We start from the raw sequence: 180,334 nt of genomic DNA, 5'->3' as shown, positions 1-180,334 counted from the left end.
GCTTCAGCGGCCAGCACGGCGGCAACGGCGGAGCCGGCGGGGCCGGCGGGGCCGGCGGCTCGATGTCCGGCAACGGTGGCAACGGCGGGTCCGGCGGCGCCGGTGCGTCCGGCACCAATGCCGCCAATGGCGGCACCGGCGGCAACGGTGGCAATGGCGGCGGCAGCATCGCCTTCAGCGGCGGCAGCGGCGGTGGCGGCGGCGCCGGTGGCACCGGCGGCAACGGCGGCAATGGGGGCACCGGCGGGGCGGGTGGCAGCGGCGGGTCAGCCGCCCACGGCATCGGCGGCGATGGGGGCATCGGCGGCTCCGGCAGCTCCGGCGGTTCCGGCGGGACTGGCGGCAACGGCGGCAATGGAGGTAACGGCGGCGAACCCGGCAACGGCCTGAACAGCGCCGCGGGCAGCGCGGGCGCGGCGGGCCAGGGCGGCAACGGCGGGGCCGCCGGTGGCGGCGGGGCCGGCGGAGCCGGCGGCGTCGGCACAAACGGTAACGGTCTGGCCGGCCTTTCGGGTGGGATGGGCGAGGCTGGCCTCGACGGGGCATTAGGCAAGGCGGGCAATGCTGGCAAGCCCGGCATCCCCCCAGGCTAGTGGCGAGCTAGATGGTCAATAGCCAACCGCCGCAACGTAACCCACGACACCCGAAACTTCGGCGGCAACCGGCGCGCCGACCTGGAAACGTCAGCCGTCAGTGAGCGGCCTTCTTGCGTTCGATGTCGGCCAGTGCGGCGGCCAGCTCGGCGCGCTGCGCGGCCGAGGTCTCCCAGGACAGCTGCCGGTTCTTGACCACCTTGGCCGGTGCGCCAACCGCGATGGAGTAGTCCGGGATGTTGCCGCGCACCACGGCATGCGAGCCCAGCACGCAGCCCCGCCCAACGTGGGTGCCGCGCAGCACCGTCGCCTTCACTCCGATCCAGGTGTCGGGTCCGATCCGGACCGGGCTCTTGATGATGCCCTGATCCTTGATCGGCAGCGTGATGTCATCCATCCGGTGGTCGAAATCGCAGATGTAACACCAGTCGGCCATCAGCGCGGACTCACCGAGCTCGATGTCGAGATAGCAGTTGATGACATTGTCGCGGCCCAGCACGACCTTGTCGCCGAACCGCAGTGAACCCTCGTGGGCGCGGATGGTGTTCTTGTCCCCTATGTGCACCCAGCGCCCGATCTCGAGCTGCGCCAGTTCGGGTGTGCAGTGGATCTCCACGCCCTTACCCAGAAACACCATGCCGCGAGTGATGATGTGCGGGTTCTGCAGTTTGAACTTGAGCAAGCGGTAGTAGCGCACCAGGTACCACGGGGTGTAGGCCCGATTGCGCAGCACCCACTTCAGCGAGGCCAGCGTGAGGAACTTGGCCTGGCGTGGGTCCCGCAACTGCGATCCACGCCACCGCCGATGCAGCGGCGCGCCCCACATGCTCGTCATGGCCCGAAAGCTTAGCCGGGCGACGCAGCGCCGGGACGGCGGGCCGTGGAGCGGGCGGACGGCTTGGGCGAGGCGCCACGGGTTACCCTCACCTGTACTCGATCGCTGAGGATCGTTGAAAGGATCCGAACCCTGCGACCACATCAAGTGCTTGCCCGACGTCTACTGGCGGCCGTTTTCGCAGCTGCGCTCACGATCGGGCTGGGCGGATGCGGCAACACCGATTCCTGGGTCGACGCCTCCCCCGCGTTAGGCTGGCCCGCCCCCTACGGCGATGCCGCCAACAGCAGCTATACCAATACGGCCGGTGCCACCAAGCTCACGTTGCGATGGACGCGTTCGGTTAAAGGAAGCCTCGCGGCCGGGCCGGCGCTGACGCCGCGCGGCTATCTCGCCCTCAACGCCCAGACGCCCGCCGGATGCTCGCTGATGGAATGGGAGAACAACGACAACGGCCGGCAGCGTTGGTGTGTCCGGCTGGTGCAGGGCGGCGGTTTCGCCGGTCCGCTGTTCGACAACTTCGACAACCTCTATGTTGGTCAGCCCGGCGCTATCGTCGCTTTCCCGATCACCCAGTGGACGCGCTGGCGCCAGCCCGTCATCGGGATGCCCACCACGCCGCGGTTTTTGGGGCATGGCCAGCTGCTCGTCACCACCCACCTGGGACAGGTGCTGGTCTTCGACGCCCACCGCGGGATGACCGTCGGAACCGCGCTGGATCTGGTGGAAGGCGTCGACCCCAAGGACGCCACCCGAGGTCTGGCCGACTGTGCGCCGGCCCGACCCGGCTGCCCGGTCGCGGCCGCCCCCGCCTACTCGGCGGCCAGCGAGACGGTGGTGCTCGGCGTCTGGCAGCCGGGGGCGCCGGCCGCCGGGCTGGTCGCGCTGAAATACCACCCCGGCCAGACCCCGCTGCTTGTCCGCGAGTGGACCAGTGACGCCGTCGGCGCCGGAGTGATCAGCAGCCCGGTCTTCTCGGCCGACGGCATGACGGTCTACGCCAATGGCCGCGATCAACGGCTGTGGGCACTCAACGCCGCCGACGGCAAAGTGAAATGGTCGGTTCCGCTCGAATTTCTGGCGCAGACGCCACCCGCGGTCACTCCCCAGGGGCTGATCGTGTCCGGGGGTGGCCCCGACACCCGGCTGGCGGCGTTCCGCGACGCCGGCGACCACGCCGATCCGGCTTGGCGGCGCGACGACGTCACCCCGCTGTCGACGGCCAGCCTGGCCGGCGCCGACGTCGGCTACACCGTGGTCAGTGGGCCAGTCCACGAAGGCGGGCCCGGATTGTCACTGCTGGTCTTCGACCCCGCCAACGGCCATACGCTCAACAGCTACCCGCTGCCCGCGGCCACCGGATATCCGGTCGGGGTGTCGGTGGGCACCGATCGCCGCGTGGTGGCGACTACCAGCGACGGTCAGGTGTACAGCTTCGCCGCGGCCTGACTCCTAGATCGCCAGCGGCGGGATCGCGGTGCGTGGGACTTGGACCTGGGTGGCTCCGGCAAAGGACGGCAACAGCTCGCCCTGGGCGAAGTAGAAGATCAGCTGGTCGTCGGTGATGGCGAAGTTCTGGTAGTTGGTCGGGTCGCGGCCCGCGCCGGGCGAGATCGCGACTCCCAGCCCGGTCTGGTGTTCCAGCTCGCGCTGCACGATCGGGAAGATGGTGTCCAACGGGGTGGTGTTCGGCGCGAAAAGCGTGTCGAAGGTGATGGGCGCCTTGGTGCCGAGGTTGTAGTTGAAGGTCTTGTACCAGGTCGTCGGATGAGCTCCGCCGAGGTCCTGGAAGAACTTGAGCACCACGCTGCGGGTGTTGTGCGGCGGCTGACCCGCGCTGTGCTGTTCGGTGGTGGCGTCCATCTGATAGGGCTGGTCACGGTGGCCGGAGCCCTTCGCGACGTTGACGAAACCGTCGCGGTTCTGCGTGATGTAGTCGGTCAGCGCCTGCTGGTCGGGGTAGTCGACCGGGAAGACCAGGTCCAGCGTGTACGTCGAGCCCGAGGTGTGGACGTGGCACATCTGAGCCGCCTCGACACTGCCGCCCAGGCTGGCACAGGTTGGGGGCGCGGCGGCCGCCGGCCAGGCCAGCAGAACGGCGGGGGCCACCGCGGCCGCTATCAGATAACGCATCGTCGGAATTGTCCTCGCAGACCAAGAAGGCATGTGTCTATAAGATAATCGCCGTCAGCGTACCCAAGCGTTACCGCGAGGGACAGCAAACGTAGGCCGTCGCGCGGCCGGTGGTTCGCGAGCCGATGCGGGTGACGACCACCGACAGCGCTCGGCTACCCCGCAACCGCAGTCGCCGGCGCAGCTCGTCGGGGTCCACCCGGACACCGCGGACCAGGACTTCCAGCGCACCGCAGTCCAGCCGATTCAGGGCTTGCCGCAACCGGCGCTCGTCGAATGCCAATTGTTCGAGTACCTCGAACCCGCGTACCGCCGGCGGCAGCCGGTCACCGGACAGGTAGGCGATGTCGGGGTCGAGTTGCCACAGGCCGTGCCGGGCGCCGTAGTGGCGGACCAGACCGGCCCGGACGACCGCGCCGTCGGGATCGACGATCCAGCGTCCGGCGGGCCGCACCGGGCAGTCGTCGGGATCGGCGTCGGTGACCTGTTCCCCACGATCGAGCAAGGTCGCGCGCCGCCGCGCACCGGCCAGTCCAGCTGACCACAAGCACGCCTCCCGGACCGACCCGCGCAACGACGTCACCTCGACCTCGCCATCAAAGCCGAGCCGACTCAACTCATCGAAATCTATTCCAGGAGAACACTTTACGACCAGATCCCGGCCCCGGTAAGCGGCCAGCAGCGGGCCGAGGCCGGGCTGGTAGTCGGCCGGACGCATGCGTCGGCGGCCATTGCTGCGCCGCGCCGGGTCAACGACGACGACCGTGTCGCGGGTGACCGGGCGCAGCGCGTCGGCGCGGCACAGAGCTACCCGCCCATCGGCGACGCCCAGGTTGTGGCGCGCCATCGCCAGGCGCACCGGGTCGATGTCGCTGCCAACCACCCGCGCAGCCGTCGCGCGCAAGGCAGCCAGTTCAGTACCGATCGAGCAAGTCACATCGTGTACGACGAGCCCGGCCAGCCGTGTGGCCCGGTGCGCGGCCACCTGGGCCGCAGTGGCCTGCTGCAGCGCCTCGTCGGTGAGCAGCCAATCGCAGGCGTGAGCGCCCAATTTATCGGCGGCCCGGCGGCGCAGCAGCGTCGTCTCCACCAGGATCGGCGCGCGGTCACCGAAACGGGCGCGCGCCGTGGCGGTGTCGGCTATCCGGGTGGCGTCGGTCAGCGCGAGTGCGGCGACCTCCCGAAGTGCAGCTGTGCCCGCCTCCGACCGCAGATAGCCGACGTCGTCGGTGGTGAAGGCGAGCCCGACACTCAGGAGGGTTTAACCCCGGTGACCATCACGTTGTAAAACCAGCCTTTGGGCGCCACCCGTCGCCAGATGTTGGCGTCCACCCAGCTCAGCGTCTTCCAGCCGCCGAACGCGAACCGCGCCCAGCCCCAGCCCAGTTTGCCGGGCGGAACGGTCGACTCGAAGGTGCGCACCGGCCACCCGAACATTGCCGCGGTGAACTCCTCACTGGCCGTCTCGACCTGCACCGCGCCGGCATTAATGGCCATCTGCTCGAGGTCTTTCGGCTCGAAAGTGTGCAGGTCGACGATCCACTCCAGGGCCGCGGCCCGCGAGTTCTCGTCGATCTCTGCTTGTGGGCGCCGCCAGGCGCCCAGACCCGGCAGCTTCACCACCCGGATGGTGGTATTCCAGGTCAGGTCCGCCAACGTCCGGGCATACCGGTTGCCGACGGTGGTCGGTTCCCCGGCGAACACGAACCGGCCGCCCGGCTTGAGCACCCGGATCACTTCCCGCAGCGACAGCTCGACGTCGGGGATGTGATGCAGCACGGCGTGCCCCACGACCAGGTCGAAGGTGTTGTCGTCGTAGGGAATGCCTTCGGCGTCGGCGACGCGGCCGTCGATGTCCAGGCCCAGCGCCTGCCCGTTGCGGGTCGCGACCTTGACCATGCCGGGTGAGAGGTCGGTGACCGACCCGCGCCGCGCGACGCCGGCCTGAATGAGGTTGAGCAGGAAGAACCCGGTACCGCAGCCAAGTTCCAGGGCGCGGTCATAGGGCAGTTCGCGGATGACGTCATCGGGCACGATGGCGTCGAACCGGCCCCTGGCGTAGTCGACGCAGCGCTGGTCGTAGGAGATCGACCACTTGTCGTCGTAGCTTTCGGCTTCCCAGTCGTGGTAGAGCACCTGGGCCAGCTTGCTGTCGTGCCGGGCGGCTTCCACCTGCTCGGCAGTGGCATGCGGGTTGGGCGCCGCGTCAGCGGGGATTTGCGTCCTCGTCATGCAGGGCAGCCTAATCGCCGCTGCCGTCGGCCCTGTCGGTAGCTCTGAACACAGCCCCGCTAACTGCGTTGATCGCCGCCTTGGCTGCGGCCAGCGCATGCGGCGGGCCGTCCAGGAAGCGCCGAGCCCACGTCGCGGCGGCGTCGTAGACGTCGTCGGGGGCCACCATCTCATCGATCAGGCCCAGCGCCAACGCCTCCTCGGCGTCGAAGAAGCGTCCGCTGAACACCAGTTCCTTGGCCCTACTAGGCCCGGCCGCGCGGGTCAGCCGGGCCATGGCGCCGCCGCCGGGCACCATGCCGGCCAGGATTTCGGTGGCCCCGAACTTGACGTTGTCGCCGCTGACCCGCCAGTCGGCGGCCAGCGCCAGCGTGAGTCCGGCGCCCAGCGCATACCCGGTGATGGCGGCCACGGTGGGCTTGGGGATGGCCGCGACGGCGTCGACGGCCGCTTGGCGCACCCGCGTCGCGGTTTCGGCCTCCGCGGCGTTCAGCGTCTGCAGCTCGGGCATGTCGTCACCGGCGGAGAAGATCTGGTGGCCACCGAACAGGATCACCGCGGCCACGTCGTCGCGGCGGCCCAGCTCGGCCGCGGCGGCCACGATCTCGCGGTACATCTGGCGGGTCATCGCGTTGGTGGGCGGTCGCGACAGCAGCAACATGGCCAGGCCGGCGTCCTGTGAGCCGTCGCTGACTACGACGCTGACGAACTCACTCGCCCCGCCGGTCAAAAAGGCCATCCCGTCGCCCCGCCCGCTATCCGGGCCTCGTTGTAGCGGTCGGAGTCGAAGAACTCGATCTCCCAGTTGTCGCCCCGCTGGGTGAGATTGGGCTGCACCGGGACGATCTGACGCTCGACGGCCAGCACGTCGGCGACGGTGCGGCCGGCCAGCGAGTCCAGCTGCGTCCAGGTCGGCGGCAGCAGGATGTTGCGCCCGGCGGCGAAGTCGTCGAGTGCGTCGCGCGGCAACGCCCAGTCGGCGCGGTCGGATTCGGTGTTCTCGCCGTCGGCGCGCTGGCCCTCCGGTAGCGCACCCACAAAGAAAAAGGTGTCGTAGCGCCGGGTCAGTTCGGCTTCGGGGGTGACCCAGTTCGCCCATGGGCGCAGCAGATCGGACCGCAGCACCAGGTTTTCCCGGCGCAGGAAGTCGGCGAAGGACAGCGACCGGTCGGCCAGCTGGGCGCGCGCGTCGCCGTAAACCGCGGCGTCACCGACAATGCTGTTCGGTGCCGAAAGCGATTGGCCGGCCGGCCCGGCGAACAGCACACCGGATTCCTCGAACGTCTCGCGGGCCGCGGCGCACACCAGCGCCTCGGCCAGGTCCGGTTCGATGCCGAACCGCTGCGCCCACCACTGCGGCGGCGGCCCGGCCCAGGCCCCCCGGCCCATCAAGTCGCTGTTGCGGTCGCGGTCGTCGACTCCCCCGCCCGGGAACACCATTACCCCGCCGGCGAAGTCCATGCCCCGGTGCCGGCGCATCAGAAACACCGAGAGTTCGGTAGCGCCGTCGCGCACCAGCATCACGGTGGCCGCCGGCCGTGGGGTCAACGGTGTGTTCATTGCTGCCTCCGATGGGCTGCGCGGGTGCGAACCCGCCGGGCGAAGTACCGCCCGTCGACCACATCGAGCGCGATCTCCTGGCCGAACGCGGTGGACAGGTTTTCAGCGGTCAGCACGTCGGGCAACAGGCCCGAGGCAACCACCTCGGCCTCCGACAGCAGCAGGCAGTGACTGAAGCCGGGCGGAACCTCTTCGACGTGATGGGTCACCAGCACCAGCGCCGGCGCATCGGGATCAGCGGCCAGATCGGCCAGCCGCGCCACCAATTCCTCCCGGCCGCCCAGATCCAGGCCCGCGGCGGGTTCGTCGAGCAGCAGCAGCTCCGGGTCGGTCATCAAGGCCCGCGCGATCAGCACTCGCTTGCGCTCACCCTCCGACAGTGTCCCGTAGGTTCGGTCGCCCAGATGCTCGGCTCCCAGGCTTTCCAGCATGTCGGCGGCGCGCCGGTAGTCGACCTCCTCGTAGCGCTCGCGCCAGCGGCCCAGCACCGAGTAGCCGGCCGAAACGACCAGGTCGCGCACCACTTCGTCGGACGGTATGCGCTGCGCCAGAGCTGAGGAGCTCAGTCCGATGCGCGCCCGCAGCTCGCTGACGTCGACGCGGCCCAGCCGTTCGCCGAGCACGAAAGCCACCCCGGAGGACGGGTGCTCGGAGGCCGCTGCGATCCTCAGCAACGACGTCTTACCGGCGCCGTTGGGGCCGATAATCACCCAGCGTTCATCGAGTTCGACGGCCCAATCCAGCGGTCCCACCAGCGTGCGCCCATTGCGCCGTAGGGAGACGTTTCTGAAGTCGATCAGCAGGTCGGGATCGGCCGCGGCTTCGGGCACCCGATTATCGTGCCGTACCGCAACGCCGCGGCGGCTTCCGGGTGGGGTGAGTGCCGCTGCTCACCGTCACAGATCGTTGCCCGCATAGGACAGATTGAAGCTTTTGTTGGCCAGCGGGAAGTCCGGGACGATGGTGTCGGCCATGGCCACCGGTAGCGCCGGCCAGTTGAACCACGAGGGGTCGACGATCTTGCATCGGGTGATCGCCCCGGCGGTATCGACCTCGACCCGGTGCACGATGGTGCCGCGCCACCCCTCGACGATGCCGATCCCCGAGCTCGCCTCACCGGGAATCGGTGCCGACGAGTTGAAGTCAACCGGGCCGCTGTGACTTTCGATGAGCGCACAGGCAAGCGCGACCGACGCGGCGAATTCGTCGCGGCGGATTGTGTAGCGGGCCAGTACATCACCTCGGGTGCTGACGGTCGGGACCACCGGCAGTTCGACCGTCGGGTGGTCAAGGCGTGCGTCGGTGCTGATGCCGCTGGCGCGTGCGACATAGCCCAGACACCCCAGGGCGTGGGCGTCGTCGCGGCCGAGTACCGCGGTATCGGCGAACCGGTCGTAGACCACCGAGTTGCGCAGCGTCAGGTCGCTTATCTCGGCGACGTCGGCCGCCACCTCCCGCAGTTCGGCGGGGTCCGGAAGTTGTTGTAGCACAACGCCACCGGGCCGGATTGCGCCGCGCAGCAGGCGGTGTCCGGTGACGCAGTTGTTGATTCGTAGCAAGCGCTCGCGAACGCGCTGGGCGTGCGCGTTGGGTAGAGCAAAGGCGACATCGTTGGCCAGCGCGCCCAGATCGGCCGCGTGGTTGTAGAGGCGCTCCAGTTCGACGAGTAAAGCCCGCAGCCGGTGCACCGGTTCGGGCACCTGGATGTCCAGCGCATCCTCGATGGCCAGGCTGTGCGCCAGCCCGTGGGCGGCCGAACTATCGCCGCTGATCCGCTCGGCGAGTTCGGTCGCGGCGGTGGCAGCGCGCCCCTCGAAGAGCTTTTCGATGCCCCGGTGTACGAACCACAGTCTTGCTTTGAGCCTCAATACCGATTCACCGATTACCGAGAAGCGAAAATGCCCCGGCTCGATCAAGCCGGCATGCACCGGCCCAACCGGGATCTCGTAGACTCCGGGACCCTCGACGGTCAAGAACGGGAAACGCCCCACGGTGGCGAACTGGGGGGGCCGCCCGGCGTCGCGGCGCATCGGATGCCAGTCTTGCGGCCAGTGTCCGTGCTTTACCAGTCGCCGTGGCTGCGGATGCCCCACTGGCACAACCCCGTAGAGATCCATCATCTCCCGCTCGAAGCGTCCCGCGGGAATCGACAAGTGCCCCAACGACGGAACCGACGGGTTGCTCGAACACGTGGTCAAGGTCAGCTCAACGCGCCGCTCCGGCTGCCCCGCCAGCAGCACGTATACGATCCGCACGGCATCGCCTTCGTCGTGTGCTGCCACCAGCGCCAGCCGATGGCCGGTGTCCAGCAACGCCGCTACGGCCCCCGCAAATTCGTCGTGAGAGATATTGTGGCTCAGCGTGTTACACCGCATTATCCGGCTCCGAACTGACCGGCGGCGGCGGTGAACAGCCCAGCGAGCGGGCCTGCCGTCACACCCAGAACCAGTGACGCAACCACGCCAGTCACCAGCGCACCCGCCACGGTTGCCGGAACGACGATCGACGGCGCGTCGGCGCTTGCCACCCCGAGCAGGATTCGCCGCGAATTGCTCACCAGCGCAGCAAAAGCCACCACCATCATCAACAACGCGGCACCCAGCACCCAGGGCAGCCCGGCATTGGCGAGCGAGCGAGCGATCGACAGCTCGCTGGCGAACATGGCGAACGGGGGCAGCCCAAGCAGAGCCACCACGCCGACCGCGAACGAGACACCGATCAGCCGCGACCGGGACAGCACGGCCGTGATGTCGCCGATGGCCGTCGAGTCGTGTGCGGCCTGCAACTGCCCGCCGGCCAGGAACAACACCGTCTTGCCCACACCGTGGGCAAACACGTGCAGCAGCAGGGCCGCAATCGCCAGCTTGGTGCCGGCGGCTGCCGCCACCGCGATCAATCCCATGTTCTCCATCGACGAATAAGCCAGCATCCGCTTGAGATCCGTTGTCACAGTGAGCAACAACGCGGCAACCAGCACTGTCGCCAGACCAACCGTCAACAGGCCGGCGCGCAGGAAACTCGCTCCCGTGGCCGCATCAACAATCGGCCGCAGCCGGATCAGCACCGAGAAGGCAACCGACAGCAACACCCCGCTCATCAACGCCGAAACGGGCGCCGGCGCCTGGCTGTGCGCGTCGGCGAGCCAGCCGTGGAATGGGACCAGGCCGACTTTGGCCCCGTATCCGATCAGCAAGAGTCCGCCGGCCAGCCGGGCAACGGCCGGATCGAGATGGGCCGCGCGAGCCGTCAGGACATCGAGGTTGAGCGCGTTGGCACCGTCGGCTCCGGCGTGCCGGGCGGCGAAGTACAACAACACCGTGCCCAGGAACGCGACGGCAATACCGACCGAGCAGATCACCACGTACTTCCAGGTGGCCTCCAGCGCGGTACGGGTGCGCCGGTGCCCCACCAGGAACGCGGTGATCACCGTGGTGGCTTCGACGGCCACCCAGATGACCCCGATGTTGTTGGCCGACACCGCAACAGCCATAGCGGCCAGGAAAGCGGGCGTCAGCGTGCCGTACAGGCGCGCGTCGCGGCGATCGGTGTGGCCGTGCTCGAGTTCGGTATCGATATAGCCGATGCTCGCCCAGGTCGCCAAGGTGCCGACGACGCCGATGACAATGAGCATGGTCACCGAGAGCGCATCCACCCGCAGCACGCCACCTAGCACGACGTGTGGCCCCGTCCCCAGAACACCAAGCATGACGGCGGATCCGAGCACGGCTAACGCCGACAGCACGGTCAGCACCGAAGTCCAGCGGCGCCAGCCGGCGACCAGCGCGACGGCAGCGGCGCCGAGCGGCGCCAAGACCGCCACCAGAATCAGGCCAGACGTTGACATCTCAATCTCGCAATCGCTGCAGCCGGTCGAGGTCAGTGCCACCGAACATCCGCCGCAGCCGACCGGTCAGCACGCCGAGAACAATTACTGCGAACAGCGCGTCCAGCGAGGCGCCCAGTTCGACGATCAGCGGCACCCCGGCGGTCAGCAGGAACGCGGTGGCGGCAATCCCGTTGTCCAGCATCAGGAATCCCGCGGCCTGTGAGATGGCATGCCGCCGGGTCACCATGACGAACAGCGCGATCAGCACGACCGCCAGACCCGCGGGCGCAGCACTGGTCGCAGGGCCGCGGGCCAGGTTCACGACCGGCCGGGTGACGGCGAGCGCGACCATCGTCAGGGCGGCCGCGATCAGCAGCGAAGCGGTGGTGTTGACCAGCGGCGTCGCCTCGCGCTGCTCTGTTTGCTCGGCACCCAGGGCTCGGGCCAGCAGCCACGGCAACATCACCGCCCGCAACGCGAACAGCGCGAGTCCGATGCCGATCAGCTCCCAATCATGGTTGTGCACACCGAGAATCATCGGAATCGCGGCCAGCGCGACGCCCTGCGCCGCGAGCAGCCGAACGATCGAACGCAGGTCGCGCCGCCAGACGATCAGCACCGCGGCCAGCACCAGCCCGCCCGGGGCCAGGTCCAGCACACCCACGTAATCGAGGTCAGTCATCAGTAGTTACCCCTGCGCCGCAAAGAAGTTCGCCGACGTAACCGCCAGCAGGGCCAACAGGAAGGAACCCGCCAGTAGTTCGGGCACCCGGAACAATCGGAGCTTGGCGAGGAAGACTTCCGCGCCGGCCAGCACGACGGCCAGCAGGGCGACCTTTGCGCTGACGGCCACGACTCCGATCCCGACGCCGATCAGGCTCGGCCGGCTGTCGGCAATCCCCCAGGGGACGAACAGGTTCGCCAGCAGTGCCAGCAGCACGGTAAGTCGCATCGCGCTGGCCCACTCGACGAGTGCGAGCTTGGGTCCGGCGTATTCGAGCACCATCGCCTCGTGCACCATGGTCAATTCAAGGTGCGTCGCCGGGTTGTCCACCGGCAGCCGGCCGGTCTCGGCGACCACGACGATCACCAGGGCGACCAGGGCGAGGATGCCGGACAACGAAATCACCACACTCGGGTTGCCGAGCGTAAACGCAACGATGGCACCGAGATTGGCGGAGTCAGCCGGGATAGAGAGCGCAAAGACGGCCAGCAGGATGGTCGGCTCGACCAGGGCGGCGATGGTGATCTCACGGCTGGCGCCCATGCCGCCGAACGAGGTGCCGGTGTCGATACCGGCCAGCGTCAGCGCGACGGTGCCCAGAAACAGCAGGCCCACCACGGTGAACAGATCGGCGACGGGGTCCAGCGGCGAACCCGTCGCGGCCAGTGGGGCGATCGCGGCGATCAGTAACGTCGTCGCCGCCACCACCACCGGGGCAGCCGCGAACACCAAAGTGGTGCCTTCGGGCCTGATCTGCTGCTTACGCAACTGCTTGCGCAGGTCGCGCCACGGCTGCAAAATACCGGCACCGCAACGTCCTTCGGACCTCGCGCGGATCTGTCGCATCAGGCCGACGATCAGCGGGGCTCCCACCACTACCGCGCCGATCTGTGCCGCACCGGCCACCATGGACATCACGTTCATCGCGCCACCACCAGGACGATGAGCACGCCGAGTGCGCCGTAGCCGAGGTACAGATGCACACTTCCGTTGTGCGCCCGCCGAACCACTTGTGCGCAGCGTGCGACGGCCTGCAGGACTGGAGCGTAGACACGGTCCTCGACGGCGTCGGCCACGTTGGCGCGGTAAGCGATCTTTTCCACGTGATAGCGCGTCTCCTCCAGGTGCGTCACCTCGATGCCGGTGTCAGGGCGCAGCACGTCGTCAAAGACCCGCTGCAGCGGCTGGCCGAAAGACGTCGCCGTGTATTGCATGCGTGACGTGAGTTCATCTGCGCCGCAAGCCCATAGCGGCGAAGTCGCCGGCTCCGGGCGGTGACGCGAGCCCCACCTGGTCAGGCCCGCCACGATCAGCACGGCCACGACGATGGCGGCAGCCAGCAGGACCGGCGCGATCGAACCGTTGACACCCGGCAACCGCAGCACCGTGCCAAGACCGGTGAGATCAGCGTTGCTGGACGGCGGGAGGGTTCTGAGCACCGCCTGAAGCACCCCGACGGCGGCACACGGGGCCACCGCGACCACGACGCATCCGAACGCCGCAACCGCCATCCCGACCCGCATGCTGACCGGCGTTTCCGTTGCCCGCAGCGCCCCTTCCGAGCGCGCCCGGGCCAGGAAACCGGTGCCGAACGCCTTGACCATCGCGGCCACACCCAAACCCGTTGTCAGCGCGACGGCCCCGACCCCCAACGGCGTCATCAGACCCACCAAGGTGTCGTGGTGCGGTCGGGCGTGAATCAGCGATTGCACCAGCAACCATTCGCTGACAAATCCCGCCCCCAGCGGCAATCCCGAGGCGCCCAATGCTGCGATGCCGAAAAATGTCGTGGTGAAAGGCATTCGGCGGGCAAGTCCGCCCAGCCGGTCGAGGTCACGGTGCCCGGTCGTCACCAGAACCGAACCCGCGGCCAGGAATCCCAGACTCTTGAATGCGGCGTGTGCCACCAGATGCAACAACGCCGCGGTCATAGCGATGACGGCCGCCGCACCGGCACCGGCGGCCGATGACAATGTGGCCGCGCCGAGCGCCAGCGTGACCAGGCCCATGTTCTCGATCGTCGAGTATCCGAGTAGCCGCTTGAGATCGGCGGCCACCGACGCCTGCAACACGCCGTATACCGCCGAGACGGCGCCGACGGCGAGCAGGACCCCGCCCCACCACCGCGGCCCCGGGCCGAGCAACTGCAGATCGACTCGGACGATCCCGTAGATGCCGAGATTGACCATCGCCGCGCTCATCAGCGCTGAGACCGGGCTGGGTGCCTCCGGGTGAGCCCGCGGCAGCCACGCGTGCAACGGCAACAGGCCTGCCTTGGAGCCGAATCCGGCCAGCGTCAGCGTGAATACCGCGGTGCGCACCCCACCCGAAACTCCGGTCATATCGGCCATCTCGGCGAACCGGTCCGTGCCGGCCGCCGCGGCCAGCATCATCAACCCCAGCAGAATCCCGGCAAATCCCAGTTGCGTCATTACCGCGTAATAGACCGCGGCGGAACGGACTTCGGCGCGGCGATGATCCGTTGCCAGCAAAATCAGCGAGGTGAGCGCCATCAGCTCCCAGAACAACAGGAAGCTGGGCACCGATCCCGCGGCCGGCACCAACAGCATCGCTGCCACGAACAGCGGCAGGGTTACCTGCGCGACCGCGCCCAGTCGCTCGCGGCGCGCGTACCCGATGCTGTATACGCCGACAGCGACAGCGACCGCTCCTGTCAGCGCCATGAAGAACCCGCCTAATCGGCTGACTTCCAGGTCCACGCCACTGAGCGGCAGCAGCCACCCGGCCTGCGCCCGCGGCAGCGCGCCGAACACTCCGGCGAGTCCCAAGCCGGCTCCGGCAGCACCGATCGCCGTCGTTGCTCCACCGCTTAGCAGATGCCCGATTTCGTTGCGGCGCACTGTATCCGAATGATGGGCGGGTGCGGCCGCGATGGTCGCCGTCACCTGCCGGTCACCGCGCGCAGGGCCGCCACCACCTGGTCGGGTGAGGGTGGACATCCCGGAATCTCGACATCGACTCCGATAACCTCGCCAACGGAGCCGACCACGCCATAGGCGTCACCGAACACACCGCGGTTGAGCGCACAGTCACCGCAGGCGATCACCACCCGGGGCTGCGGTGTGGCGGCCAAGGTGTTGCGCAGCGGCTGAGCCATATTCCGGGTGACAACCCCGGTGACGAGCAGCGCGTCCGCGTGCCGCGGGGACGCTACCAGCCGGGCCCCGAATCGTTCGGCGTCATACACCGGCCCGAACGCGCCGGAGATCTCGACCTCGCAGCCGTTACAGGACCCGGCGTCGACATGGCGGATCTGCAGCGAACCGCGCACCCCGGCCGGTGCGGCGACCGTTTGTGCGGGGGCCGCGCCGGCCTGTTCAGCGACGCGGCCAAGCCGCAGGATTCTGTTGATCCACCCCATGTCGCCGCACCCACTACCTGTCCACCGGGACGCCGGCGCGCAGGTCCTCGAGCATCGCGACCTGGCCGGTGAGCATTCCGGTCAACACCCGCCGGGCCACGGCCATCAGTTCGGTGATCAGCGGTGAGGTGATCGAGTAGATCACCGTGTTGCCGTCTTTGCTTGCGGTGACCACGCCGGCGCGCCGAAGTACGCCAAGCTGTTGGGAGAGATTGGATGACTCCAGACCCACCTCGGGCAACAGCTCAGCAACCGTGTGATCGCGCTCGCAGAGCAGTTCGAGAATCCTGATCCGGGCCGGATGCCCGAGCGTCTTGAAGAACTCGGCCTTCAGCTTGTACAGCGGCTCCGACACCCGACCCTCACTTAACACTTTGCAAACTTAACGATTGAAGAATTTATCATATTTTGGACAGCAGTGGCTTCCGGCAAGGACTCGCAGTAGTTGATTACTCGGCGGGTATTTCGACGCGGCGCAATATGCCGTCGGCGGCGTCGGCGGCCTCGATCTCCCCGCGGGTCATACCCAGCAGGAAGAGCACCGTGTCCAGATACGGATGGCTCAACGACGCGTCGGCCACCTCACGCAGCGCCGGCTTGGCGTTGAAGGCGATCCCCAGACCGGCGGCTATCAGCATGTCGATGTCATTAGCGCCGTCGCCGACCGCGACGGTCTGCTCCATCGGCACTCCGTACTGTTCCGCGAAGGCCCGCAGCGCAGTGGCCTTGCCAGGACGGTCGACAATTGTTCCGACGACCCGCCCGGTGAGTATGCCGTCGACGATTTCGAGCTGGTTAGCGGCAACGAAGTCCAGCTTCAGCTCCTCGGCGAGGGGTTCGATGATCCGCCGGAAGCCGCCGGAGACCACGCCGCACCGGAAACCCAACCGCTGCAGCGTGCGCAGCGTGGTGCGTGCGCCAGGCATCAATTCGAGTTGCTCGGCGACGTCGTCGATCACGCTGGCAGGCAGGCCGGCCAACGTGGCCACGCGTTGTTCCAGCGACTCCGCGAAGTCCAATTCGCCACGCATTGCGGCCTCGGTGATGGCCGCGACCTTTCCCTCGGCGCCGGCCCGGGCCGCGAGCATCTCGATGACCTCGCCCTGAACCAGGGTCGAGTCGACATCGAACACGATGAGCCGTTTGGTGCGCCAGGCCAGCCCGTAGTCCTCGACGGCGATGTCGACGTGCTCGTTGGCCGCGACCTGGGTCAGGGCGGCTTGCAACAGGCCGTCGACGCCGGGCGGCACCGAAACCCGTAATTCCAGACCGGTGACGGGATAGTCGGAGATGCCCCGGATGAAGTCGATGTTGACGCCTAGGCTGGCCACTTCCCTGGCCACCGCTCCGAAGGCCCCCGCGGTGATCGGACGGCCCAGCACGAAAATGGTGTGGGTCGAGGGCTCTTGGATGACCGGCAGGTCGTCGCTGCGCTCGATCGTGACGTCGAGACCCTTTTCGTGGATTGCGACGGCGACGTCATTGCGCAGCTCAGTACTGTCAGCGACTTCCAGCGCACACAACACCAAAACACCCAGCGTGAGCCGACCCCGGATGACTACCTGTTCGACGTTGAGCAGCTCGACCCCGTGGCGGGAGAGCACTTCGAAGAGGGCAGACGTTACACCCGGCTGATCGATGCCGGTGACCGTGATCAGTACCGACACGTTGGGTGACGCGGTCACCCGCGACTGCCGCCGATCCAAACGATCAAGAGCGAACGCTCACGTCGTCGGCCCGAGTCACGTCGTGGCCCTCGTGTCCATGTGCCCTGCCCACATGGGACTCGGCGCGCATTCGCTCCACCATGTGGGGATAGTGCAGCTCGAAGGCGGGACGCTCCGAGCGGATGCGGGGCAGCTCGGTGAAGTTGTGCCGCGGCGGCGGGCAGCTGGTCGCCCACTCCAGGGAGTTGCCGTACCCCCACGGGTCGTCGACGGTCACCACCTCGCCGTAGCGCCAGCTCTTGAACACGTTCCACACGAACGGGAACATCGACGCGCCAAGAATGAAGGCCCCGATCGTCGAAACGATGTTCAGACCCTGGAAACCGTCGGTGGGCAGGTAGTCGGCGTAACGGCGCGGCATCCCCTCGTCGCCCAACCAGTGCTGCACCAGGAACGTGGTGTGGAAGCCGATGAACGTCAACCAGAAGTGCAGCTTGCCCAGCCGTTCGTCGAGCAGGCGACCGGTCATCTTCGGGAACCAGAAGTAGATGCCGGCGAACGTGGAGAACACGATGGTGCCGAACAACACGTAGTGGAAGTGTGCGACCACGAAATAAGTGTCGGTGACGTGGAAGTCCAGTGGCGGACTGGCCAGCAGCACGCCGGTCAGACCGCCCAGGAGGAAGGTGACCGCAAAGCCGATCGAAAACAGCATCGGTGTCTCAAAGGTCAACTGGCCTTTCCACATGGTGCCGATCCAGTTGAAGAACTTGATCCCGGTCGGCACCGCGATCAAGTACGTCATGAAGGAGAAGAACGGCAGCAGGATGGCGCCCGTGGCGAACATGTGGTGCGCCCACACCGCTACCGACAGCGCGGCGATCGACAGCGTCGCGTAGACCAGCGTGGTGTAGCCGAAGATCGGCTTGCGGGAAAAGACCGGGAAGATCTCCGAGACGATTCCGAAGAACGGCAGCGCGATGATGTACACCTCGGGGTGGCCGAAGAACCAGAACAGGTGCTGCCACAGCAGGACTCCGCCGTTGGCCGGGTCGTAGACGTGGGCCCCCAGGTGACGATCGGCCGCGAGCCCGAACAACGCCGCGGTCAGCAGCGGGAACACGATCAGCACCAGGATGGACGTCACCAGGATGTTCCAGGTGAAGATCGGCATCCGGAACATCGTCATCCCGGGAGCCCGCATGCAGACCACGGTGGTGATCATGTTGACCGCACCGAGGATGGTGCCCAGACCGGCGACCGCGAGACCCAGGATCCACAGGTCGCCACCGGCGCCCGGCGAATGGATGGCGTCGCTGAGCGGGGTGTACGCGGTCCAGCCGAAGTCGGCGGCACCGCCCGGGGTGATGAAGCCGGCCATCGCGATCGTGGCACCGAACACGAACAACCAGAACGAGAAGGCGTTCAGCCGCGGGAAGGCCACATCAGGTGCGCCGATCTGCAGGGGTAGCACCAGATTGGCGAAGCCGAAGACGACCGGGGTGGCATAGAACAGCAGCATGATCGTGCCGTGCATGGTGAACAGCTGGTTGAACTGCTCATTCGACAGGAACTGCAGCCCGGGCGCGGCCAGCTCGGTACGCATCAACAACGCCAGCAGCCCGCCGATGAAGAAGAAGATGAAGCAGGCGACGCAGTACATGATGCCGATCAGCTTGTGATCGGTCGTGGTGATCAGTTTGTAGACGAGGTTCCCTTTGGGACCGGTCCGCGCCGGGAACGGGCGGACTGCTTCGAGTTCTCCCAACGGGGGCGCTTCGGCTGTCAACAGCTCCTCCAAACATCCATCCCGGACAGGGCGGCTTTACCCATTAATGACTGGAATCTTAGCCCTCGATTGCGACAGCGGCAGGCCAGGTCCTACAAACTGTCGTAAATGCCTGGAGCAGGGTGGCCGGTGTTACCGTCGGACGCGTGTCTTTCGGCGGCAGGCGGTCCACTTTGTTCAGCGCCGCAGCAGCAACTGTGCTCCTGACCTGCAGCGGTTGCGGCTCGGATCAGCCGCCTGGCAGCGCGGCGCGCTCGGTCGTCACCCCCACCACCCAGATCGCCGGCGCCGGGGTGCTGGGCAACGACCGCAAGCCGGACGAGGCCTGCGCGCGTGACGCGGCCGCCGCCGATCCCGGGCCGTCCACCCGGCCCGCGCACAACGCGGTGGGCGTCAGCCCCGACGTCGCCCAGGTGCCGGCCGACCCGCAGCGCATCGTGGTGCTCTCCGGCGATCAGCTCGACGCGCTGTGCGCGCTCGGCCTGCAGTCCCGGGTGGTCGCCGCCGCGATGCCGGATGGATCTTCGACTCAGCCGTCATACCTGGGTAAGGCGGTGCACGACGTACCCGGAGTGGGCTCCCGCAGCAATCCCGATCTGAACGCGATCGCCGCCGCACACCCGGACCTGATCCTGGGCTCGGTGGCATTGACGGCGAAGCTGTACCCGCAGCTGGCGGCCATCGCGCCGACGGTGTTCACCGGAGCGCCGGGGGCGGCGTGGGAAGACAACCTGCGTGGTGTCGGGGCCGCGACGGCCCGCGGGACCGCGGCAGACGAGTTGATCAAAGGGTTCGCGCAGCGGGCTAAAGACGTTGGTGTAAAGCATGACGCCACCCACTTCCAGGCATCGGTGGTCCAGCTGACGACCAACACCTTGCGGGTATACGGGGCCAACAACTTTGCGGCCAGTGTGCTGACGGCGGTGGGAGTGGACCGGCCCGCCGCACAACGATTCACCGATAAGGCCTATATCGAGTACGGCACCAGCGACGCCGACCTGGCCAAGGGGCCGGACTTCGCCGCGGCCGACGCCGACATCATCTACGTGTCGTGCGCATCGCCGGCTGCAGCCGAGCGCGCAGCCGCGGTCCTGGACAGCGATCCCTGGCGACGGTTGTCCGCCAACCGCGACAATCGAGTCTTCGTCGTCAACGACGAGATCTGGCAGACCGGCGAGGGCCTGGTCGCGGCCCGCGGCGTCGTCGACGACCTGCGCTGGATCAACGCGCCGATCAACTAGGTCGCTGTCGTTGACCAGAGCCGACAGTCGTGCCGGGTCATAAGCTGATGCTCGGGGAGCCACCAGCCCAATGCGCCTAAGAAATTTAACTTGGCTAAGCTTTTTACGACGCAACTGAAACCGCAGAGAGATTGTCATGACCACTGTTTCCGCATACGCGGCCACCTCGGCCACCGAGCCGCTGGCCAAGACCACCATCACCCGTCGCGACCCCGGACCGCACGATGTGGTGATCGATATCAAGTTCGCCGGCATCTGCCACTCCGACATCCACACGGTGAAAGCCGAATGGGGCCAACCGAATTACCCCGTCGTCCCCGGCCACGAGATTGCCGGGGTGGTGAGCGCCGTGGGCTCCGAGGTGACCAAGCATAAGGTCGGCGACCACGTCGGCGTGGGATGTTTCGTGGACTCCTGCCGGGAATGCAGCAGCTGCCAGCGCGGGATCGAGCAGTACTGCAAGCCGGGCGCCAGCTTCACCTACAACTCGATCGGCAGGGACGGCCAGCCGACTCAAGGCGGCTACAGCCAAGCGATCGTCGTCGACGAGAACTACGTGCTGCGGATACCCGCCGCGTTGCCGCTGGACGCCGCGGCACCGCTGCTATGCGCGGGCATCACGCCGTTTTCACCGCTGCGGCACTGGAACGCCGGGCAGGACACGCGGCTGGCGATCATCGGCTTGGGCGGGCTGGGCCACATGGGCGTGAAGCTCGGCGCGGCGCTGGGCGCCGAGGTTACGGTGTTGTCGCAGTCGCTCAAGAAGATGGAAGACGGCCTGCGCCTGGGCGCCAGCAACTACTACGCGACCTCCGACCCGGACACGTTCAAGAAGCTGCGCGGCAGCTTCGACCTGATCCTCAACACGGTCTCGGCGAACCTTGATCTGAACCAGTACCTGAACCTGCTCGACGTCGACGGCACGCTCGTCGAACTCGGCATTCCCGAGCACCCGATGGAAGTGCCGGCGTTTGCACTGGCACTGATGCGGCGCAGCCTGTCCGGGTCCAACATCGGCGGGATAGCCGAGACCCAGGAGATGCTGGACTTTTGCGCCCAACACGGCGTCACGCCCGAAATCGAGGTCATCGAACCGGATTACATCAACGAGGCCTACGAGCGCGTATTGGCCAGCGACGTGCGCTACCGCTTCGTCATCGACATTTCGAAGCTGTAGAAGCTATGGGAGCCCCTAAGCACCGGGTTCGCCGACGGTGATCCCGGCCAGCGGCCAACCTGCGGCGGCCAGCACCCCTGCCACCCGCTGAATGTTTTCCGGGCCGGCGTCGTAATGCGTTACCTCAGAGATGAATTCGGCGATCTCGTCTCGGTTGATCACACCGTCGGCGGTGGCCGTTGAACCCGGCGCGGTGATATCGCGCACCACCTGCCTGATCTGCTCCTCGGTAAGCGGTGTGGCGCGCAGCAACGCCAACAACGGCACCCGGTCGGGGCCTGGGACGCCCTCGGGGTAGCCGGCCCGCAGCCATCGCAGCACGGAACTGAAGAAAGCCGTTTTGCCCGTGGCGGCGGTGGAGGTCATGCGGTTACCGCCGGCTCTGCGGCGTCTCCGTTGACGAAATCGGTGATACCGGCCAGCGGCCAGCCGGCGGCCGCCAACTTGGCCGCCACCCGGGCAACGCTTTCCGGACTTGCGTCGTAGTGCGTCATGTCCTCGATGAAGTCCGCGATCACGTCGCGTTCGGGCTCGTCGTCCTCGGCTTCCTCGTCGATGGCGTCGACGGCGTCCTCGATCTCATCCTCGGTCAAAGGCGTACTGCGCAGCAGTGCCAGCAGCGGTAGGCGGTCGGGTCCAGGAACGCCGTCGGGATAGCCGACTTGCAGCCAGCAGACCACGGACCGAAATAGGGCAGCCGTAGAAGAAGGGGTTATCGCCACGCCATTAGTTTCACGGCGCCCGGATAGCGGCGCCACCATCGCGGCGCGGCATTGGTGACAATTCACGTGTCGTTCACGGCGCGCACACGTGGCCGTTGGATGCGACAATGTCGCGCGTAAGGCAATGACGATGCAGGAAGCCGGTGCGAAGCCGGCGCGGTCCCGCCACTGTAATCGGGGAGCGACCCTCACAAGCCACGGCCACCGGCTGGAAGGCGAGGCGAGCGGCGATCCGAGAGCCAGGAGACTCGCGTCATCGCGTACTGCTACCCGGGGCGGTGCACCCCGAGAGAGCTGACCCGCCATGACGCTTTGGATCGCGTTACCTCCAGAAGTGCATTCGTCGCTGCTGAGCAGTGGGCCGGGACCGGGGCCGCTGCTGGTATCGGCCGAGGCCTGGCACTCGTTGAGTGTCGTCTACGCCGAGACGGCCGACGAGTTAGCCGAGCTGCTGGCCGGGGTGAAAGCAGGATCCTGGGACGGTCTCACCGCCACCGCATATGTGGCCGCCCACGCGCTCTATCTGACGTGGCTCATCCAGGCCAGCGCTGACGGCGCAGCGATGGCCGCCCGCCAGGAAGCCGCGGCCACCGGCTACACCGCCGCCCTGGCCACGATGCCGACCCTGGCCGAGCTGGCCGCCAACCACGCCACTCGAGCGGCGCTGGTGGCGACGAATTTCTTTGGCATCAATACGATTCCGATCGCGCTGAACGAAGCCGACTACGCGCGCATGTGGATTCAGGCGGCCACCGTGATGAGCGTCTATCAGGGTGTCGCCGCTGCCGCTGTGGCCGCCGCGCCGCAGACCACACCGGCGCCGCAGATCGTGAAATCCAATGCGGCCGCAGCCGCGGATTTGTTCGCCACACCCCCCGACTGGCAACAGCTGATCCTGCAATTCCTGCAAGACATCGGGTATACGGCCTTCTACGACAATGTCATTCAGCCGTTCATCAATTGGCTGGCGAACATCCCCTTCCTGCAAGCGCTGTTCGCGTTCGATCCGTATCTGCTCATCCTCGGCAATCCACTTACTTACCTCAGTCCGCTCAACATCGCGTTCGCCCTTGGCTATCCGATGGACATCGCGACGTATGTCGCCCTGCTCTCAGAGACATTCGCGTTCATCGCAGCCGATCTTGCCGCGGCCTTCGCGTCGGGCAATCCCGCCACTATCGGTTTTGCCCTGCTGTTCGCCACCGTCGAAGCTGTCGGAACGATCATCACCGACACCATTGCGTTGCTGAAGACACTGCTCGAGCAGACGCTGGTGCTGCTTCCGGCGATTGTGTCGCTGGTAGCCGCCCCAATGGCGTCGGTGGCTACCGCCTCGGTATTGGTGCCCATCGGTGCCAAGGGCTTGGCAGCCCTGGTTGCAGTGCCGCCTGCACTGCCGGTTGCGCCAGCCGCACCGCCCGTCGCCGCGCTGGCGCCGAGCATTCCGACCTCTCCCCCTACCCCGTCGCCGGCTCCCCTCGACGCGAGCGCGGCGGCGTCCACGTCGGCCCCGCCACCGCCCTCGGCAACCGCGCCACCGCCGGTGACCGGTGCGGGTCTGAGTCTGGGGATGGGTGATTTCGGCTACCTGCTGGGGGGCTTGAGCGCCGATGCCAAGCGAACGGTGAATTCCGGCGCCCGGAAGAAGGCGCCGGAACCCGACAGCGCAGAGGTCCCCGCGCTCGCGCCGGCCGTCGGCGAGCAGGCGCAGGCTCAGCGGCGCCGCCGGGCCAAGACCAAACAACTCGGCCGAGGCTACGAATACATGGATTTGGAGCCTGACGGCGTGGCAGCCTCAGATCAGGATGCGGGGCCTCTGGGGTTCTTCGGCACCGGCCACAAGGTCGGGGGCGTGGCGGCCGGGTTGATCACACGCCCGGGCGATGCGTTCGACGAAGGCCAGCGCATGCCGGTGATGCCGAGCACCTGGGAAACCGATTGATCTAGCCCGAAGCTATTGGCCGTTCTCCTCGCGCAGGGCTTGCATCGCCAAGTCGTTGAGCAACTGCCGGCCCCAGGCGGTGCGTAACTGTGGCAGCAGCGCGGAGACGACACCCGCGGCGGTGAGCGCAAGGCGCAACAGACCGTCGGGTGCCCTGTCTGCGTCACGGAGCACCTCGTACTCGGCGCTGGGATCTCCCGAATGTTGTGCCATTGCCATGCGGGCCACTAGCCGGTTGTCACGGTCGAGGTCGATCTCGTCGTCGGTAGACGCCAAGGTCAGGGTTTCGCCGATCTCCGCAACTTCGTCCGGTTCGCACAGCTGAGCCACCAGTTGCCACAGGATCGACACGGTGGCGCGGATCAGCTGTGGCAGCCGGTCAGTCGGGATGACTTCATCGTCGACGATGACGCGCATGCCCGCTACGTCGCCGCGCTCACCATGCTGGATGAGCGCCAATGCGCGACGGAAGTCTGCCGCACCCACGCTCTCGTCACTGCTCAAACTTTAGAAGTCCCAGTCCTCGTCCTCGGTGACGACGGCCTTGCCGATCACGTAGCTCGAGCCGGAGCCGGAGAAGAAGTCGTGATTTTCGTCGGCGTTGGGTGACAGTGCGGAGAGGATCGCGGGATTCACGTCGGTCTCGTCCCGGGGGAACAGCGCCTCGTAGCCAAGGTTCATCAGCGCCTTGTTCGCGTTGTAGCGCAGGAACTTCTTCACGTCTTCGGTCAGCCCGACCTCGTCGTAGAGGTCCTGGGTGTACTCAACTTCGTTGTCGTACAACTCGAAAAGCAGCTCGTAGGTGTAGTCCTTGAGCTCAGCGCGCTTCACCTCGTCGACCAACGCCAGACCGCGCTGGAACTTGTAGCCGATGTAGTAGCCGTGCACGGCTTCATCGCGGATGATCAGCCGGATCATGTCGGCGGTGTTGGTCAGCTTGGCCCGGCTCGACCAGTACATCGGCAAATAGAACCCGGAGTAGAAGAGGAAGCTTTCCAGCAGCGTGGAAGCAACTTTGCGCTTGAGCGGTTCGTCGCCGCGGTAGTACTGCAGCACGATCTCGGCCTTGCGCTGCAGGTTGGGGTTCTCCTCCGACCAGCGGAACGCATCGTCGATCTCGGCGGTCGAGCACAACGTGGAGAAGATTTGGCTGTAGCTCTTGGCGTGCACCGACTCCATGAACGCGATGTTGGTGTAGACGGCCTCTTCGTGCGGGGTCAGCGCGTCGGGGATCAGGCTGACCGCCCCCACCGTGCCCTGGATGGTGTCCAGCATCGTCAAACCGGTGAAGACCCGCATCGTCAGCTGCTTCTCATTGGCCGTCAGCGTGCCCCAGGACGGGATGTCGTTGGACACCGGCACCTTCTCGGGTAGCCAGAAGTTGCCGGTCAGCCGGTCCCACACTTCGGCGTCTTTTTCGTCTTGCAGCCGGTTCCAGTTGATCGCTGAGACCCGGTCGATCAGCTTTGCATTTCCAGTCACCAGAACCCCACTTCACCAGGACGATTGGCTGCCGTACTTAGACCTCAGACACTACCCCTGGTGTCTGACAAGCCGGCGGAACACAAGAAGTTGTGTTTGCGTGTCGCAATCACATCTGTCACACCGACCGGTGCGCCCGCGTCGGTACCCAACTTTGAAAGCTGATACATCGCGTGTGGAATTCGGTGGTGACAACTCTCATCGTACCGATGTGACCGCTGTGACGAGAAGCGCTCCTATGCAGAACGCCTCTTTTTATGTACCATTTGGTACATGATTACCGAGGACAGTATCGAGATCGATGCGCCGCCGCATCTGGTATGGGAGGTGTTCAGCGACGTCGAGCGTTGGCCCGAGTGGACCGCCTCGGTGACAGCCCTGGCCGCCGTGGACGGACCCGGCCTCGCGGTGGGCAAACGGTTCGCGATCAAGCAGCCCCGCATGTCGAAGCTGGTTTGGCAGGTCACCGAAATCGACCCCGGCTCGTCCTGGACATGGGTGCAGCGCGCCCCCGGGGCGTTTGCCAGCGCCCGCCACGAGGTGATCGCCCAACCGGGCGGCCGCACCCTGGTCCGCCAACGGATCGATCAGCGCGGCCCACTCGGTGCCCTTGTTGGCCGGCTCATGATCACAATGACCAAGCGCTACCTCAAACTCGAAGCCCAAGGCCTCAAGGCCCGGTCTGAGCAGCTCAGCCGCGCCGATGGCGCGCACTCCTGACCTAGAGCGGCGCCGATCGCTCCTCGATGCGCTCGTCGAGGAGTTCGCCGCGGGCGGCGTCGGCGAGCGGTCACTACGCGATGTGGCCGCTGCGGTGGGCACCAGCCATCGGATGTTGTTGCACCACTTCGGGTCTCGCGAGGATCTGCTCGTGGCGATCGTCGAGGAGGTAGAGCGCCGCCAGATGAGCCTGCTTACCGAATTGCCGACGACCCCAGCCGAAGGATTCGCCGCGATGTGGGCCGACGTCCGGCGGCGCGAGCTGCGCCAGCTCGAGCGTCTCTTCTTCGAGTGCTACTCCCGCGCAGCCCAGGGCGAAAGGCCTTTTGACCGGATGGTTCCCGGTGCCGTCACCGGCTGGCTATCCGAGGTCGAGGCAGTCGCCGGCGACGCGTTCGATCCCGCGATGGCCCGGCTGGGGCTGGCCGTCACCCGCGGCCTGCTACTCGATCTCGTGGCCACCGACGACGATGCCGGCGTGGATGCGGCCGCGAAAGCCTTTGCCGAACTCTTAGGCGGAAACCGTCCGGCGGTTGGCGCGTGAGCCCTTGCCCAAGCCGAGCAACTGATACTCGTCAAGATTGACTTTTCGAGTCTCCCGCCAGTATTGCCAGGTGTAGCCGCCCCACAGCACGGTGTTCTTGCCATGCTCGTCGAGATACCAACTGCTGCACCCGCCGCTGTTCCATACCGAATGAGACAGCTTGCGCTGCAACTCCTCGTTGAAGCGATCCTGCGCCTCGCGGGTGGGGGCCAGCGCCTGCGCGCCGAGCTTGTCACACTTGGCGATCGCATCGGCGACATAGCGGATCTGCGATTCGATCATGAACACCACGGAGTTGTGACCCAGCCCGGTGTTGGGCCCCAGCAGGAAGAACAGGTTGGGCATGTTGGCGACGGTGATACCCCGGTGGGCGCCGATGCCCTCGCGGTTCCACCGGTCCACCAGGTCCTCGCCGTGCTCGCCCTTGATCTGGACGTAGGTGTAGGAGTCGGTGACGTGGAAGCCGGTGGCGTACACGATCACGTCCGCCTGGTGTTCGACGCCGTCGGCGGTGACGATCCCGTCACGGGTGATTCGGCTGATGCCCTCGGTGATCAGCTTGGTTTTCGGGTCGGCGACGGCGCCGTAATAGGTGGAGGAGTTCAGGATTCGCTTGCAGCCGATGCGGTACTTCGGGGTCAGCTTGCGGCGCAGCTCGCGATCCTTGACCGAGCGCCGAATGTTCAGCTTGCAGTAGCCCTCAATGAATTTCAGCGCGTTGGGCCGCTTGGTCATGCCGAACGCCAATGCCTCCTGCGCCCAGTAAATGCCTAGCCGCACCAGCGCCCGCAGCCCGGGCACGTTCTCCATGGCCCGACGCAACGCGACCGGGATTTCGGGGTTGGAACGCGGCACCACCCACGGCGGCGTGCGCTGGTAGAGCTGCAGTTCGGCTACCTGCCCAACGATTTCGGGCACGATCTGGATCGCGCTCGCGCCGGTACCGATGATCGCCACCCGCTTGCCGGTCAGGTCGACACTGTGGTCCCACTCCGCGGAATGGAAAGCGGGACCGGCAAATTCGTCGCGGCCCTCGATCTCGGGGAAGGACGGAACGTGCAGCGCACCGGCCCCCGACACCAGGAACTGGGCGACATATTCACGACCGTCGACGGTGAACACGTGCCAGCGGTATTCGTCATCGTCCCAGTAGGCGCGATCGACTAGGGAGTTGAACTCGATGTAGCGGCGCAGCCCGTATTTCTCGGTAACTCCCTTGAGGTAGTCCCAGATTTCGGGCTGAAGGGAGAACGGATTCTTCCAGTCCGGCTTGGGTTCGAACGAGAACGAGTACAGGTGCGACGGGATGTCACAGGCGCACCCGGGATAGCTGTTGTCTCGCCAGGTACCGCCAATGTCGTCGGCCTTCTCCAGGATCACGAAATCGGAGCTGGAGAAGCCCTGCTTTTGCAGCGCGATGGCCATACCCAAACCGGAGAATCCGGTCCCGATGATGACGGCACGCGTGTGTACAGGGGATTTGTCGCCTTGATTCGCTCCGGCTTCGGTAGCCGGGCTCACGACGTCGGTCATGGTAGCTGGTCTTTCCTGTTGTGGGTTGGCGCGGCGATGGGCGCCTCATTGAACGCAAATACCCAGTACCCAGGGTATCGGATATAACTGAGTGTCATCGATCACCGCGATGATGTCAACGGTGCCGGGAACTAGCTCACCGCAGGATTGCTCGGCACCGCGTCGTGAATGGGCCGTTGGGGATCCATGGCAATGCCGAGCGTCTCGGCGGTGCCGACAACGACGCCCATCATGATCGTCGTCAGGTGAGCAACGAACTGCTCGCGCGACATCCGGCGCGGGCTGGCCGGCTCTGGGCCCAACCACCACTCGGTGGCCGACGCCGCTGCCCCGAAGGCACTGTGCGCGGCGAGTTCGAGCGCTGCGCGATCGAGGTCCATCTCACGCATTTCGTTGTTGAACAACTCGGCAAAGGTCAGGGTGATCTCGCGGCCTTCGTTCAGCGTGCGCACCGTCGCCTCCGACTGCTTTGCCGAGCGACCCTGAATGAAGACCCGCAGCACGTTGGGATGTTGGTCGACAAGGATGACGTACTCCTCGACGCTGCGCCGGATCACCTCGCGGGCCGAGTCGGTGGCCAAGTTGATCGACGGGAAGATCGCGGCCCACAGCATGTCGCGCAGGCGCTCCCCGATCGCCACGAACAAATCTGATTTATCGGCGAAATGACGGTAGATCTTGGGCTTGGCCGTGCCGGCTTCTTCGGCGATCTCCCGCACGCTGAGCTCTGGGCCGAGGCGGTCGATGGCGCGGAAGGCCGCATCGACGATTTCGCTGCGCACCTTCTTACGGTGTTCGCGCCAGCGTTCGCTGCGCGCGTCGACCTTCACGCCCGGATTCGGGCTCGGATGGAGCCGGCTCGTTCTGCGCACGTCAAGCACCTTACTCCGTCGCACGGGCTGACCTGCGCAGACTTGTCGCCGGACCGCTCATCGACTGAGAATCTCACGACGCAACACGTCGCGAAGCGGTCGCCGGATTCACGCTCGGGCCGCCGCAGCGCCTACAGCATGCAGGACACGCAGCCCTCGACCTCGGTTCCTTCCAAAGCCATCTGACGCAGCCGGATGTAGTACAGCGTTTTGATTCCCTTGCGCCAGGCATAGATCTGCGCCTTGTTCACGTCGCGGGTGGTGGCGGTGTCCTTGAAGAACAATGTCAGCGAAAGCCCTTGGTCCACATGCTGAGTGGCCGCGGCGTAGGTGTCGATGATCTTCTCGTAACCGATCTCGTAGGCGTCCTGGTAGTACTCCAGGTTGTCGTTGGTCATGTAGGGCGCCGGGTAGTAAACCCGCCCGATCTTGCCTTCCTTGCGGATCTCGACCCTCGACACGATCGGGTGAATCGACGACGTCGAGTGGTTGATGTAGGAGATCGATCCGGTCGGCGGCACCGCCTGCAGGTTCTGGTTGTAGATGCCGTGGGCCTGCACCGATTCCTTCAGCCGCTTCCAGTCGTCCTGCGTCGGAATGCGGATATCGGCGTCGGCGAACAGCTGGCGTACCTTGTCGGTCTTGGGCTCCCAGATCTGCTCAATGTATTTGTCGAAGAACTCTCCCGACGCGTACTTCGACCGCTCGAACCCCTTGAAATGTGTGCCGCGCTCGATAGCAATGCGGTTCGAGGCGCGCAGCGCGTGATACAGCACCGCATAGAAGTAGATGTTGGTGAAGTCGATGCCTTCTTCGGAACCGTAGAAGATGCCTTCGCGCGCCAGGTAGCCATGCAAGTTCATCTGGCCCAGCCCGATCGCGTGGGAGTCGTTGTTGCCCTGCTCAATTGAGGGCACCGAGGTGATGTGCGTTTGGTCGCTCACCGCGGTGAGCGCGCGGATGGCCACCTCGATCGTCTGGGCGAAGTCCGGCGAGTCCATCGTCTTCGCGATGTTCAGTGAACCCAGGTTGCACGAGATGTCTTTGCCCACTTTGGCATACGACAAGTCCTCGTTGAACAGCGACGGCGTGGACACCTGCAGGATCTCCGAGCACAGGTTGCTGTGCGTGATCTTGCCCTCGATCGGGTTGGCGCGGTTCACCGTGTCCTCATACATGATGTACGGGTAGCCGGACTCGAACTGCAGCTCGGCCAGCGTCTGGAAGAACTCGCGCGCCTTGATCTTGGTCTTGCGGATCCGCGCGTCGTCCACCATCTCGTAGTACTTCTCGGTCACCGAGATGTCGGCGAACGCCACGCCATAGACACGTTCGACGTCATAGGGCGAGAACAGGTACATGTCATCGTTCTTCTTGGCCAGCTCAAAGGTGATATCGGGGATCACCACGCCCAGGCTCAGCGTCTTGATCCGGATCTTCTCGTCGGCGTTCTCCCGCTTGGTGTCCAGGAAGCGGTAGATGTCGGGGTGGTGCGCGTTGAGGTACACCGCGCCGGCACCCTGCCGCGCACCGAGCTGGTTGGCGTAGGAGAACGAGTCCTCTAGCAGCTTCATGATCGGAATGACGCCCGAGGATTGATTCTCGATGTTCTTGATCGGCGCGCCGTGCTCACGAATATTGCTCAGCAGCAACGCAACTCCGCCGCCGCGCTTGGACAGCTGCAGCGCGGAGTTGATCGACCGCCCGATCGACTCCATGTTGTCCTCGATGCGCAGCAGAAAGCAGCTCACCGGCTCGCCGCGCTGCTTCTTACCCGAGTTCAGAAACGTCGGGGTGGCCGGCTGAAAACGGCCGTCGATGATCTCGTCGACGAGCTTCTCGGCCAGGCTGGTGTCGCCGGCCGCCAAGGTAAGCGCCACCATCACGACACGGTCCTCGAAGCGCTCCAGGTACCGCTTTCCGTCGAAGGTCTTCAGCGTGTAGGACGTGTAGTACTTGAACGCCCCCAGAAACGTCGGAAACCGGAACTTCTTGGCGTACGCCCGGTCCAGCAGCGTCTTGACGAAGTTGCGCGAGTACTGGTCGAGAACCTCACGCTCGTAATAGTTTTCCCGGATCAGGTAGTCGAGCTTCTCGTCCTGATTGTGGAAGAAGACCGTGTTCTGGTTGACGTGCTCTAGGAAATACTGCCGCGCGGCCAGCACATCCTTGTCGAACTGAATCTTGCCGTCCTTGTCGTACAGGTTCAGCATCGCATTCAGCGCGTGGTAGTCCGTCTCCTCGGCCACCGCGTGCGTGGCGACGGCTACAGGCTCTGCAGTGACGGTTGGTGGCACGTCTGTTCCTTCCAGAATTCAGCGAGACCTGCGCGAACGGCGTCCACGTCGTCCGGAGTGCCCATAAGTTCGAAACGGTAAAGATAGGGAACGCCACATTTGCGGGAAATCACGTTGCCCGCGTAGGCGAACTCGGCACCGAAGTTGTTGTTGCCCGCGGCGATCACGCCGCGGATCAACGACCGGTTGTGCTCGTTGTTCAGGAAGGCGATGACCTGCTTGGGGACATAGCCGCCATTGTTGATGTCAGGAGTGGCCTTGCCGCCGCCGTATGTGGGTAGCACCAGCACGTACGGTTCGTCGACCTCTATCCGCCCGTGCAGCGGTATCCGCGTGGCGGGAACCCCCAGCTTCTGCACGAAGCGGTGGGTGTTCTCCGAAACCGAGGAGAAATAAACCAGGTTGCGCTCTGCGCTCTCCATGGCACCGCAACCTCCCTGTCTATCTCTCTGCCAATCCTGAGCCGGGCTACGCGGTGAGCGCGGCCCCGGCGAGCGCCTTGATCCGGTCAGGACGGAAGCCCGACCAGTGGTCGTTGTCGGCCACCACGACCGGAGCCTGCAGATAACCCAATGCCATCACGTAGTCCCGCGCCTCAGTGTCGAGGCTGATGTCAACCTTCTGGTAATTGATGCCCTGCTTGTCCAGGGCCTTGTAGGTGGCGGTGCACTGCACGCATGCGGGCTTGGAGTACACAGTGATGCTCATTGCCGCTCCTTTGCGGAAGTGGGGGACTTGACAGACTGGCAACTACTCAATCGGAAGATCTGCACTAACTTCAGCGCTCCGTCAAGCCCCAAGATTCCCGTTCCGCGGCGGCCATGTCGATCGACCTGGCGATGCCGATTCCGGGAAGTTCATCGACCCCCGCGAACCTGATGGGAGCTGGTGAACCTGGGACCTGCCGGCTCCCGAAACACTACACCTGGGGGGTGACAACACGAAGAGATACAAGATGTTCGAAAGAACATTCTTGAAATTCCCAGGTCGTAAGCCTGTCTCGGGCGTGTCGTCGGCGTGTCGCAGATCACAACCGCCACTCGTGGTATCCATGCCGTCCGGTATATCAGCAGCCTCCGACAAGATCGGCGCAACCAGCGCATTGTCCAAAAGCCAGCAAAGCCGCCAGCGAACCGCTGGCGGCTTATGTAGCCGCTGTCAGCTGACCTCGGCCGCGAGCTTGCCGACCACGTCGCGCACATTCGCCGACAACTCGGCATGCTCCGCCGGCGCCTTGCCTTCCAGGGTCGAGAACGGAACCGACAGTTCGATCGCCTCAACCACCCGCGCGCCGGCGATGCCGAACGACTTGCGCGTCTCGTCGTGCGCCCATACCCCGCCGTACCGACCCAGGGATCCACCGATCACAGCCAGTGGCTTGTCTTTCAGCGCGCCGTTGCCGAAGGGCCGCGACAACCAGTCGATGGCATTCTTGACGACCGCCGGGATGCTCCCGTTGTACTCCGGGGTTACCACGAGGGCGGCGTCGGCCTCGGCTGCCGCGGCACGCAACGCGGCCACCGGGCCGGGCGCGCGGTCGAGGGTACTGTTCATCGCGTCGTCGAGGTCCTCGTTGTAAAACGGCAGCTCGGCCAGCCCGTCAAAGACGGCGACGGTTACGCCGTCGGGCGCCAGGGCCGCCGCCAGCTCGGCGATCTGACGGTTGATCGACGCGGCGCGCAGGCTACCCACTAACGCCAACACCTTGATGCTTCCAGCCACTGTCCGGTTCCCTTCGATTAATGGTCTACATCTTCGCACGACCCAACCGGACTGTAGTCCGCTTTATTCCAGTCGCGTTAAAGTGCAGGAATGAGCGGTGTCGAATTGCCCGTATCCGCGCCGCAACAGGCCCCGCCGGAACGGGGCGACGCCGCGCGCAATCGGGCCCTGCTGTTAGACGCCGCCCGCAGCCTGGTGGCCAAGCGCGGCGCGGACGCGGTCACCATGGACGACATCGCCACCGCCGCCGGCGTCGGCAAGGGCACCCTGTTCCGGCGCTTCGGCAGCCGCGCCGGCCTGATGATGGTGCTGCTCGACGAGGACGAGCTGGCCAGCCAGCAGGCGTTTCTCTTCGGTCCGCCGCCACTGGGCCCCGACGCACCGCCACTGGATCGGCTGGTCGCCTTCGGCCGGGAACGGATCTGCTTCGTCCACGCCCATCACGAGCTGCTGTCCGAAGCCAGCCGCGATCCGCTGACCCGGCACGGCCCACCGGCCGCGGTGCAGCGCACCCATGTGCGCGTCCTGCTGCAATCGGCTGAGACCACCGGCGATCTCGATGTTCAGACCGATGCGCTGCTGGCGCTGCTCGACGCCGACTACGTGGAGCATCAGCTCGCCAGCGGCCATACGCTCGAATCGCTGGGCGACGCGTGGGAGAGCCTGGCGCGCAAGCTCTGTGGACGGTGACAGACCTCGATGCCCGCCTGGATTCTGCACATCGACCTCGACCAGTTCCTGGCATCAGTCGAACTGCGCCGCCGCCCCGAGCTGGCCGGAGGGCCGGTCATCGTCGGCGGCAATGGAGATCCGACCGAACCCCGCAAGGTCGTCACGTGCGCCTCCTACGAGGCCCGTGAGTTCGGGGTGCACGCCGGCATGCCGCTGCGCACCGCTGCGCGCCGCTGCCCCAACGCGACGTTTCTGCCGTCGGATCCAGCGGCCTACGACGCGGCGTCCGAACAGGTGATGGGGCTATTGCGCGACCTGGGATACCCGCTCGAGGTGTGGGGCTGGGACGAGGCCTATGTCGGGTTGGCAGATGGGGATCCACGCGAGCTCGCCGAACAGATCCGCACCGTGGTGTCGTCGGAAACGGGCCTATCCTGCTCGGTCGGCATCAGCGACAACAAGCAGCGCGCCAAAGTGGCCACCGGCTTTGCCAAGCCCGCCGGAATATTCACCCTCACCGACGACAATTGGATGACGCTGATGGCCGATCGGCCGGTGGACGCACTGTGGAGCGTCGGCCCAAAGACCGCGAAAAAGCTTGCCGCACTTGAGATAACCACCGTCGGTCAGCTTGCGCACGCCGATGGGGAGCTGTTGACATCCACCTTCGGCGTGCGCACCGGGCTGTGGCTGCTGCTGCTCGCCAAGGGCGGCGGCGACAGCCAGGTCAGCGCCGACCCATGGGTTCCGCGCTCTCGCAGCCACGTCGTCACCTTTGCGCACGATCTCATCGACCGAGCCGAAATGGATTCGGCGGTAACCGAATTGGCGCAGCGCGCGTTGGCCGATGTACTGGCCTCGGAGCGAATCGTCACCCGCGTCGCGGTGACCGTACGCACCGCGACGTTCTACACCCGCACCAAGATCCGCAAGCTGGATACGCCAACCACCGATGCCCAGATGATCACCAGCGCCGCGCTGCGCATCCTGGATCTGTTCGACCTGGACCGCCCGATCCGGCTGCTCGGGGTGCGCCTGGAACTGGAAATGCCCAGCCTCAGCGCGGCACCGGATGGGGCCGAAGTGCGCGGGTGAAGAACACGTTGGCTTGGCGCATCGCGACGCTGTAGGGCCACCACGCGAGCCGCTTGAAGGCATACAGCGCCCGGATGTCGGCCGAGGTGTAGATGAGGTATCTGTTCTTGGCGACCCCGGCCAGGATTTTCTCGGCGGCCTTCTCCGGCGACACGGCATGACCAGCGAAACGGTCGACCCACCGCCGAACCCGGGGATCCTCGCGGTCGACGCCGGCGATCTCGACGGTATTGACCAGTGGGGTCTTGACCGCACCCGGCACCACAACCGACACCCCGATTCGGTGACGGGCCAAATCGAAGCGCAGCACCTCCGAGAGTCCCCGCAATCCGTACTTGCTGGCGCTGTAGGCGGCATGCCACGGCAGCGCAACCAACCCGGCCGCCGATGACACGTTGACCACGTGCCCGCCCCGGCCCGCTGCCACCATCGGCGGGACGAACGTCTCGATGACGTGGATCGGTCCCATTAGGTTGATCGCGACCATCCTGCTCCACTGATCGTGAGTGAGCCGGTCGACGGTCCCCCAGGCCGAGACACCGGCGATGTTGAGCACCACATCCATGCTCGGATGGGCGGCGTGGATGTCGGCGGCGAATCTGGCCACCTCGTCGTAGTCGGAGATATCCAGCACCCGATGCGCCGGTACCTGCGCACCTAGAGCGCGGGCGTCGGAAACGGTTTGCCCCAATCCATCGAAGTCACGATCGGTCAAGTAGAGTTCGGCACCTTGTGCGGCGAGCCGCAACGCGGTGGCCCGCCCGATGCCACTGGCCGCACCGGTGATGAAGCAACGTTTGCCCGCGAAGTACCGTCCGGATGTGGTCTGCGCCATGCTCGTGACGATACCGGCGGCCTCAACGTGCCGATTTGGGCGTCACGCGTACCACCGCCCTGCGTTAGTGCGCCTTGCCGCCCCATAACGCGGTGAGCCACATCTGTTCGAGCACCCGCACCCGGCGCTGCACGTCATCGTCGCGGCCGGCGAAAAGCGGGTCACCGGTAAGCATCAGCGCGGTGGTCGCCGCCAGGGTGCGGATCAGCGTCGGCAGATCCGTGCTGATCGGGTGCGCCGTTCCGGCCTTCATCTCGGCCTCGACGACGCCGACGATTTCGCGCAGCACAATCTCGAACTGCTGATCGAGTAAATCGCGTATCTCCACGTCGCTGTGGCGGGCGACATTGCAGGCCGTCATCACCGGGTCATTGTTCGCATACACCGCGGCCGCACTGCCCACCATGCGCTTGGCGAACTCCTCGGGCGACTCACCCGGCTGGCGAGGCGCGAAGTACTGGGTGAGCTCTTCGAGTTCCTCAGCGGCCTCGGCCAGGATCTGGGCGAGTACTGAGTACTTGGAATCGAAATAGAAGTAGAAGCCCGATCGCGCAACTCCGGCCCGAAGGCTGATCGTGCTGACCGACAGCTCCGAGAACGGCTTCTCCTGCAGCAGTTCACGCACTGCGCGCAGGATCGCCTGGCGCTGCTTGTCACCGCGCCGTGTAGTTGCCGGCGCTAACTGGTCGGGCGCGGTGGCTTCACGCATATCATGCGGGGTACTCACCCTAAAGACCTTGCACCACAGCAGGACAAAAGCAAACTTGACAGGCGTCAAAAACATCTCAAAACTGGGTGTGACGGCTGCCATAATTGCCAAAGGAGCGTCAATGGCGACGATCAGCACCCCGGCGTACCTACTTGACCAAGCCAAGCGCCGGCTCACGCCATCGTTCAACAACTTCCCAGGCATGGGCTTTGTCGAACACACGCTGCGCCACACCCAGTTCCCGGAGACGACGCTGGCCGACCCGCCGGAGGGCAGCGACTTGAAGCCGGTTCTCGGCGACGCCGGGCTGCCGATCCTGGGTCACCTCATCGAAATGCTGCGCGGCGGCCCGGACTATCTGCAGTTTCTGTACGAAACCAAGGGACCGATCCTGTTCGCGGACTCACCGATTCTGCCGTCCGTCGTGGCACTGGGCCCAGACGCCGCGCAAGCCCTCTACTCCAACCGCAACAAGGACTACTCACAACAGGGCTGGGTGCCGGTGATCGGCCCCTTCTTCCACCGCGGACTGATGCTGCTGGATTTCGAAGAACACATGTTTCACCGGCGCATCATGCAGGAGGCCTTCGTCCGGACGCGGCTGGCCGGCTACGTCGAGCACATCGACCAGGTCGCCTCGCAGGTGACCGCCAACGACTGGGTAACCAACGACGCCCGCTTCCTGCTCTACCCGGCGATGAAAGAGCTCACCCTCGACATCGCCTCAATGGTGTTCATGGGCCACCAACCCGGCACCGACCATGAATTGGTCACCAAAGTCAACAAGGCCTTCACCACCACGACGCGCGCCGGCAACGCCATCATCCGCACCAGCGTGCCCCCGTTCACCTGGTGGCGCGGGCTCAAAGCTCGCCACCTGCTGGAGAATTACTTCCAGGAACGCGTCAAAGAACGCCGCGGCAAAGAGGGCAACGACCTGCTGACGGTGCTGTGCCACACCGAGGACGAGGACGGCAACAGCTTTTCCGACGAGGACATCGTCAACCACATGATCTTCGTGATGATGGCCGCCCACGACACCTCCACCTCGACGGCCACGACCATGGCCTACCAGCTGGCCGCCCACCCCGAGTGGCAAGAGCGCTGCCGCGACGAATCGGCCCGCCTAGGCGACGGACCTTTGGACATCGAATCGCTGGAAAAGCTCGAGTCCCTCGACCTGGTGCTCAACGAATCGATCCGTCTGGTCACCCCGGTGCAGTGGGCCATGCGCCAAACCGTGCGCGACACCGACCTATTGGGCTACTACATACCCAAGGGCACCAACGTGATCGCCTACCCCGGGCTCAACCATCGCTTGCCCGAATTCTGGACCGACCCAATGGCATTCGACCCAGAGCGATTCACCGAGCCCCGCAACGAACACAAACGCCACCGCTATGCGTTCACCCCGTTCGGCGGCGGGGCGCACAAATGCATCGGCATGGTATTCGGACAGCTGGAAGTCAAGACGATCATGCACCGGCTGCTGCGCCGCTACCGCCTGGAACTGCCCGCGCCCGATTACCGCCCGCGCTGGGACTACGGCGGCATGCCGGTGCCGATGGACGGCATGCCGATCGTTCTGCGGCCGCTTTAATTTCGTCGCGAGAACTCAAGCGATCAGCCGGTTGGCGCACGTGATCACCGCACGCAGGGCGGATTGAGTAGGGTCATCGGCCCAGCCCATTGCCCATTCCGAGCGGACGCCGTTGGTGCCGCAGACGAAGGTGGCGGTGTATTCGGCCGATCGCATCTGGTGAAACCGCAGTGTTTCCACCGCGATCCCGCGCTCATGCAGCATCGCGGTGAGCGCTGCGACCGGTCCGCTGGCGGCGGCGGTCGAGGTGCTGATCCGATCGCCGTCGGCGATCATCGCCCGGAAGTTGCGAAGCTGCGGGCCCAGCCGCCCGGCTGGCCGCGCGGTATCGGTGCAGGCCCAGTGCCCCAGCCGAAGCGGACCGCTGTTTGGGGCATAGGTCGCGGCGAAGTTCTCCCACGACATCCCGCCGGCTTGTTCGCGTAGCCCACGCGGCAGGGGGCAGCCGAAGTGGCCGCCGAACCACGCGGCGGCGACTCCAGTCGGGCAGGGATCTTCAGACGGAGTCTGAAACGGGCCCCGAAATGGACCCTGAAATGGAGATGTCATTTGCGTCGGTCTTCTCTGGTCAGCAGGGCGACCGACGGTAGTAGCTTCCGACCCACAGCGGGGGGTCGGTCTGGATCAGACCCCGCTGCGGGTGCTGGCTACTACGGCACGCTTGACAAGACGCACGAGCGGTGACACTAGACCCCCCGCTTCTGTCACGCAAGTGCCTTTTCGGCATTTCGCCGGCGGGACCGCGCTCGCCACTGCGATGGCTGATGAAGTGCCCTTTTCGTGCGAAAACGGCTCGCCGCAAGGTGTGACGGCGATAACATCCGAAGACGGCGGTAATCGCCGGTTATTGGTGTGGTCAAGCGAGAAAGGCGCGATCAATGGGGGCGAGGAAAACCAGCAAAAAAATGCAGGTGCTTCGGACGGTCGTAGCGGTGCTGGCTGCGGCCTTCGCATTGCTCTCGGCAGGCTGCGCGGCCGAGGGCGGCGCGTCGTCCACCGTCAACGGCGGGGTCGGTACCAGCAGCAGTTGAGCGCACGCCGGCGCTCAGCCCACAAATGTCGGGGGTGAGTCCGCCGGGGACCACTGCGCGCCAAGCGCATCGGGTGGCCGAATTTTCGGCCGGTCCCCGGCGGCTCGATAAAGTTCGGCAACGCGAGAAAGGCACCAAATATGAGGGCGAGGAGCAAGTTCTTCACTCTGATCGCGGCTTTGCTGTTCGCCGTGTACGGGCTGGCGGCCGCCGGCTGCAAGGGCACACTCGACTCCCCACCTGTGAACGAACGGGTGCCAGCCGTCCCGGCACAACCGGAAGTGCCGAGCTAACCACCAACCGACGCGGCTCCTACCGCGCCTAGCGCGACGGGCTAAGCCGAAGGTAGGCCTGGATCGTCGTGCCGTTTGTCGTGGTGTGGGTGCGCACCAGGTCGGCCATGGCGTTGACCAGGAACAGGCCGCGACTGGCAGAGCCACCGGGGCCCGGGTCTTGCCGTCCCACCAGTAGGTTGTCGAGCCGTCCCTGGTCGCGGGCCTCGCAGACCAGGTGATCGTCGTGCCGCCAAAAGGCCAATTGGCACGCCCCGCCGGTGTACTGCAGGCTGTTGGTGGCCAACTCGGTGGCAATCATCTGTAAATCGTCGATGCCGTCCGGGGACAGCCCGACCCAGCCGGCGTAGTCGACGGCGAAGGAGCGGGCGGGCCGCAGGTCTGTGCTCGTGCGCACGGTGTATGTGACGGCTCCCGGATTCGGTGGCAGCGGCTGGTTGCAGCGCGCCAGCGCATCCTGCGGCGCGTACTCGGCGCTGTGATACGCCGCCCCGCACTTCCACAGCAAAGGGTGTGTCCTGCGAGCCTCGGCCAGTACCTCTTCCTCTAACCGCTCGGCGTCATAGAGGCACAAACCCATCACGTTCTGATTTTCGAACGCTCCGTTGATCAACGCCTCGTGCTGCGCGCAGGCCAGGCACTCGTCGGCGTTACGCCCGGGCCAGACCAGCTGGCTGACGATCCGTACTCGCTGTTCACCGTATTCGGTGGCAAAAGCGCTCTCCATTGCCAAAAACCGGCTCGGATTGCGGGCTGCTTCGCAGATGTCGACAACCCGCAGCTCGGCCGTGGATCCGGCGCGCGCGGCGTTCAGCTCCGGACGAAGCAGCGCCAGCCGCTCGCCGGGCACGGCAACCAGGACCGGCTCGTCCACGGCAAAGCCGTCGGCAACGAACCGCACGACGAAATCCAGATACTCCCGTTGGGAGTGATAGAACAGCGCCGAGTGGACGAAGCTCCGTTGCTTCGTCTCGGTGATCGTGGTCATCCAACGCCCCCGCTACGTCAATGTGGCGACCCTCTGCTGGATCGACCAAGCACTTGTGCTTCTACATACCCCGGACGCGCGTTAGCTATGCGCGCCGGCGCAATTCGGGCGGATCACAATTTCACAACCACCAGGATGCGGCGGCGTCAAGATGACGGCGGATGCGGTAGCGGGCCAAGCTGTCGTCGCCGCGGCCGATCGCCTCGAGAATCCGCAGGTGAGCGTGCTCCACGGCGACGACGTCCGACCAGGCCGGCAATGCTTGCCCGGTACTGGACCAGTGCCGCCGAAACAGCTCGACAATTATCCGCAAGAAAAGGTCGAGCAGTGCATTGCCGGCCAATTCCGCCAGCCCGACATGAAAGCGAAATTCCTCGGCCGCGGCGGTGCGGACGTCGTCTGTAGCGGTGTCGAATGCGGGCCCCTTGGAATGCAGAAAGGCCGTGACCTCAGGGGCGGTGCGGCGTTTGACGACTTTCGCGACGTTGTCGATCTCGATGGCATCGCGGACACAACGCAGGTCTTCTCGGCTCGGCTTGCGGTACTGCAGATACAGGGCAATGGTGTCGATGCTGGCCTGAGCCTTCGGCGTCGCGACGATCAACCCCCCGCCGGGCCCTCGACGCATATCGGCCACCGCGTGATATTCGAGTAGCCGCACCGCTTCCCGCAGCACCGAGCGGCTCACACCATAGCGCTGCAGCAGTGCGGTTTCAGTTCCGAAGACCGAGCCCACCTGCCAGCCGTCGGCGGCGATATCGTCGCCGATGGTGGCCGCCAGCGCCTCGGCGAGTTTGCCGCGCGGGGCCTCGACGTCGGGCCGCCGCATCCAGCGCGGTGCCCGCCCCGCTTGGTTGCCGTGCTGGTGGCGCTGCAGCCACACGGTAACTGCTTCCACATGTCGCTCGGTGAGGGTCTTGGCGCGCGCCATGTCGCCGGCGGTGACGGCGGCGACGATCTCGGCGTGGTCGTCGCGCATATGGTCGACGGCCTCGATGGCCTCGTCTGCCGAGGCGGTTCGCGACTTGCGGACGTATCGCCTGGTGAGCCTCATCAAGACTTCGATGAACAGCGCCAGCACCGGGTTATTTGATTGCTCGGCGAGCGTGAGGTGAAACTCGTCGCGCAGGGCCGGTAGACCCGGTTTCCACTGCCGTTCGGCGTGCAACACCGCGCGCAGCCGGTCGATGCCGGATTCGTCGATGTGTTCTGCGGCAAGCGAAGCCGCCAACGGCTCGAGCACCAAGCGCGCGTTGAGCAGGTCGTCGAGGGAGGTGCCCAGGTATTCCAGATAGATGACGACCGCGCGGGTCGCCGGACCGGCATCGGGCTCGCAGACGAACAATCCGCCGTTGGGTCCCCGGCGCATCCGCGCGACCTGATGGTGCTCGACGAGACGAATGGCCTCGCGCAGCACCGATCGGCTGACCGAATAGCGTTGTTGCAGAGCGGATTCAGAGCCCAACGAGGTTCCGATAGGCCAGCCGCGGCGCACGATGTCCGCCTCGATGAGGCGGGCGATTGTTGCCGCGCGTTTGTCGGTGCTCATCGACGTGTCAGCACGTGAGCAGCAGGCAGCCTGCGACCGGGCCACCGCCGACGGACACCACACCGACCTCCGGACGCTGGATCACCTGCCGCTCCCCCGCCTCGCCGCGCAACTGCAGGCAGCCTTCGTGCAACGCCCAATACCCGTGCATCCGCCCGGCCGAGAGCTGGCCGCCATAGGTGTTCAGGGGTAGCTCACCGTCGCGGGCTATTCGCGCACCGCCCTCGACGAAGGGGCCGGCCCCGCCATCGCCACATATGCCGAGGGCTTCCAGCCAGGCGATGGTGAGAAATGTGAAGCCGTCGTACAACTGCGCGATGTCGAGGTCGGCGGGGGTGTATTCGGTGCGCGACCACATCTGCGCCGCGGCATCCGACATCGCCATCTTGGGATAGTCCTTGCGGTGGAACCAGCCGCCGGCACCGTCGGACCCGCCGATCGCTTCGACTCGTACCGCGCGGTGTGGGCAGTCGGTCGCGTACTGCGCGTGCGACACCACCACCGCGACGGAACCGTCAATGGGCACATCGCAATCCAGCAATCCGAACGGCGTCGACACCGGACGGGCACCCAGATAGTCGGCCATCGTCATCGGGTCGCGGTACACCGCAAGGGGATTCAGCGCCGCGTTACGCCGTCCGTTCAGAGCGATCCAGCCCAGCTGCTCCTTAGTGGTGCCGTACAGCTCCATGTGCCGACGGCAGTTCAGCGCCAGCCAATTAGCGGCGGAATAGGCCTGTGCGGCAACAAGGTCGGTGATGTCATCCATTGCCCCGACAGCGGGACGCGGTTCACCCTCCGGCGTTTCGAACATGCGCGCAAGCGACGAGGCCGGCGCGTTCTCGTCCTGTTTGACCGGCACCGTGCCACCAAGCATCTGTATGGTCCGGTAGACCACCACGTGCCGGGCGCGCCGTTCGGCCACGGCACGGCACGCCGACATCACCGGGCTCAGCAGGCCACCGGTGCCGAATCCGGATCCGCAATCGGCGGCGTCGATCTGTAGTACTGCGGTTACCTCGGCGGGCGGGGTGTCACCCAGGGTCGCTATGCCGTCGATGTCAGCAGGCCGCAGGCCGGCGTCGATGATCGCGGCCCGCACCGCCTGCATGGTCAGCTCCAGCCCCGCGATGCCGGTGCGACGGCCGATTCGTGAAATACCGATGCCGGACACGATCGCGTTTTTCTCGAAGTAGCTCATCTGCACCGTCCATAGGCGTACACCGAACTAATAGAGTGTACTGTATTGCTGGTGTCCGCCGAGCTGCTGATCGAGCACTGCGCCGCGTGCGCGCGGTGGGTGCATCCCGCTACCGGCGAATGCCGTGATTGTGGGGCGACGCTGGTGGCACGCCCCGTTTCCGGACATGGCACGGTATTCACCTACACGGTCAACTATCACCCGTACAACCCCGACGTGCCCACGCCATATGTCATCGCGCTGGTCGAGCTCAGCGAGCAGAGCGGGCTGCGGGTGGCCGCCAATATCGTTGGCTGCGAACCAGAGTCGGTGGTCTGCGGAATGCCGGTCGCTATCCGGACCGAGAAGGGTGCCGGCGGCGCTCCGTTGTTCGCCCCGGCCTAGCTGGCGTCCCACTGCACGAGCGTGCGCAGAACGCCACTGCGCGCGGCGTGTCGCTGGGCAGACACGCACGCTCGCGGGACAACGGGAGTCAGTTGATCAGTGGGTCGCGGGGCATGCCGAGAATCCGCTCGGCGATCTGGTTGCGGGTCACCTCCGAGGTGCCGCCGGCGATCGCCATGCCCCGGGCACCCATCACCATGCGGCCGGCCAGCGCACCCGGTCCGTCCATCAGGGCGATGTCGGGGCCCAACAGCGCCGCCGAGATCGCCGCGCCCTCGATCATGTGCTCGGCGAGCTTAAGTTTGGTGACATTGCCTTCCGGGCCCGGTCCTGCGCCTTCGACGCTGCGGGCGGCGCGGCGCAGGTTCAGCAGCCGCAGTGCGTGGTCGTCGGCGAGGAACGATCCCACCCGGATTCGCCCGCCCGCCAACCCATCTGGCCGCTGTTGCACCCCCTTCACCAATTTGGCGCCCAGCCCTTCGTAATATCCCCCACTGCCCCCGATGCTGACCCGCTCATTGCCAAGCGTTGCGCGCGCCACCGTCCATCCGGAGTTGGGCGCGCCGACGACGTCCTCGTCGGGAACGAACAGGTCGTTGAAGAACACCTCGTTGAATTCCGAGCCGCCGGTGATCTGGCGCAACGGCCGCACCTCGACCTCGGGTGCCTTCATGTCGATGATCACCGTGGTGATGCCGGCGTGTTTGGGGGCATCGGGGTCGGTGCGCACGGTGGCCAGGCCACGCGCGCAATACTGCGCTCCGCTGGTCCACACCTTCTGCCCGTTGATCTTCCAGCCACCCTCTACCCGGGTGGCTTTCGTCTTGACCGAGGCCGCGTCTGAACCGGCTTCGGGTTCGGAGAACAGCTGGCACCAGATCTCGTCCTGGCGCAGCGCTTTTTCGACGAATCTTTCGATCTGCCAATCGGTTCCGTGCTGGATCAGGGTGAGGATCACCCATCCGGTGATCGAGTAATCGGGACGCTTGATACCCGCTGCGCGAAATTCTTCCTCGATCACCAGCTGCTTGACCGCGTCGGCCGCCAGGCCCCACGGCTTGGGCCAGTGCGGCATGACGTAACCCGTCTCGATCAGCTTGTCGAGTTGCGACTCCTTGTCCAAGGCGGCGATTTCGGCCGCGTCAGCACGGATCTGGGTACGCAGTTCCTCGGCCTCGGGCGGCAGGTCCAGACTGTTGGCCCGGATGGCACCGGCCGCGGTGCGGTCGAAGACGTCGCCGGCCGGGGCGTCGCCACCGAACAGTCCGGCGATCACCAGCGCCCGCCGCAGATGCAGATGCGCGTCGTGCTCCCAGGTGAAGCCGATGCCCCCGTGCACCTGAATGTTGAGTTCGGCATTGCGCGCGTAGGCGGGCAATGCCAGCGCCGCGGCCACCGCCGAGATCAGGCGGAACTGGTCTTCGTCTTCGGATTCGGCACGCGCGGCGTCCCACACCGCGGCGATCCCCGACTCGCTGGCCACCAGCATGTTCGCGCAATGATGTTTCACCGCTTGGAAAGTGGCGATGGTGCGGCCGAATTGCTGACGCACCTTGGCGTAGCCGACGGCCGCATCGACGCAGTCCGCCGCGCCGCCGACCGCCTCGGCGGCAAGCAGGGTGCGCGCGCGGGCCAGCGCCGACTCGCGGGCGCCCGGCAGGACATCGCCGGCGGCCACGCTCACGTTATGCAGCCGAACGCGTCCGCAACGCCGGGTCGGGTCGAAGTTGTCCGGCACGTCGACCGATACGCCGTCGCGGCCGGGTTCCAGCACCAGCACGTCGTCGCCGGCGGCTACCAGCAACAGCTCGGCCAGACCGGCACCGAGCACGACCCCGGCCTCGCCGTTGGCGATCCCGTTCGGGCCGTCGGACACCTGGATATCGCCGCCCAGGCCGATACCGGCGGTGACGGTACCGTCGATCAGGCCGGGAAGCAGCCGCGCTTTCTGTTCGGCCGTACCGTCTTTGGCGATCACCGCCGAGGCGATCACGGTCGGCACGAACGGACCCGGGGCCACCGCGCGGCCGAGCTCTTCGATGACCACCACGAGTTCGGGCAGCCCGTAGCCAGAGCCGCCGTGCTCCTCCTCGATGTGCAGACCGAGCCAGCCGAGCTCGACCAAGTCGTGCCAGAAGGGCGGACGGGCCTCATCCGCCGCGTCGAGCAGCGAGCGCGCCGCCCAGCGCGCCTTCTGTGCGGTCAAAAACGCGCGGGCCACCTCGGCGAGTTCGCGATGGTCGTCGGTCAGTGCGATACCCAATGCGGGCCCTCCTCGCAGCGCTGCTGATTACCTAAAGAGTGTACTCAATGCGCGCGGAGGCTCGAAGGCGGCTACTTGGGTGCGAACCGCTGCCCGGCGTCCAGTCGCAGACACTGGCCGTTGAGCATCGGGTTGTCCACGATGGCCGCCACCAACTTGGCATACTCCTCGGGCCGACCCATTCGCTTGGGGAAGGCCGCGTCGCGCACCAGCATGGCCGCCATATCGTCGGGCACCATCGCGGTCAGGCCCGTCAGAAACAGACTCGGCGCGATTGCGAGCACCCGGATGCCCAACGAGCCCAGGTCGCGAGCCATGGTCAGGCACATACCGGCGATGCCGGCTTTGGCGGCGGTGTAGGCGACCTGACCGATCTGGCCTTCGAAGGCCGCGATCGACGCGGTGTTGATGATGACACCGCGCTCTTCGTCTTCGGGCTCGTTCTTGCTCATGTGCGCGGCCGCCAGCCGGCTGATGTTGAAGGTCGCGATGAGATTGAGATCCACCACGGCGCGAAAGGATTCGAGATCGTGCGGCCCGGACTTGGTCATGGTGCGCTTGGCGATGCCGCCGCCCGCGGTGGTCACCGTCACGTGGAGTCCACCGAGGTCGTCGACGGCGGCCTGGAGGGTCTCCTCGGTGCCGGTGAAGTCGGTGACGTCGACCGGGTAGAACTTGCCGCCGAACCCGTCGGCAACGGCCTTGCCGTCGGAACCCTCGCGGTCCAGCACGGCCACCTGTGCGCCACGCTGGGCCAGGAGTTCGGCACTGGCCCGACCCATCCCCGACGCGCCGCCGATCACGACGACCTTCTTCCCGCTGATCTCCATCCGGACCTCCCTTGTGTGGCGTGTCAGAATCACGATAATTTGTAACGCTAGCGTGTCCGCGCCACCGGGTTGTCGGCGAGCCATGCCAAGCTGAATTCGTGCTTCTTGTCGATGTGGCCGCCACCTCGGCCGAAGTGGGTCTTACCTCGTCGCGGCTGACGAAAGTAGCGCGCATTGCCGACCTGCTGCGCCGTGCCGCGCCCGACCCACAATTGGTCGCGACCATAGTGTCGTGGCTGTCCGGTGAGCTGCGGCAACGTCAGATCGGCGTCGGCTGGGCGTCGTTGCGTTCACTGCCGGCGCCGGCCGCCGAGCCGATGCTCACCGTCGCCGGTGTCGATGACATGTTCTCCGCGATCGGTGCTGTGTCGGGCCAGGGATCGCAGGCCCGGCGGGGGGCACTATTGGCCGAATTGTTCTCTGGGGCAACCGAATCCGAGCAGAACTTCCTGGTGCGACTACTCGGTGGTGAGCTGCGCCAAGGCGCGCTGGCCGGCATCATGGCCGACGCGGTCGCCAAGGCCGCCGATATCCCCACCGCCGCGGTGCAGCGCGCGGCGATGCTGGGCGGGGATCTGCCCGCGGTCGCGGCGGCCGGTCTTTCCGGTGGCGCGCCGGCGCTGGACGCTTTCACCCTGCGGGTGGGCCGGCCGGTTGGCCCCATGCTCGCGCAGACCTCGACCGGTGTCGCCGATGCGCTCGAACGCCACGGCGGCACAGCGGTTTTCGAGGCGAAGCTGGATGGAGCACGAGTGCAGATTCATCGCTCCGGCGACCAGGTGACCGTCTACACCCGAAGCCTCGACGACGTCACCGCGAGGCTGCCCGAGGTGGTGGAGGCCACGCTGGCGCTTCCGGTACGGGACCTGATCGCCGATGGCGAGGCGATCGCGCTGCGTCCCGACAACCGTCCGGAGCGCTTCCAGGTCACCGCGTCGCGGTTCGGCCGATCGGTCGACGTCACTCAGTCCCTTTCGGCCCAAGGGGCCGAACCGCTTTCGGTGTTCTTCTTCGATGTCCTGCACCGCGACGGTGTGGACCTGCTGGATGCGTCCACCGCGGATCGGCTGGCCCAATTGGACGAATTCGTGCCCGCTCGCCACCGCGTGGACAGATTGGTCACCTCCGACGAAACGGCAGCCGCCGCGTTTCTGAACGCGACGCTGGCCGCCGGGCATGAGGGGGTGATGGCCAAGTCCCCGGCCGCGCCTTACCTTGCGGGCCGGCGCGGAGCCGGGTGGCTGAAGGTCAAGCCGGTGCACACGCTCGACCTGGTGGTGCTGGCTGTGGAGTGGGGTTCGGGACGCCGCCGTGGAAAGCTGTCCAATATCCATCTGGGCGCAAGGGATCCGGCCTCGGGCCGATTCGTCATGGTGGGCAAGACTTTCAAGGGCATGACCGACGCCATGCTGGAATGGCAGACCGCGCGATTCACCGAACTCGCCGTCGGTGGCACCGACGGATATGTCGTCGAGCTCAGACCCGAACAGGTGGTTGAGATCGCTCTGGACGGCGTCCAGGGATCCACTCGCTACCCCGGTGGCGTCGCGCTGCGCTTTGCCCGCGTGGTGCGTTACCGCGATGACAAGCCACCGGCCGAGGCCGACACCATCGAGACTGTGCGCGCGCTGTACTGATCTGGCCTCACAACAGTCACACCCGTCCCGGCAAGGAGGAGCATGACCCACTTCCAAACGCGATAGCGCATCCGATATCACGCTCAGGACAGCGGTGATCCTTCCATCCGCGTAGGGTTTTCGCCGTGACAGAGCGTTTCACCGAGCGAGACACCCACGTCACCTACATCAGCACCGACACCGGCCTGCCGCCGGTAGCCATCATCGACCGCTCCCCCATCACCGTGCGGCACCGGATCTTCTTCGCCGTCATCGCGGTGATCGGCGCCATCGCCTGGGCGGTCGTCGCGTTCGTCCGCGGCGAGACGGTGAACGCGGTGTGGCTGGTGGTGGCCGCGAGCTGCACCTACATCATCGGGTTCCGGTTCTACGCCCGGCTGATTGAAATGAAGATCGTGCGCCCGCGCGACGATCACGCCACGCCGGCCGAGGCCTTCGAGGACGGCACCGACTACGTGCCGACCGACCGTCGGGTGCTGTTCGGCCATCATTTCGCCGCCATCGCCGGAGCGGGCCCACTCGTCGGACCGGTGCTGGCCACCCAGATGGGTTACCTACCCGGCAGCATCTGGATCATCGTCGGCGCGGTGCTGGGTGGTTGCGTGCAGGACTACCTGGTGCTGTGGATCTCCGCCCGCCGCCGGGGGCGCTCCCTGGGCCAGATGGCCCGCGACGAGTTCGGCGCCATCGGCGGAGCCGCAGCCCTCATCGGAACGCTCGTTATCATGGTGATCCTGATCGCGGTGCTGGCAATGATCGTGGTGAAGGCATTGGCCCAGAGCCCTTGGGGCGTGTTCTCCATCGCCATGACCATCCCCATTGCCCTCTTCATGGGCTGCTATCTGCGATTCCTGCGTCCGGGGCGGGTGGGCGAAGTATCGGTGATCGGCTTCGCACTGCTGCTGGCAGCCGTGGCATCAGGCCACTGGATAGCCGAAACATCTTGGGGCGCATCCTGGTTCAGCCTGTCTCCGGTCACCTTGTGCTGGTGCCTCATCGGCTATGGTTTCGCTGCTTCGGTGCTGCCGGTGTGGTTGTTACTGGCGCCACGCGACTATCTCTCGACGTTCATGAAGGTCGGTGCCATCGCCGTGCTCGCGATCGGCATCTGCATCGCGCACCCGGTCCTGCACGCGCCCGCGGTCTCGCAGTTCGCCAACCGAGGCAACGGGCCGGTGTTCGCCGGTTCGCTGTTCCCGTTTCTGTTCATCACCATCGCCTGTGGCGCGCTGTCCGGATTTCACTCGCTGATCTCGTCCGGGACGACGCCCAAGCTGCTGGAGAAGGAAGGTCAGATGCGGCTGATCGGCTACGGCGGCATGATCACCGAGTCGTTCGTCGCGATCATGGCGCTGATTACCGCGTCGATCATCAACCAGCACCTCTACTTCACGCTGAACGCGCCGCCGGCGCAGACCGGCGGGACCGCCGCCACCGCGGCGGAATACGTCAATAAGCTCGGCCTGACGGGCGCCCCGACGACCGCCGAGCAAATCAGTCAAGCCGCGCGCAGCGTCGGCGAGCAGTCGATCGTGTCGCGTACCGGCGGAGCACCGACGCTGGCCTTGGGTATGTCCGAGGTGCTTGAGCGGGTGTTCGGCGGCGCGGGGTTCAAGGCGTTCTGGTACCACTTTGCGATCATGTTCGAGGCCCTGTTCATCCTGACCACGCTCGACGCAGGCACCCGGGTTAACCGCTTCATGCTCTCCGACACGCTGAGTAACTTGGGCGGCCCGCTGCACAAACTGCGAAACCCGAGCTGGCGCCCCGGCGTATGGATCTGCACCCTCGCCGTGGTCGCCGCGTGGGGCAGCATCCTGCTGATGGGCGTGACCGATCCGCTGGGCGGCATCAATACGCTCTATCCGCTGTACGGGATCGCCAATCAGTTACTGGCCGCCATCGCGCTCAGTGTCATCACCGTCGTGGTGATCAAGAAGGGCCTGCTGAAGTGGGCGTGGATACCGGGGGCTCCGCTGCTGTGGGACCTGGTGGTCACGCTGACGGCGTCGTGGCAGAAGATCTTCTCCGGCGATCCGGCCGTTGGCTACTGGACGCAACATTTCCAGTACCTGGCAGCCAAAGAAGCCGGCAAGGCGGCATTCGGTTCGGCGAAGAACGCGTACGAGCTGGACCAGGTCATCAGGAACACCTTCGTCCAGGGCACCCTGTCGGTCATTTTCGCGCTCGTCGTCGTGATCGTATTCATTACCGGAATTCTCGTGGCGCACAAAGCGATTCGCGGCGGCGGCAGGCCGCTGAGCGAGGACGAACCGGTACCGTCCAAGAGGTTCGCACCCGCGGGACTGATTCCCACGGCTGCGGAGCGGGACCTGCAAAGACAATGGGCTCGGCACGCCGACTGAGGAAGCATGCCGCAGGGCGTGCACCGGCCTAGACTTGGTCGGAATGAGAGTCGGTATCGACTTCGGCACCACCCACACCGTCGTTGCGCTCGTCGACCGGGGCAACTATCCCGTCGTCTCCTTCGACGGCGCCGATACCTGGCCATCGCTCGTCGCCGCCAACGCCGCCGGTGAATTGCGCTACGGCTTGGACGCCGCCGCCGTGCGCCACCAACCAGGATGGTCGACGCTGCGATCGGTCAAGCGGCTGCTCAACGAGGCCGGGCCGCACACCGAGGTGACTCTGGCCGGCCGCAACCACCGGCTGGCCGATCTGCTCACCGGCTTCTTCGCTCAGCTGAAAAGCGACCTGCACGATCGATCGAACGCCGGTCTGACGCCCGCAGAGACCGTCGAGGCCGCGATCAGCGTGCCCGCCAATGCCTCGAGCGCCCAGCGCCTGCTGACGCTGGATGCCTTTGTGGCGGCGGGCTTTGACGTCGTCGCACTGCTGAACGAGCCATCGGCCGCGGGCCTGGAATACGCCCATCGGTACCGCTCCACGATCACCGCCAAACGCGAGTACGTCCTCATCTACGACCTTGGTGGCGGCACCTTCGACGCGTCATTGCTGAAGATGACCGGGCACGTGAACGAGGTAGTGGTCAGCGAGGGCATCCAGCGTCTGGGCGGCGACGACTTCGACGAGGCAATCCTGCAGCTGGTGCGCGACGCTGCAGGCCTTCGAGACCTTCCCGCCGACACAATCGACGTGCTAAGGGACGAATGCGCGGCCCGCAAGGAAGCCGTCGGCCCGCAGACCCGGCGCTTCCTGGTCGACCTCGGCGCCGCGGACCGGCCACCGTTCGCGTGCAGCATCGATGACGTGTACTCGGCGTGTGCGCCGTTGGTCGACAAGACGATGAAGTTGCTCGACCGCGTCCTGCACGACCCGGCCCGTGGTGACGTGGCGTGGTCCGAAGTGGCCGGAATCTACGTCGTGGGCGGCGCCGGAGGCTTCCCCCTGGTGGCGCGGATGCTGCGCTCGGCGTTCGGCGACAAGCGCATCAAACGCTCCCCGCATCCCTTCGCGGCCACCGCCATCGGCTTGGCGGTCTTCCTGGACCACGAATCGGATTTCGCTCTGTCCGAACGCTTTTCGCGCCACTTCGGGGTCTTCCGGGAGGCGCGGGCCGGCGACGATGTCGTGTTCGATCCGATCGTCCCCAAGGACGCCGCACTTCCCGACGACGGGCACACCCCGCTCGTCGTCAAACGGACCTATCGGGCTGCGCACAACATCGGGCATTTCCGGTTCGTCGAGTGCAGCCGGCTGGTCGACGGCCGCCCCGACGGCGACGTCACGCCATATGATTCGGTGCTCTTCCCCTTCGACCCGGCCCTGCGCGATCAGGAGGATCTGCGACGCCAGCCGGTCGGCCGCTGGAACGACGGACCTGATGTCGAGGAGCGCTACGTCGTTGCGCCCAGCGGCGCGGTCGAGGTAACCCTCACGACGCAGCCGTCGGGCTTCAAACGCACCTTCCGGCTGGAGCGGCGTGCCCCGGCACGGGTGTGAGAGGGCCACGCCGGCAACGTTTGCAGCCACGTTGCATTGCATGAGGGTTGCAGCCCACCCAGTAGTTTCTGTGCTGGTGGACAGCGTGTTTGCCCGCCTCCTGGCGACATCACCTCGCCGCCACACGTGGGCGCCCACTACGGTTGTCGCTAGGAGGCGGGCAAACAGACCAGCGCTTCGCCGGCAAGGCATGTGACCGCTGATATAGAGGAGACAGTCCCGTGTCCACTTGGCTCATCACCGGCTGTTCGAGCGGACTCGGCCGCGCCCTGGCCGAGGCCGTAGTCGGCGCCGGCCACAACGTCGTCGCCACCGCACGAGACGCCGGCCGGGTCGCCGACCTTGCCGACGCCGCACCCGAACGGGTTCTGGCCGTCGCCCTTGACGTCACCAACCCCGACCAGGTCGTCTCGGCGGTGCAGCGGGCTCACGAGCGGTTCGGCAGCATTGACGTTCTGGTGAACAACGCGGGCTACGGATATCGCGCCGCCGTCGAGGAGGGCCAGGATGCCGACGTCCGCAGCTTGTTCGAAACGCATTTCTTCGGCGCCGTCGCGATGATCAAGGCCGTGCTACCGAACATGCGGGCCCGGCGCTGCGGCGCAATCGTCAACATCTCCTCGATCGGCGTGCAGTTGACCCCGGTGGGCTCCGGCTATTACTCGGCGGCCAAAGCAGCCCTGGAAGGCATGAGCGGGGCCCTGCATGGCGAACTCGCGCCGCTGGGCATCTCGGTCACCGTCGTGGAGCCGGGCGCCTTCCGCACCGACTTCGCCGGGCGCTCACTCGTCCAATCCCCCACTGTCATCGACGATTACGCCGAAACCGCCGGGCAGCGCCGCAAGGAGAACGACACCATGCACGGCACCCAACCCGGCGATCCGGCCAAGGCCGGCGCCGCGATCATCGCCGCCGTCGAGTCGTCCGAACCGCCCGCCTTCCTGCTGCTCGGCGCCGACGCGCTGATGGCCTATCGCTACATCGCAGAGCGGCGGTCGAACGAGATCGCGGCGTGGGAGCAGCTCACCACCGGCACCAACCTCGACAGCTGACGGCAGCCGAATCCATGAACGTCAGCTATCTAGCGACCGCCGTCGACTCCGCGGCGCTGGTGGGCCGCATCGCCGGTCTGCTGGTGTTCCCAGCAGCGGGCTTGACCCTGTTGATTCTCGGCTTGCGCAAGCGGTCGTCGTCACGCAAGCAAGCCTGGACCGGGTATCCACCTGCGCCACCGGGTTATCCCCCAGTGCCGCAAGGCTATCCGCCCCCGTATCCGGCCGCTTACCCGCCGCCGATGCCCATGCCGCCCATGCCGCCCATGGCGCCGCCGCCGCGCAAGCCGGGAGGCACCGGCATGATCGTCAGCGGCGCAGTCTTGCTGGTGCTGGGTGTGCTGACGTTCGCCTCCATTGTCGTCACAGTGGCCGCTCGGCATGATCGCCCGGCGATCGGCGACTGCTACACCAATGACATCCTGAACGGCAACGGTCCATGGAAATCGAGCAGCTGCAGCAATGCCGAAGCCGTACTTCAATACGCTGCCAACGCCGACACAGCGGGGAACTGCCCGGACGGCAAGCGCAACGACAGCTCCTACTTATCCGCTGAACACCGTGGTGTCCGAATGTGCTTTGCCCCCAACCTCCTTCAGGGCCAGTGCTATGTGTCCGAGCACGACGGCAAAACCGTCCGCCATGCGACCTGCTCGACGGCCGGCACGATCAGAATCGCCAAACGAGTCGACGGCACCACCGACACGTCCAAGTGCCCTCAGCACACCCGGGCCGTCACCTACCCCGAACCCAAGCGGCTCTTCTGCGCCGAACGTACTGGAACATCAACGTGATGAGGATTTGATTCGCGCGCAGCGCAGGGCGTCAATGGAATGACTGCCGGGTCCGGCGAATACCAGCAGGAAAAACCCGAAGCAGAACAGGATTGCCAAAATTCCGCCGTTGCCCGCTGGCGGATCGCCGATCGGCCATAGCGAGCGGGGCTGATGCATCCAGAAATACGCAACCGCCATTGCCCCCGAGGCGAGAAAGGCCGCGACGCGGGTGAACAATCCGGTTGCGATCAAGAGCCCGGTGACCAGTTCGATCACCCCGGCGTACCACCCGGGCCAGGAGCCGAACTCGAACGCGTGCGGTGACGCTACCGGCCAGCCGAAGAGGATCATCGAGCCGTATCCGGCGAACATCAAACCGTAGACCAGCCGGAATAGGCTCAGCACAGCGGGCGTATATCCCGCGAGTCGGCAATGGAGATTCTTCGTCATGGCACCACGTTAGTCGTGGCGGCATGATGCCGATGCTCAACTTCGTTCTGCCGTAACGCTTTACCTCGAGTGACGAAGAGGGCGATGACGGTGATCAACCAGACGGGGTAGAGCGCCAGCCAGGCCAGCCGGAACGAGGTGAACGAGTAATCGTCGGCGTCCTCGAGGATTTGGCCCATGATCTGCATGACCAGCAGCGCCGCGGTGAAGCCGCCCATGTTGACGAGGCCCTTTGCGATACCCAGCGTCGTGCTCGGGTTGAAGGTGCGCGCGAAATCCAGCGCCACCATCGAGGCGGGACCGCCGGTTGCCATCACGACAACCAGCACAGCCAGTAGCCACAGCGGCGCGCGGTGCGGCAGCGCCAATACCACCGTCCAGGCCAACGCATTGCCGGCGATCATGGTCAGCACCATGAGCAAACGCCGCTGCGGATGCCGCCCGGTCCAGACGCCGAACGCGATGCCGGAAGCCGTCGTCGCCACCACCGAGAGGGTGAGCAGCGAGCCGGCGACGTTGGTTGACACGCCTTGGGCCTCGGTGAGATACGGGACGCCCCACATGTAGTTGAACACCATGATTGGGAAGGTGCTACCCATGTGCGCGAAGAAGCCCAACCGCGTACCCGGGTTCGCCCACACGCTCCTGACGCTGGCCAGCAGTTCGCGAAGGCTTGGGCTGTCGATACCGGCCGAGTGCCCGTGCGGAGTATCCCGGATGAGCGCTAGGCAGATAGCCGCGGACATCACGCCCAGGGCGCCGGCCGAGGTGTAGGCGGCGGTCCATCCCGCCCCGGTGAGAATCGCGAGAAACGGCACGGCCGACAGCACCTGACCCAGTTGACCGCCGATGAAAGTCAGCTGGGTGACCAGCGGGACACGACCGGGGGGAAACCAATATGAGGCGAGTTTGACCACGGAGATGAAGGTCAGTGCATCGCCCAGACCCACCACCGCGCGAGCGGCAATAGCCACCGGCATCGATACCGCGAACGCGAGGACGAACTGACCGACGGCCATCACCAGCGCGCCCGCGCTGATCAGCAACTTGGAGCCGAATCGGTCGAGCAGCAATCCCGCGGGGACCTGCGCCACGGTGTACACGATGACCTGAACCACTACGAATACCGAGAGCACGCCGGGCGTGACGGCAAAGCGCTGCACGGCGTCCAGACCCGAGACGCCCATCGTGGTGCGGTCGAGCACAGCGACGACGTACGCCAGCAGCCCGCCACCCCAAATGATCCAAGGCCGCATGGTCGCCTCCTCGCGTAGCCACGGGTGTGGCCATTGTCGCCTACCGGGCGGTTCACGGGACGATATTTTTAGTGTACGTTTGTACATGTACATTCGTACACAAGGAGGCGGTGTTGGCTTATCTATTTCTTCTCTGCGCGATATTCGCCGAGGTGGTGGCGACCAGCTTGCTCAAGAGCACCGAAGGCTTCAGCCGGCTTTGGCCGACCGTGGTCTGCCTGGGCGGCTACGGAATCGCTTTCGCACTGCTGGCGGCCTCGATATCGCGCGGGATGCAGACCGATGTCGCCTATGCGCTGTGGTCGGCGATCGGTACCGCCGCCATCGTGCTCATCGCCGTGCTGTTTCTCGGGTCAACGCTCTCGCTATCAAAAATCGTCGGGGTAGGGCTGATCATCGGCGGCGTGGTGACTCTGAACCTGACCGGGGCGCATTGACCGCGATGTCCGACCGTCGCCCGCGTGATCCCGCCGGTCGCCGCCAGGCGATTGTCGAGGCGGCGGGGCGGGTGATCGCGCGCCAGGGCCTTGGCGCGCTGACCCACCGCCGGGTAGCGGCCGAGGCCGAGGTGCCAGTCGGGTCCACGACCTACTACTTCAGCGACCTCGGCGCGCTGCGCGAAGCCGCGCTCGCGCACGCCGCGACCTCGTCAGCCGAGGACCTCGAGGAATGGCGCCGCCGGCTCGACGAGAACGAGGACCTGCCCGCCACCCTGGCCCGCCTCGTCACCGAGTATCTGGCCGACCCCGACCGGCACCGCACGCTCAATGAGCTCTATCTCGCGGCGACCCATCGACCGGAATTGCAGGGGCTGGCCCGGTTGTGGCCGGACGGTCTGGTCACCCTGCTGGAGCCGCGCATCGGCCGGCGAGCCGCCGAGGCCGTCACCGCGCTGCTCGACGGCGCCACGCTGCGCGCGCTCATCACCGGAACCCCGCTGGGCATCGATGCGCTGACCGACGCCATCCGCAGGCTTACCGCCGAGGTGCCACTCCACCCCTGATACTTAGGGCTACTCATCACAGTCATTGACATATGATTTGAAACATCACGGTCTCATTGCGTGGCTCGCGCTGCGGCGGCGTATCGAATCGACTGTCACCGAACGAATCTTCCTCGTGGCCATAGCGATTGCCTTCTTCGGCGGCGGCATGGTGACCCTGACCGGTTGCTCGAGGATGATCTTTGCGATGTCGCGCTAGACCGTCAGGAAGGCGCCTTTGACATCGGACGGTTCGAGCCGCCCATCTCGATCGCCGCACTGGTGTGGTCGATCTGCGCGATCGTCATCTTGGTCTCGCCCGCAACAGCATTCGTGCCAATAACGATCGTGGCCGGCCTGCTCGGGGTGGGCGCCGTGTACTTCGCGTACACGATGATCGTCAACCGCCAGGTGCTTGACCACGAACCCGGCGGATTAGCGGTGTTCTCCCATTGACACCACCAAGTTGACGAAACGGGGCTGACAGCCTCACAGTGACCCGCTTTGCGATTCCAGTTCGGAGATGCGCTGCGCCAAGCCAAGAATGCGCTGCGCCTCACGTACATGCAGGCTCTCGATCATGCGGCCGTCGATCGTTATGACACTTTCCCCGGCGGCCTGGGCCCGCTCGTAGGCCGACACGATTTTGCCGGCATCGGCCACCTCTTTCTCCGACGGACCGAACACCTCATTGGCCGGAACAATCTGAGACGGATGGATCAAAGTCTTGCCGTCAAAACCCATCTCGCGGCCTTGGCGCGCCTCGGCGGTGAACCCCGCATCGTCATTGATGGCGTTGAATACACCGTCCAGCACCACCTTGCCGGCAGCCCGGGCGCCCAGGACAGCCAGCGCCAACGCGGGCACGACCGGCGCGCGTGCGGGGACATGAAGTCCGTGCAGCTCGTTGACCAGGTCGTTGGTGCCGACAACCAGCACGGCCAGGCGATCGCTGGCCGAGGCGATCTCCTCGGTCCGCAAGAATGCCCCGGGTGTTTCGACCATCACCCACAGCTGCAACGAATCCGATGCACCCAGCCGCTGCAGGCCGGCGACCAGATCCCGGACCTGTTGCCCGGTACCGACTTTCGGCACCAGGACTCCGTCAGCGGGCGATTCAGCCACGGCGGCCAGGTCGTCGTCGTGCCAGTCGGTGCCAAAGCCGTTGATGCGTACCACGATTTCGCGCGGCCGGTAGCTGCCGGACGAGACCGCCTCGCATACCGCGCGCCGTGCGTCGACCTTCGCATCGGGGCCGACGGCATCCTCGAGATCGAAGATCAACACGTCAGCCGGCAGTGTTTGGCCCTTCCGCATTGCCCGGGCGTTGTTGCCGGGCAGGTAGAGGGCCGATCGGCGCGGACGCACACCAGCTAGCGTAAAGCACGCATCGGCGCACATTGGAGGACACAGTGACGGTCGTTTTGGTCCATGGCAATCCCGAAACCGACGCGATCTGGGGCCCGCTGCTCAGCGCCCTGGGCCGCGAAGACGTGGTGTGTCTTTCGCCGCCGGGTTTCGGTGCGCCGCTGCCCGACGACTTCCCGGCGACTTTCCTTGCCTACCGCGACTGGCTGGAGCGCGAGCTGGAATCCACTGGGGAACCGGTCGACCTCGTCGGTCATGACTGGGGCGGCGGTCACGTAGTGAATCTGGTGATGCATCGGCCCGAACTGGTGCGCAGCTGGGCCAGCGACATCCTGGGCGTCTTCGACCCCGACTACGTCTGGCACGACCTGGCCCAGGTCTGGCAGACGCCCGGGGACGGCGAACAGCTCATCGAGACCATGCTGGGCGGGACGCTCGAGGACCGGACCGCCCAGATGGCCGGGTTCGGCATACCCAACGACATCGCAGCGTCACTGGCCGCCGCGCAAGGCCCGGATATGGGCCGGGCCATCCTGGCGCTCTACCGTTCGGCGCGGCAACCGGCGATCGCCGAAGCCGGCCGGACGCTGGAGAGCGCGGCGGTGCGGCCCGGCCTATCGCTGTTGGCCACCGAGGACATCTTCGTCGGTTCCGAGACGATCCGTCGCCGCGCGGCCGAACGAGCCGGCGCACACACGGAAGTGCTTGACGGACTGGGGCACTGGTGGATGGTGCAGGACCCGGCTCGCGGTGCGGCGGCGCTGACCCGGTTCTGGGAATCGCTCGCTTGATCACGTGCCTTTCACATTGAGCACCTGGCGCAGTTCGTGTTCGACTTCGACGAGATCGGCGGCATCGGCCATGACGACGTCGATGTCCTTGTAGGCGTCGGGGATTTCGTCTACCCACTGATCGCCGTGCCGGTACTCGATGCCGTGCATTCGGGCCGCCAGGTCATCGGCGGTGAACCGGCGCCGTGCTTCGGTGCGGGAGAAGCGCCGGCCGGCGCCGTGCGGCGCCGAGCACAAGCCGGCCGAATTGCCTTTACCGCGCACGATGTAGGAGCGGGTTCCCATTGAGCCGGGGATGATCGCTTTAACACCATCGTGCGCGTCGACGGCCCCCTTGCGGGTCAGCCAGACATCGCGTCCGCCGTGGCGCTCCAGCTGGGTGTAATTGTGGTGGCAATTCGTTCTCTCGACTTCGACGCGCTGCGACTCGACCCCCATCCAGTGCGCAAAGGCTTGCCGGAAACGATCCATCATCTCGTTGCGGTTCTCGTAGGCGAACTTTTGCGCCCAGTTCAATTCCCTTAGATAAGAATCGAATTCGGGTGTGCCTTGCGATAGATAGGCCAGGTCCTGGTTCGGCAGCGAGATATGAGATCGCTTGCAGAGTTGCTGCGCGGTCTTGATGTGGCGTTGGGCGATCTTGTTGCCGACGCCACGGGAACCGGAGTGCAGGAACATCCAGACCCGGTCTTGTTCGTCGAGACATAGCTCGATGAAATGGTTTCCGCCACCGAGGGATCCGAGTTGCTCGGGCCACTTCGGCGAGTGCGACAGGTCGATGTGCTGCGAGCGCGCCAGATCGTAGAGCGTGTCGATCCGGTGCTTGGTGAAGGCGAACCTGGTGGTGGACTTGTTGTAATTGCCTGGTGACAACGGTATCGCCGACTCGAGTGATTCACGGAGATCGGCAAGACTCTTGTCGACAAGGTCCTCGGCGGTGAACCGGGTGCGTGCGGCCACCATCCCGCAACCTATGTCCACGCCGACGGCTGCGGGGATCACCGCGCCATCCGTAGGTATCACGGTGCCGACGGCAGATCCTCTGCCGCTGTGCGCATCTGGCATGAGTGCTACATGTGGGTACACGAAAGGCATTGCGGCCGTTTGCTTTGCCTGTTCGATGGTGTTGGGGTCGACGTGGCTGGCGAAGTTCAGCAGCTTGTAGCCGTCGACTTGGTGGGCGGTCACGGCAACGGGTTTACGCCATCGCGCGATACGGCGCAAGTCAATATCGGCGGGGAGGTGATATTCGTGGGCCGCACCTCCCCGCTCAGGAATTTTGCGGGAACAGCCTGCTTCGACGCTTCCTCTGTGATGATTGTTCGATGGGCGCCATGGATGCGCCCCGGCAGCCGGCAGGAGGCTGACACATGAAAATTCTCCGCGTACTTCTCGTCGCCTTGGTCCTGGCCGCGGTGGACTCAGCAATCGCCTTTGTCGCACCCGGAACCGCGGCAGCAGCCGCGTTGGCTGACGGCATGTATCGGTTCGACTTCGACGGCAGTAAACAGACGTTGGACGGCAAGCCTCACCCGGTTACGCCCTCGTCGACCGTGATTGCGATTCGCTCCGCGTGCCCGCCCTCGGGGTGTGTGGCGACGGCGGCGGACACGTCGATCGGGGCGAAGTGGCTGCAACCACCTTACGAACGCACCATCGTCTTCCGCGAAGACAAAGGCCAATGGGCAGGCACCAGATGGCGAATGTATACCTGCAACAACGCCATCAACCAGGGCAGCGAAACACTGTCCTTTCAAGCCCGGGCGGATGGAACATTCGTAGGCGCCAGCACTGGTTTGGAGGCGCCGTGTGGCCCGGTCGTTACGCCGTTCACCGCGGTGCGGGTCAGCGATCTGGCACCAGACGTGGATCTGGCCGACCCGAACACCGCCTAGGCAAAGCGGCGACCCAGATCCGACTCCCTTAACCACCGACTCGCTCCGGAGAACGACACGGACGCGAATTGATATCAGCTCAAACACACCGTCTTTTCACAGCAGTCACATTGTTAACATCACGCGATGGACATGTCGGTGTGTCGACACCTCCGGCGCCCGCGCCCAATTTCCCGGCGTGACGTATTGCGTTGCACCATCGCGATGTCCGCAATGCCAGCGTTGGCTACGGCATCGGCCATGGCATCTGTCGCCGCCCCAGCGGCGGCTGCTGCGACTCCCAAACTGATCGACTTTGCCCAGAGCCAGATTCCAGCAGAACACATTCGAGCCGCTGGCTATACCGGCGTCATCAACTACGTCTCACTGTCGCGGCCCGGTTCGTCCTTTGGCGCCAAACCGATCACCCGGCCCTACGCCGAGCAACTCAAAGCAGCAGGGCTGATGATCGTCAGCAACTACCAATACGGCAAGCCAGGCGGGACGGCATCATCGGACTTCAAGCGCGGGTTCGACGGCGGCGTCGCCGACGCTCGCACCGCCTGGAAGCTGCATACCGCGGCGGGCGGCGGTCAAAGTGCCCCAATCTTCTTTACGATCGACGAGGACATAAGCCACGACACCTGGAACACTCTGGCGCTGAAGTGGTTTCGCGGAATCAACTCGGTGTTAGGGGTGCAGCGCACCGGCGTGTACGGCGGTATCGATGTGTGCCAGTGGGCGGCCGCCGACGGCGTTATCGGAAGTTCGCGCACCCCCGGCCACCGCTGGGCCTGGCAGACCAAGGCCTGGTCGCACGGTCGGGTCGACCCCGCCGCAGTCCTCTACCAACGCGTGGTGAGCACCGCGTCGAATCCAGGGCCAAAAGTCGGTGGACACGAAGTCGACGTCAACGACGTCCTTGCCCAGGATTACGGTCAGTGGAGCCTGCACCCATGAGCCGTGCATTCATGACCGTTTTCTTTCGCAGCAATGCCACTGGAATGAATGTCGAGGTCACCAGGACGGCCGCGACCACGAACACCACGGTGTAGCTGTGCGAAAGATCGTGCAACAGGTTGCGCTGGAAATCGGCGGTCGAAGCCTGTTGCGGCAGCGCAGCCGGATCTGGCGATACCCCGCGCCGAGCCGAGTGTTCGTGCAGTACAGCGATCTTGTGTGCGGCGGTGATGGTGGCGCTGCGATTGAACTGACTGGTCAAAATCACCGATAGCAGCGCGGTCCCAACCGAGGTGGCCACGTGCTGATTGACGTTGATCAACGTCGAACCGCGGGCGATTTGGCGGGGGGCCAGGGTCTGCACCGCCACTGCGGACAGCGGCATCATTGTGCAGCCCATGCCCAGTCCCATGATCGTCAACCCGGCTACCAGGGTCGGGAAGTAATCCGCCTGTCGGGCAACGCCGCAAGCGAACACGCCCATGCCCGCGGCGATCAATGCAACGCCAACCAGCAGGATCTTGCCCGGTCCTCGTTTGTCCATCAGCAAGCCCGCGAACGGCATCGTGACCATGGCGCCGAGTCCGCGCGGGACCATGCTCATCCCTGCCTGCAGTGGCGTCTGGTGCAGCAACTCCTGAAAGTAGCTGGGGAAGAGTAGCCCAGCGCCGAAAAAGGACGTCGCGAGCAGAAACATCGCCGCGTTGGCCAGCGCGACCACGTGGTTGGTGAACAACCGCAGATCGATCAGCGGATGATCCGTTCGAAAGAGGGCGTGCAAGACGAACCCGATGATCAAGACCGATCCGATGGTCACCGGTATCCACACCCGACCATCGGTTACCGTGCAACTCGGAATCACCGATACGCCGTACAAGAACGTCGCCAAGCCGGGTGACAGCAGCAGCATGCCGATGAAGTCGAAGGTTTCTGATGGCGCCGGGCTGTCTTGCGGGAAAACGATCGCGGCCAGGACTAGCGCAATCACACCCACCGGTAGGTTGATCCAGAAGATCCACTGCCAGCCGTAAGCGTCGATAAGCCAGCCGCCCAGGACCGGACCGAAGACCGGACTCAGCAGCACCGGGATGCCCAGCACCGCCATCACGCGGCCCATCCTCTTTGGACCTGCCTCGCGGGTCATGATGGTGAGGATCAGCGGCACTAGCATGCCGCCACCAAGGCCCTGCGCTACTCGAAAGGCTATGAGCAGACTGATGTTTGGCGCCGTCGTGCACAGCAGCGAGCCAAGTGTGAACACCAGAACTGATGCGATGAACAGCCGTTTGGTGCCGAACCGGTCGGCCGCCCATCCGGCCAGTGGGATCACCGCGGCCAGCGCAAGCCGGTAGCCGGTTATCGTCCATGCCACGACGGCCTGAGTCGAGTCGAAGGTGGTTATGAAGGTGCGTTGCGCGACGGTGACGACCGTCATGTCCAGAGTGGCCATCATCGAGCCCAAGACACACACGGCGGCTATTCGGAGCAGCCGGGCATCGAGCTTGCCGGGATCTCGCTTATCTGTGCCGGTGTATTCCATGGCCATCAATCTCTAGGCTCTGGCGTGCGACGCATTCAACGACACCGAGAGCATCGCACACCGCATCCATTTCGATGTTGATGCTCGTGCCCAGGCATGATTGCGCGCGCTTTGAGCCGTCGGTCGTCGCTGGCTGTGCTAGGTTTTTCAACGGTTGCCTAATCTCTGCTAGCGAACCAGGAAATCTGTTGAGCACCAACACATTCGATGACGATGCCTAGCCTTCTCGGCAGGAGCGGTGAATGGACCTTCACGAGGAATTTCTACCCCTCACGAGGGGGCAGCTCGACATCTGGTTGTCGCAGAACCTACATTCCCTGGATTCGGAATGGCAGGATCAAATACTCGTTGTCATCGCAGGCGCGATAGAGCCCGATTTACTTGAGCAGGCGATCCAACATGTAATTTGCGAGGCCGAACCACTTAGGGCCACCATTCTCGATAGAGATGGCGTAATTTGCCAAAAAGTCGTGGATCAGTTCGATATTGAGATCCCCCGTTATGATTTCTCGTCAGAACGAAACGCCGCGCCAGAGGTCTATCGTTTAGCATTATCCTTCCAGCGCACGCCAATGCCCTTCACTGGCCCGCTATTCAAGTTCGCAGTGTTTCGGACGCAGCCGGACGAATTCTACTTGGCTATTTGCGTTCACCATATCGTGAGCGATGGGTACGGTGTGCTGCTTATCGCCAATCGGGTGGCGTCAGTCTATTCCGCCCTCGTTGCACATGCGCCGGTTCCAGCCGCACATTTCGGCTCGTTGCAAGAACTGATTAGTTGGGAATTGGAATACGAGGCCTCCGACAACTATCTCGAAGACCGAGCTTACTGGAGTGCGATTCTTCCGCAGGAAAACACTCAAGATTACGGGTCGCCGCGAACCGAGAGTAAGCGTGATCCTGGGCGAGCTGCTGGGTGGGTGCAGTTAGACCCTTCCGTCGTCGGTCGAATCCAGCCCTTGTCCAAGCTGTTGGGCGTTCGTCAATCATCGGTGCTCAGCGCGGCGTGCGCGCTCTTGGTAAACCAGTGGAATAGCTGCGGTTCCCCGCTGGTGGTCGACTTTGCGGTTAGCCGGCGAACGACTCCCGAATCCAGAACATTTCCGGGAATGGTGGCTGGAACCGTTCCCTTGGTGTTGGAACCCTCGCCAGGATCTGATTTTGCGGAGTTCTGTCAGCACGTTGACACGCGGCTACAAGAGGCCCTACTGCATCAGAGGTTTCCGGTATACGTCCTGGAGAACAAACCCGACCCCGCCGGCGGCGGACCGGCGCCGCGTCGGATCAGTGTGAATTTGTTCCCATCTACACCCCTTGCACCCTTCGGTGACGCTGCGGCATCGGTCGTGGTGGTGCCCTTGTCCGGCGACCGTCCGGCCCTGTTCCTCACCAGGGACCGTGACCGGCTCTTTCTGGACACCACCGGCCAACCCTTTCCCGATGTCAGCGTCTCAGGTTTGGCGAGACGGCTGGAGCGCCTGCTGGCGCAGCTAGTCGCCGATCCGGGGCGGCGGTTGTCGTCGATGGATGCACTACACGACGCCGATCATTCCCGCCTGGACGAGGTGGGCAACCGGGCCGTGCTGAGCGTCAGCAAGCCAGTGCCCGTGTCGATTCCGGTGCTGTGGGCCGCACAGGTGGCGCGCACACCTGACGCGGTCGCCGTCGTGTTCAACGGCGATCACGTGAATTACGGTGAGCTTGACGCGAGGGCCAACCGGCTCGCACATCTGCTCGCCGACGACCACCGGGTGGGTCCCGGAAGCGTTGTGGCGCTGCTGTTGGAGCGCTCCACGAACACCATCGCCGCGATTCTCGCCGTATACAAGATCGGGGCCGCCTATCTGCCCATCGATCCCAACTACCCCGATTCCCGGATTGCATTCGTAGTACAGGACGCGGCGCCGGCGGCCGCGGTGACTACGGCGGGCCTGGCCGGACGACTCCCCGGGCATGACCTGAGTGTCATTGACATCGACGACCCTGCGATCAACGGTTACCCCAGTACTGGATTCCCGGCCCCCGACGCCCACAACCTCGCCTACATCCGCTACACGTCGGGCACTACCGGTGTGCCGAAAGGCGTGGCAATCACCCAGCACAACCTCACCCAACTGTTCGACGCGATGGATCGGCGTTTTTCTCCTATGCCCGGTCGGGTCTGGGCTCAATGTCATTCGTACGCATTCGATTTCGCGTCGTGGGAGTTCTGGGCCGCGCTGCTGCACGACGGTCGACTGGTGGTGGTGCCCGACGCGGTAACTCGGTCACCGGAGGACCTGCGCGCACTGTTGATCGGCGAACAGGTAGATGTGCTCAGCGTGACTCCGTCGGCGCTGGCGGCATTGTCGCCGCTGGGTTTGGAGTCGATCGCGTTGGTGGTTGCCGGTGAGCCGTGTCCCGCCGAGCTGGTGGATCGTTGGGCGGGCGGGCGCGTCATGGTCAATGCCTACGGCCCAACCGAGACCACGATCTATGCGACGATCAGCGCGCCGTTGAGCGTCGATTCGGGGGCCCCTCCGATCGGGTCACCGGTTTCGGGCGCGGCCTTGTTTGTACTGGATGCCTGGTTGCGGCCGGTGCCCGTCGGGGTGGCCGGAGAGCTGTATGTCGCGGGCCGTGGCGTCGGATGCGGCTACTGGCATCGACCGGGAATGACTGCGTCGCGGTTTGTGGCGTGCCCGTTCGGCAGCGGCGCCAACGGAACCGGCCAACGCATGTATCGCAGCGGCGACGTAGTGCGCTGGCGACCGGACGGCCAACTGGAGTTTCTCGGCCGCTCCGACACACAGGTGAAGATCCGCGGGCATCGCGTCGAGTTGGGCGAGATAACCGCAGCATTGAGCAACCTCGACGGAGTCCACCAAGCCGTGGTCATCGCCCGCGAGGACCGGCCCGGCGACAAACGCCTCGTCGGTTACATCACCGGCACAACCGATCCGGTCGTCGCCCGCACGGCATTGACCGCCCAGCTACCCGGCTTCATGGTGCCGGCCGCGGTGGTCAGCCTGGCCGCGCTTCCGTTGACGGTCAACGGCAAATTGGACACCCGCGCGCTACCGGCACCCGACTACACGAGCATCGACTGGTATCGAGCCCCGACCACTCCCGCCGAAGAGATTGTGGCCAGCATCTACGCCCAAATGCTCGGAGTAGGCCGAGTCGGCGTAGACGACTCCTTTTTCGACCTGGGTGGGGACTCACTGTCGGCGATGCGAGTTATCGCGGCAATCAACAACTCCCTGGACACTGACCTCAACGTGCGCACCTTGTTCGATGCCCCCACCGTGAGTCAGCTAGTCGCCCAAGTCACCAGCGGCGGAGCTGCGCGCACCCCGTTGGCGCCGATTCCGTTGCGGCCCGCGGTGATTCCGTTGTCGTTCGCCCAGACCCGGTTGTGGTTCATCGACCAATTGGAAGGGCCCACACCGGTTTACAACATCGCGGTGGCACTGCGGTTGACCGGTGCGCTGAATGTCGAGGCGTTGAGTCAGGCATTGGCCGACGTGGTGGGCCGTCATGAAGCCCTGCGCACAGTATTTGCGGCGGTCGACGGAGTGCCTCGTCAGGTGGTGATTGCCGCTGAACAAGCGGACTTTGCTTGCGACGTCATCGACACAACCGGATGGCCACCCACCCGGTTCGCCGAAGCCGTCAGCGACGCCGCACGCTACACGTTCGACCTGGCAAACGAAATTGCTTTTCGCGCAACACTTTTCACTGCCCGGGAAGACCAATACACGCTGGTGCTCACCATGCACCACATAGTCGCCGATGGCTGGTCGCTGGCCCCGTTGGCAACCGATCTGAGCACTGCCTACGCCAGCCGCTGCAGCGGACATGTCCCCGAGTGGACCGAATTGCCGGTGCAGTACGTCGATTACACATTGTGGAAACGTGAGCAGCTCGGTGATCTCGCAGATCCCCACAGCGGCATCGCCACTCAGCTGGCCTACTGGGAACACGCCCTGGCCGGAATGCCCGAACGTTTGGAGCTGCCCACCGATCGGCCATATCCGCCGATCGATGATCACCGTGGTGCGACCATTTCTTTTCACTGGGCAGCTGAACTACAGCAACGGTTGGCTCGCATTGCGCGTGACCATCACGCGACCAGCTTCATGGTGACCCAGGCCGCTCTGAGCGTGTTGCTGTCGAAGCTGTCCGACAGCACCGACGTGGCCGTCGGGATCCCGATCGCCGGTCGCAACGACCCCGCGCTCGACGAGTTGGTCGGCTTTTTCGTCAACACCTTGGTGCTACGGATCCAGATCGACGGCGATCCGACATTCGCCGATCTGCTCGCCCAGGTACGCACGCGCAGCCTGGCCGCCTACGAGCACCAAGACCTGCCGTTTGAAGTGCTGGTGGAGCGGCTCAATCCGACCCGGAGCCTGACCCATCACCCGCTGATACAGGTGATGCTCGCTTGGCAGAACACGATTCCCGGCAAGCTGACCTTGGGCGAGCTCGACATCAGCGAGATGCCGTTAGCAGTCCAGACAGCGCGCATGGACATGGTGTTTTCCCTGGCCGAAAAGTTCACCGACACCGGTGAATCCGCCGGAATCGCCGGCATTGTGGAGTTTCGCACCGACGTCTTCGATGCCGCCAGCATCCACACGCTGGTCGCGCGGTGGGAGCGGCTCATGCTGGCCGTGCTCGCCGATCCGCAACGGTCGCTGTCGTCGATCGATCTGCTCGATGCCGGCGAACACGCCCACCTCGATGACCGCGGTAACCGTCGCGTGCTGGCTGGCAGCCCTGGCGCACATCCAGTTTCGATTCCGGAGGTGTTTGGCCGCCAGGTGGCGATACGCCCCGAGGCGGTAGCGCTGGTGGGTGAGCAGCGGTCGTGGAGCTATGGCGAACTGGACGCCGCGGCTAATCGGCTCGCCCACGTCCTGAACGGCCACCGTGTCGGTCCCGGCCAGGTAGTGGGGCTGCTCGTCGAACGGTCGGCCCAAGCCGTCACCACGATCCTGGCCGTGCTCAAGACCGGGGCCGCCTACCTACCTATCGATCCGGCGTATCCCGATGCCCGCGTTGCGTTCCTGGTCGAAGACGCCGCCCCGGCGGCGATAGTGACGACGGCCGATCTGGCCGGCAGGTTGACGGGATACGCCGGTGCGGTGATCGATATGGACGACCCGGTAATCGATGCGTATCCGAGCACTGGGTTGCCGCACCCCGCGGCCACCAATCTGGCTTACATCCTCTATACCTCCGGCACTACCGGGGTGCCGAAGGGTGTGGCGATCACCCATCACAACCTCACCCAGCTGTTCGCTTCGCTAGGCGACAGGTTCGTGCTGGCGCCCGGGCAAGTGTGGAGCCAATGCCATTCGTACGCGTTCGACTTGTCCTCGTGGGAGGTTTGGGGCGCACTGTTGCACGGTGGGCGGCTGGTGGTGGCGCCCGACACGGCAGTTCGCTCACCGGCAGACCTGCATGCCTTGCTCATTGCCGAACGAGTCGACGTGTTGACCCAGACCCCGTCGGCACTGGGCGGTTTGTCGCCCGAGGGGCTGGAGTCGACGGCGTTGGTGGTCGGCGGTGAGACCTGTCCGGCCGAGCTGGTGAATCGCTGGGCCGTCGGCCGGGTGATGGTCAATCAATACGGGCCGACCGAGACCACGATGTTCACATCGATGAGTGCGCAGTTGACAGCGAATTCGGGTGCGCCGCCTATCGGTTCGCCGGTCTCCGGGGCGGCATCGTTTGTGCTGGATCGGTGGTTGCGGCGGGTCCCGGTCGGGGTAGCCGGAGAACTGTATGTGGCCGGCCGCGGCGTCGGCTGTGGGTATTGGCACCGGTCAGGCTTGACCGCATCGCGGTTTGTGGCGTGCCCGTTCGGCAACGGCGCGGACGCGCCCGGAGAACGCATGTATCGCACCGGCGACGTGGTGCGCTGGCGCGCCGATGGTCAATTGGAATACCTCGGACGCGCTGACGAGCAGGTCAAGATCCGCGGGTACCGCATCGAGCTCGGCGAGATAACCACGGCACTAGCCAACGTCGAAGGCGTCGATCGAGCGGTCGTTATCGCCCGCGAGGACCAGCCCGGCGACAAACGCCTGGTTGGTTACGTGACCGGGGCCGCCGATCCGACCGAGGCACGCGAGGCGCTCGCCGAGCAGCTTCCCCCACACATGGTGCCCGCGGCAGTGGTCCCGCTCAGCGCGCTGCCGTTGACGGTCAACGGCAAACTCGACATCCGTGCCCTGCCGGCACCCGACTACTCCGCCACGGACCCGTACCGCGCCCCGGCGACGCCCGCCGAAGAGATCCTGGTCGACATCTACGCCCAGGTGCTCGGCGTTGACCGAGTCGGAGTCGACGATTCATTCTTCGACCTAGGCGGCGACTCGCTGTTAGCGATGCGGGTCATCACCGCAATCAACAGCTCACTGGGGACCAACCTCAACGTCCGCATGTTGTTTGATGCCCCGACGGTGGGTCAGCTTGTCACCCATGTCGCCGCGCGAGAGACCGCGCTAGCGCCGTTGGCGCCGGTCGATCCGCGGCCCGCGACGATCCCGTTGTCGTTCGCGCAGAGCCGGTTATGGTTCATCGACCAGCTTGAAGGGCCGTCCGCGGTGTACAACGTCCCGCTGGCATTTCGGTTGCGTGGCGAGCTGAATGTCGAGGCGCTGCGCCGCGCCCTCGGCGATGTCGTGGGCCGTCACGAGAGCCTGCGCACGGTATTTGCAGCGGTCGAGGGCATACCGCATCAGGTGATCATCGCCGCTGAAGAAGCGGACTGTGCTTTCGACGTCGTCGACGCAACCCGATGGCCGACGATCCAGTTGGATGAAGCCCTCGGCGCGGCCGCGCGGGACACGTTCGACCTGGCAAGCGAAATCCCGCTCCGTGCAAAACTTTTCATCCTCGGCGAGCATCAACACGTCCTGGTGGTGACGATGCACCACATCGCCGCAGATGGCTGGTCGCTGGCGCCGTTTGTAGGCGATCTGGGCACGGCCTATGCCAGCCGGCGTGCAGGACATGAGCCTGATTGGGCAGAGTTGCCGGTCCAATATGTCGACTACACACTGTGGCAGCGCGAGCGCTTCGGTGACTTAGCCGATCCGGCCAGCGCCATAGCCGCCCAGCTGGCGTATTGGCAGGAAGCGCTGGCCGGGGCGCCGGAACGTTTGGAACTGCCCACAGATCGGCCATATCCGCAGATCGCCGATCACCGCGGCACCACGGTTGCTTTTCAGTGGTCGGAAGGGTTGCACGAGCAAGTACGCAACGTCGCGCGCGAGCACAATGCCACCAGCTTCATGGTGATCCAGGCGGCCCTCGGTGTGTTGCTGGCACGGATCAGTGCCAGTACTGACGTGGTAGTCGGAATCCCGACCGCCGGGCGCAGCGATCCCGCACTCGATCAGTTGATCGGCTTCTTCGTCAATACCCTGGTGCTGCGGATCCAGGTCGACGGCGATCCCACATTTGCCCAACTGCTCAGCGCTGTGCGGGCGCGAAGCCTGGCCGCCTACGACCATCAAGACGTACCGTTCCACGTCCTCGTGGATCGACTCAACCCAACCCGAAGCCTTGCCCACCATCCCGTGGTCCAAGTGACGTTGGCGTGGCAAAACACCACCCCCGACCAGTTGGTACTGGGAGATTTCGACGTCACTGCGGTGCCGGTGCAAACTCAGACTGCGCGTTGGGACCTGGTGTTTTCCATGGCCGAACGCTTCACCGACACCGGTGCAGCGGCCGGGGTCGCGGGCGTTGTGGAGTTCCGCACCGACGTTTTCGACGCGACCACCATCCAGAAGCTGATCTCCCGGTGGGAGCGGTTGCTGCACACCGTGCTCGCGGACCCAGAGCTTCGGTTGTCGTCGACCGACCTGCTCGACGAGGGTGAACGCGTCAGTCTGGCTGCCTGGAGCAATCGAGCAGCGCTGACCCGACCGCTGCCTTCGGTGTCGATACCGGAATTGTTCGCCGCGCAGGTAGCTCGTACGCCTGAGGCGGTCGCCGTGGTTTTCAACGACGAGCGCATGACGTATCGCGATCTGGACTCAGCCACCAACCGGTTGTCGCGCCTGCTGGCCAGCCATGGTGTGGGCCCATGCAAATGCGTTGCGCTGCTGTTGGAGCGCTCCACGCAGGCGATCGTGGCGATGACGGCGGTGCTCAAGACCGGTGCGGCCTACCTGCCGATTGACCCGGCGTACCCCGATGCCCGAGTCGCATTCATGCTCGATGACGCCGCCCCGGCAGCCGCACTCACCACAGCTGGCCTGCGCCCCCGACTTGATGGGCGCGACCTGTTGGTGATCGACGTCGAAGACCTCCGAATCGACAGCTGTCCCGACGCACCGTTGCCACCGCCTGCCCCGGACGACGTCGCCTACCTCATCTACACCTCCGGCACCACGGGCGCGCCCAAAGGCGTTGCCATCACTCACCGCAACGTCGCGCAACTGTTCACCTCGCCTACCCCGTTCGCACCCGCGGCGGGGCAGGCGGTAACCCAGTGTCATTCATATGCTTTCGACGGTTCGGTCAAGGAAATCTGGGGTGCGCTGTTGCGCGGCGGTCGGTTGGTGGTGGTTCCCGAAGCCGTGACCCGATCGCCGGCAGACCTGCATGCGCTGCTGATCTCCGAGCAGGTTGACGTGTTGAGCCAAACCCCCTCCGCGCTGGCAGTGCTGCCTGCGCAGGGATTGGAGTCAACGGCGCTGGTGGTGGCCGCCGAGCCGTGTCCGGCCGAGCTGGTGGACCGTTGGGCCGACGGACGGCTGATGATCAATGTCTACGGGCCAACCGAGACGACAGCGTATGTGTCGATGAGCGCGCCGTTGAGTTCAGGTTCGGGCCCGCCATCCATCGGTTCGCCAGTGCCGGGGGCGGCATTGTTTGTGCTGGACCAGTGGCTGCGGCCGGTACCGGTAGGAGTCACCGGAGAGCTCTATGTCGCTGGCCACGGCGTCGGCTGCGGGTATTGGCGTCGCTCGGGTCTGACCGCGTCACGGTTTATCGCGTGCCCGTTCGGCAGTGGCAGGGACGCGCCGGGACAGCGCATGTATCGCACCGGCGACCGGGTGCGCTGGCGTACCGACGGACAACTGGATTTCCTTGGCCGCGCCGACGAGCAGGTCAAAGTGCGTGGGTACCGCATCGAGGTTGGCGAAATCAGCGCGGCGCTAACGAGCTTGGCAGGAATCGACCAGGCGGTCGTGATCGTCCGCGAAGACCGTCCCGGCGACAAACGCCTCGTCGGCTATATCACCGGGACCGCCGACCCGGTCGACGCGCGCACGGCACTAACCGACCAGCTGCCCGAGTTCATGGTGCCCGCCGCAGTGGTGACGTTGCCCGCGCTGCCTTTGACAGTCAACGGCAAACTGGACACCCGCGCCTTGCCCGCCCCCGAATACGGTGAGGTTGACCGCTACCGCGCCCCCACCAACCCGACCGAGGAAATCCTCGCGGCCGTCTACGCCCAGGTGCTCGGTATCGACCGCGTCAGCGTCGACGACTCGTTCTTCGACTTGGGCGGGGACAGTATCTCGTCGATCCTGGTGACCGCCCGAGCGCGTGCTGCCGGCGTGGTGTGTAAACCGCAAGACATTTTCGTCGAGCGGACAGTGGCCGCGGTCGCTCGGGTTGCCACGCCAATTCGTCGTGAGGACGCCGTGTCCGACGATGGTGTCGGTGCGGTGATGGCGACGCCAATCATCTGTTGGCTGGCCGGTGTTGCGGGCTCGGTTGAAGAGTTCAATCAGACGATGCTGTTGCGGGCTCCCACCGGGGTCAGCGATGACGACGTGGTGCAGTTGGTGCAGGCGCTGCTGGATCGCCATGCGATGTTGCGGGCGCAGGTTGTCGACGGTGCCACCGGTGGCGAAGGTTGGTCGTTGCGGGTGCCCGAACCCGGCTCCGTTCGTGCGAATCCCGGCGTGCAGTGCGTGCCAACGTTGTCCGATAACGCGCTGCTAGCGGCCCGGCGCAGGTTGGATCCGGCAGCCGGAGTGATGGTCAGCGCCGTGTGGGCGTCTGCCAGGGCTGAACTGGTGCTGGTGATTCACCATCTGGCTGTTGATGGAGTGTCCTGGCGGATCTTGATCCAAGATCTGAATACCGCTTGGGGGCAGCTTCGTGCCGGTCAGCCGGTGGCGTTGCCAGTGCGAGGTACGTCATTTCAGCGCTGGGCGGCGCTGTTGTCGACGCACGCGCGCTCGGCAGCAGTGCTCGATCAGCTGCCGGCGTGGCGGCGCATCGAGACGGCCATCAATGCGGCCGGGCCGGTGCTGCCGGTGGTGGACCCGGTTGCCGATACGTATCTCACCGCGGGGCACCTGGCCATGTCGTTGGATGCCGAGACCACTCGCATGCTGATTGGTGAGGTGCCGGCGGCGTTTCGCGCCGGAGTACAAGACATTCTGCTGATTGCATTTGCGTTGGCGTGCACGGAATTTCGCGACTACCCGAGTGCGCCGATCGGAATCACCGTTGAAGGGCACGGCCGTAAGGACACGTTGGCCCCCGATATCGATCTATCGCAGACAGTGGGCTGGTTTACCACCAAATACCCGGTTTCGATCTCCGTCGAGCGGCTCGATTGGCATCGGGTGCGCGGCGGCGGGCCGGAGTTGGGGACGGTGATCAAAGATGCCAAAGAACAGCTTCGAAGCATTCCCGACGACCTGAGCTACGGTTTGCTTCGCTATCTAAACCCCGATGTGGAACTGAACGGCCCTGATCCTTCGATCGGTTTCAACTATCTCGGTCGGCTGGGCACTACGGCGGATTCGCCAGCGCCCAACGACGAATGGCAGATCTCCAGTTCCCGCCCGGTGTTTAGTGATCCCGCCGCTGCCGCAGTGCCCGTGCAGCTAACCCAGGCTGTCTTGCTTAACGCGGCCACCGTCGACACCGCCAGCGGTCCACAACTCATGGTCGAGTGGACCTGGGCACCGTCGACCGGGCTTGATCACACCCAAATCGCTCGGATCAATACGCTCTGGTTTGACGCTCTGGCCGGCATATGCGCTCATGTGCAAAGCGGTGGTGGCGGGCTGACTCCCAGCGATGTTGCCCTTACCGCGCTTAACCAGCAGCAGATCGACCATCTCGAAACGCGGTACGCGATCGCCGACATCTTGCCGCTGACTCCACTGCAGCAAGGCTTGCTGTTCCACACCAGCCACGGGCATCGGTATGGGCAGGGTGCCGCTGATCCGTACGTCGTGCAGCTCAGCATCGACCTGGCCGGTCACGTAGAACCCGACCGCATGCGCGAGGCCATGCAGACAATCGCCGATCGCCACCCCAACCTGGCGGCTCGATTCGTTATCGACCAGTTCCACCAACCGGTGCAGATCATTTTGGCCGATCCGGTGCTGCCATGGCGCTACAGCGACCTAGCCGACGATCGTGCACCGCAGGCACAGATCGAGCGAATATGCGCCGACGAACGTAGTGCCGTCGCGGATTTGACCCAAGCATGTCCGTTGCGCGCGAACCTGATTCGCACGGCCGCTCACCGCTATCGGCTAGTGCTGACTCACCATCACATCGTGTTGGATGGTTGGTCCCTGCCGATCCTGTTCCGCGAAATATTCGCCAGTTACGACTTGCAGCCCTTGCCCACTGCCGCCCCATACCGCAATTACTTGTCCTGGCTGAGCGGGCAAGACCACGGTGACGCTGCCACTGTGTGGCGCACCGTGCTCGCCGGCTTGCCGGCGCCCACGTTGGTCGGCCCTCCCGACCGGTTTGGCCTTGCCAGCAAGGAAGTGAAATCCTTCTCACTCCCTGCGGCCACCACCGACGAGCTCACCCGAATGGCACATTGGCACAACACCACCGTCAGCACCGTGCTGCAGGCCGCGTGGGCGTGCTTGTTGAGCTGGCTTACCGGCCAAGAAGACGTGGTGTTCGGGGTGATTGTCTCAGGCCGGCCGGCCGAACTGGCGGGCGTGCAATCAATGGTGGGCTTGTTCATCAACACCCTGCCGGTACGCGCCACCATCGCCGCGACCACCACCACCGAACAACTACTGGACCAACTACGGCACGCCCAGAACGAGACCCTGGCATACCAGCACCTGCCACTCACCGAGGTTCATCGCATAACCGGCCACGACTGGCTGTTCGACACCTTGTTCCGCTACCAGAACTATCCCTATGATTCGGGCCCCCAACCGTGCGGCCACGGCATGAGCATCCGCGAAATCACCGGCTATGAGTTCACCCATTACCCACTGAACTTGATCGCGATTCCGGGCCCCGAGCTTGAGTTCCGCGTTGAATTCGCCACCGAGGTTTTCGACGGCCCCACAATCGACGCACTGCTGGCGCGGCTGGAGCGGGTGTTGGTGGCGATGGCGGCCCATCCGGATCAGACGTTGGCTTCGGTCGCTCGTGCCGATGACGGGCAACCGGGCCGGGTGAATGGGATCGTCGGCCGCCGCCCGGTGGTGACTGCCGCGCCGATTCGGGACTACCGGGCCCCCACGACCGCCACCGAGGCGCTCCTGGCGAGCATCTACTCCCAGGTTCTGGGTGTACGCGAGGTCGGAGTCGATGACTCGTTCTTCGACCTTGGCGGCGACTCTATTTCAGCGCTGCGGGTGATTGCCGCGGTCAATAAGTCTCTTGACGTCGACCTGAATGTGCGCGCCCTGTTCGACGCATCTTCGGTGGGCAGCTTGAGCTCGCTCGTCGACGGCAGCGCTGCTTAGCTCGGGCTTGAGGGGTCTTGGGGCGGCACGGGGTCAGCCATGCCGACCAACACCCGGCGGTCGCCGGTGAATGGCCGGCGCCCGTGCGCGACCAACATGTTGTCGACGAACAGTAGGTCGCCCGGCTGCCAGGGAAAGCTTCGCGTGTGCTCGCGGTATGCCCGGTCGATCTCTTGCAACACGGCATGTGGAACGGCCTGGCCATCGCCGTATGTCGTGTTGTAGGGCAGACCCTCGATACCGACGGACTCGAGTAGCACTTCGCGCACCTCTGGGGTCAGCGAATACGGGTTGAAGAACAACCCGTGGTTGAACCACACCGGCTGGCCGGTGACCGGATGGACGTGGATCGCGGGGCGCACGTAGGTGACCGTGAGTGAGTCGTCGCGGCCCCACTCGACGTCCATCGCGTTCTCCCGGCAGTAGGCCTCTACCTGGTCGCGGTCGGCAGAAGCGAATACGTCCTGCCAAGAGATCCAAAGAAGCCGAAATGCCGTCGGTACCGCCACCCACGCTCGGCGAACTCGTCGCGAATCGCCGCCGGGATCGCCGCCAGCACGTTTCGGCAATCCGCGAGCGGTGTCTCACCGCCGGTGGCGGATGCTGTTACGCAGCAGAAGTACAACTTCAGGGGCCACGACGTGCAATGCGAGTTCTCGTTGTGCAGCGAAATGACCTCCCCCGCTGGATATTCCGTGGAGGTGAAGATGTTGTCTCCGACGGCCGTCCTTGGGGTGGCACGCTCGCGGTAGCTCGCCCACTCCCGCGAAGTCGCCACGATGCAGCGGTTAAGTGCGGTGGGGCTGTCAATCCCGAAACCTCGGAACAGCAGCGCGCCGCTGTCCCGCAAGGCAGCTTCCCAGATCTCGGAGTGCTCGTGCAGCCATGGAACGAGGTCCTGCCCGATGTCATCCGGGCGCATGACCCGCGGCAAAGGCGGTGTCTGCGACTCGCTCACGCGCTACCCTCCTCGGTCTTTCTCACGGGAGGCTGACGCGACTCATCACATTGGTGGAGCTAAGGGGACTCGAACCCCTGACCCCCACACTGCCAGTGTGGTGCGCTACCAGCTGCGCCATAGCCCCAATAAGTTGTGCCCATCGAAGCTACACCACTGTCAAGACGGGTTCAAAGCCGCTGGTCAGCGCCCACCGATATCGCATGCGCTATCGCATTTTGAAATCGGATATGCCCGGCCAGCCAGTGACTGATGTGGCCGATGTGACACAACCGGCCGCTAGCCGATGACCTTGCTGACCACTTCCCGGGCCGCCTGTTGCACCTCGGCCAAGTGGTCGGCTCCATGAAACGACTCCGCGTAGATCTTGTACACGTCCTCGGTGCCCGACGGCCGAGCGGCAAACCAGGCGTTTGCCGTGGTCACTTTCAGACCGCCCAGCGGCGCACCGTTGCCCGGCGCTGCCGTCAGCTTCGCCACAATCGGCTCCCCTGCCAGTTCCGTGGCGGTCACCTCCTCGGCCGAAAGCTTGCTCAGCCGGGCCTTCTGCTCCCGGTTCGCCGGCGCGTCCACCCGGGCGTACGTCGGCGCCCCATAAGCAGCAGCCAGCTCGGCATACCGCTGCGACGGCGTCTTACCGGTGACCGCCAGAATCTCGGATGCCAGCAACGCCAGGATGATGCCGTCCTTGTCGGTGGTCCACACCGAACCGTCCCGCCGCAGAAACGACGCCCCCGCGGACTCCTCGCCGCCGAACCCGATTGTGCCGCCGAGTAACCCGTCGACGAACCATTTGAATCCGACCGGCACCTCGACCAGTTTGCGGCCGAGGCCGGCCACCACCCGGTCGATGATCGACGAGCTGACCGCGGTCTTGCCCACGGCGATCCCGGCCGGCCAGGACGTCCGATGTGTGTACAGGTAATCGATCGCGACGGCCAGGTAGTGGTTGGGATTCAGCAACCCCTCGTCCGGGGTGACGATGCCGTGCCGGTCCGAGTCGGCGTCATTGCCGGTGGCGATCTGGTAGCGGTCCCGGTTGGCGATGAGCCCAGCCATCGCATCCGGTGAGCTGCAGTCCATCCGGATCTTGCCGTCGTGGTCGAGCGTCATGAACCGCCACGTCGCATCGACCAGCGGATTGACCACCGTCAGATCCAAGCGGTGCCGAGTAGCGATCTCAGCCCAGTAATCCACGCTCGCCCCGCCCAGCGGGTCGGCGCCAATGCGAATCTGAGCCGAACGTATCGCCGCAATGTCGACGACGTTGGGCAGGTCGTCGACATAGTTAGCCAGATAGTCGTGCCGTTGCACGGCCTGTAACGCCGGCGCCAGCGGCACCCGCCGCACTCCCGACCCGCCGTCGCGCAGAATCTCGTTGGCGCGCTTGGCGATAGCACTGGTCGCGTCGGTGTCCGCCGGACCACCGGTGGGCGGGTTGTACTTGAACCCGCCGTCGGGCGGCGGGTTATGCGACGGCGTCACCACGATTCCATCAGCCAGCGCCGACGTGCGGCCCCGGTTGTAGGTCAGGATGGCGTGGCTGATCGCTGGCGTCGGGGTGTAGCGGTCGCGACTGTCCACCACCGTCAGCACTTCGTTACCCGCCAGCACCTCCAGCGCAGACACCCAAGCCGGTTCCGAAAGCCCATGTGTGTCACGGCCGATGAACAACGGTCCGGTGGTGCCCTGGGCCGCGCGGTACTCGACGATGGCCTGGGTGATGGCCAGAATATGGGCCTCGTTGAACGCCCCGGCCAGGGCCGAGCCGCGGTGCCCCGAGGTGCCGAACGCCACCTGCTGTGCGACGTCGTCGGGATCTGGCGCCACGGTGTAGTAAGCCGTCACCAGGTGTGGCAGATCGACAAGATCTTCGGGCTGGGCCGGCTGTCCGGCTCGGGGGTTGGCCATGGTTACCAATTCTGCCCGTAGGCCGCCGTCCCGGTTAGGCTGCGAAGCGCACAGTTGGCTGACCGAAGGGAAACAACCAGTGGCAGGCCGCGATTACCGGGAGTTGGCCGCGATTTTCGCCGGCGGAGCGCTGGGCGCCTTGGCTCGAGCGGCGCTGGGCACGCTCGCGGTCCCCGACCCGGCACGCTGGCCCTGGCCGACCTTCACCGTCAACATCGTCGGCGCATTTCTGGTGGGCTACTTCACCACGCGGTTACTGGAGCGATTACCGCTGTCCAGTTATCGGCGCCCGCTACTGGGCACCGGGTTGTGCGGCGGGCTCACCACCTTTTCCACCATGCAGGTCGAGACCGTCAAGATGCTCGAACACGGCCATTGGGCCCTGGCCACCACCTATATCGTCGTCAGCATCGTGCTCGGGTTGCTCGCTGTACACCTGGCGACGGTGCTGGTCCGGCGGGTGCGAGTGCGCTCATGACGACGGTTCTGGTGTGGGCCGGCGTCATGGTCATCGGTGGCATCGGGTCGGTGTCGCGGTTTCTGGTGGACCGCACGATCGCGCGCCGGATGGCACGTTCCTTCCCGTACGGCACCTTGACCGTGAACATCAGCGGCGCCGTGCTGCTGGGTTTCCTCGCCGGCCTGGCGCTGCCCAAAGACGTGGCGCTGCTGGCCGGCACAGCGTTCGTCGGCGCCTACACCACCTTTTCCACCTGGATGCTGGAAACCCAGCGGCTCAGCGAAGAGCGCCAGATGGTTACCGCGTTCGCAAATATCGCCGTCAGCGTCGTGCTCGGTTTAGCCGCCGCCGTGCTGGGGCAATGGATCGCGGAGCAGATATGAGCGAGCAATCCCTGAAGTTGACCGCGTACTTCGGCGAGCGCCAGCGCGCGGTCGATGAGCCCAGACGGTTCCTCGCCGACGCCATGTTGGATTTGTTCGACACCCGCGAAGTCGCAACCAGCGTGATGATGCGCGGTACCACCGGCTTTGGCCCCAAGCACGAACTGCGCGGCGACCAAACGCTGAGCCTGTCCGAGGACCCGCCGGTGACCATCGTCGCCGTCGACGTCGAGTCGAAGATTCGTCCGCTCGTCCAAGAGGCGACGGCCATGACCGGTACCGGTTTTGTGACGCTGGAACGCGCGCGACTGGTCACCCGGCATAGCGGTGCCGACGCACTCAACGACATCGACAGCCGAACCGGGGACGCCACCAAACTCACCGTCTACGTCGGCCGGCAAGTGCGATGCGCCGGCGCGCCGGCCTACCACGCCGTGTGCGAACTCTTGTATCGGCATGGATTCGCAGGTGCCACAGTACTTTTGGGCGTCGACGGCACGGCATACGGTGAGCGCTACCGGGCCCGGTTCTTCGGGCGCAATACCAACGTTCCGCAGATGATCATTGCCATCGGGTCGGCTCCACAGGTGACGGCCGCTGCTGCCGAACTGGCCAAGCTGCTGCCCAATCCCCTGCTGACCATCGAGCGGGTGCGGTTGTGCAAACGCGACGGCGAGCTATTTGCCCGTCCTCAAGAGCTGCCGCCAACCGATGCCCAAGGTCGCACCCTGTGGCAAAAGCTGATGGTGCACACCGCCGAAGCGACCCACCACGACGGGCAGCCGATCCACCGCGCACTTGTCTACCGGCTGATGCAGTCGGAGACGGCGCGCGGCGCAACTGCGCTGCGCGGCATCTGGGGCTTTCACGGCAACCATAAACCCCACGGGGACAAGCTATTTCAGATCGTCCGTCGCGTCCCGGTGACCACCATCATCGTCGACACGCCCGACGCCATCGCACGCAGTTTCGACCTCGTCGACGAGCTGACCACCCACCACGGGCTGGTAACCAGCGAAATGGTTCCCGCGGCCGTATCCCTCACCGGATCCGCACACTCCGCCGAAACCCAACTGGCACAGTACGACTACTGACCGGGCGTCCACTGCTCGGCCAACGCCGAAATCCAGTCGGGCACGGCGCCTGGATCAGCCGGTGGCGCCGCAACGATGACCAACTCGTCCACCCCGAGTTCGGCAAGCGCACCGACGTCATCCACATGCAGGCTCCGCAGAGCCACCGCGAGCCGCAGTTCACTGCGCTCACGGCCGGCGTCGGCACACAGCCGTTCGAGCTTGCCGATGCTTTCGCGCACCGCGCCCACCCCGTCGAGATTGAAGCCGTACCAGCCATCGGCCCAGGCCGCCACTCGCCGCAGCGCGGGATCGCTGTTCCCGCCGACGACGACCGGAATCCGACGATCGCGAACCGGTTTGGGGTTGACCCGGATCGAGTCGAAGCCCACGAATCTTCCATCGAAGGAGGCGACGTCATCGCGCCACACGGCGCGCATGGCGGCGACGTACTCGGCGGTGCGGGCGGCGCGATGCTCGAACGGCACCCCGAGTGCGTCGAACTCCTCACGCGACCACCCGACGCCCACACCGAGAGTCAGCCGCCCGCCACTGAGCCGATCCAGGCTGGCGGCCTGTTTGGCCACGATCACCGGGTTGTGTTCGGGCAGCAACAGCACGCCGGTGGCGACGGTGATCCGCGACGACGCCGCCGCGGCAAAACCCAGCGCGATCATCGGGTCAAGCCAATCCGCTTGCGCCGGAACGGCGATGACGCCGTCATCGGAGTAGGGGTAGCGTGACTCCGATCGGTCCACCATCACGACGTGCTCGCCCGCCCACAGGGTGGCGAACCCGCATTCTTCGGCCGCGGAGGCGACGGCGTCGATCACGGCCCGGTCAGCGCCGGCGCCGATTCCCAGTGCGTGCAATCCCAGCTGCATCAGACCCCGATCACTCAACTGACATCAGCGAACTCACGCGCAACGAGATGGTAGGAGAAGTCGATCGTGTGCTCGACCATCTCGAAAGCCATTGCGCTGCCGAGAAAATAGGTATTCAGTTTGCCCTGCAACTCCTCGGCACGGTCGTAAAGGCCAGCGGCGACATCGGCGCAGCAGAAGCGGGGAAAGTATCGCCACTGTTGGGTGTGAGCCACCGACCCGAGCGAGATCCCGACGTGCGCGAGATCGCGACGCAGCCGATCGACCGCGGCATCGGCGTTCCACGGATTGTCGGGATCGCCGTAGTGGTAGAAGACGCGTAGCTTGCTGTCGGGCCAAGGCGCAATCGAGGAATGGCCGCCGGCAAGCCCCAATTGTTCGGCGCCATAGGCAAAATGCATCTCGGCGTCTTCGGACAGTGCAGAGGATTCCGCCAGCGTGGCGTAGTACTCCGTGTACTCGAGGCGCCCAAAGATGGACGCGGTTTCCTCGGCTATTCCGGCGGGCGTCTCGTCCTCGAGAAGATCGGCAGCGGCATCCAGAGGCATCGCCAGCAGTACCTTGTCGAATCGCTGGGGTTCGGCCTGCCCGGCGCAGTGAATGGTGACACCGTCTTGATTGCGGCTGATCCGGGTGATCGTGATGCCCGTCGTCACGTCGAAATCCCTTGCCACGGCTTCGAATAGGGCCTGGTAGCCGTGAGTGAACGAAAGCATCGGAGCGGCGCGTCTTTTGACCATGGTCCATAGCGCTTGGCGAACCGACATCCGCGGGTGGCAAAGCATGTACTTCAATAAGTACTGGGCGGCAACAGATGAATACGGGCCATATCCCATGTTTGCAACCGCGGGTTCCCAGGCGGGCAGCAGCAGTTCCAATTTGTTCGCTCGCGCCCAATCAGACATGGGTTGGGCGATCTCCTGCCGGAGATTTTCCAGCTCAGGCAAGCCAGTGAAGGCGAAGCCGGGTCGGTCGAAGAATTTACGGTACTTCGAAACGTAGTGCTGGACCCGCATCAACATGATCAGGCGTTCGCGATTTGAGTATTTTTCGGCATGCGCATCAACGATGTTCGCCCAGCGCTGGTTCGCCAGTTCGACGACAGCCCTGGGGCCGCTGCGCGACGAGAGCTGCAAACCATATCGCTTGGCAAGCTCCATCGCATGTCGACAGCGGTCGCTGATCAGCACCGCACCCAGGTCGTAATGCCGGCCGTCGACCTCGACACTCATTGCCTTGCCGCCGACGCGATCAGCCTTCTCGAAGATCTTGATGTCGTGGTACCCGAGGTCGCGCAACTTGACGGCCGCAGCAAGCCCCGCCGGCCCTGCGCCGACAACCGCGATGCGCAACGTCAATCCTCCCCGCGGGTGAGCAGGTCCACCAGGACGGCAACGTGAGTGCCGTCCAGTTGACGGGTGGCGGTGACCAGGGTGACAACGCCACGTTCGGCTCGCTTGCGCAGTTCGTCTAGCGCGGGATTGCCGGCCAGCTCCGCCTCGTAGCGCGCGGCGAATTCGCCGAAGCGCTCGGCCCGGTGGTGATACCACTCGCGCAGTTCCTTCGATGGTGCGACTTCCTTGCACCAGATGCCCACTCGGGGATCGTCTTTACGTATCCCGCGCGGCCAGATGCCGTCGACGAGGACCCGCTGGCCGCCGTCGGGATCGATCTCGTCATAGATACGTGCCGCTCGGACGTTGGTACTCACATCTGCGCCTCCGAGTCGCCTCCGACTACCTCGCCTCCCTCAAAGTTAGGCGACGGCGGTCAGTAGTGGTAAGTGTCCGACGGCGCCGGTGAGTGCACCGGTTCGTCCTCGAACTCGGAGGCCTCGATGCCGTAGGACCGCGCCAAATCGAGAATCTTGGTGGCACGAGCGATGCGCGGCAGGTCCGACCCGTTGCGGATCTCTCCCCCGTCGCGCTCGAACTCCGCGAAAAATTCTTTCGCCCAGCCGATTTCGTCTTGCGACGGCGACAGGCCCTCATTCACCACGGCACACTGCTCCGGCGAAAGGCAAATCTTGCCGGTCATACCGAACTCGACCGAGACGGCAGTGGCCTCGATCAGCTTGAGCGGATTGGAACCGATGGTCGGCCCGTCGATCGCACTGGGCAGCCCGGCCGCCTTCGCGGCGATGGTGAAGCGTGACCGGGCATAGGCGAGCGTGGTCGGGTCCTCGCCGAAACCGGTGTCCCGGCGGAAGTCTCCGATACCGAAGGCGAGCCGGAACGTGCCCTTGGCGGCGGCGATCTCGGTGATGCGCTCCAGCCCCCGGGCCGTTTCCACCAGAGCGACGATGGGGACGCCCGGCAGTCGGCGCGCGGTCTCGGTGATGTGGTCCACCGATTCGACCATCGCCAGCATCACCCCACCCACCGGGGTGTTGGCCAACTCGGCGATGTCCTTGGCCCACCATGGCGTGCCGAAGCCGTTGATGCGGACCCAGTCCTTGTTGTCGGCGGCCAGCCAGCGCACCACATTGTCGCGCGCGGCGTCCTTGTCTTTGGGCGCGACCGCATCCTCGATATCGAAAACAACGATGTCCGCACGGGAATGAGACGCGGCTTGGAACCGGTCGGCGTGCGCGCCGTTGACCAATAACCAGCTTCGAGCCAGAACCGGATCGATGCGCGAACCTATGTCAGCGGGATCCGCCGCGTCGTAGTTGACTTGGTCATACATTGCGTGCTGCGCCGCCTCTTCATTCCCGTCCGGTGAGTTCGTGCCCCTAAACCGTAGCGGCGAGCCGGCGACGGGTTGACCCTGGTCTCTTTTCGCGAAACGTTGCTGCACTAACTAACCCTCCGGTAAATTTCCCGCTTACCCGCTGCGCGCAACGTTCCCGGGTGAAGATTCCCCCAGGGTGGACGGCGCTGGCAGGCGAACGGTCGGAGAGGTGGTGATCATGACCGAGACGGCGCAACCGGTCTGCGCTGCCGGTGCCACGACGCGCGTCGAAACCCTGCTTGCCGAGACCCGCCTTCTCATCGAACCGACGCAACGCGCCGTGATCGAAACCCTTCCGCCCGCCATCCGCCATATCGTCGGCTTTCATCTGGGCTGGTGGGACGCAGAGGGCCGGGAAGGCTTTGGAAGCGGCGGCAAGGCAGTCCGGCCGACGTTGACCATCGCGTGTGCGCGAGGCGCAGGCGGCTCCGCGCAAGCCGCGATCAAACCCGCGGTTGCGGTGGAGTTGCTGCACGACTTTTCGTTGCTCCACGACGACATCATGGATGGCGATCTGACCCGGCGGCATCGCCCCACGGCGTGGGCTGCATTCGGGCTACCGATGGCATTGCTGACCGGTGACGCGCTTTTTCTATTGGCCTCTGAATTGGTCCACGATGGCCCGTCGGGAACCGCGATCAGAAGCGCCGCGCTGGAATTGTGCGCCGGGCAGTCCGACGACATTGCGTTCGAAAGCCGTGCGGCGGTGGGCCTGGCGGAGTGTCTGCGCATGTCGGAGGCCAAGACGGGGGCGTTGCTCGGCGTGGCATGCCAGTTGGGCGCTCTCTCGGTAGCTGACGACATCGAGTTGGCCAATTTGTACGGGCAATTCGGACGGCACTTAGGAATCGCTTTTCAGCTGGTCGATGACATTCTCGGCATTTGGGGCGGGGAAGCGGTCACCGGTAAGCCGGTTTATTCCGATCTCAAGTCGAGGAAGAAGTCTTTGCCGGTGGTGGCGGCTTTGACCTCCGGCACGGCCGCCGGCCACGAATTGGCCAGGCTGTATGCCAGGACCGACGACCTCGATGATCGCGAGCTGAGCCGGGTCGCCGACCTCGTTGAGGCCGCGGGTGGCCGTGCGTGGGCGGAAACCGAGGCTCAGCGGTATCGCGCCAGCGCGCTGGACGCGCTCAGGGCCGCCAACCCGAAGCCGGGCGCGGTGGCGGATTTGCACGCGCTGGCCGAGTTGGTCGCCAACCGGGTGTGTTGAACTTCGTTCGCGGCGCCGCGGCCGCAGCCGTCACCCCGCGCGCTCGTCCCGGCATCGCGATAGCGGTCATATGCCTCAGCAATTTCGTCGCCAGCATCGATATGACCATCGTCAATGTCGCCCTGCCCACATTGTCGCGTGTCATGAGAGCCGATAACGCCGAACTGCAGTGGGTCGTCGATGCCTACACCCTGACTTCCGCCGGATTGTTGTTGCCGGCGGGGAATCTGGGCGATCGATACGGCAGACGCGGCTGGCTCAACATCGGTCTTGCCCTGTTCGCCGCGACGTCGGCGATTGCCGCCAGCGCCAACTCGCCCGGGACGCTCATCGCGGCGCGCGCGGCCATGGGGATCGGCGCGGCGATCATTTTTCCTACGACGCTGGCACTGGTCACCAACATCTTCACCGACGCAACCCAGCGGGCCAGGGCAATCGGTGTGTGGTCGGCGATGAACGGCATCGGGATAGCCGTCGGGCCGATTACCGGAGGCTGGCTGCTCGAACACTTCACCCTGGGTTCCATCTTCTGGATCAACGTCCCGATCGCCGTAACGGCACTCGTCGGGACAAGTCTGTTCGTGCCGACGTCGCGCGACCCTGACCGTCCCCCAACGCATTCCGGCGGACTGCTGGTGTCCGCGACAGGCGTGACTGTGTTGATCTACACGCTGATCGAAGGGCCCAACATCGGCTGGCTCAGCGTGCGAACCGGCGCCGGTTTCGTGATAGCGGCGATCATGGTGTTGTTGCTCTGGTGGCTGGAGCGGCATACATCGCACCCGGCGCTTGATTGGTCGATTTTTGCCAATCGGCGCTTCTCGGGGGGAAGCGTTGCTGTCACGACGGCCTATCTGGCGCTGTGCGGGTTCATTTTCATCGGCACCCAATACCTGCAATTCATGACCGCTTACCTGCCGCTGGAAACCGGTGTCCGATTGCTGCCGTTGGCGTTCTCGTTCGCCGGCGCCAGCGTGCTGGCACCTAGAATCGTCGAACGGTTCGGCACTACCTCCGTCGTCACCGCCGGACTGCTGACCTTCGCCGCCGCACTGGCAGGGTCTGGGGCCTTCACCACCCACACGCCGTACTGGGTGATCGGCGCGGCGATGGCCCTGCTGGGTGGCGGCCTTGGTCTCACCATGGCCCCGGCCACCGAGGCGATCATGGGTTCGCTCAGCCCGTCGGAGGCGGGCACCGGATCGGCGGTGACCGGTGTGACGCGCCAACTCGGCGGCTGCCTCGGTGTGGCGATCGTGGGCAGCGTTTTCGCCTCGGTCTATGCCAGATCACTGGATGGCCGCGCCGCACTGTCCGATCTGGACCCTGCCGCGCGCGCCGCGCTGCGCCAGTCGATGGCCGCCGCCGAGCACGAGCTCGGCCGCCTACCCACGACGCAGGCGCAAGGCCTGCGCCCGCTCGTCGAGTCCGCGTTCCTCGACGGCGTGTGGGCGGGTTGTCTGACGTGTGCGGGTGTCGCGGTGGCCGGCGCGATCGTCGTCGCCGTCCTGCTGCCCGCGCGCCCCGGCACATCGCAACACCGCGACGCCGGACGCTTGATGTGACCGCCGTTGCGCAGCCCACACGGCAATCTCGGACAAATCTCAGAGTCATGGTGTTGGATGGCGGAGTGTCAGACATCAGCCGCAGCCGGACGATAACGGCGCCGCCACAGGCGATCTGGGATGTATTGGCAGACTTCGGCTCCCTGAGTTCCTGGGCCGACAACGTCGATCACTCATGCGTATTGAACGGCGGCCCCGACGGCTCCCCCGTCGGCACCACCCGCCGCGTGCAGGTGGGCCGCAATGCACTATTGGAGCGCATCACCGAGTTCGATCCGCCGGCCACACTGGCCTACGACATCGAGGGCCTGCCGGCCCGGTTGCGCAAGGTCGCCAACCGCTGGACGCTGCGCCCGGCGGGGAATACGACTGAGGTCACTTTGACCAGCACGGTAGAGATCGGAACCGCACCGCCGGCTCGGCTGGCCGAGCAGGTCGCACTCCGTGTCCTGGCCAAGCAGTCCGACACGCTGCTGACCGGGCTGGCACACCGATTGGAGAACACCCATGTCTGAGCGTCCCGACATCGTCATCTTGATGACAGACGAGGAACGCGCCATACCGCCCTATGAGTCACCCGAGATCCTGCAGTGGCGCCGCCAGACCCTGGCCGGCCGCCGCTGGTTCGACGAGCACGGCGTGAATTTCACCCGGCATTACACCGGTTCGCTGGCGTGCGTGCCGAGCCGCCCGACCATCTTCACCGGACAGTATCCCGACCTGCACGGCGTCACGCAGACCGACGGCATCGGCAAGCGGTTCGACGATTCGCGACTGCGCTGGCTGCGGGCCGGCGAGGTGCCGACGCTGGGCAACTGGTTTCGCGCGGCCGGATACGACACCCACTACGACGGCAAGTGGCACATCTCGCACGCCGACGTCGAGGACCCGGCGACGGGCGCCTCGCTGGCCACCAACGACGACGACGGCGTCGTCGACGCGGCAGCCGTGCAGCGCTACCTGGACGCCGACCCGCTGGCTCCGTACGGCTTCTCCGGTTGGGTGGGCCCCGAGCCGCACGGTGCCGGCAACGCCAACAGCGGATACCGGCGCGACCCGCTGATCGCCGACCGGGTGGTCGCCTGGCTGAAAGACCGCTACGCCCGGCGTCGTGCCGGGGAGGAAGCCGCGCTGCGCCCGTTCTTACTGGTGGCCAGCTTCGTCAACCCGCACGACATCGTGCTGTTTCCGGCGTGGGTGCGGCGCAGCCCGCTGCAGCCCTCGCCGCTGGACCCGCCGCCGGTGCCAGCACCGCCGACCGCCGATGAGGACCTGTCCACCAAGCCGGCCGCGCAGATCGCCTTCCGGGAGGCGTACTACTCCGGATACGGTCCGGCGCCGGCGATCAGCCGCAGCTACGAACGCAATAAGCAGCGCTATCGCGACCTCTACTACCGCTTACACGCCGAAGTCGATACCCCGATCGACCGGGTCCGCCGCGCGGTGACCGAAGACGGTTCCGACAATGCCGTGCTGGTACGCACCTCCGATCACGGCGATCTGCTGGGTGCGCACGGCGGGCTGCACCAGAAGTGGTTCAACCTGTACGACGAGGCCACCCGGGTGCCGTTCGTCATCGCCCGGATCGGCGACAACGTCACCGGGCCACGCACCATCGAGGCGCCGACGTCACACGTCGACCTGGTGCCGACGCTGCTGGGGGCGGCCGGCATCGACGTCGACGCCACCGCCGATGTGCTCGCCGAATCGTTCTCCGAGGTGCATCCGCTGCCCGGTCGCGACCTGATGCCCGTAGTCGACGGGGCACCGGCCGACGAAAGCCGGCCTGTCTACCTGATGACGCGCGACAACGTGCTCGAAGGCGACACCGGCGCTTCGGCATTCGCCCGGCAACTGGGCCGCGACGTGAATCCCCCTGCGCCACTGCGCATTAGGGTGCCCGCGCACGTGGCCGCCAACTTCGAGGGACTGGTCGTGCGCGTTGACGAGTCCGAAGCTGGCGGCGGGAGGGGACACTTGTGGAAGCTGGTGCGCACCTTCGACGACCCGGCCACCTGGACCGAGCCTGGTGTTCGGCATTTGGCCACCAATGGCCTTGGCGGCGAGGCGTATCGCACCGACCCGCTCGATGACCAATGGGAGCTCTACGACCTGACAGCCGACCCGGTCGAGGCGGACAACCGGTGGGGCGATCCCGACTTGCACGAGTTGCGTCAGCACCTCAGGATGCAACTCAAAGGGCAGCGGGCGTCGTCGGTGCCCGAGCGAAATGCACCGTGGCCGTACGCCATTCGGCAGCCTCCGACGGGCGAATCGCAGGGCGTGCTGCGTCGGGTGCTGGGGCGATTCGGCCGCTGACTATCGCGACGACTGGAGTTCGCCGAGTAATTCATGACAGCGCTGGGCGCGCTGAGAATCTTCGGCCATCACGCCCTCGAAAAACTCTGCCACGCTGTCCAGTCCGGCATTTTTCGCGTCACGGACATACTGCCCGTAGTCGTGACCAGCCTTCAGTGAGTGGTATTGCAGTGAGATCAGATCGAAGCTGACGTCGTCGAATCCGGTGTCTCCGGTAGCCATGCTTGCTCCCTCCCGAGGTGATGTGCTGATACGTGGGTGCTACCCGCACGTCGGCGACATAAACGCGACCGGCCGCGGCATGCATGACGCGCCGGCAACCGGGTAGCCCACACTCATGACGAAGATCGGATACTTCTTGTCCTGCGAGCAATTCGGTCCAGCCGAGCTGGTCGACCAAGCCAAACGCGCCGAAGCGGCCGGCTTCGACGCGCTGTGGATCTCCGATCATTTCCACCCGTGGAATGACGAACAGGGCCAAAGCCCATTCGTGTGGGGAGTCATCGGCGCATTGTCACAAGTTACGACACTGCCAGTGACCACTGCTGTCACCTGCCCGACGATCCGCATCCACCCCGCGATCATCGCCCATGCAGCCGCGACGGCGGCGGTCCAATTGGACGGGCGCTTCATTCTCGGTGTGGGTAGCGGCGAGGCGCTCAACGAGCATGTGTTGGGTGATCGCTGGCCCTCGGTCGGCGTGCGGCAACAGATGCTCGAGGAGGCGATCGAGGTGATCCGGCTGCTGCACAAGGGTGACGAGATCAGCCATCATGGCAAGTACTACGAGGTTCAGGAAGCACGCATCTACACCTGCCCGGAAAAGCCGGTGCCGATTTATGTTTCAGGCTTCGGCCCACAGGGCGCGCAACTGGCCGGGCGCATTGGCGACGGGTACTGCCTGGCAATGCCCGAAATCGAACTGGTGCAGGCCTTCCGGGACGCCGGCGGAGGTAACAAGCCGGTTCAGGCCGGCACCAAGGTGTGTTGGGACCGCGACCCGGACACCGCGCTCAAGGCCGCTCACCGGCTATGGGCCAACGAGGCCCTGCCCGGTCAAACCGCCCAAATACTGCCCAGACCAAAGGATTTCGCGGAATTAATGACACTGGTGCCACCGGACACCGTCGCGGAGTCGGTTACCTGCGGGCCAGCCGCGGACAAGCATGCCGGGCAGGTCCGCGAATATCTCGATGCCGGCATCGACGAGGTGTACGTTCAGCAGATCGGGCCGGACATGGACGGCTTTTTCAGCGCCTGGGAACGCGAAGTGCTGCCGCAACTACGGTAATGACACGGCCCCGTTACTCACTCCGCCACCGATGCCGCGGCAGCGGCTTATCGCAGCTGGATCGTGACCTCGTTGATGGTGCTGTTGAACGGGAAGGTGCTGTCATAGGTGTCGGCCGCCGGCGTGCCGCCGTCCATACCGATGTCGATTCCTTCGTCGGCACTGAACCCGAATGGCACGGTGCGCTCGATCCGCGATTCCCCGACTGGGCGATCGTTAAGCAGCAACCTCACTACCCCGCCCTTGCCCAGACCCCCACCGTCATAGTCGAATTCAATCGCGACCGTAGCCTCGCCGGCGGGGAGAAGTTCGGTTGCGGTGACCGTGGTGTATTCCGAGCCGAAATAGTTGTAGGTGAAGTGCGGCAAGCCGTTCTGCACGTACAGTGACAGCCCGGCGAAATAGCCCCCGGCGGCCAGCAGAACTCCTTCGACGACCGTGCCGCCCGGGGTGTCGATAGCCGCGGTGATCGAATAAGACCGATTGAATGCGCTGCGAATGATGTCCTCGGGCATGCGGATGGCCCCCTGACCGAACGAGATCGCAGAACGCTCGCCAAGAATCGTGGGGCGGGCACCCATTGCGCGGATTGGTCCACGGTCATCAAGCGGAAAGACGTTGTTCCGCTCGGCTTCAGAATCGAACAACGCCTTCAGTTCGGCAAGCTTGTCCGGGCGCTCGGCAGCTAGGTCGACGGCCTGGCTGTAGTCGCTGCGCAGATCGTAAAGCTCCCAGCGGTCGTCGGAGAATGCCGGTAATGCGCTCCTCTTCCACTGAATTTTTCCGTGGTAAGTGCACGCAATCCAATTCTCGTGATAGATCCCGCGGATACCGGTGATTTCGAAGTACTGGGTGCCGCGGCGATCCTTCGCGTCCGCATCGCCGAAGGTGTACGCCAAACTGATGCCGTCGTAGGGCTTCTGGGTGACTCCGTTGACAACAGCCGGCGCCGGAATGCCCGCGGCTTCCAGGATGGTCGGGGCAATGTCGATGACGTGATGAAACTGGCAGCGCAGCCCGCCCCGGTCGGTAATGCGCTTGGGCCAGGTCACAATCATCGGGTTGCGAGTGCCGCCGAAGTGGCTGGCGAACCGTTTGGTGAACTGGAATGGCGTGGACATCGCCCACGCGAAGCCGACCGGGTACTCATTGCTGGCCTTCGGCCCGCCGAATTCGTCCATTTTCGACAGCACGACAGAGACGTCCTCTTGGAGGCCGTTCAGTACCACCATTTCGTTGAAAACACCGTCAATTCCGCCCGCCGCCGCAGCTCCGTTGTCGCCGATGATGTAGAAGAACAGGGTGTTGTCCCACTCGGACATGCCCTTGAGGGCAGCGACGATCCGCCCGATCTCGTAATCGGTGTGGGCCAAAAACCCCGCGTAGACCTCCGTGAGCCGGGCCGCGATGCGTTGCCTGTCCGGGGAGACGGAGTCCCACGAGGGGATGGACTCGTGGCGCACCGTCAGCTGAGCATCGGCAGGGATCACCCCAAGCTGCTTCTGGCGAGTGAAGATCTCCTCGCGCAGCCTGTCCCAGCCTAAGTCGAACTGGCCGCGGAACGGCTCGCTCCACTCGGGCGCCACCTGGTGCGGCGCATGGGTGGCACCCGGCGCCCAATAGACGAAAAAGGGCCGATCCGGTGCGATGGACCGCTGGGCACGTACCCATTCGATCATCCGATCGGCGAGGTCGGTGGTCAGATGGTAATTCGCGACACCTTCGGGACGTTCGATGGGCGTCGTACCGTGGTACAGGCCCGGATTGTATTGGTGCGCTTCGCCACCCATGAACCCGTAGAACTCTTCGAAACCCATGCCCGTCGGCCAGCGATCGAACGGTCCCGCCGGGCTGACCTCCCACACCGGGGTGTTATGCCATTTGCCGAACGCCGCGGTGCTGTAGCCGTTGAGCCGCAACGTCTCAGCGACAGTGGCGGCAGATTTCGGGATGATGCTGTTGTAGCCGTCGTACCCGGTGGCCCACTCGGTGATATTGCCGGTATTCACCACATGGTGGTTCCGGCCGGTGAGCAATGCTGCCCGTGTGGGAGAGCACAGTGCGGTGGTGTGAAACCGGTTGTAGCGCAACCCTTCCCCCGCCAACGCATCGCCGGTAGGCGACGGAACCGGACCGCCGAACGTAGCAGTAGCCCCGAACCCCACGTCATCAAGCAGCACGATCACCACATTGGGCGCGCCGGTCGGGGGGCGGATGGGCGAGATCGTCGGCATCACCGACTCCGAGATCGTCGGTCCGGCCTTACCGCCGGCCGGTGTGTCGGGCAGTGGCAGCCTGGTGCGATCGAACTCTGCTGGCGCGCCTCGCATCATTGCCTCACCTAGTTTCAGGTCGAATCCATGTTCTCCGCAGATCACAAAGCTAGTGGGCATGACTCCGTTCGGTGGACTCAGGGTCAGCAGGCAAGGCGCGATCCAGAGGGTCAGCCTGGCCCGGCGTTGACGTCAACCGGAACAGCGCCCGATCCAGCGTCGGCAGGATCTCGGTGATCGCAATCTCGCCCGCCGAGAAGCGCGCGACCAGTCCGTAGGCGAGGTTGGACACAATCGCGGGAAGGTCTTCGACGAGATCGGGTTCGGCGTCACCCAGCACGGCCATGGTAGCGGGTATAACGGCGTCCAAACCGCGGCTCACCAGCCGGGCGCCGCCTGGGGCAGAACGGGCGCGAAAGTAGGCTCGCAGCATGTCCGGATGCCGTTCCCATGGCTGGAAAATCGTTCGGAACACCCGCATCAGGCCGTCGTAAACGGATTCACCCGGATCGTGGGTCTGCATTGCCAAAGCGGCATAACGGTTTTCGTCCATCCAGCGCTCGAGCGCCGCGAGGATGAGGGCATCGCGAGTCGGGTAACGCTTGTAGATGGTGGTCAGAGACATCCGCGCGCGCTTGGCGACCTCCCGCAGCTGCACCGCGTCATACCCGTCGGTCTCCAAGATGTCCACGACGACGCTAAGGATCGGGTCGCCTGTCATCACTTCAGCGCTTGCCACCTGCACCCTTGCCCTCGTCGAGTAACAAGGTTACCGTACCTGGTGTAACGAGGTTACTCAACGAGGAGGGCCGGATGCCCGGTCGGGTTGCAGACAAGGTCGCGTTCGTCACCGGCGCGGCGCGCGGGCAGGGCCGCAGTCACGCGGTGCGGCTGGCGCAAGAGGGGGCCGACATCATCGCGATCGATATCTGCCAGCCCTTCGAAAACTCACCGGCGCCGCCATCGACGCCCGAAGACCTCGCGCAGACCGCCGATCTCGTCAAGGGCTGCAATCGCCGCGTCGTCACCGCCGAAGTCGACGTCCGGGATTACGACGCCCTGCAGGCCGCCGTCGACAGCGGCGTCGAGCAGCTGGGCCGGCTCGACATAGTCGTCGCCAATGCCGGTATCGGCACGATCGGAGCCCGGCTGGACCGGATGGGCGAAGACCTGTGGCAGGAGATGATCGACGTCAACCTCAGCGGAGTCTGGAAGACAGTGAAAGCCGCTGTGCCGCACTTGAGTTCGGGTGCCTCGATTGTCTTGACCAGTTCGGTGGCCGGCCTCAAGCCATACACCCACACCGGCCATTACGTGGCGGCCAAGCACGGTGTGGTCGGGCTGATGCGGTCGTTCGCCGTGGAACTCGGCCCTAAGAACATCCGCGTCAATTCAGTCCATCCCACGCACGTGAACACGCCATTGTTGATCAACGAGAGCACCTTTCGGCTGTTCCGGCCGGATTTGGCGAACCCCGGGCCCGATGATCTGGCGCCCATCTGCCAAACCTTCCACACCCTGCCGATCCCGTGGGTGACGGCCGAGGACATCAGCAACGCAGTGTTGTTCCTGGCCTCCGACGAAGCGCGTTACATCACCGGCGTGACGCTTCCCGTCGATGCCGGCAGCTGCCTGAAATAACCGAAGACGAGGCCAGCACATGACAGTTAGCACCGATGTCTACTACGACCCGTACGACGTCGATATCACCGCCAACCCCTATCCCACTTTCGCTCGGCTGCGCGACGAGGCCCCGTTGTACTACAACGAGCGCTACAACTTCTGGGCGATCTCCCGCCACGCCGACGTCGAGAAGGCACTCTCGGATTGGGAAACGTTCTCCAACAGCCGAAGTGACATCCTCGAACTGATCCAGTCCAAGTTCGACATGCCGCCGGGTGTGATGATGTTCGAGGACCCGCCCACGCACACGATGTTGCGCGGGGTGATGTCGCGGGTCTTCACCCCGCGCCGGATGGCCGCGATAGAGGACCAGATCCGCCGCTACTGCATTCGGTGCCTGGATCCGCTGGTCGGTTCCGGCGGTTTCGACATCATCGCGGAATTGGCGTCGATGATGCCGATGCGTGTCATCGGGATGCTGCTGGGCATCCCCGAAGACGAGCAGATCGGCGTGCGCGACGCCAATGACGCCAACCTGCGCACCCGGCCCGGCACACCCATGAAGGTGGCCGACCCGGATGCGATCGCCGACGGCCGCATCTACGCCGATTACGTCGACTGGCGCGCCAAGAATCCTTCCGACGACCTGATGACCGCACTGCTCAACGTCGAGTTCGAGGACGCCACCGGCGTGACGAGAAAGCTGACCCGTAAAGAGGTGCTGCACTACACCCAGGTGGTGGCCGGGGCGGGCAATGAAACGACGGGCCGGCTGATCGGCTGGCTGGCCAAAGTGCTCGCCGAGCATCCCGACCAGCGTGCCGAAGTCGCACAAGACCGCTCGCTGCTGACCCGCGCGGTTGACGAGACGTTGCGCTTCGAGCCGACGGGACCGCACGTCGCCCGCTACACGATCCGCGATTTCGAGGCCTACGGCACCACCGTGCCGGCCGGCAGCGCAATACTGCTGCTCTTCGGCTCGGCCAACCGAGACCCGTTGCGCTACAAGGATCCTGACACGTTCAACCTTCACCGCGACAACATCTCGCACCTGACGTTCGGCAAGGGTGTGCACTATTGCCTGGGTGCGAATCTGGCCCGCCTGGAAGGCCGGGTCGCCCTGGACGAGTTGCTCAACCGGTGGCCGCACTGGGATGTCGACTACGACAGCCTCAAGCTCGCGCCCACCTCAACGGTCCGCGGCTGGGAGCGCCTTCGCATCGTCGTGTCGTGACGGCCGCCGGCGCGCGGCACCCCACAAGCCCACCCCGATGCCGATCACGGCACCACCCAGGCCGATTACGCGTTGCGCGGGCTTGAGTTCGTCGTGCACGCTCAGCCCGCCGAGCAGGTCGGCGGCGTCGGCGCCGCCGGACGCCAAAAACCAGCCGCGGGTGTTCTTGCCCCGCAGCGCCGCCGTCGCAAGCAGGCCGCCGATCAACGCGTCGCGGTAGCCCATCGACCGCAACAACAATTGCGCCGTCGCCGTTTGATCATCGGGATCGCCCCAGAGCCGATTGGCCGCAATCGGGTCGTAGAGGAAAGAGAGGCCCGAGGCGAGTCGGATGCTGCCCGTGATCAGTGCGGCACGATCGATCGACATGGCAGCAGCCTAGGCTGCCTCTACCGCCTGCAGAAGGAGAGCAATCGATGACGTGGCAAATCGTGCTGTTTGTCATTTGCTTGATCATCGCCGGAGTCGCCGGCATCTTCTGGCTCGTCAACCGCACCAGCGCGAACTCACGCACCAAGGCGGTGACGGTGGGTGCGCTGGCAGCCGCACTGCTGTTCTTCCTGTGGGGTTGCTTCACCATCGTCGGCACGCGTCAGATCGCGATCGTCACCACCTTCGGGCGCCCCAACGGGGTGAGCCTGAACAACGGGTTCCACGCCAAGTGGCCGTGGCAGATGACCCACCAGATGGACGGCGCGGTGCAGATCGACAAGTACGTCAAAGTGGGCAGCCACGACGAGCGCATCATGGTGCGGCTTGGCAACCAATCCACCGCGCTGGCCGACGTCAGCATCCGCTGGCAGCTCAAGCAGCATGCCGCGCCGGAACTGTTCCAGCAGTACAAGACCTTTGACAACGTGCGGGTCAACCTGATCGAGCGCAATCTGTCGGTTGCCCTCAACGAGGTGTTCGCCGCCTTCAATCCGCTGGATCCGCAGAACCTCGATGTCTCGCCGCTGCCCAGCCTGGCCAAGCGCGCCGCCGACATCATGCGCCAGGACGTCGGCGGCCAGGTCGACATCTTCGACGTCAACGTGCCCACTATCCAGTACGACCAGGGCACCGAGGACAAGATCAATCAGCTCAACCAGCAGCGCGCCCAGACCTCGATCGCGGTGGAGGCCCAGCGCACCGCCGAGGCTCAGGCCAAAGCCAACGAGATCCTTTCCCGCTCGATCAGCAACGACCCGAACGTCGTCGTGCAGAACTGCATCACCGCCGCGATCAACAAGGGAATCAGTCCGCTGGGCTGCTGGCCGGGCAGCTCAGCGCTGCCAACCATCCCCGTACCGGGACACTGATGCTCATGCAGATCCCCTTCGCGGACGCGATGCGTGCCCGGTTGGGCCGGCGCGGCGACGCGCTCGACGTGGACACCGAAATCGACGGAACCGACCAGATCGACCGGATCGACGCCGAGAACCGGGACACCGATGCCGCGCTCGACACGGTTGAACTGCCCTCGACCGAGCCCAATCTGCTGCTGCAGAAAATGGAGAACCGGCTGGTCCGGCAACATCTGGCCAACCCCGACGTGCTGAGCGACGACGAGCTGCGCCAACTGCGCTACATCCTCAACTTCGCCCGGCTCGCCGACTTCGAACCGGGCGCAGCCGGCCCGGGTGGAACGCGGGGACGCGGCGACATAGCGGTGGGCGCCGAAGTGGCGCCCTGGCGCTCGCGGGTCACCGACACGCTGTTCGGGCCGCTGCGCGAGGAGCCGGATCCGGTCACCGCACTGAAGGCAGCACGAGACGCGCTGGGGGGCCTGGCGGCCGACCAGGACGACCAGCGGCGCGTGCTCATAGAACGCCACGGCAACGATTTCTCCGCCGCGGAGCTGGACTCCGAGGTCGGATACAAGAAGCTGGTCACCGTCCTTGGCGGCGGCGGTGGCGCTGGTTATGTCTACATCGGCGGCATGGCGCGCCTGCTGGAAGCCGGCCAGGTGCCCGACTACCTGATCGGCTCGTCGTTCGGGTCCATCATCGGCAGCCTGGTGTCGCGTGCCCTGCCGGTGCCGATTGAGGATTACGTCGCCTGGGCCAAGTCGGTGTCCTACCGCGCCATCCTCGGACCCGAACGGCTTCGCCGCCGGCACGGCATGGCCGGCCTGTTCGCGCTGCGCTTCGACCAGTTCGCCCTGGCGTTGCTCAGCCGCGAAGATGGCCAGCGGATGCGCATGTCGGACCTGGCGATCCCGTTCGACGTCGTGGTCGCCGGTGTGCGCCGGCAGCCGTATGCGGCATTGCCTTCGCGGTTTCGCCGGCCTGAACTCGCCGCGCTGCAGTTGCGATCGGTCCCGTTCCGCCCGATCGGCATCGGCCCCCAGGTGGCCGCGCGCATGTGGCAGGTGGCCGCCTTCATCGACTTGCGGGTGGTCAAGCCGGTCGTCCTCAGCGGCGACGACCCGGCGCTGGATTTCGACGTCGTCGACGCGGCGTCGTTCTCGTCGGCCATTCCCGGTGTGCTGCACCATGAGACGCGCGACCCGCGCATGGTCCCGCTTTTGGACGACCTGTGCGCCGAACGGGACATCGCCGCGATCGTCGACGGCGGCGCAGCCAGCAACGTCCCCGTCGAACTGGCGTGGAAGCGAGTCCGGGACGGCAAGTTGGGTACTCGCAACGCCTGCTATCTGGCGTTCGACTGCTTCCATCCGCAGTGGGATTCCCGGCACATGTGGCTGGCCCCGATCACCCAGGCGATTCAGGTGCAGATGGTGCGCAACCTGCCCTACGCCGATCACCTCATCCGGTTCGAGCCGACGTTGTCGGCGATCAACCTGGCCCCATCGGTCACCGCGATCGATCGCGCCTGCGAGTGGGGACACAACAGCGTTGACCCGGCCATTCCGCTGACGACGGCCCTGTTGGCGCCGACGTGGTGGGAAGGCGAGAAGCCACCGGCCGCCGAACCATCGGCCCACGCCAAGTCGGTGGCCTCGTCGATGAGCTCGGTGATGGCCGCGATCCAGATGCCGACGGGCCGAATCAGACAGTGGCGTAACCGCCACCTGACGTAAGGCGGGACGGCCAAGGCTGCTGGCTAGGATGGCCCTCATGGTCGAGTCGCATCCGGCTGCCGACAACACCGGTGCGGTCAATCGTGACCAGACCGTTGCCGTACCCAATGCGGCACCCACCGACGCCGTTGAAGTCGCGTGGTCGCGGGGCGAAGAGGCCATCCCCGATGTAGGAGCCGAGGTGCCAGGCGACGGCGAGTACGACGTCGCCAGCGAACCGGTGGCAGCCGTGGAGACCTGGCGCTCAACGTGGGGCAGAGCCGCCGCCCTGCTGCTGGTCGGTTTGGGACTGGCGGGCGCAATCGTGTTGGGGCACTGGGCTTTAACCAGGTCGCCGTCTTCGGGTAAGCCCGCACCGGTGGCGCCCGCTAGCAGCTCGGCGGCAACGACTACCGCACCGAATCCTGCCTCCATCAACTCGACCCCCGACCAGGACAACAAGTACATCCAAGATCTCAGCGACCGCGGCATCTCGTTCGCGAACCCCGAGGCGGCCGTCTACAACGGCAAGATGGTGTGCCTGAACATCGGCCAGGGCATGACCGTGCAACAGATCGTCGCGGAGTTCCGTAACAACAGCCCCGCGTTCAGCAGCGTCGCCAATGACTACGTGGCGATCTCGGTGCGAACGTACTGCCCGCAGCACAACAATCTGGTCGCCGGGTTCTGATCAGCCGCCACACATAACTGAGGCACACAACATGCCCCTTGTGCATGACGGTGGCTGCTGTGTGGACGTGCGCGCCGCGGGCGTTTTAGTACACCTGCACCGGGGTATGCGGCGGCTATTGATTCCACAGGAGGTACATCCGCGTGGCCGAGATGATTGTTCAAACACCTGACGAAGTTGTCACGTTTCTCAAAGCCCAGCATGCCCTCATCGAGGACATGTTCGAAGAAGTCCTGCACGCGTCGGAGCCGCAGGCACGCGAAAAGCCGTTCATAGAGCTGCGCCAATTGCTTGCCGTGCACGAGACGGCCGAGGAGATGGTGGTGCACCCGCGGCTGCGCCGCGAGGCCGACGACGGCGACGCGATCGTTGACCTGCTCTTGAAGCAAGAGCACGAAGCCAAAGAGCAGCTGTCGAAGATCGAAGGCCTCGACATCACCTCGCAGGAGTTCATCGATGAGCTGACCAAGCTGCGCGATGCGGTGCTGGCGCACGCCGAGCATGAGGAGATCGAGGAGTTTCCCAAGTTGCAGCAGCAAGTCGACGCCGACGACCTCAAGCGAATGGGGACCGCGGTGAAGATGGCCGAAGCGATCGCCCCGACTCGTCCGCATGCCGGTGTTGAGTCGGCGAAGCTGAATTTCGCGGTCGGGCCGTTCGCCTCGATGCTCGACCGGGCTCGCGACCTGATTCAGCATGCGATCGGCTAAGGGATACCGATGAGCACTGGAACAGGGCCTGACGACAAAGAACACACCGCCCAGCCGGCCGAATCCGAAGACGACAGCGTGGTCTCCCCGCCGGCCTATCCGGCGTATTCCACGCCTCCCCCGGAAGGGCTGGCCACGCCCGAGGACGGATGACGCCAGCCCTCCGTACTGTGGACTAAGTGAGCGTCACACCGGACACGACCGTCGTTCTGCAGGACCGCTTCGCCCGCGAGCTGCCGGAGCTGGCTGTGCAGTGGCAGGCCGAGGCGACACCGGACGCTGAGTTGCTGGTCCTCAACGAGCCGCTGGCCGCCGAGCTCGGCCTGGACGCCGACTGGTTGCGCAGCCGCGACGGGGTGGGGTTCTTGGTCGGCAACCGGGTGCCCACTGGAGCGGTACCGGTGGCCCAAGCGTATGCGGGACACCAATTCGGCGGCTACGTCCCGCGGTTGGGCGATGGGCGCGCGCTGCTCCTCGGGGAGCTTGCCGAAGGCGACGGGCGACTCCGCGACATCCACCTCAAAGGTTCGGGGCGCACGCCGTTTGCCCGCGGGGGTGACGGCCTGGCCGTAGTCGGGCCGATGTTGCGCGAATACGTCATCAGCGAGGCAATGCACGCGATGGGCGTCCCGACCACGCGCTCGCTGGCCGTGGTCAAGACAGGCCGCCCGGTAGAGCGGGACGGCAAACAGCTGCCCGGCGCTCTGCTGGTCCGGGTCGCGAGCAGTCACCTGCGGGTAGGCAGCTTCCAATATGCTGCTGCCACAGGCGATGTCGAGCTACTGCGCCGGCTTGCCGACCATGCCATAGCCCGCCACCATCCCAGCGCAGCAGCGGCCGAACGCCCCTACCTCGCGTTGTTCGAGGCGGTGGCCGGCGTCCAGGGATCCCTGATCGCCCGATGGATGCAGATCGGCTTCATCCACGGGGTGATGAACACCGACAACATGACGATCTCCGGGGAAACCATCGACTACGGTCCGTGTGCATTCATGGAGGCCTACCACCCCGAAACCGTGTTCAGCTCAATCGATTACTGGGGCCGCTATGCCTACGCCAACCAGCCGGTCATCGCCGGATGGAACCTGGCCCGGTTCGCTGAGACGCTGCTGCCCTTGATATCTACCGACATCGAGGAAGCAATCGCATTGGTGCAGAACGCGTTTGGCGAATTTCATCAGTACCACGACGCGTGGTCATCGGGCATGGGCGCCAAACTCGGACTGAGCTCGGGTGACACGTCGCTGGTCGACGAACTGCTCACGCAGCTGCAGGAAAGTCACGTCGACTTCACCTCGTTCTTCCGGCACCTCGGCCAAGCCGCCCGCGGCAACAACGAACCCGCACGCGGACTGTTCGTCGACCTCGCGCGGTTCGACGACTGGTTGTCGCGCTGGCAGAACCTCGGCCCCGACGCGGAATTGATGGACCGGGTCAACCCGGTCTACATCCCGCGCAACCACCTTGTCGAGGAGGCGCTGACGGCGGCGACGGGCGACGATCTCGAACCGCTGAGTCAGCTCCTCGAAGCCGTCACCGACCCGTACACGCAACGAGCCGGGCTGGACCGGTACGCCAGCCCCGCCCCCGACGATTTCGGTACCTACCGGACTTTTTGCGGCACCTGAGTCAGATGACAGCCGTCTACCGCGCGCCAATGCGCTCGCGCAGTGACGGCGTTGACCTGCGTGCCGGCATCGAACGGGCCCGGCGGCTCGGCCGGTGCGGGTTCGGCCAATTGGTGCATGGACCCGACGAGCGGGATCGGCTGGCGCAGCGGGTGGCCCGCTTCGCCGATGTGCAGGACGGCTCATTCGTGTGGACGCGCGACGCGGATGGCCTGTTCTGGCTGGGGCGGATCTGCGGGGCCTACTTCTTTGACGCCGATGACGCCGCTGCAGCGGTGGACCTGGTGCATGTGCGCCCGTGCGACTGGTTGCCGCAGCCGCTGCTGGAGCCGGATGTGCCGGCCGGCGTCATCGAGACGTTCCGCCGGGGCGGGCGCAATTTTCAGCAGAGCCACCACCCGTCGATCAGCCGTGAGACACAACAGATCTGGGACGCACGCACCGCACGCTGACCCGTGGGGATCAGCGGCGCCTGTGCAACAGCTTTCCGGCGGCGACGACGGCGACCGCCAGCGCTCCGACAACCAGGCCCACCACCGCCGAAATGCCGGTATTGACCAACCAGCCGAAAACCCCGTGGTGCACGTAATCCTCGGCGTGGTGGACCAAGCCGTACGGCGTGTGCCAGCCCAGCTTGTCGCTGCCCATCAGCAGGATGTGGCCGCCCACCCACAGCATCGCCACGGTGCCGACGACCGACAACGCCGAGAGCAACTTGGGCATCCCGGCGACCAGTGCCCGGCCGACGGGCCGCCCGACTCGGGATTCGGTCTTTGCCAGGTGCAGGCCGACGTCGTCCATCTTTACGATGACGCCCACGACGCCGTACACCGCCGCGGTGATGAGTAGCGCAACGATGATGAGAATGATCAACCGCGGCACGAACGCCTGATGAGCGACCTCGTTGAGGGCGATCACCATGATCTCGGCGGACAGGATGAAGTCGGTCCGGATCGCCGCGCTCACCATGTGGCTCTCGGTCTGTGGCAGCTCGGCGTGGCCGTCATGACCGCGCAGGACGCTCCACACTTTCTCGGCGCCTTCGTAGCACAGATAGGTGGCGCCCAGCATCAGGATCGGGAACAGCAGCCACGGTACGAACTGACTGAGCAGCAATGCGCCGGGCAGGATGAACAGCAGCTTGTTGCGCAGCGATCCGATCGCGATGCGCTTAATGATGGGCAATTCGCGCTCGGCGCTGATCCCGTCGACATATTGGGGTGTGACCGCGGTGTCGTCGATGACCACTCCGGCGGCCTTAGCGGTGGCACGGCCGGTGGCAGGCGCGATGCCCCCGATGTCCTTGACGGAGGCCGCGGTTAGCCGTGCCAGCGCGGCCACGTCGTCCAGGAGTCCGAAGAGCCCAGCACTCATCGCGACTTCCCCATGGCGTTGCAGGGTACTCGGGTCATCAGGCCGTCCACATGACACTTGTTACCCATTTAACTGCGCTGCCCATCCACCGAATCGGCACATTCTGTGGCTGTCACCGTGCCCCGCAGCTACCCAAACCATTAGCCTTATGCTGGCCCGCCACCGCGGGGTGAGGAGAGTCGGGGATGGGTGACGCCGCGGACACGCGGGAAGGTACGCAGTTCGGGCCGTACCGGTTGCGACGGCTGGTAGGCCGCGGCGCCATGGGCGACGTATACGAAGCCGAGGACACGGTCCGGGAACGAGTCGTTGCGCTCAAGCTGATGTCCCAGACGCTGTCCACCGATCCGGTCTTTCGCACCCGCATGCAGCGCGAAGCTCGCACCGCGGGTCGGCTGCAGGAACCCCACGTCGTACCGATTCACGATTACGGCGAGATCGACGGTCAGCTGTATGTGGACATGCGCCTGATCGACGGCAAGGACCTGGCCGGCATCTTGAAGCGGTACGGCCCACTAACCCCGCCGCGGGCGGTGGCGGTGATCCGCCAGATCGGGTCGGCGCTGGACGCGGCACACGCCGCCGGTGTGTCACACCGCGACGTCAAGCCGGAGAACATTCTGGTCACCTCGGATGATTTCGCCTACCTCGTCGACTTCGGCATCGCCAGCGCCACCTCCGACGAGAAGCTGACGCAGCTGGGCAGCACCGTGGGCACCCTCTACTACATGGCACCGGAGCGCTTCCGCGAGGGCGAAGTGACATATCGGGCCGACATCTACGCCCTGGCCTGCGTGCTTTTCGAGTGCCTCACCGGATCTCCGCCGTACCGGGGCGACCAGCTCGCCGTGATGGGTGGGCACCTGAACCAGGCGATTCCGCAGCCAAGCGTCGTCCGCCCGGGCGTTCCGGTCGCCTTCGACGCCGTGATCGCGCGCGGCATGGCCAAGGACCCCGCGGACCGCTATGCCACCTGCGGCGACCTATCCGCCGCGGCATACGCGGCGCTGGCCACACCAGATCAGGATCGGGCTACCGACATCCTGGAACGCAGCCAGGTGGCACAGCTGCCGCCACCCGGGTACGCCACCGCCCAACCGAGCGGCTTTGCGTCCAACCCACCGCCGAGTTCGGCGTGGGGCGCGCCGTCGGCCCCGCAGCCGTATCCGTCGGGACCGATTCCACAGGCTCCGTGGGCCGGCGCTCCGGGCTGGGGTGTCGGACAAACCGCAACCACCGGGGCACCGCCGTGGGCTCAACCGCCGGCACCCGTCAGCCGCAAGCCGTGGATCTGGGTTGGTGCCGCCGTCGCCCTGGTCATGATCGTCACCGGCGGCCTGCTCGTCGCGCTCGCCCAGCCGTGGCGCTCCGCCCCACCGCACCCGACGAAGTCGTCGTCGCCGGCACCGGCGGCCGACGCGGTCGAACTGCGCGTCCTCGATGACGGCGTATTCGTCGGCAGCTCGGCGGCAACGGCGACCATCGACATCTTCAACGAGCCGATCTGCCCGCCGTGCGGCGCCTTCATCAGGTCGTATGCCACCGATATCGACACCGCGATAAACAACAAGAAACTGGCCGTGCGCTATCACTTGCTCAGCTTCCTCGACGACCAGTCGCACACGAAGAACTACTCGACCCGCGCGGTAGCGGCCACCTACTGTGTCGCCGGCCAGAACGACCCGAAGGTCTACACCGACTTCTACTCGCGCCTGTTCGCCAGCGACTTTCAGCCTCAGGAGGGCGCCGCGTCGGACCGCACCGACATCGAGCTGGCCCATCTGGCACAAACCGTCGGAGCCGACACGAATGCGATCAACTGCATCAAGTCCGGCGATGATCTCGGCGTCGCCCAAGCCAAGACCGCCAATGCCGACAGCACGCTGGCCGGTCTCAATGCGCAGGGCACGCCGTTCGTGTGGGACGGGAAGAAGGGTGTGAATCTGCAGGATTCGGGTTGGCTCACCCAACTGACCGGCTGAGCTCGGAGCTCGATTTCTACTGTGCACCTGTGGTTTTGAGTGTGAACCTGCGCAGGCCGCACCGGCGAATCGCCGCCCGGGACGCCCACTCGAAGCCGCAGGTGCACACTCAATGCTGTTCGAGCGCGAGCACAAGCTTGCCCGTATTCCCGCCCCCAAACAGCGACAGCAGCACCTCTGGAAAGTCGCCGACATCGCCATGGATCACCTGCTCGCGCGACCGCAACTCCCCGCTACGCAGCCAATCGGCAAGCTGCGCAACGCCTTGCGCGTACCGGTCGGCATAGTCGAAGATCACGAAGCCCGTCATCGAGGCCCGCGCGACCAGCAGCTGCATGTAGTTGGCCGGCCCGCGGAGTTCGCCGTCGGCGTTGTACTGCGAGATGGCCCCGCAGATCACGACGCGCGCGCCCCGGGCCAGCCGCGACAGCGCCGCCTCCAATACCGCTCCCCCGACGTTGTCGAAGAAGACGTCAATACCGTTGGGGGCGTGTGTCTTCAGCTGCCGACGCAGGTCGCCCTCCCGATAGTCGATGGCCGCATCGAAGCCGAGTTCGTCGACCAGCCAGCGGCATTTGTCCGCGCCGCCGGCAATACCGATCACCCGGCAGCCATTGATCCGGGCGATCTGCCCGGCGATGCTGCCTACCGAGCCGGCGGCTCCGGAGATGACGACTGTCTGGCCCGGCCGCGGGCGGCCGACATCGAGCAGCCCGAAGTAAGCGGTCAGGCCACTGATCCCCAGTGCGCCGAGGTGCACCGGAGCCGGCGCGAGGGTGGTGTCCACCGCGCTCACGTCCCGGCCGTCGGACAGCGCATAGCGCTGCACTCCGAAGGTGCCGAACACCTCGTCGCCGACCGCGAAATCCCGATGGCGGGAATCGATTACGCGTCCGATGCCACCAGCGCGCATCACCTCGCCGATCTCGACCGGCGGCACGTACGAGCGGCCGGCGTTCATCCAGGTCCGCATCGCCGGATCGACGGAGAGGTATTCGACCTGCACCAGGAATTCGCCGTCGTCCGGGGTGCCGGTGGGCTCGTCGCCGATCTGCCAATCCTCGATCTTGGGCATGCCGACCGGGCGAGCGGCCAGCCGGCATACGGTGTTGACGAGCGTCATTGATAACTCCCGGATATTGCGTGGAGGGTCGCCCGCCCTCCCGGATCTTCGGCGGTCGACGGCACGATCGCGACGCAGTCCGCGCCGGCGTCCCGGTAGGCGGTAAGCCGCGCCGCGACTTGGCCGGCATCACCCAAAGCGCACACCGCCTGCAGTAGCTCGACGGGGATCGCGGCGGCCAGTTCACGGCGTGCCGCCCCGGCCCGCGCCTTACCGACGAGATCGCCAAAGCCCAACGCGCCGAACATTTCCCCGTAACCAGGTGGGGCAAGATACACCGCAAGCTGGGCAGCCAGTTGGGTGTGGGTGGCGTCGCCGGGGTTGACGGCGGCCGGCACCCACACCGTCAGGCGCGGCGCGGACCGGCCGGCCTGCGCTGCCGCGGCGTCCACCATCGCACGCACCTGCGTGACGCGGTCCGGCGAAGAGAGGTTGAGCGCGATCTCGTCGGCTTGCTCTGCACCCACCCGGAGCATGCCAGGGCCGAACGCCCCCAACGCAATTCGTGTCTGTGGCGTTGGACTGCGCAGCCGAAAGCCGCGACTGCTGACGTAGCGGCCGGTGTAATCGACACGCGCGCCGTCCAGCATCGCGCGCAGGCATTCGATCGTTTCGCGCATGACCGCCACGTGGTGATCCCAGCGGCGCTGGTGCCAGCCGGCCACGATCATCGGGCTGGAGGCGCCCAGTGCGATGTCGACCCGGTTGCCGGTGAGGGAGGCGACCGAACTTGCCCCCAGCGCCAATGTCACCGGACCGCGAACGCCCACGGCGAGCGGTCCGATCTTCAAAGGCATTCCGGGCGCGCGCAGCCCGACCGCGGTAGCGAGTGCGAACGCGTCATAGGTGGCCATCTCGCCGATCCACACCGCATCCAAGCCCGCGTCCGCGGCCGCCAGCGCGACGTCCACTGCCTCGAGGTCGGGCCGGTCCAGCCAAAAGGGCAGGACCACTTCGTAACCCGTCACAGCATCGATGTGTCGGCCGGCTGGTCGAGCAGTACGCGGCCGGGCAACTCGCGCGACGCCTCGTTGACCTGGAAGTGGGCGGTGGCCGTGAACGCGTCACGGAATCGGCGCTGCAAAGGCGCGCCGTCGTAGATGGCGCTGCCTCCCGCGAGGTCGTACATGTTGCGCACCACATCGGCCGACGTGCGCGCCGCATGGGTGGCCGCCAGTCGCAGCCGATTGCGCAATGCCACTGGTACCGCGTCCGATTCGTGACTGGCCTGCCAGGCGGTATCGATTGCCTCGTAGTAGAGCGCGCGGGCGGCGCCCAATGCCGCTTCGGCCGTTGCGACGGCGGCTTGGGTCACCGGGCGTTCGGCCAGGGTGCGGGTGGCGCCCAGGCCTTTCTTGCCGCCGGCCAGCTCGACGAGGTCGTCGATCGCGGCACGCGCATTGCCCAACGCGGCCGCGCCGATCGACAGCGCGAAGAAGCCGAACACCGGGAAGCGATACAGCGGCCGGTCGATGGCCGGCCCGTCGAATACCGAGAACACACGGTCGGCGGGTACGAAGACCTCGTCGGCAACGCTGTCGTGGCTGCCGGTGCCGCGCAGGCCCAGCGTGTACCAGGTGTCGAGCACCTGCAGGTCGTATTTGGGTAGCGCGACCACCGAGGGCACCCGCCCCTCGTCGATGAAACAGCCGGCGAACATCATGTCGGCGTGGTTGATCCCGCTGCAGAACGGCCAGCGCCCCGACACCACGACTCCGCCGTCGACCGACTTTGCCTTGCCGCGGGGCGCCCAAACGCCCGCCGCGACTCCCGTTCCGCCGCCGAACATCTCGTCACGGGCCGAAGACGGCAGGTAGGCGACCAGCAGGGCGCTGGTGATCGCGATCGAGACGCACCAGCCGGCCGAGGCGTCGCCGCGCGCCACCGCTTCGGCACACCGCAGGGCCGGGCCGGGGGCCAACTCCAGCGCTTCGACCTCGCGGGGCATGGTGGCTCGCAGTAGCCCGGCCTCGCGCAGCCGGGCCACCAGCTCATCGGGAAGCCGCCGGTCGCGATCGATGTCCGCCGACATCTCGCGGGCCGAAAGTGCGATCTTCTCGGCGAGGGTCTCGATTTCGGTGTCGCTGTGACTCATGGTTCAGTCAAGTTACCACCTATGGTTCAGTAATTGAACCGGGTACAGTGATTGAACTATGGCCGCTGCCGATCTGTCCCACCGCTTCGAAGGCGAGTCGGTCGGCCGCGCGCTCGAGCTGGTGGGCGAGCGCTGGACGCTGCTCATCCTGCGCGAGGCGTTCTTCGGCGTGCAGCGGTTCGGTCAGCTCGCACGCAACCTCAGCATTCCGCGTCCCACGTTGTCCTCGCGGCTGCGGATGCTCGTCGAGATGGGACTACTCGACCGGGTGCCCTATTCGCGAGACCCCGAGCGCCACGAGTACCGGCTCACCGAGGCGGGCCACGAACTCTTCGGCGCGATCGTCGTCCTGATGCGCTGGGGTGACGAGCACCTGCCCCACCCCGGTGGACCACCGATTCTGTTGCGCCACCACACTTGCGGCGAGTTCGTCGATGCGCGCTTGATCTGCGCCCACTGCGGCGACGAGATCACCGCGCGAAATGTGACACCCGAAGCGGGACCGGGTTTTCGGGCCGAGATCAGTTAATCGCCGCGACGCTTACCCGATGATTCAGCACGCGCTGCAACCGGTCCATCGCGGCTTCGATCCGGCCCGGCGAATCGCTCACTTCACACACCTCCGGTCGCCCACAAATAACGATTCTCAACCTCAACAATTGCGAATCGGTAAGCAAGGCTAAACACGTCGCCGGATAAGCCGGGGCATAGCGTCGGCAAAATTATCGTCAGTTCGTGCACCGTCGAACGGCCCTCAAGATACCGCTGGCTCTGGCGGTTGGCGCTGCGCTTGTCCAAACACCGCGCGCTGCAGCCGAACCCGGCCGGTGGAGCGCTGACCGGGCCAACAGCTGGTATCAAGCGCACGGTTGGCTCGTCGGCGCCAACTACATCACCTCGACGGCCATCAACCAGCTCGAGATGTTTCAGCCAGGGACCTACGACCCCCGTCGCATCGACGCCGAACTCGCCGTGGCCCGCTCGCACGGGTTCAACACGGTGCGGGTGTTTCTGCACGATCAGCTGTGGGCCCAGGATCGCCAGGGCTTTTCCAGCCGCCTGGGCCAGTTCGTCACGATCGCGGCAAGCCACGGCATCAAGCCGCTGTTCGTCTTGTTCGACTCCTGCTGGGACCCGTTCCCCAGGGCCGGCCGCCAGCGCGCGCCCAGACCGGGGGTGCACAATTCCGGCTGGGTGCAGAGCCCGGGTGCTGAACACATCGACGACCGCCGCTACGCCGGCGTGCTGTACGACTACGTCACCGGCTTACTCACCCAATTCCGCTCTGACGAAAGAATTTTGGGGTGGGACCTGTGGAATGAACCTGACAATCCAGCCCGCGTCTACCGCACGGTGGAACGCAAGGACAAAGTGGAGCGGGTCGCCGAGCTGCTCCCCCAGGTGTTTCGGTGGGCACGTGCGGTCGATCCCGTCCAGCCACTGACCAGCGGTGTCTGGCAGGGCAACTGGGGAGATCCGGGGAGCCGCAGTGCGATCAGCGGCATTCAACTCGACAACGCCGACGTGATCACGTTTCACTCCTACGCCAAACCGGCCGAATTCGAGGGGCGCATCGCCGAACTCGCTCCGCTGGGCAGGCCGATCATCTGCACGGAGTACCTGGCCCGTTCCATGGGCAGCACCGTCGAAGGCATTCTGCCAATTGCCAAGCGGCACAACGTCGGTGCCTTAAATTGGGGTTTGGTGGCCGGCAAGACCCAGACGTATCAGCCATGGAGTTCCTGGGACCACCCATCCCCCACGCCGCCGAAAGTGTGGTTCAGCGACCTCTTACTGCCGGACGGACGACCCTTTCAAGGCAGTGAGATTCAGACGATCCGGACACTCAGCGGCGCCCAGAGCCGAGACTGAAGCGACTGCCCACTCACCACGTCGGTGCCGGGTCCAGCATCGCGACATGGTCGTTTTGCCACTGGTACCGCACGGTGGTGGTCGGTCCGGTGCACGCGGTGCAGACGTTGCGGCCGTCCTTGTAGTTGAGCGCGACGATGTCATCCGTTGTCTGCGCTCCGTTGACCGACGTGAATGGATAGGCCTTCGACGTACCCACCCCGACGAAGCTGCCCTTGTGGAACAGCAACGCCAGATCGGGCGAGCCGCCGGTCGCTCCTTCCACCGTGATGATGACCGCAGACAGGGTCAGACACGGGTTGTAGTTGCTGCTCGGGTCGAAGCTCTTCGGATTGGTGCTCCACGGGTAGTTTTGCGGCAGCGCGGGCAACGAGGTGATTGCAGCCTGCACCTCGGGGGCACTCAGATTGACCCCACACGTCGGCGGTGCGGCGTGCGCGGGTGTCGCCAGTGGATTCAATACGCAGACAAGGGCGACGAGCGCGACCCAAGCAGCCATTCGCATCGTCGCAGTGTCTCATCTCAGCCACCAAAAGTGCTGCGCCGCTTCGAAGAATTGAGGAAATCGATAGCGCGGCTTTATCGAGTCTTGACCGACCCTAGCGGGGCTGATTGGGTACGCCGGGGAAGAGCTGCTCCGTCGACCCCGAGGTCACCCAGCCCCCAAGCTTGGTAACCAGGTGCGGCGCGAAAACCGCACCGTATAACACGTTTCCAACAATGACGACGGCGACCACGGACAGCACCGAAGATTGCAGCCGGGTCTTCGAGGTCCGGTCGGCCCACATCTCGATGACATTTCGCCCCTCGGCATCCGTACGCCCGAGCAAGTAGGTGAACACCATCATCTGCACGCCCAGCGCGAGCGAGTCATAGATCGGGTACTGATGCTTGGTGCCCTCGAAGACTCCGAGACCGGGGATCACGTAACCGTAGTAGAAGACGCCGAGGCGGGCGCCGACGAACGCGTTGAAAACGAAGGCCCAGCAGAAGCCGACGACAAGACCGACGCTCAGCAGCGTGAGCGGTCTATTTCTCGAGCCGAGAAAATCGAACCGCGCGCTCAGCCGTTGTCCGAGCGTCGCGCCGATCACGGCGGGCAGCACGAAATAGCCGATGTAGCCGACGGGCACGGACGACGGCAGCCCACCCCACGTCATGTTCAACGGCCACCACGACGGCATGCGAGGTAGGGCCGGCGGGAATTGCGCGTACATCGCCCAGTCGTAGGGCGCCTCGATCCAGGAGAAGGAGATCGCCGAGATACAGAGCAGCAGGAGCGGGTGGAGGCGACGGCGCCGAACGCTGAGATACACACCCACCGCGGTGAATGCGATGCCGCTTCCCCAGCCGAAGATGACGGCCCCGGTGAGCAACGGCGTGAGTTCGGCGCTCACCGGCCGCGCGCTTCGGGATCGAAAAAGTAGACCGCGGCGAAGATGAGGACGATCAGTCCGAACAGCGTGCCCAGCATGATGACCGCACCCACGTTAATAGTGGACACTATTCTAAACGAAGGGTCAAGGACGCTATCGTGAAGCGGTGGCAGACAGCTCGGGCCCGGCGGTCCGCCGCCCCCGGGGCGAACCGCGCAGGCTACTGCTCGATGCCGCGCGAGAACTGTTCGCCCGCAAGGACTACCGCAGCACGACGACGCGCGAGATCGCCGAGGCCGCCGGGGTCAGCGAGTATCTGCTCTTCCGCCATTTCGGCTCGAAAGCCGGCCTCTTCCGGGAAGCCCTGGTGGTGCCTTTCACGAGCTTCGTCGACGAATTCGGCCGGACGTGGCAGTCGGTCGTACCCGAGGAGACCGACGAGGAAGAACTGGCCCGGCACTTCGTCGGGCAGCTCTACGACGTGATCGTCGAACACCGCGGCCTGCTACTGACTCTCGCGGCATCGGAGGCGTTCAGCGAGAACGAAATCGCCGATGCGGGTATCGCCGACATCAGGCGGGCGATCGCGGTGCTCGGTCAGATCAGCGCGGAGGGCATGCGCTTGCGCGGACTGCGGTCCAGCCAGCCGGACCTGCCCGCGCATTCGACCGTGGCGATGATCGTCGGCATGGTGGCGCTGCGCTCGACGTTCTTCGGTACCGATCCGCCGTCGCGAGAGGCGATCATTGATGAACTCGTCCAGGCGAGCCTGCACGGCTTCCTGCACCGCCACGACTGAGCGGCTCGACATCAAGCGAAGGAGAACTTGTGGCCAAGTACCTGGTGCTCTATTCCTCGACGCATCGAACCGGGCAGGAACTTCGCTGGCGCATTGCCGCCGACGTCGATTTAGATCAAGTGCGCCGACGGCTTGATCGGGCCCTGCCGGGAGAGTTCGTGAAAGTTCCGGTCGTGCTGGAAGACGAACTCGACACGCTTGAATTGCGCGTGCAACCGCATCAGTTCGGGGCCTGGCTGGTCCTCGATCTACCGGAAGTGGAGGGTGCGCCGGCGCCGTTGGTCGCGGCTCGTGGCCGAATGCCGGACTGGGGCAGGCTGTTCCGGCAGGTACACCACGCCGCCGACGCGGCCCGTGAAACCAAGCGCCAACAGACCGAATGACCTGGACTATCTGCGGATCGCAATGATGGGAATCGCTGGGAACGGATTGACCATCGGGATCAGCGGCTGAAGGTCTTTGATGGCCTGGCGGGCGTTTCCCCGAAGCAGGTCTGTTTCCGCCTTCTGCACTATCGCCCCGGTCTTTCGAGCCGCCTGCCTGGCCTGCTCGGCCGCGATTCGTGCCTTATCGGCTTCTTTGGCCCCCTCTTTGACCGCATCTTTGACGATGCGGACGAACAGTTTGCCCAGGGCACCCAAAGGATCCCGTCTGCCCGCCACGACACCCTCCAGCGGCGTCAGGGCGGCCGCCGCCTGCGATGCGCCGGCGTGGTATCCGATCATCGCGTCGACGTCTTTAGCCCACATCTGCTCGTACATCGATTCCGCTGCCGCGATCGCAGGGGCGTTCTGGCCGAAGAAGTTGGACATGACCAAGCGCACGAAGCCGTTGCGGTTGGCTTCGACCGCCAGCGGATGCACCACCGCCGCCCGTGCCGTCTCGAAGACACTCGCCACCGCGCGGGCCTGCTGGGCCGCCCCGCCCGCGTGAGCCGCCGCCGCGCTGAGATACCCCGCGTACGGAACCGCCGCTGCCGCCATAGCCTGCGCAGCGGCACCCTGCCACGCCTGAGTAGATAACCCCGAGGTCACCGAGGAAAACGACGACGCCGCGGTGCCCAGTTCGGCGGCCAAGCCGTCCCAGGCCGAGGCGGCCTGCAGCATCGGGGCCGACCCGGCGCCGGTATACATCGAGATCGAGTTCAGCTCAGGCGGCATCATCAAAAAGCTCATCGCGCAGTCACTCCCCACACGGTGCGTAACAGACTGACGCGAACACCCGAAAGTTCGCCGAACCCCGACGGGTAGAGATTAGGGCCACAGCGGAAGATCTGACTGCAATTCGGCAAAGATGTCTTTGAGTTGATTCACTCACATACCGAAATGAGTGCGCTGGACCGCTTCAACCGCCTCCGGCGGCCCGCTCAGCGCAACCCGCGCAGCTGCTTGGCGCCCGAAAACGAAGAGCAGGAGTTCGCCCGGCATAGCGCACAGGCGAGCTGCTGGTTGACCCCGGCGAACCAGTATTCGTTTATCGGTGGTAGCCCAGTCGATTTCGAGTCCGTAACCACGCAGCCGCCGACTCAGATAACGGCCGCTGCGGCAAACGTTTCGCCACAAGGCGGCGTCCATTTCCGGGGTGAGGCTACGGGGCCCATAGCCATTGGCGCGGCGAACGTCCTCGTGATGAACAAAGAACTCGTTGAGATTGGCCAGAGCGCGGACCCAGCCAATGCGAAAGAAGCCAACCGGCGGGCCGGATCGGATCCGCGCGACGAGTGATCGGAAATCCTCACTCTGAGCCAAGTGCGCCCGGCGCCGTTCGGCGAATCGCTGGAAGCGGCCCGGCAAGACGAGGCAGGGGCCGGCAACGAAATCATGTTCTCTCAGCACGAGGTGGGCCGCCAGGTCACGGGCATTCCAGCCCTCTAGCAGAGTGGGAACAGCTGGGCCGAGCTCGTCCAGCAGGTCGCAGAGCTCGCGGCGCTCGTTAGCGTCGAGCAGGAAATCAGCCATTGGACCCCCAGCGCAGCGGCAATGACTTGAGCGCGAATGTTTTTGATGGAAAAGGGATTTCCGGAATGTATCCGGGATGATGAAGCGCGAAGTCGGGGATCTGTTTGAGCCATTGCGTGACGATCACGGTGAGTTCCAGCCGCGCCAGATGAGAACCCAGGCAACGGTGTGGTCCGCCACCGAACCCCCAGTGCCGGTGCACTTTTCCGTCCATCACCAACTCGTCGGTGGAGGTCACGTCACTGCCGTCGCGGTTGACCGCGGCCATGCACAACCGCACCTGCGACCCCGGCGGTAGCGTCATGCCGCCGACGTTGACGAATTCGGTGGTGACTCGGGGCGCCACCGGTGCCGACGGCTCCAGCCGGACGATCTCTTCGACGAAGACCGTCACTTGCCTGGGGTCTTTCTCGAGATTGTCGCGGAGTTCCGCGCGCAGCCGCGGTCTGCGCGCCAATTCGAACAGGGAGAATCCGATCGCGGCCGTCACCGTGTCGAGACCCGCCAGGATCAAGAGGTGGGTCATGCCCAGCAGCTCGAGATCGGTCAAGTCGCCGGGGCCGGTCATCACCTGAGACAACATGTCCGAGCCCGGGTTTCGTCGCCGCTCTTGGATCGCATTCGTGAGGTATTCCAACAGCGCGATCTGCCCCGCCTCCACCTCGGCCACAGTGAGGAAGGGCTTATCGCCGACGATGGCGTCTTTCCAGGCGATCACGCGGTCGCGATCCTGCAGCGGCAGCCCGAAGAGCTCGAGGAACACCTGAAAGGGATACCGGCGCGCGAAATCGCCCATCACTTCACATTCGCCCCGGCCGGCAAGCTCGGCAATCATTTCGGCCGCATGGCACTCCAGTATCGGCCGGGACTTAACCAGCGCCTGCGGACTGAAGTACGGTTGCAGAATTTTTCGGTAACGGGTGTGCTCCGGTGGGTCGAATGCCAGTGGAACCACCGGCAGCGGATTGGTCGGCGGCTGCAGCATTCGCGACGAGAAGCCCTTGGGATTTCGCAACGCGGCCAGCACGTCCTCGCGACGGGTGAGGTAATAGGCGCCATTCATAAAAACCACGGGTCCCGCTTCGCGCAGCGTCCGCCATCCAATCCCACGATCTTCGGCCAGCGGAAGCGATGCGTATTCGAGCCGGGGTAGATAAAAGGCACTTGCCTGGCCGCTACCCGGAGTGCTCATCCGTTGAAGCTACTCGATCCGCGAAGAGCACCATGTGCGTCGCAGAACTTAATTGTGGATTAACAAATGTCGGCGCGAAATGAATAATTGGCGTCGCCGGGTCCGAACCTCGAACTCCGCCTTTAAGTTTCATATGTCAGCGGTTCGGCCCACAAAGGTCGCTCGCAGACCTTCTCGCAGACGTTAAGGACTGATGGGACATCGAGGCAGAGAGCACGGGCCGCGGATGATCCCTAGCGCAAGTTCAACGACGGATTCCCTGAACTTTGCCCCAACGTTGGGGAGGTGAGTTGTTTGATTTCGCGGCCCTGCCGCCGGAGCTGAATTCCGGCCGCATCTATTCCGGCCCGGGCTCGGGACCGATGTTGGCGGCGGCCTCGGCCTGGGACGCAGTGGCAGCTGAATTAGGCTCTGCTGCAACGAGTTACAACGCAGTCATTACCGACCTATCCAGCGCCCCATGGGTCGGGCCGGCGTCGCGTGCAATGGTTGCCGCGGTCATGCCGTATGTGGACTGGCTCAGCGCAGCGTCCGGACAGGCCGAGGAGGCCGCCACTGCGGCCCGGGCAGCCGTCGCCGCTTACGAGACCGCATTCACGTTGACGGTCCCCCCGCCGGTGATCGCCGCCAACCGGGTCTTGTCGATGTCGCTGATAGCTACCAACTTCTTCGGGCAGAACACCCCGGCGATCGCCGCGGCCGAAGCCGACTACCTGGAGATGTGGGCCCAGGACGCCACCGCAATGTACGGGTATGCGGCGTCGTCGGCGCTCGCCACGGAGTTGAGCCGGTTCTCGTCACCGCCGAATACGACCAACCCCGACGCCGCGGGCGGTCAGGCCGCCGCGGTTGCCCAAGCTGCGGCCACCCCGGCCGGCGACTCCGCGCAGAGCGCATCCACCATCCCGCAGCTGCTCGCGTCGGCCGCGGTACCCCAGGCGGCGGCCCAACAGTTTGCGGCGGCACCGGCGGCCGCGGTTGAACCGAACTTCATTTGGAATACCATCGTCGATTTCTTCAAGTACGGGTTGCCCACACCGGCCAACAACTGGGCCGGGCTCTACCCCGGTATGTACACCGCGATCAGACAGACGTTGCAGGCCTATTTCGGGATTGGCGTAGCCAACTTCGGTTGGTCGATCGGCCAGCAGTTGTTCAACGGCCTGGGTACGACGGCTGGCTCGGGCGGCGCCTGGTATCCGACACCCCAATTCGCGGCGCTGGGCGCCGGTGGTTGGCATTTCCACAGCGGAGCCGGCCTGACGGCAAGCATTTCCTCGTCCAGCAAAATCGGCGGGCTTTCGGTGCCGGCGAGTTGGGCCGGCGCACCCGGCGCTGCCGCGAAGGTGATGAGCGCCGAGTTCGTCCACTCGACCAGCGGGACGAACCCGACGACTGGGATGAACGCCGCGCTGCCCGGATTGCCGGCCGGATCACGCGGCGCTACGCGCGCGGGCAACGGGGGAATCCGGTACGGACTCCGCTACGCCGTCCTCACCCGACCACCTTCCGGAGGATAAATCCATGTCTGAAGCAATGATTCGGCCCAACCACCGCGCGATGCGGTTCCCCGCGCATACCCAGCTGTACCCGGCCGTCAGCGCTCAGGCTGCGGCAATTCACCAGGCGGCCCCCGTGGCCGCGGCCGGCTAAGGAGCAGGACATGGCGATCGATTTCGGTCTACTACCGCCCGAGGTCACCTCGGCGATGATGTACTCCGGCCCGGGGGCGGCATCGTTCGTGGCCGCGGCTTCGGCGTGGAATGCCCTGGCCGCAGAGCTGACGTCGACGGCCCAGAGCTACGAGACAGTGCTTACCCGGCTGGCCGGCAAAGAGTGGATGGGCCCGGCGTCAGCGGCGATGGCCGATTCCGCCCAGCCCTATGTGGCGTGGATGATGAGTGCGGCCGGCCTGGCCGAGCACGCCGCCACCCAATCCCGTTCGGCCGCAGCGGCATTCGAGGCCGCCTTCGCCTCGGTGGTGCCACCACCACTGATCGAGGCCAACCGCGCCGAGTTGACCCAAGCCGTGCAGACCAACATCTTTGGACTGAACAACGGCGTGATTGCGGCGCTGGAAGCCCAGTACGCGGAAATGTGGGCTCAGGACGCCTCGGCCATGTACAACTATGCCGCGGCGTCTGCGGCAGCCAGTAGATTCAGCACATTCACCCAAGCGCCGACCATTGTCAATCCGGCGGGTACCACCACTCAGGCGGCGGCCGTGGCCGCCGCGCAAGCCAGCCCGGCCTCCTCGATCCAGGAATCGCTGCAGAGCTTCTTCAACCAAATCACCGGCCAGTTGGGACTGCTCGCCACGCCCAGCGGCACCCAGCAGTTGGTGTCGCAGCTCGAGACCAGCTTCCCCGTCTTGACCGAAATCTGGTTCCTGTTAACCGGACAAACCACGCTGCCCAACAACCTGGGCACCTTCATGCAGGGCTACTCCAACTACGCGAGCTTCTTCTACAACACCGAAGGCCTGCCGTACTTCAGCGTTGGTATGGGCAACTTCGGTGTGCAGATCGCGAAATCGGCGGGCTGGATCGGCGGCGCGGCGCCGGCGCTGCCTGCCGTCCCGGCGCCCCCGGTAGCCGCGGCCCTCGGGCCCGGGGGCCAGGTGGCCGCCGGTCTGGGCGCCGGAGCCCACGTGGGACACCTGGCCGTTCCGGCGTCATGGCCCGGGGCGTCGACCGCTCCGCCGGCCGTGCGCCCTGCGGTGCAGATGATCAGTGAGCCGATAACCACCGGCGAGGCCGGGACCGGAAACGTCCTCAGTGGCATGCCGGTAGCCGGCGGCGGTAACGCGCGCGGGGCGGGCGCAGGGCCCCGATATGGGTTCAAACCCACCGTTATGGCCCGCCCACTGCCGGCCGGCTGATCTCGTCGGCTCCGGGTTACGAAATGGCGTTGACCGCGGTGGCCAACCGCGACTTGAACGCGTCCGGAATGGGAACATATCCGTTGTCGGACAAGCCATTCTGGCCGGCGCCGATGGTGCTCTGCAGGAAGGCCTTGACGGCAATACCGATTTGAGCGTCAGGATACTTCGAGCAGACGATCTCGTAGGTCGCCAGCACGATCGGGTAACTGCCGGGCTGAGTCGGACGGTAGAAGGAGATCGTGTCGAGAACAAGGTCATTGTTCTGGTTGACGATGCCGGCCGAGGCAATCGTCTTCGCCACCGAATCCGCGCTGAGCGCTACCGGATCCGGGCCCGCCGACGTGATGATCTTGGCCATGCCCAGTTGCTGCGCCTGGGCGAACGACCATTCGTTGTAGCTGATGGCGCCCTCGGTGCGCTTGACGGTTGCCGACGTGCCGTCGTTGCCCATGGCTCCCACCCCGACACCGCCCAGGAACTCCCTCCCGGCACCCTTGCCCCAGACGCCATCGGAGGCGGTATCGAGGTATCTCTGGAAGTTCTCCGACGTGCCGGACTCGTCGCTGCGGAATACGACGTGAATCGGCTGAGCGGGCAGCGACACACCCGCGTTCAACGCCGCGATGGCGGGGTCGTTCCAGGTGGCGATGGCGCCGTTGAAGATCTTGGCGGCGGTGGCAGCGTCAAGAGTCAGTGAAGTGACTCCGTTGAGGTGGTAGGTGATGGCGATCGGCCCGAAGACCACCGGCAGGTTCCATGCCGGTGAGCCGCAGCGTTGCTGGGCAGCGGCGTATTCGGCTGGTTTCAGCGGCGAGTCCGATCCGCCGAAATCGGTTTGGCCGGAGGTGAATTCGCGGATTCCCGCCCCAGAACCGTTGGCGGTGTAGTTCAGCGTCTGGCCCGAACAGGCCCGCTCGAACGCCTTCACGAATCCGGTCATCGCGTTGGCCTGCGCCGTCGACCCGCTGGCCTTGAGCACCCGCTTTCCGCCGCAACTCACGTTGGCTGTCGACGCACTTGGCGCACTTGCCTTTTGGTCATTACCGCACGCCGACGAGAGCAGCGCGATAGCGGAGACGAGGCATAGCAAGGCACTAAATCGGTTGCGGGGCAATTTAGTTCCTTTGATTCTTCGACCTTCGACGGCAGGGTTGACACCCTACTGCAGCTCTAGTGCACCGAACATTAACGGCCGATGGCATCGGGGCGACCTCATCATGAACGTGCATTCGGGGTGGTTTTCGCCGGAAGTAACCGGCAGGAAAACAACGCATGTACAACTTCCCGCGAAGCTAGAACTAGGGTGCCCCAGCCGGGAAAATCGGACTATTAGGAAGCCAACGCTCCAACGCTCGCAGCTCGGCTTCGGCGACATCAAGTCATCTCACCCGCGGGAGCAGCTTCAATGTATTCGCGCCTCTTGGCAGTTGCGGCGCTGCTTGCGTCGCTCGGCCCGCTGGCGGTCGCGACCGCTCATGCCGACACGACCGACGACAAATTCTTGGCTCAGCTGCGGGCCGAGGGCATCACCGACCACGTATCCGCAGCTCACGCGATCGAAGCCGGACATTTCGTATGCGTGAAACTCGACAATGGCATGTCACCGAATGATGTGGCCAATGACGTGCTGAATAGCAGCAACATGCCGGCCTATCATTCCGGGTACTTCGTCGGCGCCAGCATCGACGCCTACTGCCCGCGACACAAGGCCTTATTGCCTGCGACATAAGTCGTCCGACGGTGCCATGCTGGTATCGATGAACATCGAGCACGAGTCCGTCACAACTCTCGAGGACCTCAAGGGCGATCTGGCGCAGCGCTACAAGCGGGAGCCAACAGGTGGAGGCTCCGTCGACCTCGCCACTGTCGAGGCCGACTTGGCGGCCCTCGACCGTGACGGCTACGTCATTTGGGAAAACCTGCTCGGCGCCGAGCAGTGCCGGGAAATCCGTCAGGTCGTGGGCCCCTGGCTGGCGCACACCGGACGCAACTCCTTTGAGGGCCGGCGCACCCAGCGGATCTACAGCGTGTTGAGCAGGACGCGCGTCTGCGACCGGTTGGTTGATCATCCGCGGGTGCTGGCGCTGCTGGACCGGTTGCTGATGCCGAACTATTTACTTTCGGCATTGCAGGCCATCAACATTCAGCCCGGTGAGGCCGCGCAGCTGGCCCATCATGACGACGGGTTCTACCCGATTCCACGTCCGCGGGCACCGTTGGCCGCGGCGACGATCTGGGCCATTGACGACTTCACCGCCGACAACGGCGCAACGGTGGTGATACCCGGCAGCCACCGCTGGGGCAAGCGTCGGCCGAGCCCGGAGGATCGGTCGCTGCCTGTCGTCATGCCCGCCGGGTCGTGCGTCTTCTTCGTCGGCACGCTGTGGCATGGCGGAGGCGCGAACACCAGTGCGACCGACCGTTTGGCCGTCACCGCCCAGTACTGCCAACCGTGGCTGCGGCCCATGGAGGCCTTTACCTTGTCGGTGTCGCGCGAGGTCGCTCGAACGGTCTCCGCCGACATTCGCCGCATGCTGGGCTACAGCATCCATCCGCCGTTCGTCGGCGCCGTCGATGGCCTGCATCCGCTACGGCTGCTGGAGAGTGGGCGGGACGACTAGCAGCCGCGCCACCGCGACCCGTCGCATAGCTAGGAATCAGGCCGCGATGCCGAGTTCGTAATTGATCTGCGGGAGGTACTGCGGACCGTCCAGGGTCAGCAAAACCCAATCGTGAATTTGACCATTGGCCAGGACAAAGCTGATGGGTGCCAGCTGCTCTACAGCCTTTTGCTGAAGGACTAATGCGTCAGCCGAAAGCATATCCAGGTTGCCTGAGTAGACATATGTTGGCGGCAGTATGCTCAAGTCTCCGTAGAGCGGACTCACCATAGGATCGGTCAACGAAAGATTGCCCGCCCAAACCTTGCCGATCTGTTGCGCGGGCCCAAATGGCAGCAATGGGTCTTGGACCAACGCGATATTCGGATTGGTCATCCCGAGATCGAGCCATGGCGATAGCAGAACCATCGATGCCGGTAGTGGGGCACTCGAGTCCAGCGCCTTTATGTATTCGACGGATGCTAATGCGAGGTTGCCACCGGCGGAGTCACCGATCACGCTGACGTGTGTCGGTCCGTGTTGAGTCAGCTGGGAGGAAATGAAGCCGGCCATCTGCGGTACCACCGTCGCCGCGGTACCCCCTTGCTGCAGCAACGGGTAAATCGGCACTTCAATGGTCGCGCCGGTCTGGTGGGCCGTCACCGAGTAGTTGATCCAGTGCAGGAACGAGGGCGGGAAGATGAACGCGCCGCCGTGGATGGCGACCACATAGTCGCCGGTTGGATGAGCCGGCGAGATCTGCACAACGCTCATCCCGTTATAGGTGGTGTACTGCACGGTTTCTCCCAGCAGCAAGTTCAAGAACGGCGGCGGGGAGTTACCGATGAACCACGACAGCGGCGGGATGTCACTGGCGAACAGCCCCAATAGCGGGCTGTTGGGCATGGAGAGTTGGGTTTCCATCCCGGATAAGTTCAGGAGTGGCTTTACCGGCCACAGCGCAGCTTCTTCGAATCTGGTTAGCAGTGACGGCGTACCGGTGAAGGTCCCTGGTTGGTTTGCTGCGAAAGGCGGAGCGGCCTGCGCCCCGAAGATGCTCGCGAACAGTGTCTCGCCGACTCGGGTGAATTCGTTGGCGAATCCACCTGGGAGTGCGGGCAAATTCTCCAGCGCCTGCGCCCACGGGCCCAATTGCGCGACCGTTGCTGACGCGCTGGTGTAATACCCGACCATCGTGGCGACGTCGTGCGCCCACATCTGCTCATAGACGGCTTCGGCGGCCGCGATCGCCGGAGCGTTCTGGCCGAACAGATTCGACAGCACCAGCGACACCAGCTCGCCCCGATTGGCCGCAATGAGTCCGGGATGCACGATTGTTGCCAGCGCTTCCTCAAACGCGATGGCCGCCGCCCGAGCTTGCGCTGCTGACTGTTCGGCTTGAGCGGCTGCGCCTGCCAGCCAGTCCACATACCGTGCGGCCGCGGTGGTCATAGACGCCGACGACGGGCCTCGCCAGGCCTGGCCTGCCAGATCAGAGGTTATCGAGCTGAATTCGGTTGCCGCTGAGCTCAACTCACCGCCGATCCCTTCCCAAGCCGCCGCCGCCGCCAGCATCGGCCCCGATCCGGGCCCATCGAGCAGCAGCACCGAATTGACCTCAGGCGGCCACACCGAAAAGCTCATTACTGGTCCCCCTCGATCAGTTCTTGAGCAGCCCAATTTCCGAACGTACCGCCCCAACGTCTTGGAGCAAGCGTTTCGTCGGCACGCAATCTGTCGGTCGTCAAGCCGTTGCGCGGCGACGTCCTCTGGCTGGCGTCCAGCTGCGGTAGCGTTGGCACCGGATTCGGCTAGCGAAGCCGCTCGTCGCAGCGGTCCGGCAGGGAGCAAGCGGTGAGGACTCATCGGAGTTGACGTCCTTCAAGCGGCGGGGCGCCTTGCTGGCGGGACTGCTCGCATCAGGCGTCTTACTTGTGCAGTGCACCGCCGCGCCCACACCTCCTGCGGCCACACCATCCTCGTTACCGCCGGCCGCCACGACGCCGTCATCCGGCGCGCCGCCGCCACCCACGGCCGCGACCGTGCAACCGGTGACCGCCGCCGAACTCGGCCCGAGCTGGCGGCCCGGTTGTCCCGTGCCGCCCGAGCAGCTGCGCCGGGTCGATGTTGATTACCTCGGTTTCGACGGACAGACTCACCGCGGCGAGCTGATCGTGCACGAAGACTTGGCGCCGCAGATCATCGCGATCTTTGCGCAGCTGCGCCGAGTGGGTTATCCCGTCGACAAGATCCGCACGGTCGACCACTACCCGGACGCTGATGATGAGCTGTCCATGGAGGACAACAACACTTCAGCTTTCAACTGCCGGCTCATCCCCGGAAGCAACGAATGGTCTCAACACGCCTACGGTCGGGCCATCGATATCAACACCCTGCTCAACCCATGCCTCTATGTGACAGGGTATTTCGAGCCGCACAACGCGGCGGTCTATCTGGACCGCAGCCGCACCGACCCGGGACTCATCCACGCCGGCGACCCCGCCGAACACGCCTTCACCGACAGCGGCTGGCAATGGGGTGGCTACTGGACGACTCCTGACTACCAACACTTCGAGCGCCCCTGAGCCGCGCTAAAGACCCAGGGCTCGGGCCGTCGCCGTCGCAACCTCGCCGCGCAAATTCGACATCGGTGGACTGCCCCGCGTGTGGATCGAGTTCGAGAGCAGAACCAGGTAGGTATCCGAGCCCGGATCCATCCAAATCGAGGTTCCAGTGAAGCCGGTGTGTCCGAAACTACCGATCGGAAAGACCATGCCTCGCGTGGCGGACTGGCCGGTGTCGATGTCCCAACCGAAGCCGCGCAGGTTTTGGCCCGTGATCGCGGGATACCGCGCAGCAAGCAACGGATCCCAGGTATTCAGTCTCTTCGCGATCGCATCTCGGCTGGCATTGTTCGCTGCTTCCAGTTGTCGATCCGTGTGTCCCGGCTGCTGCGGCGTCGTCATCAACTCCAAAGTCGCTTGCGTCAGCGGGAACTGGCTCGGACGGCCCGCGAGCCGGTCAAGGAGGGCCTGCGCAAAGATGCCGACATCGTGCGCTGTCGAGAACACGCCGGCATGCCCGGCCACGCCACCCATGCGTCGCGCCGTCATGTCGTGCACGGTCCCCCGCAGCAGGCGATCGAAGTCGGGATTCTTGCTCGGATCGGCTCTGCCCTCTTCGTCACGCGCTGTCGGAGCGATGCGCGACAGAAGATCCGTGCTCCACATACCTTCAGCACAAGGGGCCGGCACGGCGCCTCGCGGTCCCGGGGCCCAACCGATCGCAGAACCTCTAATCGTATGCGGCCCACAGGCTTTCGCCAGCGGAAGGAAGCGGGTATCGGCCATGCCAAGCGGTGCGAACACATGCTCGGCAACGTAGACATCCTCGGCTTGGCCGGTCACTCTCTCGACGAGCACGCCGAGCAGGATGAAGTTGATGTCGGAGTAGCGGAAGACCCCACCAGGACCCGACTCCAGCGGCGTTGTGAGCGCGCGACGAATGCCTTGCGCTCTATCGGCTTGGGCGAGCCCCCACGGGTCTCTGAGCTCGACGTCGCCCGTCTCACCCGAAGTATGCGTAAGCAACATACGAACGGTCACCTTTGCCCGCCGCGGATCATTCGCAATATTGAAGTCGGGCAGGTACTGCTGCACGGGATCGTCGAACCGCACCTTGCCTTGTTCGTAGAGCTGCATGACGGCCGTCGCCGTGGCCAGGCACTTCGTCAACGAGGCCAAGTCAAAGATCGTGTCCTCGGTCATCGGCTCCGCGGGCGCGGGCAAACCGTCTAGCCCGGGTTCACTCGCCAGCCTGCGCGAGCCATACGCATGCTGGAAGGCGATATCGCCGTCATGCCCGACCAACACCACAGCACCTGGCAGCTTCTCTGCCGCGATCGCGTCGCTGATCAGCTTGGAGACGGGTGCGAAGGCAGGGGGCGTGGGCGCCTCTGGAGGCCTGGAAACTGTTGCAGTGCTCGGGTTTTCGGCTGGTATCTGCACCGTCTTGCTGACGGTCGTGTGCGCTGACTCGCCATGCGAGCAAGCCGCACAGCATGCCAGCAGGACGGCTCCCATGGCAACGACCGTCCGCATCATCGCGCCCGCCCAACCAGCGCGTCCCGTACGCGTCCCCGGGCTCGATCGAGCCGGTCGGAAGCCTCGGCGGCATCAACGCCCGCCAGCAACGCAACGATCGCCGTCTTGGCGTGACCGCCCGCGTCCGCAAGGGCGGCCGTCGCGGTCTGTTCGTCGACGCCGGCCGCGTCGCGAACGATCCGCACCGCCCGGCGGCGCAGCTTGACGTTGGTCGCCCGTACGTCGACCATCCGCGGTCCGTAGGCTTTGCCGAGCGCGATCATCACACTCGTCGAGAGCGCGTTGAGCACCACCTTCTGCGACGTCCCCGCGGTCAGCCGCGTGGAGCCGGCGAGCACCTCTGGTCCGGTGAGCAACTCGATCACAACGTCGGCGGCCGCGTCGCTGCCGGAGTTGTTGACGATCGCGACGGTTAACGCACCGGCCGCGCGCGCATGCCGCAGCGCCCCGAGTACGTACGGCGTGCGACCCGACGCGGTGATCCCGACCAGCGCGTCGGCTGCGGTAAGGCCGGCGAAATCCGTTGGGGTGAAAGAGTCCTCGGCGCCATCGATTGCCCCGGTCAGCGCGGCCGGGCCGCCGGCGATCACACCGCGCACAATGTCGGTCCTGAACGTCGGCCCGCACTCGGCCGCATCGAGCACGCCGAGCCGGCCGGGTGTTCCGGCTCCGGCGTAGATCAGCCGGCCGCCGCACTCGAGTCGCGCAGCGATCGCCTCGGCCGCCGCCGTGATTTGCGGCAGTGCGGCTACCACCGCGTTGTGCGCCTGTCCCTCGGCGGCTACAAGCAGCGCGACGACGTCAGCGATAGGCCGCGTATCGAGGTCATCCAAGTCGGGCCGAACGGCCTCGGTGGCGAGGACGTCGAGGCCGTTGGGCGGCGCAAGGGAATCGGAGCAAGCAGGCAAGCGGATCACGTGCGGCTCGTGGATGGCCCCCAGCCGCAATGTGCCGTCGAGCGCGTCGCCGGTGGGCGTAACCGCGTCGATCCGCTCGCTCAGCGCCTTCACCCCAGCCAGACCCCCGACTATCGCCACCGGGCCATTGCCCACCGCACGGGCAGTCGCGGCGAGCGACTCGGCCGCAGTGTTGATAACCGCCATGGCCACTGGGTCGTCCGCCGCAGCAAGGACGTCGGGCGCGAACGACGCGACCGCGGCGGCGTCGGTGAGCTGTGCCGGCCAAGTTCTCGGCGGGCCAAATCGCGCACGGCCGGCATCCAGCAACGCAGTGGGCGCTCCCCGCCCGTCGACAGCCCGCAATGCCGCGCGCAGCCCGGCCGCGCCGATCCACGCACCGCCGCCCTCGTCACCCAGCAATGGACCCCAGCCGTCGGCGGTACGCAGCGCGCCGTCGGCGTCGATCGCGAGCGCTACGACGCCGGTGCCGACGACCAGCACAACACCAGGCTTGCCGTCCAGCGCGCCGGCATGCGCGATCACGCCGTCACCGGTGATCGTGACCCGCTCCACCCCCAGCGAAGTCAGCAGCGCCTCGCCCAGCGCACGCGCGGCATCCGGCGCGTTCAACGCGCCCGCCGCGCCCACGATCACCTCCTCGACCGGCCCGAACTGCTTGGCAACAAACAAGATTGCCGCCTGCGCGGCACGCACTCCGCCCGGTGCCGCGAGCCCCGGCGCGCCTGGCCCCGCCACCCTCCGGCCGCATCCCGCGGCCCGACACGAGGTCTTGCCGAGATCTATCGAGAGGATCACCGAATCCATGTTTTCACGAGGCCACAGTTGTTGAACACGTCGTTGGGGTGTCAGGTAGCTCGCGCGGACGATCGGGCATGCTGAGTCCGTGTTCGACGCCCTCGACCATGTGATTCTTGCCGTGCGTGACCTGGGCGACGCCACGCACCGCTACGCCACCCTGTTCTCGCGCAGCCCCTCATGGCGTGGGATTCATCCGGGCTGGGGCACGGCGAATACCTTGTTCCGGCTCGACAACACCTATCTCGAGCTGATCACGCCCCTCGGCGATGGCCCGTTCGGGCGCACGGTCGCAGCGCATTTAGATCAACAAGGCGACGGCCCGATCGGGCTCGCGTTCGCCACCTCCGACCTTGACGCCGCGTACGCACAACTCGCCCGCATCGGCCTCGACCCACCGCCCGTATCACCAGGCCTGGGCCGCGACACCGACACCGGGTTGACCCGGCGCTGGCGCAGCGTGCTGCTGCCGCAGACGCGTACCCGCGGCGTGCTGATCATCGCGATCGAGCACGAGTCGCCACATCGCCTTCCCGAGGCGTCTGCCGCGGGGTCACAGGATGCGGTCGTCACGGGGATCGACCACGCGGTGGTCAGGACATCCGACGCCGATGCCGCCACCGAGCTCTACCGAGATGGGCTCGGGCTGCGCCTGGCGCTCGATCGCAGCTTCCCCGACTGGGGCATGCGGCTGGTATTCCTGCGGGTGGGCGGGGTCACCGTCGAGATCGCTCAGCCGCTGTCCGCCGTGCAGCTCCCGGCCGAAACCGATCAGGTCTGGGGGCTTTCCTGGCGCGTTGGCAACGCCGATGCGGCGCGTACGCGGCTCGCAGACGCCGGCGTCGAAGTCTCCGAGGTTCGCCCGGGACGCAAACCTGGCACGCGCGTGATCACCGTCAAGGACGGCACGTGCGGTGTACCGACGCTATTGATCGAGCCACCTCAGCGCGCCCACCCGTAGTTAAAGTGGCAAAACCAACAATCATTCGAGGTGACGGCCGCCACGGCGCAGCAGCGTCCGCCCACGTCTCGGCACCCGCCAACCAAGACATCAGCGCAGTTCAGAGAGAATGTTGAGGTCCTTCTCGAGGCAACGCGGCGGTTGCCCGGCTCGCCGGCAGAATTGGCTCCCCGGCCGCGCCGGTTTGTAGGCTTTCGGACATGCCGTTGAACAACGGTGAGGTTTTCGCTGGCTACGTCATTGAGCGCTTGCTCGGCACCGGTGGCATGGGCGAGGTATACCTCGCCCAGCATCCCCGCTTGCCCCGCCACGACGCGCTGAAAATCTTGTCGGTCGCCTCAACCGCCGACGAGGAGTTTTGCGCGAGGTTCAATCGCGAAGCCGAGTTGGCCGCAACGCTGTGGCATCCGCATATCGTCGGCGTGCTCGATCGCGGTGAATTCAACGGCCGGCTCTGGATCTCGATGGACTATGTGGAGGGCACCGACGCGGGCCGATTGGTTCGGGAGCGCTATCCACAAGGCATGCCAGAGCAAGACGTCGCAGAAATCGTGACAGCCGTGGCCGATGCGCTGGACTTCGGTCATGAGCGTCGCCTGCTGCACCGCGACGTCAAGCCCGAGAACATCCTGGTGACCTCGGCCGATGGCCACCGCCGCAGAGTGTTGTTGACCGACTTCGGCATCGCTCGCAGGATCGACGACGTCAGCAACCTCACTGAGGCCAACGTCGCGATCGGAACTATCAGCTATGTGGCCCCCGAGCAACTTCTGGGCAAACCGCTTGACGGCCGAGCCGATCAATACGCACTGGCTGCCACGACCTTTCACCTCCTAACCGGCGCGCCACCTTTTCAAGACTCCAACCGCGCGGTCGTACTCAGCCACCATCTCAATACCCCACCACCGCGAATATCCCAGCGCCGGCCCGAACTCGCGCACCTGGACGCCGTGCTGGCCAGGGCGCTGGCCAAAGACCCGAGGCAGCGCTACCCGACTTGTGCCGACTTCGCCCGAGCTCTCACGCGGCGGGCCACCGACGAGCTCACTTCAGGCGAACGTCCGACCACGCAGCGCCTCGAACGTCTGGTCGTCAATGGAATAGCGCGCGGCGTACAGCGCAGCGCGGTCGGCGCCCAAGATCCCGTCGGGATCGTGTCGTTCCAGGTGGTCCCGTATGAGCCACTAGAAAGTGGGCGCGCCCTTGTTCCGGTCGAAATGCCAATCGATCTGGTAGCAGATCAGCTCGCAGACGGGGATGAGGTCGAGGTCAGCGGCGCCTGGGACGGTGACACACTCGACGCCGACAAGATCATCAACTATTCCGTCGAACCCGCGCCGAAGCGCCGCCGAGCCCGCGCCGAATCGCCGCAAGACACCGCGCCCAAACGCAGCAAGGGCTGGATCCTCGCGGTCCTGGCCGCCGTCGGCGTGATCGTATTGACCGCTGCTGCGGTGCTCTGGTTTACCGACGGCTTCGGTCACCAAACGCGCCGTCCCGGTCCTATGGTGAAACCTGTGAGCGCAACGGTGTTTTCACCCGATGGCGCTCCCGACAACCCCCAGGACGCCAAGTTGGCCATCGACGGCAAACCGAACACGGGGTGGTCCACCGTTACCTATAAGGACGCCGTCCCCTTCCCGAAATTCATCCAGGGAATGGGTCTGTTGCTGCACCTGTCCGAACCGACCGAGCTGAGCGTCGTGACGCTGGACGTGCCCAGCACCGGAACCCAGGTACAGATCCGTTCGTCGCCTACCGAAACCCCAGCCAAGCTGTCCGACACCACCGAACTGACCCCGACCACGACACTGCAGCCGGGGCACAACCAAATAGCCGTGCATAACCGGACCAAGACCTCAAATGTCCTGGTGTGGATCTCGACCTTGGGCACCACAAATGGCGAGAGCCGCACGGAAATCTCCGACATCACGCTGCAGGCGGCTGGCTGAGCTGTTCGCCGGCCTTGCGCCCGCCAAACTGATTAGGCGGGCGCCGCAACCTTCGACACGCCGATGTGCATCAGCAGCGATGCCGCGAATCTTGACGACCTGACCCGCGCGAAGTACCTCATGGTAGACAGCCCACGGCCAAAGCCCGAGCGAAAGGGTCACGCATGCATCAAGGTCGTCACCCATCGGTCGCGCACCGACGCACAAACGAAGAAGAGCGCATGGGCGCGCGCGGTACTGCACATCGCCGCAATGCTTTCGGCGGTGATCGCCATCCTGGCCGCCCTGATCGCGACGTTCAACCAGTCGACATCGGACACCCTGACCATTTCGGCGACATCGGGTCTGGCCGCTGCGGGCGCAATTCCGCTTCTTGAGATCGTCGTCGTTGAGGTTTCGAATCCCGCTGATTTTCAATCTGTTTCGGCTGTATCAACCGGGATTCGCCCCAAGGTGCGGCGATGCAAGCCGTAGCGTGTGACGCGCGCGGCCAGTCACTCGCTCACCCGGCGCGCAGTGAATCGATCAGCCGGTTGATCACCGCGCCGGCGTCGTCGCGGGCTTGCTGAAAATCGTCGGAGCGAGCGATGTATAGCGTCGCCTCGCGCAGCGCGCCCAGCATCGTCACCGCCGTCGCCTCCACCGGCTGCGGTGGAATATCGCCGGACTGGATCGCGGCGGTGAGCAGACTCGTGATGAGTCCGAGGTTGTAGCGCTGGCCGACCTCGTTCCAGCGTTCCCACCCCAATACGGCGGGCGCGTCCATCAACGCAATGCGCTGCACTTCAGGGTCGGCGCACGCGTCAAGCCAAAAAGTCGAGCCCAGCCGCATGATCTCGACTGGATTGGTCTGTCCGGCGGCCGCGATCCTCTCGCCCATCCGCGCCGCCATCTCCCCCTCGACCTTTTCCAGTACTGCAGCGAACAATTCCGTCTTATCGGCGAAATGGTGATACAGGGCGCCACGGGTCACCCCGGCGTCGCGCACGATTGTTTCCAACGCAACGTCGGCAAACCCGGGCGATGCGAAAAGGGGTCGGGCCGCGGCGATCAAGGCGTCGCGAGTTTCGGCTGCACGTTCGGCCTGCGTACGGCGCTTGTCCGGCATTGCCCAATCATCACCTCCCGGCGGTCCAATACGGTATCGACCCACCGGCACTGGCGAAGGCGCCCAACGATGTGCCCTGTCAGAACACCCTGAACTTGCGAACGGCTTCCAGCGTCGACGGATCCCCTTCGGCCGTTACCCCGAGTTCGTCCCAGGTGCCGCGGTGCGTCACCCACGATACGAAAGCCAGAGAATCAGAAGTGATTTGAGCGGCGACATCGGTGCCCTCGCCGATCCGCAGCTTCCGCGCGCACAAACCGTCGAGGTTGATCTCGACCGTCTTCTCGATCCCCTCGATGAGGCTCGCATTCTGCTGTGGCAGTGCCGCCTCGATCCAGTCGAGCGTCGGGTCAAGCCGCAGCTCGTCACAAGGCGGGGGTTCCCCGTTCAGCGGGCCGTTCGGCTTGAACAGATCGCACCGAACATGGACGAAAATCTCGAAGGCAAAGGCCGCCGGTACCACCGAGGCGGGGTAGGTGCCGACATCGCCGAGGGGGATTTCGACGTCCTGCGCCTGGACCGCGGCGAGCAATTCAAGACCGCGCAAACTCACCGATTCATAGTCGGCCACAACCTGTTCGGGAGTCATCGAGCGACGGGATTCCACGTAAAGGTCAGCTGCGCGTTCGGCGGGTATTCCCGCCGGGTCGGGCAGGGTGGTCGGGTCGACGGCCAACCAAAAGCTGCACGCCATGTGCGACACAAGGTCCTGCACCGACCAGCCCGGGCATCCGCATTCCTGTGCCCACAACGCGTCTGGGATCTGCCCGCACAGCGCGAGGACATCCATGCGACCTACTTCAACCGCCTTTATCGCGGAACTCGTCATCTCCAATCCCTCCAACATACATACCGTATGCATTAACATACACACAGTATGTATGTTGCACAAGCGTAATCTCCGGGAGAGTGCCGCTGTTGGGCGCCGTCGAGGTTGAGCCGCTCGGAGTCGCAGACGTGGATAGCGTCCCGCTACGACACCTCAGGGAATCAAGATGTAGCTCACACCCGGGATGTCTTTGACAATGCGTGTGTCGAATTCACGGAAGCCTGTGGTGCGGTAGCCGTTGGCCGCGGTAGCGCCGGGGCCGAAGTTCATTTCAGTGATCGTCACGTCCCCTCCGTCGACGGCCTCGACCCATGCGACGTGACCGACTCCCCCGACGAGCGAGCTGCTGTAGACGGCGATCGAGCGGGTCTGCGCTTCGCCGACCACGGTCCAGCCAGCCGCCTTTGCCTGACTGGCCCAGTCTTCGGCGTTCCCGGTAAGGGCTCTGACGTAGTAGCCGGCGTGGACGTGTATCTGTTCTTGAGCGCCCCAGGTGCAGTAGCCCTCGTAACCGCCCAGGGGGTTGTAGTCAGTTGTCGGGCCTTTGTTCCGGCCGGTTGCGGTATCCGCGTTAGCCGGTGCCGTAGCCAGTGCGGCTACCAGCCAGAGTGCACTGCTCATGGCGACGGCCGCCGCGATTGCCTTGGCCTTCATCGGCTTCTCCTGCCTGACGTTCGCATGTCAAGGCGCTATCAACCCGTTACCTACCTGTTATCGCTGAGCGGCCGGCATTCGTTTCACTACGCCTGCGTTGCGTGACTCGCAGCGTTAGGAAGCGATACCGAGTTCCCGGTCGATCTGCGGCCAATAGAGGGGGCCTACCGGAGTGAGCAGAACCCAGTCGTGAATTCCGCCGTTGCCCAGCACGAAGCTCATCTGGACCCCCTGGGCTAAAGCTGCCTGCTGCAGGGCGGCCGCCTCTGTTGCGAGTGGGTCCAGTGAGCCCGAGTAGACGTATGTCGGCGGAAGTCCGGTCAGTGACCCATAAAGCGGGCTCACCAGATAGTCGTTCACCGCAAGATTGCCCGCCCACACCTTGCCGAGCTGCCCACCGGAATGCGTTAGGTCCAGCCACGGGGAAAGCAGCACCATCGACGACGGGACGGGGCCGAGTGCAGGGTTCTGCACCATGTATTGGACGGCCGCTAGTGCGAGGTTGCCGCCTGCCGAGTCGCCGATCACGCTGACGTTCTGCACCCCGTGCTGAGCGATTTGCGAGGAGATGAAGCCGGCCATTTGGGGTACAACCACGCCGGCAGTACCGCCTTGCTGCAGCAGGGGGTAAATCGGCACTTGGTAGGTCGCGCCGGTCTGATAGGCCGTTACCGAGTAGTTGAGCCAGTGGAAGATCGACGGCGGAAATATGAAGGCGCCACCGTGCAGGGCGACCACATACTCCCCAGTGGGATGCGCCGGCGTGATCTGCACGACGCGCATCCCGTCATAGGTGCTGTATTGAACCGTTTCTCCCAGCAGCGATGTCAGCAACGGTGGCGGCGAGTTGCTGATCCCGATCGACAGCAGCGGGTTGTCGCCCGTCAATTGCGCTAAGAGTGGAGAACCTGGTTCTGAGAGCAGAAAATTGAATCCGGACGCCAATGTGGCGGGGACCTGCTGAATCTGCTGCTGAGCACCGAATAGCGCTTGCTCCAAGGCCGCCAATGGCGAAGCGTTGGCCGCCTCGGCGGCGGCATACGAACCGGCCGCGCCGTTCAATGTCTGGACGAAACGCTCGTGAAAAGCCGCCGCCTGCGTGCTGAGAGCGTGATAGGCCTGGCCGTGGGCCGAGAACAAATCAGCGATCGCTACGGACACCTCGTCCTCGGCCGCAGCCAATACCGCGCTGGTGGCGCCCACCGCGTCGTGGCTTGCCGTTGTGACTGCCGAACCAATCGAAGCCACGTTCGTGGCCGCGGCAGACATCAACTCTGGCAACGCAACAACATACGACACCGCGCCGCTCCCACTACCTCAGGGCATACTCCCGAGTTGCCCAGCCCCAACCGATCGTCGAATAGCCCGGAGCTTATGCCCGCGCGGGTGCGTCACGGAGCAGTTTTGCAAGAAGTAGCAGCGCGGAGATGCGACTTCAGGACGCCGCGGACGGGCGCCGCCTAGGTTTGGGCGCGGGGAGTCGCAGAGCGTCCATGGCCTGCGCGAGTCTCGGATAAATGATCGCCGGCCCCAGCCAGCGCGCCAGGAACCTCCGCAACGCGACGCCATCGCGTGGCGGCTGTCCCGGATCGACCAGCATCGAGTGAAAAGTGCGCAGACCTAGCTCGGCCAACTCGTCGAGAGCCTCTTCGTCGTAACCCTGGCTTTCCCAGTCGACATCGAGCCGGTGCAGCATCGAGCGACTGAATGCCTTCGCGGTGTCGGAGGTCAACGAGACCGTCGATCCGCTCTTGGATCCGTTGCGCAGCAAGTTGGCGAATTGAGCGTCATCGCCAAGCGTTTCCACCGCGAACGCGACGCCCTCGACCAGAGCGGCTGTAGGTTCGGTTAATCCACTGATGTGCTCGGCAAGCTGATCCAGAAATCCATTCGCAGAGCGCATGGCACTGGCCAGCAACAACTCTTCGCTGCCGGGGAAGTACCGGTAAACGGTCTGCCGCGTCACGCCCAACGTACGTGCCACGTCTGCGATACGAACAGAGGAACCACGCTCGGCCACGATCTCGTCGGCGGCGTCGAGGATACGGTCGATGGCCTCCTCGTCGGTCGCGGGGGCGTTACCCGACCAACCGTGACTACGCACTCGAAAACTCTATGGGCAATGTCGTCGGACCGCTCAAACCCATCATCGGTTTCCAGGGCGCGGGCCCCGTCCGCGACGGATCCGGCATTCGCTGAGTGAGGATCTTGAGCGCCTCGGCAAGCTCGAGCCTGGCCAGGTTTGCACCGAGGCAGTAGTGGATACCGCCACCGAAGGTCAGCACGGCGGGCGCTCCTATGCGGGTGATGTCGAAGCGGTCGGGGTCGTCATAGACGGTCGCATCGCGGTTGGCCGCGAAAGTATTCACCAGCACCATGGTTGCGGGCGGAAAGACAAAGCCGCCCAGCTCTGTGTCCTCGTCCACCACGCGAAGCGTGCCGCATGCTATCGGCGAATGCCGCATCGTCTCCTCGACGGCGTTCGCGGCAAGTTGGGGCCGCTGCGAGAGCAGTGTCCATTGATCCACATGGTCGCAGAGCACGTCGACGGACGCGGCCAGCTGATTGCGCGTGGTGTCAGTTCCGGCCAGCAGCAGACCGGCTGCAAGCATCCGCAGCTCGTCGCCGTTGAGCCGGTCGCCTGAAAAAGTCGGGTCCTCGGCCCTGATGAGGTCCGACAGCAGGTCATCGGTCAGCGTATGTCTCCGCCGGGCCACCATCTCGTCGACGTAGGCGTCGAGTTCGCCCCATGCCCGCATGACGAGGCCTTCGTCGATGCCTTCGGGGTTGAGCGTGAAGGCGGTGAAGATATCGTCGGCCCATAGCGAGAACTGATGCCAGTCTTCGCGGGGCGCCCCGAGCAGCGCGCAAATGATAGGGACGGGATACGGCCGCGCGATGTCAGCGACGATGTCGCAACGCCGCTGGGCGGCAACGCGATCGACGAGTTCGTTGATCACTTCGACGATTGTGTCGTGCAGACGCGCACTCGCTCGCGGTGTGAACGCTTTGGACACCAGGCTGCGTAGCCGTCGATGTGCCGCGCCTTCGAGGCACAAGAGACTGTTGACGAGTTTGTCCCACAGCGGACCCGATGTGATTCCCTGAGCAAGCAGGTTGATGCCCGGTGGAATCCGAAACCTTTGATCCCGCAGCACCGTTCGCACCAGCTCATGCGAGAGCACCTCTGGCCCGAAGGGGCCGATCGCAATCGCGGCCTGCCGTTGCGCGGCTTGAATCCGGGGGTAGACATCGGCGGGGGTTTCATCGAACTCATAGGACAGCGTCGGCAACCCGGCGTCGAAAACGTTGGCTCGCAGCGCGTTTACGGTCATGCTCCGCTCCCCAGGTTTGCCGTAACGGCCGGTCTCTGCATTGGTGCGGCAATCTGGCTTCCACGAGCGGCGCGCGGTGGGTAGGTCGCCAATGCGATCATCACGGCCAAGCCGACGGCTTGAACGACGACGTACTGGGTGAGAGCACCTTCGTAAACGATATTCGCGACCGCCATCACGGCTAGGCACGCGACGTACAGAAGAACTAGGCCGACAGTGAACCGCTCGACGGGAAGTGGTCGTGCGGTGCGTCGCGCGACAAGGGTGACCGCGACGTAGCCGGCGACGAGCAGCACCACGAGCGGCCACTGCGGACCGCCCAGGGCGGTGGCGATCATGATCGGCGACAACAGGATAGGGCCCACGATCAACACCGTGAGCGCAGCCAGAGGCGGGAAGCCGGCAAGAGCCTTGACATTCGACCACCGCTTGTCGACACTTTCGACGCTGGCGTCGATGCGCGGCTGCGCCCTGAGCATGATGTAAATGAACACCGCGTCCCAAATACCCTGCCAACATAGGTCGACCAGAGGCCAGCCGACCCAATACTGGAAGAACCTGACGTTCGGGTCCCACGTCCACCACACGACGTGTCGCAGGTTGCCTTCGACTATGTACAGCGCGTCCATCGCGATCATGAATAAACCGCCTATCATCGATGCGTGCCAACGCTTTTCAACGCCTAGGCGCTCCACGACCTTGAAGCCGGTGAACAAAAAGACCGGATAGAAGATCAGGACGTAGGAGGGCATCATCGTGGTGCCCTGCCATAGCCCGAACGCCGGCCAGTTGATCATCACGGCGAAATCGCCCTGCTGGTAAAGGTTCAGCGTCGCCATGCCAGCGAGTTCGAGGACGAGTCCATAGATGAATGCGGCGATGAGCACGACGATGTACCCGCGCCGGCCGTGGCGGAACTGCACGACGGCATACGTCAGCGCGGCCAGAAACATAACCAGCAGCATCAGATCGCAGAGATTCGTCTGCCAAGGCCATGCGGTGGGGTTGTTGAACACGATCAGGTTCATGGTCACCTGCTCAAACGATATCGACAGTCAATACAAAACGTATGGCGGTCAATCAAGAAAGTCAACGAAACATCTCCGACAACGCATAGATGGCCATACATAAATGACAATCCGTCTTGTCTCAAGCGCGCTGCGTCGCTAACCTCGAGTGGATGACGGACGGTGGCCGCATTTAGCCGACCACACCCGAATAGGGCACCGGCGAAGCCGGCAACGCAAGCCGCGGCGGCGCTGCCGGCGTGGGCGGCGGCTCTCCAGACACATGCCCAACACCGGCCGCTGCCGCGGGTGATACGGCGCGCACTCGCCCTACCAGCTTGAGAACAACACTGCAGGTCAAACATCTGTTGCTAAATGGTGGGCACATCGGGTCGCCCAGCCCAGTGACACGTGTTGTGATCCCGCCGTGTGCCCGACCTCGTCTTGCTGACCGCGTGATGGTAGAAGGTGTTCTACCGCGGAGGGAGCTCGATGAACTGGTACACCGGCAATACCACCTATGACAGTGTCCTGACGTTCGCCCTGGCCTTCGCAGCATTCGTGATCATCGGCGGCCTGTTTCGGCAGACTCCCTACGGTCGATTCGGCTCCACCGCGCGGGGGGTGAATCTCAACCCAAAGCTGGGCTGGTGGCTGATGGAAATCCCCGCAACCGTTGTGTTTGCGATCTGCTACTTCACCGGGCCGCGTCGATTCGACGCCACGCCGCTGGTGCTTGCGGCCATCTGGCTGCTGCATTACGGCAACCGGGGCTGGTTCTTCCCGCTGTCGATCAGACAGGTTCCGGGCAAACGCAATAGCTTCAACGTCTTGGTCCTCGCCCTTGGAATGCTGGTCACCACGATGCACGGCTACCTCAATGGCTCGTTCTTCAGCCACGACTACAAACATCAGTACGGCATGAGTTGGCTGACCGATCCGCGGTTTCTCGCCGGAGCGATCGTGTATCTCGGCGGATTCCTCCTGCTGATCTCGTCGGAGTCGATCGTGCGCAATTTGCGCGACAAGCAAAACCCGGGCGCCACCGATTACAAGATCCCGTACGGCGGCGGATTCCGGTTCGTCAGCAGCCCGGCGTACCTGGGCGAGCTGATCGCATGGGCCGGGTTTGCCCTACTGACCTGGTCGCTCGCTGGGGTTGCGATCCTGCTGATCACTGCCGGAAATCTAGTCCCGCGTGCTTTCGCCACGCACAAGTGGTATCGCGAGAAGTTCCCCGATTATCCCGCCGAGCGAAAAGCCTTGATCCCAGGGCTGATCTGAATGAACCGCTGACGAAAAGCCTTCCATTCGACGTCGCCGCGTGCGGTCCCGGGACTTCGCAGCTTGAAGCGCTACAAGGTGACTCGTACTTCGGAGCTCAACATCTCGCCGTCAATCATGTAACCGAATCCCGGACAGCCGGGAAGGCTATGTGGCGGGTAACCAGGGGCACCCGGTGGATGGTTGATGAGAACGGTCATCACACGGGCATCGTCAGGAATCAACTGCGACCGTCCTGCCTGCGCCAGCTCCATTGTTGATTTCGACTCGAAGTCAGTCGTAGCTCGTGACATTCGTTGTCTTTCTTATAGTTTCGAGCAGAACACACAGCCGCAGCCGCGTCGGCGTTGAACGACTAGTAGGGCGACATCTGCCAGTTGTGTACGCAGTCAGGGCTGTTTCGATTGGGCGTCGATCCAGTCGGAGTACCGAGTAGCGAAGATGGTGGCGTTCTCGTGGGGTGCAAGGGTGTGATCGTCAATCACCGCACCGAAGTAGGGCGCCGCGGCGTCGGTCACGACCCGGCGTTGATCACCCTTGGCGGCCAGGGCCGTGCGGACAAAGTCGTCCATTCCCATTGCTTCGGGTCCCGAGATCTCCATCACTGCGTTGATAGGACGTCCGACGGCCGCGCGGGCCACGGCAGTGGCGACATCGGCTGCGGCGATCGGACGAAACAACGCGTGCGGCAGCCTGACAACGTCTCCGTCTGTCGCGGAATCGGCCAAGCCGAGCACGAATTCATAGAACGGAGTTGCTCGCACGATCGAATAAGGCCGGCCCGAATCCTTGATGAGGTTTTCCTGCGCTGCTTTCGCGGTGTTGTAGCCACTATCTGGCATGGTTTGCGCGCCCACTACGGACAACGCGACGTGGTGTTTGACTCCCGCTTCCTGTTCAGCAGATAGGAGATTCGTCGTCGTGGTCGTAAAGAAGTGCATCACGGGTTCATCATCGAACAAGGGTGAATCGGCGACGTCGACTAGGACATCCGCCCCGGCGACGGCGTTGGCGAGTCCTTCACCGGTGAGTGAATCGACACCTGATCGACGTGAGGCGACGATTACGTCGTGTCCTTGCGCACAGAGCTTGGTCGCTACTTTCGAGCCGATCAGTCCGTGACCGCCAATAACTACGATCTTCATAATGAACCTTTCACAGTTGCGTTTGACTGGCTACGCTTCCCGACCTGGCACCGACGTCTACTTGCTGGCGGATCCGACTATGGCGACGACCTCGATTTCGACACGCTGGCCGGGCAGTGCGAGCGCCTCGACGCCCACCGCGGTCCACAGCGGCAGACTTTCGCCGAAACGCTGGCGGAACTGGTCCACCATCACAGACATGTGTTGATTACCAATGCAATCGGCGGCCGTAGGGACGTGGTAGGAGTGGATGTTCACGATGTCGCCCCAGCAGGCGTTCGCCTCAGCGAGGGTCTTTTCGACGTTGTCACACGCCTTCACGATCTCGTCCTCCAGCGATGTGGCCGACAACGAGAAATCCGCGTCCCAGCCGCCTTGCCCGGAGATCTCGATGCGATCACCGATGCGTAAAGCTTGGCTGTAGTGGTTACGGGTACGGGCGATTTCGCCGTATCCGGGGGTGACGAAGAATTCGGGCCTGGACATGCGGGGGTTCCCTCTCACTGTTGTTTCGGAGACATGGTTGCTGCAATCGATGTGCTGCCGGGAGCAGCGCGTTCGGCGAAGGCGCCCACGAGACCGGCCTCGGCCTTGTTCATCAAATAGGTTTACCGGGATATTTCAGGTCGAAGCGTTTGCATAGTCCGGGGACACTGTCGACATCCATCTCCAACTCGTACCGTGCACAGAGTTCATCGAGGGCCTGTGTCGATATCTTGTCCACACCGCCGAGGTCAGCAAGCTCGTCGAAGAACTGCTCAAATCCTGCGGGGGAAATGATCTCAAGTATGCGCGCGGGCTCATCGCCCGCATTCCAGGCGGCGGCTCGGGAGCAGGGACGCCGCCTCGGCCTCGGGATCGCGACCTACATCGAAGGGGCTCCCGGGCCACTCGGATTCATGGACGCGGTCATGCCCGGCTTGTCCGCGTTCGCCGGCTCCGAGCCGATCCACGCGGTCCTCGAAGGCGACGGCAGCGTCACGCTCCACACCCGGCAGGTGCCCCATGGCCAAGGCCACGAGACGACGCTCGCGCAGGTGGCCGCCGATGAGCTGGGCGTTCCGGTCGAGGCCGTCCGGGTCAGATACGGCGATACGAAATTCGCGCCATTCGGCATCTCGGGCACCGGCGGAAGCCTGTCGGCGGCGATGGCGGGCGGTGCGGTCGCGCTGGCTGCGCACACGCTGCGCGAGCACATTGTCGACATCGCCGCCGACCTGCTGGAGGCATCGCCGGCGGACATCGTCATCGAAGGCGGTGACATTCATGTCGCGGGCGTGCCTGCGATGTCGCGGACCTTCCGCGAGGTCGCGCAGGAGGCGATGCGGCGGGGTGTGGTCGACGGCGCGGCCGGCAACGACCGACAGGGCCGCGGTGAGGCCATCCGGATTCACCGCGACTGGAACGGCGGCCAAGGAGGGTGGGCGCAGGCCACCCACGTGTGCTGGGTGGAGGTCGATCTCGAAACCGGGCAGGTGAAGATTCTTCGCTACGCGGTCGTGGAGGACTGCGGCGAGATGATCAACCCGGCCATCGTCGAGGGCCAGATCCGGGGTGGCGTCGCGCAGGGCGTGGGTGCGGTGTTCTACGAGAAGACCACGTACGGGCAGGACGGGCAGCCCCGGTCGGGGACGTTCATGGACTACTTGATCCCGACGGCGATGGAGATCCCCGCGATCGAGATTCACCACGTCGAGACGCCGACGGACATCCGTTCAACTATCGAGGCGTCGGCGAGGGGGGAATGATCGGCGCACCGGCGGCGATCACCAATGCGGTAGAGGATGCCCTCGCCGATCTCGGCGTCCGGATCACCGAACAGCATCTCCCACCGACCAGGATTCTCGAGCTCGCCGGCGTCATCCCCGAACGCACCGACCGGTAACCGGGCGAGTTGCGTTCGGTCGCAATATTTTTGATGTCCGTGTAACGGTCGGCCTGTCACGCCGCGGCCCACAATGGGTAGCCGAGAATTGTCGTACCCCCCTGCGATGATGAAGTCATGCCCTCGACCGCAGTGAATCCCGCCGCGCGTCTTGAGGTGCTGTTCGAGGAGTTGGCGGAGTTAGCCGGTCAGCGCAATGCGATCGATGGGCGCATCGTGCAGATTGTCGCCGAGATGGATCGCGACGAGTTGTGCGGCGCCACGGGCGCACGGTCGGTCGCGGCGTTGGTCGCCTGGAAGATCGGCTCGTCATCGGCAAACGCTCACACGATCGCCACCGTCGCACACCGGCTCGAGGAGTTCCCTCGCTGCGCGCAGGGCATGCGCGAGGGTCGACTGTCGCTCGATCAGGTAGGCGTCATCGCTGCACGGGCGGGTGAGGGATCCGATGAGCATTATGCGGAACTCGCCCGGGTCGCCACGGTCAGCCAGCTGCGCACCGCGGTCAAGCTGGAACCACGACCCGAACCTGATCCTGGGCCCCAGCCTCCTCCGCGGCCCTCGATCACCAAGACCTCCGATGAGGAGTTCACTTGTTGGCGGATAAGACTCCCGCACCTCGATGCGGCGAAGTTCGACGCGGCGCTGGCGTCGCATCGTGATGCGCTGATCTCCGAGTGGAAGCGCGATCACGGTAATGCCGAGCGCAGCTCAGATCAGCGGCCCCCGTTGCCTGCCACAGGCGAGGCATTTATGCGCTTGGTCGAAGCCGGATGGGACGCCGAGGCGGCCCGCCGGCCCCACGGGCACCACACCACGGTGGTGTTGCACGTCGACGTTGAGCAGCGTTCCGCCGCAGTGCATCTGGGTCCGCTGCTCACCGAAGCCGAACGTCAATACCTGACCTGTGATGCCACCTGTGAGGTCTGGTTCGAGCGCAACGGCGAGGTCATCGGCTCCGGCCGAGCGACCCGTGAGATCAACCGGCGCCTGCGCCGCGCGCTCGAGCACCGTCACCCCACGTGTGCGGTTCCCGGCTGTGAAGCCACCCGCGGCCTGCACGCGCACCATATCCGCCACTGGGAGGACGGCGGCCCCACCGAGTTGGGCAACCTGGTGCTGGTCTGCCCTTATCACCACCGGTTGCATCATCGTGGCCGCATTACCATCACCGGTCCCGCAGACGATCTCACCGTCACCGATAGCTCCGGCCGACCGCTGCGCGCAGGTTCGCTCGCGCGTCCGCCAACTCAACCCCCGCCCGCGGTGGCGCCGTACCCGGGACCAATCGGCGAGCGGGCCAACTGGTGGTGGTACGAACCCTTCCAACCCCAACCACCACCGACAAACAACTAGTTTCATTACCGGAGCGGGTTATTGGCGGCCCGCGTCGCGGACATTGTGCGCAGACACCACCGATAGCCGGCCAGCGCCGAAGCTGGCCGGCTTGCTAGCGAATGTCCTTGTGAAACTTTACTTTTAACGTGCCGCCGACTGCCTCGAGATGACCTCGAGCAAATCGTCCAATGCGTTGAGGTTGTGGCCCTCGACGAAGTCGTCGATGTAGGGCAGTGCTGCGGCCATACCGCGAGCCAGGGGGGCGTAACCGGGCGACGCCTTGAGTGGGTTGACCCATACCACCTTGTGAGCCACGCGTGACAACCGCGCCATTTGATCGGCGACTACGGTCGGGTCGCCTCGCTCCCAGCCATCCGAGAGGATGACCACCACGGCGCCGCGAGACATGCCCCGCATCCCCCACTCGTCGTTGTAGTCGCGCACAGTGTCCCCAATTCGAGTTCCCCCACACCAGTCGGGCACCACCGCGCCCGCGCGACGCAGCGCTTCATCGGGATTGCGGGACAACAATTCCCGCGTCACCCGGGTCAGGCGCGTTCCCATGGTGAAGGCTTCCACGCGGCGGCGGCCAACCACCGCTGCGTGCATGAACCGCAGTAGCGCCCGGGACTAGGGGTCCATCGAGCCGCTGACGTCACATAACAAAACAACCTGCGGGGCTGCAGGGTCGGCGCGAACCAGGCCCGGCGGATGGGCTCGCCGCCGATGCGCAACGCACGGCGCACAGTCGCGCGGATGTCAGGCCGCGAATGCCGCCGCCACTTGGCGGGCCGTCGGCGCCTGCTGCGTCGCATCGCCGCTGTCGCACGAAGACGAGCCATCAACCGCTGCGCGTCGGCATAGTCTGTTGCGGTGTATTGGCTAAAGTCCTTGCTGCGCAGCACTTCTACCGGGCTATAGCGCACCGCCGTCGTGGGCGCTCGGCTCGGATGCTCGGCGTCGTCTTCGGTATCCGGATCCGGGTCGTCCGCAGCCGCGATGATGGCTGCCACGATCAATAGAGCCTTCATAATCGCACCCATTCGGCTGATCACTTAGCTGGCGACGACGCTACTCGCGCGGGCGCCAATCTTTTCGACTGCCGTTAACGCGTACGACGTCAGTCGGGCACTTCCTCAATGTTGAGCACGCCCGATACCTGGAAACCGTTGTTGAGTAAACCCGAGACCGAGCCGGAGTTGGCGGCGGTACCTTGGACGCCGGTGTTAAAGAAGCCCGACATCAAGCCGACTGTGGGCGAGGTGCCCACCGCGTGGTTTCCAATACCTGAGATGGTCCCACTCGAAGGCCCCGTGCCGGTAGCTGAATTGAAGAAGCCGGATATGTAGCTACCTGTATTGCCTACGCCCGAGTTGAGCAGACCGCTGTCGGTGGTGATCCCGATCCCGTTATTGACGTCACCCGAATTCCAGATACCTGTGTTCACGTTGCCCGAATTCCCATTGCCGGTGTTCGTGTCGCCGGAATTATAGAAGCCCGTGTTGAACGCGCCCGCATTCCCGAAGCCGGTGTCAAGTGACCCGCTGTTCCCGAAGCCGGTGTTGAGCCATCCGCTATTCCCGATACCAAAGGTGCCTAGACCCGAGTTCCCAAAGCCAGCGTTGCCCCCCGCGCCCGAGTTCGCGATACCGACATTGCCAAAGGTGTTCAGCCCGTTGAGGTTTGAGTTGAAGATGCCGACGTTGTCGTGCCCGGAGTTGAAAAAGCCGATGTTGTTGTGGCCCGAATTGCCGAAGCCGATGTTGCCGGTACCGGAGTTCAGTCCGGCGAACGTGAACTGACCGGTTGCCGAGTTGTAATAGGCATTTCCGAACCCGACTAATCTATTTCCAGTAAGCCCAAAGCCGACGTTTCCGGTGCCACTATTTCCAGCTCCGACGTTCTCGATACCGTTGTTTCCGATGCCGAAGTTTCCGTTGCCAAAATTCCCGATGCCGAAATTTGCGCCGGGATTTGAGCTGGTATGCGGGTCGCCGGTGTTTCCGAAACCGATATTGTCGTTGCCGAAGTTGCCGCTGCCGAAGTTTCTGTTGCCGAGATTTCCGCTGCCGATGTTCCCACTGCTCGGGTGTCCGGCAGTACCGTTCCCGCCGCCGAGGTTCCCACTGCCGGTGTTTCCGCTACCGATGTTGGCGTTGCCGTTGTTGCCGTTGCCGATGTTGCCCGTAGTGCCGGGCTTGTTGCCGATGCCGATGTTGAACGGCAAGGCTTGCAGCAATTGCTCGAATGGGTTCAAACCGGCGGCCGCTGCCACCGCTTCGGCCTGGTAGCTAGTCATCGCGGAGACGTCGGCGGCCCACATCTGTTCATACAGGGCCTCGAGGTCCATGATCCACGGCGCGTTCAACCCGAAGAAATTCGACCGCACCAATTGGACAAACGCATTGCGGTTGGCTGCTATCGCCAACGGGTGGATCGTGGCCGCCTGTGCGACCTCGAATGCGCTGGCCACCGCCTGCGCTTGGCCGGCTGCCCCGGCAGCTTGTGCTGATGCCGCGCTCAACCAGCCCGTGTACGGGGCGGCAGCAGTGGCCATGGCCGCCGAGGCCGGTCCCTGCCAAGCTTCGTTCACCAGCCCCGAGGTCACGGAGGCAAATGAATTCGCAGCGGCCCCAAGTTCATCGGCCAATCCATTCCATGCCGCAGCCGCGTCCAGCATCGGCGCAGAACCGGCACCGCTGAACATCAACAATGAGTTGATCTCCGGTGGCAGCATCGGAAAATTCACCATGATTGACCCTCCTAACCCGGTGCCCAGCAAACGTCGCAGGAAACAATCGAGCAATCCGTGCGGCAGATGCTACGAGCGAGGTCGCGGGGATATAAGGGACCAAATGCCCCAACGCGGCTTACGGAAGTCATGCAGGCTCGACTTCGGTAGGCCGGCGAACGGCGTCGAACACCGTTCACCAGTCGGCCGGTGAGCACCCCGAAGTAGGTGCTGTAATTCGGTGGAACTGCCCGGAATTGAATCCGTTTCGTGATGCCGGCCTGTCAGCCGAACCTGCCCCGAGCATTGGCCTCCGGAGGCAAAGGATGTGCCCAAAACACGTCCGGCGAGGCCCTCGATTGACTGCGCAATTACAGGTCCCGCCGGATCAGCGAAATAAGCTGTAAATCAACACCTTTGACGCATTTCGCCGATACAATCGACTCGCGGGGCAGGCATCAACGCGAGTGCCGGGAATGAGTAGGACTTGCGCCGAGGAACAGAGTCCGGTTGAAGCGGACCGCGCGCCCGCCCTTTTGCCAGGGGCAACAATCCGGGAACCCCGGGCCTAACTCGGAGCCGGACGTACTACCCAGGTGTCAGTTGGGTGCGCGCATATCAACGCGTCACCATCTGGCGACTGCGCGAAAGCCCCACTAGCGGTACGGGTATGAGTCTCCTCCACACTCCCCGTGCCACCAATTTGTCGAACGCCAACCACCGGGTACGCGGCCGCCACCCCGACGTCCGGTTCCCGCGTAAACCAACAGCAGCACCGCCAGGGTCACGCCCGACGATGAACTTTCCGGTGCGGCTACCGCTGGGCCGTCCTTCATTCACACCGTCAGTCATATTGGGAACTACATCTGCGCTGGCAAGTGGGGCCGCGCCCAACGCAGCCGCTGTGATGGCTCGTCGGGAACGCCTAGCGGGCGCGAAATGCCCAATGCTAGCGGCACTAAGCGGGGTCGGCGAAAACCGGTTGCTCCCCGGACATTCCAGCGACCACGGCGGCGATCTGGTTGGGTGTGCCGATGAGGCCGGTCTGCAGAACTGATTCGAGCGCAAGAGCGGCCGCAGGGTCGTTGCTGATCCAGGTTTCGTCGTAAAGGCGCTTCGCCGCACGAATGGCATCCGGTGACTTCAGTGCGATCTCGCCCGCGAGTGCCAACGCCGCTGATAGTGGATCCGCGGCCGTCCGAGTGATCAAGCCGAGCTCGCAACCCTCGCTGCCGGAGACGATTCGGCCCGTGAACGTCAACTCTTTCGCGACGTCGATCGGTAATAGTCTCGGCAGTGTCTGCGTGATGCCCATGTCGGGAACGAGTCCCCACTTGATCTCCATGATGCTCAGCTTCGCGTCCGGCGCGGCGATCCGGATGTCTGCGCCGAGCGCAATCTGCAGACCGCCGCCGAAGCAGTTGCCGTGGATCGCGGCAATGACTGGCGCCGGTACCAACGACCAGTCGTAGCTCACGCGCTGAGCGAGGTTCGCCGTCCGGTCCTCATCTCGGGACAACAGAACGCCCGTGCCACGCTCGCCGCCCATGAAACTTGCCACGTCCAAACCAGAGCAGAAGCTCTTGCCCGCACCGTGGAGAACGACCGCGCGGACCGATGTATCACCTGCCAACTGCTCTGCGGCAGCCACCAAGCCTTCGAACATCGCTTGGTCGAGCGCATTGTGCTTGTCGGCGCGCACCATGGTCGCCGTTGCCACGCCGTTGTCGTCGATCCGCACCCGGACTCTGTCTTCGCTCACGAGTGGCAATCTATCGCGCCGGGACCGGCTGCCCGGCCGACGCAAGAGTTCTCCAAGCAATCAGGAGCACGCTGTGGTTACCAACCGACGGAGGCATCAGAACATGAACCGACGAATCGCAGCACTGGTATCCGCTGTGTTGGCTAGCTGTGGGTTGGGCCTGGCAGCTCCTGCACAGGCCCGACCCCTACCACCGCACACGTGGTGTCCGGGCGATTCCATGGTGTATTCCCGCTACGACATGTCGTCCGGACCGGGGGTCGCCTACCAATGGGACATGAATGTCTGTCACACGTGGTACTGGGTACAGCACTCGGCCGGCAACGTTCCGTACCAGGGCAAGCTACCGAGCGATGTGTGGGACGGAGACAATCCACCTCCGGTTAAAGAGGATTCATGCGACTTCTGCTCGTAGGCGGTGCCCCTGGCCCGCACTGCTCGACAGCAATCAGGCCGCGATACCTAATTCCTGGTTGATCTGCGGCCAGTAGAGCAAGCCCCACGGGCTGAACAGAACCCAGTCGTGGGTTTGGTAGTTGGCCAGCACGAAGCGGAATGGGGCTCCTTGGGCTACGGCTGCTTGCTGAAGGACAGCCGCCTGGGCCGCAAGTTGATCCCATGACCCCGAGTAGACATACGTCGGCGGAAGTCCGGCAAGGGACCCGTACAGCGGACTCACCAGATAGTTGTTCAGCGGCAGATTGCCTGCCCACATGTGTGCGATCTGCAAATCGAAAGCGTCGTGCCACGGATTTCCGACGTCTAGCCACGGGGACAGCAACACCATGCGCGACGGTACGGGGTCACCCTGGCTCACCATGTGTTGAACGGCCGCTAGTGCGATGTTGCCGCCCGCTGAGTCGCCGATCACGCTGACGTTGGAGGCCCCGTGTTCGGCGACTAACGAGGACATGAGGCCCGCCATTTTGGGCGCGACGACGCCGGCGGTACCCCCTTGCCACACCAACGGGTAAATCGGGACTTCCATGGTCGCGCCTGTCGCGTTCGCCGTGACTGAGTAATTGATCCAGTGAAAGATCGAGGGCGGAAGGATAAACCCGCCACCATGAATCGCAACCACGTATTCGCCGCTTGGATGAGCCGGCGTGATCTGTACGACGCGCATCCCGTCGTACGTGCCGAGCTGGACCGTTTGTCCCATTAGCCAAGTCAAATACAGTGACGGGGCGTTGCCGATGTACCACGCTAGCGGTGGGTCTTCGAGCAGCTGCCAAAGGGGATTATTTGCCGCGGCAAGTGGAGTTTCGAGTCCGGACAAACTCAGGAGGGGCTTTACCGGCCACAGTGCGGCGGATTGAACTCTGTTGGCCAGCGACGGTGTGTCGGCGACGACCGCGTTGGCCAACCGGCCGAACCCGGTGGCCAGGCTCGTTGGGGCCTGCTCAAACGCATCCAAAACCGACGCGTTGGCTGCCTCGGCGGCGACATAAGCACCGGCCGCGCGTGTCAGTGTCTGCACAAACCGCTCATGAAATGACGCCGCCTGTGCGCTAAGAGCTTGGTAACCCTGGCCGTGGGCGGAAAACAACGCCGCGATCGCCGCCGACACCTCGTCTTCGGCGGCGGCTAACACCTCCGTGGTGGCACCGGCCACGCCTCGGTTTGCCGTCGCGACCAACGAACCAATCGAAGCCACGTCCGTTGTCGCGGCGGACACCGTCTCGGGCAGCGCAACAACATATGACACCGCACCGCTCCCACCATCTCAGGGCAATTCCGAAGTCGCCCAACCGATACTGATCGCCGAGTAGCCGGAGCTTATGCTCACGCCGAGAGGTCGCGTGGCGGTTTGCAGCAAAGTGACCGACGAACTCGCTCTTCGTCAGTGAGATGGCTCCATGGCCAGAAAATCCAGACATGATCTCGCTGGACAGCGTTGAAGTATCGGATTTAGCATCTGTTGGCTACCGCAGGGCATAAATGCTTTGCCTTATACCGGCATGGGTTCAAATCCAGGACGGAACAGGAAGGAGGTGAGCAAGTGTCCTACGACGTGTTATTCCGCGATGAGGAGACATCGTATTCGGCCAATGTACTCGTGGCCGAATGAAAGACAGCTCGTCTACCTCGGTAGATAGGCTAGGCAGTTGGGGCCTGCACACAGCATATGGCCCCAACTGCACGTGATAGCCAATTCCACGATGGACGACACAGGCGTTACTAGGCAATCATTTTGGCGGCGACGGATTCCTGTCATACCCAGATCGGGATAATCATCAGGTACGCAGCAACGCAGGCGATGGTGAAAGGCACCAGTCTGCGGGGAAGCAACGTGGTGAAGCCCACGTGCATGATGACACCGACAGTGAAAGCGGCCCAGAAGATCGAGGGAACCGGGGTCGCCAGTCCGAACGGCAGTAATGCCTCACCGACAATGGTTCCCCACGTCGCCGGCGCCCATCGGCGTCGACACACGTCGGCCGGCGCCTCGATGAGGTATTTCACCATAATCTTCGGATAGTAAAATTCCCAATGCCGCAAATGCGGGCGGTTCATATAGAGGAACCGACTCGTTGCGACCAATACATCGCTCGATCGGAACTGCAGCGAACGCACCTTTGCATAGGCACTGGCCCAGTAAACCTGCGTCACGAGCAGCAAGGTTATCCATTTCGGCCACACCCAGGTGGTGGCGGTGTTAACCAGATTATGACGACAGTCGGTGTTGACCAGGCAAGATATCTGGTCAGGTCGCAAAATGTTGCCGCAACCCCAATCGACACCGAGGATAATGCAAGTCAGCATTAAAAAGATGATGTGGAATCTCCGGTCGTAGCCAGCCTCCAAGGCGAACCAGCCCGCCAGCACCAGTGCGCAGATCTGTGGCCCGACGTCGAGGATAAGGCCTGCGGCGGCTACCCATTTAGCCAGGTAGGCCACCCGATATACCGCGACACTGCGGAAGGGCCCATGTGGATGGGCGCTCAGGTAGCGAAACCGCGCAAAGCTACCCTCGTCGAGGAAGTGCCATGCGCCGGAAAATTGATCCGAAGTAAATTTCCACAGGACCGCGATCGCGATACCGACACGGAAAAGGTTGCTCGGCAAAGCCGGCACCCGCATATCGAATGCCGCGCTGACGGCATCAATCCACCAAATGCCCATCGACCACTCTCATCTCATGCAATCCCTGAGCGTCGAGGATGACCAGCCGCCCATGGACATGCATAGATTTCACTTCGCGCAGAAAATCCAGGAACTGCTGTCCCCTATCCCGGGTCAGATCAATTTCGGCCACCGTGACCGTGTAATCCCAAAAGTTGACTTTTTCTGGACCAGTCGGCGTTTCAGCCACCAACTCCCAAAAGCAGTAAGAAGGATCCGTAAACATCGGCCATGAAAAGATCCCATTGCGAGTGATAAACCCGGCAATGACCATTCGAACCAACAGTCCTGCGGTTACCAAGCAGGCGGTGATGGTCAGGACGGACGGCATGGTGGCCTTATGTTTTCTTTCCTTTATGGCTTCTAGCTGGTCTGGCAGCATACTCGGGACACCTTCCACTGCGAGCAATTTCGGACAGTTGCCCTGCCTTGATGGTCGCGGCGGGAACCATTCGAGAGACTAGAGGTCATGGTTGTTGATCGAGACGGGATAGCAGCATTCGAATCGATCGCTGACATTTATGCCGCGTACCGACCGGGCTACCCACCGGCCGTGTTCGACTCGATCGAGGAAATGACTGCTCGCCCGTTCCGTACCGCCGAAGTGATCGACGTGGGCGCCGGAACAGGGATTGCGACTGGACTCCTCAAAGAGCGGGGCGCCCGGGTGGTCGCGGTAGAGCCAGGCGCGGCAATGGCCACCCAACTTCGGCAGTCATTGCCCGAAGTGCCCTTGATACGAGCAATCGGCGAAGCGTTACCCCTAAAAGCCGCTAGCGCCGACGTCGTCACCTACGCCCAGTCCTGGCACTGGACGGACCCAACGCGCTCTGCAGACGAGGCAATGCGCGTATTGCGGCCGGGCGGTGCATTGGTGTTGTTCTGGAACCTCCCCGACCGTGAGATCGAGTGGGTTGCCGAGCAGGAACGGCGCTTATTGCGTTATGCCCCGATTCCGACGTTTCCCGGAGTGCATCCCGGTTATCTTCGCCCGGGCGTCACCGTCGTTGATGTCGTGCGGCGCTGCCTTCCCAATACGGATCCGGCCGTACGTCGCATGCGCTGGAGCCGGTCGATGCCAGTCGAGGCTCATATAGCCTGTCTGACCAGTGGTTCCAATCTAGCGGCGCTCCCATCGGACATCTTGAGCCGGCTCATTGCCAACGAGCGAACAGCGTTGCTGGACATATTTCCCGGCGGAGTGGTCGATGAGGCCTACCTAGTAGAGCTGGTAGTCGTCCCCGCTAGTCGAGCGGTCTGACGTGAACTCACATCCGCGGGGATTGCAATCCAGAAGTTCCTCAGCAAGTCGCCCAACGCAAAAATCTTGACGTGACTCGCCGATTCAGCGGCCTTCATGGCTCTGAACAGCTGGTATTCAGTGAGCTGCCGGGAATCGAACCCATCCCTAAAATGGCTGTGAGCTGCGGAGACGTCAAATTCGGCTACGCGAAAGTACCCGAAGAGGCGCGAAACGACCTGCGGCTACGCCAAAGGTCGCGTTGCCACCAAGCCTTCGAACATTGCTTGGTCGAGCGCATTGCGCTCGTCGGCGCGCACCATCGTCGCCGTTGCCACGCCGTTATCGGCGATCCGCACACGGACTCTGTCTTCGCCCACGAGTAACGATCTATCGCTGCAATGCCCTGTCCCGCAGGGCTGCAAGTCCGGGGCGTCCTGTATCCGTGCAGCTCGGGAGATCGCGCAGGCAATACGCTATGGCGGCAAGGACCACCAGAGAGGAGCGCCCAGGTGAACACATCATCGACGGCGATCGATCCGGAAGCGCCGGTGCTTGTCACGGGCGCCAGCGGCTACATCGGCAGCTGGATCGTCCGATTACTCCTCGAAGCAGGACGCACGGTGCACGGCACGGTACGCAACCCGCAAAAGACTTCCGGTCTGGAACATCTGCACAAGCTTTCAGACGATCACCCAGGTCGGCTCCGACTGTTCAAGGCCGACCTGCTCGAACCCGCCAGCTTCGACGAGGCCATGGACGGATGCGAACTCGTCATGCACACCGCATCGCCATTTCTGCTCTCCGGGTTCAAGGACGCGCAGGAAGCGCTGGTGCGCCCGGCGCTGGAGGGCACCCGCAACGTTCTGGACTCGGTCAACCGCACGCAATCGGTCAAGCGCGTGGTGCTGACCAGCAGCGTGGTCGCGATCTACGGCGACGCCTGTGAGTCTCGCGATGTCCCCGGCGGCATCTTCACCGACGAGCACTGGAACACCACCAGCAGCGTTGACCACCAACCGTATCCGTACTCCAAGACGGTGGCCGAGCGGGAGGCCTGGAGCTACCAGAAGGCGCAGCAGCGCTGGGACATGGTCACCATCCACCCCGGCCTGGTCCTCGGCCCTGCCCTGACCAGCGCCAGCGACTCGGCCAGCCTGAGCACCATGAAGCAGTTCACTGACGGAACCCTGCTCACCGGAGCTCCGGCGTTGACCATGGGTGTGGTGGACGTGCGTGATGTCGCCGATGCTCACCTGCGTGCCGGCTTGACCCCCGAGGCCCACGGCCGCTACATCGTCAACGCGGATTCGCTCACTCTGCTAGAGATCGGCAAGATGCTGCGCCGCCGGTACGGCCCGCTCTATCCGTTCCCGAGGACGACGATACCCAAGGTGATAGTGAAGGCCATCGCACCCGTTGTGGGGCTGACGCGAAAGTTCGTCGACCGCAACGTGGGTTACCCGCTGGCATTCGACAACAGCCGCAGCCGAGACGAACTCGGACTGACCTATCGGCCCGTCGAGCAGACCGCCACCGAGCACTTCCAACAGATGCTCGATGACGGTCTAGTCCGACGCAGGCCCGGTAGCCACTGACCGAGCGGATCGCGTGCCTCGCGTCGTTTCCGGCGCGACCTAGCTAGCCCTGGTCGTGGCTACCTGACCTCGAGCAGGTCCACCACGAAGATCAGCGACTCGCCGGGCTTGATGACGCCACCGGCGCCACGCTCGCCGTAGGCGAGGTGGGCGGGTATGAGCAGCTGCCGGCGACCGCCGACCTTCATGCCCTGCACACCCTGGTCCCAGCCCTGGATGACCTGGCCGACGCCGAGTTGGAACGTCAACGGGTCACCGCGGTTATAGGAAGCGTCGAACTCCTCGCCGGTGGAGTGGGCCACGCCGACGTAGTGCACGACCACCGTGTTACCGGAGGTAGCCTCCGCGCCGTCGCCCTCGATGACGTCGGTGATGACCAGGTCGGTGGGCGGCTCTCCGCCGGGGAAATCGATCTCGGGCTTTGCAGTCATGCTCACCACATTGGCAGATGGTCACCGGTCGCCTCACGGACGGGTGGTTTCAAGACGCTAAACAGGGTCGACGAGGATTCGCGTCGCAGAGGAATGTCGACCTGACACCTCGACAACCGATTGACTGCCTGTACCCGCAACTTTTTGGTGGAGCTGCCGGGAATCGAACCCGGGTCCTACGGCATTCCCTCAAGGCTTCTCCGTGCGCAGTTCGCTATGTCTCTACTCGGATCTCCTGGTCACGCGAACTAGCCAGGATGACGATCCCAGTCGCTGTTGGTGTCCCGATGAGTCCCGCGACCGAACTCACCGGTGGATCCCTCTAGATGACGCCAGGGTCCGGGTCGAGGGCTTTCCCGGTCTGACGGACTTGCTGTCGCTTAGGCAGCGAGAGCGAAGTCGCGCTGAGTGTTCTCGGCGCTTAATTGGTTGCAACGACGCTTACGGTGGTCTCTTGCCTGCACCGGCACGCTTCCCTTGATTCGATGCGCGAAGTCGAAACCGTTCAGCCCCTTGTCTTGCAAATTTTGCGCATCCCCGCCGAATCTCGGCAGGACAACCCATGGTACGCCGGTATCAATAACCGGCAACGCGATTAACTTCCCTACCCGCGACGACCAAAATGCCGGGTACCCCCCGATCACGTCAGGGGGTACCCGGTTGTCACAGTGTGGTTCGGCTTGTCACTAGCCGATGCCGACCACCTCTTGGGCGATCGCGGCGACGCGCGTTTGTGCCGCCGAGACGATGCGCTGCCGGTTCTTGTGCGCCTCTTCGTAAGCGATGATCGTCCGCAACTCGTCTGGCGCACTGAGATCCTTGACTGCAGCCACCGCATCGGCCACATTGAGCTCGTCGTATTCCGCGATTGGCAGTTCCGAGGCGTCCAGCACGCCAGCCGCGGCTCGACCCGAGTGCAGCACATTGGCAGTCCGGTCGGCGCCCTCGCTCCGGGTGACTTTCTCTGCTGCCTCGAGGGCTGCATCGCGTGAAGCAGCAAGCGCCTTCGCGGCGATCTCGGTGGCATTGCCGCCGCGTTGCACCAAGTCGTTGAACGCCGGGCCGGTGGACCGCAGCGTTTCCACGGCGCGGTCAAGCCCACGAACCGACCATGCGACCGGCAGGTTGACCAATTTCACGGCAGTGCCGGCCGCCATCTGCAGTGGGGTGCGACGCAGAGCAGCCGGGCCACCGAGCGCATCCTCGGCGAGCACGGTCGTCAACCAGTCCACGGTTGCCGCATGCGCCGTGATCAGGCGATCCGCCAAGTTCACGATGTCCGCCTGCTTCGCCGCCACGGCCAGCGCCTTGGCGTAGCGCGCTCGGTCCAGCAACTGGTCTTCGAGAGCCAGGTCACCGAGCAGCGCCTCATCGAACGGCTCGGCCTGTTCGGTCAGCGCCTTGACCGCCGCGGCAGCGCGGCCCAGGAACGGGCCGATTACGTCGGGGTAGCCGCCCAGATCGCGGATCGCGCCCTCGATGGCTTCCGCACGCTCGCGGCCGTTCTGCGCATTTTGTGAAAGTTCGCGGCGCACCGCCTCAGTGCGGGCTTGAACGATGCGGGTTTCCGCAATCTGGATTTCCGTGTTCGTCAGGTCGAGCAGAGTCCGCAGTTGCGCGAGCAACCTGGTCACGTCGGGTGCGGTCATAGGTAGTTGACCTCCTTGCAGTCGATGGTGATTCGGCGCGACGTGCGCCCCATGACAACACGGCTACCCATCACTGCCGCAAAATCAACATCGCCCGGTTGAGTGTGACCCATCTCCCCTGGTCACCGGCCGTAACCGAAATAGATACTCAGATAACGAAGTTGAGCCGTTCGACGATCTGACCAGCGACGGCCTTGTCACCATCCAGCTCGACAGACTGGTTGCGTGCGGGGCACAAAGGCCGTCCCCCAGCAAGCCGGGTGAACTGCAATGCGTCCACCCGGATCGTCGCCGTCGGCGCCAGCGCACCGAAGTCGTCAACCAGCTGGGCGCGACCGTCGACCGAAACGCGGATATCCCGAGCCAATGGGCCGGTCAGCGAGAACAGCACGCGCGAGCCCTCGGGCGCTCCGGCCCGCTTACCGACGACGAAGCCGATCGTGGCCGCGACCTCATCAAGTGCCAGCCTCGATGCGGCGCCGCCGAGTTCCGCGTCAGACGACGGCCGCCCCAGCCCCGCCCGGATGTCCTGCTCGTGCATCCAGCAATCGAAGACTCGCACCCGCATGAACCGGCCGTAACTGTCTGGGCCCGCGGGCGTCGGCGTCACCGCGTTCCACTCGTCGTCGGACAGGGCCTGCAGTGCTTCTCTGCGACCGCGCGTCACCTCGCGGAACCGCTGCAACACGTCGGCGCCCGATTCCCGACTGAGATGACGGACCCAGCACTCGTTCATCGCCCCGATGTCGTTGCGCACGTGCTCGAGCGCCTTGACGTCAATGTCGGGTTGCGGGGGCGCGATCCCGGCCAGGAACGACTCCGTCCCGATCATGTGCGACACCACTGCCTTGACGTCCCAGCCGGGCAGTGCGCTCGCCGCCTGCCAGTCCGTCTCTGACAGCCCGTCCAACAGCGCATCCAGTGAATCCCACACGGCGAAGAGCCCATCGAGCACGTCGGATTTGTCGAGTTTGGTGACGGGACGCTCGGCCATGGTCGAAATAGTAGGCCCGCGTCACATGCCCTTCGCGCGACGGCCCAACTCGCGCAGCACTTCGCGCTGCGCGTCGCGGCGGGCCATGTCCTGACGCTTGTCGTGTGCTTGCTTACCGCGCGCCAACGCGAGCTCGACCTTGACCTTGCCCTCGGTGAAATACAGCGACAACGGCACCAGGGCGAAGTTGCCCTCCCGGATCTTGCCGATCAGGGTGTCGATCTGACGGCGGTGCAGCAGCAACTTGCGGTTGCGACGCGGTTCGTGGTTGGTCCAGCTGCCGTGCTGGTATTCCGGGATGTGCAGGTTGCGCAGCCATATTTCGCCGTCGTCGACCGTGGCGAAAGCGTCGACGAGGGAGGCGTGCCCCTCCCGCAGGCTTTTCACCTCGGTGCCCTGCAGCGCGACACCGGCCTCGTACACCTCGATGATCGAGTAGTTGTGCCTGGCTTTGCGATTGCTGGCGACGACCTGCCGCCCACCAGGAGCCTTCTTGGCCACCGCTATCGCCGCACGTAGAGACGCAACGTCACGTATGCGGTCACCCCGGCCATCGCCACACCCACCAACAGCAGGAACGGTGAGATGTACAGGATGTCGGCATAGTCGACGCGGGCGATCAGATTGGCTTGATAAAACTGGTTCAGCGCGTTGTCCAGGAACAGCGCGCGCACCAATGCCAAGCCGCCGATTGCGATGGCCACGCCGATCGTCGCCGCCAGCGTCGCCTCCACCAGGAATGGCAATTGGGTATACCAGCGGCTTGCGCCGACGAGGCGCATGATCCCGATCTCGGTGCGCCGCGTATAGGCGGCCACCTGGACCATGTTCGCGATCAACAGAATGGCTCCGATCGCCTGGACCAGCGCGACGGCGAATGCGGCTTTGCTCAACCCGTCCAGCACCGCAAACAGCCGGTCGATCAAATCCTTTTGATTGAGCACCGAAAGGACACCCGGCTGGCCCTGCATGGCCGAGTCGAAGTCCTTGTGCTGTTCGGGGTTGTCCAGCTTGACGATGAACGACGCGGGAAAGGAGTCTTTGCCGGCGACATCCTTATATTGCGGGAATTTGCGGATGGCGTCGTCATAGGCCTGTTGACGGTTGAGGAACCGCACCGATTTGACGTCGGTTCGCTTCTCGATCTTCTCCCGCAGTGCCTTGCACGGGTTGGCGTCACAGGACGGGTCATTGGCCGAGACGTCATCGGTGAGGAACACCTGCGTCTCGACGCGGTCGAGGTAGATGGCGCGGGAGTGGTCGGCCAGCAGCACTACCAGCAGGCCGCCGCCGAACAGGCCGATCGAGATCGCAGTGGTCAGGATCATCGCGATCGTCATGGTGACGTTGCGACGAAAGCCGGTGAGGACCTCGTTGAGCAGGAATCCGAAGCGCACTTAGCGATCCATCCCGTAGACGCCGCGCTGTTCGTCGCGAACCAGCCTGCCCAGGGAGAGCTCGACCACTCGCTGCCGCATCGAGTCGACGATGTGGTGGTCGTGTGTCGCCATCAACACCGTCGTTCCGGTGCGGTTGATCCGCTCCAACAAATCCATGATGTCCTTACTGGTATCTGGGTCGAGGTTGCCGGTGGGCTCGTCGGCCAGTAGTACCAGCGGCCGGTTGACAAAGGCGCGGGCGATCGCGACGCGTTGCTGCTCGCCGCCGGACAGCTCGTTGGGCAACCGGTTGGCCTTGCCGGACAGACCGACCGTCTCGAGGACTTCGGGCACCACGCGATTGATCGCGTCAGTGCGTTTGCCGATGACCTCGAGCGCGAAGGCCACGTTGTCATACACCGTCTTTTGCTGCAGCAACCGAAAGTCCTGGAAAACGCAGCCGATCACCTGGCGCAGCTTCGGCACGTTACGGCTACGCAGCTTGTTGACGTGAAACTTCGAGACCCGGATGTCGCCGGTGGTCGGGGTCTCCGCGGCCAGTAGCAACCGCATGAACGTCGACTTGCCCGAACCCGACGGGCCGATCAGGAAGACGAACTCACCCTTGTCGATCTTGACGTTGACGTCATCCAGTGCCGGACGAGCCGACGATTTGTACTGCTTGGTGACATGGTCCAGGGTGATCATCACGGAGCGCCAGTTTAGCGGTGAGTGTCAGTGTCCAGCGAAATTCAGCTGGCCGGGGGCGTCGGAGTGGGCGATGGACCCGGCCCGGGCAGCGGTGGCTGGGTGGGCGACGGGGTCGGCGGCGGGGTAGATGGAGGGCAGAAGGGCGGCGGCAGCAGGCACGGCGGTCCGGGGGGCGTCGTGGTGGTGGTGGTCGTCGTCGGGATGGGCGTCGTCACCGTGGTGGTGGGCGTGGGGGTCGGAATTCTGGTGACCGGAGGCGCCGGCTGATCCACTCGGGTGCGCGGCACCCAGGTGTAGTTCGGGTCGGGGACGAATCCGGGTGGCACCACCTGGGGCGGCGTAGCGGGACGCGCCGGCTCGTGCGGCTTGTACGTTTCGTATGTCCACCACACCGCCAGGAACGCCACGATCAACACCAGCGTCGAGGTGCGGATGCGGCCGCCGAACACGTGATTCGGCCAGCGGCGTTCCTTGTCTTCGGGACGCCCTCTGATGAGGCTCATCAGATTCACTGCTGCTTCACCGCATCCGGGGTCTTCTCCTCGACCGACTCGTCGGCGGGAACGGCGGCAGCATCGACAACACCCACGGTCGCGTCGGCCGCGGTCACGATTCCTGCGCGGGCGAGCGCCCGGATGACGAGCACCCGCAACTGCCGGCCGGCCTCGAACTGTTTGCCGGGCAGCGTGCGAGCCACCAGCCGCAGGGTGACCGTATCGATTTCGATGCTCTCCACGCCCATCACGGTGGGCGAATCCAGCAGCAACTCCCCCAGGACCGCGTCGTCGAGCGCACGCTCACACTCCTGGTGCAAGACGTCATTGACGCGGTTGAGGTCGGCGTTGGTCGACACCGGGATGTCAACGACCGCGCGCGCCCAGTCTTTGGACAGATTGATCGATTTGACGATTTGGCCGTTGGGAACGGTGAACACCTCGCCGTCGGCCGAGCGCAGCCTGGTCACTCGCAACGTCACATTCTCGACGGTGCCGCTGGCGTCCGTCGGCGACCCCAGGATGGTGAGCCGGACCAGGTCACCAAAGCCGTACTGGCGCTCGACGATGATGAAGAAGCCGGCGAGCAGGTCTTTGACCAGCTGCTGGGCACCGAAGCCCAGCGCCGCGCCCACCACCGTAGCCGGCGCGATCAGGCCGCCCACGGAAAGCCGCAGAACGCTGGCGATCTGCATCATCACCACGATGGCTATCAGCACGATCGAGACCCAGGAGATCACCGACGCGACGGCCTGGCGGTGCTTGGTTGCCTCCGAGCGCACCAAGGCATCGCTCTCGGCGAAGCCCAGGTCAAGCTGTTTGGTAATCCGTTGTGCCACCCAGTTGACGAAGCGGGCCGCCAGCACCGCGGCGATCACCAGCATGGCGATTCGCAGACCCCTGGTGATGATCCATTCACCGATTTCGCCGCGCCAGAAGTTGTGCCAGCGCTGCATCGCAGATACCGCTAGAACCGTGGTGTTAGTCGTCATCTTTTCGGTTGCGCCACCGGATTCCCGCTTCTAGGAACCCGTCGATGTCTCCGTCCAAAACGGCCGCCGGATTGCCCACCTCGTATTCCGTGCGCAGATCCTTGACCATCTGATAGGGGTGCAATACGTAGGACCGCATCTGGTTACCCCAAGAACTGCCGCCGTCACCTTTCAAGGCATCAAGCTCGGCGCGTTCTTCTAAACGCTTGCGCTCCAACAACTTTGCTTGAAGCACTCGCATCGCCGCCACTTTGTTCTGCAGCTGCGACTTCTCGTTCTGACAAGTCACGACAATACCCGTCGGAATGTGGGTTAAACGAACCGCGGAGTCGGTGGTGTTTACGGATTGACCGCCCGGCCCGCTGGAACGGTAGACGTCAACCCGGATATCGCCCTCGGGGATGTCGATATGATCTGTGGTCTCCACCACAGGAAGCACCTCGACTTCGGCAAAAGACGTTTGGCGCCGGCTCTGGTTGTCGAACGGGCTGATTCGCACCAGCCGGTGCGTGCCCTGCTCCACCGACAACGTGCCGTAGGCGAACGGCGCGTGCACGGCAAAGGTGGCGCTCTTAATGCCCGCTTCTTCGGCATAGGAGGTGTCGAACACCTCGACCCCGTACTTGTGCTGCTCGGCCCACCGGATGTACATCCGCATCAGCATCTCGGCCCAGTCGGCGGCGTCTACGCCACCCGCGCCGGATCGGATTGTGACCAATGCCTCACGCTCGTCGTATTCGCCGGACAGCAACGTGCGCACCTCGGTGGCTTCGATGTCGGCGCGCAGCGCCTTTAGCTCCGCGTCGGCCTCGGCGAGGGCCTCGGCGGCCGCGGCGCCTTCTTCCTCGGCGGCGAGTTCGTAGAGCACCGGCAGATCGTCGAGGCGCCGGCGCAGCTCCTCGATGCGCCGCAACTCCCCCTGCGTATGGGACAACTCACTGGTCACCCGCTGTGCGTGGGTCTGGTCGTCCCAAAGTTTGGGGTCGGACGCCTCGTGCTCGAGCTTTTCGATGCGGCCCTTGAGACCCTCGACGTCGAGCACCCGCTCCACCGTGGTCAGGGTGGAGTCAAGGGCGGCGATATCGGCTTGACGGTCAGGTTCCACAGCCGCCCACGTTACCGTGATCAGCGATTAGCATCAGATCACCATCAGTGCACCGCGCGACTGCGACGCTCAGCCCACCAGCCCACCAGCGGGCCCACTAGCGGCGCAGCAGGACACGAACAGAAGGCTCGCCCATGCGCCCGTATCACGTTGCGATCGTCGGCTCCGGACCGTCCGGATTCTTCGCCGCTGCGTCTTTGCTGAAGGCCGCCGACACTTCCGACGAGATCGACGTGGCTGTCGACATGCTGGAGATGCTGCCGACGCCGTGGGGACTGGTGCGCTCCGGCGTCGCGCCCGACCACCCCAAGATTAAATCGATCAGCAAACAATTCGAGAAGACCGCCGAAGATCCCCGCTTCCGGTTCTACGGCAACGTGGTGGTGGGCGAGCACGTCCAGGCTGCCGAACTCGCCGAGCACTACGACGCGGTGATCTATGCCGTCGGAGCGCAATCGGACAAAGCGCTCAACATTGCCGGGGAAGATCTGCCCGGCAGTATCTCCGCGGTCGATTTCGTGGGCTGGTACAACGCGCACCCACACTTCGAAGACAAGACACCGAATCTGTCGGGCGCCCGTGCAGTCGTGGTCGGCAACGGCAATGTCGCCATCGACGTCGCACGCATTCTGGTCACCGACCCCGACGTGCTGGCCCAAACCGACATCGCCGATCACGCACTAAAGAGCCTGCGTCCCTGCGGTGTGGAAGAGGTGGTGATCATCGGCCGGCGCGGACCGCTGCAGACGGCGTTCACGACCCTGGAGTTACGTGAGCTCGGCGAACTCGAAGGAGTCGACGTGATCGTCGACCCCGCGCAGTTCGAAGGCATCACCGACGAAGACGTCGAGGCGGCAGGCAAGACGACCAAGACCAACATCAAAGTCTTGCGCGGTTACGCGCAGCGCGCTCCACGGCCCGGACATCGTCGAATCGTCTTCCGGTTCTTGACGTCTCCGATCGAGATCAAAGGCGACAATAAGGTCGAACAGATCGTGCTGGGCCGCAACGAACTGGTCACCGACGACGCCGGGTGGGTTTCGGCCAAAGACACCGGTGATCGGGAAGAGCTGCCCGTTGCGCTGGTCGTGCGCTCGGTCGGCTACCGCGGTGTGCCCACCCCCGGCCTGCCGTTCGACGAGAAGCGCGGCACCATCCCCAACCGCGACGGCCGGATCGAAGGTAGCCGCAACGAATACGTCGTCGGTTGGATCAAGCGCGGGCCGACGGGAGTGATCGGCACCAACAAGAAGGACTCGCAAGACACCGTCGACACTCTGATAAACGACCTGGCCGGCGCCGATTTATCGGACTTCCCCGCCGACCACGCCGACAAGCTGGCCGACTGGCTGACCTCACGTCAGCCCAAGGTGGTCACGTCGGCGCACTGGAAGGCGATCGACCAGTTCGAGCGCGCGGCCGGCGAGCCACACGGGCGTCCGCGCGTGAAGCTGCCGAACCTGACCGAACTGTTGCGCGTCGGGCACAGCTGAATCAGCGGTCGCGACGGATCTGGCCAGTCGATCAGGGGTCGATCAGCACCCCGGGGTTGAGGATCCCGGCAGGGTCCAGTGCGGACTTCGTCGCACGCAGCGCGGCCGCGAACGGGTCCGGGCGCTGGCGGTCGTACCAGGGGCGGTGGTCGCGACCGACCGCGTGGTGGTGAGTGATGGTGCCCCCCGTTGTGCTGATGGCTTCGGAGACGGCGGCCTTGATCTCGTCCCACTGCGCATCGAGGGAACCCCAGCGACCGCTGGCGTAGATGCCGTAGTAGGGGGCGGGACCATCCGGATAGACGTGGGTGAAGCGGCAGGTGACCACACCGGTTCCACACACCCGCTCTATCGCCTGCCGGGCGGCGTCGGTGACCGCGGCGTGCAGCGTGTCGAATCCATCCCAGGTGCAAGCGGTTTCGAAGGTCTCGGCGATGATCGAGCGGCGCGCCAGCGCATCTCGTTGATACGGCATCCGCAGGAAGGCCGAGCGCCAGGTCTTGGACGCATCCGGGGAGTCGTCTTCTGTTGTGTCGCTTCCGGTTTCGCGGCTGCGACGCGCGATTACGGCGCCGCCGTGCTCGCCGGCTATCTGCACCGCCCGGTCCAGCCACGGATCGATGGCGTGGTCAGCCGATTCGAAAGCCAGCACCAACAGGCCACCGCTGACCGCCGTGCCCGCGTTGAGGAACGCCTCGGCCGGGTCCAGCAGCCGGCAGTTCGCCGGGTAGAGACCGGCCTGTGCGACAGTGCGGGTCGCGGCGACGGCGTGAGCCCAGTCGTCGAACGCCACCGACGCGGTCACCTGCCAGCGCGGCCGGTCCTGCAACCGCATCCACGCCTCGGTGATGATGCCGAGCGCGCCCTCTGAGCCCAAAAACAACCGGTCCGACGACGGCCCGGCGCCGGATCCGGGCAGCCGGCGGGATTCGCTGACCCCGGCCGGGGTGACCACCCGCAGCGATTCGGTCAGGTCGTCGATGTGGGTGTAGAGGGTGGCGAAGTGTCCACCGGCGCGGGTGGCCAGCCACCCGCCGAGGCTGGAGAACCCGAAGGACTGCGGGAAGTGCCGCAGGGTCAGGCCATGGGGGCGCAACTGCTGTTCGATCCACGGCCCGAGCGCGCCGGCTTGGATACGCGCGGCCCGGCTGATCTCGTCGATTTCGAGTACGGCGCTCATCACCGAAACATCAACCGTGACCGCCGGCCCGTCGAAGCGCGGCTCGACGCCGCCGACCACCGAGCTGCCGCCGCCGTACGGAATCGCCGGAATTTCCCTGCGGGTGCACCAATCGAGCACGTCCACCACGTCCTGTTCGCGGCGCGGCCGCAGGATCAGGTCGGGCACGTGCTCGAGGTGGCCCTGCAGGTTGCGTGCGACGTCACGAAACGCCTTGCCGCGCGCGTGCCCGGCCCGGTCCACCGGGTCGGCCGAGCAGATTGCCGCCAACGACGGCGGCGCGGTGATCCGTGGGGACGAGAGTCCGAGGTCTTTTGGGTTGGGCGGCCGGTGGTCGGTCAGGTCATGGCCGGGCAACATCGCGGCCAGCCGTGACTCCAGGTCTCGCGTCTCCTGCTCGGAAAGCGCGTCTTCGACTGTGCCCCAACCCCACCACGAACGCATGTCAGGTCGTCAGCGTTTGAGAACGACGAGGGCTCCACCGGCGACCAGCAACACCAATGCCGCCGCGATAGCCCAGCCGGCGCCGGCCAGCCACCAGATGACACCAAATGCCGCGATCGCCGGCGAAAGCGCGAAAAGCACCAGCAGTGGGTGCTGCTTGATCACCTCGAGCGCACTCGCCGCCCGGACCCGATCGATTTCCTTGCCTGCCATTCGTTCAGAATGCCAGACGCCGTTGCTCTTGTATGCTTTCCGCAAATCTGGCGAGGCCTGCGCGGACCCGCCGGGAGCTGACGGGCGGACATCGAGTCGAGGACGGGTGCGGGGTGCGAGTCGCAATCGCTTGCCTCGGGTCACGAGGGGATGCCTTGCCGCTCGTCGAGATCGCCGGGCGGCTGCGCGGGGCGGGCCACGAGGTGGCTTTGGGGTGCAACCCGGATTTGGCGTCGGTGGTGCAGCGCTGCGGCTTCGATCCGATCGTCTACACGTCGCTGGATATCAAGGAGTTCCTCAGCTCCGAAGAGGGGCGGCGATCGTTCTTCGAACGCGGCACCGTCGCTCAGTTGCGGACCTTCGGCGGCCTTTATGACCGATTCAGCGCAGACGTCGACTCTGGCTTGATCGAACTCTGTCGCGGCGCCGATTGCGTGATCGCCGGGCGAGTGCTGCAGGAGAAGGTGGCCATCATCACCGCCGGCACAGGCACACCCATTGTTTCGGTGCACACCTTCCCCTGTTCGCCGGACGCGCCGGTAGCGAACCCACTTGTCGGTCCGGGTCCGCAGCGGCTTCGGTATCCGCTTTCCAAGCTCACCTATTACCTGCTCGATCTGGGTGTGGACCTCAGCACTTTGCCGAACACGCGGAGTTTGGCGCGACGAGTCGGGTACCCGCATCGGATGCTGCGGCCGTCGACTGCGTTTCGCCGCAGCGATCACCTCATCGTCGAGACGTTCGGTACGGCGCTTGTTCGGCCCAACAAGCGCGCCGACCCCAGCTGCCGGCGAATCGGCTTCGTCCGTCCCGCGAGCCAGCACGTGCCCGCCCTTTCCGCCGATCTGGCGCGCTGGATCGACGAGGATGACAAGCCGTTGATCTATCTCGGATTCGGCAGCATGCCCGTGCCCGAACTCGGCCGACTGATAACCGAGTTCGACGGGATCTGTGCCGCCCGCGGCTACCGCGCGGTGATCGCGACCGGCTGGTCAGAGGCGAATTCATTTGCAGCGCAATCGAATCAAGTCTGGCTCGAGCCCGAGGTCGATCACGCCGCTCTGTTCCCGCGCTGCACAGCGCTGGTGCACCACGGCGGCGCGGGAACGGTCGCCACCGCCGTGGCCAGCGGCACACCGTCTGTGGTGTGCAGCCACGGATTCGATCAGTATTTCTGGGGGTTGACACTTCGTCGTCTGGGTGTCGGCGAGCTGATCCGGCGACCAGCGTTGAGCGCGGGCGCTATCGCCGACGCCATCGAGCTGGTCAGGACCGCCCCCGTTCAGGACGCCGCCAAACGCCTCGCTGCACGCATCCAGGACGACCTCAACGGCGCCGACGAATTCATCGCGGTCCTCGACGAAATGATGGCCAACCGCAAACGCCAACCGACCCGCGCCCGGACATGCTGAACTCCGTCGAGCAGGTGGTTCTCGTCGACGAATGCGGCAGCCCAATAGGCATCGCCGACAAGGCCACCGTGCACACGTGCGACACCCCACTGCATCTCGCTTTCTCCAGCTACGTATTCGACGCCGCTGATCGGGTGCTCATCACGCAGCGCGCCGATACGAAACTGACCTGGCCCGGAGTGTGGACCAACAGCTGCTGCGGGCACCCGCAGCCCGGGGAATCCCTTCCCGACGCCATCCGCCGACGACTGTCCGGTGAACTCGGCCTGACAGCACATTCGATCGACCTGATCCTGCCCGGGTTCCGGTACCGGGCCACCATGGCCGACGGCACGGTGGAAAACGAGATATGTCCGGTCTATCGAGTCCAGGTCGACCATGAACCGCGGCCGAATTCGGACGAGGTCGGGGCGCTCCGCTGGATTGGCTGGAAGCAGTTCGTTTCCGACGTCACCGCCGGCGCGATTACGCCGGTATCGCCTTGGTGCCGTGAGCAATTGGAGCAATTGTCGGAGCTGGGCCCGCACCCGCGGAAATGGCCGGTGGCCGACGACGTTGCGCTACCCGCGGCCGCTCGTCGCCCGGGCAAGCGCGGCGGCGGCGACTCGGATCTTCGCCGGTCCGGACAGTGACAGTCGCCGGTCGTAGACCAAGGCCGGCGAGGATTTGATGCGGGCCAGCAGCTGCCGGTAGATGCCGGCCATCGCAAGACAGCAAGCCCGGCTGCGCGCGTCCAGGTGCGGAATGAGCCGCAATCCCAGCGAGTACCAGTCCTCGGCCCGTTCCGCGCAGAAACGCAGCAGCGCTGCGAGATTCGCGTCGGGGTCCGCGAGCTCCCCGTGGCCGTCGACGGCCAGGCTCACCCCGAATCGCTCCAGATCCTCGCGCGGCAGGTAGACCCGCCCGTTCAGCAGGTCTTCGCGGACATCACGCAGAATGTTGGTTTGCTGCAAGGCGATCCCCAGCTGGTCGGCATATTGCAAGGTGCTGGAATTGACCGGCCCGAACACCGACAGGCACAGCCGGCCGATCGAGCCGGCCACTCGCCGGCAGTACACCACCAACTCGTCGAAATCGCCGTAGCTGGCACCGGCCAGATCCATACCCACGCCGTCGATCAATTCGCCGAATGCCGAGAGCGGCACCGGATAGCGGCGCGCCGCATCGGCCAGTGCCACCAGCACGGGATCAGCCGAAACATCAAGACCGTCAAGCGATTCGCGCACTTGCTCCAATGCCGCTTGTTTGTCTTGGGCGGGCATGTCGCCATCGCCGATATCGTCAATGCGCCGTGCCATCGCATACAGCGCGCACAGTGCGGCGCGCTTCTGGGCCGGAAGCAGTCGGATGCCGTAATAGAAGTTGCGCGCTTGGGTTCGAGTGATCTTCTCGCTGATCCGGTACGCCTGCGCCACGGTGCCGGCCTGCATCATGGCCCGATCTCCTTGCCGCGCCGGGCGTGCAGCAGCAGCGTGGCGGCCGCCCGCGCGGTGTCGCGGCGACGGGCGCGGGCCCTGGTGGCGAGCACATCGAAGTCGTTGCGGCGCAACGCAGCAACCGTCGCACGGCCTCCGGCGATGTAACCGGCTATGGCCAGCCTGGCCCAGCCGCGCACCCGGTTGAGCACGGGCACACCCGATTCCAGCAGGGCCGCGGCCCGCCGGGTTTCAAACGCCATGAGCGCCTTCAGGCCCGGGGCGGCGCACGCGGCATCCAGGTCGGTTTCGCGCACCCCGAATTCGGTGAGGTCTTCGCCCGGCAGGTATACGCGACCGGCGCGACGGTCCTCACCGATGTCCTGCCAGAGATCGAGGAGCCCCAGCGCAACAGAGACCCGATCGGACAATTCCGTCGCCGCCGGCGAGTTCTGGCCGAAGACATCGAGCACGAGCCGGCCGACCGGCTCGGCCGACAGCCTGCAGTAGCCGAGGAGTTCCTCGAAGGTCTGGTAGCGGGTGACCCGCCGATCGGTGAGTCCGGCCTCGATAAGCCGATCGAACGGGTCCGGACTCAGCCCGTGCGCCGCAACGGCCGGCACCAGCGCCCGCAGCACCGGTCGCTGTGGAGGGCTCCCGGCCCAGATGCGGTGCAGGTCGGTACGAAAATCGAGCAGGGCCGCAGTGCGGCTTCCGGCCCCGCGGTCACCCAAGTCGTCGATGGTGCGGGCCACGGCGTAGACGGCGTGCAGGTCCGAGCGCAGCCGGGCGGGCAACACCCGAAGGGCGACTGGAAAGTTTTCGGCGCGCTCGAGTTCGGCTAGAGCATCACCGGCGCGTGCCGAACGCATCTGGAAGACGATAGCCGACAACACGGCGGGTTGGCCATGGTCTAGTCCCCACGCCGGGGACAGACCGAAATTAGCGCCGCACAGGTGAATTCGTCGAGAGGACCAACGACCCTACCCGCCCGGCAAATGCCTCTATACGGTTGGCAGCGTGGACATGAAGGTGCTCGAGAACGCAGTCCTGCTGGCCTGCCGGGCACCCTCGGTGCATAACAGCCAGCCGTGGCGCTGGGTCGCCGAAGGCGGCCGTCTCCAGCTCTTCGTCGACCGGCACCGCGCCGTACCCGCCACGGATCCTTCCGGCCGCGAAACACTCGCGAGTTGTGGTGCGGTGCTTGACCATCTCCGCATCGCCGCGTTGGCCGCCGAGTGGCACGCGAACATCAGCCGCTTCCCCAACCCGAACAACCCCGACCATCTGGCGACGATCGAATTCAGCCCGGCCGACTTTGTCACCCCGGCCCAACGCAGCCGTGCCGAGGCGATATTGGAGCGCCGAACCGATCGGCTGCCGTTTTATCAGCCCACCTTTTGGCACCTGTTCGAACCCGTGTTGCGCAGCCAGATCGACAATGATGTCGCCATGCTCGATGTCCTCTCCGATGAGCAGCGGCCACGACTGGTGGAGGCATCACAACTCAGCGAGGCCCTTCGGCGCGACGACGCCACGTACCATGCCGAGCTCGAATGGTGGACTTCGCCGTTCGCGTTGGCCGAAGGCGTACCGCCGCAGACACTGGCATCCGATATCGAACGCCCCCGGGTTGACATCGCCCGCGAGTTCCCGGTCCGCACACATCAGGATCGGCGTGCGGAAACGAATGCCGACTGCTCGAAAATCCTTGTGCTGTCGACACCTGAGGACACACGGGCCGATGTGCTGCGCTGCGGCGAAGTGCTGTCGACGGTTCTGCTGGAGTGCACCATGGCCGGAATGGCGACCTGCACCCTGACCCATCTGATCGAATCGCCCGCGAGCCGCGCCATCGTTCGCGACCTGATCGGCGGGCGTGGCGAGCCGCAAGTGTTGATCCGCGTCGGCATAATTCCGCCCATCGACGATGTCCCAGCCCCGACACCTCGGCGGGCGCTAGCGAGCGTCCTTGAGATTCGTGAGACGACCTAGGAAGGTTGAGCCCATGACCGATGAGCCGATCACAGTCCTGTCCGAAGACGAAAGTTGGACCCGATTGGCCAGCGTGGCGCTGGGCAGGCTGGTTACCACCTTCGCCGGTGAGCCCGAGATTTTCCCGGTCAACTACGTCGTGCAGAACCGCAGCGTGCTGTTCCGAACCGCGGAGGGCACCAAGTTGTTTTCCGCCGTCTCCCACCACACCGTCTTGTTCGAGGCCGACGATCACACCGCCGCCGACGGCTGGAGTGTGATCGTCAGGGGCCGCGCAAAGCTACTTCGTACCGATGCCGAGATCACCGAAGCCGAACGCGCACAAGTGATGCCGTGGACCCCAACGCTGAAGATCCACTACGTCCGGGTGATGCCGACGGACATCACCGGCCGCCACTTCAGGTTCGGTCCTGAGCCGGACCGCGCCGAAAGCTTTGCCTGAGGCTTTGTAGCCTCGCTCATCAAACCACCAGAGTCAGCGGCCCACGCGTACGAGAAGCCCTGCGCCGCTTGCTGACCGCCACCAGCCGTGCGACCGCGATCTCGATTCCGCGGGCCAGCTCGTCGGCATCGGTCAGCGCGTCGTAGTCGGTGAGGATCCCGAAGAACAGGTCGTCGGCGTAGCTGAGCATCGCGACACCGGTGCGCAGATGCATGGCAAGCGGTGGGACCGGATACACACCCAACACCCGGCGGCCCATCACGCGCAGCGGCCGCCGCGGGCCGGGCACGTTGGTGGCGACGGTCACGATGCCACGCTGGGGCAGCCGGGTGAGCAACCCGAGTGCCCACGCGGTCAACGGGAACGGAACCCGATTGGCAAGGGCAACAAAGATATTGCCCGCCTCACGTTGCCCACCCGCCTTCGTCCGGTCCAACCGCTCGTGCACGGTCCGCAGCCGCTGGACCGGGTTTTCCTCATCCACCGGCAGGTATGGGAGCATCAGCGAAACCCGGTTGTCGGACTTGGCGAACGCGTCGTCAGAGCGCGTCGACACCGGCACCAGGGTGCGCAGCGAATCGGGCGCCGGCCGGGCGCCGCGCTTGATCAGAGCATTGCGATAGCTTTCGGTGATTGCCGACAGCGCAACGTCATTGACGGTGACGTCGAACGTCTGGCATACCTGCTCGATGTCGGCCAGCGCAACCCGCGCCCCGCCGTAGCGACGCTGCCCCCCGATGGGCCCGTTGAGCGGCGACGTGGCCGGGCGCATCAGACCGATCGCGATCTCGGCGGCACCCTGGGCGGCACGCGCCGCACTGGCCACGACGGCCGTCGAGGCGTTCCACAAGCCGCCCAGCAGGCTCGCCTGATTGGTCGCCGGGGCCGGCGGCGCAGCGCCGCGGTGGTGCGTGGAGCTGCCCCGAAGTCCGTCATCGCACAGCCCGGCGAGAATGTGGCTGGCCGCGATCCCATCGGCCATGCAGTGATGAAGTTTGATCAGCATTGCCCAGCGGTCGTCACGGAGGCCTTCGATGACCCAGATCTCCCACAGTGGCAGGTCCCGGTCCAGCCGCCGGGCCATCACGTCGGCAATCAACCGGAACAGCTCTCGGTCATCGCCTGGGTGCGGCAGCGCGACGCGGCGCACATGCCGGTCGATGTCGAAGTCCGGATCGTCCACCCATTCGGGAGCCCCCAGGTCGAATGGGCGCAGCCGCAGCCGCTGCCCGAACCGGGGACAGCCGCGAATGCGTTGCGCGAATGTCGATACCAGGGATTCCTGGTCAGGCGCACGGCCTTCGATAACCGCCAGGCCACCGATCGCCAAGCTCACCCGCTGATCGGCATCTTCTGCCTTGAGGAACCCGGCATCCAGTGTGGTCAGGTGGTTCATGGTGTGCGACCCTTCCCAAAGTATCTGCAACTCCTAGTACCACTATCCGTCGCCGGGGCGGGACGCGGCAGGGCCAAAGGTCCCTCGCCGCCAAGGGCTTCGTGCCCTGCCGCCGTGGGTCGCGTCGGACAATCCTTAAACGTGACCAAAGTGGTGGACAGGAGTGCTTGCGCGACCGGAAAGGCAGCAATGAACGCCCAATTCCCGGACGAGGGCACCCTGCGAACGGTCCTCACGCTCGCCACCCGCGCGCCCTCCATCCACAACACGCAACCCTGGCGGTGGCGGGTCGGCCCAACGAGTTTGGACCTGTTCTGCGAACCCGACCTGCAGCTGCACAACACCGATCCGGACGGACGGGAATTGATCGTGAGCTGCGGCGTCGCACTCAATCACTGCGTCGTCGCATTGGCGGCTATGGGCTGGCAAGCCAAGGTGAATCGTCTGCCGGACCGGGAAGACCCGAACCACTTGGCTGCCATCGAGGTCCAGCCGCACCGCCCCGAACAGGCCGACATCGCGCTGGCGGCGGCGATACCGCGGCGGCGGACCGACCGGCGGGCCTACAGCTCCTGGCCGGTGCCGGGCGGCGACATCGCCATGATGGCCGCCCGGGCGGCTCGCTGCGGGGTCATGCTGCGGCAGGTTGACTCCGTGACACAGATGAAACGTATTGTGACGCAGGCTGTTCGCGATCACATCGGCAATGAGGAGTACATGCGCGAACTCACCGCATGGACCGGACGCTACGGCTCGGTCGCCGGTGTCCCAGCCCGCAACACGCCGCCATCGGAACCCAGCGCCCCAATTCCCGGACGTTTTCTCGCCGGACCGAACCTGGCCCAACCGTCAGGTGTCTCAGCTGCCGACGACAGTGCCGCGATACTCGCACTTGGCACCGAGAACGACGATCGGTTGGCCCGGTTGCGCGCGGGTGAGGCCACCAGCGTCGTCCTGCTGACGGCGACGGCGATGGGTCTGGCCTGTTGCCCGATCACCGAGCCCCTGGAGATCCCCGAAACTCGCGACGCGGTGCGCGCGGACGTCTTCGGCACCAGCGGCTACCCGCAGATGTTGCTGCGGGTTGGCTGGGCTCCGATCAACGCCGATCCGCTGCCGTCGACACCGCGGCGCAGACTCGCCCGCCTGGTCGAGTGGACCTAGCCACGGACCGGACAGCGCATCGCTACTGCAATAAGGGCGCTGACCAGCGCATCCGTGTCCCGCCCGTGTCGGGTACCGTGCCGATCATGAATTCACCGCCGGCCTGCTCGGCGCGATGGCGCAGATTGATCAGTCCGCTGCCGGTGAACTCCTCCGGCATTCCCCGACCGTCGTCGGTCACCTCGATGCGTAGGTCGTCGTCGACCGAGACGCGCACCGTCACCGTGCTGGCCTCGGCATGACGGACCGCGTTGCTGACGGCTTCGCGGACCACCGCCTCGGCGTGATCGGCCAGCGCGCCGTCGACCACCGACAACGGGCCGGCGAATTGGACACTGGCGCGCAACCCCGAACCGGCGAATTGGGCTACAGCCGTGTCGATTCGCTGCCGCAGCCGGGTGATGCCCTGAGACGCTCCGTGCAAATCGAAAATGGTGGTCCGGATTTCCTGGATGACGCCCTGCAGCTCGTCGATGGCTTCGGAAAGTCGTTGCTGCACTTGGTTGTCCCGGGACCGCGCTACGGTGCCCTGTAACGCCAGACCAACGGCGAACAGCCGCTGGATCACGTGGTCGTGCAGATCACGTGCGATGCGGTCGCGGTCGGTCAGCACGTCGAGTTCCCGCATCCGGTGCTGCGAGGTGGCCAGCTGCCAGGCCAGCGCGGCCTGATCGGCGAACGCGGCCATCATCTTGAGCTGTTCGTCGGTGAATGCTCCCGGACCGCCCTGGCGCAGCACGACGACCACGCCCGCGACGGTTTCGGTGGCCCGCAGCGGCAGCAGTAACGCCGCGCCAAGATCGTCGAGGCCGTCCAGCTCGAATTCCTCGATCCGCTGCGGGGTGCTGCTGACGAAGACGTCCCCCAGCGCGGTGCCCGACACCGGGATCGTTTGGCCGCCAACCGAAGCCACGGCGGTACCCAATGCTTCGATCACCAACAGCTCGGTCACGTCGGTGACCGGCGCATTCTCGTCGATGGGGATGGCCACCAGGGCGGCGTCGGCCGCGGTCAGCTTGAGCGCCTCCTCGGCGACGAGCCGGAACACCGTCGCGGGTTCGGTGCCCGACAGCAATTCGGTGGCGATGTCACGGGTCGCCTCGATCCAGGACTGGCGTGCCTTGGCCTGCTGGTAAAGCCGGGCATTGGCGATGGCGATGCCGGCGGCCGCGGCCAGCGCCTGCACCAGCACCTCGTCGTCGTCGCTGAACGCTTGCCCGTCGCCCTTCTCGGTCAGATACAGCGTCCCGAACGATTCGTCGCGCACCTGCACCGGTACGCCGAGGAACGTCCGCATCGGCGGGTGGTGCGGCGGAAAGCCGACGGATGCCGGATGCTGCGAAATATCGTCCAGCCGTAGCGGTTTGGGATCCTCGATCAGCAGACCGATGACGCCCAGGCCCTCCGGTAGGTGGCCGATGCGCCGGACGGTCTCCTCGTCGATGCCCTCGTGCACGAAATGCTGGACGCGGTTTTCCCGGTCGTGTACCTCCAGCGCGCAGTAGCGGGCGTCGACGAGGTTGGTCGCAGAATGCACGATGGTGCGCAGCGTGGCGTCCAGGTCCAGACCCGAGGTGACCACCAGCATCGCTTCCATCAGCCCGTCGAGGCGGTCGCGGCCCTCGACGATCTGCTCGACGCGGTCCTGGACCTCGACCAGCAGCTCACGCAGGCGCAATTGGGACAGCGTCTGGCGTAACGGCGCCACACTGGCGTCAGTGGTGTCCTCCGAGGGGGTCATGGCCGCTCACCGGGTGGTCGCGAGCGGTGCAATTCCGCTGCAAAGACCGCGGCTTGGGTACGGCGCTCCATGCCCAGTTTGGCCAGCAGCCGCGACACGTAGTTCTTTACCGTCTTTTCGGCCAGAAACATCCGATCGGCGATCTGCTTGTTGGTCAGGCCCTCGCTGAGCAAACCCAGCAGTGTCCGCTCCTGTTCGGTGAGCCCCGACAACGGGTCCTGCTTTTCGGTGGTGCTGCCCCGCAGCTTCGCCATCAGCGCGGCTGCGGCCCGGTTGTCCAGCAGCGACCGTCCGGCGCCCACTTCTTTGACCGCGCGCGCCAGTTCCATGCCCTTGATGTCTTTGACCACGTATCCGCTGGCGCCGGCGAGAATGGCATCCAGCATCGCCTCGTCGGAGGTGTACGACGTCAAAATCAGACACCGCAATTCGGGCAGCCGGGACAACAGATCTCGGCACAGCTCGATGCCGTTGCCGTCCGGCAAACGGACATCGAGTACCGCGACATCGGGGTTGGCCGCGGGGATCCTGGCCATCGCTTCGGAGACGGAGCCGGCCTCGCCGACAACGTCGAGTTCGGGGTCCGCGCCAAGCAAGTCGATCAGGCCACGCCGCACCACCTCGTGGTCGTCGACCAAAAAGACTTTTACCAAGAGCCCACTCCCCCAATCACTCCCTACAAGTTGCCGCAGCGGACCCTGAGCACCGAGCACCCCGCACCGTACGCGCCGCAGAGCTCCTCGGCCGTGCGAGAGTTGGTGACGAACAACTGGTCTTCCTCGCCGGCGCTCAGATAGCGGCCGATGTTGCCACTGGCCACGACGGCTTCGACCCGAACTTCGGGGTACAGCCGCGTCCAACGTGCCAGCCGCCGGCTCAAATGCGCTTGCGCAGAATCGTTTCCGATGCCGACATCGTCGGGTGTCTCGGCTACGTGTGCGCAAACGGCCCGCAGCGGGACGCCCCGCAGTTTGGCCTCCTCGAACGCGTGGCGCAGCACAGAGCCATTGTCCACTTCGGCAACCACCGCGCTGATCTCGGGGGTTGGCGGGCCGACCGGCGGGGCGTGGAGAACTGCCACCGGGCACACCGCCCCGCCGGCCAGTGCCGCCGCGACGGATCCACCGCCGCGCCGGGCGTGGTTGAGCCCGATCGATCCGACACAGACCATGACCGCCGACCGCGATTCGTGCATCAGCTTGGTGAGCGGTCGTCCCCACAGAATCTCGGTTTCGATCTTCACCGGCTTTGCGGTGGCGTCGACGGCGCGGTAGGCGTCGGACAGCGCAGCCCGGGCGGTCGTGTGCGGACCATTGTTGATCTCGGTGTCAGAAGAGTCCAACGGATCGATGACATAGACCAGCCGCAGCGGGATGTCCCGGCTCACCGCCTCGTCGATGGCCCAGAGCGCCGCTTTCGTTGCCGCCCTTGACCCGTCGATACCGACGACCACTGACGGAGCTGGATGGATGTCGCTCATCGTGGTGTCCCCTTTATTACCTTTTGCTGATCCCAACGCTATGGGCGTAGAACACTGCCGGCCCAGAGGCATTGGTCCCTTGACCGATGCCAATGGTCCCTATCGCGCCGCGACTACCGGCCGAAACCGACAGTTGCCACCGCGGCAAAACCGGCATTGGATGTTCGTGGGCGCTTGGCGCGCATGCCGACCCCGTGTAAGGCGCCCCACGGCAACGTCGCCAGACAGGAGATCGTGGAATGGCTGTTCCGCAGACTTCGTCCCCGCCGAATCCCGGCGAGCAATCCTCGCAGCCCCTGATCGGCCGGGGCTGGATTCAAGGCGTCGCCTTGGTGATGATCTTCGGATTTCTGGTGATGGGCGTACTGGCCTACCGCACCTACACGGCGGCCATGCCGATGCCGGACAAAGTCGTCAGCGAGTCGGGCCAGGTGTTGTTCACCGGCGCCGACATCACCAAGGGCCAGGAGCTCTACCAGGCACGCGGACTGATGGAGTACGGCTCGGTGCTGGGCCACGGCGCCTATCTGGGGCCCGACTACACCGCGGATTACCTGCGCATGGCCACCGACGATGTCGCGAACCAATTTCGCGCCGAAGGTATCGCCGAACCGCACGAGCGGGTGGTTGCCGAATTCCGCACCAATCGCTACAACCCGGACACCAAGACATTGGTGTTCACCAACCGACAGGCCGCGGCGTTCGACCGGATTGAAAGCCATTACGCGGCCTACTTCGGCGAGAACTCAACCAAGTACGGGTTGCTGCCGCAGCTGATCACCGATAAGGCGCAAATCCGCGATCTGACGGCGTTCTACGCCTGGACCGCATGGGCGGCCGCTGCCGAACGACCCGGTCACAAGTACAGCTACACCAACAACTGGCCGGCCGAACAACGCGTCGACAACGGCCCGACCGCGGCGGTGATCGTGTGGTCGGCGCTGTCACTGATCGCGCTGCTGGGCGGCATCGGGATCATGTTCGCCGTCTACGGGCGGTGGAGCCAGAAGGTCGGTTGGCACGGGGCCGAGGCATCTACGTTGACGTTCCGCCAGCCCGGTCAGGTCAGCCTGACGCCGGCACAGCGGGCCTGCATCTGGTTCTTTGCGATCGTCTCGGTGTTGTTCTTGGCACAAACGTTGCTGGGTGCGGCCGCCGAGCACTACCGGGCCGACCTGTCTACCTTCTTCGGGCTGGACCTGGCCCGCGTGCTGCCTTACAACCTGGCCCGTACCTGGCATCTGCAGCTCGCGCTGTTCTGGACCGCCGCGGCCTTTCTTGCGGGCGGAATCTTCCTGGTTCCCTTCATCGCCCGCCGCGAACCCAAACGTCAAGCGGTGCTGGCCTATGTCCTGCTCGGCGCGGTCGCGCTGGTGGTGTTCGGCTCGCTGATCACCGAGGCGCTCTCGATCTACGGGGTAATCCCCGAAGGCGGGCTGTTGTCGCAGCAGTGGGAGTATCTCGACCTGCCGCGGCTGTGGCAGATCCTGCTGATCGTCGGCATGTTCGTGTGGATCGCGATCATCTGGCGCGGCATGCGGGCGCGGCTCAAAGGCGAGTCGAAGATGAACATGCCGTGGCTGTTCTTCTTCTCCGGGCTGGCCATCCCGGTGTTCTACACGGTGGGCCTGCTGGCCGGCGGTGACACCCATTACACCGTCGCCGACTTCTGGCGATTCTGGGTGGTGCACCTGTGGGTCGAGGACTTCCTCGAACTGTTCACCACCGTGATGGTGGCCTACATGTTCGTGCTGCTCGGCGTTGTGCGCGAGCGGATCGCGCTGGGCGTGATCTTCCTGGACGTCATCCTGTACTCCGCAGGCGGCGTCATCGGCACCATGCACCATTTGTACTTCTCCGGCACCCCGGTGGAACACATGGCCCTCGGCGCCTTCTTCTCGGCGGCCGAGGTCATTCCGCTGACCTTCCTCACCGTCGAGGCGTGGGCGTTCCTGCAGCTCGGCGCGCGCCAGCAGACCGGTGACGCCAACCCGTTCCCGCACCGCTGGGCGGTGATGTTCCTGGTCGCAGTGGGCTTCTGGAACTTCTTGGGCGCCGGCATTTTCGGGTTCCTGATCAACCTTCCAGTGGTGTCCTACTACCAGATCGGCACCGCGCTGACGGCCAACCACGGGCACGCCGCGATGATGGGGGTTTACGGCATGCTGGCCGTCGGCCTGGCCATGTTCGCGTTCCGCTACGTGATCCCGGCCGACAAGTGGCCCGAGAAGCTGGCCCGAATCTCGTTCTGGTGCATGAACATCGGCTTGGCGTGGATGGTGTTCGTGACCCTGCTGCCGCTGGGCGTCATGCAACTGTTCCATTCGGTCAACGACGGCTATTACGAGGCGCGGTCGCTGGGCTATATCACCAAGCCGGGCAACGCGGTGCTCGAATGGCTGCGAATGCCCGGTGACGTCATCCTGATTGTCGGCGGGGTGTTGCCGTTCGTCTGGATCGCCTGGACGGCGCTGCGCAACTTCCGCTCCGGCACCACGGTCGAAGAGTTGCCCGAACATCCGCTTTACACCGAGAACACCGCGGTGCAGCAGTCAGCGGCGAAGGCCTGATTTATGGCCCCTCCCGATACCACGGTATGGCTGATCGCCGGATATTCAGTGATCCTGCTGGCCATCGGGTGGAGCTTCGACGTCATGGCGCGGCACGCCTCAGCGCGTGCCGCCGCTTGGCGCACAGGGCAATTCAGCTATCGCCCCGACCACGACGCCTGGGTGTGTCCGCAAGATCACTGGCTGTGGCCGACCTCCTTCGATCCCAAGCACCGGGTGATGCGGTACCGGGCACTGCCGGTGGTGTGCAACAGCTGCCCGGTCAAGTCCAGCTGCACGACGTCTGATCATGGCCGCGAGATCAGCCGCGAGGTGGACCCGTGGCCGCATTCCGAGGCCGGCCGCTTTCACCGCGGAATCGCCTGCGCCGTAGCGGCATTCGGAATCGTACTGCCGCTGGCCATGCTGGCGGCCAACCATTCGCCGTCGGATGTGGCGGTGTTGACGGGTACCGTGCTGTTCGTCGCGCTGCTCGGGCTGCCGCTGGCCCGGCACCTGTGGAACACCCCGTCCAACGCGCCGGAACACCTGCCACACCGCACCGCGATCGAGGATCAGGTAGCTGCCGCGATCGACCGCTATTCCACGCGCTGGGGCGGCTGGGAAGGCAAGGAGGACAAGACATCGTGACTTCAGTCGTGATCGGCGTGGTCGCCATCGCAATTGTGGTGCTGGGAGTACTTGCATGGGTGTCGCTGGCCGTACTGCGTGAATACGAACGCGGCGTGGTGTTCCGGATGGGCCATGCGCGCCCGCTGTATCAGCCTGGATTGCGCTTACTTATCCCGTTGGTTGACAAGATGATTCGGGTCGACCAACGGCTGGTGACCCTGACTATCCCGCCGCAGGAGGTTATCACCCGGGACAACGTGCCGGCCCGCGTCAACGCCGTCGTCATGTTCGCGGTGACCGATCCGCTCAAAGCGATTCTGGCGGTGGAGAATTACGCCGTCGCAACCTCACAGATCGCCCAGACCACCCTGCGCTCGCTACTGGGGCGGGTGGACCTGGACACCCTGCTGGCACACCGCGAGGACCTCAACAACGACCTGCGCACCATCATCGAGAAGATGACCGAACCGTGGGGTGTGCAGGTTCGCGTGGTGGAGATCAAGGACGTCGAGATCCCCGAGTCGATGCAGCGGGCGATGGCGCGCGAAGCCGAAGCCGAACGCGAGCGCCGGGCCAAGGTGATCAACGCCCGCGGCGAGCTGCAGGCATCAGAGGAGCTGCGCCAGGCTGCCGAGACCCTGTCCAAGAGCCCGGCATCGCTGCAACTGCGCTATCTGCAAACCCTGCTTGAACTGGGCGCAGACCAGAATTCCACGGTGGTGTTCCCGCTGCCGGTCGACATCATCACCCCGTTCCTGCGGCGCCCGGAGATGTTGCAGGACGCCCTTGCGCTTGCCAAGGAAAACTCCAACCATCGGGAAAACTCGCAGTAGGTCGCCAGCCACCGGCACCCGCGGACTGGTGACTTCACTGATTCGACGCCGCACAATCGGCGCGACCGTGAATCCGTGGATTACGCGTTACTGGCGCCGGAGTTCAATTCCGGGCGTATCTATACCGGCCCCGGGTCGGCATCGTTCGTGGAGGCCGCCGCGAGCTGGGACGGCCTGGCGAACGAGCTGGAGTCCGCGGCCGACGGCCATCGCTCGGTGATTTCGGCCCTGAGCACGTTGCGCTGGCGGGGCCCGGCGTCCGCGTCGATGGCGGCCGCGGTGCTCCCTTTCGTAGGTTGGCTGGACGCTACCGCCGCAGAAGTGCGGCAGACCGCCGATCAGGCCCGCGCGGCGGCCGCGGCGTTCGACCGGGTTCATGCCTCGGTGGTGCCCCCGGCGGTGATCGCCGCCAACCGCAGCCTGCTGCAAATGCTGATCGGGACCAACTGGGTTGGCCAGAATTCCGCCGCGATCGCTGACACCGAGGCTGCCTACGCGGCGATGTGGGCCCAGGACACCGCCGCGATGTACCAATACGCCAGTGCCTGTGCGGCGGCGACGGCGGCGCTTACACCGTTCACCGACCCCGCGCAGATGACCAATCGGACCGGTTTGACCACCCAGACGAGCGCGGTGGCGGCAGTCGGTGGGGGTTCGGTCGACAACCCGGTCATGCTCGACATCGCCTACGAACTCTCAGGGATCGCGAGCAACAACTTGTCGATGTTCACCGGGCTGGCGTCGGCATTCTCGGGCATGGGCAACGTGCGGAACCTCGCCGCTACGGCTACCACCGGCCTTGCCGATCTGGCGCCGGCGCTGTCGAACGCGCTTGGCCCCATGGTGTCGGCTATGAAGACACCGAGCGCTGCCGGCGCGGTGACGGCGGCTCTCGGCAGGGCGGGCTCGATCGGGCCCCTGTCGGTTCCGGCCCGCTGGGCCGCGCCGACGAGCGCCCCGGTTCACCCGCTGTCCAGTGCGGGCCTCACCACTCTCTCCGGCGGCGAACCGATCCAGCACGCCATGCCCGGCGTGCCCGCTGCCCTGGTGGGAAACCAGCGCGGCACCGGGATCCTGCCTCGCTACGGCGCCCGCCTCACCGTGATGCCACGCCCACCCGCGGCCGGCTGACCAGCGCCGTCACTGCGCCGGCGGCTGCTCGGGGGCAAACGACCAGTTGTCTGGGTTCTTCGGCGAGTACACGACTGCGAGCGTTTGGCCGACGGCCGGCCAACGGTCGGGGCTGACGATCATCCGCTGATAAACGGCGTGCTCGGTGACGGTGGGCCCGTTGATAACGCCGGCGATGGTGACGTACTGCTCATCGAGACCGTCCGGCGGCGAGCTGACGCCCGTCACCAGCAGCGTGCCGCTCGCCAGCGCACCACGCGGTCCGCGCGGGATCAACCGCGGGGCCAGAAACGCCAACAGAACCGCCACCAGCA

The 180,334-nt window shown here is 64.9% G+C and carries 167 protein-coding genes, 1 tRNA gene, 1 other RNA gene, 3 pseudogenes and 1 riboswitch (1 of these 173 only partly in view); of the genes and pseudogenes, 71 read left to right on the top strand and 101 right to left on the bottom strand.

Annotation, left to right across the window (positions count from 1 at the left end):
• A pseudogene (locus AWC27_RS30825) lies at window positions 1-593 on the top strand (hypothetical protein); the annotation flags it as partial.
• A 97-nt stretch (window positions 594-690) separates the two neighbouring features.
• Here the strand turns inward: AWC27_RS30825 and AWC27_RS05970 are convergent.
• The gene (locus AWC27_RS05970; protein WP_085669630.1) at window positions 691-1,428 is read right to left on the bottom strand and encodes an acyltransferase; all 738 of its coding nucleotides are present in this window, start codon (window positions 1,426-1,428) and stop codon (window positions 691-693) included.
• 147 nt (window positions 1,429-1,575) lie between these two features.
• Between AWC27_RS05970 and AWC27_RS05965 the strand changes: the two genes are divergently transcribed.
• The gene (locus AWC27_RS05965) at window positions 1,576-2,877 is read left to right on the top strand and encodes an outer membrane protein assembly factor BamB family protein (RefSeq protein ID WP_245846867.1); all 1,302 of its coding nucleotides are present in this window, start codon (window positions 1,576-1,578) and stop codon (window positions 2,875-2,877) included.
• Window positions 2,878-2,880: 3 nt separating this feature from the next.
• Here the strand turns inward: AWC27_RS05965 and AWC27_RS05960 are convergent, their stop codons facing one another.
• The 15 genes from AWC27_RS05960 to ctaD all read right to left on the bottom strand — a co-directional run bounded on the left by AWC27_RS05960 (window position 2,881) and on the right by ctaD (window position 18,741).
• Window positions 2,881-3,561 carry an esterase gene (locus tag AWC27_RS05960; protein WP_085669629.1) on the bottom strand — a complete coding sequence of 227 codons (681 nt, stop codon included), beginning with the start codon at window positions 3,559-3,561 and terminating at the stop codon, window positions 2,881-2,883.
• A 70-nt stretch (window positions 3,562-3,631) separates the two neighbouring features.
• Complete coding sequence (locus AWC27_RS05955; protein ID WP_211281569.1) at window positions 3,632-4,816, bottom strand: THUMP-like domain-containing protein; 1,185 nt, start codon at window positions 4,814-4,816, stop codon at window positions 3,632-3,634.
• On the bottom strand, window positions 4,813-5,793 hold the full coding sequence (locus AWC27_RS05950) for a class I SAM-dependent methyltransferase (RefSeq protein ID WP_085669627.1): 981 nt from the start codon (window positions 5,791-5,793) through the stop codon (window positions 4,813-4,815). The genes AWC27_RS05955 and AWC27_RS05950 overlap by 4 nt, the downstream gene beginning before the upstream one ends.
• Window positions 5,794-5,803: 10 nt before the next feature.
• Window positions 5,804-6,532 carry an enoyl-CoA hydratase gene (locus tag AWC27_RS05945; RefSeq protein ID WP_085669626.1) on the bottom strand — a complete coding sequence of 243 codons (729 nt, stop codon included), beginning with the start codon at window positions 6,530-6,532 and terminating at the stop codon, window positions 5,804-5,806.
• Window positions 6,520-7,353 carry an NUDIX hydrolase gene (locus AWC27_RS05940; protein WP_085669625.1) on the bottom strand — a complete coding sequence of 278 codons (834 nt, stop codon included), beginning with the start codon at window positions 7,351-7,353 and terminating at the stop codon, window positions 6,520-6,522. The genes AWC27_RS05945 and AWC27_RS05940 overlap by 13 nt, the downstream gene beginning before the upstream one ends.
• Window positions 7,350-8,183 carry an ABC transporter ATP-binding protein gene (locus tag AWC27_RS05935; RefSeq protein WP_085669624.1) on the bottom strand — a complete coding sequence of 278 codons (834 nt, stop codon included), beginning with the start codon at window positions 8,181-8,183 and terminating at the stop codon, window positions 7,350-7,352. Before AWC27_RS05935 ends, AWC27_RS05940 begins: the two co-directional genes overlap by 4 nt.
• A 66-nt stretch (window positions 8,184-8,249) precedes the next feature.
• A complete protein-coding gene (locus AWC27_RS05930) occupies window positions 8,250-9,731 on the bottom strand; it encodes a hydrogenase large subunit (protein WP_425437472.1) in 1,482 nt (493 codons plus the stop codon).
• Window positions 9,728-11,197, bottom strand: coding sequence for a proton-conducting transporter transmembrane domain-containing protein (locus AWC27_RS05925; protein WP_085669622.1), 1,470 nt, complete (start codon window positions 11,195-11,197; stop codon window positions 9,728-9,730). The genes AWC27_RS05930 and AWC27_RS05925 overlap by 4 nt, the downstream gene beginning before the upstream one ends.
• A 1-nt stretch (window position 11,198) precedes the next feature.
• Window positions 11,199-11,861, bottom strand: a complete 663-nt coding sequence (locus tag AWC27_RS05920) for a hypothetical protein (protein ID WP_085669621.1) — start codon at window positions 11,859-11,861, stop codon at window positions 11,199-11,201.
• Window positions 11,862-11,867: 6 nt separating this feature from the next.
• The gene (locus tag AWC27_RS05915; RefSeq protein ID WP_139836793.1) at window positions 11,868-12,818 is read right to left on the bottom strand and encodes a respiratory chain complex I subunit 1 family protein; all 951 of its coding nucleotides are present in this window, start codon (window positions 12,816-12,818) and stop codon (window positions 11,868-11,870) included.
• A gap of 5 nt (window positions 12,819-12,823) precedes the next feature.
• Window positions 12,824-14,809, bottom strand: a complete 1,986-nt coding sequence (locus AWC27_RS05910) for a proton-conducting transporter transmembrane domain-containing protein (protein ID WP_085669619.1) — start codon at window positions 14,807-14,809, stop codon at window positions 12,824-12,826.
• Entirely contained in the window at window positions 14,806-15,285 is a 480-nt protein-coding gene (locus tag AWC27_RS05905) for an NADH-quinone oxidoreductase subunit B family protein (protein ID WP_085669618.1), read from the bottom strand. Before AWC27_RS05905 ends, AWC27_RS05910 begins: the two co-directional genes overlap by 4 nt.
• 13 nt (window positions 15,286-15,298) lie before the next feature.
• Window positions 15,299-15,640, bottom strand: a complete 342-nt coding sequence (locus tag AWC27_RS05900; protein WP_085669617.1) for an ArsR/SmtB family transcription factor — start codon at window positions 15,638-15,640, stop codon at window positions 15,299-15,301.
• Window positions 15,641-15,734: 94 nt separating this feature from the next.
• Window positions 15,735-16,952: a phosphoserine phosphatase SerB gene (gene serB / locus AWC27_RS05895; protein WP_425437471.1), complete on the bottom strand. Its 1,218-nt coding sequence runs from the start codon at window positions 16,950-16,952 to the stop codon at window positions 15,735-15,737.
• 43 nt (window positions 16,953-16,995) lie between these two features.
• Complete coding sequence (ctaD, locus tag AWC27_RS05890; protein ID WP_085669651.1) at window positions 16,996-18,741, bottom strand: aa3-type cytochrome oxidase subunit I; 1,746 nt, start codon at window positions 18,739-18,741, stop codon at window positions 16,996-16,998.
• Window positions 18,742-18,887: 146 nt separating this feature from the next.
• On the opposite strand from ctaD, the gene AWC27_RS05880 reads away from it, so the two are divergent.
• Both AWC27_RS05880 and AWC27_RS05875 read left to right on the top strand, forming a co-directional pair.
• Window positions 18,888-19,982: an iron-siderophore ABC transporter substrate-binding protein gene (locus AWC27_RS05880; RefSeq protein WP_085669652.1), complete on the top strand. Its 1,095-nt coding sequence runs from the start codon at window positions 18,888-18,890 to the stop codon at window positions 19,980-19,982.
• 136 nt (window positions 19,983-20,118) lie between these two features.
• Complete coding sequence (locus AWC27_RS05875) at window positions 20,119-21,159, top strand: NAD(P)-dependent alcohol dehydrogenase (protein WP_085669615.1); 1,041 nt, start codon at window positions 20,119-20,121, stop codon at window positions 21,157-21,159.
• 15 nt (window positions 21,160-21,174) lie between these two features.
• Here the strand turns inward: AWC27_RS05875 and AWC27_RS05870 are convergent, their stop codons facing one another.
• Both AWC27_RS05870 and AWC27_RS05865 read right to left on the bottom strand, forming a co-directional pair.
• The gene (locus AWC27_RS05870; RefSeq protein WP_085669614.1) at window positions 21,175-21,525 is read right to left on the bottom strand and encodes a DUF3349 domain-containing protein; all 351 of its coding nucleotides are present in this window, start codon (window positions 21,523-21,525) and stop codon (window positions 21,175-21,177) included.
• The gene (locus tag AWC27_RS05865; protein ID WP_425437470.1) at window positions 21,522-21,875 is read right to left on the bottom strand and encodes a DUF3349 domain-containing protein; all 354 of its coding nucleotides are present in this window, start codon (window positions 21,873-21,875) and stop codon (window positions 21,522-21,524) included. Before AWC27_RS05865 ends, AWC27_RS05870 begins: the two co-directional genes overlap by 4 nt.
• A 96-nt stretch (window positions 21,876-21,971) precedes the next feature.
• A riboswitch (cobalamin riboswitch) is annotated at window positions 21,972-22,151 on the top strand.
• Between the two features lie 34 nt (window positions 22,152-22,185).
• Here AWC27_RS05865 and AWC27_RS05860 point away from each other — a divergent pair.
• Window positions 22,186-23,823, top strand: coding sequence for a PPE family protein (locus AWC27_RS05860; RefSeq protein WP_085669612.1), 1,638 nt, complete (start codon window positions 22,186-22,188; stop codon window positions 23,821-23,823).
• 12 nt (window positions 23,824-23,835) lie between these two features.
• On the opposite strand, the gene AWC27_RS05855 is transcribed toward AWC27_RS05860, so the two are convergent.
• Entirely contained in the window at window positions 23,836-24,309 is a 474-nt protein-coding gene (locus AWC27_RS05855; protein ID WP_085669611.1) for a hypothetical protein, read from the bottom strand.
• 21 nt (window positions 24,310-24,330) lie between these two features.
• Window positions 24,331-25,305, bottom strand: a complete 975-nt coding sequence (gene nrdF, locus AWC27_RS05850; RefSeq protein ID WP_085669610.1) for a class 1b ribonucleoside-diphosphate reductase subunit beta — start codon at window positions 25,303-25,305, stop codon at window positions 24,331-24,333.
• A gap of 273 nt (window positions 25,306-25,578) precedes the next feature.
• On the opposite strand from nrdF, the gene AWC27_RS05845 reads away from it, so the two are divergent.
• Complete coding sequence (locus AWC27_RS05845; protein ID WP_085669609.1) at window positions 25,579-26,025, top strand: SRPBCC family protein; 447 nt, start codon at window positions 25,579-25,581, stop codon at window positions 26,023-26,025.
• Window positions 26,009-26,569 carry a TetR/AcrR family transcriptional regulator gene (locus AWC27_RS05840; protein ID WP_085669608.1) on the top strand — a complete coding sequence of 187 codons (561 nt, stop codon included), beginning with the start codon at window positions 26,009-26,011 and terminating at the stop codon, window positions 26,567-26,569. The genes AWC27_RS05845 and AWC27_RS05840 overlap by 17 nt, the downstream gene beginning before the upstream one ends.
• Here the strand turns inward: AWC27_RS05840 and AWC27_RS05835 are convergent.
• The 6 genes from AWC27_RS05835 to AWC27_RS05810 form a co-directional block, all read right to left on the bottom strand.
• Window positions 26,537-28,102, bottom strand: a complete 1,566-nt coding sequence (locus AWC27_RS05835; protein ID WP_085669607.1) for a flavin-containing monooxygenase — start codon at window positions 28,100-28,102, stop codon at window positions 26,537-26,539. The genes AWC27_RS05840 and AWC27_RS05835 overlap by 33 nt on opposite strands.
• Before the next feature lie 131 nt (window positions 28,103-28,233).
• On the bottom strand, window positions 28,234-28,974 hold the full coding sequence (locus tag AWC27_RS05830; RefSeq protein ID WP_085669606.1) for a TetR/AcrR family transcriptional regulator: 741 nt from the start codon (window positions 28,972-28,974) through the stop codon (window positions 28,234-28,236).
• A 131-nt stretch (window positions 28,975-29,105) separates the two neighbouring features.
• Window positions 29,106-31,271 carry a class 1b ribonucleoside-diphosphate reductase subunit alpha gene (nrdE, locus tag AWC27_RS05825; RefSeq protein ID WP_085669605.1) on the bottom strand — a complete coding sequence of 722 codons (2,166 nt, stop codon included), beginning with the start codon at window positions 31,269-31,271 and terminating at the stop codon, window positions 29,106-29,108.
• Window positions 31,241-31,693: a class Ib ribonucleoside-diphosphate reductase assembly flavoprotein NrdI gene (gene nrdI, locus AWC27_RS05820; RefSeq protein ID WP_085669604.1), complete on the bottom strand. Its 453-nt coding sequence runs from the start codon at window positions 31,691-31,693 to the stop codon at window positions 31,241-31,243. The genes nrdE and nrdI overlap by 31 nt, the downstream gene beginning before the upstream one ends.
• Window positions 31,694-31,739: 46 nt before the next feature.
• A complete protein-coding gene (locus AWC27_RS05815) occupies window positions 31,740-31,979 on the bottom strand; it encodes a redoxin NrdH (protein ID WP_085669603.1) in 240 nt (79 codons plus the stop codon).
• Window positions 31,980-32,429: 450 nt separating this feature from the next.
• Window positions 32,430-32,993, bottom strand: coding sequence for an NAD(P)H-dependent oxidoreductase (locus AWC27_RS05810; protein WP_211281563.1), 564 nt, complete (start codon window positions 32,991-32,993; stop codon window positions 32,430-32,432).
• A 90-nt stretch (window positions 32,994-33,083) separates the two neighbouring features.
• Between AWC27_RS05810 and AWC27_RS05805 the strand changes: the two genes are divergently transcribed.
• Complete coding sequence (locus AWC27_RS05805; RefSeq protein WP_085669602.1) at window positions 33,084-33,683, top strand: TetR/AcrR family transcriptional regulator; 600 nt, start codon at window positions 33,084-33,086, stop codon at window positions 33,681-33,683.
• A gap of 9 nt (window positions 33,684-33,692) precedes the next feature.
• Window positions 33,693-34,760 carry a DNA polymerase IV gene (locus AWC27_RS05800; protein ID WP_085669601.1) on the top strand — a complete coding sequence of 356 codons (1,068 nt, stop codon included), beginning with the start codon at window positions 33,693-33,695 and terminating at the stop codon, window positions 34,758-34,760.
• On the opposite strand, the gene AWC27_RS05795 is transcribed toward AWC27_RS05800, so the two are convergent.
• Together AWC27_RS05795 and AWC27_RS05790 are read right to left on the bottom strand one after the other, a co-directional pair.
• Entirely contained in the window at window positions 34,723-35,595 is an 873-nt protein-coding gene (locus AWC27_RS05795; protein ID WP_085669600.1) for an SDR family oxidoreductase, read from the bottom strand. The genes AWC27_RS05800 and AWC27_RS05795 overlap by 38 nt on opposite strands.
• Window positions 35,596-35,659: 64 nt before the next feature.
• Complete coding sequence (locus tag AWC27_RS05790; RefSeq protein ID WP_085669649.1) at window positions 35,660-36,304, bottom strand: TetR/AcrR family transcriptional regulator; 645 nt, start codon at window positions 36,302-36,304, stop codon at window positions 35,660-35,662.
• A 121-nt stretch (window positions 36,305-36,425) separates the two neighbouring features.
• On the opposite strand from AWC27_RS05790, the gene AWC27_RS05785 reads away from it, so the two are divergent.
• Window positions 36,426-37,904 carry a cytochrome P450 gene (locus tag AWC27_RS05785; RefSeq protein WP_085669599.1) on the top strand — a complete coding sequence of 493 codons (1,479 nt, stop codon included), beginning with the start codon at window positions 36,426-36,428 and terminating at the stop codon, window positions 37,902-37,904.
• Window positions 37,905-37,919: 15 nt separating this feature from the next.
• On the opposite strand, the gene AWC27_RS05780 is transcribed toward AWC27_RS05785, so the two are convergent.
• Window positions 37,920-38,453, bottom strand: a complete 534-nt coding sequence (locus tag AWC27_RS05780; RefSeq protein WP_085669598.1) for a 2-isopropylmalate synthase — start codon at window positions 38,451-38,453, stop codon at window positions 37,920-37,922.
• 356 nt (window positions 38,454-38,809) lie between these two features.
• Between AWC27_RS05780 and AWC27_RS32615 the strand changes: the two genes are divergently transcribed.
• Window positions 38,810-38,935 carry a hypothetical protein gene (locus tag AWC27_RS32615; protein ID WP_264079079.1) on the top strand — a complete coding sequence of 42 codons (126 nt, stop codon included), beginning with the start codon at window positions 38,810-38,812 and terminating at the stop codon, window positions 38,933-38,935.
• A 321-nt stretch (window positions 38,936-39,256) separates the two neighbouring features.
• On the opposite strand, the gene AWC27_RS05775 is transcribed toward AWC27_RS32615, so the two are convergent.
• From AWC27_RS05775 to AWC27_RS05765, 3 genes are all read right to left on the bottom strand, one after another.
• The gene (locus AWC27_RS05775) at window positions 39,257-40,216 is read right to left on the bottom strand and encodes a sensor histidine kinase (protein ID WP_085669597.1); all 960 of its coding nucleotides are present in this window, start codon (window positions 40,214-40,216) and stop codon (window positions 39,257-39,259) included.
• A 121-nt stretch (window positions 40,217-40,337) separates the two neighbouring features.
• On the bottom strand, window positions 40,338-41,765 hold the full coding sequence (locus AWC27_RS05770; RefSeq protein WP_085669596.1) for a FadR/GntR family transcriptional regulator: 1,428 nt from the start codon (window positions 41,763-41,765) through the stop codon (window positions 40,338-40,340).
• Between the two features lie 7 nt (window positions 41,766-41,772).
• Window positions 41,773-42,966, bottom strand: coding sequence for a thiolase family protein (locus tag AWC27_RS05765; protein WP_085669595.1), 1,194 nt, complete (start codon window positions 42,964-42,966; stop codon window positions 41,773-41,775).
• 51 nt (window positions 42,967-43,017) lie between these two features.
• Here AWC27_RS05765 and AWC27_RS05760 point away from each other — a divergent pair, with 51 nt between their 5' ends.
• Window positions 43,018-43,350 carry a Zn-ribbon domain-containing OB-fold protein gene (locus tag AWC27_RS05760; RefSeq protein ID WP_085669594.1) on the top strand — a complete coding sequence of 111 codons (333 nt, stop codon included), beginning with the start codon at window positions 43,018-43,020 and terminating at the stop codon, window positions 43,348-43,350.
• Window positions 43,351-43,438: 88 nt separating this feature from the next.
• Here the strand turns inward: AWC27_RS05760 and AWC27_RS05755 are convergent, their stop codons facing one another.
• Together AWC27_RS05755 and AWC27_RS05750 are read right to left on the bottom strand one after the other, a co-directional pair.
• A complete protein-coding gene (locus AWC27_RS05755) occupies window positions 43,439-45,613 on the bottom strand; it encodes an acyl-CoA dehydrogenase family protein (RefSeq protein WP_085669593.1) in 2,175 nt (724 codons plus the stop codon).
• 71 nt (window positions 45,614-45,684) lie between these two features.
• Complete coding sequence (locus tag AWC27_RS05750; protein ID WP_083111990.1) at window positions 45,685-46,443, bottom strand: SDR family NAD(P)-dependent oxidoreductase; 759 nt, start codon at window positions 46,441-46,443, stop codon at window positions 45,685-45,687.
• Between the two features lie 98 nt (window positions 46,444-46,541).
• Between AWC27_RS05750 and AWC27_RS05745 the strand changes: the two genes are divergently transcribed.
• The 5 genes from AWC27_RS05745 (at window position 46,542) to AWC27_RS05725 (ending at window position 53,850) form a co-directional block, all read left to right on the top strand.
• Window positions 46,542-48,080: an ATP-dependent DNA ligase gene (locus AWC27_RS05745; protein ID WP_085669592.1), complete on the top strand. Its 1,539-nt coding sequence runs from the start codon at window positions 46,542-46,544 to the stop codon at window positions 48,078-48,080.
• 125 nt (window positions 48,081-48,205) lie between these two features.
• On the top strand, window positions 48,206-50,446 hold the full coding sequence (locus tag AWC27_RS05740) for a carbon starvation CstA family protein (protein WP_085669591.1): 2,241 nt from the start codon (window positions 48,206-48,208) through the stop codon (window positions 50,444-50,446).
• Between the two features lie 43 nt (window positions 50,447-50,489).
• Window positions 50,490-52,004, top strand: a complete 1,515-nt coding sequence (locus tag AWC27_RS05735) for an Hsp70 family protein (protein WP_085669590.1) — start codon at window positions 50,490-50,492, stop codon at window positions 52,002-52,004.
• A 221-nt stretch (window positions 52,005-52,225) separates the two neighbouring features.
• Window positions 52,226-53,056, top strand: a complete 831-nt coding sequence (locus AWC27_RS05730) for an oxidoreductase (RefSeq protein WP_085669589.1) — start codon at window positions 52,226-52,228, stop codon at window positions 53,054-53,056.
• 14 nt (window positions 53,057-53,070) lie between these two features.
• Window positions 53,071-53,850: a hypothetical protein gene (locus AWC27_RS05725; RefSeq protein ID WP_085669588.1), complete on the top strand. Its 780-nt coding sequence runs from the start codon at window positions 53,071-53,073 to the stop codon at window positions 53,848-53,850.
• Here the strand turns inward: AWC27_RS05725 and AWC27_RS05720 are convergent.
• Together AWC27_RS05720 and AWC27_RS05715 are read right to left on the bottom strand one after the other, a co-directional pair.
• Window positions 53,842-54,282 carry a DoxX family protein gene (locus AWC27_RS05720; RefSeq protein WP_085669587.1) on the bottom strand — a complete coding sequence of 147 codons (441 nt, stop codon included), beginning with the start codon at window positions 54,280-54,282 and terminating at the stop codon, window positions 53,842-53,844. The two genes, AWC27_RS05725 and AWC27_RS05720, sit on opposite strands and share 9 nt — an antisense overlap.
• Window positions 54,279-55,538, bottom strand: coding sequence for an MFS transporter (locus AWC27_RS05715; protein WP_085669586.1), 1,260 nt, complete (start codon window positions 55,536-55,538; stop codon window positions 54,279-54,281). The genes AWC27_RS05720 and AWC27_RS05715 overlap by 4 nt, the downstream gene beginning before the upstream one ends.
• Window positions 55,539-55,651: 113 nt before the next feature.
• Here AWC27_RS05715 and AWC27_RS05710 point away from each other — a divergent pair, with 113 nt between their 5' ends.
• From AWC27_RS05710 to AWC27_RS05700, 3 genes are all read left to right on the top strand, one after another.
• Window positions 55,652-55,975 carry a DMT family transporter gene (locus AWC27_RS05710; protein WP_085669648.1) on the top strand — a complete coding sequence of 108 codons (324 nt, stop codon included), beginning with the start codon at window positions 55,652-55,654 and terminating at the stop codon, window positions 55,973-55,975.
• Complete coding sequence (locus tag AWC27_RS05705) at window positions 55,972-56,541, top strand: TetR/AcrR family transcriptional regulator (protein WP_085669585.1); 570 nt, start codon at window positions 55,972-55,974, stop codon at window positions 56,539-56,541. Before AWC27_RS05710 ends, AWC27_RS05705 begins: the two co-directional genes overlap by 4 nt.
• Window positions 56,542-56,706: 165 nt before the next feature.
• Entirely contained in the window at window positions 56,707-56,976 is a 270-nt protein-coding gene (locus AWC27_RS05700) for a hypothetical protein (protein ID WP_085669584.1), read from the top strand.
• Between the two features lie 33 nt (window positions 56,977-57,009).
• On the opposite strand, the gene AWC27_RS05695 is transcribed toward AWC27_RS05700, so the two are convergent.
• On the bottom strand, window positions 57,010-57,888 hold the full coding sequence (locus AWC27_RS05695; RefSeq protein WP_245846865.1) for an HpcH/HpaI aldolase/citrate lyase family protein: 879 nt from the start codon (window positions 57,886-57,888) through the stop codon (window positions 57,010-57,012).
• Between the two features lie 44 nt (window positions 57,889-57,932).
• On the opposite strand from AWC27_RS05695, the gene AWC27_RS05690 reads away from it, so the two are divergent.
• On the top strand, window positions 57,933-58,679 hold the full coding sequence (locus AWC27_RS05690) for an alpha/beta fold hydrolase (RefSeq protein WP_085669582.1): 747 nt from the start codon (window positions 57,933-57,935) through the stop codon (window positions 58,677-58,679).
• On the opposite strand, the gene AWC27_RS05685 is transcribed toward AWC27_RS05690, so the two are convergent.
• A complete protein-coding gene (locus AWC27_RS05685) occupies window positions 58,680-59,867 on the bottom strand; it encodes an RtcB family protein (RefSeq protein ID WP_085669581.1) in 1,188 nt (395 codons plus the stop codon).
• 182 nt (window positions 59,868-60,049) lie between these two features.
• Here AWC27_RS05685 and AWC27_RS05680 point away from each other — a divergent pair, with 182 nt between their 5' ends.
• Both AWC27_RS05680 and AWC27_RS05675 read left to right on the top strand, forming a co-directional pair.
• Window positions 60,050-60,574 carry an Rv2253/PknI dimerization domain-containing protein gene (locus AWC27_RS05680; protein ID WP_085669580.1) on the top strand — a complete coding sequence of 175 codons (525 nt, stop codon included), beginning with the start codon at window positions 60,050-60,052 and terminating at the stop codon, window positions 60,572-60,574.
• Window positions 60,575-60,700: 126 nt separating this feature from the next.
• Window positions 60,701-61,513, top strand: coding sequence for a DUF1906 domain-containing protein (locus AWC27_RS05675; protein WP_085669579.1), 813 nt, complete (start codon window positions 60,701-60,703; stop codon window positions 61,511-61,513).
• Here AWC27_RS05675 and AWC27_RS05670 read toward each other — a convergent pair.
• A complete protein-coding gene (locus tag AWC27_RS05670; protein WP_085669578.1) occupies window positions 61,464-63,053 on the bottom strand; it encodes a DHA2 family efflux MFS transporter permease subunit in 1,590 nt (529 codons plus the stop codon). The two genes, AWC27_RS05675 and AWC27_RS05670, sit on opposite strands and share 50 nt — an antisense overlap.
• 242 nt (window positions 63,054-63,295) lie before the next feature.
• Here AWC27_RS05670 and AWC27_RS05665 point away from each other — a divergent pair, with 242 nt between their 5' ends.
• Complete coding sequence (locus tag AWC27_RS05665; RefSeq protein ID WP_085669577.1) at window positions 63,296-75,763, top strand: non-ribosomal peptide synthetase; 12,468 nt, start codon at window positions 63,296-63,298, stop codon at window positions 75,761-75,763.
• Here the strand turns inward: AWC27_RS05665 and AWC27_RS32610 are convergent.
• From AWC27_RS32610 to pgm, 4 genes are all read right to left on the bottom strand, one after another.
• The gene (locus AWC27_RS32610; RefSeq protein ID WP_342744499.1) at window positions 75,760-76,170 is read right to left on the bottom strand and encodes a TauD/TfdA family dioxygenase; all 411 of its coding nucleotides are present in this window, start codon (window positions 76,168-76,170) and stop codon (window positions 75,760-75,762) included. The genes AWC27_RS05665 and AWC27_RS32610 overlap by 4 nt on opposite strands.
• 23 nt (window positions 76,171-76,193) lie before the next feature.
• On the bottom strand, window positions 76,194-76,721 hold the full coding sequence (locus tag AWC27_RS32605) for a TauD/TfdA family dioxygenase (protein WP_139836782.1): 528 nt from the start codon (window positions 76,719-76,721) through the stop codon (window positions 76,194-76,196).
• 51 nt (window positions 76,722-76,772) lie between these two features.
• A tRNA-Ala gene (locus AWC27_RS05650) sits at window positions 76,773-76,848 on the bottom strand.
• A 152-nt stretch (window positions 76,849-77,000) separates the two neighbouring features.
• On the bottom strand, window positions 77,001-78,632 hold the full coding sequence (gene pgm, locus AWC27_RS05645) for a phosphoglucomutase (alpha-D-glucose-1,6-bisphosphate-dependent) (RefSeq protein ID WP_085669574.1): 1,632 nt from the start codon (window positions 78,630-78,632) through the stop codon (window positions 77,001-77,003).
• 79 nt (window positions 78,633-78,711) lie between these two features.
• Here pgm and crcB (AWC27_RS05640) point away from each other — a divergent pair, with 79 nt between their 5' ends.
• From crcB (AWC27_RS05640) to AWC27_RS05630, 3 genes are read left to right on the top strand one after another with little or no spacing between them, the layout of a single operon-like run.
• Window positions 78,712-79,110: a fluoride efflux transporter CrcB gene (gene crcB, locus AWC27_RS05640; RefSeq protein WP_085669573.1), complete on the top strand. Its 399-nt coding sequence runs from the start codon at window positions 78,712-78,714 to the stop codon at window positions 79,108-79,110.
• Window positions 79,107-79,475, top strand: coding sequence for a fluoride efflux transporter CrcB (crcB, locus tag AWC27_RS05635; RefSeq protein WP_085669572.1), 369 nt, complete (start codon window positions 79,107-79,109; stop codon window positions 79,473-79,475). The genes crcB (AWC27_RS05640) and crcB (AWC27_RS05635) overlap by 4 nt, the downstream gene beginning before the upstream one ends.
• The gene (locus AWC27_RS05630) at window positions 79,472-80,569 is read left to right on the top strand and encodes a DUF190 domain-containing protein (RefSeq protein ID WP_085669571.1); all 1,098 of its coding nucleotides are present in this window, start codon (window positions 79,472-79,474) and stop codon (window positions 80,567-80,569) included. Before crcB (AWC27_RS05635) ends, AWC27_RS05630 begins: the two co-directional genes overlap by 4 nt.
• On the opposite strand, the gene AWC27_RS05625 is transcribed toward AWC27_RS05630, so the two are convergent.
• From AWC27_RS05625 to AWC27_RS05610, 4 genes are read right to left on the bottom strand one after another with little or no spacing between them, the layout of a single operon-like run.
• Window positions 80,563-81,432, bottom strand: coding sequence for an LLM class F420-dependent oxidoreductase (locus tag AWC27_RS05625; protein ID WP_085669570.1), 870 nt, complete (start codon window positions 81,430-81,432; stop codon window positions 80,563-80,565). The two genes, AWC27_RS05630 and AWC27_RS05625, sit on opposite strands and share 7 nt — an antisense overlap.
• A 14-nt stretch (window positions 81,433-81,446) precedes the next feature.
• Window positions 81,447-82,784 carry an FAD-dependent oxidoreductase gene (locus AWC27_RS05620; RefSeq protein ID WP_169726724.1) on the bottom strand — a complete coding sequence of 446 codons (1,338 nt, stop codon included), beginning with the start codon at window positions 82,782-82,784 and terminating at the stop codon, window positions 81,447-81,449.
• Window positions 82,785-82,786: 2 nt separating this feature from the next.
• The gene (locus AWC27_RS05615; RefSeq protein ID WP_085669568.1) at window positions 82,787-83,143 is read right to left on the bottom strand and encodes a DUF488 domain-containing protein; all 357 of its coding nucleotides are present in this window, start codon (window positions 83,141-83,143) and stop codon (window positions 82,787-82,789) included.
• A gap of 59 nt (window positions 83,144-83,202) precedes the next feature.
• A complete protein-coding gene (locus tag AWC27_RS05610) occupies window positions 83,203-84,120 on the bottom strand; it encodes an HpcH/HpaI aldolase/citrate lyase family protein (RefSeq protein ID WP_085669567.1) in 918 nt (305 codons plus the stop codon).
• Between the two features lie 223 nt (window positions 84,121-84,343).
• Here AWC27_RS05610 and AWC27_RS05605 point away from each other — a divergent pair, with 223 nt between their 5' ends.
• Genes AWC27_RS05605 through AWC27_RS05590 form a run of 4 tightly spaced genes read left to right on the top strand, consistent with a single transcriptional unit; the run spans window position 84,344 to window position 89,262 of the window.
• A complete protein-coding gene (locus AWC27_RS05605; RefSeq protein WP_085669647.1) occupies window positions 84,344-85,378 on the top strand; it encodes a polyprenyl synthetase family protein in 1,035 nt (344 codons plus the stop codon).
• Complete coding sequence (locus tag AWC27_RS05600; protein ID WP_245846864.1) at window positions 85,375-86,943, top strand: MFS transporter; 1,569 nt, start codon at window positions 85,375-85,377, stop codon at window positions 86,941-86,943. The genes AWC27_RS05605 and AWC27_RS05600 overlap by 4 nt, the downstream gene beginning before the upstream one ends.
• 47 nt (window positions 86,944-86,990) lie before the next feature.
• The gene (locus tag AWC27_RS05595; RefSeq protein WP_085669566.1) at window positions 86,991-87,458 is read left to right on the top strand and encodes an SRPBCC family protein; all 468 of its coding nucleotides are present in this window, start codon (window positions 86,991-86,993) and stop codon (window positions 87,456-87,458) included.
• Entirely contained in the window at window positions 87,451-89,262 is a 1,812-nt protein-coding gene (locus AWC27_RS05590; protein WP_085669565.1) for a sulfatase family protein, read from the top strand. The genes AWC27_RS05595 and AWC27_RS05590 overlap by 8 nt, the downstream gene beginning before the upstream one ends.
• On the opposite strand, the gene AWC27_RS05585 is transcribed toward AWC27_RS05590, so the two are convergent.
• On the bottom strand, window positions 89,263-89,484 hold the full coding sequence (locus AWC27_RS05585) for an acyl carrier protein (RefSeq protein WP_085669564.1): 222 nt from the start codon (window positions 89,482-89,484) through the stop codon (window positions 89,263-89,265).
• Window positions 89,485-89,599: 115 nt separating this feature from the next.
• Here AWC27_RS05585 and AWC27_RS05580 point away from each other — a divergent pair, with 115 nt between their 5' ends.
• Complete coding sequence (locus tag AWC27_RS05580) at window positions 89,600-90,553, top strand: TIGR03557 family F420-dependent LLM class oxidoreductase (RefSeq protein WP_085669563.1); 954 nt, start codon at window positions 89,600-89,602, stop codon at window positions 90,551-90,553.
• A gap of 47 nt (window positions 90,554-90,600) precedes the next feature.
• Here AWC27_RS05580 and AWC27_RS05575 read toward each other — a convergent pair whose 3' ends face one another.
• Both AWC27_RS05575 and AWC27_RS05570 read right to left on the bottom strand, forming a co-directional pair.
• Window positions 90,601-92,886: an arylsulfatase gene (locus AWC27_RS05575; RefSeq protein ID WP_085669562.1), complete on the bottom strand. Its 2,286-nt coding sequence runs from the start codon at window positions 92,884-92,886 to the stop codon at window positions 90,601-90,603.
• A gap of 49 nt (window positions 92,887-92,935) precedes the next feature.
• Complete coding sequence (locus tag AWC27_RS05570) at window positions 92,936-93,547, bottom strand: TetR/AcrR family transcriptional regulator (protein ID WP_085669561.1); 612 nt, start codon at window positions 93,545-93,547, stop codon at window positions 92,936-92,938.
• A gap of 92 nt (window positions 93,548-93,639) precedes the next feature.
• On the opposite strand from AWC27_RS05570, the gene AWC27_RS05565 reads away from it, so the two are divergent.
• A complete protein-coding gene (locus AWC27_RS05565) occupies window positions 93,640-94,467 on the top strand; it encodes a mycofactocin-coupled SDR family oxidoreductase (protein ID WP_085669560.1) in 828 nt (275 codons plus the stop codon).
• A gap of 19 nt (window positions 94,468-94,486) precedes the next feature.
• Window positions 94,487-95,683, top strand: coding sequence for a cytochrome P450 (locus tag AWC27_RS05560; RefSeq protein ID WP_085669559.1), 1,197 nt, complete (start codon window positions 94,487-94,489; stop codon window positions 95,681-95,683).
• Here the strand turns inward: AWC27_RS05560 and AWC27_RS05555 are convergent.
• On the bottom strand, window positions 95,639-96,052 hold the full coding sequence (locus tag AWC27_RS05555) for a DUF4267 domain-containing protein (RefSeq protein ID WP_085669558.1): 414 nt from the start codon (window positions 96,050-96,052) through the stop codon (window positions 95,639-95,641). The genes AWC27_RS05560 and AWC27_RS05555 overlap by 45 nt on opposite strands.
• Window positions 96,053-96,099: 47 nt before the next feature.
• Here AWC27_RS05555 and AWC27_RS05550 point away from each other — a divergent pair, with 47 nt between their 5' ends.
• The 7 genes from AWC27_RS05550 to AWC27_RS05525 all read left to right on the top strand — a co-directional run bounded on the left by AWC27_RS05550 (window position 96,100) and on the right by AWC27_RS05525 (window position 102,168).
• A complete protein-coding gene (locus AWC27_RS05550; protein ID WP_085669557.1) occupies window positions 96,100-96,984 on the top strand; it encodes an Rv3090 family protease in 885 nt (294 codons plus the stop codon).
• 5 nt (window positions 96,985-96,989) lie between these two features.
• Window positions 96,990-98,708: a patatin-like phospholipase family protein gene (locus AWC27_RS05545; RefSeq protein ID WP_085669645.1), complete on the top strand. Its 1,719-nt coding sequence runs from the start codon at window positions 96,990-96,992 to the stop codon at window positions 98,706-98,708.
• 37 nt (window positions 98,709-98,745) lie between these two features.
• Window positions 98,746-99,378 carry a DUF732 domain-containing protein gene (locus tag AWC27_RS05540; protein ID WP_245846863.1) on the top strand — a complete coding sequence of 211 codons (633 nt, stop codon included), beginning with the start codon at window positions 98,746-98,748 and terminating at the stop codon, window positions 99,376-99,378.
• 143 nt (window positions 99,379-99,521) lie between these two features.
• Entirely contained in the window at window positions 99,522-100,088 is a 567-nt protein-coding gene (locus AWC27_RS05535; RefSeq protein WP_085669555.1) for a hemerythrin domain-containing protein, read from the top strand.
• A 9-nt stretch (window positions 100,089-100,097) separates the two neighbouring features.
• The gene (locus AWC27_RS30820) at window positions 100,098-100,241 is read left to right on the top strand and encodes a hypothetical protein (protein WP_169726723.1); all 144 of its coding nucleotides are present in this window, start codon (window positions 100,098-100,100) and stop codon (window positions 100,239-100,241) included.
• Window positions 100,242-100,267: 26 nt separating this feature from the next.
• Window positions 100,268-101,716, top strand: a complete 1,449-nt coding sequence (locus AWC27_RS05530; protein WP_085669554.1) for a protein adenylyltransferase SelO — start codon at window positions 100,268-100,270, stop codon at window positions 101,714-101,716.
• A gap of 5 nt (window positions 101,717-101,721) precedes the next feature.
• Complete coding sequence (locus tag AWC27_RS05525; protein ID WP_085669553.1) at window positions 101,722-102,168, top strand: GAF domain-containing protein; 447 nt, start codon at window positions 101,722-101,724, stop codon at window positions 102,166-102,168.
• Between the two features lie 10 nt (window positions 102,169-102,178).
• On the opposite strand, the gene AWC27_RS05520 is transcribed toward AWC27_RS05525, so the two are convergent.
• Complete coding sequence (locus tag AWC27_RS05520) at window positions 102,179-103,090, bottom strand: DUF808 domain-containing protein (RefSeq protein ID WP_085669552.1); 912 nt, start codon at window positions 103,088-103,090, stop codon at window positions 102,179-102,181.
• A 185-nt stretch (window positions 103,091-103,275) separates the two neighbouring features.
• On the opposite strand from AWC27_RS05520, the gene AWC27_RS05515 reads away from it, so the two are divergent.
• Window positions 103,276-105,072: a serine/threonine protein kinase PknE gene (locus AWC27_RS05515; protein ID WP_085669551.1), complete on the top strand. Its 1,797-nt coding sequence runs from the start codon at window positions 103,276-103,278 to the stop codon at window positions 105,070-105,072.
• Window positions 105,073-105,181: 109 nt separating this feature from the next.
• Here the strand turns inward: AWC27_RS05515 and AWC27_RS05510 are convergent, their stop codons facing one another.
• Genes AWC27_RS05510 through AWC27_RS05500 form a run of 3 tightly spaced genes read right to left on the bottom strand, consistent with a single transcriptional unit; the run spans window position 105,182 to window position 108,290 of the window.
• Entirely contained in the window at window positions 105,182-106,195 is a 1,014-nt protein-coding gene (locus tag AWC27_RS05510; RefSeq protein WP_085669550.1) for an NADP-dependent oxidoreductase, read from the bottom strand.
• On the bottom strand, window positions 106,192-107,163 hold the full coding sequence (locus AWC27_RS05505; protein WP_085669549.1) for an LLM class F420-dependent oxidoreductase: 972 nt from the start codon (window positions 107,161-107,163) through the stop codon (window positions 106,192-106,194). The genes AWC27_RS05510 and AWC27_RS05505 overlap by 4 nt, the downstream gene beginning before the upstream one ends.
• On the bottom strand, window positions 107,160-108,290 hold the full coding sequence (locus AWC27_RS05500; RefSeq protein ID WP_085669548.1) for an acyl-CoA dehydrogenase family protein: 1,131 nt from the start codon (window positions 108,288-108,290) through the stop codon (window positions 107,160-107,162). Before AWC27_RS05500 ends, AWC27_RS05505 begins: the two co-directional genes overlap by 4 nt.
• A gap of 58 nt (window positions 108,291-108,348) precedes the next feature.
• On the opposite strand from AWC27_RS05500, the gene AWC27_RS05495 reads away from it, so the two are divergent.
• Window positions 108,349-108,819, top strand: a complete 471-nt coding sequence (locus AWC27_RS05495; protein WP_085669547.1) for a winged helix-turn-helix transcriptional regulator — start codon at window positions 108,349-108,351, stop codon at window positions 108,817-108,819.
• A 206-nt stretch (window positions 108,820-109,025) separates the two neighbouring features.
• Window positions 109,026-110,162, top strand: a complete 1,137-nt coding sequence (locus AWC27_RS05490; RefSeq protein WP_085669546.1) for a glycoside hydrolase 5 family protein — start codon at window positions 109,026-109,028, stop codon at window positions 110,160-110,162.
• A gap of 13 nt (window positions 110,163-110,175) precedes the next feature.
• Here the strand turns inward: AWC27_RS05490 and AWC27_RS05485 are convergent, their stop codons facing one another.
• Together AWC27_RS05485 and AWC27_RS05480 are read right to left on the bottom strand one after the other, a co-directional pair.
• Window positions 110,176-110,667: an LppP/LprE family lipoprotein gene (locus tag AWC27_RS05485; RefSeq protein WP_085669545.1), complete on the bottom strand. Its 492-nt coding sequence runs from the start codon at window positions 110,665-110,667 to the stop codon at window positions 110,176-110,178.
• Window positions 110,668-110,761: 94 nt separating this feature from the next.
• Entirely contained in the window at window positions 110,762-111,559 is a 798-nt protein-coding gene (locus AWC27_RS05480; RefSeq protein ID WP_085669544.1) for a spirocyclase AveC family protein, read from the bottom strand.
• Between the two features lie 145 nt (window positions 111,560-111,704).
• Here AWC27_RS05480 and AWC27_RS05475 point away from each other — a divergent pair, with 145 nt between their 5' ends.
• Window positions 111,705-112,337: a TetR/AcrR family transcriptional regulator gene (locus AWC27_RS05475; protein WP_085669543.1), complete on the top strand. Its 633-nt coding sequence runs from the start codon at window positions 111,705-111,707 to the stop codon at window positions 112,335-112,337.
• Between the two features lie 29 nt (window positions 112,338-112,366).
• Window positions 112,367-112,720, top strand: a complete 354-nt coding sequence (locus AWC27_RS05470; RefSeq protein ID WP_085669542.1) for a hypothetical protein — start codon at window positions 112,367-112,369, stop codon at window positions 112,718-112,720.
• 293 nt (window positions 112,721-113,013) lie between these two features.
• On the opposite strand, the pseudogene AWC27_RS31855 reads toward AWC27_RS05470, so the two are convergent.
• From AWC27_RS31855 to AWC27_RS05455, 3 genes and pseudogenes are all read right to left on the bottom strand, one after another.
• A pseudogene (locus AWC27_RS31855) lies at window positions 113,014-113,512 on the bottom strand (PPE family protein); the annotation flags it as partial.
• Window positions 113,513-113,650: 138 nt separating this feature from the next.
• Window positions 113,651-114,295, bottom strand: a complete 645-nt coding sequence (locus AWC27_RS05460) for a TIGR03085 family metal-binding protein (protein WP_085669540.1) — start codon at window positions 114,293-114,295, stop codon at window positions 113,651-113,653.
• Window positions 114,288-115,487: a cytochrome P450 gene (locus AWC27_RS05455; RefSeq protein ID WP_085669539.1), complete on the bottom strand. Its 1,200-nt coding sequence runs from the start codon at window positions 115,485-115,487 to the stop codon at window positions 114,288-114,290. Before AWC27_RS05455 ends, AWC27_RS05460 begins: the two co-directional genes overlap by 8 nt.
• Before the next feature lie 290 nt (window positions 115,488-115,777).
• Between AWC27_RS05455 and AWC27_RS05450 the strand changes: the two genes are divergently transcribed.
• The 3 genes from AWC27_RS05450 to AWC27_RS05445 are packed head-to-tail and all read left to right on the top strand — an operon-like array spanning window position 115,778 to window position 118,368.
• Entirely contained in the window at window positions 115,778-117,007 is a 1,230-nt protein-coding gene (locus tag AWC27_RS05450; RefSeq protein WP_085669538.1) for a PPE family protein, read from the top strand.
• Between the two features lie 4 nt (window positions 117,008-117,011).
• Window positions 117,012-117,140: a hypothetical protein gene (locus AWC27_RS32600; protein ID WP_264078907.1), complete on the top strand. Its 129-nt coding sequence runs from the start codon at window positions 117,012-117,014 to the stop codon at window positions 117,138-117,140.
• Window positions 117,141-117,156: 16 nt separating this feature from the next.
• Window positions 117,157-118,368 carry a PPE family protein gene (locus AWC27_RS05445; RefSeq protein ID WP_139836791.1) on the top strand — a complete coding sequence of 404 codons (1,212 nt, stop codon included), beginning with the start codon at window positions 117,157-117,159 and terminating at the stop codon, window positions 118,366-118,368.
• Between the two features lie 16 nt (window positions 118,369-118,384).
• Here AWC27_RS05445 and pstS read toward each other — a convergent pair whose 3' ends face one another.
• Window positions 118,385-119,485 (bottom strand): phosphate ABC transporter substrate-binding protein PstS, encoded by a 1,101-nt coding sequence (pstS, locus tag AWC27_RS05440; protein ID WP_139836781.1) that lies wholly within the window; start codon window positions 119,483-119,485, stop codon window positions 118,385-118,387.
• Between the two features lie 291 nt (window positions 119,486-119,776).
• Here pstS and AWC27_RS05435 point away from each other — a divergent pair, with 291 nt between their 5' ends.
• Together AWC27_RS05435 and AWC27_RS05430 are read left to right on the top strand one after the other, a co-directional pair.
• On the top strand, window positions 119,777-120,100 hold the full coding sequence (locus tag AWC27_RS05435; protein WP_085669535.1) for a DUF732 domain-containing protein: 324 nt from the start codon (window positions 119,777-119,779) through the stop codon (window positions 120,098-120,100).
• 28 nt (window positions 120,101-120,128) lie between these two features.
• The gene (locus AWC27_RS05430) at window positions 120,129-120,992 is read left to right on the top strand and encodes a phytanoyl-CoA dioxygenase family protein (RefSeq protein WP_085669644.1); all 864 of its coding nucleotides are present in this window, start codon (window positions 120,129-120,131) and stop codon (window positions 120,990-120,992) included.
• Window positions 120,993-121,028: 36 nt separating this feature from the next.
• Here AWC27_RS05430 and lipY (AWC27_RS05425) read toward each other — a convergent pair whose 3' ends face one another.
• Window positions 121,029-122,615: a triacylglycerol lipase LipY gene (lipY, locus tag AWC27_RS05425; RefSeq protein ID WP_211281561.1), complete on the bottom strand. Its 1,587-nt coding sequence runs from the start codon at window positions 122,613-122,615 to the stop codon at window positions 121,029-121,031.
• Between the two features lie 227 nt (window positions 122,616-122,842).
• On the opposite strand from lipY (AWC27_RS05425), the gene AWC27_RS05420 reads away from it, so the two are divergent.
• Window positions 122,843-123,556: a M15 family metallopeptidase gene (locus AWC27_RS05420; RefSeq protein WP_245846862.1), complete on the top strand. Its 714-nt coding sequence runs from the start codon at window positions 122,843-122,845 to the stop codon at window positions 123,554-123,556.
• 6 nt (window positions 123,557-123,562) lie between these two features.
• On the opposite strand, the gene AWC27_RS05415 is transcribed toward AWC27_RS05420, so the two are convergent.
• The 3 genes and pseudogenes from AWC27_RS05415 to AWC27_RS33120 all read right to left on the bottom strand — a co-directional run.
• Complete coding sequence (locus AWC27_RS05415; RefSeq protein ID WP_139836780.1) at window positions 123,563-125,053, bottom strand: serine hydrolase domain-containing protein; 1,491 nt, start codon at window positions 125,051-125,053, stop codon at window positions 123,563-123,565.
• A 17-nt stretch (window positions 125,054-125,070) separates the two neighbouring features.
• Window positions 125,071-125,982 carry an N-acetylmuramic acid 6-phosphate etherase gene (locus AWC27_RS33125; RefSeq protein ID WP_372516847.1) on the bottom strand — a complete coding sequence of 304 codons (912 nt, stop codon included), beginning with the start codon at window positions 125,980-125,982 and terminating at the stop codon, window positions 125,071-125,073.
• A 90-nt stretch (window positions 125,983-126,072) separates the two neighbouring features.
• Window positions 126,073-126,798: pseudogene (locus AWC27_RS33120) on the bottom strand (BadF/BadG/BcrA/BcrD ATPase family protein); the annotation flags it as partial.
• Between the two features lie 79 nt (window positions 126,799-126,877).
• On the opposite strand from AWC27_RS33120, the gene AWC27_RS05405 reads away from it, so the two are divergent.
• From AWC27_RS05405 to AWC27_RS29930, 3 genes are all read left to right on the top strand, one after another.
• The gene (locus AWC27_RS05405) at window positions 126,878-127,750 is read left to right on the top strand and encodes a VOC family protein (protein ID WP_085669531.1); all 873 of its coding nucleotides are present in this window, start codon (window positions 126,878-126,880) and stop codon (window positions 127,748-127,750) included.
• 200 nt (window positions 127,751-127,950) lie between these two features.
• Window positions 127,951-129,702: a serine/threonine-protein kinase gene (locus tag AWC27_RS05400; RefSeq protein ID WP_085669530.1), complete on the top strand. Its 1,752-nt coding sequence runs from the start codon at window positions 127,951-127,953 to the stop codon at window positions 129,700-129,702.
• A 264-nt stretch (window positions 129,703-129,966) separates the two neighbouring features.
• Window positions 129,967-130,176 carry a hypothetical protein gene (locus AWC27_RS29930; RefSeq protein WP_139836779.1) on the top strand — a complete coding sequence of 70 codons (210 nt, stop codon included), beginning with the start codon at window positions 129,967-129,969 and terminating at the stop codon, window positions 130,174-130,176.
• Between the two features lie 28 nt (window positions 130,177-130,204).
• On the opposite strand, the gene AWC27_RS05390 is transcribed toward AWC27_RS29930, so the two are convergent.
• From AWC27_RS05390 to AWC27_RS05360, 7 genes are all read right to left on the bottom strand, one after another.
• A complete protein-coding gene (locus AWC27_RS05390) occupies window positions 130,205-130,810 on the bottom strand; it encodes a TetR/AcrR family transcriptional regulator (protein WP_085669528.1) in 606 nt (201 codons plus the stop codon).
• Window positions 130,811-130,889: 79 nt separating this feature from the next.
• Complete coding sequence (locus AWC27_RS05385) at window positions 130,890-131,600, bottom strand: maleylpyruvate isomerase N-terminal domain-containing protein (protein WP_245846861.1); 711 nt, start codon at window positions 131,598-131,600, stop codon at window positions 130,890-130,892.
• A 192-nt stretch (window positions 131,601-131,792) separates the two neighbouring features.
• Window positions 131,793-132,293 carry a CHAP domain-containing protein gene (locus AWC27_RS05380; RefSeq protein WP_085669527.1) on the bottom strand — a complete coding sequence of 167 codons (501 nt, stop codon included), beginning with the start codon at window positions 132,291-132,293 and terminating at the stop codon, window positions 131,793-131,795.
• Window positions 132,294-132,407: 114 nt separating this feature from the next.
• Window positions 132,408-133,592 (bottom strand): triacylglycerol lipase LipY, encoded by a 1,185-nt coding sequence (gene lipY, locus AWC27_RS05375; protein ID WP_085669526.1) that lies wholly within the window; start codon window positions 133,590-133,592, stop codon window positions 132,408-132,410.
• A 136-nt stretch (window positions 133,593-133,728) separates the two neighbouring features.
• Window positions 133,729-134,397, bottom strand: a complete 669-nt coding sequence (locus AWC27_RS05370) for a TetR/AcrR family transcriptional regulator (protein WP_085669525.1) — start codon at window positions 134,395-134,397, stop codon at window positions 133,729-133,731.
• Window positions 134,390-135,628 carry a cytochrome P450 gene (locus AWC27_RS05365; RefSeq protein WP_085669524.1) on the bottom strand — a complete coding sequence of 413 codons (1,239 nt, stop codon included), beginning with the start codon at window positions 135,626-135,628 and terminating at the stop codon, window positions 134,390-134,392. The genes AWC27_RS05370 and AWC27_RS05365 overlap by 8 nt, the downstream gene beginning before the upstream one ends.
• Complete coding sequence (locus AWC27_RS05360; RefSeq protein WP_139836778.1) at window positions 135,625-136,656, bottom strand: hypothetical protein; 1,032 nt, start codon at window positions 136,654-136,656, stop codon at window positions 135,625-135,627. Before AWC27_RS05360 ends, AWC27_RS05365 begins: the two co-directional genes overlap by 4 nt.
• Before the next feature lie 471 nt (window positions 136,657-137,127).
• On the opposite strand from AWC27_RS05360, the gene AWC27_RS05355 reads away from it, so the two are divergent.
• Window positions 137,128-137,919, top strand: a complete 792-nt coding sequence (locus tag AWC27_RS05355; RefSeq protein WP_085669522.1) for a methyltransferase — start codon at window positions 137,128-137,130, stop codon at window positions 137,917-137,919.
• Window positions 137,920-138,308: 389 nt separating this feature from the next.
• Here AWC27_RS05355 and AWC27_RS05345 read toward each other — a convergent pair whose 3' ends face one another.
• Together AWC27_RS05345 and AWC27_RS05340 are read right to left on the bottom strand one after the other, a co-directional pair.
• Entirely contained in the window at window positions 138,309-139,064 is a 756-nt protein-coding gene (locus tag AWC27_RS05345) for an SDR family oxidoreductase (protein ID WP_085669520.1), read from the bottom strand.
• Between the two features lie 57 nt (window positions 139,065-139,121).
• Window positions 139,122-139,550: a Rid family hydrolase gene (locus AWC27_RS05340; RefSeq protein WP_085669519.1), complete on the bottom strand. Its 429-nt coding sequence runs from the start codon at window positions 139,548-139,550 to the stop codon at window positions 139,122-139,124.
• Window positions 139,551-139,852: 302 nt separating this feature from the next.
• On the opposite strand from AWC27_RS05340, the gene AWC27_RS05330 reads away from it, so the two are divergent.
• From AWC27_RS05330 to AWC27_RS05325, 3 genes are all read left to right on the top strand, one after another.
• Window positions 139,853-140,812 (top strand): molybdopterin cofactor-binding domain-containing protein, encoded by a 960-nt coding sequence (locus tag AWC27_RS05330; protein ID WP_245846860.1) that lies wholly within the window; start codon window positions 139,853-139,855, stop codon window positions 140,810-140,812.
• Window positions 140,809-140,949 carry a hypothetical protein gene (locus AWC27_RS31845; protein WP_245846859.1) on the top strand — a complete coding sequence of 47 codons (141 nt, stop codon included), beginning with the start codon at window positions 140,809-140,811 and terminating at the stop codon, window positions 140,947-140,949. Before AWC27_RS05330 ends, AWC27_RS31845 begins: the two co-directional genes overlap by 4 nt.
• Before the next feature lie 117 nt (window positions 140,950-141,066).
• A complete protein-coding gene (locus AWC27_RS05325; RefSeq protein WP_085669518.1) occupies window positions 141,067-142,305 on the top strand; it encodes an HNH endonuclease signature motif containing protein in 1,239 nt (412 codons plus the stop codon).
• A gap of 123 nt (window positions 142,306-142,428) precedes the next feature.
• On the opposite strand, the gene AWC27_RS31475 is transcribed toward AWC27_RS05325, so the two are convergent.
• From AWC27_RS31475 to AWC27_RS05290, 7 genes are all read right to left on the bottom strand, one after another.
• Window positions 142,429-142,896: a VWA domain-containing protein gene (locus AWC27_RS31475; protein ID WP_211281560.1), complete on the bottom strand. Its 468-nt coding sequence runs from the start codon at window positions 142,894-142,896 to the stop codon at window positions 142,429-142,431.
• Window positions 142,836-143,318, bottom strand: a complete 483-nt coding sequence (locus AWC27_RS31470) for a hypothetical protein (RefSeq protein ID WP_211281571.1) — start codon at window positions 143,316-143,318, stop codon at window positions 142,836-142,838. The genes AWC27_RS31475 and AWC27_RS31470 overlap by 61 nt, the downstream gene beginning before the upstream one ends.
• An 89-nt stretch (window positions 143,319-143,407) precedes the next feature.
• A complete protein-coding gene (locus AWC27_RS05315) occupies window positions 143,408-145,039 on the bottom strand; it encodes a PPE family protein (RefSeq protein ID WP_085669517.1) in 1,632 nt (543 codons plus the stop codon).
• Window positions 145,040-145,976: 937 nt separating this feature from the next.
• Window positions 145,977-146,780, bottom strand: coding sequence for a crotonase/enoyl-CoA hydratase family protein (locus tag AWC27_RS05310; RefSeq protein ID WP_085669516.1), 804 nt, complete (start codon window positions 146,778-146,780; stop codon window positions 145,977-145,979).
• A gap of 448 nt (window positions 146,781-147,228) precedes the next feature.
• Window positions 147,229-148,488: a triacylglycerol lipase LipY gene (gene lipY / locus AWC27_RS05300; protein ID WP_085669514.1), complete on the bottom strand. Its 1,260-nt coding sequence runs from the start codon at window positions 148,486-148,488 to the stop codon at window positions 147,229-147,231.
• Window positions 148,489-148,994: 506 nt separating this feature from the next.
• Complete coding sequence (locus AWC27_RS05295) at window positions 148,995-149,906, bottom strand: hypothetical protein (protein ID WP_085669513.1); 912 nt, start codon at window positions 149,904-149,906, stop codon at window positions 148,995-148,997.
• Window positions 149,887-150,288, bottom strand: a complete 402-nt coding sequence (locus tag AWC27_RS05290; RefSeq protein WP_085669512.1) for a hypothetical protein — start codon at window positions 150,286-150,288, stop codon at window positions 149,887-149,889. The genes AWC27_RS05295 and AWC27_RS05290 overlap by 20 nt, the downstream gene beginning before the upstream one ends.
• An 87-nt stretch (window positions 150,289-150,375) precedes the next feature.
• Here AWC27_RS05290 and AWC27_RS05285 point away from each other — a divergent pair, with 87 nt between their 5' ends.
• Window positions 150,376-151,167 carry a class I SAM-dependent methyltransferase gene (locus AWC27_RS05285; RefSeq protein ID WP_085669511.1) on the top strand — a complete coding sequence of 264 codons (792 nt, stop codon included), beginning with the start codon at window positions 150,376-150,378 and terminating at the stop codon, window positions 151,165-151,167.
• A gap of 224 nt (window positions 151,168-151,391) precedes the next feature.
• Here AWC27_RS05285 and AWC27_RS29925 read toward each other — a convergent pair whose 3' ends face one another.
• Entirely contained in the window at window positions 151,392-151,526 is a 135-nt protein-coding gene (locus tag AWC27_RS29925; RefSeq protein WP_276075819.1) for a hypothetical protein, read from the bottom strand.
• A gap of 132 nt (window positions 151,527-151,658) precedes the next feature.
• Here AWC27_RS29925 and AWC27_RS05280 point away from each other — a divergent pair, with 132 nt between their 5' ends.
• Window positions 151,659-152,744, top strand: a complete 1,086-nt coding sequence (locus AWC27_RS05280) for an SDR family oxidoreductase (RefSeq protein WP_245846856.1) — start codon at window positions 151,659-151,661, stop codon at window positions 152,742-152,744.
• A 59-nt stretch (window positions 152,745-152,803) separates the two neighbouring features.
• On the opposite strand, the gene AWC27_RS05275 is transcribed toward AWC27_RS05280, so the two are convergent.
• From AWC27_RS05275 to prfB, 10 genes are all read right to left on the bottom strand, one after another.
• Window positions 152,804-153,175 (bottom strand): FKBP-type peptidyl-prolyl cis-trans isomerase, encoded by a 372-nt coding sequence (locus tag AWC27_RS05275; protein ID WP_085669510.1) that lies wholly within the window; start codon window positions 153,173-153,175, stop codon window positions 152,804-152,806.
• A gap of 145 nt (window positions 153,176-153,320) precedes the next feature.
• Window positions 153,321-153,688: a transfer-messenger RNA gene (gene ssrA / locus AWC27_RS05270) on the bottom strand.
• A gap of 173 nt (window positions 153,689-153,861) precedes the next feature.
• Complete coding sequence (locus AWC27_RS05265; RefSeq protein ID WP_085669509.1) at window positions 153,862-154,824, bottom strand: hypothetical protein; 963 nt, start codon at window positions 154,822-154,824, stop codon at window positions 153,862-153,864.
• Between the two features lie 148 nt (window positions 154,825-154,972).
• Window positions 154,973-155,818 (bottom strand): maleylpyruvate isomerase family mycothiol-dependent enzyme, encoded by an 846-nt coding sequence (locus AWC27_RS05260; protein ID WP_085669508.1) that lies wholly within the window; start codon window positions 155,816-155,818, stop codon window positions 154,973-154,975.
• 21 nt (window positions 155,819-155,839) lie between these two features.
• The gene (gene smpB / locus AWC27_RS05255; protein WP_085669507.1) at window positions 155,840-156,319 is read right to left on the bottom strand and encodes an SsrA-binding protein SmpB; all 480 of its coding nucleotides are present in this window, start codon (window positions 156,317-156,319) and stop codon (window positions 155,840-155,842) included.
• Window positions 156,320-156,321: 2 nt separating this feature from the next.
• Window positions 156,322-157,215, bottom strand: a complete 894-nt coding sequence (gene ftsX, locus AWC27_RS05250; protein ID WP_085669506.1) for a permease-like cell division protein FtsX — start codon at window positions 157,213-157,215, stop codon at window positions 156,322-156,324.
• Window positions 157,216-157,905, bottom strand: coding sequence for a cell division ATP-binding protein FtsE (ftsE, locus tag AWC27_RS05245; protein WP_085669505.1), 690 nt, complete (start codon window positions 157,903-157,905; stop codon window positions 157,216-157,218). It lies immediately after the preceding gene.
• Between the two features lie 44 nt (window positions 157,906-157,949).
• The gene (locus tag AWC27_RS05240) at window positions 157,950-158,411 is read right to left on the bottom strand and encodes an Rv3103c family proline-rich protein (protein WP_085669640.1); all 462 of its coding nucleotides are present in this window, start codon (window positions 158,409-158,411) and stop codon (window positions 157,950-157,952) included.
• 5 nt (window positions 158,412-158,416) lie between these two features.
• Window positions 158,417-159,394, bottom strand: coding sequence for a mechanosensitive ion channel family protein (locus AWC27_RS05235; protein ID WP_085669504.1), 978 nt, complete (start codon window positions 159,392-159,394; stop codon window positions 158,417-158,419).
• Window positions 159,384-160,499 carry a peptide chain release factor 2 gene (prfB, locus tag AWC27_RS05230; protein ID WP_085669503.1) on the bottom strand — a complete coding sequence of 372 codons (1,116 nt, stop codon included), beginning with the start codon at window positions 160,497-160,499 and terminating at the stop codon, window positions 159,384-159,386. The genes AWC27_RS05235 and prfB overlap by 11 nt, the downstream gene beginning before the upstream one ends.
• Before the next feature lie 134 nt (window positions 160,500-160,633).
• On the opposite strand from prfB, the gene AWC27_RS05225 reads away from it, so the two are divergent.
• On the top strand, window positions 160,634-161,992 hold the full coding sequence (locus AWC27_RS05225) for an FAD-dependent oxidoreductase (protein ID WP_085669502.1): 1,359 nt from the start codon (window positions 160,634-160,636) through the stop codon (window positions 161,990-161,992).
• A gap of 31 nt (window positions 161,993-162,023) precedes the next feature.
• Here AWC27_RS05225 and AWC27_RS05220 read toward each other — a convergent pair whose 3' ends face one another.
• Window positions 162,024-163,616, bottom strand: a complete 1,593-nt coding sequence (locus AWC27_RS05220; RefSeq protein ID WP_085669501.1) for an FAD-binding oxidoreductase — start codon at window positions 163,614-163,616, stop codon at window positions 162,024-162,026.
• A 9-nt stretch (window positions 163,617-163,625) separates the two neighbouring features.
• Entirely contained in the window at window positions 163,626-163,829 is a 204-nt protein-coding gene (locus AWC27_RS05215) for a hypothetical protein (RefSeq protein ID WP_083111208.1), read from the bottom strand.
• A gap of 155 nt (window positions 163,830-163,984) precedes the next feature.
• On the opposite strand from AWC27_RS05215, the gene AWC27_RS05210 reads away from it, so the two are divergent.
• A complete protein-coding gene (locus AWC27_RS05210) occupies window positions 163,985-165,241 on the top strand; it encodes a glycosyltransferase (RefSeq protein ID WP_085669500.1) in 1,257 nt (418 codons plus the stop codon).
• Window positions 165,235-165,873: an isopentenyl-diphosphate Delta-isomerase gene (gene idi / locus AWC27_RS05205; protein WP_085669499.1), complete on the top strand. Its 639-nt coding sequence runs from the start codon at window positions 165,235-165,237 to the stop codon at window positions 165,871-165,873. The genes AWC27_RS05210 and idi overlap by 7 nt, the downstream gene beginning before the upstream one ends.
• Here idi and hpnD read toward each other — a convergent pair.
• Both hpnD and hpnC read right to left on the bottom strand, forming a co-directional pair.
• Window positions 165,802-166,674, bottom strand: a complete 873-nt coding sequence (hpnD, locus tag AWC27_RS05200) for a presqualene diphosphate synthase HpnD (RefSeq protein WP_245846855.1) — start codon at window positions 166,672-166,674, stop codon at window positions 165,802-165,804. The two genes, idi and hpnD, sit on opposite strands and share 72 nt — an antisense overlap.
• Complete coding sequence (hpnC, locus tag AWC27_RS05195; protein WP_085669639.1) at window positions 166,671-167,528, bottom strand: squalene synthase HpnC; 858 nt, start codon at window positions 167,526-167,528, stop codon at window positions 166,671-166,673. The genes hpnD and hpnC overlap by 4 nt, the downstream gene beginning before the upstream one ends.
• Window positions 167,529-167,688: 160 nt before the next feature.
• Here hpnC and AWC27_RS05190 point away from each other — a divergent pair, with 160 nt between their 5' ends.
• Both AWC27_RS05190 and AWC27_RS05185 read left to right on the top strand, forming a co-directional pair.
• Window positions 167,689-168,651: an Acg family FMN-binding oxidoreductase gene (locus AWC27_RS05190; RefSeq protein ID WP_139836790.1), complete on the top strand. Its 963-nt coding sequence runs from the start codon at window positions 167,689-167,691 to the stop codon at window positions 168,649-168,651.
• 13 nt (window positions 168,652-168,664) lie between these two features.
• On the top strand, window positions 168,665-169,093 hold the full coding sequence (locus AWC27_RS05185) for a pyridoxamine 5'-phosphate oxidase family protein (RefSeq protein WP_085669498.1): 429 nt from the start codon (window positions 168,665-168,667) through the stop codon (window positions 169,091-169,093).
• Between the two features lie 19 nt (window positions 169,094-169,112).
• Here the strand turns inward: AWC27_RS05185 and AWC27_RS05180 are convergent, their stop codons facing one another.
• Window positions 169,113-170,489 carry a WS/DGAT/MGAT family O-acyltransferase gene (locus tag AWC27_RS05180; RefSeq protein ID WP_085669497.1) on the bottom strand — a complete coding sequence of 459 codons (1,377 nt, stop codon included), beginning with the start codon at window positions 170,487-170,489 and terminating at the stop codon, window positions 169,113-169,115.
• 189 nt (window positions 170,490-170,678) lie between these two features.
• Here AWC27_RS05180 and AWC27_RS05175 point away from each other — a divergent pair, with 189 nt between their 5' ends.
• Window positions 170,679-171,653: an Acg family FMN-binding oxidoreductase gene (locus AWC27_RS05175; protein WP_085669496.1), complete on the top strand. Its 975-nt coding sequence runs from the start codon at window positions 170,679-170,681 to the stop codon at window positions 171,651-171,653.
• 22 nt (window positions 171,654-171,675) lie between these two features.
• Here the strand turns inward: AWC27_RS05175 and AWC27_RS05170 are convergent, their stop codons facing one another.
• From AWC27_RS05170 to AWC27_RS05160, 3 genes are read right to left on the bottom strand one after another with little or no spacing between them, the layout of a single operon-like run.
• A complete protein-coding gene (locus AWC27_RS05170) occupies window positions 171,676-173,394 on the bottom strand; it encodes a GAF domain-containing sensor histidine kinase (RefSeq protein WP_085669495.1) in 1,719 nt (572 codons plus the stop codon).
• Window positions 173,391-174,047 (bottom strand): hypoxia response regulator transcription factor DosR/DevR, encoded by a 657-nt coding sequence (dosR, locus tag AWC27_RS05165; protein WP_085669494.1) that lies wholly within the window; start codon window positions 174,045-174,047, stop codon window positions 173,391-173,393. Before dosR ends, AWC27_RS05170 begins: the two co-directional genes overlap by 4 nt.
• A gap of 23 nt (window positions 174,048-174,070) precedes the next feature.
• Window positions 174,071-174,874: a universal stress protein gene (locus AWC27_RS05160; protein WP_085669493.1), complete on the bottom strand. Its 804-nt coding sequence runs from the start codon at window positions 174,872-174,874 to the stop codon at window positions 174,071-174,073.
• Between the two features lie 239 nt (window positions 174,875-175,113).
• Between AWC27_RS05160 and AWC27_RS05155 the strand changes: the two genes are divergently transcribed.
• The 4 genes from AWC27_RS05155 to AWC27_RS05140 all read left to right on the top strand — a co-directional run bounded on the left by AWC27_RS05155 (window position 175,114) and on the right by AWC27_RS05140 (window position 180,020).
• Entirely contained in the window at window positions 175,114-177,444 is a 2,331-nt protein-coding gene (locus AWC27_RS05155) for a nitric-oxide reductase large subunit (RefSeq protein ID WP_085669492.1), read from the top strand.
• 3 nt (window positions 177,445-177,447) lie between these two features.
• On the top strand, window positions 177,448-178,074 hold the full coding sequence (locus tag AWC27_RS05150) for a hypothetical protein (protein WP_085669491.1): 627 nt from the start codon (window positions 177,448-177,450) through the stop codon (window positions 178,072-178,074).
• Entirely contained in the window at window positions 178,071-178,889 is an 819-nt protein-coding gene (locus AWC27_RS05145; protein ID WP_085669490.1) for a slipin family protein, read from the top strand. The genes AWC27_RS05150 and AWC27_RS05145 overlap by 4 nt, the downstream gene beginning before the upstream one ends.
• Window positions 178,890-178,964: 75 nt before the next feature.
• On the top strand, window positions 178,965-180,020 hold the full coding sequence (locus tag AWC27_RS05140; protein WP_085669489.1) for a PPE family protein: 1,056 nt from the start codon (window positions 178,965-178,967) through the stop codon (window positions 180,018-180,020).
• A gap of 9 nt (window positions 180,021-180,029) precedes the next feature.
• Here the strand turns inward: AWC27_RS05140 and AWC27_RS05135 are convergent, their stop codons facing one another.
• Window positions 180,030-180,334, bottom strand: the 3' portion of a protein-coding gene (locus AWC27_RS05135) for a hypothetical protein (RefSeq protein WP_085669488.1). The gene runs 34 nt beyond the window's last position; the window shows 305 of its 339 coding nt (coding positions 35-339); its start codon lies off the right edge, out of view; its stop codon occupies window positions 180,030-180,032.

Origin of the sequence: Mycobacterium szulgai, assembly GCF_002116635.1 — a bacterium.
GTDB classification, from domain to species: domain Bacteria; phylum Actinomycetota; class Actinomycetes; order Mycobacteriales; family Mycobacteriaceae; genus Mycobacterium; species Mycobacterium szulgai.
This window is presented reverse-complemented; position numbering and strand designations above follow the sequence as displayed.

Bases quoted from the DNA above. Each gene is read 5' to 3' on its own strand.
- AWC27_RS05155 (WP_085669492.1), top strand. From the start codon at position 175,114: ATGGCTGTTCCGCAGACTTCGTCCCCGCCGAATCCCGGCGAGCAATCC.
- AWC27_RS05525 (WP_085669553.1), top strand. From the start codon at position 101,722: ATGACAGCCGTCTACCGCGCGCCAATGCGCTCGCGCAGTGACGGCGTT.
- AWC27_RS05265 (WP_085669509.1), bottom strand. From the start codon at position 154,824: ATGACCGCACCCGACGTGACCAGGTTGCTCGCGCAACTGCGGACTCTG.
- nrdI (WP_085669604.1), bottom strand. From the start codon at position 31,693: ATGGAGAGCGCAGAGCGCAACCTGGTTTATTTCTCCTCGGTTTCGGAG.
- AWC27_RS05560 (WP_085669559.1), top strand. From the start codon at position 94,487: ATGACAGTTAGCACCGATGTCTACTACGACCCGTACGACGTCGATATC.
- AWC27_RS05290 (WP_085669512.1), bottom strand. From the start codon at position 150,288: ATGCTGCCAGACCAGCTAGAAGCCATAAAGGAAAGAAAACATAAGGCC.
- AWC27_RS05625 (WP_085669570.1), bottom strand. From the start codon at position 81,432: ATGCAGCTGGGATTGCACGCACTGGGAATCGGCGCCGGCGCTGACCGG.
- AWC27_RS05845 (WP_085669609.1), top strand. From the start codon at position 25,579: ATGATTACCGAGGACAGTATCGAGATCGATGCGCCGCCGCATCTGGTA.
- AWC27_RS05950 (WP_085669627.1), bottom strand. From the start codon at position 5,793: ATGACGAGGACGCAAATCCCCGCTGACGCGGCGCCCAACCCGCATGCC.
- AWC27_RS05750 (WP_083111990.1), bottom strand. From the start codon at position 46,443: ATGGAGATCAGCGGGAAGAAGGTCGTCGTGATCGGCGGCGCGTCGGGG.
- AWC27_RS05215 (WP_083111208.1), bottom strand. From the start codon at position 163,829: ATGGCAGGCAAGGAAATCGATCGGGTCCGGGCGGCGAGTGCGCTCGAG.
- AWC27_RS05365 (WP_085669524.1), bottom strand. From the start codon at position 135,628: ATGACCGTAAACGCGCTGCGAGCCAACGTTTTCGACGCCGGGTTGCCG.
- AWC27_RS05170 (WP_085669495.1), bottom strand. From the start codon at position 173,394: ATGACCCCCTCGGAGGACACCACTGACGCCAGTGTGGCGCCGTTACGC.
- AWC27_RS05185 (WP_085669498.1), top strand. From the start codon at position 168,665: ATGACCGATGAGCCGATCACAGTCCTGTCCGAAGACGAAAGTTGGACC.
- AWC27_RS05630 (WP_085669571.1), top strand. From the start codon at position 79,472: ATGAGCGAGCAATCCCTGAAGTTGACCGCGTACTTCGGCGAGCGCCAG.
- AWC27_RS05500 (WP_085669548.1), bottom strand. From the start codon at position 108,290: ATGAGTCACAGCGACACCGAAATCGAGACCCTCGCCGAGAAGATCGCA.
- AWC27_RS31475 (WP_211281560.1), bottom strand. From the start codon at position 142,896: ATGCACGCAGCGGTGGTTGGCCGCCGCCGCGTGGAAGCCTTCACCATG.
- AWC27_RS05380 (WP_085669527.1), bottom strand. From the start codon at position 132,293: ATGAAGGCCAAGGCAATCGCGGCGGCCGTCGCCATGAGCAGTGCACTC.
- AWC27_RS05675 (WP_085669579.1), top strand. From the start codon at position 60,701: ATGGACATGTCGGTGTGTCGACACCTCCGGCGCCCGCGCCCAATTTCC.
- AWC27_RS05970 (WP_085669630.1), bottom strand. From the start codon at position 1,428: ATGACGAGCATGTGGGGCGCGCCGCTGCATCGGCGGTGGCGTGGATCG.
- lipY (WP_211281561.1), bottom strand. From the start codon at position 122,615: ATGAGCTTTTCGGTGTGGCCGCCTGAGGTCAATTCGGTGCTGCTGCTC.
- AWC27_RS32600 (WP_264078907.1), top strand. From the start codon at position 117,012: ATGTCTGAAGCAATGATTCGGCCCAACCACCGCGCGATGCGGTTCCCC.
- AWC27_RS05260 (WP_085669508.1), bottom strand. From the start codon at position 155,818: ATGGCCGAGCGTCCCGTCACCAAACTCGACAAATCCGACGTGCTCGAT.
- hpnD (WP_245846855.1), bottom strand. From the start codon at position 166,674: ATGATGCAGGCCGGCACCGTGGCGCAGGCGTACCGGATCAGCGAGAAG.
- AWC27_RS05235 (WP_085669504.1), bottom strand. From the start codon at position 159,394: ATGACGACTAACACCACGGTTCTAGCGGTATCTGCGATGCAGCGCTGG.
- AWC27_RS05770 (WP_085669596.1), bottom strand. From the start codon at position 41,765: ATGAGCACCGACAAACGCGCGGCAACAATCGCCCGCCTCATCGAGGCG.
- ftsE (WP_085669505.1), bottom strand. From the start codon at position 157,905: ATGATCACCCTGGACCATGTCACCAAGCAGTACAAATCGTCGGCTCGT.
- AWC27_RS05520 (WP_085669552.1), bottom strand. From the start codon at position 103,090: ATGAGTGCTGGGCTCTTCGGACTCCTGGACGACGTGGCCGCGCTGGCA.
- AWC27_RS05325 (WP_085669518.1), top strand. From the start codon at position 141,067: ATGCCCTCGACCGCAGTGAATCCCGCCGCGCGTCTTGAGGTGCTGTTC.
- AWC27_RS05605 (WP_085669647.1), top strand. From the start codon at position 84,344: ATGACCGAGACGGCGCAACCGGTCTGCGCTGCCGGTGCCACGACGCGC.
- AWC27_RS05920 (WP_085669621.1), bottom strand. From the start codon at position 11,861: ATGACTGACCTCGATTACGTGGGTGTGCTGGACCTGGCCCCGGGCGGG.
- AWC27_RS05545 (WP_085669645.1), top strand. From the start codon at position 96,990: ATGCAGATCCCCTTCGCGGACGCGATGCGTGCCCGGTTGGGCCGGCGC.
- AWC27_RS05515 (WP_085669551.1), top strand. From the start codon at position 103,276: ATGGGTGACGCCGCGGACACGCGGGAAGGTACGCAGTTCGGGCCGTAC.
- AWC27_RS05840 (WP_085669608.1), top strand. From the start codon at position 26,009: ATGGCGCGCACTCCTGACCTAGAGCGGCGCCGATCGCTCCTCGATGCG.
- AWC27_RS05555 (WP_085669558.1), bottom strand. From the start codon at position 96,052: ATGTCGATCGATCGTGCCGCACTGATCACGGGCAGCATCCGACTCGCC.
- AWC27_RS05940 (WP_085669625.1), bottom strand. From the start codon at position 7,353: ATGAACACACCGTTGACCCCACGGCCGGCGGCCACCGTGATGCTGGTG.
- AWC27_RS05390 (WP_085669528.1), bottom strand. From the start codon at position 130,810: ATGCCGGACAAGCGCCGTACGCAGGCCGAACGTGCAGCCGAAACTCGC.
- AWC27_RS05540 (WP_245846863.1), top strand. From the start codon at position 98,746: ATGGTCGAGTCGCATCCGGCTGCCGACAACACCGGTGCGGTCAATCGT.
- AWC27_RS05785 (WP_085669599.1), top strand. From the start codon at position 36,426: ATGGCGACGATCAGCACCCCGGCGTACCTACTTGACCAAGCCAAGCGC.
- AWC27_RS05665 (WP_085669577.1), top strand. From the start codon at position 63,296: ATGGACCTTCACGAGGAATTTCTACCCCTCACGAGGGGGCAGCTCGAC.
- AWC27_RS05315 (WP_085669517.1), bottom strand. From the start codon at position 145,039: ATGGTGAATTTTCCGATGCTGCCACCGGAGATCAACTCATTGTTGATG.
- AWC27_RS05275 (WP_085669510.1), bottom strand. From the start codon at position 153,175: ATGACTGCAAAGCCCGAGATCGATTTCCCCGGCGGAGAGCCGCCCACC.
- AWC27_RS31845 (WP_245846859.1), top strand. From the start codon at position 140,809: ATGATCGGCGCACCGGCGGCGATCACCAATGCGGTAGAGGATGCCCTC.
- AWC27_RS05735 (WP_085669590.1), top strand. From the start codon at position 50,490: ATGAGAGTCGGTATCGACTTCGGCACCACCCACACCGTCGTTGCGCTC.
- AWC27_RS05485 (WP_085669545.1), bottom strand. From the start codon at position 110,667: ATGCGAATGGCTGCTTGGGTCGCGCTCGTCGCCCTTGTCTGCGTATTG.
- AWC27_RS05295 (WP_085669513.1), bottom strand. From the start codon at position 149,906: ATGGGCATTTGGTGGATTGATGCCGTCAGCGCGGCATTCGATATGCGG.
- AWC27_RS05790 (WP_085669649.1), bottom strand. From the start codon at position 36,304: ATGCGTGAAGCCACCGCGCCCGACCAGTTAGCGCCGGCAACTACACGG.
- AWC27_RS05610 (WP_085669567.1), bottom strand. From the start codon at position 84,120: ATGTATGACCAAGTCAACTACGACGCGGCGGATCCCGCTGACATAGGT.
- AWC27_RS30820 (WP_169726723.1), top strand. From the start codon at position 100,098: ATGAGCACTGGAACAGGGCCTGACGACAAAGAACACACCGCCCAGCCG.
- AWC27_RS05915 (WP_139836793.1), bottom strand. From the start codon at position 12,818: ATGTCCATGGTGGCCGGTGCGGCACAGATCGGCGCGGTAGTGGTGGGA.
- AWC27_RS05565 (WP_085669560.1), top strand. From the start codon at position 93,640: ATGCCCGGTCGGGTTGCAGACAAGGTCGCGTTCGTCACCGGCGCGGCG.
- AWC27_RS05815 (WP_085669603.1), bottom strand. From the start codon at position 31,979: ATGAGCATCACTGTGTACTCCAAGCCCGCATGCGTGCAGTGCACCGCC.
- AWC27_RS05460 (WP_085669540.1), bottom strand. From the start codon at position 114,295: ATGGCTGATTTCCTGCTCGACGCTAACGAGCGCCGCGAGCTCTGCGAC.
- AWC27_RS05780 (WP_085669598.1), bottom strand. From the start codon at position 38,453: ATGACATCTCCATTTCAGGGTCCATTTCGGGGCCCGTTTCAGACTCCG.
- AWC27_RS05340 (WP_085669519.1), bottom strand. From the start codon at position 139,550: ATGTCCAGGCCCGAATTCTTCGTCACCCCCGGATACGGCGAAATCGCC.
- AWC27_RS05805 (WP_085669602.1), top strand. From the start codon at position 33,084: ATGAGCGGTGTCGAATTGCCCGTATCCGCGCCGCAACAGGCCCCGCCG.
- AWC27_RS05430 (WP_085669644.1), top strand. From the start codon at position 120,129: ATGAACATCGAGCACGAGTCCGTCACAACTCTCGAGGACCTCAAGGGC.
- AWC27_RS05360 (WP_139836778.1), bottom strand. From the start codon at position 136,656: ATGAACCTGATCGTGTTCAACAACCCCACCGCATGGCCTTGGCAGACG.
- AWC27_RS32615 (WP_264079079.1), top strand. From the start codon at position 38,810: ATGCAGGTGCTTCGGACGGTCGTAGCGGTGCTGGCTGCGGCCTTCGCA.
- AWC27_RS05680 (WP_085669580.1), top strand. From the start codon at position 60,050: ATGAAAATTCTCCGCGTACTTCTCGTCGCCTTGGTCCTGGCCGCGGTG.
- AWC27_RS05870 (WP_085669614.1), bottom strand. From the start codon at position 21,525: ATGACCTCCACCGCCGCCACGGGCAAAACGGCTTTCTTCAGTTCCGTG.
- AWC27_RS05180 (WP_085669497.1), bottom strand. From the start codon at position 170,489: ATGAACCACCTGACCACACTGGATGCCGGGTTCCTCAAGGCAGAAGAT.
- AWC27_RS05435 (WP_085669535.1), top strand. From the start codon at position 119,777: ATGTATTCGCGCCTCTTGGCAGTTGCGGCGCTGCTTGCGTCGCTCGGC.
- AWC27_RS05400 (WP_085669530.1), top strand. From the start codon at position 127,951: ATGCCGTTGAACAACGGTGAGGTTTTCGCTGGCTACGTCATTGAGCGC.
- AWC27_RS05800 (WP_085669601.1), top strand. From the start codon at position 33,693: ATGCCCGCCTGGATTCTGCACATCGACCTCGACCAGTTCCTGGCATCA.
- AWC27_RS05925 (WP_085669622.1), bottom strand. From the start codon at position 11,197: ATGTCAACGTCTGGCCTGATTCTGGTGGCGGTCTTGGCGCCGCTCGGC.
- AWC27_RS05860 (WP_085669612.1), top strand. From the start codon at position 22,186: ATGACGCTTTGGATCGCGTTACCTCCAGAAGTGCATTCGTCGCTGCTG.
- idi (WP_085669499.1), top strand. From the start codon at position 165,235: ATGCTGAACTCCGTCGAGCAGGTGGTTCTCGTCGACGAATGCGGCAGC.
- AWC27_RS05240 (WP_085669640.1), bottom strand. From the start codon at position 158,411: ATGAGCCTCATCAGAGGGCGTCCCGAAGACAAGGAACGCCGCTGGCCG.
- AWC27_RS05345 (WP_085669520.1), bottom strand. From the start codon at position 139,064: ATGAAGATCGTAGTTATTGGCGGTCACGGACTGATCGGCTCGAAAGTA.
- AWC27_RS05945 (WP_085669626.1), bottom strand. From the start codon at position 6,532: ATGGCCTTTTTGACCGGCGGGGCGAGTGAGTTCGTCAGCGTCGTAGTC.
- AWC27_RS05225 (WP_085669502.1), top strand. From the start codon at position 160,634: ATGCGCCCGTATCACGTTGCGATCGTCGGCTCCGGACCGTCCGGATTC.
- AWC27_RS05775 (WP_085669597.1), bottom strand. From the start codon at position 40,216: ATGACCACGATCACCGAGACGAAGCAACGGAGCTTCGTCCACTCGGCG.
- AWC27_RS05175 (WP_085669496.1), top strand. From the start codon at position 170,679: ATGAACGCCCAATTCCCGGACGAGGGCACCCTGCGAACGGTCCTCACG.
- AWC27_RS05415 (WP_139836780.1), bottom strand. From the start codon at position 125,053: ATGGGAGCCGTCCTGCTGGCATGCTGTGCGGCTTGCTCGCATGGCGAG.
- AWC27_RS05960 (WP_085669629.1), bottom strand. From the start codon at position 3,561: ATGCGTTATCTGATAGCGGCCGCGGTGGCCCCCGCCGTTCTGCTGGCC.
- AWC27_RS05510 (WP_085669550.1), bottom strand. From the start codon at position 106,195: ATGACGCTCGTCAACACCGTATGCCGGCTGGCCGCTCGCCCGGTCGGC.
- AWC27_RS05330 (WP_245846860.1), top strand. From the start codon at position 139,853: ATGCGCGCGGGCTCATCGCCCGCATTCCAGGCGGCGGCTCGGGAGCAG.
- AWC27_RS05590 (WP_085669565.1), top strand. From the start codon at position 87,451: ATGTCTGAGCGTCCCGACATCGTCATCTTGATGACAGACGAGGAACGC.
- hpnC (WP_085669639.1), bottom strand. From the start codon at position 167,528: ATGCGTTCGGCACGCGCCGGTGATGCTCTAGCCGAACTCGAGCGCGCC.
- AWC27_RS31470 (WP_211281571.1), bottom strand. From the start codon at position 143,318: ATGAAGGCTCTATTGATCGTGGCAGCCATCATCGCGGCTGCGGACGAC.
- AWC27_RS05715 (WP_085669586.1), bottom strand. From the start codon at position 55,538: ATGCGGCCTTGGATCATTTGGGGTGGCGGGCTGCTGGCGTACGTCGTC.
- AWC27_RS05795 (WP_085669600.1), bottom strand. From the start codon at position 35,595: ATGGCGCAGACCACATCCGGACGGTACTTCGCGGGCAAACGTTGCTTC.
- AWC27_RS05580 (WP_085669563.1), top strand. From the start codon at position 89,600: ATGACGAAGATCGGATACTTCTTGTCCTGCGAGCAATTCGGTCCAGCC.
- AWC27_RS05160 (WP_085669493.1), bottom strand. From the start codon at position 174,874: ATGAGCGACATCCATCCAGCTCCGTCAGTGGTCGTCGGTATCGACGGG.
- AWC27_RS05220 (WP_085669501.1), bottom strand. From the start codon at position 163,616: ATGCGTTCGTGGTGGGGTTGGGGCACAGTCGAAGACGCGCTTTCCGAG.
- AWC27_RS05355 (WP_085669522.1), top strand. From the start codon at position 137,128: ATGAACTGGTACACCGGCAATACCACCTATGACAGTGTCCTGACGTTC.
- AWC27_RS05720 (WP_085669587.1), bottom strand. From the start codon at position 54,282: ATGACGAAGAATCTCCATTGCCGACTCGCGGGATATACGCCCGCTGTG.
- AWC27_RS05285 (WP_085669511.1), top strand. From the start codon at position 150,376: ATGGTTGTTGATCGAGACGGGATAGCAGCATTCGAATCGATCGCTGAC.
- AWC27_RS05570 (WP_085669561.1), bottom strand. From the start codon at position 93,547: ATGACAGGCGACCCGATCCTTAGCGTCGTCGTGGACATCTTGGAGACC.
- AWC27_RS05875 (WP_085669615.1), top strand. From the start codon at position 20,119: ATGACCACTGTTTCCGCATACGCGGCCACCTCGGCCACCGAGCCGCTG.
- AWC27_RS05385 (WP_245846861.1), bottom strand. From the start codon at position 131,600: ATGGATGTCCTCGCGCTGTGCGGGCAGATCCCAGACGCGTTGTGGGCA.
- AWC27_RS05835 (WP_085669607.1), bottom strand. From the start codon at position 28,102: ATGACCGACGTCGTGAGCCCGGCTACCGAAGCCGGAGCGAATCAAGGC.
- AWC27_RS05595 (WP_085669566.1), top strand. From the start codon at position 86,991: ATGGTGTTGGATGGCGGAGTGTCAGACATCAGCCGCAGCCGGACGATA.
- AWC27_RS05670 (WP_085669578.1), bottom strand. From the start codon at position 63,053: ATGGAATACACCGGCACAGATAAGCGAGATCCCGGCAAGCTCGATGCC.
- AWC27_RS05765 (WP_085669595.1), bottom strand. From the start codon at position 42,966: ATGAGCTACTTCGAGAAAAACGCGATCGTGTCCGGCATCGGTATTTCA.
- AWC27_RS05585 (WP_085669564.1), bottom strand. From the start codon at position 89,484: ATGGCTACCGGAGACACCGGATTCGACGACGTCAGCTTCGATCTGATC.
- AWC27_RS32610 (WP_342744499.1), bottom strand. From the start codon at position 76,170: ATGGACGTCGAGTGGGGCCGCGACGACTCACTCACGGTCACCTACGTG.
- AWC27_RS05575 (WP_085669562.1), bottom strand. From the start codon at position 92,886: ATGATGCGAGGCGCGCCAGCAGAGTTCGATCGCACCAGGCTGCCACTG.
- AWC27_RS05150 (WP_085669491.1), top strand. From the start codon at position 177,448: ATGGCCCCTCCCGATACCACGGTATGGCTGATCGCCGGATATTCAGTG.
- pgm (WP_085669574.1), bottom strand. From the start codon at position 78,632: ATGGCCAACCCCCGAGCCGGACAGCCGGCCCAGCCCGAAGATCTTGTC.
- AWC27_RS05550 (WP_085669557.1), top strand. From the start codon at position 96,100: ATGACGTGGCAAATCGTGCTGTTTGTCATTTGCTTGATCATCGCCGGA.
- AWC27_RS05495 (WP_085669547.1), top strand. From the start codon at position 108,349: ATGGCCGCTGCCGATCTGTCCCACCGCTTCGAAGGCGAGTCGGTCGGC.
- AWC27_RS05725 (WP_085669588.1), top strand. From the start codon at position 53,071: ATGAACGTCAGCTATCTAGCGACCGCCGTCGACTCCGCGGCGCTGGTG.
- AWC27_RS05455 (WP_085669539.1), bottom strand. From the start codon at position 115,487: ATGAGCACTCCGGGTAGCGGCCAGGCAAGTGCCTTTTATCTACCCCGG.
- crcB (WP_085669572.1), top strand. From the start codon at position 79,107: ATGACGACGGTTCTGGTGTGGGCCGGCGTCATGGTCATCGGTGGCATC.
- AWC27_RS05905 (WP_085669618.1), bottom strand. From the start codon at position 15,285: ATGGGGTGGATCAACAGAATCCTGCGGCTTGGCCGCGTCGCTGAACAG.